194 protein-coding genes, 10 tRNA genes, 1 rRNA gene, 2 pseudogenes, 3 riboswitches and 1 other annotated feature (2 of these 211 only partly in view) are annotated in these 200,000 nt (G+C 39.5%); of the genes and pseudogenes, 157 read left to right on the top strand and 50 right to left on the bottom strand.

Going from position 1 to position 200,000, the window contains the following annotated elements; all coding sequences use genetic code 11:
- The 3 genes from J1899_RS01045 to rocF form a co-directional block, all read left to right on the top strand.
- On the top strand, positions 1-286 hold the 3' portion of the coding sequence (locus tag J1899_RS01045; RefSeq protein WP_214476927.1) for a VOC family protein. It extends 110 nt beyond the left edge of the window; the window shows 286 of its 396 coding nt (coding positions 111-396); its start codon lies beyond the left edge, outside the window; it ends in the stop codon at positions 284-286.
- 42 nt (positions 287-328) lie between these two features.
- The gene (locus tag J1899_RS01050) at positions 329-850 is read left to right on the top strand and encodes a GrpB family protein (RefSeq protein ID WP_214476929.1); all 522 of its coding nucleotides are present in this window, start codon (positions 329-331) and stop codon (positions 848-850) included.
- Between the two features lie 132 nt (positions 851-982).
- On the top strand, positions 983-1,879 hold the full coding sequence (gene rocF, locus J1899_RS01055; RefSeq protein WP_066441428.1) for an arginase: 897 nt from the start codon (positions 983-985) through the stop codon (positions 1,877-1,879).
- Between the two features lie 148 nt (positions 1,880-2,027).
- Here the strand turns inward: rocF and J1899_RS01060 are convergent, their stop codons facing one another.
- The gene (locus tag J1899_RS01060; RefSeq protein ID WP_082851568.1) at positions 2,028-2,189 is read right to left on the bottom strand and encodes an aspartyl-phosphate phosphatase Spo0E family protein; all 162 of its coding nucleotides are present in this window, start codon (positions 2,187-2,189) and stop codon (positions 2,028-2,030) included.
- 171 nt (positions 2,190-2,360) lie between these two features.
- On the opposite strand from J1899_RS01060, the gene sigW reads away from it, so the two are divergent.
- From sigW to J1899_RS01130, 14 genes are all read left to right on the top strand, one after another.
- Positions 2,361-2,924 (top strand): RNA polymerase sigma factor SigW, encoded by a 564-nt coding sequence (sigW, locus tag J1899_RS01065; RefSeq protein WP_066441425.1) that lies wholly within the window; start codon positions 2,361-2,363, stop codon positions 2,922-2,924.
- A 16-nt stretch (positions 2,925-2,940) separates the two neighbouring features.
- Positions 2,941-3,576, top strand: a complete 636-nt coding sequence (locus J1899_RS01070; RefSeq protein ID WP_214476931.1) for an anti-sigma factor family protein — start codon at positions 2,941-2,943, stop codon at positions 3,574-3,576.
- Between the two features lie 391 nt (positions 3,577-3,967).
- Entirely contained in the window at positions 3,968-4,807 is an 840-nt protein-coding gene (gene cdaA / locus J1899_RS01075) for a diadenylate cyclase CdaA (protein WP_066441420.1), read from the top strand.
- Positions 4,800-6,116, top strand: coding sequence for a CdaR family protein (locus tag J1899_RS01080; protein WP_066441418.1), 1,317 nt, complete (start codon positions 4,800-4,802; stop codon positions 6,114-6,116). The genes cdaA and J1899_RS01080 overlap by 8 nt, the downstream gene beginning before the upstream one ends.
- Before the next feature lie 19 nt (positions 6,117-6,135).
- On the top strand, positions 6,136-7,488 hold the full coding sequence (glmM, locus tag J1899_RS01085; RefSeq protein ID WP_066441415.1) for a phosphoglucosamine mutase: 1,353 nt from the start codon (positions 6,136-6,138) through the stop codon (positions 7,486-7,488).
- 88 nt (positions 7,489-7,576) lie between these two features.
- A complete protein-coding gene (locus J1899_RS01090) occupies positions 7,577-7,753 on the top strand; it encodes a hypothetical protein (RefSeq protein WP_214476933.1) in 177 nt (58 codons plus the stop codon).
- Between the two features lie 317 nt (positions 7,754-8,070).
- Positions 8,071-9,873 (top strand): glutamine--fructose-6-phosphate transaminase (isomerizing), encoded by a 1,803-nt coding sequence (glmS, locus tag J1899_RS01095; protein ID WP_214476934.1) that lies wholly within the window; start codon positions 8,071-8,073, stop codon positions 9,871-9,873.
- Between the two features lie 454 nt (positions 9,874-10,327).
- Positions 10,328-11,650 (top strand): hemolysin family protein, encoded by a 1,323-nt coding sequence (locus J1899_RS01100; protein ID WP_214476936.1) that lies wholly within the window; start codon positions 10,328-10,330, stop codon positions 11,648-11,650.
- 549 nt (positions 11,651-12,199) lie between these two features.
- Positions 12,200-13,153, top strand: coding sequence for a phosphate/phosphite/phosphonate ABC transporter substrate-binding protein (gene phnD, locus J1899_RS01105; RefSeq protein WP_066451092.1), 954 nt, complete (start codon positions 12,200-12,202; stop codon positions 13,151-13,153).
- Positions 13,154-13,366: 213 nt separating this feature from the next.
- Positions 13,367-14,140: a phosphonate ABC transporter ATP-binding protein gene (phnC, locus tag J1899_RS01110; protein ID WP_214476939.1), complete on the top strand. Its 774-nt coding sequence runs from the start codon at positions 13,367-13,369 to the stop codon at positions 14,138-14,140.
- A complete protein-coding gene (gene phnE, locus J1899_RS01115) occupies positions 14,137-14,949 on the top strand; it encodes a phosphonate ABC transporter, permease protein PhnE (RefSeq protein WP_214476941.1) in 813 nt (270 codons plus the stop codon). Before phnC ends, phnE (J1899_RS01115) begins: the two co-directional genes overlap by 4 nt.
- Positions 14,949-15,746: a phosphonate ABC transporter, permease protein PhnE gene (phnE, locus tag J1899_RS01120; RefSeq protein ID WP_214476943.1), complete on the top strand. Its 798-nt coding sequence runs from the start codon at positions 14,949-14,951 to the stop codon at positions 15,744-15,746. The genes phnE (J1899_RS01115) and phnE (J1899_RS01120) overlap by 1 nt, the downstream gene beginning before the upstream one ends.
- Positions 15,747-16,041: 295 nt before the next feature.
- On the top strand, positions 16,042-17,400 hold the full coding sequence (locus J1899_RS01125) for an IS1182 family transposase (protein WP_214475360.1): 1,359 nt from the start codon (positions 16,042-16,044) through the stop codon (positions 17,398-17,400).
- Between the two features lie 335 nt (positions 17,401-17,735).
- Entirely contained in the window at positions 17,736-18,575 is an 840-nt protein-coding gene (locus tag J1899_RS01130; RefSeq protein ID WP_066451079.1) for a manganese catalase, read from the top strand.
- A 64-nt stretch (positions 18,576-18,639) separates the two neighbouring features.
- Here J1899_RS01130 and J1899_RS01135 read toward each other — a convergent pair whose 3' ends face one another.
- Positions 18,640-19,131, bottom strand: coding sequence for a hypothetical protein (locus J1899_RS01135; protein WP_214476945.1), 492 nt, complete (start codon positions 19,129-19,131; stop codon positions 18,640-18,642).
- 250 nt (positions 19,132-19,381) lie between these two features.
- Between J1899_RS01135 and J1899_RS01140 the strand changes: the two genes are divergently transcribed.
- The 3 genes and pseudogenes from J1899_RS01140 to J1899_RS01150 all read left to right on the top strand — a co-directional run bounded on the left by J1899_RS01140 (position 19,382) and on the right by J1899_RS01150 (position 21,162).
- Positions 19,382-19,549 (top strand): hypothetical protein, encoded by a 168-nt coding sequence (locus J1899_RS01140; RefSeq protein ID WP_214476946.1) that lies wholly within the window; start codon positions 19,382-19,384, stop codon positions 19,547-19,549.
- Between the two features lie 15 nt (positions 19,550-19,564).
- Positions 19,565-19,882: pseudogene (locus J1899_RS01145) on the top strand (redoxin domain-containing protein); the annotation flags it as partial.
- Positions 19,883-20,175: 293 nt separating this feature from the next.
- The gene (locus J1899_RS01150; RefSeq protein ID WP_214476951.1) at positions 20,176-21,162 is read left to right on the top strand and encodes a glycoside hydrolase family 43 protein; all 987 of its coding nucleotides are present in this window, start codon (positions 20,176-20,178) and stop codon (positions 21,160-21,162) included.
- Between the two features lie 83 nt (positions 21,163-21,245).
- Here the strand turns inward: J1899_RS01150 and J1899_RS01155 are convergent, their stop codons facing one another.
- Positions 21,246-22,397 (bottom strand): ROK family protein, encoded by a 1,152-nt coding sequence (locus tag J1899_RS01155; RefSeq protein WP_214478710.1) that lies wholly within the window; start codon positions 22,395-22,397, stop codon positions 21,246-21,248.
- Between the two features lie 395 nt (positions 22,398-22,792).
- On the opposite strand from J1899_RS01155, the gene xylA reads away from it, so the two are divergent.
- The 4 genes from xylA (at position 22,793) to J1899_RS01175 (ending at position 27,519) form a co-directional block, all read left to right on the top strand.
- Positions 22,793-24,124 (top strand): xylose isomerase, encoded by a 1,332-nt coding sequence (xylA, locus tag J1899_RS01160; protein ID WP_214476953.1) that lies wholly within the window; start codon positions 22,793-22,795, stop codon positions 24,122-24,124.
- Between the two features lie 71 nt (positions 24,125-24,195).
- A complete protein-coding gene (gene xylB / locus J1899_RS01165) occupies positions 24,196-25,695 on the top strand; it encodes a xylulokinase (protein ID WP_214476955.1) in 1,500 nt (499 codons plus the stop codon).
- An 86-nt stretch (positions 25,696-25,781) separates the two neighbouring features.
- Positions 25,782-26,819 carry an aldose epimerase family protein gene (locus J1899_RS01170; protein ID WP_214476957.1) on the top strand — a complete coding sequence of 346 codons (1,038 nt, stop codon included), beginning with the start codon at positions 25,782-25,784 and terminating at the stop codon, positions 26,817-26,819.
- A 76-nt stretch (positions 26,820-26,895) separates the two neighbouring features.
- Positions 26,896-27,519, top strand: a complete 624-nt coding sequence (locus tag J1899_RS01175; RefSeq protein WP_214476959.1) for a YesL family protein — start codon at positions 26,896-26,898, stop codon at positions 27,517-27,519.
- Between the two features lie 135 nt (positions 27,520-27,654).
- Here the strand turns inward: J1899_RS01175 and J1899_RS01180 are convergent, their stop codons facing one another.
- The 5 genes from J1899_RS01180 to J1899_RS01200 all read right to left on the bottom strand — a co-directional run bounded on the left by J1899_RS01180 (position 27,655) and on the right by J1899_RS01200 (position 33,602).
- Complete coding sequence (locus J1899_RS01180) at positions 27,655-28,512, bottom strand: carbohydrate ABC transporter permease (protein WP_214478711.1); 858 nt, start codon at positions 28,510-28,512, stop codon at positions 27,655-27,657.
- A gap of 55 nt (positions 28,513-28,567) precedes the next feature.
- Positions 28,568-29,446 carry a carbohydrate ABC transporter permease gene (locus J1899_RS01185; RefSeq protein ID WP_214476960.1) on the bottom strand — a complete coding sequence of 293 codons (879 nt, stop codon included), beginning with the start codon at positions 29,444-29,446 and terminating at the stop codon, positions 28,568-28,570.
- A gap of 223 nt (positions 29,447-29,669) precedes the next feature.
- Positions 29,670-30,971: an extracellular solute-binding protein gene (locus J1899_RS01190; RefSeq protein WP_214476962.1), complete on the bottom strand. Its 1,302-nt coding sequence runs from the start codon at positions 30,969-30,971 to the stop codon at positions 29,670-29,672.
- A gap of 104 nt (positions 30,972-31,075) precedes the next feature.
- Positions 31,076-31,861 (bottom strand): response regulator transcription factor, encoded by a 786-nt coding sequence (locus tag J1899_RS01195; protein WP_214476964.1) that lies wholly within the window; start codon positions 31,859-31,861, stop codon positions 31,076-31,078.
- Between the two features lies 1 nt (position 31,862).
- Positions 31,863-33,602 carry a sensor histidine kinase gene (locus tag J1899_RS01200; RefSeq protein ID WP_214476966.1) on the bottom strand — a complete coding sequence of 580 codons (1,740 nt, stop codon included), beginning with the start codon at positions 33,600-33,602 and terminating at the stop codon, positions 31,863-31,865.
- Between the two features lie 793 nt (positions 33,603-34,395).
- On the opposite strand from J1899_RS01200, the gene J1899_RS01205 reads away from it, so the two are divergent.
- From J1899_RS01205 to J1899_RS01225, 5 genes are all read left to right on the top strand, one after another.
- Entirely contained in the window at positions 34,396-35,976 is a 1,581-nt protein-coding gene (locus J1899_RS01205) for an L-lactate permease (protein ID WP_214476968.1), read from the top strand.
- Positions 35,977-36,054: 78 nt separating this feature from the next.
- Complete coding sequence (locus tag J1899_RS01210) at positions 36,055-36,762, top strand: FadR/GntR family transcriptional regulator (RefSeq protein WP_214476970.1); 708 nt, start codon at positions 36,055-36,057, stop codon at positions 36,760-36,762.
- A gap of 45 nt (positions 36,763-36,807) precedes the next feature.
- Complete coding sequence (locus tag J1899_RS01215; protein ID WP_066451053.1) at positions 36,808-37,524, top strand: (Fe-S)-binding protein; 717 nt, start codon at positions 36,808-36,810, stop codon at positions 37,522-37,524.
- A gap of 17 nt (positions 37,525-37,541) precedes the next feature.
- Positions 37,542-38,984, top strand: coding sequence for a LutB/LldF family L-lactate oxidation iron-sulfur protein (locus J1899_RS01220; RefSeq protein WP_214476972.1), 1,443 nt, complete (start codon positions 37,542-37,544; stop codon positions 38,982-38,984).
- Entirely contained in the window at positions 38,965-39,666 is a 702-nt protein-coding gene (locus tag J1899_RS01225; RefSeq protein WP_180320261.1) for a LutC/YkgG family protein, read from the top strand. The genes J1899_RS01220 and J1899_RS01225 overlap by 20 nt, the downstream gene beginning before the upstream one ends.
- Positions 39,667-39,823: 157 nt before the next feature.
- Here J1899_RS01225 and J1899_RS01230 read toward each other — a convergent pair whose 3' ends face one another.
- Positions 39,824-41,086, bottom strand: coding sequence for a cation:dicarboxylate symporter family transporter (locus tag J1899_RS01230; protein ID WP_214476973.1), 1,263 nt, complete (start codon positions 41,084-41,086; stop codon positions 39,824-39,826).
- 116 nt (positions 41,087-41,202) lie between these two features.
- A riboswitch (cyclic di-AMP (ydaO/yuaA leader) is annotated at positions 41,203-41,353 on the bottom strand.
- A gap of 180 nt (positions 41,354-41,533) precedes the next feature.
- Between J1899_RS01230 and J1899_RS22520 the strand changes: the two genes are divergently transcribed.
- The gene (locus J1899_RS22520; RefSeq protein WP_246586548.1) at positions 41,534-42,001 is read left to right on the top strand and encodes a glycine zipper domain-containing protein; all 468 of its coding nucleotides are present in this window, start codon (positions 41,534-41,536) and stop codon (positions 41,999-42,001) included.
- 355 nt (positions 42,002-42,356) lie between these two features.
- On the opposite strand, the gene J1899_RS01240 is transcribed toward J1899_RS22520, so the two are convergent.
- Complete coding sequence (locus J1899_RS01240; protein ID WP_214476975.1) at positions 42,357-42,911, bottom strand: hypothetical protein; 555 nt, start codon at positions 42,909-42,911, stop codon at positions 42,357-42,359.
- 107 nt (positions 42,912-43,018) lie between these two features.
- On the opposite strand from J1899_RS01240, the gene J1899_RS01245 reads away from it, so the two are divergent.
- The 4 genes from J1899_RS01245 (at position 43,019) to abc-f (ending at position 46,496) form a co-directional block, all read left to right on the top strand.
- Positions 43,019-43,612 carry a TetR/AcrR family transcriptional regulator gene (locus J1899_RS01245; protein ID WP_214476977.1) on the top strand — a complete coding sequence of 198 codons (594 nt, stop codon included), beginning with the start codon at positions 43,019-43,021 and terminating at the stop codon, positions 43,610-43,612.
- Positions 43,613-43,654: 42 nt separating this feature from the next.
- Entirely contained in the window at positions 43,655-44,215 is a 561-nt protein-coding gene (locus J1899_RS01250; RefSeq protein WP_214478712.1) for a GNAT family N-acetyltransferase, read from the top strand.
- A 132-nt stretch (positions 44,216-44,347) separates the two neighbouring features.
- Positions 44,348-44,476 carry an RAxF-45 family protein gene (locus J1899_RS22690; RefSeq protein ID WP_257298990.1) on the top strand — a complete coding sequence of 43 codons (129 nt, stop codon included), beginning with the start codon at positions 44,348-44,350 and terminating at the stop codon, positions 44,474-44,476.
- A 145-nt stretch (positions 44,477-44,621) separates the two neighbouring features.
- Positions 44,622-46,496: a ribosomal protection-like ABC-F family protein gene (abc-f, locus tag J1899_RS01255; RefSeq protein ID WP_214476979.1), complete on the top strand. Its 1,875-nt coding sequence runs from the start codon at positions 44,622-44,624 to the stop codon at positions 46,494-46,496.
- Positions 46,497-46,563: 67 nt separating this feature from the next.
- Here abc-f and J1899_RS01260 read toward each other — a convergent pair whose 3' ends face one another.
- Entirely contained in the window at positions 46,564-46,986 is a 423-nt protein-coding gene (locus J1899_RS01260) for an SRPBCC family protein (protein ID WP_214476981.1), read from the bottom strand.
- Positions 46,987-47,165: 179 nt separating this feature from the next.
- Between J1899_RS01260 and J1899_RS01265 the strand changes: the two genes are divergently transcribed.
- The 14 genes from J1899_RS01265 to J1899_RS01330 all read left to right on the top strand — a co-directional run bounded on the left by J1899_RS01265 (position 47,166) and on the right by J1899_RS01330 (position 57,167).
- Positions 47,166-47,738 carry a GNAT family N-acetyltransferase gene (locus J1899_RS01265; protein WP_246586549.1) on the top strand — a complete coding sequence of 191 codons (573 nt, stop codon included), beginning with the start codon at positions 47,166-47,168 and terminating at the stop codon, positions 47,736-47,738.
- A 12-nt stretch (positions 47,739-47,750) separates the two neighbouring features.
- Positions 47,751-48,179 carry a hypothetical protein gene (locus J1899_RS01270; RefSeq protein ID WP_214476985.1) on the top strand — a complete coding sequence of 143 codons (429 nt, stop codon included), beginning with the start codon at positions 47,751-47,753 and terminating at the stop codon, positions 48,177-48,179.
- A gap of 234 nt (positions 48,180-48,413) precedes the next feature.
- Positions 48,414-48,992 (top strand): TetR/AcrR family transcriptional regulator, encoded by a 579-nt coding sequence (locus J1899_RS01275; RefSeq protein ID WP_214476987.1) that lies wholly within the window; start codon positions 48,414-48,416, stop codon positions 48,990-48,992.
- A 24-nt stretch (positions 48,993-49,016) separates the two neighbouring features.
- A complete protein-coding gene (locus J1899_RS01280; protein ID WP_066451821.1) occupies positions 49,017-50,471 on the top strand; it encodes a DHA2 family efflux MFS transporter permease subunit in 1,455 nt (484 codons plus the stop codon).
- Positions 50,472-50,614: 143 nt separating this feature from the next.
- Positions 50,615-51,355, top strand: coding sequence for a DUF5071 domain-containing protein (locus J1899_RS22525; protein ID WP_246586550.1), 741 nt, complete (start codon positions 50,615-50,617; stop codon positions 51,353-51,355).
- 61 nt (positions 51,356-51,416) lie between these two features.
- Positions 51,417-51,881 carry an NUDIX domain-containing protein gene (locus J1899_RS01290; RefSeq protein ID WP_214476989.1) on the top strand — a complete coding sequence of 155 codons (465 nt, stop codon included), beginning with the start codon at positions 51,417-51,419 and terminating at the stop codon, positions 51,879-51,881.
- A 17-nt stretch (positions 51,882-51,898) separates the two neighbouring features.
- On the top strand, positions 51,899-52,456 hold the full coding sequence (locus tag J1899_RS01295; RefSeq protein WP_214476991.1) for a histidine phosphatase family protein: 558 nt from the start codon (positions 51,899-51,901) through the stop codon (positions 52,454-52,456).
- A 17-nt stretch (positions 52,457-52,473) separates the two neighbouring features.
- Positions 52,474-52,815 carry a hypothetical protein gene (locus J1899_RS01300; RefSeq protein ID WP_214476993.1) on the top strand — a complete coding sequence of 114 codons (342 nt, stop codon included), beginning with the start codon at positions 52,474-52,476 and terminating at the stop codon, positions 52,813-52,815.
- A complete protein-coding gene (locus tag J1899_RS01305; RefSeq protein ID WP_214476995.1) occupies positions 52,812-53,216 on the top strand; it encodes a hypothetical protein in 405 nt (134 codons plus the stop codon). Before J1899_RS01300 ends, J1899_RS01305 begins: the two co-directional genes overlap by 4 nt.
- Before the next feature lie 84 nt (positions 53,217-53,300).
- The gene (locus J1899_RS01310; RefSeq protein WP_214476997.1) at positions 53,301-53,741 is read left to right on the top strand and encodes an Rrf2 family transcriptional regulator; all 441 of its coding nucleotides are present in this window, start codon (positions 53,301-53,303) and stop codon (positions 53,739-53,741) included.
- 110 nt (positions 53,742-53,851) lie between these two features.
- Complete coding sequence (locus tag J1899_RS01315) at positions 53,852-54,751, top strand: NAD(P)/FAD-dependent oxidoreductase (RefSeq protein WP_214476999.1); 900 nt, start codon at positions 53,852-53,854, stop codon at positions 54,749-54,751.
- A 571-nt stretch (positions 54,752-55,322) separates the two neighbouring features.
- Positions 55,323-55,700, top strand: coding sequence for a GntR family transcriptional regulator (locus tag J1899_RS01320; RefSeq protein WP_214477001.1), 378 nt, complete (start codon positions 55,323-55,325; stop codon positions 55,698-55,700).
- Positions 55,700-56,569, top strand: a complete 870-nt coding sequence (locus J1899_RS01325; protein ID WP_066451000.1) for an ABC transporter ATP-binding protein — start codon at positions 55,700-55,702, stop codon at positions 56,567-56,569. Before J1899_RS01320 ends, J1899_RS01325 begins: the two co-directional genes overlap by 1 nt.
- Positions 56,562-57,167: an ABC-2 transporter permease gene (locus tag J1899_RS01330; protein ID WP_066450999.1), complete on the top strand. Its 606-nt coding sequence runs from the start codon at positions 56,562-56,564 to the stop codon at positions 57,165-57,167. The genes J1899_RS01325 and J1899_RS01330 overlap by 8 nt, the downstream gene beginning before the upstream one ends.
- A gap of 113 nt (positions 57,168-57,280) precedes the next feature.
- Here the strand turns inward: J1899_RS01330 and J1899_RS01335 are convergent, their stop codons facing one another.
- Positions 57,281-57,745, bottom strand: coding sequence for a FixH family protein (locus J1899_RS01335; RefSeq protein WP_214477004.1), 465 nt, complete (start codon positions 57,743-57,745; stop codon positions 57,281-57,283).
- A 15-nt stretch (positions 57,746-57,760) separates the two neighbouring features.
- Positions 57,761-59,128, bottom strand: coding sequence for a PepSY-associated TM helix domain-containing protein (locus tag J1899_RS01340; protein WP_214477006.1), 1,368 nt, complete (start codon positions 59,126-59,128; stop codon positions 57,761-57,763).
- Positions 59,129-59,397: 269 nt separating this feature from the next.
- Between J1899_RS01340 and nikA the strand changes: the two genes are divergently transcribed.
- The 21 genes from nikA to J1899_RS01445 all read left to right on the top strand — a co-directional run bounded on the left by nikA (position 59,398) and on the right by J1899_RS01445 (position 78,926).
- Complete coding sequence (nikA, locus tag J1899_RS01345) at positions 59,398-60,879, top strand: nickel ABC transporter substrate-binding protein (RefSeq protein ID WP_425515001.1); 1,482 nt, start codon at positions 59,398-59,400, stop codon at positions 60,877-60,879.
- Positions 60,879-61,823: a nickel ABC transporter permease gene (nikB, locus tag J1899_RS01350; RefSeq protein WP_066450977.1), complete on the top strand. Its 945-nt coding sequence runs from the start codon at positions 60,879-60,881 to the stop codon at positions 61,821-61,823. The genes nikA and nikB overlap by 1 nt, the downstream gene beginning before the upstream one ends.
- On the top strand, positions 61,823-62,671 hold the full coding sequence (gene nikC, locus J1899_RS01355) for a nickel transporter permease (protein WP_066450975.1): 849 nt from the start codon (positions 61,823-61,825) through the stop codon (positions 62,669-62,671). Before nikB ends, nikC begins: the two co-directional genes overlap by 1 nt.
- Positions 62,668-63,483, top strand: coding sequence for an ABC transporter ATP-binding protein (locus J1899_RS01360; RefSeq protein WP_214477008.1), 816 nt, complete (start codon positions 62,668-62,670; stop codon positions 63,481-63,483). The genes nikC and J1899_RS01360 overlap by 4 nt, the downstream gene beginning before the upstream one ends.
- Complete coding sequence (locus tag J1899_RS01365) at positions 63,464-64,222, top strand: ABC transporter ATP-binding protein (protein WP_151575600.1); 759 nt, start codon at positions 63,464-63,466, stop codon at positions 64,220-64,222. Before J1899_RS01360 ends, J1899_RS01365 begins: the two co-directional genes overlap by 20 nt.
- A 30-nt stretch (positions 64,223-64,252) precedes the next feature.
- Entirely contained in the window at positions 64,253-65,599 is a 1,347-nt protein-coding gene (locus tag J1899_RS01370; RefSeq protein WP_214477010.1) for an MATE family efflux transporter, read from the top strand.
- A 98-nt stretch (positions 65,600-65,697) separates the two neighbouring features.
- Entirely contained in the window at positions 65,698-66,360 is a 663-nt protein-coding gene (locus tag J1899_RS01375) for a cobalamin B12-binding domain-containing protein (protein WP_214477012.1), read from the top strand.
- Positions 66,347-67,453 carry an ATP-binding protein gene (locus J1899_RS01380; protein ID WP_214477014.1) on the top strand — a complete coding sequence of 369 codons (1,107 nt, stop codon included), beginning with the start codon at positions 66,347-66,349 and terminating at the stop codon, positions 67,451-67,453. Before J1899_RS01375 ends, J1899_RS01380 begins: the two co-directional genes overlap by 14 nt.
- A gap of 47 nt (positions 67,454-67,500) precedes the next feature.
- Positions 67,501-67,857: a hypothetical protein gene (locus J1899_RS01385; protein WP_066450951.1), complete on the top strand. Its 357-nt coding sequence runs from the start codon at positions 67,501-67,503 to the stop codon at positions 67,855-67,857.
- 81 nt (positions 67,858-67,938) lie between these two features.
- Positions 67,939-68,082, top strand: a complete 144-nt coding sequence (gene sda / locus J1899_RS01390) for a sporulation histidine kinase inhibitor Sda (RefSeq protein ID WP_246586650.1) — start codon at positions 67,939-67,941, stop codon at positions 68,080-68,082.
- Positions 68,083-68,273: 191 nt separating this feature from the next.
- Positions 68,274-68,383: riboswitch (TPP riboswitch) on the top strand.
- Between the two features lie 107 nt (positions 68,384-68,490).
- Complete coding sequence (locus J1899_RS01395; RefSeq protein ID WP_082851849.1) at positions 68,491-69,096, top strand: thiamine phosphate synthase; 606 nt, start codon at positions 68,491-68,493, stop codon at positions 69,094-69,096.
- Positions 69,074-70,201, top strand: coding sequence for a glycine oxidase ThiO (gene thiO, locus J1899_RS01400; RefSeq protein WP_214477016.1), 1,128 nt, complete (start codon positions 69,074-69,076; stop codon positions 70,199-70,201). Before J1899_RS01395 ends, thiO begins: the two co-directional genes overlap by 23 nt.
- A 4-nt stretch (positions 70,202-70,205) precedes the next feature.
- Positions 70,206-70,409 carry a sulfur carrier protein ThiS gene (thiS, locus tag J1899_RS01405; RefSeq protein WP_066450939.1) on the top strand — a complete coding sequence of 68 codons (204 nt, stop codon included), beginning with the start codon at positions 70,206-70,208 and terminating at the stop codon, positions 70,407-70,409.
- 3 nt (positions 70,410-70,412) lie between these two features.
- Positions 70,413-71,180, top strand: a complete 768-nt coding sequence (locus tag J1899_RS01410; protein ID WP_214477018.1) for a thiazole synthase — start codon at positions 70,413-70,415, stop codon at positions 71,178-71,180.
- Positions 71,177-72,184 (top strand): ThiF family adenylyltransferase, encoded by a 1,008-nt coding sequence (locus J1899_RS01415; RefSeq protein WP_214477020.1) that lies wholly within the window; start codon positions 71,177-71,179, stop codon positions 72,182-72,184. The genes J1899_RS01410 and J1899_RS01415 overlap by 4 nt, the downstream gene beginning before the upstream one ends.
- Positions 72,185-72,320: 136 nt before the next feature.
- The gene (locus J1899_RS01420; protein ID WP_214477022.1) at positions 72,321-72,695 is read left to right on the top strand and encodes a hypothetical protein; all 375 of its coding nucleotides are present in this window, start codon (positions 72,321-72,323) and stop codon (positions 72,693-72,695) included.
- Between the two features lie 105 nt (positions 72,696-72,800).
- Complete coding sequence (locus J1899_RS01425; protein ID WP_066450929.1) at positions 72,801-72,962, top strand: DUF1540 domain-containing protein; 162 nt, start codon at positions 72,801-72,803, stop codon at positions 72,960-72,962.
- Between the two features lie 265 nt (positions 72,963-73,227).
- On the top strand, positions 73,228-73,554 hold the full coding sequence (locus J1899_RS01430; RefSeq protein ID WP_066450928.1) for a cupin domain-containing protein: 327 nt from the start codon (positions 73,228-73,230) through the stop codon (positions 73,552-73,554).
- A 101-nt stretch (positions 73,555-73,655) separates the two neighbouring features.
- A complete protein-coding gene (locus J1899_RS01435) occupies positions 73,656-76,628 on the top strand; it encodes a hybrid sensor histidine kinase/response regulator (RefSeq protein WP_214477024.1) in 2,973 nt (990 codons plus the stop codon).
- A 266-nt stretch (positions 76,629-76,894) separates the two neighbouring features.
- Positions 76,895-77,542 carry an FMN-dependent NADH-azoreductase gene (locus tag J1899_RS01440; RefSeq protein WP_214477025.1) on the top strand — a complete coding sequence of 216 codons (648 nt, stop codon included), beginning with the start codon at positions 76,895-76,897 and terminating at the stop codon, positions 77,540-77,542.
- Positions 77,543-77,708: 166 nt separating this feature from the next.
- Positions 77,709-78,926 (top strand): MFS transporter, encoded by a 1,218-nt coding sequence (locus tag J1899_RS01445; RefSeq protein WP_246586551.1) that lies wholly within the window; start codon positions 77,709-77,711, stop codon positions 78,924-78,926.
- A gap of 83 nt (positions 78,927-79,009) precedes the next feature.
- Here J1899_RS01445 and J1899_RS01450 read toward each other — a convergent pair whose 3' ends face one another.
- Together J1899_RS01450 and J1899_RS01455 are read right to left on the bottom strand one after the other, a co-directional pair.
- A complete protein-coding gene (locus J1899_RS01450; protein ID WP_214477028.1) occupies positions 79,010-80,302 on the bottom strand; it encodes a DUF4179 domain-containing protein in 1,293 nt (430 codons plus the stop codon).
- On the bottom strand, positions 80,299-80,829 hold the full coding sequence (locus tag J1899_RS01455; RefSeq protein ID WP_214477031.1) for an RNA polymerase sigma factor: 531 nt from the start codon (positions 80,827-80,829) through the stop codon (positions 80,299-80,301). Before J1899_RS01455 ends, J1899_RS01450 begins: the two co-directional genes overlap by 4 nt.
- Before the next feature lie 294 nt (positions 80,830-81,123).
- Here J1899_RS01455 and J1899_RS01460 point away from each other — a divergent pair, with 294 nt between their 5' ends.
- Both J1899_RS01460 and J1899_RS01465 read left to right on the top strand, forming a co-directional pair.
- Positions 81,124-81,552, top strand: coding sequence for a MarR family winged helix-turn-helix transcriptional regulator (locus J1899_RS01460; protein ID WP_214477033.1), 429 nt, complete (start codon positions 81,124-81,126; stop codon positions 81,550-81,552).
- A gap of 3 nt (positions 81,553-81,555) precedes the next feature.
- Positions 81,556-82,776, top strand: coding sequence for an MFS transporter (locus J1899_RS01465; RefSeq protein ID WP_214477036.1), 1,221 nt, complete (start codon positions 81,556-81,558; stop codon positions 82,774-82,776).
- A 69-nt stretch (positions 82,777-82,845) separates the two neighbouring features.
- Here J1899_RS01465 and J1899_RS01470 read toward each other — a convergent pair whose 3' ends face one another.
- The 4 genes from J1899_RS01470 to J1899_RS01485 form a co-directional block, all read right to left on the bottom strand.
- Positions 82,846-83,958 carry a Ger(x)C family spore germination protein gene (locus tag J1899_RS01470; RefSeq protein ID WP_214477040.1) on the bottom strand — a complete coding sequence of 371 codons (1,113 nt, stop codon included), beginning with the start codon at positions 83,956-83,958 and terminating at the stop codon, positions 82,846-82,848.
- Positions 83,948-85,039: a GerAB/ArcD/ProY family transporter gene (locus J1899_RS01475; protein ID WP_214477041.1), complete on the bottom strand. Its 1,092-nt coding sequence runs from the start codon at positions 85,037-85,039 to the stop codon at positions 83,948-83,950. Before J1899_RS01475 ends, J1899_RS01470 begins: the two co-directional genes overlap by 11 nt.
- Positions 85,040-85,052: 13 nt before the next feature.
- Complete coding sequence (locus J1899_RS01480; RefSeq protein WP_246586552.1) at positions 85,053-86,531, bottom strand: spore germination protein; 1,479 nt, start codon at positions 86,529-86,531, stop codon at positions 85,053-85,055.
- Positions 86,532-86,763: 232 nt separating this feature from the next.
- Positions 86,764-87,219 (bottom strand): GNAT family N-acetyltransferase, encoded by a 456-nt coding sequence (locus J1899_RS01485; RefSeq protein WP_214477044.1) that lies wholly within the window; start codon positions 87,217-87,219, stop codon positions 86,764-86,766.
- Between the two features lie 152 nt (positions 87,220-87,371).
- On the opposite strand from J1899_RS01485, the gene J1899_RS01490 reads away from it, so the two are divergent.
- Positions 87,372-88,397 (top strand): DUF1835 domain-containing protein, encoded by a 1,026-nt coding sequence (locus J1899_RS01490; RefSeq protein ID WP_214477045.1) that lies wholly within the window; start codon positions 87,372-87,374, stop codon positions 88,395-88,397.
- Positions 88,398-88,465: 68 nt separating this feature from the next.
- Here the strand turns inward: J1899_RS01490 and J1899_RS01495 are convergent, their stop codons facing one another.
- From J1899_RS01495 to J1899_RS01505, 3 genes are all read right to left on the bottom strand, one after another.
- Positions 88,466-88,615 carry a hypothetical protein gene (locus tag J1899_RS01495; RefSeq protein WP_214477047.1) on the bottom strand — a complete coding sequence of 50 codons (150 nt, stop codon included), beginning with the start codon at positions 88,613-88,615 and terminating at the stop codon, positions 88,466-88,468.
- A 14-nt stretch (positions 88,616-88,629) separates the two neighbouring features.
- On the bottom strand, positions 88,630-88,836 hold the full coding sequence (locus tag J1899_RS01500; protein WP_214477049.1) for a YozQ family protein: 207 nt from the start codon (positions 88,834-88,836) through the stop codon (positions 88,630-88,632).
- A 207-nt stretch (positions 88,837-89,043) separates the two neighbouring features.
- The gene (locus tag J1899_RS01505) at positions 89,044-92,133 is read right to left on the bottom strand and encodes an efflux RND transporter permease subunit (protein ID WP_214477051.1); all 3,090 of its coding nucleotides are present in this window, start codon (positions 92,131-92,133) and stop codon (positions 89,044-89,046) included.
- 100 nt (positions 92,134-92,233) lie between these two features.
- Between J1899_RS01505 and J1899_RS01510 the strand changes: the two genes are divergently transcribed.
- A complete protein-coding gene (locus J1899_RS01510; RefSeq protein ID WP_214477052.1) occupies positions 92,234-93,073 on the top strand; it encodes a TetR/AcrR family transcriptional regulator in 840 nt (279 codons plus the stop codon).
- Positions 93,074-93,188: 115 nt separating this feature from the next.
- On the opposite strand, the gene J1899_RS01515 is transcribed toward J1899_RS01510, so the two are convergent.
- From J1899_RS01515 to J1899_RS01525, 3 genes are read right to left on the bottom strand one after another with little or no spacing between them, the layout of a single operon-like run.
- A complete protein-coding gene (locus J1899_RS01515; protein WP_214477055.1) occupies positions 93,189-94,310 on the bottom strand; it encodes a Ger(x)C family spore germination protein in 1,122 nt (373 codons plus the stop codon).
- Positions 94,307-95,395, bottom strand: coding sequence for a GerAB/ArcD/ProY family transporter (locus J1899_RS01520; protein ID WP_214477057.1), 1,089 nt, complete (start codon positions 95,393-95,395; stop codon positions 94,307-94,309). Before J1899_RS01520 ends, J1899_RS01515 begins: the two co-directional genes overlap by 4 nt.
- An 11-nt stretch (positions 95,396-95,406) precedes the next feature.
- A complete protein-coding gene (locus J1899_RS01525) occupies positions 95,407-96,864 on the bottom strand; it encodes a spore germination protein (protein WP_281420599.1) in 1,458 nt (485 codons plus the stop codon).
- Between the two features lie 81 nt (positions 96,865-96,945).
- Between J1899_RS01525 and J1899_RS01530 the strand changes: the two genes are divergently transcribed.
- The 4 genes from J1899_RS01530 to J1899_RS01545 all read left to right on the top strand — a co-directional run bounded on the left by J1899_RS01530 (position 96,946) and on the right by J1899_RS01545 (position 98,898).
- Positions 96,946-97,422 (top strand): DinB family protein, encoded by a 477-nt coding sequence (locus tag J1899_RS01530; protein WP_214477059.1) that lies wholly within the window; start codon positions 96,946-96,948, stop codon positions 97,420-97,422.
- A gap of 178 nt (positions 97,423-97,600) precedes the next feature.
- Positions 97,601-97,753, top strand: a complete 153-nt coding sequence (locus tag J1899_RS01535) for a YpzG family protein (RefSeq protein WP_080848865.1) — start codon at positions 97,601-97,603, stop codon at positions 97,751-97,753.
- Between the two features lie 166 nt (positions 97,754-97,919).
- Positions 97,920-98,405, top strand: a complete 486-nt coding sequence (locus J1899_RS01540; protein ID WP_066450881.1) for a hypothetical protein — start codon at positions 97,920-97,922, stop codon at positions 98,403-98,405.
- Entirely contained in the window at positions 98,386-98,898 is a 513-nt protein-coding gene (locus tag J1899_RS01545) for a hypothetical protein (protein WP_246586553.1), read from the top strand. The genes J1899_RS01540 and J1899_RS01545 overlap by 20 nt, the downstream gene beginning before the upstream one ends.
- Before the next feature lie 65 nt (positions 98,899-98,963).
- Here J1899_RS01545 and J1899_RS01550 read toward each other — a convergent pair whose 3' ends face one another.
- Positions 98,964-99,641, bottom strand: a complete 678-nt coding sequence (locus tag J1899_RS01550; protein ID WP_214477061.1) for a DUF1129 family protein — start codon at positions 99,639-99,641, stop codon at positions 98,964-98,966.
- The gene (locus J1899_RS01555; protein WP_214477063.1) at positions 99,631-99,969 is read right to left on the bottom strand and encodes a PadR family transcriptional regulator; all 339 of its coding nucleotides are present in this window, start codon (positions 99,967-99,969) and stop codon (positions 99,631-99,633) included. The genes J1899_RS01550 and J1899_RS01555 overlap by 11 nt, the downstream gene beginning before the upstream one ends.
- Positions 99,970-100,386: 417 nt before the next feature.
- Between J1899_RS01555 and J1899_RS01560 the strand changes: the two genes are divergently transcribed.
- The 3 genes from J1899_RS01560 to J1899_RS01570 all read left to right on the top strand — a co-directional run bounded on the left by J1899_RS01560 (position 100,387) and on the right by J1899_RS01570 (position 102,194).
- A complete protein-coding gene (locus J1899_RS01560; protein WP_214477065.1) occupies positions 100,387-100,596 on the top strand; it encodes a helix-turn-helix transcriptional regulator in 210 nt (69 codons plus the stop codon).
- Entirely contained in the window at positions 100,593-100,988 is a 396-nt protein-coding gene (locus J1899_RS01565) for a hypothetical protein (RefSeq protein WP_214477067.1), read from the top strand. Before J1899_RS01560 ends, J1899_RS01565 begins: the two co-directional genes overlap by 4 nt.
- A gap of 119 nt (positions 100,989-101,107) precedes the next feature.
- A riboswitch (SAM riboswitch) is annotated at positions 101,108-101,216 on the top strand.
- A 180-nt stretch (positions 101,217-101,396) separates the two neighbouring features.
- Positions 101,397-102,194, top strand: a complete 798-nt coding sequence (locus J1899_RS01570) for an alpha/beta hydrolase family protein (protein WP_214477069.1) — start codon at positions 101,397-101,399, stop codon at positions 102,192-102,194.
- A gap of 55 nt (positions 102,195-102,249) precedes the next feature.
- Here J1899_RS01570 and J1899_RS01575 read toward each other — a convergent pair whose 3' ends face one another.
- A complete protein-coding gene (locus tag J1899_RS01575) occupies positions 102,250-102,747 on the bottom strand; it encodes a hypothetical protein (RefSeq protein WP_214477071.1) in 498 nt (165 codons plus the stop codon).
- Positions 102,744-103,223 carry a DinB family protein gene (locus J1899_RS01580; protein ID WP_343216734.1) on the bottom strand — a complete coding sequence of 160 codons (480 nt, stop codon included), beginning with the start codon at positions 103,221-103,223 and terminating at the stop codon, positions 102,744-102,746. The genes J1899_RS01575 and J1899_RS01580 overlap by 4 nt, the downstream gene beginning before the upstream one ends.
- A gap of 168 nt (positions 103,224-103,391) precedes the next feature.
- Here J1899_RS01580 and J1899_RS22530 point away from each other — a divergent pair, with 168 nt between their 5' ends.
- Positions 103,392-103,691: a Parvovirus coat protein VP1-like protein gene (locus J1899_RS22530; protein ID WP_246586554.1), complete on the top strand. Its 300-nt coding sequence runs from the start codon at positions 103,392-103,394 to the stop codon at positions 103,689-103,691.
- A 273-nt stretch (positions 103,692-103,964) separates the two neighbouring features.
- Here the strand turns inward: J1899_RS22530 and J1899_RS01585 are convergent, their stop codons facing one another.
- A complete protein-coding gene (locus J1899_RS01585; protein WP_214477073.1) occupies positions 103,965-104,933 on the bottom strand; it encodes a sugar phosphate isomerase/epimerase family protein in 969 nt (322 codons plus the stop codon).
- Positions 104,934-105,136: 203 nt separating this feature from the next.
- On the opposite strand from J1899_RS01585, the gene J1899_RS01590 reads away from it, so the two are divergent.
- The 6 genes from J1899_RS01590 (at position 105,137) to J1899_RS01615 (ending at position 111,953) form a co-directional block, all read left to right on the top strand.
- Positions 105,137-106,126: a LacI family DNA-binding transcriptional regulator gene (locus J1899_RS01590; protein ID WP_214477075.1), complete on the top strand. Its 990-nt coding sequence runs from the start codon at positions 105,137-105,139 to the stop codon at positions 106,124-106,126.
- Positions 106,127-106,240: 114 nt separating this feature from the next.
- Positions 106,241-107,224 (top strand): substrate-binding domain-containing protein, encoded by a 984-nt coding sequence (locus tag J1899_RS01595; protein ID WP_246586555.1) that lies wholly within the window; start codon positions 106,241-106,243, stop codon positions 107,222-107,224.
- Between the two features lie 73 nt (positions 107,225-107,297).
- Positions 107,298-108,812: a sugar ABC transporter ATP-binding protein gene (locus J1899_RS01600; protein WP_214477079.1), complete on the top strand. Its 1,515-nt coding sequence runs from the start codon at positions 107,298-107,300 to the stop codon at positions 108,810-108,812.
- Positions 108,805-109,788 carry an ABC transporter permease gene (locus tag J1899_RS01605; protein WP_240056682.1) on the top strand — a complete coding sequence of 328 codons (984 nt, stop codon included), beginning with the start codon at positions 108,805-108,807 and terminating at the stop codon, positions 109,786-109,788. Before J1899_RS01600 ends, J1899_RS01605 begins: the two co-directional genes overlap by 8 nt.
- A gap of 12 nt (positions 109,789-109,800) precedes the next feature.
- Positions 109,801-110,838 carry a Gfo/Idh/MocA family protein gene (locus J1899_RS01610; RefSeq protein ID WP_214477081.1) on the top strand — a complete coding sequence of 346 codons (1,038 nt, stop codon included), beginning with the start codon at positions 109,801-109,803 and terminating at the stop codon, positions 110,836-110,838.
- A gap of 185 nt (positions 110,839-111,023) precedes the next feature.
- Entirely contained in the window at positions 111,024-111,953 is a 930-nt protein-coding gene (locus J1899_RS01615) for an AEC family transporter (RefSeq protein WP_246586556.1), read from the top strand.
- A gap of 72 nt (positions 111,954-112,025) precedes the next feature.
- Here J1899_RS01615 and J1899_RS01620 read toward each other — a convergent pair whose 3' ends face one another.
- Positions 112,026-112,445 carry a DUF1801 domain-containing protein gene (locus J1899_RS01620; protein ID WP_214477083.1) on the bottom strand — a complete coding sequence of 140 codons (420 nt, stop codon included), beginning with the start codon at positions 112,443-112,445 and terminating at the stop codon, positions 112,026-112,028.
- A gap of 123 nt (positions 112,446-112,568) precedes the next feature.
- Between J1899_RS01620 and J1899_RS01625 the strand changes: the two genes are divergently transcribed.
- Both J1899_RS01625 and J1899_RS01630 read left to right on the top strand, forming a co-directional pair.
- Positions 112,569-113,351 (top strand): nucleotidyltransferase domain-containing protein, encoded by a 783-nt coding sequence (locus J1899_RS01625; protein WP_214477084.1) that lies wholly within the window; start codon positions 112,569-112,571, stop codon positions 113,349-113,351.
- Between the two features lie 216 nt (positions 113,352-113,567).
- The gene (locus tag J1899_RS01630) at positions 113,568-114,443 is read left to right on the top strand and encodes a cation diffusion facilitator family transporter (RefSeq protein ID WP_214477086.1); all 876 of its coding nucleotides are present in this window, start codon (positions 113,568-113,570) and stop codon (positions 114,441-114,443) included.
- Positions 114,444-114,545: 102 nt separating this feature from the next.
- Here J1899_RS01630 and ade read toward each other — a convergent pair whose 3' ends face one another.
- On the bottom strand, positions 114,546-116,288 hold the full coding sequence (ade, locus tag J1899_RS01635) for an adenine deaminase (protein WP_214477088.1): 1,743 nt from the start codon (positions 116,286-116,288) through the stop codon (positions 114,546-114,548).
- 416 nt (positions 116,289-116,704) lie between these two features.
- Between ade and J1899_RS01640 the strand changes: the two genes are divergently transcribed.
- Together J1899_RS01640 and J1899_RS01645 are read left to right on the top strand one after the other, a co-directional pair.
- The gene (locus tag J1899_RS01640) at positions 116,705-117,583 is read left to right on the top strand and encodes a helix-turn-helix transcriptional regulator (protein WP_214477090.1); all 879 of its coding nucleotides are present in this window, start codon (positions 116,705-116,707) and stop codon (positions 117,581-117,583) included.
- Between the two features lie 73 nt (positions 117,584-117,656).
- Positions 117,657-118,331, top strand: a complete 675-nt coding sequence (locus J1899_RS01645) for a YqeB family protein (RefSeq protein ID WP_214477092.1) — start codon at positions 117,657-117,659, stop codon at positions 118,329-118,331.
- 49 nt (positions 118,332-118,380) lie between these two features.
- Here the strand turns inward: J1899_RS01645 and J1899_RS01650 are convergent, their stop codons facing one another.
- The 3 genes from J1899_RS01650 to J1899_RS01660 form a co-directional block, all read right to left on the bottom strand.
- On the bottom strand, positions 118,381-119,958 hold the full coding sequence (locus J1899_RS01650) for a Vga family ABC-F type ribosomal protection protein (RefSeq protein ID WP_214477095.1): 1,578 nt from the start codon (positions 119,956-119,958) through the stop codon (positions 118,381-118,383).
- 333 nt (positions 119,959-120,291) lie between these two features.
- On the bottom strand, positions 120,292-120,648 hold the full coding sequence (locus J1899_RS01655) for a hypothetical protein (protein ID WP_214477096.1): 357 nt from the start codon (positions 120,646-120,648) through the stop codon (positions 120,292-120,294).
- 112 nt (positions 120,649-120,760) lie between these two features.
- On the bottom strand, positions 120,761-121,810 hold the full coding sequence (locus tag J1899_RS01660) for a lactonase family protein (RefSeq protein ID WP_214477098.1): 1,050 nt from the start codon (positions 121,808-121,810) through the stop codon (positions 120,761-120,763).
- Between the two features lie 312 nt (positions 121,811-122,122).
- On the opposite strand from J1899_RS01660, the gene J1899_RS01665 reads away from it, so the two are divergent.
- Positions 122,123-123,850, top strand: a complete 1,728-nt coding sequence (locus J1899_RS01665; protein ID WP_214477100.1) for an ATP-binding protein — start codon at positions 122,123-122,125, stop codon at positions 123,848-123,850.
- A gap of 70 nt (positions 123,851-123,920) precedes the next feature.
- Here J1899_RS01665 and modB read toward each other — a convergent pair whose 3' ends face one another.
- The 3 genes from modB to J1899_RS01680 all read right to left on the bottom strand — a co-directional run bounded on the left by modB (position 123,921) and on the right by J1899_RS01680 (position 126,416).
- Complete coding sequence (gene modB, locus J1899_RS01670) at positions 123,921-124,586, bottom strand: molybdate ABC transporter permease subunit (RefSeq protein WP_214477102.1); 666 nt, start codon at positions 124,584-124,586, stop codon at positions 123,921-123,923.
- 1 nt (position 124,587) lies between these two features.
- Positions 124,588-125,370, bottom strand: a complete 783-nt coding sequence (gene modA, locus J1899_RS01675; protein WP_214478720.1) for a molybdate ABC transporter substrate-binding protein — start codon at positions 125,368-125,370, stop codon at positions 124,588-124,590.
- A 224-nt stretch (positions 125,371-125,594) separates the two neighbouring features.
- Entirely contained in the window at positions 125,595-126,416 is an 822-nt protein-coding gene (locus tag J1899_RS01680; protein ID WP_214477104.1) for a formate/nitrite transporter family protein, read from the bottom strand.
- Between the two features lie 317 nt (positions 126,417-126,733).
- Between J1899_RS01680 and J1899_RS01685 the strand changes: the two genes are divergently transcribed.
- Positions 126,734-127,579, top strand: a complete 846-nt coding sequence (locus J1899_RS01685) for a VOC family protein (protein ID WP_214477106.1) — start codon at positions 126,734-126,736, stop codon at positions 127,577-127,579.
- Positions 127,580-127,643: 64 nt separating this feature from the next.
- Positions 127,644-128,981 carry a D-serine ammonia-lyase gene (dsdA, locus tag J1899_RS01690; RefSeq protein ID WP_214477108.1) on the top strand — a complete coding sequence of 446 codons (1,338 nt, stop codon included), beginning with the start codon at positions 127,644-127,646 and terminating at the stop codon, positions 128,979-128,981.
- 47 nt (positions 128,982-129,028) lie between these two features.
- Here the strand turns inward: dsdA and J1899_RS01695 are convergent, their stop codons facing one another.
- Positions 129,029-129,763, bottom strand: coding sequence for a YflT domain-containing protein (locus J1899_RS01695; RefSeq protein ID WP_214477110.1), 735 nt, complete (start codon positions 129,761-129,763; stop codon positions 129,029-129,031).
- A gap of 100 nt (positions 129,764-129,863) precedes the next feature.
- On the opposite strand from J1899_RS01695, the gene J1899_RS01700 reads away from it, so the two are divergent.
- From J1899_RS01700 to J1899_RS01755, 12 genes are all read left to right on the top strand, one after another.
- Positions 129,864-131,051, top strand: a complete 1,188-nt coding sequence (locus J1899_RS01700) for an alanyl-tRNA editing protein (protein ID WP_214477112.1) — start codon at positions 129,864-129,866, stop codon at positions 131,049-131,051.
- A gap of 143 nt (positions 131,052-131,194) precedes the next feature.
- A complete protein-coding gene (locus J1899_RS01705) occupies positions 131,195-131,512 on the top strand; it encodes a DUF3870 domain-containing protein (protein WP_214478721.1) in 318 nt (105 codons plus the stop codon).
- 326 nt (positions 131,513-131,838) lie between these two features.
- Positions 131,839-132,663 carry a M55 family metallopeptidase gene (locus J1899_RS01710; RefSeq protein WP_214477114.1) on the top strand — a complete coding sequence of 275 codons (825 nt, stop codon included), beginning with the start codon at positions 131,839-131,841 and terminating at the stop codon, positions 132,661-132,663.
- Between the two features lie 13 nt (positions 132,664-132,676).
- A complete protein-coding gene (locus J1899_RS01715; RefSeq protein WP_214477116.1) occupies positions 132,677-133,609 on the top strand; it encodes an ABC transporter permease in 933 nt (310 codons plus the stop codon).
- Entirely contained in the window at positions 133,609-134,562 is a 954-nt protein-coding gene (locus J1899_RS01720) for an ABC transporter permease (RefSeq protein ID WP_214477118.1), read from the top strand. Before J1899_RS01715 ends, J1899_RS01720 begins: the two co-directional genes overlap by 1 nt.
- A 4-nt stretch (positions 134,563-134,566) precedes the next feature.
- Entirely contained in the window at positions 134,567-135,559 is a 993-nt protein-coding gene (locus tag J1899_RS01725; RefSeq protein ID WP_214477120.1) for an ABC transporter ATP-binding protein, read from the top strand.
- Positions 135,560-135,638: 79 nt separating this feature from the next.
- Positions 135,639-137,267 (top strand): peptide ABC transporter substrate-binding protein, encoded by a 1,629-nt coding sequence (locus tag J1899_RS01730; RefSeq protein ID WP_214477123.1) that lies wholly within the window; start codon positions 135,639-135,641, stop codon positions 137,265-137,267.
- Between the two features lie 87 nt (positions 137,268-137,354).
- Positions 137,355-138,296: a S66 peptidase family protein gene (locus J1899_RS01735; RefSeq protein ID WP_214477125.1), complete on the top strand. Its 942-nt coding sequence runs from the start codon at positions 137,355-137,357 to the stop codon at positions 138,294-138,296.
- A 12-nt stretch (positions 138,297-138,308) separates the two neighbouring features.
- Positions 138,309-139,430, top strand: a complete 1,122-nt coding sequence (locus J1899_RS01740; protein ID WP_214477128.1) for a dipeptide epimerase — start codon at positions 138,309-138,311, stop codon at positions 139,428-139,430.
- Positions 139,402-140,331 (top strand): C40 family peptidase, encoded by a 930-nt coding sequence (locus J1899_RS01745; protein WP_214477130.1) that lies wholly within the window; start codon positions 139,402-139,404, stop codon positions 140,329-140,331. The genes J1899_RS01740 and J1899_RS01745 overlap by 29 nt, the downstream gene beginning before the upstream one ends.
- On the top strand, positions 140,331-141,341 hold the full coding sequence (locus J1899_RS01750; RefSeq protein ID WP_066450781.1) for an ABC transporter ATP-binding protein: 1,011 nt from the start codon (positions 140,331-140,333) through the stop codon (positions 141,339-141,341). Before J1899_RS01745 ends, J1899_RS01750 begins: the two co-directional genes overlap by 1 nt.
- Positions 141,338-142,120, top strand: a complete 783-nt coding sequence (locus tag J1899_RS01755; protein WP_214477132.1) for a serine hydrolase — start codon at positions 141,338-141,340, stop codon at positions 142,118-142,120. Before J1899_RS01750 ends, J1899_RS01755 begins: the two co-directional genes overlap by 4 nt.
- A gap of 130 nt (positions 142,121-142,250) precedes the next feature.
- Here the strand turns inward: J1899_RS01755 and J1899_RS01760 are convergent, their stop codons facing one another.
- A complete protein-coding gene (locus J1899_RS01760; RefSeq protein ID WP_214477134.1) occupies positions 142,251-142,985 on the bottom strand; it encodes a YqcI/YcgG family protein in 735 nt (244 codons plus the stop codon).
- Positions 142,986-143,203: 218 nt separating this feature from the next.
- On the opposite strand from J1899_RS01760, the gene J1899_RS01765 reads away from it, so the two are divergent.
- Positions 143,204-144,694, top strand: coding sequence for a sensor domain-containing diguanylate cyclase (locus J1899_RS01765; protein ID WP_214477137.1), 1,491 nt, complete (start codon positions 143,204-143,206; stop codon positions 144,692-144,694).
- Positions 144,695-145,589: 895 nt separating this feature from the next.
- Here J1899_RS01765 and J1899_RS01770 read toward each other — a convergent pair.
- From J1899_RS01770 to J1899_RS01785, 4 genes are all read right to left on the bottom strand, one after another.
- Positions 145,590-146,909 (bottom strand): TrkH family potassium uptake protein, encoded by a 1,320-nt coding sequence (locus tag J1899_RS01770; protein WP_214477139.1) that lies wholly within the window; start codon positions 146,907-146,909, stop codon positions 145,590-145,592.
- A gap of 164 nt (positions 146,910-147,073) precedes the next feature.
- Positions 147,074-147,700 carry a pyridoxamine 5'-phosphate oxidase family protein gene (locus tag J1899_RS01775; protein WP_214478722.1) on the bottom strand — a complete coding sequence of 209 codons (627 nt, stop codon included), beginning with the start codon at positions 147,698-147,700 and terminating at the stop codon, positions 147,074-147,076.
- A gap of 109 nt (positions 147,701-147,809) precedes the next feature.
- Positions 147,810-148,247 carry a Dps family protein gene (locus tag J1899_RS01780; RefSeq protein ID WP_066450760.1) on the bottom strand — a complete coding sequence of 146 codons (438 nt, stop codon included), beginning with the start codon at positions 148,245-148,247 and terminating at the stop codon, positions 147,810-147,812.
- 128 nt (positions 148,248-148,375) lie between these two features.
- A complete protein-coding gene (locus J1899_RS01785) occupies positions 148,376-148,972 on the bottom strand; it encodes a YqaA family protein (protein WP_214477142.1) in 597 nt (198 codons plus the stop codon).
- 112 nt (positions 148,973-149,084) lie between these two features.
- On the opposite strand from J1899_RS01785, the gene J1899_RS01790 reads away from it, so the two are divergent.
- Positions 149,085-149,948 (top strand): sulfite exporter TauE/SafE family protein, encoded by an 864-nt coding sequence (locus J1899_RS01790; RefSeq protein WP_214477144.1) that lies wholly within the window; start codon positions 149,085-149,087, stop codon positions 149,946-149,948.
- A 1-nt stretch (position 149,949) separates the two neighbouring features.
- Here J1899_RS01790 and argS read toward each other — a convergent pair.
- The 3 genes and pseudogenes from argS to mgtE form a co-directional block, all read right to left on the bottom strand.
- A pseudogene (gene argS, locus J1899_RS01795) lies at positions 149,950-151,632 on the bottom strand (arginine--tRNA ligase).
- Positions 151,633-151,693: 61 nt separating this feature from the next.
- Positions 151,694-151,909, bottom strand: a binding site (T-box leader).
- 32 nt (positions 151,910-151,941) lie between these two features.
- Complete coding sequence (locus J1899_RS01800; protein ID WP_214477146.1) at positions 151,942-153,117, bottom strand: FtsW/RodA/SpoVE family cell cycle protein; 1,176 nt, start codon at positions 153,115-153,117, stop codon at positions 151,942-151,944.
- 982 nt (positions 153,118-154,099) lie between these two features.
- Positions 154,100-155,458, bottom strand: coding sequence for a magnesium transporter (gene mgtE, locus J1899_RS01805; protein WP_139785681.1), 1,359 nt, complete (start codon positions 155,456-155,458; stop codon positions 154,100-154,102).
- Between the two features lie 400 nt (positions 155,459-155,858).
- On the opposite strand from mgtE, the gene J1899_RS01810 reads away from it, so the two are divergent.
- The 6 genes from J1899_RS01810 to J1899_RS01835 all read left to right on the top strand — a co-directional run bounded on the left by J1899_RS01810 (position 155,859) and on the right by J1899_RS01835 (position 162,443).
- A complete protein-coding gene (locus tag J1899_RS01810; RefSeq protein ID WP_066450748.1) occupies positions 155,859-156,638 on the top strand; it encodes a hypothetical protein in 780 nt (259 codons plus the stop codon).
- 245 nt (positions 156,639-156,883) lie between these two features.
- Positions 156,884-157,933, top strand: a complete 1,050-nt coding sequence (locus J1899_RS01815; protein WP_214477148.1) for a FecCD family ABC transporter permease — start codon at positions 156,884-156,886, stop codon at positions 157,931-157,933.
- A 2-nt stretch (positions 157,934-157,935) separates the two neighbouring features.
- The gene (locus J1899_RS01820; protein WP_214477150.1) at positions 157,936-159,336 is read left to right on the top strand and encodes an ABC transporter ATP-binding protein; all 1,401 of its coding nucleotides are present in this window, start codon (positions 157,936-157,938) and stop codon (positions 159,334-159,336) included.
- 84 nt (positions 159,337-159,420) lie between these two features.
- Positions 159,421-159,999, top strand: coding sequence for a cob(I)yrinic acid a,c-diamide adenosyltransferase (locus J1899_RS01825; RefSeq protein WP_066450742.1), 579 nt, complete (start codon positions 159,421-159,423; stop codon positions 159,997-159,999).
- A 61-nt stretch (positions 160,000-160,060) separates the two neighbouring features.
- On the top strand, positions 160,061-160,444 hold the full coding sequence (locus tag J1899_RS01830) for a VOC family protein (protein ID WP_214477151.1): 384 nt from the start codon (positions 160,061-160,063) through the stop codon (positions 160,442-160,444).
- A gap of 532 nt (positions 160,445-160,976) precedes the next feature.
- Complete coding sequence (locus J1899_RS01835) at positions 160,977-162,443, top strand: SulP family inorganic anion transporter (protein ID WP_214477153.1); 1,467 nt, start codon at positions 160,977-160,979, stop codon at positions 162,441-162,443.
- 162 nt (positions 162,444-162,605) lie between these two features.
- Here J1899_RS01835 and J1899_RS01840 read toward each other — a convergent pair whose 3' ends face one another.
- Positions 162,606-163,796 carry a dicarboxylate/amino acid:cation symporter gene (locus J1899_RS01840; RefSeq protein ID WP_214477155.1) on the bottom strand — a complete coding sequence of 397 codons (1,191 nt, stop codon included), beginning with the start codon at positions 163,794-163,796 and terminating at the stop codon, positions 162,606-162,608.
- Positions 163,797-164,202: 406 nt separating this feature from the next.
- Between J1899_RS01840 and J1899_RS01845 the strand changes: the two genes are divergently transcribed.
- The 17 genes from J1899_RS01845 to J1899_RS01925 all read left to right on the top strand — a co-directional run bounded on the left by J1899_RS01845 (position 164,203) and on the right by J1899_RS01925 (position 183,932).
- Entirely contained in the window at positions 164,203-165,282 is a 1,080-nt protein-coding gene (locus J1899_RS01845; RefSeq protein WP_214477157.1) for a D-alanine--D-alanine ligase, read from the top strand.
- A 168-nt stretch (positions 165,283-165,450) separates the two neighbouring features.
- On the top strand, positions 165,451-166,827 hold the full coding sequence (locus tag J1899_RS01850; protein ID WP_214477159.1) for a UDP-N-acetylmuramoyl-tripeptide--D-alanyl-D-alanine ligase: 1,377 nt from the start codon (positions 165,451-165,453) through the stop codon (positions 166,825-166,827).
- A 694-nt stretch (positions 166,828-167,521) separates the two neighbouring features.
- Positions 167,522-168,781 carry a group II intron reverse transcriptase/maturase gene (ltrA, locus tag J1899_RS01855; protein WP_214474158.1) on the top strand — a complete coding sequence of 420 codons (1,260 nt, stop codon included), beginning with the start codon at positions 167,522-167,524 and terminating at the stop codon, positions 168,779-168,781.
- A 375-nt stretch (positions 168,782-169,156) separates the two neighbouring features.
- Positions 169,157-170,692, top strand: a complete 1,536-nt coding sequence (locus J1899_RS01860) for a phytoene desaturase family protein (RefSeq protein WP_214477161.1) — start codon at positions 169,157-169,159, stop codon at positions 170,690-170,692.
- A gap of 1 nt (position 170,693) precedes the next feature.
- Positions 170,694-171,596 (top strand): phytoene/squalene synthase family protein, encoded by a 903-nt coding sequence (locus tag J1899_RS01865; protein ID WP_214477162.1) that lies wholly within the window; start codon positions 170,694-170,696, stop codon positions 171,594-171,596.
- Positions 171,593-173,086, top strand: coding sequence for a phytoene desaturase family protein (locus J1899_RS01870; protein ID WP_214477164.1), 1,494 nt, complete (start codon positions 171,593-171,595; stop codon positions 173,084-173,086). The genes J1899_RS01865 and J1899_RS01870 overlap by 4 nt, the downstream gene beginning before the upstream one ends.
- A 12-nt stretch (positions 173,087-173,098) precedes the next feature.
- On the top strand, positions 173,099-174,220 hold the full coding sequence (locus tag J1899_RS01875; protein WP_246586557.1) for a glycosyltransferase family 2 protein: 1,122 nt from the start codon (positions 173,099-173,101) through the stop codon (positions 174,218-174,220).
- 10 nt (positions 174,221-174,230) lie between these two features.
- Positions 174,231-174,707, top strand: coding sequence for a glycosyl-4,4'-diaponeurosporenoate acyltransferase CrtO family protein (locus J1899_RS01880; protein WP_214477166.1), 477 nt, complete (start codon positions 174,231-174,233; stop codon positions 174,705-174,707).
- Positions 174,708-174,873: 166 nt separating this feature from the next.
- Entirely contained in the window at positions 174,874-175,596 is a 723-nt protein-coding gene (locus J1899_RS01885; protein ID WP_214477167.1) for a hypothetical protein, read from the top strand.
- 27 nt (positions 175,597-175,623) lie between these two features.
- Positions 175,624-176,022 (top strand): GntR family transcriptional regulator, encoded by a 399-nt coding sequence (locus J1899_RS01890; RefSeq protein WP_066450688.1) that lies wholly within the window; start codon positions 175,624-175,626, stop codon positions 176,020-176,022.
- 2 nt (positions 176,023-176,024) lie between these two features.
- On the top strand, positions 176,025-176,882 hold the full coding sequence (locus J1899_RS01895) for an ABC transporter ATP-binding protein (RefSeq protein ID WP_214477170.1): 858 nt from the start codon (positions 176,025-176,027) through the stop codon (positions 176,880-176,882).
- Between the two features lies 1 nt (position 176,883).
- Positions 176,884-177,816 (top strand): ABC transporter ATP-binding protein, encoded by a 933-nt coding sequence (locus J1899_RS01900; protein WP_066450677.1) that lies wholly within the window; start codon positions 176,884-176,886, stop codon positions 177,814-177,816.
- Entirely contained in the window at positions 177,809-179,020 is a 1,212-nt protein-coding gene (locus tag J1899_RS01905) for an ABC transporter permease (RefSeq protein ID WP_214477173.1), read from the top strand. The genes J1899_RS01900 and J1899_RS01905 overlap by 8 nt, the downstream gene beginning before the upstream one ends.
- A gap of 184 nt (positions 179,021-179,204) precedes the next feature.
- Positions 179,205-179,915: an alpha/beta hydrolase gene (locus J1899_RS01910; RefSeq protein ID WP_214477175.1), complete on the top strand. Its 711-nt coding sequence runs from the start codon at positions 179,205-179,207 to the stop codon at positions 179,913-179,915.
- A gap of 376 nt (positions 179,916-180,291) precedes the next feature.
- On the top strand, positions 180,292-181,782 hold the full coding sequence (gene cshA, locus J1899_RS01915; protein ID WP_066450664.1) for a degradosome RNA helicase CshA: 1,491 nt from the start codon (positions 180,292-180,294) through the stop codon (positions 181,780-181,782).
- A gap of 226 nt (positions 181,783-182,008) precedes the next feature.
- Positions 182,009-182,488, top strand: a complete 480-nt coding sequence (locus J1899_RS01920) for a PH domain-containing protein (protein ID WP_066450662.1) — start codon at positions 182,009-182,011, stop codon at positions 182,486-182,488.
- The gene (locus J1899_RS01925; protein ID WP_343216735.1) at positions 182,478-183,932 is read left to right on the top strand and encodes a PH domain-containing protein; all 1,455 of its coding nucleotides are present in this window, start codon (positions 182,478-182,480) and stop codon (positions 183,930-183,932) included. Before J1899_RS01920 ends, J1899_RS01925 begins: the two co-directional genes overlap by 11 nt.
- A gap of 150 nt (positions 183,933-184,082) precedes the next feature.
- Here the strand turns inward: J1899_RS01925 and J1899_RS01930 are convergent, their stop codons facing one another.
- Positions 184,083-184,667, bottom strand: coding sequence for a rhomboid family intramembrane serine protease (locus J1899_RS01930; protein ID WP_066450658.1), 585 nt, complete (start codon positions 184,665-184,667; stop codon positions 184,083-184,085).
- A gap of 109 nt (positions 184,668-184,776) precedes the next feature.
- Between J1899_RS01930 and acpS the strand changes: the two genes are divergently transcribed.
- From acpS to J1899_RS02000, 14 genes are all read left to right on the top strand, one after another.
- Positions 184,777-185,127: a holo-ACP synthase gene (acpS, locus tag J1899_RS01935; RefSeq protein WP_066450655.1), complete on the top strand. Its 351-nt coding sequence runs from the start codon at positions 184,777-184,779 to the stop codon at positions 185,125-185,127.
- A 200-nt stretch (positions 185,128-185,327) separates the two neighbouring features.
- Complete coding sequence (locus J1899_RS01940; RefSeq protein ID WP_214477177.1) at positions 185,328-186,341, top strand: LolA family protein; 1,014 nt, start codon at positions 185,328-185,330, stop codon at positions 186,339-186,341.
- A 597-nt stretch (positions 186,342-186,938) separates the two neighbouring features.
- A complete protein-coding gene (alr, locus tag J1899_RS01945; protein ID WP_214477179.1) occupies positions 186,939-188,102 on the top strand; it encodes an alanine racemase in 1,164 nt (387 codons plus the stop codon).
- A 157-nt stretch (positions 188,103-188,259) separates the two neighbouring features.
- Entirely contained in the window at positions 188,260-188,541 is a 282-nt protein-coding gene (locus J1899_RS01950; protein ID WP_066451796.1) for a CopG family ribbon-helix-helix protein, read from the top strand.
- A gap of 4 nt (positions 188,542-188,545) precedes the next feature.
- A complete protein-coding gene (ndoA, locus tag J1899_RS01955; protein WP_019156408.1) occupies positions 188,546-188,896 on the top strand; it encodes a type II toxin-antitoxin system endoribonuclease NdoA in 351 nt (116 codons plus the stop codon).
- A 381-nt stretch (positions 188,897-189,277) separates the two neighbouring features.
- Positions 189,278-190,111, top strand: coding sequence for an RsbT co-antagonist protein RsbRA (locus J1899_RS01960; protein ID WP_214477181.1), 834 nt, complete (start codon positions 189,278-189,280; stop codon positions 190,109-190,111).
- Positions 190,108-190,473 (top strand): STAS domain-containing protein, encoded by a 366-nt coding sequence (locus tag J1899_RS01965; protein ID WP_066450646.1) that lies wholly within the window; start codon positions 190,108-190,110, stop codon positions 190,471-190,473. The genes J1899_RS01960 and J1899_RS01965 overlap by 4 nt, the downstream gene beginning before the upstream one ends.
- Before the next feature lie 2 nt (positions 190,474-190,475).
- A complete protein-coding gene (locus J1899_RS01970) occupies positions 190,476-190,877 on the top strand; it encodes an anti-sigma regulatory factor (protein ID WP_214477183.1) in 402 nt (133 codons plus the stop codon).
- 11 nt (positions 190,878-190,888) lie between these two features.
- Positions 190,889-191,899, top strand: coding sequence for a PP2C family protein-serine/threonine phosphatase (locus J1899_RS01975; protein ID WP_214477187.1), 1,011 nt, complete (start codon positions 190,889-190,891; stop codon positions 191,897-191,899).
- A 60-nt stretch (positions 191,900-191,959) separates the two neighbouring features.
- The gene (locus J1899_RS01980) at positions 191,960-192,292 is read left to right on the top strand and encodes an anti-sigma factor antagonist (RefSeq protein ID WP_066450632.1); all 333 of its coding nucleotides are present in this window, start codon (positions 191,960-191,962) and stop codon (positions 192,290-192,292) included.
- Positions 192,289-192,762 carry an anti-sigma B factor RsbW gene (rsbW, locus tag J1899_RS01985; protein WP_066450627.1) on the top strand — a complete coding sequence of 158 codons (474 nt, stop codon included), beginning with the start codon at positions 192,289-192,291 and terminating at the stop codon, positions 192,760-192,762. Before J1899_RS01980 ends, rsbW begins: the two co-directional genes overlap by 4 nt.
- Entirely contained in the window at positions 192,740-193,534 is a 795-nt protein-coding gene (sigB, locus tag J1899_RS01990; RefSeq protein WP_066450624.1) for an RNA polymerase sigma factor SigB, read from the top strand. Before rsbW ends, sigB begins: the two co-directional genes overlap by 23 nt.
- Positions 193,531-194,127, top strand: a complete 597-nt coding sequence (locus J1899_RS01995) for a PP2C family serine/threonine-protein phosphatase (RefSeq protein ID WP_214477189.1) — start codon at positions 193,531-193,533, stop codon at positions 194,125-194,127. Before sigB ends, J1899_RS01995 begins: the two co-directional genes overlap by 4 nt.
- A gap of 212 nt (positions 194,128-194,339) precedes the next feature.
- The gene (locus J1899_RS02000) at positions 194,340-196,499 is read left to right on the top strand and encodes a Tex family protein (protein ID WP_425514992.1); all 2,160 of its coding nucleotides are present in this window, start codon (positions 194,340-194,342) and stop codon (positions 196,497-196,499) included.
- 211 nt (positions 196,500-196,710) lie between these two features.
- Here the strand turns inward: J1899_RS02000 and cmpA are convergent, their stop codons facing one another.
- Positions 196,711-196,821 carry a cortex morphogenetic protein CmpA gene (gene cmpA, locus J1899_RS02005; RefSeq protein ID WP_151575486.1) on the bottom strand — a complete coding sequence of 37 codons (111 nt, stop codon included), beginning with the start codon at positions 196,819-196,821 and terminating at the stop codon, positions 196,711-196,713.
- A gap of 99 nt (positions 196,822-196,920) precedes the next feature.
- On the opposite strand from cmpA, the gene J1899_RS02010 reads away from it, so the two are divergent.
- From J1899_RS02010 to J1899_RS02065, 12 genes are all read left to right on the top strand, one after another.
- On the top strand, positions 196,921-197,394 hold the full coding sequence (locus J1899_RS02010) for a SprT family protein (protein ID WP_214477191.1): 474 nt from the start codon (positions 196,921-196,923) through the stop codon (positions 197,392-197,394).
- A 99-nt stretch (positions 197,395-197,493) separates the two neighbouring features.
- Positions 197,494-197,568 (top strand) — tRNA-Asn (locus J1899_RS02015).
- 4 nt (positions 197,569-197,572) lie between these two features.
- Positions 197,573-197,663: transfer RNA gene (locus tag J1899_RS02020), tRNA-Ser, on the top strand.
- An 11-nt stretch (positions 197,664-197,674) separates the two neighbouring features.
- A tRNA-Glu gene (locus J1899_RS02025) sits at positions 197,675-197,746 on the top strand.
- Positions 197,747-197,855: 109 nt separating this feature from the next.
- Positions 197,856-197,930, top strand: a tRNA-Gln gene (locus J1899_RS02030).
- A gap of 8 nt (positions 197,931-197,938) precedes the next feature.
- Positions 197,939-198,014, top strand: a tRNA-Lys gene (locus J1899_RS02035).
- A gap of 15 nt (positions 198,015-198,029) precedes the next feature.
- Positions 198,030-198,111, top strand: a tRNA-Leu gene (locus J1899_RS02040).
- A gap of 76 nt (positions 198,112-198,187) precedes the next feature.
- Positions 198,188-198,274, top strand: a tRNA-Leu gene (locus J1899_RS02045).
- Between the two features lie 63 nt (positions 198,275-198,337).
- A tRNA-Arg gene (locus tag J1899_RS02050) sits at positions 198,338-198,414 on the top strand.
- Positions 198,415-198,420: 6 nt separating this feature from the next.
- Positions 198,421-198,497, top strand: a tRNA-Pro gene (locus tag J1899_RS02055).
- A 32-nt stretch (positions 198,498-198,529) separates the two neighbouring features.
- Positions 198,530-198,603 (top strand) — tRNA-Gly (locus J1899_RS02060).
- A gap of 105 nt (positions 198,604-198,708) precedes the next feature.
- A 16S ribosomal RNA gene (locus J1899_RS02065) occupies positions 198,709-200,000 on the top strand (it continues 258 nt past the right edge of the window).

The following is a 200,000-nucleotide window of genomic DNA, read 5'->3' on the forward strand; positions in this document are numbered from 1 at the left end:
ATGGGAAAAAGGGCAAAGCTGGAAATTAGAGAACACCTATATTGTTTTTGTTCAAACAGAAGAAAGGTTTCTTGATATTCCTTATCATAGGTGTAGGGTAGGACTAAACCATTTAGCCTTTCATGCCAGCTCACATGAACATGTAGATGAATTAACAAGGAGACTAAAGAATAAGGGGATTAAAATCCTCTATAATAATCAACACCCATATGCGGGAGGGAAAGACCATTATGCTGTGTATTTCGAAGATCCTGACAGAATTAAGGTTGAACTTGTCGCTCCATAGAGCTATTGGCAAAGCACATCACCAATCGGAGGAGAGATATAAATGAGAAAGGTGGAGGTTTCTCCCTACAATTCAGATTGGATTAAATTATTTGAGTCAGAGGCGGAAAAAATCAAGCTGATCTTTGGACGAGATCTACTGGCCATTCATCATATTGGCAGCACAGCAGTAGAAGGATTAAGTGCTAAGCCAGTCATAGACATTATGCCAATTGTACATAACGTATACAGAGTGGATGCTCATAATGAAGCAATGATCTCGCTTGGATATGAACCAAAAGGAGAGAATGGAATTAGAGGTAGACGTTATTTCCAAAAGGGAGGAAATGACCGCACACATCACATTCATATTTACCAGGAAGGCAGTATAGATATAGCACGGCATATCGCCTTTCGGGACTACTTGCGTAATCATCCAAAGATAAAAGAACTATATGGAGAATTAAAAATGCAATTGGCATCTATATATCCATATGATATCGACGCTTACATAAAGGGTAAGGAACCCCTTGTAAAACAAATTGAACAAAAAGCATTACAGTGGACAAACCTAACCACTGGATAATGTTTCAAATGAGCTAAATGCTGCTCTTTCCTCTTATGACCGCATATATATACATAATTTTGTTGAGTTGAGTCATTTCTTTGAAAGCGGTTAAAATAAAGGAGTTACATATATTATAAGGGGGATCTGCTGATGAGAAAGCTCAAGATAATTGGAATGCCTATGGACTTAGGACAAATGAGACGTGGTGTGGATATGGGTCCGAGTGCCATTCGCTATGCAGGGGTATATGAACGCTTACAGAACCTATTTGATGAAATTATAGATGAAGGTGATATTCCTGTCGGCCGGCCGCAAGTTGAAGTAGATCCAGAATCAAATCTTAGAAACCTGCCTTTAATAGCGGAAAAAACAGAATTACTTGCAGAGAAAGTAGATCAAGCCATTTCAACCGGTTCCTTTCCACTCGTGCTTGGCGGAGATCATAGCATTGCCATCGGCACATTGGCAGGTATATCGAAGCATTATAAAAATCTGGGTGTTATTTGGTACGATGCACATGGAGATCTGAATACATCTGAAACATCACCAAGCGGAAATATTCATGGCATGCCTCTAGCTGTGAGCATGGGCATCGGCCACGAGCTATTAGTGAATGTAGGGAACTATGCACCGAAAGTGAAGCCGGAGCATATTGTCCTCATCGGTGCACGAGCTTTAGATGATGGTGAAAAAGAACTTATTAAAGAAAAAGGCATTAAAGTTTTCACAATGCATGAAATTGATCTGATGGGGATGGCAAAAGTAATGGAGGAAACCATCGAATATTTAAAAGATAAAACAGATGGTGTGCATCTTTCATTAGATTTAGATGGCCTCGATCCAAATGATGCACCAGGTGTAGGCACACCAGTCATTGGCGGGATTAGCTACCGGGAAAGTCATTTGGCCATGGAACTCTTAGCAGAATCAAAACTCGTAACTTCAGCTGAATTTGTGGAAGTTAACCCTATATTAGATGAAAAGAATAAAACAGCGACTCTAGCAGTTGCATTAATGGGCTCTCTACTTGGAGAAAAATTACTATAACAGCATAATAAGCAGATAATAGAACAAAAGTGATTTCTTTGTTGAAGTCACTTTTTTTATTTAGAAAGGACTTCATATATTCTCAAACAGTCTTAAAAACAAAAAAAGCTATTGGAAGTAACCAAATAGCTGAATTCAAGTAATAGGTTTATTTGTTTTTTGATTGAATCATATTGTATTCATTCAGAAGCTGATCCAATTTTACGCTTGTCCGAATCACTTCCTCGCTTGATAGTGAAGTGGTTGCTGCAAGGTGAACCATTTCACGACGATGGAATTCAATGTCATTTAATAAGGCATCTACACACATAAAACCATTCCTTTTAGTGTAATTTACTACTTTTATACCCTCAGAGGAAATTTTTTAAACCACTTGAGTAAAAATTTGTTAATATAGAGATTGAAGAATTTAAAAAAAGTGAAACCTTTTCCGCTATCGATTCGTAATATCGTATAGCCGCACTAGAGCGGAGGTAAATAAATGGAGACAATCGTAAAGAAAAGGATCAAGCAGGTCATAAAGGGAGACCAGGACGCTTATGCAGAAGTGGTGGAAATGTATAAGGATAAGGTCTTTCATGTATGCTTTCGGATGTTAGGCAATAGACATGAGGCGGAAGATATTGCACAGGAAGCATTCCTAAGAGCATATGTTAATATTACGAGCTTTAATATCGAGCTAAAGTTTTCAACGTGGTTATATAGAATCGCGACAAACCTTTGTATAGACCGGATCCGCAAGAAAAAGCCAGATTATTATTTAGATGCAGAAGTAGCAGGTACGGATGGCCTAAACATGTACTCACAAATTGCCTCGGATTCGAGACTTCCTGAGGAAGAGGTTCAAAGTCTTGAACTGCAGGAAACCATTCAAAGAGAAATTTCTAAGTTGCCAGAGAAATACCGCTCTGTTATCGTATTAAAGTACATTGAGGAATTATCCCTAAATGAAATCAGTGAAATATTAAATCTGCCGCTTGGAACAGTTAAAACAAGAATCCACCGAGGCAGGGAAGCTTTAAGAAATCAATTACGATACCTTTAAAAAGAGGGTGAGAACTTTGAAATGCCAAGAAGAAATCGTCGTATATATGCATGAGTATTTAGATGATGAGATCTCAGCCGAACAGGAAAAAGAATTAAGAGAACATCTGCAGCAATGCCCAGATTGCCAGACGCACTTTCATGAATTAAAAAGAACCATTGCCCTTGTGCAAAGTTCTTCACATATACAAGCACCATCAGATTTCACCGCAAGTGTGATGGCGAGACTGCCAAAAGAAAAAAAGAAGGTGGGCATGCAGCGCTGGTTAAGGCATCATCCGCTTTTAACTGCAGCAAGTCTCTTTATTGTCTTAATGACAGGCAGTTTACTTTCATCCTGGAATGATGATCCGCATCTTTCTGTATCAAAACAGCCCAATCTTGTAATCGAAAATGACACAGTTATTGTTCCAGCAGGTGAAGTTGTAAAGGGTGATGTTGTTGTTAAAAATGGCAATCTCAAAATTGATGGACAGGTTGAGGGCAGTGTAACAGTAATTAATGGTGAAAATTATCAGGCTTCAGCTGGCCATGTAACAGGTGAAATTGAAGAAGTGAATGAACTGTTCGACTGGATGTGGTATCACATTAAAAATACGGCTGAGGAAGTTATGAATATTTTCGGTGAGACAGAAACCGTTAAAACTCAATAAAGCAAGTGGAGACCGCCTCCTCTTGCTTTTTTATTTTCTGTTTTATTAAATGAGCATCATGGAAGGAAATTTCATATATATGCTAGAAGTAAGTGGAGTCCATCCCTGTGGCTAAAAGAAGTTTCGATGCAAATAGGATAAAAAGTGAATAACAGCCGATGGAGATTGCATGGAACTTTGCCGCATAATTGCTGGAAAGGGTAAGATAAAGGAAAATCAACTGAAAATTGGATTTACACTGAAATATGATATAATATGAAAGTTACATATAACCAATGGCCTTAGAGTAAATATTGGCTTTTGAAATGTTTTTAACTATAAAGTCCATAAAAATTCAGTTTTAAAACGGGATTACTTTGGAACTTTCTACTATAGATCTGGAGGAAGAGCAATGTCGTTTTTGGATTTCTCGTTTGCAGATTTCTCTTTATTTAGATTATTATCGAACACAATTGATATTCTCCTTGTATGGTTTGTTATATATAAACTGATTATGATTGTAAAAGGTACAAAGGCTGTACAGCTTGTAAAGGGGATTTTTGTGATCTTGCTTGTTAAGATCATTAGTGATCAATTCCATTTACAGACGCTTGGATGGATGATGGAGCAAGTGCTGCTTTGGGGGTTCCTGGCTATCGCAATCATTTTCCAGCCAGAGCTGAGAAGAGCACTAGAACAGCTTGGACGCGGGCGATTCTTCTCTAGAAGCGGGCATCAGGAAGAGGAAGAGCAGGAAAAATTAATTGAAGCAATTGCCAAAGCAGTTGATTACATGGCCAAACGGAGAATTGGTGCTCTGATCTCACTTGAACGGGAGACAGGCATGGGGGATTATATTGAGACAGGTATACAGCTTCATTCAAAGATTTCCTCTGAGCTGCTGATTAATATCTTTATTCCAAACACTCCGCTGCATGATGGAGCAGTAATATTACAAAAGAATCAAGTTGCCGCTGCAGCCTGCTACTTGCCGCTCTCAGAGAGCCCCTTTATTTCAAAGGAGCTGGGTACAAGACATAGAGCAGCCCTTGGCATCAGTGAGGTGACCGACAGTATAACCATTGTCGTATCAGAGGAAACGGGCAGTGTGTCCGTCACTAAAAATGGCGAGCTGCACCGAGAACTCAAATCAGATCAATTTAAAGAAATGCTCACTAAAGAGCTTCTTTCTCAATCTGCTAAGCAAACTTCTTCCGCTCGATGGAATTGGAGGGGAAAGAAAAATGGATAAGTTTATTGATAAGCTCATCGATACTAGCTGGTTTATGAAAGTATTTGCGTTGATTCTTGCTTTGCTTCTGTTCGACTCACAATATGATCCTGATAAGGATGTCAGCGAAATGAATGTCCCGAGTGAGCATGATTCAGAGGTACTCGAAGATATTCCAGTGAAAAGCTACTACGATACTGAAAATTTAGTTGTAACCGGAGTGCCGGACACCGTCACTGTTACAGTCTCTGGCCCTCGCGCAAATTTGCAGCAGGTAATCGTGCAGCAGGATTTTGAAGTTTATGTTGATCTCACGGAAGCTGAGATTGGCACACAAAATGTTCCGCTGCAGATCAGTGACATATCCGAGAGACTTGAAGTTACCATTGAACCTGGAAGTGCAGAAGTAACTGTACAAGAGAAAGTATCAGAGGATTATCAGGTTGAAGCTGAGTTTAACCAAAACTTGCTTGGAGAAGGGTTCACAGCTGAGCAGCCTGTTGTAGAACCTAATACCGTTACCATTACGGGGGGCAAAGATGTTGTTGATCGTATTGCTTATGTAAAAGCAACGATGAATAATTTAGAAGGTCCTATTACAGAAACTGTAACAGAGGCAGCAAGTGTAAGTGTGTTCGACCGGGATATGAATAAGTTAAATGTCGTGGTTGAACCTGCTGAAATTGAGGTCACGATTCCTGTTGAGCAGCTTGCGAAAACGGTGCCTATTCAAGTGGTACAAGAAGGAAGCCCTGCCAGCGGTTATGTGATTGATTCCATAACACTTGATGTGGACGAGGCTACTATTTCAGGAAGCGAGACTGTACTTAGTGAAACAGAGAATGTCCGAGTTGAAGTAGATGTGAGCGGCCTGGAAGAGGATACAGAACAAACCTTGCCAGTGATCATATCAGATGGCATCACTGAAGTGGACCCAGAACAGGTAACTGTTCGAATCGGAGTTTCCGCTGTTAACACAGGCGAAGATGAAGGCAATGATAGTGGCGAAGAAACGCAGGATCAAGATCAGGCACAAAATACAGAGGAAACAAGAACCTTGGTTAATCTGCCCATACAGCTTTCAGGTTTGGGTGAAAACTATAATGCAAGATTCCAAACACCTGCAAATGGGAATACAAGCCTTACGGTTCGAGGACCAAGAAATGAAATACAGGGACTTGCTTCAAATGACTTTGATTTAATGTTAAATTTGGAGGATTTAGAGGAAGGGGATCATGAAGTCGAGATTAATGTAAACGGTCCCCCTAATCTGAACTGGAGTTTAGCTGTTGAAACGGCTACCATAACAATTTCACAAAAAGAAGCTTAAAATAAGGAGCGATTTTTTCATGGGTAAATATTTCGGTACTGACGGAGTGCGAGGAGTTGCAAATAGTGAGTTAACACCGGAGCTGGCGTTTAAATTAGGACGCTTTGGCGGCTATGTTCTAACGAGAAATCAAGACAGGCCAAAAGTTCTGATTGGGCGTGATACACGCATTTCCGGACATATGCTGGAAGGAGCCTTGGTAGCTGGCCTTTTATCAATTGGAGCTGAAGTGATGCGTTTAGGTGTTATTTCAACACCAGGAGTTGCTTATTTAACAAAAGCTCTTGGAGCAGAAGCAGGAGTGATGATCTCAGCTTCTCATAATCCAGTTGCAGATAACGGCATTAAATTTTTCGGGCCAGACGGCTTTAAGCTTTCTGATGAACAGGAAAATGAAATTGAGTCACTCATGGATCAGCCTGAGGACAGCTTGCCCCGTCCTGTAGGAGGAGACCTTGGTCAGGTAAATGACTATTTCGAAGGCGGCCAAAAGTACCTGCAATATTTAAAGCAAACAGTAGACGAAGATTTCTCAGGCATACATATTGCTCTAGACTGTGCGCACGGTGCAACCTCACCGCTTGCAACACATTTATTTGCGGATTTGGATGCAGATCTCTCCATGATGGGAGCATCGCCAAATGGGCTTAATATTAATGAAGGTGTCGGCTCTACACATCCAGAAGCACTTGCTGCATTCGTAAAAGAGAAAAACGCCGATGTTGGTCTTGCTTTTGATGGAGATGGAGATCGTCTAATTGCCATTGATGAAAATGGTGATATCGTGGATGGCGACCAAATCATGTATATTTGCGCTAAATACATGAAGGAGCAGGGCAGACTGAAACAGGGAACGGTTGTATCAACAGTTATGAGTAATCTGGGCTTCTATAAGGGCTTAGAGGAGCATGGCATTCAAAGCGTGCAAACAGCTGTTGGTGATCGTTATGTAGTTGAAGAGATGAAAAAGAACGGCTATAACCTGGGCGGCGAGCAATCTGGTCATATTATTTTCCTTGATTATATTACGACTGGTGATGGTCTGCTTTCCGGACTTCAGCTTGTAAATATCATGAAGATGACGGAGAAGCCGCTATCCGAACTTGCGAATGAAATGAAGAAGTTTCCGCAAAAGCTTGTCAACATTCGAGTAACAGACAAGCATCATGTTACAGATAATGAAAAAGTAAGTGCAGTGATCTCTGAAGTTGAGAAAGAAATGAATGGAGATGGCCGCATCCTAGTTCGCCCTTCTGGCACAGAGCCGCTTGTGCGCGTTATGGCAGAGGCTCCAACAAAAGAACAATGTGATTCTTATGTAGAAAGAATAGCGGAAGTTGTTCGGGCAGAAATGGGTTTAAAAGAAGAATAGATATTCAAATAGGATATGCATGGGGGAACATTTTACTTCCTCCATGCATATTTTTATATGGTCAGTCATTTTAAAAGAAGTGAACAGAATGCTCTTGCAGAAAAATCCAATTGTGAAAAATTGTTCATTCTTTAGGTTATTGATTGACGAACTTTACTATTTACGGTATGATAATCCTGTTTTTGTAAGCGGTTTGGCTGCAAAAACGAATTTAAAGAAGGAGGAAAGGGATGGAATATTTACAAATAAAAAGCGCCTGGACTAATCCGCGGACGGTCATGGATTAGTTGACGAGGAGGAGGTTTATCGAATTTTCGGCGGATACCTCCCGGTTGATAGCAAAACCGAAATTTCTTCTTTAAAACATTAAGGCAACTTGATGCACAAAGAGAAGAGAATGCTAAATAAAAATGAGCAGAACGCCATAAACTAACAGAAAGAATGCTGAGAATGGCTATGCTTTTATACGGACTCTTTTAAAGGTCCGACATCATACAACCAAAAATAAAAAATTACAGAGATAAGGGGCAAGTATGCCCTATTTATAAGGCTTCTTGCCCCTTCACTAGGAGGAAAAGAAGTATGTGTGGTATCGTTGGATTTATCGGTAATAATGACTCAAAGGAAATTTTACTAAAAGGCTTAGAAAAGCTTGAATATAGAGGCTACGATTCAGCAGGAATCGCGGTTATGAACGAAGATGGTGTTCAAGTTTTCAAAGAAAAAGGCCGTATTGCAGATTTGCGCTCAATTGTTGAAGAAGATGTTCTTGCAAATACAGGAATCGGGCATACTCGCTGGGCAACACATGGTGTACCAAGCACAGTTAACGCTCACCCGCACCAAAGCACAACAAGCCGCTATACACTTGTTCATAATGGCGTTATTGAAAACTATGACCTTTTAAAGCGTGAATATCTTCAAGGTGTAGCGTTAGAGAGTGACACAGATACTGAAATTATCGTTCAGCTGATTGATCTATTTGCCAAAGAAGGCCTAAGCACGGAAGAGGCTTTCCGCAAAACACTTGGTCTTTTAAAAGGCTCTTACGCAATCGCTCTATTGGATGAAGAAAACAAAGAAACGATCTTTGTTGCTAAAAATAAAAGCCCGCTGTTAGTTGGACTTGGTGAAGATTTCAATGTTGTTGCTTCAGATGCTATGGCAATGCTGCAGGTGACAAACCAGTATGTAGAGCTTATGGATAAAGAGATTGTTATTGTTCAAAAGGATCAAGTAACAATCCAAAACATGAACGGCGAAACAATCAGCCGCGACCCATATACAGCTGAATTGGATGCAAGTGATATTGAAAAAGGCACTTATCCGCACTATATGCTAAAAGAAATCGATGAGCAGCCGCTTGTGACACGTAAAATTATTCAAGCGTATCAAAACGATTCAGGCAACCTGACGATTGATGAAGAAATCATTTCTGCTGTAAATGATGCTGATCGTATTTATATCGTTGCAGCTGGTACTTCTTATCATGCAGGCCTTGTTGGAAAGCAATTTATTGAAAAGTTAGCGAAAATTCCTGTAGAAGTGCATATTGCGAGTGAGTTTGGCTACAACATGCCAATTCTATCTGAAAAGCCATTGTTCATCTTTATTTCTCAAAGCGGAGAAACAGCAGACAGCCGCGCAGTACTTGTAAACGTAACGAAGCTTGGCTACAAAACGCTAACAGTTACAAACGTACCAGGATCAACCTTATCTCGTGAAGCAGATTACACATTGCTTCTGCACGCAGGTCCAGAAATCGCAGTTGCTTCCACAAAGGCTTATACGGCTCAGCTAGCGGTATTAGCGATTTTAGCGGAGGTAGCCGGCGCAAGCAAAGGCTTCAAGCATGAATTTGATTTAGTGCAAGAGCTGGGTATTGTCGCAAACGGCATGGAAGTGCTTTGCGATGCGAAGGAAGAGTTCGAAGATATTGCGCGCAGCTTCCTTTCTACAACGCGTAATGCTTTCTTCATCGGCCGCGGCATCGATTACTATGTTGGTCTTGAAGGCTCACTGAAGCTTAAAGAAATCTCTTATATCCAAGCAGAAGGCTTTGCTGGCGGAGAACTTAAGCACGGAACCATTGCCCTAATCGAAAACGGTACGCCAATCATCGCTCTTGCTACACAAGAAAGTGTAAACCTAAGCATTCGCGGCAATGTAAAAGAAGTTGTAGCCCGCGGTGCAAACCCATGCATCATCTCGATGAAGGGTCTTGAAATGGATGGAGATACATTCATCATCCCAGAAGTGCACGAACTATTAACACCACTTATCTCTGTTATCCCGCTGCAGCTAATTGCTTACTACGCAGCTCTTCACCGCGACTGTGACGTCGATAAGCCAAGAAACCTGGCGAAGTCGGTTACGGTTGAGTAAGAGGTTGGGATAGAATAAACAAAAAATCCTCTAGGGTCTCCTTAGAGGATTTTGTTTTTATGTACAGATTCGTTATGTACGCTAGACTGAACGCTCTCTGATTTCCCTCATTTTAAGAAAAACTCTTCTTCAAGATTATAGCCAAAGTAATTGGATAACTTACATAGCACTTCGGTAAGGGGAATATTGTAACTTGAAAAACACACTTCCAAGGAGCTGCTAGCAGGTTTTCATAATTGCTCTAATAATAAGAAGCACTGATTCTTCTTGAGAATTGGTGCTTTTTTGCGTTTAGATGGTGTGAATAGCCGAATTTAATTTAGAGAGCTAAGCCTTCTTCACTGCCGATAGAAACAGATGTTTAGAAATATATTTAAAAAGGAAATTTTGATAATTAAACAGCACTCAAGAGATATTAAGTATATAAAATCATATGAAAGAACGGTGAAATCTCTTGGACAATATAGGCATATCTATCTTAATCATATTGATTCTTATAGTGGCGAATGGTCTTTTTGCGATGACAGAGATTGCCATTGTAACATCTAAGAAAGCCCGGCTTGAGAGAATGCGTGATGAAGGAAATAATAAAGCAGCATATGCATTGAAATTAGCTGAGGATCCTAATCAATTACTATCAACCATTCAAATAGGCATTACCTTAATTGGTGTCATTACAGGTGCTTTTGGAGGAGCAACGATTGCCCGCCAGTTATCTGTTTATGTAGAACAGATTGACTTTCTTGCTCCTTACAGCTACCAGTTAAGCTTTATTATTGTCGTTGGGATCTCTACTTATTTATCGTTAATTATTGGTGAATTAGTTCCTAAGAGAATTGGTTTAGGAAATCCTGAGAAAGTTGCGAGTGCTGTTGCGAAGCCGATGTATTATTTTTCAAAAATTGGACGGCCTCTCATTTGGATATTAAGTAAATCAACTGAACTTCTTCTGAAAATTTTAGGGATTAAACCAAACAATGAACCAAATGTAACGGAAGAAGAAATCACACAGCTAATTGAAGAAGGTGTTTATAGCGGTGTGGTTGAAGAAATAGAGCAGGATATCGTCGAGCAGGTTTTTTATTTAGGAGATAAACGCCTAAGTGATATCCTGACAACTCGCACCAAGCTTATTTGGCTGGATATTGAAGATTCGTTTCAGGAAAATATGAAAATGATAAATGAAAGCCCACACTCTAAGTTCCCAGTTGGAAAAGGAAGTTTAGATCGTTTTCTTGGGATTATTCATACAAAAGACCTCTTATCGAAAGTGGCTGGAGGAGAGAAATTTGATCTGGCTGATTGTATTGAAGATACTCACATTCTTCCCGAATATATGAAAGTATTTCACGTGTTGGAAATCTTAAAAAAGTCCGGCAAACATGAAGCGGTAGTAACAGATGAATATGGAGGCATAGAAGGCTTTGTAACTCTTCATGATATTATTGAAAATATTGTTGGGGACATGCCGGAGGATGACGAAGAGGTTCCGCAAATTATTAAAAGAAATGAGGATACATGGCTGGCAGATGGGCTTGTTTCCATAGATGCCTTTATCCGATACTTCGACTTAGAGGACTCATCACTTTTAAAGGATCGAAGTCATTATCATACAATCGGCGGACTGTTCGCATACATAATTGGAAACTTACCAAAAATAAAAGATACCATTCAGGTAGAAGATTTAGAGATTGAAGTAATTGATATGGATGGAGCAAGGTTAGATAAATTGTTAATCACGAAGTTAAATACAGAAAAAGATATTGAAGAAGAATAGGCGGTTCTTATAAAGTTGCCTGTTTATATTAAAAACGAATCTATTCTTCCAGATGCTTAATAAATAAGATTGAGACAGTATTTTAATCTTGATAAGCCCGAACCATTAGCGGAACTTTATGCTCCCTAATTGTTTCGGGTTTTTTTGAGTTGAACACAACATATAAAACGGGTGGAATAGAGGGTAGGGTGAGCACCCTCAGAAGGCCAGATTCCGCAGTACAATGTAACGGTTCTGTTTGAATAGCTGATCCCTTATTTTAATAAGAAAAATAGGTCGTACAGAAAAAAATTAGCGATAAATATATACCCGTTATTCATAGACTTATGCATTTACCCATGTAAATATTTCGTAAATCTAATCATGATCAAAAATAGTAAATACTACCTAACCCTTTGAGCTTCAATAGATAGGCAAATAGAGGTGATTTCACCGAATGTAAAGCCATGTAAAAGCAGTGTAAAAAAACCCCAGAATGGTAGAAAAGTAGATTTTCCGCAGTCATAATAGGTTTTAGGCAAAATTCATAAACTTCGGGAGGAATTAATTATGAAAAAATTTCTTGGTTTCTTGCTAATAACTCTATTAGCAGTAACTCTAGCAGCTTGCGGCGGAGAATCTTCAAGTAATGAAGATACATCAGGAGATTCAACAGATGATAGCAATGGAAGTGAAACTACTGAAACACCTGAAAGTCTTGTAATGGGATTTGTACCATCACAGGATTCAGATACAATTGCGGATACTGTTGAACCTTTAGCTGATCGCTTAAGCGAGGAGCTTGGCATGGAAGTAGAAGGTAAAGTTATGACAGATTACTCAGCACTTATCGAAGCAATGGGTGCAAATGAAGTACAAATTGGTTTCATTCCTGCATTTGCTTATGTACTAGCTAATGAGCAATACGGTGTTGATGTTCAATTAAAATCTGTTCGTTACGGAAGCGGAACTTATAAAGCACAATATGTTGTTCGCGCTGATTCTGGCATTGAGTCTTTAGAAGATTTAGAAGGAAAAATCTGGGCTTATCCTGATGCTGCTTCAACTTCTGGATTCCTTTTCCCAGCAGCACAATTAATGGGTGAGTTTGATATTGCTTCTGCTGAAGCGCTTCAAACTGAATTTTTCTCTGAAGCTATTGCAGCTGGCGGTCATGACACAGCAGCGATTGCTGTTTATGAAGGCGATGCAGATGTAGCAACTACATTTGATGATGTTCGTGGTGACCTTGTTGAGGAGTATCCAGATATTGAAGAAGAATTAAAGATTCTTGGCTATACTTCAGATATTCCAAACGATACAATCTCTACTGTTAAAGAATTAGATGAAGAGCTAGTTACAAAAATTAATGAAATATTCCTTTCTTTCAACGAAGATGAAGAAATGATCAAAATCATGAACGAAGTATACAGCTGGGATGCCATTGAGGCAGCTGAAGATGCTGAATACCAAGTTGTTCGTGACACATACTCAAAACTTAAAGATTCAATTACTTTAGACTAATATTGAATAACTTGGAGAGAGGAGGCAAGTTCTCCTCTCTTTTTACACTTTTAATAAGGTCAATTTGTATCATAGTTCATTCACTTAACGCAATTTGATCTGAAGTGTAAGGCAGTTTCCACCTTATCGGCTTGCCAATTCAGCAAACTCGCTTAAAGCAAGCTAAGAATTGAGGCTGTTAGAATACACCGAGAATAAAAGGGGTTATATCCAATGATTGAATTTAAAAATGTTTCCTTAACATATCCAAATGGAACAAAAGGTTTAAAGAATGTGAACTTAACAATTAATGAGGGTGAATTCGTTGTGATTGTCGGCCTTTCAGGTGCCGGTAAATCGACGTTAATCCGAAGTATAAATAAACTTGTTACAGCGACTGAAGGCGAACTATTAGTTGATAATGAAAATATTTTAAACCATAAAGGGAAAAGACTTCGCAGCCTCCGCACAAAAGTCGGAATGATCTTCCAAAATTACAATCTTGTAAAACGTTCCAATGTCTTTAAAAATGTATTAGCTGGCCGGCTTGGTCACACTGGCACATTGCGTTCACTCTTCAATTTATTCTCCAAAGAGGACCGCAGTCTTGCGTATGAAAGCCTTAAGCGTGTAAATATTGAAGAAAAAATATACAATCGTGCCGACGAACTAAGCGGCGGACAGCAGCAGCGTGTAAGTATAGCGCGTGTGCTTACTCAAAAGCCGAAGTATATCCTGGCAGATGAACCTGTTGCATCACTTGATCCGCCTACTTCTCACCAAGTTATGACATATTTAAGGAAAATCAATCAAGAAGATAATATTACAACGGTCGTGAATCTTCACTTTATTGATATGGCGATGGAATACGCGGATCGTATTATTGGTATGCGAGCTGGTGAGGTCGTATTTGATGGCCCTGCTTCAGAAGTATCTGAAAAAACATTTGAAGAAATATATGGCCGAACAATACGTGAAGGTGATCTTCGCGGAGGGACTGAGGCATGACAGAAAAAGAAATAAAAAAAACCAGTACCCAGTCACCTTCGGTTATTCCCTTAAAAGCCAAGTTTCGAGTTACAGTTATTTTCTTTATTGTACTAGCATTCTACCTTTTTAGTTCCTTTAAAACAGAATCTTCAATAACTGAGTTTATTGATGGAATTGGAAATATGGGAGAGCTATTTCAAAAATTTTTCCCGCCTAATTTAAGCCTATTTCAAGCCATTTGGCCAGCTTTAGCTGAAACAATTCAGATGGCTATTATTGCAACGACAGCTGCAGGAATTCTCTGTATTCCATTAAGCTTACTGGCAGCCAATAATGTTACAACCAATAAAATTCTTTATAATCTTGTCCGCTTTTTATTGAATATTTTAAGAACGATTCCAGATCTGGTACTTGCTGTTATTTTCGTTGCGTTATTCGGGATTGGAGCATTACCTGGTATTATCGCACTGGTTATCTTTTCCCTAGGATTACTAGCCAAATTAATAAGTGAAACGATTGAAGCAATTGATATGAATCCTTTAGAGGCGATGCAAGCATCTGGAGCGAATACAATTCAAACTATTTACTATGCTGTTGTGCCGCAAGTACTGCCTCAATTTACGTCATTTGTTTTATATGTTTTTGAAATTAATATCCGTGCCTCTGTTGTATTAGGGTTAGTAGGTGCCGGTGGAATTGGACAAATCCTTGATCAGCAGATCAAGTTCTATGAATATCCGAATGCAATGGGTATTATTATTATCATTTTTGCATTGGTGGTAATCATTGAATATATTAGTACAAAAGTAAGGGAGGCGATTGTCTGATGATGCATAATTTACCTCCTAAACCGAAGCGTTCAACTTTTAAGACAGTGCGAAATATCCTTATTGGGGTTATTTTAGCCGGGATCTATATTTGGACATTTATGGGGATTGATATTGACTTTGCCAAAGCTGTAGAACGGATGACTAACAATTATGCCCGTATTATTCCCAAACTTTTAGATCCTGACTGGTCAGCTCTATCAGATGTTTGGGCAGCCATGGTGGAAACGATTTATATCGCCTTTGCCGGCTCTTTAATGGCAGCTATTCTTGCCATTCCTCTTGGTTTCTTAGCTGCGCAAAACATGACAAATAACAGAGTATTAACGACAATTGGAAAATGGATCCTAAGTGCAATCCGTGCTTTCCCGGATATCATTTTAGCCATTTTATTTATAGTTGTTGTCGGACCAAAGCCTTTTGCGGGAGTCCTTGCCATTGCAATTGGTTCTACAGGAATGCTAGGGAAATTGTATTCTGAAGTTCTGGAATCTATCGATACAAATGTGGTGGAAGCCATGGAAGCGAATGGAGCTAACAAGCTGCAGATACTAGTTCATGGAATCCTTCCGCAGATTACACCTGAATTTCTTTCCTATGCCATCTATCGTTTTGAAATCGATGTGCGTGCTTCAACCATCCTCGGGATCGTCGGAGCAGGAGGTATAGGAACATTAATTGTATTTGCGAAAATGAATCGAAACTGGGAGGAAATGGGGCTTATCCTGTTGATGATCATTGTTGTTGTAACAGTCATTGACCTCATCTCTACTCAGATTCGGAAAAGACTTGTTTAGCAATTGGATCATCATATTGATTGGCTGACTTAATGGTGTTTCATTAAGTCAGCTTTTTTAATTAAAACGAGAACCATATTACGTAAGGGTGATCACATTTCCCTGTTTCATAAGATATAGATCGATGGGATTAGCATTCAGGATGGCATTTGAAAGGTTAATCTTAAAAAAGAGCTAATGGAAAGAGTCTTCTTTTGAAGGCTCTCAGACTGTAGACAAACTCGATGAAAATCGAGTTTGCCTACAGTCTTTTTTGTTTTAGAATAAAAGGAGAATAAGGTTAGAGGTGATGAAGATGCTTTCCAAACATAATTCAATTCAACGTGATCAGCTTGAAATGGTTGCGTTAGATCAACTGGTACCTGAAAACCATTTAGTACGAAAAATGGAGGCTGCAATTGACTTCTCCTTCATTTATGATTTAGTAAAAGATACATATTCAGAAGTAGGTCGTCCAAGCATTGACCCGGTAATTTTAATAAAGCTTACTTTTATTCAATATACCTTCGGTATTCGGTCCATGCGCCAAACCATTGAGGAACTAAAAACAAACATGGCTTATCGCTGGTTTTTAGGATATGGATTTTATGATAAAGTTCCTCACTTCTCTACCTTCGGTAAAAACTATGAGCGTCGTTTTAAAGATACTGATCTATTTGAACAGATCTTCTATCGAATCTTAAAAACGGCCACGGAAAAGAAATTAATTAGCGCTGAACATGTTTTTATTGACTCGACACACGTAAAAGCAAGCGCGAATAAACATAAATTTGCGAAGAAAGTTGTGCGGAAGGAAACACGCGCATATCAAGAACAGCTTCAGACAGAAATCAACGATGACCGTGAAGATCATGGGAAGAAGCCATTTCCACCTGATAAATTTGAAAAAGAGGAAACAAAAGAGATCAAAGAAAGTACCACAGACCCAGAAAGTGGCTACTACGTCAAAGACGAACGCACTAAACAGTTTGCTTATTCGTTTCATGCCGCCTCTGATCGCAACGGATTTATCTTAGGAAATATAGTTACACCAGGAAACATTCATGATAGTGGAATCCTTGAGCCTTTAGTTGAACGAGTGATTGATAGAGTTGGAAAACCTGAAGCCGTTGCCGCAGACGCAGCTTATAAAACACCTGCCATCACGAAGTACTTAATTGAACATGAAATAACACCTGCACTCCCTTATACACGACCACGTACAAAGGATGGATTCTTCCGAAAGCACGAATATGTTTATGATGAACATTTTGATTGTTATATTTGCCCAGCGGGCAAAATTTTGAACTATTCAACTACCACCAAGGAAGGCTACCGTGAATACAAATCATTGAAACAGACTTGTGCCACTTGTTCATTATTGCACCAATGTACACAGAGTAAGAATCACCAAAAAGTGGTGACCCGGCATATTTGGCAGGAATATGTGGAGGAAGCGGAACATCTTCGCCATCACAAAGATGTAAAACCAATATACGCAAAGCGAAAGGAAACGATTGAGCGTGTTTTCGCTGATGCAAAAGAAAAGCATGGAATGCGTTGGACAACGTTAAGGGGACTTAAAAAATTGTCGATGCAAGCGATGCTTACTTTCGCGTCCATGAATTTAAAGAAAATAGCCAACTGGACGTGGCAGGACCCAAAAACAGTATAAATCTGAGGATAGGATAGCTGCATTCTGTCCTCTAAAGGAATAAAAATAGAAAAAAACTTCAAAAGGGGTTCGGAATGAGACCATTCCGAACCCCTTTTGTCTACAATCTGAGAGTCTTCTTTTGAAGGCTCTCCTTTTTTATTGGAAATCTATTTATTAAAGTTTTACACCTTGAATGATGGGTAAAAAAAGAATCGTAGACAGGAGATCCACAAAATCGAAAAGCTGCTTTTTGGTAGTAAGACTAATGGGTCACTTGCCTGCACAATGTTATACCTATTTGTGCTAAGTGCCCAAATCTTACTCGAAAAGCCTCTTAAATTAGGAGGAATATCATGTTTCGACATCAAAAAGAATTGCAATTTGAAGTAAAAGTAGATCGTCCCGACCCGCAGCTCGCCAAGCATATTCAAGAAGTATTAGGTGGTCAATTTGGTGAGATGTCAGTAATGATGCAGTATTTATTTCAAGGCTTTAACTGCCGCGGCAATGAAAAATATAAAGACATGCTAATGGATATCGGTACAGAAGAAATTGGCCATGTTGAAATGCTTTGCTCTTTGATTAGCCAATTGCTGGATGGCACTTCACCTGATCAGCAGGCAGAAGCAGCTAAAGATCCGACTTTGGCAGCCATTATGGGAGGAGTGAATCCTCAGCATTTAATCGTTAGCGGACTAGGGGCTACTCCTAAAGACTCTCAGGGTGTTCCATGGAATTCAGGTTATATAATAGCCAGCGGAAACCTGCTTGCTGATATGAGAGCAAATCTTAACGCAGAAAGTCAGGGAAGACTTCAAGTGGCCCGTATTTATCATATGACAGATGACGAGGGTGTTCGTACTACACTCCGTAAAATGCTTGCGCGTGACCGCTATCATCAATATCAGTGGATGGCTGCGATTGCCGAACTCGAAGAGAAAAACGGGGTAGTCGTACCTGCTAGCTTCCCGCCAGAAGCAGAGCAAGAGGCTCAGCCTCATGGATTAGAATTTTGGAACCTATCACAAGGCGAGGAATCATCTACAGGGCTGTGGGCTACTGGAAGTGCACCAGATGGAACGGGAGATTTCGTCTATGTAACTGAACCAGCAGCACAAGGCAACATCCCAGACCCCAAAGTCCCTGCAACAGAAGTGCATCATGATCTTGATGGAAAAACTTCCGATAAATAATATATGTAATACATTTATAAAAACCCTTCTCAAAACGAGAGGGGCTTTTTATTTACTCCATTTATTAAAAGGATTCTTCAGTCTTTCCTCTGCTTGAACCATGCTTTGTAAACTTTTCATATATAACCTGGAAACCATATAACACAAAGGACTTTATTAGAAAAACAAGTGATAATTGAAACTTTGTTAGCCTTACTAAATATGCGTAACCAATTTTTTTAAACCATTCCATGCCAAAGTATGTAAAGAGAGAATCTACTAGGATATTTACTAATAGATACAAATTAAACTTCCCGTAGGTGAATTTTAATATCCACATAGACCCAATTAGGAACGGGCCGAGTATAATGGGTAAGCCTCCCAGAAAATTTGATTTAAGGGAAATGGGAAACCACCACCACTTTCTCTTTTCTGCAAATCTAAATTCAAAAATGATATACAGACTCATGAAAAGGGAGGAAAGAATAAACCTTTTCACTGATTTTTCACCAAGCAAAGGAAGGGATAACCAGGATAGCAGCACCATTCCTATATTTAAATAACTTGCCTTTTTCATTCGAACACCCCTGCAATTATACTTATATAAGTACTATTGCCTTTAAACGAGGCGTTTATGATTTAAATGGTAAAAAAGTGTAACAAATCTGAACTGCTATAAATTGGTTTATTCTTTTTCTGCATTGTACCTAAGAGGGAAATCATGTATCCTTTTTATTATTAGTTCTTAGTGTTATTCATCAAGAGAATGGAATAGAGGTAGGCAGGTTAATTGCAGAGAGTTTAGAAAAAATCAAAAGGAGATAAAAATGAAAACAAGATCATTTCTTTTCATCATTTTGTCCATGCTCATTTTATCAGCTTGCGGACAAAAATCATTGAGTGAGCCTATGACTCTTCTAAATCAGAATGCAGAAGAGGTTACATTTCCATCAGACAAACCGGCAGTATTTTTCTTTATTACAACATACACCTGAGGACTTTGCGCACAGCAACTGGTTCAGTTGCACGAAAATATGGATATGTTAGCAGATTTAGACGTTGATATGTACGTAATTAGCAAGGATTCTCCTGAGGAGCAGCTTCAATTATACAATGCTTTAAACGATGAATTTGGTCAAAGTATTCCTTTCATTTCTGATCCCGAACTAGAGCTAATTGATTCTATGGGAATGAAAAACGGAGATGTAGCATACAGAGGCTATGGGGTCATCGATTCTGACGGCAATATCGTACTTACTGAGAAGAACGATCATTGGGGAGAGCAGATTGAGGATACTGTAGAGGATATTAAAGAGAGTGTAAAATGAGACACGAGGGGAACCTCTGTCTCTTTTTTTTAATTAAGAAATAGTACCTAATGAGAATAAAGTATACTGCCATTAAGTCTTTAGCTTCTCCTTTCAGGCTTGCCAATCGGCATGTTTATTTAATATTAAAAGGTTGAAAATGGTTTTAGTTAGAAAGTTGAATGCCTTGTACATTAGAAACAAAGGTAAATAAAAAACTATTTTATATAATAATTAGTTTGTTGGGTATACAAAGTTACCAAACTAGCTTTATAATAAAATTGTAATTGTCAATAAATTTAAGGAGGAACACGATGGCGAACAATCCTAAATTTAACGAGCCTATAGTAACTCATATCTTTACTGCAGATCCTTCTGCACATGTATTTGATGGAAAGCTGTATATTTATCCTTCACATGATCTTGAGCATGATGAACCATCCAATGACAATGGTGATCAGTATAAGATGGAAGACTATCATGTATTATCATTAGATGATATTGGCGGAGAATGTGTAGATCATGGAGAGGTGCTTCATTTAAGAGATATTCCCTGGGCGAGTAAACAGCTTTGGGCTCCGGATGCTGCACATAAAAATGACACCTATTACTTATTTTTCCCAGCAAGGGATCATGAAGGTATCTTTCGTATTGGTGTCGCTACAAGCAAGAAACCAGAAGGCCCATTTAAACCAGAAGAAAATTATATTCCAGGAAGCTTTAGTATTGATCCGGCTGTTTTTGTGGATGAAGATGAAAGCGCTTATATGTACTTTGGGGGACTTTGGGGTGGACAGTTGGAAAAATGGCAGACTGGAGATTTTAGGCCAGATGGGGAAGGTCCAGACCCTTCAGAACCTGCCTTAGGACCAATAGTAGCTGAATTAAACGATGATATGCTAAGTTTTAAAGGTGAGCCGAAGGAAATTTCTATTGTAGATGAGAACGGAAATCCTCTTTTGGCAGGGGATGAAGATCGCAGATATTTTGAGGGCCCTTGGCTTCATAAGTACAATGATCTTTATTATTTATCCTATTCAACAGGAACAACCCATAAAATTGTTTATGCTACAAGTGAAAATCCATACGGTCCATTTGAATATAAAGGTACGATTCTAACTCCTGTATCCGGCTGGACTACCCATCATTCGATTGTTCAATATAAGGACAAATGGTATCTGTTCTATCATGATTGCTCATTATCCGGCGGTGTGGACCATAAGCGATCAGTGAAATATACAGAACTAAACTATGATCAGGACGGAAGGATTCAAACGATTAATCCGTATGGAGACAAATAAGTTTAGGATTTGGCTGACGTTCCTTTTATGGAGTCAGCCATTTTAAATTAATATGAGAAGAGGCAAAAACCCCATATGAAAAATCATGAGGTTTTTGCTTCTCCTTTAAGGAAATTCTCTACAACAAATGCAGATACACCTAAGACAGTGGAGTATTTACTTAATTTAGAGAAATTAAATTGCATTTCTCTTTTATGGTATGGGAGTGTGTGGTTTACAATTGTTGTTTGTATGGCCTCTTCTATCCAGTCCTTGGCTAGTGCCATACGGTTGCCGAGGATAATTAGGTCTGGATTAAAGGTATTAATGATATTATTAATGCCATATCCTAAGTAATTACCTGCTTCCTTAAAAAGATCTCGCGCTGTCTGGTCCCCATTATCCGCTAGCTGTACCAATTGCTCTAAAGTCTCAGCGTTTTGCTCGGCCATTTCCAATAAGGCCTGCTCAGATGCATATGCCTCCCAGCACCCTCGGCTGCCGCAGTTACAGCGTTTGCCGTTCATTTGAATAATCATATGGCCCATTTCACCTGAAAATCCATTTTTTCCTTGGTATAGCTGCTTGTTAAAAATAATGCCGACACCAATCCCAATACCAGCACTTATATAAATAATATTATGGAAGTCTTGACCAGCCCCAAATTGTTGTTCACCCACAGCTCCAGCCTTTGCTTCATTTTCAATAATGACAGGTATCTGAAACATTTTCTCAAGATCGGCCTTTAACTGAATATTTGTCCAGCCTAAATTAGGGGCTAGAAGAATCGTCCCTTCGTTATTAACAATGCCAGGAACGCCAGCTCCAATTCCAACAACTCCGTACTTGCTGGCAGGCATTTCTTCCAATAGAGATTGGATCATCGTTTGCACAATACTAATGATTCCTGAATAGGGAGTACGCTGTACAATCTGATTTTTTTCAATTATGATTTTTCCCTGTAAATCGGTAAGTACGCATAATACATAGTTGACTCCTATATCCACTCCAATGGTATATCCAGCTTCTTTATTAAAATGGAGAATAACAGGACGGCGGCCGCCGCTAGATATTCCTGGTCCAGATTCAAAGATAAGCTCCTCTTCCAATAGTTCATTCACTAATAAAGACACAGTTGTCTTATTTAATCCTGAAACTTGAGCAATGTCTGCCCTTGAAATCTGTTCTTTTTCAATAATAATTTGTAATACGAGTGCTTTATTGTTCTTCTTAACAACCTGCTGATTCCATGTCATGGTTTCCACTTGTAAAAAACTCCTTATTCGCTATTAATAGTATCTTATCACAAAAGTTTGTTTGTCAGATATACCAACTTTGGAGAAAGTGAGCAGTTTATATTTATTTTGGTGTATAGAGAAGAAAAGGCTCAACAATATTCTTGCTATTGCTATGTCAAATCAATAAAGGTCTTATTAAAAGTAAGCAATTGTGTACTTACCTCTACAGTAACTCATTACCAATTAGGATAATAGTTTGAAAGGAACGTTTGTTGAATTATAAAAATAGAAACTTAGTTTATTATATATACAAACTAAGATGGCGATGCTATAATATATTTAACAAATGGCATATATTTCATACGTCATTTATTAGATTACATGTTTGATAAAACATTAGGAGGAATATTCCCATGGTTTATTTTGAAAACGTTAACAAAATTAAATATGAAGGTTCTGCTTCCAAAAACCCTTTTGCTTTCAAGTATTATAATCCAGAAGAAATGATTAATGGGAAAACAATGGAGGAAATTCTGCGTTATTCAGTGGCGTATTGGCATACATTTACTGCTGATGGATCAGACCCATTTGGGGCCGGTACGGCAATTCGTTCTTGGGACCGATTTCAAGGGTTAGATCTAGCAAAAGCACGTGTGGAGGCTGCATTTGAATTATTTGAGAAGTTGAACGTTCCTTTTTTTGCTTTCCATGATGTGGATATTGCTCCAGAAGGCAGTACATTAAAAGAAACAAATGAAAATCTCGATCGTATTATTGGAATGATTCAGGATTACATGAAAACGAGCAAAACCAAATTACTATGGAATACAGCGAATATGTTTACAAATCCAAGATATACACATGGAGCAGCTACTTCTCCTAACGCGGATGTCTTTGCATACTCAGCAGCTAAAGTAAAAAAAGGTCTTGAGGTTGCAAAAGAGCTTGGTGCTGAAAACTATGTATTTTGGGGTGGGCGTGAAGGGTATGAAACACTTCTGAATACTGATATGAAGCTTGAACAGGACAATCTAGCACGCTTCTTCCATATGGCAGTAGACTATGCAGAGGAGATCGGCTTAGATGTTCCATTCTTAATTGAACCAAAACCAAAAGAGCCAACGAAGCATCAGTATGATTTTGATGTGGCAACTGGATTGGCATTCCTGCAGAAATATGATTTAACAGACAAATTTAAGTTTAATATAGAAGCAAACCACGCTACTCTTGCTGGACATACATTTGAACATGAATTAAGAACAGCCCGTATTAATGGGATGCTGGGTTCAGTTGATGCCAATCAGGGCGATACTCTTTTAGGATGGGATACAGATGAATTCCCAACAGATTTATATACAAATACATTAGCAATGTATGAAATTTTGAAAAATGGCGGTTTAGGCAGCGGCGGACTAAACTTTGATGCTAAAGTAAGAAGAGGATCGTTCGAGCCGGAAGATCTTTTTCATGCACATATTGCCGGAATGGATGCTTTTGCAGTCGGTCTAAAAGTGGCAAATAAATTGATTGAAGATAAAGTGTTGGATCAATTCATTGAGGAGCGGTACAGCAGTTATTCAAGCGGGATCGGTTTAGATATTGTGGAAGGCAGAACAAACTTCCGCGAACTAGAGGCTTATGCGCTTCAATTAAACGAAATTAAAACTCAATCAGGCAGAACAGAACGCTTAAAGGCAATCATTAATCAATATTTACTAGAAACACTTGTTAGTGTAAAAGCTTAATGATATTAAGAAGAAAGAAATGTGCTGGAAGTGTATGAATCCAGCACATTTCTATAAAAAGGATGATACGGATGAAATATGTTATCGGCGTTGACCTTGGTACTAGCGCGGTAAAGATATTACTCGTTAATCAGCAAGGAGAAGTATGTAAAGAAATATCCAAATCATATCCTCTTATCATTGAAAAATCGGGTTATAGTGAGCAAAATCCAGAGGAATGGATTGAAAAAACCACTGCTGGTTTAGCTGAATTAATGGAGCAGTTTGATGGAAAGCCGGATGATATCGAGGGTATCAGCTTTTCTGGACAGATGCATGGACTTGTTCTCCTGGATCAAGAAAACAAAGTACTAAGAAATGCGATCCTTTGGAATGACACAAGGACAACGAAACAATGTGAACAAATCTATGAAACTGCAGGGAAACAGAAGCTATTAGAGATAACAAAGAACCCTGCATTAGAAGGATTCACCTTGCCGAAACTCCTATGGGTAAAAGAGCATGAGCCAGAAATTTTTATGAAATCTCATACCTTCATGCTTCCTAAGGATTATTTGCGGTATCGGATGACTGGGAACATACATATGGAATATTCAGATGCGGCTGGAACGCTATTGTTAAATGTGGCTAAAAGGGAGTGGAGTCATGAACTTCTTAATCTATTTGACCTTACCCCTAACTTATGTCCTCCATTAGTAGAATCACATTCGTATGTAGGTACAATTAAAGAGGATTTTTCCAGCAGAACGGGACTATCGAAAGCGACGAAAGTATTTGCAGGTGGAGCAGACAATGCTTGTGGAGCAATAGGAGCTGGAATTTTATCAGATGGAAAAACGTTATGCAGTATTGGGACTTCTGGAGTAGTCCTCTCTTATGAAAAACAAAATGATTTGGATTTTGAAGGAAGAGTTCATTACTTTAACCATGGCGAAGAGAATACGTACTATACAATGGGTGTGACATTAGCTGCAGGCCATAGTTTAAGCTGGTTTAAAGATACTTTTTCAAAAAGTCAGGACTTTGATGACCTTTTAAAAGACGTAGATCAAGTTGCACCTGGCAGTAATGGATTATTATTTACACCATACATTGCAGGAGAGCGTACTCCATACGCAGATTCAACGATCCGCGGCAGTTTTATTGGCATAGATGCTGCCCATGAGAAAAAGCATTTTGCTCGTGCGGTTCTTGAAGGAATTACATTTTCCTTAAATGACTCAATTGAAATATTTAGAAACAGCGGGAAAACGATTGATTCCATTATCTCCATCGGCGGCGGTGCTAAAAATGAAACATGGCTGCAGATGCAGGCAGATATTTTTAACTGCAAAATAGAAAAGCTAAATAGTGAACAAGGTCCAGGTATGGGAGCAGCTATGCTTGCTGCATATGGCTGTGGCTGGTTTTCTTCTTTAAAAGAATGTGCTGATCATTTTCTTCAAAGTGCAAAAGTATATTATCCAATCCCAGAAAATGTGGAGACGTATAATAAGATCTTTGCTATTTATAAACAGGTATATTCTCAGACAAAGTCGCTGAATGAAGAATTAAGAGCATTTAGAAAATAGGATCATAGAATTGATATACCCCACATTTGTGGGGATTTCTTTTCTTTTGAGAATTGAAATTCTAGCTGAAAAGGGAGTGAATCTACATGCAGATTATGAAGGAAAGCTTCGGTGAATTGGATCATAAGCCTGTCTTTTCGTTTACAATCATCAATGATCAAGGAGTAGAAGTAACGGCTATTAATTATGGCTGTATCATTACACGCATAATGGTACCTGATAAAAATGGAGTTTTGGAGAATGTCGTTCTTGGATATGAAGTACTGGAGGATTACTTAAGTGACTCTAATTATCTTGGAGCGATTATTGGACGTGTGGCGGGACGAATAAGAGGCGGCTCTTTTGAGTTAGATGGAAAAAAGTATACTGTAGCTCAAAATGATCGTACCAACCATCTTCATGGCGGCATCCAAGGGTTTGATAAAGTGGTATGGAATGCAAAAATAATCGAGGATGGTGTGTGCTTTTCTTATGAAAGTAAGGAGGGTGAAGAGGGCTACCCGGGAAACCTTTCGATTGAGGTAATGTATACTCTTAATAATGATAATGAATTTTTGATTCGATATGAGGCAAAAACGGATCAGAAAACACTGTTAACGGTAACTAACCATTCTTATTTTAATCTAAGCGGAAATAGTAAGAAAAATATACTAAACCATTCATTAACTTTAAAAAGTGACGAATTCTTAGAATTGGATGAAGGATTGATTCCAACTGGTCATATAGCAGAAGTAACAAATACTCCATTTGATTTCAGACTGGGAGAAGTGATTGAAACAGGAGTGACATCTACACACCCGCAAAATGTCTTAGTAGGGAATGGCTATGACCATCCATTTTTATTGAATTCAAATCACGATAACGAAATTATGCTGAAGGATAGTGAGAGCGGGAGAACGCTAACGGTTGAAACCGATGAACCCGCTGTAGTCGTCTATACAGGCAATGCGCTGCAATATAATAAAGACGTTCAAGATGTGCGTACAAGTAAATACTTAGGAATCTGTCTGGAAACTCAAGGGCTGCCTGATGCTATACATCATTCTCAATTTCCATCTATTATTCTAGATAAAGGACAGCGTTATTCTTCTATCACCAAATATAAGTTTGGAATAAAAAGATAGTAATGGAAAAGATACCGCCAGATTAATTTTTGGGTGATTCAGTTGCTCCGAGATTTGTATATAGTGGAGGGATAAGATGAATAAAACGGCAACCCGGGCATATGCGGCTACAGAATGGATTACGAGATTTGCCTATGTTAACCTGCTGTGGATCGGTTTCTCAATTCTAGGTCTAGTTGTGTTTGGATTCTTTCCAGCGACCATATCGATGTTTGCGATCACTCGCAAATGGGCTATGGGTGAAACGGATATTCCGATCTTTCAGACCTTCATGAACACTTATAAATCAGAGTTTATAAAAAGCAATTGTTTAGGTGCTATTATTGCAATAATTCTTGGTCTGATTGTTTTTAATTTAGTTCTTATACAAAATATGGGGAATGGATTCTTTGAAGTTATTCAAATACCTATATATATGTTTATGTTTGCAGCGGGTTTGACCATATTATTTATGTTTTCTGTTTATGTTCATTATGAGTTAACATTGCTGCAAATCATAAAGAATTCATTTTTAATGATGATCATTCATCCAATAGAGAATTTAGTGATCATTTCGGGCTTGGCTGCTGTGTTTTTTGTAGTGAAATTTGTACCTGGATTAGGCTTTTTCTTTGCAGGCAGTATATCAGCAGCTATTGTTATGGCTACATGCTATTTAGTTTTTAAAAAGGTTGATAAAAGAAAGCAGCTGATTACGTAAACGAATATACTTCTTTTAAGTAATTAGCCGAATGAACAAGTAAAGAAGACAGGTAACAAAGTTCTTTTCTACAAGAAGAAAACTTTGTTACCTGTCTTTCATTTTGGAATAGTATAGAAGCTCTTATTGTTGAAATTAACCTTTTACAGAACCAGCTGCCATTCCCTCAACAATTTTATCACTTAAGAATAAGAAGGCTAATAGAATAGGGATAATGCTGATCACTAGTGTGGCGCCAATCGCACCCCAATCTGTTAAGTATTGTCCCACAAAATTGTTAATTCCCACTGTCAATGTTTTGAAGTTATCAGAACTGATAAAAGTGTTAACAAAGACGAATTCATTCCAGTTGTAAATCATATTAATGATCGCTGTAGTTGAAAGAACTGGTACAGTCATTGGAAGGGTAATTTGGAAAAAAATCCGGTGCACTGAGCATCCGTCCATAACCGCAGCTTCTTCAATTTCACGAGGAAAGGTTTTATAAAACCCTAATAAAATCATAATGGTTAAAGGTAAATTAAATGCTGTATAGGATAAAACGATTGATACTGGGTTATCGATTAAATTTGTGCTGTTGTACATATTAAAGAGAGGGATCAATGTTGAATGCAGCGGAATCATATAAGCGACTAAGAATAAGCCAAGAACAGGGCCGCTTAGCTTCCAATGCATTCTAGTGACTGCAAAAGTTACTAAACTGGCTAAAATGATTGTAAGTGCTACAGAAACAATTGTGATCCAGACACTATTAAAAAAGTAGAGTCCAATGTTTCCTGAAGTCCATGCTTTAATATAGTTGCCCCACTGAGGGTCTTGCGGCAATGCAAATGGGGACATTCCAAACACTTCTTGATTGGATTTAAGTGAAAAGAAGACCAGCCAAATTAATGGGTAAATCTGAATAACCGCAAATAATCCCAATATAAGATATAGAAGTCCATAGCCGATTTTACTGAGATAAGATTTCTTCGTATTTAGTGGCGGGAACATGCTTGTCGCTGTTTTATGTTGTGTGCGAACCTCACTCATCTTGCTTCATTCCTCCTTAATATTGAACATCGTCCTTAGATTTCGTCAGTTTGGAAGTTAGCCAAGTCATCAATAGACAGATAATCAATAAACCGAATCCGATTGCACTGCCATATCCAAAGTTGTTTAATTTAAATGCTTCTTTATACATATAAGACGCCATTACTTCGCTGGCTCCATTTGGCCCGCCGCCAGTCATAACGAAAATCAAATCAAAGTATTTTAATGAGCCAACGACTGCAAGCATAATGGTTACTTTGAAAATATTTGAAATCAAGGGCAGTTTAATTTTAAAGGCGATTTGCAGGGGCGATGCACCATCAATCTTAGCTGCTTCAATTACCTCATCTGGTACATTTTTTAGTGCAGCATAATAAATCAAAATATAAAAACCAGCATATTGCCAGATAACCGGGATGAAAATAGCGTAAAGCGCAATCGCCGGATCTGCTAACCAAATTGGTGTATTTTCTACACCGAACAATTCAAGTAATTTGTTGGCCATCCCGTTTGTCGGATCGAAAATCTTCATCCATAACTGGGCAATAGCAACAGAAGACAATAGCATTGGGATTAAATAAATTTTACGTAATAAATCAGATCCCTTGATTTTACTTGCCAGTACAAGTGAAATGGCTAGGTACAAAAGTAAGCTGGCCGTTGAAAAGATAGCCAGTAAAAAAGAGTGCCAAGTACTTGTCCAGAACATTTTATCCTGGAGCAAGGTGATATAGTTATCTAAGCCTATAAACTTCATATCACCAATTCCATCCCATTCCATGAGACCGTAATACCCGGATAAGGTGATTGGGATATAGATAAGGGTAAGGATGAGAAGTAAAGCAGGGAGTGTATAAAGGGCAATAACCATTTTATTCGACATAACATTTTTCATGATGATAGCCTCTTCCTTTCTATAAGGTGAAAACCTATTCCGTGGTTCTTTTTCTATTTCTACATATTTGAACCAGTCGGACTGTGAAAATCAGTTTCTCAGCCTATGAGCTTACAAGATAAGATTCTAGTATTCTTAATGCTTTTAATAAGGTGAAATCACTTATGGCAGATAAAGAAAAGGACATATTACTAAAAGCATATGTCCTTTTCTAAAGTCATTATTATTTCTCAGCAGCAAGTGCCTCTTCTTGCGTTTTTGTAAATTCTTCAGCGCTAGATTGACCTCCGAATAAAGCTTGAATTTGATTTAAGTGGACATCCGCTACACCCGCAGACATTTGAACATCCGCATAAAGAGTAAGATTAGTAGCATTTCCTAAATCATTTAAAATATCAATGTACATTTGGTCAAGATCCCCATTTGAAGTATCCACAACTGTAGCAGGAATAACACCGGCATCTGTTACTGATCGCTTGCCCCATTCTTCAACTAAGTAAGAAACGAATTTTTTTGCTTCATCTTTGACCTTTGATTCTTCAGAAACAAATAAACCTACGCCAGGACCGCCTACATAACTGTCAATGTCACCTTTCCCGCCTTCATAAGTAGGGAATTTGAAGTAGCCAACTTTGTCTTTAAATTCTTCGGCAACATCAGGGCTAGTTGTATAGTTTGGCAGTTCCCAAGTTGCCATTAAATACATTGCAGCTTGTTCATTCATAAAGTAACCTTTTGCTTCATCATTTGATAGACCATTGAATCCTTTTACAAATGCATTCATGTCAACAAGCTTTGTTATTTCTTCAGCAGCTTGAACAAGTGAAGGATCTTCAAAGCTTCCGGTACGATTAATGGCATTGTTTAAGGATTCAGGACCACCGATACGATCAGCAAGATACATATACCACATAGAGCCAGTCCAGCGGTCTTTGTTTCCTAAAGTGATAGGAGTAACGCCATTATCAACAAGAGTTTCAACAACGCTTAAGAATTCGTCATATGTTTCAGGTGCTTCCAGGTTATATTTATCAAAAATTTCCTTATTGTAATAGACAGGGGTGATGTTTAATTCCAGTGGTAAAGCATATGGTGAATCATCTACAGAGAAAGCATCAAGAGTACCAGCCACAAATTGATCTTCTTTTACAATATCATCTAAAGAGGTGAATTTATTTCCATCCACGAATGGCTTCATATATCCGGCTGCCCAAGTGATACCAACATCAGGAAGTTCATTTGAAGCAGATAGAACTTTGATTTTTTCTTTGTACTGTTCATTTCCTAAAATCTCAGTTTGAATGTCTACATTCGTATTTTCTTCCTCATAAGCTTTAATAATGTCATCGACGATTGTATACTGTGCATTTGAACTTCCCTCAGGCCATAAATGCATCATCTTAACGACGGTTTTGTCACTGTTTGACTCGCTGCTGGTATCTTCCGATGATGAACATGCCCCCAAAATTAATCCGCTTACTAATGCCAAGGATATACCTAGAGAAAACGCTTTCTTTTTCTTCAAAACTAATCCCCCCTAATTTGAGTTCTCTTATCTTTCATATCTAACTTTACCATTTAGGGGAATACCAAAAAAGGCGACTATGATTGGGAAATATGCTACTATTTTTAGAAAGCCCTTTCATTATTGAGTTTTCGATAAGCACTCGGGGTTACGCCTTCAATTTCCTTAAATAGTTTAATAAAATATCTGGCTGTTTTGTACCCTACTTCTTCTGCGATTTCATTGATCGGCAGATTGGTGGATATCATTAGTTCCTTTGCCCGCTGGATTCTGCGCCTAGTTAAATATTCACTAAAAGTTAGATTGACTTGTTCCTTAAACAATACGCTAAAGTAACTCGGATTCAAATGAACATGATTAGCTAATTCCTTTAGAGTGAGTTCATTTCTAAGGTGCTGATCAATATAGGTAACGGCCGAACGGATCGTGTCTTTAGTCGAATTGATTTTCGTGCTGGCATTAATGATTTTTTCGTCCACAACTTTTTCGATTATTCCAGCTCGCAGCTGTTTTTCTAACACCTGGACAGCTTCTTCGACGGCTTCAATTAACTTCTTCTTCCCAACAGGCTTTAGCAGATAATTTACTACTCCAAGTCTAAGAGCTTCTTGAGCATATTCAAATTCAGAGTAGGCCGAAATGACAATGACGACGGGATTCATTTGTATGGCTTTTATACTCTTTAATAGCTGCAGCCCGGTCATCTCTGGCAGGCGGATATCGGATAGCAAAATATGAATCTTTTTAATCTCTGCAATTTTGAGGACCTCTTCAGCGCTTTCCGCAATGTAGATTGTATATTCTCCATTATTCCAGTTTTCCAAGGTTCGCTGAATACCTTTCCGAGTAATTGGTTCATCGTCTACGATTACAATATTTTTAGTAAACATTTCATTCCCCCGCATTAATCGGTATTTTAAATGATATCGTTGTTCCTTTGTTTACTTGGCTTTCTATCACAAACTCTTGATGAGAAAAACCATTGAAATACAAATGCAGGCGCTTATAGACGTTTGATATTGCCATTCCTTTTCCGCTCTCTGAAGACGTCCCGCCCGTTTTCATAGATTGAATAACCCAGCGAAGCCGCTCTTCATCCATTCCAGAGCCATTGTCTTCAACAATAATCTCGATTTCTTTGTCTGAATGACTGGCAGGTTGAACCCTGACAGAAATAAGGCATTCTCCTGGCTTTCTTCCTGCACCATGCAAAATCGCATTTTCAACTAAAGGCTGAATAATTAGTTTAGGGATTTTCACATTTTCATATATTTTTGGAACAGTGGCATGCCATTTTAACCTGTCACCAAAACGCATCATCATAATATCCATATAGTTTCCGATATGATGGATTTCATCTTTTAAAAATACCCAATCATCATCGGTTTCCTTTGTAATGGTATAACGAAATAAACTTGACATTGATACAACAAGTTCTGACAACTCGTCTTCTCCTTTTTCTTCAAGTGACCAATGAAGAGCATCTAAGGTATTGAATAGAAAATGGGGGTTAATTTGAGCCTGAAGAGCCTTCAATTCACTCTGGTTCCGTAAGATTTCTTTTTGATAAACCATCTGAATCAAATGATTGGTACCTTTCACAAGCTGATTGTACGTATAATTTAATTCATTGATTTCATTGACAGAATGAACACTGGGATTCAGTGTTAATGAACCTTCCCCAGCGCGCTGCATGGTTTTCGTCAGTCTTAAAATCGGTCTTGTAATAATAGTAGAAAGGAAAATGGAACAGACAGTAAAGATGAATCCCCCAACTACACCGGAAATGATAATTCCTGTTCGAATCCCTGAAATGCCCTTTGTTAATTCACTGACTGGGGTTAAGATCAATACGGTCCACCCGGTTAAATCGGATGTCTGCTTTGTGACTAAGTAATCCCGCTTATCCAGCTGGATAGTATTATCAATGCTGTTAATAATACTTGTTGTGTCCCCGGTATAATTTTGAATAATTGGATTCTGGTATTGATCCAAAAGAATAGAGAATTGATCGTTCTCATATACCTCATTTGCAAAATAAAAATAATCGCGGTTAATGGAAATTAACAGATAACCGCCATTGCTATACTGCCGTTCCATGAGATTTACTCTGCGTATGGCTAGGAAGTTGTTTTTATCATTTGGGTCATCACCGATCCACACCATATTTCCTTTAGCTTGATCTGCTGCGTTAATCCACTTTCTTTCCGTTTGATTGATTAAGGAGTCTTCATCAAGAGGAAGGACACGCTTTTGATTATTTGAAAAAAGCTGAACAGAAACGACTCCCTCTGTATTACCCATAATTCTATTGACATGGCCCATTAATTTTTGACGATCTCTAAAGACTAATTCTTTTCCGTCATATACATCTGTCAATACTCTCTGAACCTCTCTATCGGTGATCATAAGCTTGGATGACATATTAATTTGGTTATAAAGCGTTTCCATTCTTCCGTTTGCTTCAATAGCTACTTGCTGAAATTGCTTTTCCGCATTGTTTTTCAATAAGGTTGAGACTTGTCGCAGCGTAAGAAGACTGACAATCAATAGTACAATCATCATGACAATTAAAAAAATAAACAAAATTTGATTTCGCAGCGTATTCCATTTCTTGAGCTGATTCAACATGAGCCGTTAGCCTCTCTTAATAGGGGTAAATGTCTTCAATTTTTAATATTTTACCATATTTACGGAAGATTAAAAATATTAGTTTGTTTATTAGATAAACTAATTATACCTTATAAAGGATACTGCGAAATAACTTAATTATGATAAATGATTAGGGATAGAAATTAAATGAGGGGTGTTTTTGGTGTAAGCCATTTTGGTTGTAAAATTAAAATAGCTGAATTGAAAAGAATTAAAAAAAGAGGCTGGGACATTAGTATTTAACACTCTCATATAACCGAATGGTTAGGAAGTCATCTTTCTAATCATTCGGTTTTTTTATGATTATAAAATATATTTTATTAACATGAGTGAAATGGAGCGGAGGACACTCGACTCCTGTGGGCAATAGAGGAAAAGGTGAGACCCCGCAGGAACTTGCTCCCCACGGAAAGCGAGGGTCCGCAGCGCAGGTGGAACGGGCTTATGTAGACTCGCAAACCATGATTATGAATATTCGTGTTTTAGAAATAGCATTTTCGTTTTGTCCCAGTCTCTTTTTTGTGACCGGGTAAGGTTATTACTAAATTAAAAGAGGTATAACATACTGACTTTGTTTTTAATAGATGCTCGGCATCTAAATGGCTGATATTTTAACAGACTATTTAAAAAGTCACATTTGTTCACAAAATATTAACTTTTTCATTGTAAAATTATGAAATATATGTAACTATATTTATAAGGTCATCAGATGACCTGTTAATATGTAAACGCTTGTATTTTTTTCTGGAAAAACAAGGGAGGAAGGGTTTATATGTTATTGCTTATTGCATTAAGTGCAATTATTGCTCCATTTTTGTTTTTAGTTGTGCTGAGAATGTCCGCAGCAAAGGGCATGGCAATTAGTTCAGTTATCGTAATTTTGTTAGCGCTTACGGCTTGGGGGATGGAAGGGCAGGTTGTTTTATCATCTGTTTTTCAAGGAACCCATAAAACATTGACTATTTTATGGATTTTATTTGGAGCCCTGGTTTTATTGAATACGCTTCAAAACACAGGGGCTGTTGATCGTATTAATCAAGGATTTCAAAGCATTTCAGGGGATATGCGTGTACAGGTAATTGTTGTCGCTTTCTTATTTGGTGCTCTTATTGAAGGAGCAGCCGGGTTCGGAACACCAGCCATGGTAACAGGGCCATTATTATTAGCTCTTGGTTTTCGTCCTTTAGTAGCTGCGACAATCGCATTAATTGCCGATAGTACATCCGTTATGTTTGGTGCAGTAGGTACACCAGTGGCTGTCGGGTTAAGTAATATTCCAAATGCCGATACCAGTTTTTTTCATGAGATTGCAGTGACAGTTACAAGTCTTGATTTGCTGGCAGGTACTTTTATTCCATTTATACTAATGGTCGTTTTATCTGCAGTTAGCGGGGATGGTTTGAAGGGGGCACTGCCAATGCTTCCGTGGACTTTGTTCATTGGCGTAATCTACACAGCCAGTGCTTTTGGTGTGGCAAGTTTGTTCGGTCATGAGTTTGTATCGATCCTCGCTGCCCTTATTACTTTAGTTGTAGCTACACTTACAGCCTCTAAAGGGATCCTGCTTCCAAAAACAGAATGGAAAAAGGCAATGCGTGAGGACTTTACAGTTAGTAATCAAAGATCGTCGATGAGTATTATTACAGCTTGGTCACCGTATATTATAGTTGTTGCGTTGTTATTGCTGACAAGAATTGTACCTTGGCTCAAGAAATTTACACAGACTGCAATTGATTTCACATGGACAAATATCTTAGGTGTTGAAGGGGTTACATCAGCTTGGGAGTTCTTGTATTCTCCAGGAACTGTCTTAACATTGGCAGCTATTTTTGCATTTATCATTCAGCGCAAATCACATAGCGCATTCACACAAGCATCAAAGAAAGCATTAAGTACCATGAAAATCACTAGTATATCTTTAATTGCCACGTTAGCCATGGTGCAAGTATTTGTTAATTCAGGTATAAATGCGAATGATTTGAACAGCATGCCGCAATATATTGCAGAGTCGCTTGCTAATTCATTAGGTTCTGTTTGGATTTTCGTTGCTCCATTCCTGGGAGAACTGGGAGCTTTTATTACTGGAAGTGCAACCGTTTCGACCTTAACTTTCTCACCAATTCAGTACAATGTGGCAGAGGCAATCGGATTAGACATCAATATTGTATTAGCTGTACAGCTGCTCGGTGCAGCAGCGGGGAATATGATCTGTGTGCATAATGTGGTAGCTGCGAGTGCCGTTGTTGGTTTATCCGGCAAAGAAGGTGAGATTATTCGTAAAACACTTGGACCTGCGATTGTGTATGGAGTCTTAGCAGGTATTTCAGGATTTCTCTTTTTAAATTTCTTCTAAACTTGTAAACATGATTTCCCATTGGTTTCTCCTGTAAGTAAACTTATATAATAGAGAGATAGATGGGGGTTGAAGATAGTGAATTATAAACGTGTCCGCGGGAAAAAGATTTATGAAGAAGTAGCAGAAACTATAATTGATTTTATAAAAAAAGGTGAATTGAAACCTGGTGATAAATTAGATTCTGTTGAAAAGTTAGCTAAAAGCTTTGAAGTGGGTCAGTCAACTATACGGGAAGCGCTTAGCGGTCTGAGAACGATGGGGTTAGTAGAGGTAAGGCACGGAGAAGGAACATTTGTAAACAGTTTTGATCCGTCCAAGTTCCAGCTGCCTGTTAATATCGCCTTTTTAATGAAAATTGAAGATATAAAAGAACTGTATCAGGTTCGTGAAATTTTAGAAGTGGGTACAGCTGCTCAGGCGGCTCTTGTTCATACGGAAGATGACCTGCTGGCCCTTGAGAAGGCAATCATTGTTATGGAAAATGCCAATGGCAATGAAGAATTGGCATCAAGTGGAGACATCGATTTCCATTTAGCCATTGCAAACGCAACACACAACAAATTATTATTTAATTTAATGAGCAGTGTTTCCTCAGTTATATCTGAAACGATTCAGGAAGCGAGAAAAGTTTTCTTATATTCGGGTAATACAATAGAAGACTTGAAAACAGAACATCGGAAAATCTATGAAGCTATAAAAAATAGACAGCCAAACGAAGCAAGACAGGCGATGCTTGAGCATTTGCAGACCGTTCAAAAGCGTCTTTTTCAATATATCGAATAATAGAGCGGTGCGGTTTTTTACCAAATTTTTTAGAGGTGAGTTAGTATGAAGGTTTCCTTATTTAGTACATGTCTAAGTGATATCCTCTTTGCTGATGTGGCAAAAAACACACTGGAAATTCTAGAGCGCTTAGGATGTACAGTGGATTATCCAATGGGGCAGACTTGCTGCGGCCAGCCTGCGTATAATAGCGGCTATTTAAAGGAAGCGAAGCAGTCAATGAAACAGATGATGAAGGCCTTCCAGGACTCGGAATATATTGTCGGTCCATCCGGTTCATGTATTAGCATGCTTAAAGAATATCCTCATGTTTTTGCCGGAGATCCAGAATGGGAGCAGGAAGCTAAAACATTTGCTTCTAAATGCTATGAAATCACTGAGTTTTTAGTAGATGTGTTAAAAGTGACGGATGTCGGATCAACGTTTAAAGGAAAGGTGACATTCCACTCTTCTTGTCATATGAAACGGCTGCTGGGTGTAAAGGAACAGCCGAAAATATTGCTAAACAATGTAGAGGGAGTAGAATTAGTCACGCTGCCAAACGAGGAAGACTGCTGTGGGTTTGGGGGAACGTTTGCAGTGAAAAATGCAGCCATTTCACAGGAGATGGTTAGCGAGAAGTCGCGTCATGTTTCAGAAACGGAAGCAGAATATCTGGTCGGTGCAGACATGGGCTGCTTAATGAATATTGGCGGCCGAATGAGCCGTGAAGGAAAAAATGTCAAAATCGTTCATATCACAGAAATTTTAAACACCCATTAAGAAACGGAGGGATATACATGAGCGTCAAAATTGGCGAGATTCCATACAAAGAACGAATTCAAAACGGAATTAAGGATGACTTCATGAGGCAAGCCGTATCCTCCGCTCAAGGAAGATTTCGGAACGGAAGATTAACACAGGCAGAAGCATTAGGGAATTGGGAGGACTGGCGCCAGCTTGGTTCTGAAATTCGCGCACATACAATGGAGAATCTTGATTTCTATTTGCATCAATTAAGTGAGCAAGTGGCAAGACGCGGCGGCAATGTCTTTTTTGCTCAGACAGCTGAAGAAGCAAATGAGTATGTAAAAAATATCATTAAAAACAAAGAGGCCAAAAAAGTAGTTAAAGCAAAATCAATGGTCACAGAAGAAATTGGTTTAAATAAGGCGCTTGAAGAAGCAGGAGCTGAGGTCGTTGAATCCGATTTAGGAGAGTGGATTTTACAATTAGACGAAGATCCTCCTTCACACATTGTAACTCCTGCCCTGCATAAAAATAAGCAGCAAATTCGTGAAACATTTTCCAAGAAAAAAGGCTATCAGGGATCAGATACTCCAGAAGAGCTGGCCGCTTTTGCAAGAGAGCAGCTGCGTCAGGATTTCCTTGCAGCGGATGTGGGCATTACAGGCTGTAACTTTGCGATAGCCGAGTCTGGTTCAATCACATTAGTTACAAATGAAGGAAATGCAGAAATGGTAACGAGTCTGCCGGATACCGTGATTACAGTGATGGGTATGGAAAGGATTGTTCCAACCTGGGAAGAGATGGAGGTTCTTGTTAGTTTATTAACTCGAGCTGCTGTTGGTCAAAAGCTTACGAGTTATATTACTGCTATTACAGGTGCCAAAGGGCCTGAAGAAGTAGATGGACCAGAAGAGTTTCACCTGGTTGTTGTTGACAACGGCCGTTCAAAAATACTTGGGACGGAATTTCAATCTGCACTTCATTGTATTCGCTGTGCAGCCTGCATTAATGCATGCCCTGTTTATCGGCATATTGGCGGCCATGCTTATAATTCCATTTATCCTGGACCAATCGGTGCAGTCATCACTCCGCTTTTAGAAGGGTATGACGATCATAAGGAACTGCCATACGCATCTACACTATGTGCAGCATGTACAGAGGCTTGCCCGGTGAAAATACCGCTTCATGAGCATTTGGTTCGCCACCGTCAAATCATTGTTGAAAGAGAAAAGAAAGCACCAATGGCCGAAAAGCTTATGATGAAAGGATTTGAACAATGGTCCAGCCATCCATCACTTTATAATCTAAGTGCAAAGTTCGCCAAGCCTGCTCTTGGACCATGGGTGAAGGATGAAGAAATTGAAAATGGACCTGGACCTTTAAAAGAATGGACTGACGTGCGCAATTTTAGTGTTCCGCAGGGTCAATCGTTCCGTGACTGGTTTAAGCAAAGGCAGAAAGATGGTGAGTCAAATGGCAATAAAGAATCGTGAGGCATTTTTAGATAAGCTGGCTGCCACACTTGGAAGGGAACGCCGCATTGAAGGGGTTGAGCGTCCAGAGTGGAGTGTAACACCTCAATATGAGGTTTTTAAAGATAAAACGCAAGATCAGTTAGTGGAGATTTTAGCTGAACATTGCAGAGTCATTCATACTGATTTTAAACGAACAGACCGCAAAGGATTAGTTAGCGTTCTCCAAGAAACCATAGATGAGTTCGCTGGGAAGTCTATTATTATGTCAAATGATACTCGGCATGAAGAATATGGGATCAATGAATTTTTTAAAGCGGCAGAGGACAGACTTGATGTTCATGTTTGGAATCCAGCTTTGGGCAAGAAAAATCAGGAGATAGCTGAATCTGCAGATGTTGGGCTTGTATTTAGTGACGTTACTTTAGCAGAGTCTGGTACCGTGACTTTGTTCAACCATAAGGATAATGGTCGCTCGATCAGCCTGCTGCCTAAAACTTTTATTGCGATTATTCCGAAAAGCACACTTGTAGCTCGAATGACGCAAGCTGCTGCACATATCCACAATATGCAGGAACAGGGTGAAGATGTACCATCCTATGTAAGCTTTATTACGGGTCCGAGCAATAGTGCTGATATTGAAATGAATCTGATTGTTGGGGTTCATGGACCTGTGAAAGCGACTTATATTGTGGTGGATTGAGGGAGGTTTGTGCGCGCAGGCTCGTCACAGTGACGCCCCGGAATTTGTCGAATCACGGCGAACAAAGAAAGAAACGCAACACAAAAAGGACAAGAAAAAGATCTTGTCCTTTTTGCTGTTTAATTTTTATAATAGTTGATCCCTGTTCCCCGCAGCATTAAGAAGCTTTTACAACTTCTTCTGCCTCTGCTGGAGGGTTGAATTGACCTTCCCATTTGGCGATCACAATGGCTGCCAAAGAGTTTCCCACAACATTTACCGCTGTACGCCCCATATCAAGTATACGATCAATACCGGCAATAAATGCTAAGCCTTCAGGCGGCAATCCAATTGTACTAAATGTAGCTAATAGAACAACAAAGGATACACCTGGTACACCAGCCATTCCTTTAGAAGTAACCATTAAAACAAGCATCAGCGTGATTTGCTGTACAATGCTTAACTCGATGCCAAACATTTGTGCAATAAATAAAGAAGCTATTGCCTGATATAAAACGGAACCATCCAGGTTAAAAGAATAGCCTGTAGGAATAACAAAAGAGGCAATATGTTTTGGACTTCCTGCCTGCTCCATCTTCTCCATAATCCTTGGAAGTACCGTTTCTGAACTTGCGGTTGAAAAGGCAAGTAATAATTCACCTTTTATTATCTTCAATAATTTAAAAATACTAAATCCAACAAATTTGGCCATTAATCCTAAGATGACAATGACAAAAAAGATCATCGTTCCATAAACGGTAATGGCTAATTTCCCTAATGGAATTAAGGATGAAAAACCGTACTTAGAAATGGTTACACCAATTAGAGCAAACACGCCAATTGGAGCGTATTTCATAAAGAGGTTCGTCACATAAAACATTGCTTTTGCTGTACCCTCGAAAAATCTTAGTACTGGTTTCCCGATATCCCCTACTGCGGCAATACCAAGGCCAAATACTACAGCAAAAAAGATGATGGCCAGCATATCTCCTTCAACCATTGCTTGTACCGGATTTGTGGGCACTATATGCAGAAGTGTATCTGCAATGGATTTGTCCTCTTGCGCTTCATTCGTTTCAACATAGTTTGAAATGTCACTTTGCTGCAGAGTTTCCATGTTTAAGCCGGCACCTGGCTGGAATATATTAGCGGAGACTAGGCCTACTGCTATAGCAACCAGTGTCATACCGATAAAATATGCTAAAGATTTGCCGCCAAGCTTACCAACAGACTTGATATCCCCAACACCAGCTATCGCAACAATGATCGTTGAGAGAACAATTGGGACAACAATCATTTTAATTAAACGGATAAATAGATCGCCCATTGGCTGCAGGATACTTTGAGCGGTTTCACTGCCATAAAAAATCCCGCCAACAATAATACCCAAAACGAGACCAATAAAAATTTGACTTGCTAAACTTAATTTAAACTTTTTCATTCATTACCCTACCTTCTTTTGTTTGTTATAAACTTGTGTTAGGCAAGGAAAACAATGATATTTTGAAATAAAAATAGAATTGACGAAGATGCCAATTCACGTTCTTTCATATTCTCATATGTTTCCTTAAATGCTTACGAGGTTAGCTTTCGGGTTAGGACTAAGGGAAACGGCAAGCCCTTCCTTAATGGATTCACCCCAAGCGGAAACTCCGCTGTAAAAATTGGGTCCCCCGCTCTTAAAAATAAGATTAAGCAACTGACATGAGATCTATTATATTATTTTAATATAATTTTTGTAAATAGAAAGAAATGGGACATGTAAGGAAGAGGGCAGTTTTTAAGAAAAAGTGAGACCAATTGTTCATGCAGTTCGTAGAAGAGATAAGTGATTTTTAATGGCATCAGTGGATTGTACAATATTAAAAGTAATGAAGGAGGTTATCTTATGGAGGAGAGAGTGATCAAGCTCCAGGCTGATCTTGAAGAACTTAAAAATAAAGTTGGCGAAAAAACAGCCGCAAAGCTGGAATTAGATAAATACAGCCGGATCATTCATCGATTGGCAGAATTCTCAGCAGACTGTGAAGAATGCCGTCAGTATTTTGATGAATTAGAAAGTCATCTCTTACAGATGGTGAATCAGGCAAAAACGAAGGAGCTTACACCACAAGAAATAAAGGTTCATAGACAAATGACAGCAAATATCACTTCACATTTAATGAAAAAACATCAACTCGTTCCTAGTGGATACTATATTGGTATATATTTGGCCCTCGGTATAAGCATAGGCTTGGTTTTAGGATTTCTTTTATTTGATAATATGCCGCTCGGAATGCCAATCGGTATGGCAATGGGTGTTGCGATTGGGTCAGGATTAGATGCTGATGCTAAGAAAAAAGGAAAAGTACTGTAAAAGGAATATTGGACGGTAGAAAGCTTAAAGTAATTAAATACCCAATCTAAAAAATAAACGGAGAAATTCCGATTATAAAGTAAATATCACTGAAAAGGGCTTAAATAGACGGAGAAATTCCGCCTATTGCCCTAAATAATATGAAAATGTAAGGTTTTCTTTTAAATAACCGGAAAACCTCCCCTTAAATCCTCGAAAAAGACCAATTTCCAGTAAATAGTCGGAAAAATTCCGTTTAATTTAAAGTGTTAGTTAACTCAATTGTGGACAGAACATTCATTGCCGCTTTAGGAGTGTTGGATGAAACATAACCTCATAATGCTGGGGGGTAACTGATCAAATTGCCCGGATGATGTTAGGTTGATGAAGAAATCCCCTTTGGTTTTGGCGGCCAAATAAAAAAGGTAACTGAAATGACCAGATCAATTGCCAAAGCGATTGACCAAATTCTGGTTACACCCAGTAAGGCTTCTGTTCTTGCTGGGTCACCAATCCAAAAGATTAAACCCATTAATATACCCACACCAATTAGATAGGCTAACAGATGTCTAACCCAGCTTTTCAAGTAATGCTTTGCATAATCCATTCCATAGCGTTTTCTTGGCTTTTCTCCTTGTTTTGTAACGTAATATTGAAAGCGCTGGTCTGCCCATGCAATCATGCTTTTTCCAAATGAAAGGGAAACACCTATATATACGGCAGCGATGGCATGTGCTAATGTAGCAGATTCACCCTGATACAAATCAAAGCCAGCTGTAAGTAACAAGATAACATCAATGACGGGAGTTAAAGCTAATAAAAACAACCCAAGACTTTTTCTCTTGAAAATATACCGGGTCACTAACCCTAATAAGATGACGACCCAAAACATCACTTCACAAAAGATAATCATCCAGCCAACTATACTCAAACGATCCAGCTCCTTTTTAATACAGTTGTATTATTTAAAAAGATTATAACATCTGATTTTAAATAATACAATCGTATTATAAAAACAATTTATGATAAAATAAAACTATGCCAAAAATAGTTGATCATAATCTAAGAAAAAAACAAATTGCTGAAGCGTCATGGAGGGTTATTCTTGAACAGGGAATGGAAGGAGCAACAGTCCGGAATATAGCAAAAGAAGCAGGGCTCTCATTAGGAGCATTACGTCACTATTTCTCCACTCAAGATGAACTGCTTGAATTTGCGATGAAGCTTGTTATGGAACGAGCAACAGAGCGAATAGAAAAAATAGCTGTAAAAGAATTACCTCCAAAAGATATGATATTGCAAATCCTGATGCAGCTTGTCCCAACAAATCCCGAAACACTGGCTGAAATGGAAGTGTGGTTTACGTTTATAAGCTACGCAAGACATAAGCAAGTGAATATGGATCTTCCACATGATAGGATCTATCAGGGAATGACCAAGCTTATTCGATCAATGGACCAGTTAAAACTGTTGCGTAAAGACTTAAATATCGATCTGGAAATTGAACGGTTGTATGCATTAGTTGATGGGGTCGCCATACATGCCTTAATGGAAAAAGAACGAATGAACCAAGAAAGAATCTATGAGTTATTTGTGTATCATTTAAATTCAATTTGGGTGGTGGAACAATAATTTATTTCAACATGATGTGATTATACAGGAGGAATTCGTGTGATGGATTTGAGTATAAAACCAACTATTATAGGTGAGGCAGTCATCTTGAGACCGTTTAATCTGGATGACTTTCCATCTATTGAAGAGTGTTTAAAGGACCCTGAAGTTTTAAAGCTGACGGGGAGCAGTGCTGATTACGACAGAGAAGCAGTCATAGAGTGGTATAGCACTAGAAATGAGCAGAAGGACCGGCTTGATCTTGCCATTGTGGACAAGTCTCTAAATATAGCAGTAGGGGAAGCAGTTATCAATTTATATAATGAGAAGGATCATAGTATGAATTTTAGAATTCTGATCGGTCCAAGAGGGAGAAACCGTGGACTGGGATCCGAAGCCACTCAATTATTGATTGATTATGTATTCCAGAATACAAATTTAAATCAAATTACCTTGAGTGTATTTGATTTTAATCCGAGAGCAAAGAAAGTGTACGAAAAGGCTGGATTTGTACTCGAAAGTATCGATCAAAACGACCTGGAATTTGAAGGAGAATGGATTGATTCCTTAAATATGGTGTTGAGCAGGGAACGATGGTCTGACCGGTCTGACCGGTCACTGTGACGCCCCGAAATGCCTCGAAACGCCCCGAAATTCCCCGCATTTTGTCGATTGTTAATTTAGAGAAAAGTTTGAAAAAATGTATAGGATTTATTATAATAGTAATAATTCTATTTTGAACGGAGGTGGGGAAGGATGTTGAATCAAGCTGTTTTAGTGTGCGGTTTTTGGAATGAGTTTTTGTATTTTAACCGTGCTAAATTTGCTGTTGAAGTTGTTAACGGGACACGTCTGTCCAATTTTAACAACTTAATAGCAAGCTAAAACAGTGAAAACATCTCTAACCCACTATTTATAACTGGCAAAAGAGGGGCGTTTCATGCTCCTCTTTTTTTTGTTTTAAAATTTGTATGAGATCCATGGGTGTTTTCTGTCCCCATGGTTTTTTGTTATTTAAGGAGGAAATAAGATGATTGCATGCAGTGTAAATGGAGTTAGCAAAATGTATGGCGGAAGCGTCATTTTTGAACATATATCATTTGAAATTCAAGAGCAGGAACGGGTCGGATTAGTTGGCAGAAATGGTAGCGGAAAGACGACATTATTAAAATTATTATCTGGTGAAGAAACCCCAGATCATGGGCAGATACATTGGAGAAAGGGATCTCAAATTGGATACTTGGCACAAATCCCAGATTTTCCAAAGGAATTAACAACGAAGGAAGTATTAAAGACGGCCTTTTCAACTCTTTTACAAACAGAAGAAAAAATGAAAGAGCTGGAGAATCATATGAGTAATCCTGCAAACAGTGATAGGCTGGAAAAACTTATCCTCGATTACGGCCAGCTGCAGGATGAGTTCATGTTAGCAGGCGGATACGAAATAGAAGCGAGCATTGATAAAATCATCCATGGCCTTCAGATTTTACATCTGCAGGAGAAGCCATTCGCTTCCTTGAGCGGAGGAGAAAAAACAAAGGTTGGTTTAGCTCTGATGCTGCTTCAAAAGCCGGACTTTTTAATTTTAGATGAACCGACTAATCATTTGGATTTAATGGCAGTTGAATGGCTGGGGCATTTTCTGAAGGACTACAATGGAACGATTGTGGTGGTCTCTCATGACCGATATTTTCTAGATGAAGTCGTTAATAAAATTTTAGATTTAGAAGATGGAGAGATTCAGTCTTATCCAACAAACTTTACTGATTATATGGTGAAGAAGGAAGATCGGCTGCTGCAGGAGTTTCGTGCTTATGAAGAACAGCAAAAGAAAATAAAGAAGATGAAAGAAGCGATTAAACGGCTCAGAGAGTGGGCAAACCGGGCAAATCCCCCAAATGAAGGTCTCCACAAGCGGGCGAGGAATATGGAAAGAGCATTGGAAAGAATGGAAAAATTGAACCGGCCAGTGTTAAATCGCAAGAAAATGAACCTTGATATGGACTCTTCTGATCGCAGCGGGAAGGATGTAATCAGTCTGAGAGAGGTATCAAAAACATTTGGAGGGCAATTGCTTTTTAATCATGTCAATTTACAGATCTCATATCAGGATCGAACGGCTATTATTGGCGAAAATGGAACAGGGAAATCTACTTTGATTAAGATGATTCTTGGCCAAATGGAAGCAGATGCAGGAGAAGTGGTAATTGGCAGCAGTGTGAAATTTGGTTATCTGTCACAGCATATTTTTTCTGACATTGCAGATGAAACCGTTATGGATATATTCCGCAACGAGGTAAGAGTGACAGAAGGTGAAGCGAGACAGATATTAGCAGGATTTTTATTTTATGGTCATATGGTTTTCCGCAAGGTTTCCCAGTTGAGCGGGGGAGAGCGAATGAGACTTCGGTTAGCTCAGCTGATGTACCAGGATACGAATGTCCTTGTTTTGGATGAACCAACAAACCATCTTGATATTGAATCACGAGAAGTGCTGGAAGACTCTTTGGAGAAATATAAAGGAACAATTCTAGCCGTTTCACATGACCGTTACTTCTTAAATAAACTGTTTGATAAGGTATATTGGATTGAATCACAGGAAGTTCATGGATTTGACGGGAATTACCAATGGGCTAAGCAAAAAATGATTGAGAAAAGAAGCCGCATTCAGCAGGTAGCGATAGAGAGAGAGAAAACTGTTCCACCCAGGCAAAAATCAACTAAACAGAAGAATATAAAGGTCAATAATCTGGAAGAGGTGTTAGAAGAAGTAGAGAAGAAGATTTCTGGGGTAGAAGAAAGGCTGGCAGAAGTTCAGGATTTAGAAATTTTGCAGCAATTGTTTGCAGAGAAGGAGAAGCTTGAGCAGCAGTGGGAAGAACTCTACGAACAAGTGATTGGCTAGTATGCTTTAATATTGGATTAAAAATAAAAGGCTCAATCTGGTGATTGAGTCTTTTCCTATAGAAGAATTAGTTGCTGTTTTCAGCATAGTTTTTAAAGTTATCTAAAATGGCCTGCCATCCTTGCTGCTGAAATTCAACTGGATGAGTGCTCTCGGCATCAAAGGTTTCAACGATCTTGGTTTCGTTTCCGTTTTCTTTAAAGTGTATTTGAACCGTTCTGCCATCACCCATTGTATAGGCGATTCGTTCGTGTAATACAACTTCATCATACACTCCGCCCATGTCGAAGCCAGCGCTTCCATCCTTTGCTTCCATTCTGGAAACAAAGCTTCCTCCAGCTCGAAGGTCGTTTTCAGCGAATGGAGTGTGCCAATCAACAGAGGCACTATTCCAGTTTTTAATATGGTCTGGTTCTGTCCAACACTTCCAAACTTTTTCAATTGGTGCATGAACATTTGTTTCCACAGTAACTTTGTTAGAGATCTGCATGTTTTAGCTCCTTCAAAATGTTTTATTTTGCAGCAAAAACTTGGTGAAAATCTATTTATTATTATAAGTGAATATTTATATTTTCACTATTAAAAATTGTCTTAAATTAATAAACTAATGCTAAGTTTATGGTGTTAAACTATAAAGGTAAATCATACATTGAAAAAGGAGATTCTACAGTGAAAATCAGTGCAGAGTATTTCCCAATAATAGAAACACCAAGATTAAGATTAAGGAAAATAACAGCAGAGGACGCGAACAGTATTTTAGTTTATCTTTCTGATGAGGATGTTATGAAATATTACGGATTATTACCTTTTACATCTGTAGACGATGCGTTAGGTGAGATCGCTTGGTATCAATCCATACAAGATCATCAGACCGGTATGAGGTGGGGCATTACCCTAAAGGAAGAAGATGTTATTATAGGAAGCTGCGGTTTTCATAACGGAGTTGCAAAGCATTTTCGAACAGAAATTGGTTTCGAACTAAGTAAAGCCTATTGGGGCAAGGGAATAGCAGCAGAAGCAATCAAAGCAGTCGTCAGTTACGGCTTTGACCATATGAACATCAATCGAATTGAAGCACTAATTGAACCAGCAAATCAGCCTTCGCAAAAAGTGGTAGAAAAAATAGGCTTTATAAAAGAGGGGCTGTTGAGAAACTATGAATATACAAACGGGAAATTTGATGACTTATACATATACTCTCTATTAAAGCGGGATATAAGGACAGATTCACAATCATTCTAATAAAGGTGATCTATGAAAAAATTAATCATAATATGCTTGGTCATGCTCTTAATCTCTTGTCAGGCGCAAAAGACCAATGATAGCTCGCTTTTGACTGAAGAAGAAATCGTTTCGGCCTTCATTGAAAATGGAATTAATTTAGAAGAAGCAGACAGTACAAAAGGGGATGTTTTTGGCTATAAGTTAAATCATGTGAAACCAGCTGTCTATAAGCTAAATGCTAAAAAACTCTATATTTTTGAGTTTAAATCAGAAGAAGCATTGAAAAAAGGACTGAACGATTTTGATGATCAGACCGCTGCCATGAATTTAGTTTCATTCCGCACCTATGAAAAGCAAAATATATTGATCTTTTACTTACATGAACAAAATTTAAGCTCAAAGGACATTCCTTATGAAAAAGAAATACAAGAAACACTAGATCGTATGATAGAGGGTTAGAGCCAAAATGTTTTTAGATGGTTCTGCCCTTTCCTTTTTTACCAGCTGTAATCCTCTGTATGTCCACAAACGAATGAACATTTCAACTTACTGCTTACATTCATTTAATATTGTGTTTAAAGAAAATGACCATTGTAAAGATTTTATAAATAAGCGAGCATTCAAATTGACTCTATAAAAATAATTAGTTAACATACTCTAGACCGGTTGCTATATTTTTGGGGTGAATGAAGGATGAAGGGCAAACAGAATACAAAGGATATCATCTTGCAAACTGCTACTCGTTTATTTCAGCGTCAAGGCTATAACGGAACAGGGCTTAATCAGATTATAGAGGAAAGTGGTGCGCCAAAAGGCTCCATTTATTATCATTTTCCAAATGGCAAAGAAGAAATTGCCATTGAAGCCATTTCTATGATGAGAAAGCTTGTGTTGGAGGGAGCTGAGAAGGACTTATCTGGAAAAAGTTCAGCAGCAGAGGCATTCGAATATTATCTCGATAATGTAGCCGCTATTTTTGATGCAAGAGAGTGTATCGATGGATTATCAATCGGATTAATTGCATCGGAAACAGCGTTTACACATGAGAGGCTTCGTTATTCATGTGAAATGGTTTTCAAAGATTTTCAGACTCTATATGCCGGGATCCTAATGCAGTATGGATTTAAAAGAGAAAGTGCAGAAGAGATAGGAATCACCATAGCCGCAATGATAGAAGGGGCATGCATTTTGTCGATCACGTATCAAAATGGGAATCCTATCCGGAGGATCGCAAAGCAGCTGTCGTTGCTGTTAAAAATGAATCAAGAATGACATATAGGGGGAAACAGAATGGATATGGGTAATACACAGCAAGTGAAAACGGGAGAAATCAATATTGGTGATTTGCGTGTTGTGCCGATCATCATCTCATTTGTTGTAGCAGGTTTTATTGGCTTGTTTAGTGAAACTGCGTTAAATATGGCCTTAACAAATTTAATTGGGGATTTTGGTATTCATGAAACGACTGCACAGTGGCTAACAACTGGCTACTTATTGACTTTAGGTGTACTTGTACCAGTTTCAGGGTTAATTATGCAGTGGTTTACAACAAGACAGCTATTTATCACGTCACTAATTGCTTCAATTATTGGGACGTTTATCGCAGCAATCGCACCGACTTTTGCTATTTTAATGGTTGCCCGTGTCGTGCAGGCAATCGGGACAGCTTTATTGCTGCCGCTGATGTTTAATACAATGCTTTTAATTATACCGCCGCATAGACGTGGCCGTATTATGGGTGTTATTGGTCTGGTCATTATGTTTGCTCCAGCCGTTGGCCCAACGATTTCAGGTATTATTATCAATAACTTAACTTGGCATTGGATTTTCTGGTTCTCACTTCCGTTATTGATTGGTGCTCTTATTTTTGGCTTATTCTTTATGCAGAATGTTGCAGTTCCTACAAAACCGAGAATTGATATTCTTTCTATTTTACTATCAACACTTGGGTTTGGAGGAATCGTGTATGGATTCAGCAGTGCTGGTGAAGGCGGCGGCTGGGGAAGTCCAACGGTGATCATTGCCATTTTTGTTGGAGTAATTTCTTTAGTTCTATTTTCGATCAGACAAACGAAGATGGAAAAGCCAATGCTTGATCTGCGAGCTTTTAAATATCCAATGTTTACAATTGGATTGCTGTTAATTCTTGTTTGTATGATGGTCATGTTATCAACAATGATCCTTTTACCGCTATACTTACAGACATCACTTGCTTTAACGACGTTTGCAGCAGGGTTGCTTCTTCTTCCAGGAGGAATCATCAATGGAATCCTGTCTCCAGTCATGGGTGGTTTATTTGATAAGTTCGGTCCAAAATGGCTAGTGAAAATTGGGATTGTGATTTTAGCAGGAGCCATGTTTGGATTCTCAACGATTACAATGGAAACAAGTTCTGGATTTATTATTGGTCTTCACATTGTTACAATGGTGGGAATCTCTATGATAATGATGCCAGCTCAAACAAACGGCTTAAATCAGCTGCCGCGTGAGCTTTATCCTGATGGAACAGCCATTATGAATACATTGCAGCAAGTTGCTGGTGCGATAGGAACGGCCATCGCCATCTCTATTATGTCTTCAGGTCAAGAGTCATTTATGACATCTGTAGAAGATCCAGCTAACCCTGTCAATCAGCTTCTTGCATTTACTGCAGGAGTTCAGGATGCGTTCATCTTTGCCATCATTATGGCGATCATCGGATTCGTCATCTCACTATTTGTTAAACGTGTAAAAGTTGAACATCAAATGTAATAGAATGCTAAGACAGCCTCACTATTAAATTAGTTAGGCTGTTTTTTTGCCTAATTAGAAATTAGAGGAAGAATTATGTGTTAATATCGTAATATTCAGATACAAAAGAAGCAAAGAACTTAAGATGGGAATGGAGGTTTTCAATGAACTGCTTATGCAAAACGGGAAGTACTAAGGAAATTAAGGTTGAAGGCGATAGTGGAGCAGATCCGATTTGGTGCAGCAGATGCGGCTGTAATTTAGATCTTGAGGAATTGCCTATTTCGGATGCTTTAAAAGATGAATTATCTTCATGGAGCTTGAAATATGGAGAGTGGATTGATTGGGAAACTGAACAATTCCTTCCTAATGGTGTGCAATTGGAGGAAGTGTTTAACGAAAGTGGCGTCTTATTAACAATGCAGTTGATTGAAGAACTTGGAGATAGATATATCGTTCAATATGTAGCATCTAATTATCGGGTCTTATCAGAAAGAGACACTGAAAATGAAATGGTTCAGCGGCTGGATGATTACTTGCCAAGACACAAGCACGACTTTGAAAGAGTAACTAAATTAAATAATCTGGATAGAAATGAGTTGCTCCCCTTGCTGCCTTCTCTCATGGAATGGATGCAAGACATCAATTGGCCGATTGCGCGTGAGGTTGCGCAGCTGCTGTTAACATACCCAAAGGATATTATCCATCTTATTAAAATTGTTTTAACAATCAATGATGAACCTTGGAAATACTGGTGTTTGGAGTACTTGGTTAAAGAAATGCCAGATGATCTGAGAGCAGATTTTAAAGATGATTTATTATGTATAGCAAAAAGACCTACGGAAAGTGAAAAAGATGAGGATCTGGATGAATTGGCAATCGAAATATTAAGTACTTTAGCATGATGTCACTCTCTTTTTGTTTTAAATAGACAGAATATAATATTTGATAATAGGAGATGATCAAATGGGCATTAGAAACTCAGCAAAAGCGATAATCATCCAAGATAACCGCTTACTGGCAATTAAAAAACGCGATGAGGCAGGAGGGTATTATATACTTCCAGGCGGCGGCCAGGAATTTGGAGAAAACCTTCATCAGGCGTTAAAAAGAGAATGTATTGAAGAAATCAATGCAAGTGTAGAAATTGGAGAGTTGCTTTTTATCCGTGAATATATTGGGAAAAATCATGAACATGCCCATTTTGATCACGAGATTCAGCAGACAGAATATATGTTTTTATGCAGGATTTCAGAGGACAGTAAAGAAATAGGAAATGGAATCAATCCTGACGATGGCCAGATTGGTGTAGAATGGCTGAATATATCAGAGTTATTGGAGCATCAATTATACCCGCAGACCATGCGGCAGTTCATCATGAACTATTCTGCAGGCAAACAACAGCCTGTTTACTTAGGAGATATAAACTAGTTTAAGAGAGGAAGCAGATGGAAACGACGACTCAATTATATTTAGTCAGACATGCTCATTCTGACTATACACCTGATGAGCTAAGAAGGCCGCTATCTGTGCGTGGTTATGCAGATGCGGTTCGAGTAACAGAAGTTTTAAAAGGGGAAAGAATTGATTATGTTTACTCAAGTCCCTATAGACGGGCTTTGCAGACAGTGGAAGGAATTGCAGAATACATAGGCAAAGAAATACTTATAGAAGAAAACTTTAAGGAAAGAACCTTATCTGCCCACCCTTTAGAAGACTTTCAGGCAGCTATTGCGAAGGTTTGGAGTGATGAGGATTTTTCCTGGGAAGGCGGGGAATCCAATCGGCTTGCTCAGCATAGAGGCATTACCGTTACAAAGGAGCTGCTTAAACGGCATCCAGGCCAGAAAGTGGCTGTTGGCACACATGGAAATCTGATGGCGCTGATCATGAATTATTATCATAAGGATTATAGTTTTGATTTTTGGAAGAGGCTCGACATGCCTGACATATATAAACTCACCTTTTCCGGTGAGGATCTTATAAACATAAGAAAAACGCAATGACTGTGAGGAGTAAAGAGATGTTTGTGAAGGTGTATGAATATTATATTCAAGACGATAAACAGGAGGAGTTTTTAGATATCCAAGAAAAGGCCAGCAGAATATATGGCAGATATCTATTATTCCATACACAGTACTTACAGAGTAATGATGATCCCACAAAGTGGGTAGAAATAACGAGATATAATGATGAGAAAGAATACGTACAAAGTCTTGAGTTAATTAATCAGCATTCAGAGATCCAAGCTTTATTTAAATCCTTCCAATCTGTCCTTCTTACACCTAAAAGGGAGATACGAGAAGAAAATTATACAATTAGAAAAGAGATTAGCAATACTAAAGAAAAAGGACGGATGACATGAGCAAGCATCTTGGACAGAATGAGGAAATTCGTTTTACTTTGCCTACAGACTGCGGGAACTCACCGAAAAAGAAACTGATCCAAGAGATCATAGTGGCAGCTGCTCGTAAGGATTCATCCTTTATTTTAGAGTATTGTGATGAAGCTCTTTGCTGGAAGATTGTAAATAAAGTAAACCTTCAAGGCAAAGAAAAGGCCGGAGCATATTTACAAAGCAATATGATGATATCACAGCTGGAATTATTATCAGTAATTACACATGGTAAACACGCGGCAGCACATGGTCAACTTACATTAGCAAATGGAGATTCCTATTCTTTTTGCCATGTCATTGATTTTATCAGTGCGGGGAAAAATGTGCTTAAGAATGTTACGTCCTATGTAATTAAGCTGGATGAATAGTGAGGATTGAATTCGTATGATTGACGGTCAATTTTAAATAGGATATTATAGATACCGTAAGTCTATAATTAGAAGGTGAGTTTGTTGAAATTTTCAAAAGCAACTAATTACGCATTACACTCAATGGTTTTTTTAGCTGTTATACCATCTGGGAAAACAATTGGAGTAAAGTCGCTGGCTGAAGTCCAGAAAGTATCGCCTACGTATCTATCAAAGGTGCTGACAAACCTGGTCAAGGCCGGTTTTGTAGAATCTGTAACAGGTGTAAACGGCGGATATAAGCTAATTAAGGATCCGAAAGAAATTACTTTTTTAGATGTGATTCAAGCAATTGAAGGCAAAGCATCCTTTTTTCAATGCGGCTTAGAAAATAACATCCATGATCGCCGAAATTGCATGATTGAAAACGTCATGAATGAAGCGGAGCAAAAAATGGAAGAGCATTTAACGCTGAATACCATTGCAGGGGTAGCTGAGAAAGTAAATGCCGATATGATCACGCATATTCACACAGCAGCAAACTAAATTTTTTTCTTCTAATTATAGACTATAAGTATCTTTAATATCTTTTAAAGAGTGGTCAAAAACAGCATTTGATATCAGCTTAAAAAATTAACGAATGAGGTGGCGTAAGTATGTTAGAGTGTATCATTATTGGCGGTGGTCCCGCGGGATTAAATGCAGCATTGGTTTTAGGAAGAGCAAGAAGACAAACTGTACTGTTTGACAATAACGATGCCAGAAACAAGGTGACACACGAGTCGCATGGCTTTATAACAAGAGATGGTGTAACACCTAAGGAATTCAGAGAAGCAGCGCATAATGATATTCGTAAATATCCTTCAGTAAAAATTAAGAAGGAAACAATCATTGAAGTATATAAGGAAGAGAATGGACTAATCAATGTGAAGACTGCAGATGGACAGATCATCACAAGTAAAAAACTTATTTTTGCAACAGGATTAAAAGAGAGACTCCCCAATATTGAAGGTGTTAGGGCGTTCTATGGAAAAAGTTTATTCAGCTGTCCATATTGCGATGGCTGGGAACAAAGGGATCAGCCACTTGTGCTAATTTCAGAAAATGCACATGCTGTCCATATGGCAAAAATGATTTATCAGTGGAGCAAAGATTTAATTATTTGTACGAATGGGAACAAAACGATCTCAGATGAAGATAAATTAGTATTTGAGCGTAAAGGAATTCTCGTGAGGGAAGAAAAAATAGCCCGCTTACACGGTACGGATGGCAAGCTTGAAAAGATCATCTTTGAAGACGGCCATGAAATTTCAAGGACAGGCGGGTTTGTGACAACTGAACTTTATCAAGGGAATCAGTTTGGAGCTTCGTTGGGCTGTGCGTTAAATGAAAATGACGGAATCATTGTGGACACTTTAGGAAAAACAAACATAAATGGCGTATTTGCTGCAGGGGATACATCGTTCTCAGGACCTTCACAGCTGATTATTGCAGCAAGTGAAGGAGTACGCGCAGCGGCTGGTGTGAATAGTGAGCTGACGATGGAGGAGTTTTAATTCGTTTGGGCCAGAGCAATAATAGAAGGACGGCACAGGATGAGGTATATCATCTTGTGCTTTTTTTGTACGTGGAGTCTTCTTGTTATTACTTAAATATACAAAACTCCCACAGTCATGTACTCGCTTTCCGGCTGGGCGGGTGCTGAGCATAAGCAGAGTCTCGCACTCTATCGTTTCGACCAATAGTTATAGTATAGATACTTTCCGAAAACGGAAGAATCACAAATGATGCGCATAATAAACGGAAGAATTCCGCTTATATCGTAAAACCACTTAAAATGAGCTTAAATAGACGGAGAAATTCCGTCTAACTGACCGAAAACCATGCAAATGGGCGTTTTTTTTCAACATAACCGGAAAATCTCCGCTTATTTCGCCTCGAAATAGCCCGATTCCGTAAATAAGGGTAAAATCTCCGCTTATTTCACTGTCTTATTCAAGAAACACATCTACCAAAAAAACTATCGCTCAGAAAAGAACAGCCAACTTTTTAAAAAGAAGGGTTGATTAATTGTATATATTGTATATAATGTATATATAAACAATATATACAATAAAAGAGGTCGTTATGCAAATTATCATTTCAAATAGCTCAAAGCAGCCCATATATGAGCAAATTTATGAACAGCTGAAAACGAGTATCCTTTCGAATGAATTAGAAGCAGGACAGTCGCTTCCTTCTATGCGGCAGTTAGCAAAGGACTTAAATGTAAGTCTTATTACAACAAAGCGCGCATATGAGGAGCTGGAGAAGACCGGGTTCATTTATTCAATAGTCGGAAAAGGCTCTTTTGTGTCAGAGCAGAATAGTGAGATGGTGAAAGAAGCAAAGATGAAGGGGATTGAGGAGCAGCTGCTTACTGCCATTCGAAATAGCAAAGACATTGGCATCAGCCTTACAGAATTAAAAGAACTACTGACGATTCTTTACAGGGAGGAAGAATAATGGAAAACATTATAGAACTTAAAAATGTTCATAAATCATTTAAAGGGTTTGACATTAAGAATTTTTCGATAGCTGTAAAAAAGGGGTTTGTCACAGGATTTATTGGAGGAAATGGAGTTGGGAAATCAACAACCATTAAAATGATTATGAATTTGCTGCAGCCAGACAGCGGGACGGTTTCTGTTTTTGGCTTGAATTATAAAGAGCATGAAAAAGAGATTAAGCAGCGAATTGGATTTGTTTATGACGAAAACATTTTATATGATCATTTGTCACTAAATCAAATGAAAGATATTGTGAAACATGCATATGAGAACTGGGATGATCATCTTTTCAACCATTATGTAGAACTATTTGATTTGCCGCTGAAGAAAAAAATTAAAACCTTTTCGAAAGGAATGATGATGAAAGCATCCCTCACGATGGCTTTATCACATCATGCCGAGCTAATCATTATGGATGAGCCAACATCCGGATTAGATCCAATTTTTAGACGAGAACTCCTGGAGATCCTTCATCAGCTGATGCAAGACGGTGATAAAACGATCTTCTTTTCTACACATATCACAACAGATTTAGACATGATTGCTGATTATATTACCTTTATTCATAACGGCGAGCATATCTTCACAAAAGATCTGATTGAAATTGAAGAAGAGTATGCAATTGTTAAAGGCGGATTGGAGCTTTTAGATAGAGAAATAGAGCAGGAATTTTTGGCAGTTCGCAAATCGAATTACGGTTTTGAAGCTTTAACAGCCAATAAGGGAAGAGCAGAAGAGGTCTTTGGGGATATGGTGATTATGGAGAAGCCTACATTAGAAGACATTATGTATTACACAAAGAAAGGAGCGGAGCAGCATGTTTAGTTTAGTTCGGAAGGATCTTATCTTGCAGAAAAGTTCTATCCTGCTGTTGCCGGTTTTGTGTGCATACTTAGCATTTAATACATCAATTTTATGGATTGGAATTGTTTTTAGTATCGTTATATCATTAAACTCTTTTTCAACAGATGAGAAGTCGCCAATTCATATTCTATTTAACTCACTTCCATATACAAGAAAAGAGATCGTTACTTCAAAATATATCAGTGCGTTCATTTTTACAGCAGTGGTTGCGATCGCTATCTTTATAGGAAATTACTTTATCAATGGTATGATTGTTGATTGGAAAGTGTTTGTACTAATGTTTGGTATTGTCCTAAGTGTCATTTCAGTTATTTTTCCGCTCTCTTATAAATTTACAAGCAACCAGCTATTGATGGTATCACTTGTGTTGTCGGGCATCTTTTTAGTGGCGGTTAATTTTTTCGTTAAAAATTGGATTGATCAGATTCGAGCGTTTATTGGATGGCTCCTTGCTTTGGAGGGAAATCAGATCTATTTTATGATGGCGGGTGCTGTTTTCATTTTATATGCAGGTTCGTGGCTTTTATCGATGTATATATATAAGAAGAAAGTATTTTAAGAGCGTGGTGTTGTCCGCGCTCTTTTTTGATAGTGTTGCAGTGAACTGGTCCCCTGGCAATTATGCGTTTGGCGCAAAAAAGCCAGGAGAACCGTCCTCCTGACTTTCCTGACTTAGTGGTGGTGACCGCCTGTGTCGCCTTCTTGTTTAATGCAGTTTTGAAGGGCATCCAGGTCGCTTTGTGATAGTTCTCCGACAATGAATTGCTTTGTGGGAACGATCATGGAACCGGCGCTGCTGGCATGGACTTTTACATAGTAGAGACCATCCTGGTCAAATGGTTTGCTGAGGCCGAATGTACCATCTCCCAAGTTTTCAGCTTCTTCCATACCGTAATTCAAAGATCCGTCCTGCTTCCAGATTTCTAAGTGAACGAAATCCGGGTTTTCTATAGTTTCTCCACCTTGAGTGAGTTGAACCTGGATTTGCTCAGATTCCTCTTCTGCAAAATACTCAGGTATCATAATGTCTGCTTCAAGAGGAGATTTTTGCTCGTATAGTTCAGCAACATTTTCATCAAGTGAGCAGGCGCTTAGAAAAAGAGCTGAAAGGATAAAAACACCAAATATTCTTTTCATAGATATAATCTCCCTTTACGCATTCAAAAATCTTTTTATAGCAGGAATCCTTTGGATCACAAGCAGGTCGAGCAGCCATACAATGACCAGTGACAGGCCGACTAGCGGGAAGATAATCCCTAAACCTATGAGTGTAAATAGGAAAAGCTTCTTATTGAAGATTTTAGGAGCTTTAGGTGCACCCATTTCTTTTTTAGGCTTGCGTTTTAACCATAAATATAAACCGCTTAGGACGATTAATATAATCCCCAGACAGATAAATAAGCTAATTAACTGGTTGATGAGACCAAATTCTGTTCCTTTATGAAGTGTAATACCAATGGCAATGACTTTTCCCATAAATCCATAGTTGTCATAACGATAGTCTGTTAATACAGCACCGGAATACTGATCAATATGCATTGTTAATTCGTCTTTTGCTTTTGGAGGGAAAGCTGATAAGGTATACACACCTTCTTTTGTATTCGGAATACTAATGGTGTAGCTTGGATGAAGACCCTCTCTATTGGCGATGGATACGACTTCATCTATTGAGACGGGAACATAGTCCTGAATATCGGACTGCGGGACTTCTAAATTTTCCGCTGCCCATGGAACATCTGCAATATCTTTTGTTTTTACGATCGATTCAGGTCCGCTTCCTACCCAAACAGAAGGAGGATATCCTGTACCAGTATTTGTAACAATGGTTTGAAAGTTAGTGCCCCAGAAGCCGGACCAAGGCAACCCTGTCATAATGAGAAATAACATTCCAGCTGAGATCCAAACAGCCGGAACAGCGTGAAGATCTCGTCTAAAGATTTTTTTCCCTTTATTAAATCGAATGAACAGCGTGCCAAGAAGGCCGGTCTTTTTCCGTGGTGCCCATAAGAAAAAGCCGGTAACGATTAATACAACTGCCCAGCATGCCACTAGCTCCACAACACGATCCCCGATTGTGCCGGCCATTAGTTCTCCGTGGAACTCTTCAATTTTATCCATTATACGATCTTCATTATTAAGTGATCCAACCAATTCACCTGTATAAGGATTAATAAAAGCCGTGTATGTTTCATCATTCATTGACACGGTTGCTTCACTTGAACGTGTTTCGCCTTCTCCAGGACGGTAAGCTGTAATCAGCCCATTTGGATATGCTGCTGATACAGATGCAAGCTGCTCTGTCGCAGGAAGCTTGTCCCCTTGTTCTTCAACCACATAGTAATCTTTGTACATCGCTTGTTCAATTTGAGGAGCAAATAAGTAAATAGATCCTGTAACCGCCAGGATAACAAGAAATGGTGCAATAATAATGCCGGCATAAAAATGCCAGCGCCAGACCGATCTATATAATGAAGCATCTGTTTGTTTTTTAGAAGAACTTGTCTTCGTTATTTCGCTCATTGGACTTTTCTCCTTCAATCATAGTAAGTGCTGAAAAAAGCGTAAAACAAAAATGTGATAAAAATATGAAGTTATTAATTATGGCAATGTGAAATATTATACATGAATAAAAATAGAATAGAAAAGAGATTAAAATTTTCCTTGATAAATCGTAACGATTACGATACTATTAGAATCGTAATTATTTCGTTTTGGAGGTTATCGTGTTGAATACATTTTACATAAAGAAAAAATGGATGAGTTTAGTGATCTTAATTATATGTGCAGTTATGCTCACGGCATGCGTGGGCACCTCTTCAGAAGAAGGAGAAGAAGATGGAGAGAAGAATATTCACTTCTTATATAACTTCTCAACCAATTCACTTGATCCGCATGTAGATTCTAGTTATGTTCCTATCAGAGCAGGGATTACTGAAACACTAATCCGCTTAGATGAAGAGAACTTAAGCATCGAACCGTGGCTGGCTGAAAGCTGGGAAGGTGAAGATGGTGAAAACTGGACAATCAAGCTTCATGAAGGCATTAAATTCCAGAACGGAAATACAATGGATGCAGAAGCGGTTAAAAAGTCCTTAGATCGAGCATTAGCAGAAAATGTAGCGATTCAGAATGCATTAAAAATAAAAAGTATCGAAGCAGATGGTCTTACACTGCAGATTACAACGGAGCCTTTTCCAGAGTTTATTTCAGAACTAGTGAACCCAAATGTTTCTATTATTGATGTGACGGAAGAAGATATTGTTAACCATCCGATTGGCACAGGACCTTTTAAGCTTACATCATTTTCACCGGGCAGCAAGCTGGAACTAGAGCGTTTTGATGATTACTGGGACGGAGCATCAAAATTAGATACTGTGACATTCTCTTTTAATGAAGATGCAAATGCACGCTCGTTAGCACTGGAATCAGGTCAGGTTGATATTGTTTACCGTCCTGAAGTAGAAACTTTAGAAAACCTGCAATCTAATGAATCAATTGAAGTAGAGTCAACAGCAACATTCCGTGTTCACCAAATGACAATGAATGTTCAAAGAGAAGGTTTAAAAAATGTTAATGTCCGCCGTGCTGTCGACGCGTTAATTGACAGACAGGGAATCGTTGATGAAATTCTTCTTGGGCATGCTGAGGCTGCTACTGGGCCGTTCTTGCCTTCACTTCCGTTTGCACCGGATTATGAAGAAAAGCAGCAAGGTGCTGATGTAGCCGTTGAATATCTAAAGGAAGCTGGTTATACAATGCAGGATGGTGTAATGCAAAAGGATGGAGAGCCACTTAAGCTAACTCTTCTCACATATCCTGCGAGAGCAGATTTGCCGCTGATTGCACAGGTGTTCCAATCAGATGCAAAACAAATTGGCATTGAAGTGGAAATTAGACAAATTGAAATTCCGGAAGAATATATGGCTTCAAACCGTGATTGGGATTTAGCTACTTACAGTAATTTGACAGCACCACGCGGAGATGCTGGATATTACTTGAATGCTACTTACCATCCAACAGGAGCATTAAACTTTAGCGGAGCTGATGAGCCAGAACTGACAGCTATTATTGATGAGCTGAATCAAGCGGTAGACCAAGATGAGCGTTCTGCACTAGCCGAGCAAGCTGCTGACTATGTGAATGAACAAATGATTAACTCGTTTGTGCTGCATCCTTCTACCATTGTTGCTTATAATAAGGACAAAGTGGCAAATTGGGTAACAACCAAAAGTGAGTACTATATGATTAACAATAAGTTGGATGTGAAATAATGTTTAAAATCATCACCAGGAAATTCCTTGAAGTATTAATATTCGTTTTATTTATTACGTTTGTTAGCTTTCTGTTCATTAGGCTAGCCCCTGGTGATCCAGTCTTAACTATTCTAAATGTAGATGAACTTTCAGTAAGCCAGGAGCAGGTAGAAGCTCTTAGAACTGAAATGGGATTCGATCAGCCAGTTCTCGTCCAGTACGGGCTCTGGCTTTTGAATTTTATCCAATTAGATTTTGGCGAATCCTTTGTAACAGGACAAAAAGTGATGGACATGATTGCTGCTGCTTTACCTGCTACTATAGAGTTATCGTTAGGTGCGATTGTTGTCATGCTGCTGGTCGCTATTCCTCTGGGCTCCCTTTCGGCTCTATATCGTGATCATTGGATCGATCATGTCAGCAGAATTCTATCAATTATTGGAGCGGCAATCCCTAGCTTTTGGCTTGGGCTTATTTTCATTCAGCTCTTTGGAGTTAAGTTAAATTGGTTCCCAACGATGGGAAGAGACGGAATCATGTCTTTATTTCTGCCATCTATCACATTAGGTTTGGCAATTTCGAGTGTATATGTGCGTCTCCTTCGTTCTAGTTTGCTTGATTCGTTTAGCCAGGAATTTATTCGAGCAGCACGTGCACGCGGATTGTCGGAAGTCCGGATCTTTTTCATGCATGCATTCAGACATAGTATTCCGCCTGTCATTACTGTTTTTGGTGTGAGCTTAGGGAGTTTAATCGGCGGTGTTGTTGTTATTGAAGTCATCTTTTCCTATCCTGGTTTAGGAAGTCTTGTTGTCGAAGCGATTCGGCAGAGAGATTACCCCTTAATTCAGGGATATATATTGGTGATGGCTATGATTGTATTTGTCGTAAATACATGTGTTGATCTCTCGCTTCGCTACTTAAACCCTGAGATCAGAATGAAAGAAATGGAGAACAAATAATGAAGTTGTTGTATGCTCTTGCGCAAAAAAAACAAAAAGGAAAATGGCAGCTAAATTTGCTCAAGCTTCTGCTTGTCGTTATTGTGCTTGTTTGTCTTTATACCTTCTTATATTTACAGCACGATGCAACATTAACCAATCTTGGCGAAAGGCTGCAGGACTCGAGCTGGGAGCATCCGCTGGGTACCGATCATCTTGGCAGAGATGTTTTGACAAGGCTTCTGTTAGGCGGACAGCAGACGATTGGTTATAGTTTATTTGCGCTTCTGGCTGCCCTGCTCGTTGGAATTCCCATCGGCCTTATATCAGGGTATAAGGGTGGTGTCGTTGATCGTATTTTTATGAGAATTGCGGATGGGTTTTTGGCATTTCCAGATACGATTGTAGCGATTGTGCTTAGCGGTTTGCTTGGTCCTGGGATTGGGAACTTAATGCTTGCCATTGTATTGGTCAAATGGGTGAATTACGCGCGGCTTGTCCGCAGTACTGTCATGATTGAGTCTAAGAAGGACTATATTTTAGCAGCTCGCACAAATGGATTATCTTCATTTAGCATTATCAAAAAGCATATGATTCCTCATATTGTAGGGAATGTCCTTGTCATGGCAAGTTTGGACCTAGGGAAAATCATTTTATTAATTTCTTCCCTCTCCTATATTGGTCTTGGTGCACAGCCGCCAGTTCCAGAGTGGGGCACAATGCTGAACGACTCAAAATCACATTTCCAATCACATCCTGAATTAATGATTTATCCAGGTTTAGCGATCGTACTTGTCGTATTAATTACAAATATGCTTGGAGATTATTGGAGAGATCGCTTTGATGTTAAAAAGGAGATGCAAGGATGATTCTATCAATTGAACAATTAAATGTCAGCACGAAGGAAAAACAGCTTGTTCATAATGTCTCTTTGTCCGTTCGGAAAGGGGAATGGTTCGCCTTAGTGGGTCAAAGCGGGAGCGGAAAAAGCGTGTTGTCACAGGCTATAGGACAGATGCTGCCCGCAAACTTAAAGGCGAATGGAACTATTCAGTTCATGGATCAAAACATGCTGACTTTAGACAGGAAGCAAATGAAAGATATTCGCGGCAAGCGAATTTCATATATTTTTCAGGATTATCATGGCTCTTTTACTCCTTTTCGAACGATTGCTCAGCATTTTCAGGAGTATCAAAAAGCACATGGCATCTCAAGTAAAGAGAAACGAAAAGAGAATGCCATTGAAGCGCTAGAATCAGTCGGATTGGATGCATCTTTTTATAAAAGGTATGCATTTCAGCTTAGCGGAGGGCAGCTTCAGCGTGTTTCAATCGCCTTAGCGCTTATGCTCTCACCAGAACTTGTGATTGCAGATGAAATCACGACTGCTTTGGATAGTGTTTCAAGTCATAAAATTCTGCAGTTATTAGCTCAAAAGCAGAAGGATACGGGCTGTGCCATTCTTTTTATTACGCACGATTGGCGTCATGTTAGGCGCTATGCCGATCGTCTGGCTGTCATGAAGGATGGCCAGATTATTGAAACGGGCGGAAAACACCGTATACTCGATCATCCGAGACACGAATATACCCGTCAATTGATTAAAGCAGCTCCTATCTTAAGCAGCGGGCTGCGTTCAGGTTTAGAAGAGGAGAAAAAACATGAACCTACTTTCAGTTAAAGATCTAGTTAAATCCTATAATGGAATAAACGCCGTGGATCATATATCATTTGATCTGAAAAAGGGAGAATGTCTTGGCCTTGTCGGCGAAAGCGGCTGTGGAAAAAGTACACTTTCACGCTGCCTGCTTCGGCTGGAGAGTGTAGATGCTGGTTCAATCACTTTTAAAGACAAGGAAATTCAAAATTTAAGCCAAAGTCAGCTTCGGCCAATTCGTAAGGATATACAGATTATTTTTCAAAATCCTACAGCAGCCTTAAATCCCCGCTTGAAAATAAAGGATTCCATACTAGACCCATATCTTCAATACCAAAAGGAGTTATCATTAACTCATTTTTCTTTTACGTCAAAGGATCAGTACGTCAATCAGCTTTTAGAAGCGGTTGGATTGCCTAAAGGGATGGGAGACAGATATCCGCATGAAATCAGCGGCGGACAGCGGCAGCGTGTGACCATTGCAAGGGCCATCAGTATTGAGCCTGAAATGTTGATTCTTGATGAGCCAACTGCTAGTCTTGATGTGATCACGCAAGCGGAAGTATTAGCTTTACTGGCAGAGCTTCGTCAGCAATTACAGCTATCTTACTTATTTATTTCACATGACTTAACAGCTGTTAATCAATTAAGCCAGCAGATTATGGTGATGAAAAAAGGAAAAATAGTCGATCAATTTCCTGTTTCTCAACTATTTTCAGAGGATCGTCATTCGTATACAAAGGAATTAATTGAAATATTTTAAGGGCATATGTCCATCGGAGGATTAAATAGAATGGAAATGCGGAAATCAGCCGTTTCAAAGGGTTTACAGACGACTGTCACTCATCAGGAATATATTAAACTGGCCATTCCGCTGATTATTGCAGGGATTTCAACACCGCTGATCGGAGCTGTTGATACTGCTGTAGTAGGGAGGATGCCTGATCCGGTGGGGATAGGTGCTGTATCTATCGGTGCAGTTATTTTTAATACAATTTACTGGATGCTGGGCTTTTTAAGAGTAAGTACAACAGGCTTAACAGCACAGGCAATCGGTGCAAATGATAAGGAGGAATCTGCCTTATCATTTTTGCGTCCTATGGCCATAGCACTTGGTATTGGTCTTATTTTTATTATTCTGCAAGGTCCAATTCTGTATGTTTCTCAAAAGTTATTAGGCATCCAATCTGAAATAGAGTCATTGACCTCTGCGTATTTCTCCATAAGAATCTGGGGAGCGCCTTTTGCACTTTTAAATTATGTGTTAATTGGGTGGCTGATGGGATTAGGGAAGGTCAAATTATCATTAGCTACACAAGTATATATGAACATATGCAATATTTTATTGGATCTCTTATTTGTACTCGGTTTTGGAATGGGTGTAGCGGGAGTGGCGATTGCTACGTTAATCGCTGAAGTCAGCACCGTTTTCATAGGACTATATTTTGTACTAAAGATGAAACAAATCGACATTAGTTCCGTTCGCTGGAAGCTGATCTTAAAGAAAGATGCATTTATGAAAATGCTTATATTAAATAGAGATTTATTTTTAAGATCTATTTGTCTATTAACCATGACAGGTGTTTTTACAGCGATGAGTGCCAGAATGGATGAAGTGGCGCTGGCAGCAAACAGTATTTTACTGCAGATCCACTATATAATAGCCTATCTGATTGGAGGATTTGGAAATGCCTCTAGTATCCTGATTGGCAAATCCATTGGCAGTCAGCAAAAAACCTTGTTCAAACGAACACTTTCGCTTTCCTTTACATGGGGAGCTATATCTGCAGGCGTGTTAGCGCTCGCCGTTTTACTTTTTGGCGAACAGCTTTTATCCTTTTTTACAAACATTCAGGAAGTAAGAATTCAGGCTGCCTCACTTTTAATCTGGATGGTGGTATACCCAATTGTGGGCTTCTGGAATCTTCAGCTGGAAGGTGTGTTTTCAGGAGCGGCTGAAGCAAAATATGTGCGCAATAGTATTTTTATGGCGCTCATCATGTTTCTGGTGTATACCTTTGCTGTCCAATCAGCCATGACACCGCATCAGCTGTGGCTTTCGTTTATTATTTTTACGTTAGGCAGATCTCTATTTCTAGCGATGTCAGTTGGGAAGTTAGAAAGATTAAAATTCAAATAGAGGATTTTTATGAAAATTCCATAATCTATCAAATTCTACTAGTAGATGGTACTTTCTTCTGTTAAACTGATGATAAAAACGGTAAAAGAGTGTTTGCAATGCAAGAAAAAATAGTAAAGGATTTAGCAGGTTTAATGCTAAAAGGAGACGAACACGGCACATGGGTTGAAATATCAAAATTGATTGATGAAGGATACGATCGTCTATATATTTATGAAATGCTATTAACGAAAGTAATGAGATACATAGGCGAGCTTTGGGAGGAAAACGAAATTTCTGTGGCAGAGGAGCATATTGCATCCAATGTATGCAGTTTTGTGCTTTCTAAAGTAGGAGAAAGTGCTGCGGTCGAAAAAAAGAAGTCTCCAGGCAAGGTAATGATGTTTTGCATAGAAGGGGAAGAACATAGTCTAGGTCTAAAAATGGTCCACAATGTCTTTAAAGAACATAGCTGGGATATACGCTTTTTTGGATCAAATCTTCCTGTACATGATGCAGTTGTATTTGCAAATAAGTGGAGACCAGATGTCCTATGTATCTCAATATCTATCGTGTATAATCTTCCGAATCTGATCCGATTGGTGGAGCAAATTGACCAATTAGACTATCAGCCGAAGATTATAGTTGGAGGGAGAGTATCAACCATGTATCCATTAAATGATTATCTTAAAAGTAAAACTGTGGTGCTGAAGGATTTGGTTGAGGTTAATGATTGGCTTGTGAATAATAGGATTAGCAGCAGAGATTATGTCGGTAGCTAAGAACTATATTGAATCTGTCCCTTTCCCATATTTTATAATGGATGAGCAATTAAAGATCCTGGGAGTATCTGACGAAGTATTTCAGCATTTCCCGCAAGCGTCCAATTTTATGGATTTGGTTGACTATGGAAGTATAAAAAAGGTCGAAAAGTTTATGAAATCTAACGTCGGCCAAACGAAGATTGAAATTAATATGCTGACGAAGCACCAGCCTATTACCCTTTTTGATGTATATATTCAATGGGATTCAGAAAAGAAGTTAAATGTTTTTTGTATTGAAAAACAAGAATTTGTTCATCAGGTCCAATCATTTGTAACAAAGCTGGAAAAACAGCTGAATAACGAAAACCTTACAATTGCTGAGAAACAGGATGAACTCGAACACTCTTTAAAAAGAGTGCAGCAGCTTCTTATGCAGCATGACAATCTATCGAATGTTAGTAAGTTAGTCAGTCACATTGCAGATGAATTGAAGAAGCCCTTAACAAGTATCAGGGGTTTTTTACAATTGCTTAAGCCGCATTTAAGCTCGATTGGCAAAGAGCATTATGCAAATATAGCATTAGACGAAATCAATCAGGCAAACAATCTTATCTACCAATATTTGAATACGACGAAACCAGCTACTCCTAACAAAACCCAATCCAACCTGCAGAAAATGATTACTGAAGTGGTCCAGCTGACAAATGCAGAATCAAAAAAGATCCATTGTGAAGTAAAGTATGTAAAAGAACATATTCTGCCTGCTGTTAATGTTGATGTGAAGCAGATGAAGCAAGTCTTCTTAAACATCCTGAGAAACGGGATGGAAGCGATCCAAAATAGCAAAAACAGAAACAATGGACAAATTCTCATAAGAACGGATTTAACAGATGATGCCATTAGTATCTCATTTGAGGACAATGGAATCGGGATGACACAAGTAACCATTGCAAACCTTTTCACCCCATTTTTCACGATGAAAGAGAAGGGAACTGGAATTGGATTGGCTGTTTCACTGCATATTATCAATATGCATGGAGGCACAATTGAGGTGAAAAGTGAAGCAGAAAGCGGCTCGCAATTTACCATTATTCTGCCTATAGATATGTAAGGATCGTAAATGCAGCTCCGGAAATGCTATTGATAGAGGTGATAAGGATGAATGATGATATAATTATTGCAAACATCATAGAAGATGTCATGAAGGATACATATCTTGCCTACCCCGAACTGATGGAGCGATTTGGAGAACGGGGCAAAGAAAAGTGCAAGGAAGATAACGGGCATCACTTTAAAAATCTCGAAACAGCTTTTTCTGTCAATGAACCAAAGATTTTCCTCGATTATTCACACTGGCTTAACAATGTGTTAACGAGCAGAGGAATGAAAACAGAGCATATAATTGATAATTTTGAGAGAATTTATTCTAAAATTGAAGGCCAACTATCAGCAGAGCGAGAGGAATTTTATCGGAAAGCCCTTGTCCTCGCACTTTCATCTTTGAAGGAAATATAAAAATTTACTTTGTACTGTTACAGAACAAAATGTAAAATATAAGGGTAAAACTGTGTCAAAGGGGTAAGGTTTGTTTTGAAAATGTCAAATGAGGAATTAATCGAAGCCTATCAAGATGCAATAAGACTAGAACTTGATGAAGATTTTATTGCAATGCTAGCAGAAGAGATGATAAGAAGAAACTTAAAAACTACGAAAAAAAAACCAGTTGAAATGAAATCATAGCATCTAGCAAAGCAGTGTTCCAATGCACTGCTTCTTTTTTTTGCGTATATATATGTTCTAATATCAACTTAGGCATTGCTGGAAATACATATCGAGCCAATTGAAGGTTGAATGAAGCACCTATAAATCTTGAAAAAAAGGTGGAAACCTTTTTAATTTATGCTAAAATATGTATAACAGTTTTATAATAAGATTCACACTAGGGGATCCCTTGATAAGGGCTGAGAATAAAGTAGTTACTTTTAAACCCTCATAACCTGAACAGGTTCGTACCTGCGTAGGAAAGTGGCGCTATCATTCATACATTTGCGCTTATTTAAGCGTGCGCAAATTTTAACCACTTTCCTATATTTAGGGGAGTGGTTTTTTGTTTGGCTGAAAAAGAAAGGGGCTAAGAATGTGAAGCTGATGGCTGTGACGAATGGGTGTCAAGAGATCAATGAATTAATGAAATCAATTATTCAAATTCATCCTTATGTTGATTTTATCCAAATTAGAGAGAAACAGCGCAGTGCGGGGGAACTGTGTCAATTAGGTAAGCGCTTAATTAACGAGGGAGTGCCGAAGGAAAAACTGCTAATGAATGATCGTATGGATGTTGCTCTCCTTTTACAGCTGCAGCAGCTGCATTTGCCTGGAAATGGACTGCCGCTTGAGCAGGTGAATGAAAGCTACCCCCATTTAAATGCAGGCATATCTATTCATAATCTTGAAGAAGCTTTAAGAGCGGAGAAACAAGGTGCAGCATATATGCTGTATGGCCATTGTTTTCCGACAGACAGTAAAAAGGGAAAGGAGCCGATTTCATTAAGCTCCATCCGAGATATAAAGAGATCCGTTTCAATCCCTCTGTTTGTCATTGGCGGTATTGATGAGGACCGTATTGAACAAGTTGCCTCATACGGAGCTGATGGAGCAGCTGTTATGTCAGCAATCTTTGCATCCAGTAACCCAGCTGACGCTGCTAAAAGATTAAAGGAGAGGTGTGCACATGTTAAAAACCAATCACACTGAAGTAGCTGTCATAGGAGGCGGAATTATTGGCAGTGCAATCGCTTATTATTTGGCGAAGGATAAACGCAAAGTTGCTCTATTCGAAGAGCGAGAAATTGGAAGCCGGTCAACTAGTGCCGCAGCCGGTATGCTTGGTGCTCATTCGGAATATAAGGAATTTCAGCATGTATACTCCTTTGCACGCAGCAGCCAGCTTTTATATAAGGAACTTTATCATGAATTAAAAGAACAAACGGGAATTGATTTTGAAATGAAAAAAGGCGGACTGCTTCAGCTTGCCTTCACATCCGAAGAGAGAGAAGAAAGGAATTCTCTTATGCAGCTGCCAGACATAGAATGGCTGACAAGAGAGGAAGCAAAAAGAAAAGTACCGCTTTTAACGGATCAAATCATTGGTGCGTCATTTTTAAAGGAGGATGTCCATGTAACTCCTGCCATTGCTTCTAATAGTTTCAGTAAAGGGGCATTCCTTTTTGGGGCAGAGATTTATGAATTTACGAAGGTTTTGTCGGTGGTTAATGAACACAGCCACTACAAGGTTAATACCACACAGGGATCGTATACGGCAGATCAGGTGGTAATTGCCAGCGGTGTGTGGAGCAATTATTTCTTTCAGCAAACAGGGTTAATGAATGCGATTATTCCAGTAAAAGGTGAGTGTATTGCAGTTTTAAATGATCAGCTGCCGCTTGCACACTCCATCTTCCATGACCAGCATTATATTGTCCCAAGAAACAATAATGAACTCATTGTGGGTGCTACGAAAAGATGGAATGACTGGAATGAAGAACCCACCCTTGAGGGGATTGAAATGGTGATTAAAAAGGCAAAAGAAATGCTGCCTCCCATTCAAGGAATGAGATGGCTGAGAAGCTGGGCGGGCTTAAGACCGCAAACTTTTGATGGTTTTCCTTTTATCGGAGAACATCCGGAACAGAAAGGTCTCTACTTTGCAGCTGGTCATCAAAGAAACGGTATATTGTTAGCTCCTGGAACAGGGAGAATGATCGCCGATTTAATAACCGGCAATCCAGTTAATCCAGAATGGGTGGAGGCATTTAAAATTGATCGCCTTCCATCGGCGGTTTCAACTGGGAGGGGGTGAATAGGTGAAGATCGAGCTAAACGGAAAGGTACATGAATTGCCAGAGCACGTAAAAACGACTGCTCAGCTTCTAGCCTTTTTAGAACTGCAAAATCGTATTGTTATTGTGGAAATCAATCAAGACATTGTACTGAAAGACAAATATGAAAGCCATCAATTAAATACTGGTGATAAAGTAGAGCTTATTCATTTTGTAGGAGGGGGTTAATACATGTTAAAAATTGCAGATCGTACGTATCAGTCCAGATTGCTGCTGGGAACCGGAAAATATCCAACTTTTGAGGTGCAAAAGAAGGCAGTAGACGTCTCTGAAAGTGAAATTCTTACATTTGCAGTAAGAAGAATGAATATTTTTGAGGAAACACAGCCTAATTTTCTAGAGCAGCTTGATTTAAAGAGATATACATTATTGCCTAATACAGCAGGTGCAAAAACAGCGGAAGAGGCGGTTAGAATTGCAAAATTGGCAAAAGCTTCAGGATTATGCGACATGATAAAAGTAGAAGTGATTGGCTGTGAGCGTTCGCTGCTGCCAGACCCTGTTGAAACGCTGAAAGCTTCTGAGTTATTACTGGAGGAAGGCTTCATCGTTCTTCCTTATACATCAGATGATGTCGTTCTGGCAAAACGGCTTGAACAGCTTGGTGTTCATGGCATTATGCCCGGTGCATCTCCAATTGGATCAGGGAGAGGAATTATCAATCCATTAAATCTCCAGTTTATCATTGACCAAAGTGATGTACCTGTTATTGTTGATGCTGGAATTGGTTCACCGAAGGATGCTGCATATGCCATGGAGCTCGGAGCGGATGCTGTCTTATTAAACACAGCTGTTTCAGGGGCGGAGGATCCTGTAAAAATGGCATTGGCAATGAAGATGGCGGTAGAAGCAGGAAGATTAGGGTATGAAGCAGGCAGAATTCAAGAAAAGAACTATGGAGTTGCAAGCAGTCCGATGACAGGAATGATCACATCTTGAAAAGCCGTTATTTGAAACAGGAATTATTCATCGGCAAAACAGGACAGAAGAAAATAGAAGAGAGCACAATAGTCGTATTTGGAATGGGTGCTTTAGGTTCTGCGATCTCGGAAATGCTTGTTCGTGCTGGTGTTGGGAAATTGGTAATAGCAGATCGCGATTATGTAGAATGGAGCAATCTGCAAAGACAGCAGCTGTACACAGAGGATGATGCAAAGAAGAAACTGCCTAAAGCAGTAGCTGCAAAACAGCGGCTTCAATCCATAAACAGTCAAACAATCATAAAAGAGCATGTAATGGATATTTATTTTCAAAATGTAGAGGAATTGGCGGAAGGAGCATCCATTTTAATGGATGCAACAGATAATTTTGAAACGAGATTAGTGATTAATGATGCTGCCATGAAACATAACATTCCATTTGTCTTTGGCGCTTGTGTCGGCAGCTATGGAATGACTTATCCGGTCTTGCCTGGAAAGGGACCATGCTTTCATTGTCTGGTTGACTATATTCCATCACAAAATGTAACGTGCGATACAGAAGGAGTAATTAGTCCAATTGTCCAGTGGGTTGCTTCTATGCAAGTTGCACAAGCCATGCAAATCCTAAGCGGTGAAGATGTAACATCGACTTTGCGGTCTTTTGATATTTGGAAAATGGAGCATGCAGAGATGAATGTCGAAAAACTGAAGAATCTTGATTGTCCATGCTGTGGAATAGAGAGACTTCATCCTTTTTTAACAATGGAGAAACAAACGAAAGCTGATATTTTATGCGGGAGGGATGCTGTTCATATCCGTCCTCCGGTACCGAGAACACTGGATCTCAAATATTTGTCAAAGCAATGGGAACAGCAGACCACAAATATGCTGGCTAATGCACATTTACTTTCATTTCAGTATGAGCCTTATCGCGTGATATTATTCAAGGATGGGCGCGCTATCATTCACGGAACCGCTGATATCACCATGGCCAAAAACGTATATACAAGATTGACCGGTTAACCTTTGATCTTCCGTAACCTCATGGGATAAAATTCTTTATGAGGTTATTTTTATACATTTAGAAAATATATTGCAACTAAGCCTAGTATTTTGACTTATTAAAAAGTATTTTTTAAAACTGGAGGGGTAGAAAAAAATGGGATTATTTGATAAGCTGTTTGGCGGAAAAAAAGAATCATTGCCGGAACAGACGGTTGCAAAAAAAGGAACAGAAGGAACCATTAAACTGTATGTTGTTTATAAAGATGAAATGGGTGGTTCGGTTGAAGAAGTAAACGCCTTTATTGATTCATTTGATGAGTTGTGGAATTTTGCAAGTATAGGGGAATCTGGTCCTGTAGATGAAAAATGGGTAAAGCAGCATAACGCGCCGTTACCATCAGATACTGAATATCCATATTTTCTTTTATACCCAGACAGCGGAATGATTAATTATAGCAGACCTTACTTCCATTCAGGCAGTGAAGAAGAGGTTATTCAGTTTTTAGAGAAGTATGAGAGTGAAGAATAAGCGATATGCTCTAAAGCATTAGTAATTGAATTCATTAAGAACTTTCACATATGAGTAGAACCTCGCTATTTGGGTACAATAGAGATAAAGGGAGGTGTCTATCTCATGGCAAAAGATGTTTTGTGTGAAGTCAACAGCTGTGCTTATAATATCAATTCTGAGAACAAATGTGGTGCAACGCAAATTTATATTGTCAATAACAAAAAAGATGATGCTTCGACTAGCAGTGAAACCGACTGCAAAACGTTTGAACCCGCAGATTTATAAGAATGATGGAGGCAACCGGCCATGGTTGTCTCTTTTTTTATACCTTAAACATCAGAAAATCCATGCTCATTCTTTTTGCTGCTAAGATAAGAATGATTGCAGAAAAATCTTTTGCCTTACATTTCTACCTATAGTGTTGATAATAATTATCATTATTATTCGCAAAAAGAGCATTAATTGAAAATTTTTATAGGTATTTTTTAAATAAAGTCGAACTAGTTCAATATATGAATACAATGTTTATCGGAAAGGAAGGGAAGAGAGAATGATTATATATGGTGAAGGGGTACCGTCTTATGAGGTGGGAGAAGGAGTGAGCCGAAAAATTTTAACCCGCGGCGGAGGATTAATGATGGTTGAAGTTACCTTTAAAGAAGGTGCAGTAGGGGCGCTCCATCAACATTTTCATGAGCAAATTAGCTATATTATAAAGGGGAGTTTTCAATTTGAACTAGATGGAAATGTTCAGAAAGTGACAGCTGGAGATAGTATTTATGTGCCATCAAATGCAGCTCATGGTGTTAGATCGCTGGAAGAAGGTTCTGTCATTTTGGATGTCTTTTCACCACAGCGAGAAGACTTTTTAGAATAGGCTCTTCATTTTATCTTTCAAGAGAATCTATCTGCTTTTCTTATATTTCCGTATAATGTAGGAAGAATGGAAAATTAGTACAGATATTTTAGGGGTAAAAGATGAAGAAAAAAAACCTGTTTCTTTTAGTTGGATTTTTTGTTATTTTCCTTATTTTAGCTAGAGCACTATGGATCATGTTCAATACTTCAGTTCCTCAGGTTCATGGTGTCAATGGAATCGTCCAACTCGATCATTTAACTCAGTCAGAAATCGCACTTGGAGGGCAATGGGAATTTTATTCGGATGCATACATAATAGATACTGGTTCATTTTCTGAGAGGCGCAAAGAAATCGGCATGGTAGAAGACATGTGGTATTCATCTGGCGGCTATGGAACATATCGGATAATGATCAATCACCGCCAAGAGGAAAATGCTAGCGAACTCTACAGTATTCGTTTTCCATCTGTACGTGCAAAAACGGCCATCTATATAAATGGTCAATATGCAGGCGGTTCAGGGAACGCTATACCTGAATCCACTCCGTATGATGTTCAATTTCTGCTAAATGGAGATCACACCGAAGTAGTCATACATGTTGAAGATCTTGGGGTAGACATGAAGAAGAACTCTGCAGGAGGTATACTTTTCGGTAAAAGTGAATTCGTTGAGAGAAGTATTCAACTTAGCTCCTTAAGTCAAATAGCTGTAGTTGTTGTGCTTTTACTGCATGGGTTGTACGTTTTTCTTTTGTATTTAATCGGATTCAGAAACAGAGCCCTTTTATTTTTTGTGATGCTCATGATTAGTGCTTCTTTAATGGTTTTAATTTCAGATAATCGATTGCTTCTATCTGTTCTTCCAATGACTTATGCAGCGCTTATAAAAAGTATATTTATTATATATACATGTACAGCATTATTCCTATTTTTGTTTATAAAGTATTTCCTATTTGATTATAAACTTCCTAAATTATTTAATTATTATCCATATATTTGCGTTATTTATATAGTTTTTATATTCTCTGTACCTGTACATGTCATTATAAATTACAGCTTTTTTCTTAGCGTGATCCTCTTTATATCGGGATTGGCATCACTCATACAGTTTGCAAAACTAGTGATCAGCGGGCGGGAAGATGTTGTATTTCTATTTTTTGCAGCGGCAGCAGTTTTAAATAATGTTTTTTGGTCAATTTTAAAGTATCGGATCACAGTAGATTATCACTTTTATCCGTTTGATATCATGGCAGCTGTTATTTTATTTTCTGTTTTTTGGCTGAAAAGTTATGTTCGCAAAGTAAGAGAAACAGAGATATTATCTTCGGAATTGTTAAAATCGAATAAACAAAAAGATGATTTTTTAGCCAATACATCTCATGAGCTTCGCAACCCACTTCATGGTATTTTAGGGATTACCGAGTCGCTTCTTAAAAAAGATAAAAATACCGATTTACAGCTAATTTTAAATATCGGCAGGAAAATGTCATTGCTGCTTGATGATTTGCTTGATTTTACAAGATTAAAAGAAAAAGGAATACTTTTACATATTGAGAGAGTAAGACTGGATTCTGCTGCAACAGGGGTAATTGATATGCTGAAGCATATGAACACTGGGAAAGAGCTAGAAATCAAAATGAGTATAGACGGTAATTTTCCTAGTGTAGCAGCTGATGAAAGAAGATTGGTTCAAATTCTCTATAATCTGGTGCATAACGCACTCAAATTTACAGAGACAGGTTCAGTTGAAATTCGCGCCGAGCATGATGAAACGAAAGCAACCATTTATATAACAGATACAGGCATCGGAATGGATGAGGAACTGCAGAAGCGAATTTTTAAACCCTATGAACAAGGGGATCCAAGCATAACCTCCATTGGCGGCGGGATTGGGCTTGGTTTGTCTATTTGCAAAGAGCTGATCCACCTCCATGAGGGTGAATTGTCTGTTCGTTCGTCCCTTGGTGAAGGGACAACCTTTTCTTTTACATTGCCAGTGGCCAGCAAGGAAATGAGTTCTGTAGAAAGACCAACAGCTCTAAAGCAAAGTGAAATTAAAGTAAGCACGCCAAAGCTGCCAGCAGGAGCGCGAGTAGAAAAAGAAAGATCAGCAAGCATTCTAGTTGTAGATGATGATCCGGTTAATGGAAAAGTTCTGGCTGATCTGCTCAGCAGCAATGAGTATAAGCTTACAACTGCAGTCAGCGGAGAAGACGCTATAAAGCTTCTTAATCAAAAATGGGATCTCATTATCAGCGATGTAATGATGCCAAAAATGTCTGGATATGAGCTGACAAGAAGGATACGTGAGAGATATTCAATCTCAGATTTGCCTATTTTATTATTAACAGCACGTAATCGCCCTGAGGATATGTATGCGGGTTTTCAGGCTGGAGCAAATGATTATGTTGCCAAACCGGTTGAAATGATAGAATTGCAAGCGCGAGTAGATGCACTCGTACATCTGAAGCTGTCTGTTCAGGAACATTTAAGGTTAGAAGCAGCTTGGCTGCAAGCTCAAATCCGGCCCCATTTTTTATTTAATACTTTAAATACGATCCTGTATTTGCAGGAAGAAGACCCAGATAAAATGCGGAGGATGCTTGAAGCATTTATCATTTATCTGCAATCCAGCTTTGATTTCCAGAACTCAATGAGACTTGTGCCTATCCAGTATGAACTTGAGTTAGTTAAAGCTTATTTGTTCATTCAGCAGGAAAGGTTTCAGGAGAAATTAGAGGTGAACTGGGAAGTTGAGGAGGATCTCCATGTGATGATTCCGCCATTATCGATCCAGCCAATCGTTGAAAATGCCCTTCAGCATGGCATCTTGCCGGGGAAAAGTAGAGGAAAGCTTCTTATCTCGATAGCTAGGGAGAGTGAGGGAGTGAACATCACCATTTCTGATAATGGCATCGGAATGACAAAACAGAAAATGAATGAAATTCTGTCGGATGATCGGCTGAAAAACCGCGGAGTTGGAGTTTATAATACGAACTTGCGTTTAAAAAAGTTATATGGAACGGGTCTGAAAATGACAAGCAGTCTTGGTCAAGGTACCACAATCTCTTTCATAGTAAAGAATGAAAGATAACGTTTGGAAACAATTATTAGTGATAAAAACTAAAATTATAGTGATTATCTCTATAAGATGGAAGATGCTGATATTGCACAACATCAGTATCTTTCTTATATAAAAATATCTTTAATTCAAGAATCTTGAATTAGTGAGCAAAATTCATGCTTTTTATATATTCTTCTACTATAATGATTAAAGGATTGCCTTAAACATAAACATTATGTTTTGTTTTCTTTATATAAAAGGTCCTTAAAATCATTTTACACAGGAGGAATTATGACATGAACGTATTAGTAGTGAAAGCAAATAACCGTCCGGCAGCTGAAGGAGTTTCCAGCAAAATGTATGAAACATTTATGGAAGCATTACAAGGTGCTGACCAATTAAATGTGACAACTTATGATGTATTCGCAGAAGATACTCCGTATTTCGGACAAGATCTTTTCAACGCGTTTGGAAAGCTGCAAAGCGGAGAAGAATTAACAGATCTTGAGCAAAGACTATTAGCAGCAAAGCAAAAAGCAATGGACGCTGTATCAGCAGCTGATGTTGTAGTGTTTGCATATCCATTATGGAACCTAACAATCCCTGCGAAGCTTCAAACATTCATTGACTATGTTTATGCTGCAGGATTCTCATTCAAATACGATGAGCAAGGCAACATGGTTCAGTTAATGACTGACAAAAAAGCGATCTTCCTAAGTGCTCGCGGCGGAGTTTACTCTACTCCTGAAATGGCTCCAATGGAAATGTCCACTAACTACTTGCGCAATGTAGTTGGCGGTATCTTCGGAATGGACATCATTGAAGAAGTAGTAATTGAAGGCCACAACGCAACACCTGACAAAGCAGCTGAAATTATTGAAGCTGGATTAGAAAAAGTGAAAGAAGCTGCAGTAAAACTTGCTAAGCTTCCACAAAATGCTTAATTAAGATAAAACGTAAACCGGGAGACAGGTTCTCCCGGTTTTTTGTTATTTAGTAGGACAAAAATATTTGTTAAATTAGTATTATTTTCAATAAGATAGTTGAAATAGGCTTAATAATTAGATTATTATCTAATTAGATAATAATCTAATTAAGGTTGTGCTAAAAATGCTAAGCTTATTTAAGGAAGAAAAAGAATACAGAAAACTTTTCAGCGCCGGTGTGCTAAATGGTATTGGCGACCGCTTTAGTCAGGTGGCTGTCCTAGCTCTATTATTGGAAGTGACAGGATCAGGTTTTGCTGTTGGATTAACTTTAGCGATAAGGGTTATTCCGTTCCTTCTGTTTGCTCCGTTTGGCGGGTGGCTTGCAGATAAATTCTCAAAAAGGAACATCCTGGTGTCAACGGATCTTATACGAATATTCTTTGCTCTGTCTTTTTTATTTGTTAAAAGTCCAGACCAGGTTTGGATTATTTACGTAGGAACTTTTATCCTTGGAGCAGGAGAGGCTATTTACGCACCTGCCAGAAAATCCATTATTCCTACAATTGTAAGTCAGCATAACCTTGTAAAAGTAAACAGTTTAGAGCAGGTGATGATAGGAATTATTTTGATAGGCGGCTCCTTAAGCGGCGGTGTGGCTTCATACTATTTAGGACCAAACATTACTTTTGGAGCCAATGCTGTATCATTTTTACTTGCTGCGTTGATTCTTTCGCGTTTGAAGGTGAGAAAAGAGAGTGTAAACGAGATAAATTCCGATAGCACTCAACAAGGAAATACAATTGCCTTCTTGTTTTCTTCTAGTCTGCTGATGCTCTTGCTTGCGAGTGAGTTCCTTATTCCGCTGCTGAATGGAATTGATAATGTTCTCATTAGTGTATATGCTGTTGAAGAATTTCAATTTGGAGACTTGGGAGTTGGCCTTTTTTACGGTTCTCTCGGAATGGGGCTCATGCTCAGCTTTATAGTAGGGGAGCGGCTGCGCAATCATTTGCTGATCATTGGTTTTTCAGTCCTTATTTTTGAAGGATTATTTCTCATCATATTGAGCCAGCTGCACTCTATATCGATTGCTGTTTTAGTCTATATCATCATTGGATTTTGTGCTGGTGTGGGAGGTACTTGTTTTGATTCTACCCTTATGAGAATTGTTCCGAAAAACAAACAGGGATCAGTATTTGGTCTATTTGCAACCATCTCTAATTCCATGATTGGCATCTCCATGTTTGGTGCTGGCATCGCTCTTGAATATGCAGATAATCGGTGGCTTGGGATGCTCGGCGGCGTGGGTTTTATGATCTCAGGGGCGTTGCTGCTGTCTGTGTACCTCTCTTTAAAAAACAATAAAGGTAAGATGACCTTAATGGAGGATCAGAGGTAAGTACACTAAACCAATTCTGTAAGTTTATAATCCATAATAGAGAGTTCCTGCACATTGCTATGTTTCAGGAACTCTCTATATTATTACTCTATTGGAATACGAATTCTCTCCTCATACGCTTTCATATAGTGGATGCCGTTAATGTAAAGAGTTTCTGGATTTGTTACTTTCTTAAAAACCATTGTTCTTTCTTTTAAGATGCGACCGTTTTCTGTCTTAATAATTTTCTCATCTATCGTGGAGTCTAAAGGATAGTGTTTCCCATTTGAAATTATAGAAACGCCATTAAGCCTTACATTCTCTTCGGTTGAAAAAGTTATTTCAGTACTCACTGCTGTTTCGGATATTTTTTTAACAAGCACTTCATTTCCCTCAAGTAAAATTGGTTCTTCACTGATAGAAGAGAGCTCTATGCTCTTTTTTGTAATTTCCTTGTAGACAGGAAGCTTTTCAATGACAAGCTCCAGGGATTCTAAGTTTTGCGGGAGAGCATCAAAGCGTAATTCCATTTTCCTTCCTTTTATGGAGGAAGAAAGGCTGCTTCCCAGGCGCTCGATCGGCTGTCCATTGGCATGAAGTTCAATCGTTTCAATGAAATTGCTGTCATCTTCATACCTGTAGTCTAAATGAACTTTGCCCTCAATAAGAGTCATAGTGGGAGTTGCTCTTATAGATTCAAATTTAATGGTTCCATGATCACTCTGAAAGCTGTGGTTTACATTTTGTTTAATCTCTGTTTGCAGTGCTTGATTTGGATTAAAAGGAAAGCTGATTTGAAGAGTGTCCGTTCCTTCAATTCCCCCAACTCGGAAAGAAACGGTTAGTTTTTTTGCCAGCGGATTGACTGGATCAAATGACATTGTCCCTTTTAATTCAGTCCCATCGTCATTTAATGCGCTTGTACCTCCAACAGGGTTTGATTTTGTCAGGAATCCGTTAATAAGATTGGGCCATACATCCTTTTCTTCCATATCAATTCCATTTGGATTTTCTAATGTATAATAAAGAAGAAATTGATTTTCATCTGCCATTACCCCATCAATGGTTAAAACACTTCCATCAGAAAGATGTGTTTCCTTTCCGATCATTTGTCCCATTCCAGCTTCATTAAGGTCTTTTAAGGATTGTGTAAATAGCTGGTCAAAGCCGAATAAGGTTTTACCATAATAAGCGACAGCGTTGTAATGGTAACCAAAGAAACAAAGAAATATAAGTGCAGCTGCTGCAAAAGGCCAAAACCGATGATTGAAACGCTGCTCTTTTGGAGGTGTCTTCTCTAAAGCTTGGCGCAAACGATCCTCCAATTCTTTTGGTGCCTTGATTTCCTGTAGTTTTTGATGTTCATTCATAAACATTTTATTCCATTCATCCTTCATTCATTTACACCCCCATGTTTCTCTCTAAGCTTTTTTAGACCCTGAAAGATTCTTGACTTCACCGTGCCAAGTGAAACATCCGTTATAGAAGCAATCGTTTCGTAATCGAGATCATGAAAGTATCTTAATTGGATCGTTTCCCTTTGCGGGTGACTTAGCTCGCTTAGCATTGCCTCTAAATCAGCCTGCTGTTCACTGGCTAAGAAAGAGTTTCTGCTTGAAGTGGGTTCGATTGCTGCGTGCCAATCATTTGTTAATATCTGTTTGCTGCGCCGCCGAAGTGCTGCTTTGCACTCATTGACCAAAATCGTTTTGCTCCAGCTGTAAAAAGAGCGATCCTTTTTAAGCTGATTTATTTTGTCATAAAGAACAACAATCATATCCTCTAATGCATCCATTGCGTCATGTGAATTTCCCATATAAGCATAAGCAAGACGATAATACGCATCCTTTTCATTCATAATCAACGTAAGTAATGCATCTTTATCCCCCTTTTTAGCTTTCTTAATTAGCCGATCTTCTTCCATATTCTCACCTCGCTCACTTCTAAGAGTAATAACCAGCAGAAAAAGTTCAATTTTTTTAGATTCAGTAATAAAATTTATTTCGTTTTTAACTTCTAATGTTTGTATCCTTCTATTTCTATTAAAGTATCAGTCTTTATGCAGCTTTGAAAAGGGAAAAAATGAAGGGAGTTTGTGATTATCGCAGGAATCGTTTATAATAGGATAATGGTTACTTAGGGTAACTAAATATTAAAGGCAGTTATTTTTTTAACCTAATAGTTACTCATGGTAACTATCTAAGAGGAGTGATTTGGAATGGAATCTTACAGAAAGTTCTTTCACCAATATTTTTTGCTGTATCGACCGTTTATAAGTGACTTGAATCGTCTTTTAAACGAATATGATCTGCATTACTCACAATGGTCGATTATGTATTATTTAGAGATGTATGAATCTGTTACACTTGTGGAGCTTTCAAAGCATTTATATGTAGAAAAGCCAACGATTACGAGAACGGTGAACTCTCTAATTAAATTACAGTATGTGGAGCAAATAAAAGGCAGGGATAATAGAGAAAAGAGAATTCAACTATCACCGAGAGGAAAGGAAATAACAGCAATCCTTCGAAAGAACATCGATGAATATGAACAGGATATTATGACTGGCATTTCCCCAGAGAAGCAAGCTGAGGTCATTGAAGTAATGGATCAAATTCGCAGCATGATTATTAAAAGGGGAGTGTAAGGTGTGGAAGGCACGAAAGAAAAGTTATGGACAAAGAATTTCTTAATTGTTTTTGGCGTTAATTTTTTGCTGTTCTTATGTTTTTATTTATTAATGGTCATCATCCCAGTGTATGCAAAAGAGGAATACGGCGCTTCTACAGGAATGGCAGGATTTGCTTCCAGTATTTTTGTATTAGGCGCTTTGATTGGACGATTATTTGGAGGAAGTGTAATTGAAAGGATCGGCCGGAAAAAACTGCTGTTCATAGGCTTAGTTGCGTTTTTAGTTATGACAGCTCTGTACTTCTTCATAACAGGCTTAACCAGTCTGCTCCTTGTTAGGCTGCTTCATGGCATTGCCTTTGCTTTTGCCTCAACTGCAACAGGAACGATTTCAGCAAGCTTGATCCCTAAATCACGACATGGCGAGGGAATTGGCTATTATGGAGTCAGTATTATTATTGCAACAGCCATTGGTCCGTTTATTGGCATGATGATTACTGAACATGCTACTGCATTTATTAATTTTATCATTTGTGGAGTGTTTGCCTTTATCACACTGCTATCAGCTCTATTTGTAAAAGTGCCGGAACTTTCATTGTCATCAGATCAGAAAAAAGAACTGTCACAATTCAAGTTATCTAATTTTCTTGAAGTTAAAGCTATTCCTATTTCGGCCATTAGTTTCGTAATGGCTTTTGGCTATTCAAGCATTCTTTCTTATCTTACTTTTTATGCGGAGGAGATTGATTTAGTTAGTGCGGCCAGCTTCTTTTTCATTCTGTATGCTGTAACCGTTATTTGTACCCGTCCTTTTACAGGCAAGTGGTTTGATCAAAAAGGGCATAATTTCGTCATCTATCCCGCAATCCTGTTTTATATTTTAGGCATGCTGCTTCTCAGTCAAGTGCATAGCGGAACTATGTTGCTGCTATCAGCCGTATTGATCGGTCTTGGATATGGAACCATTCAAGCAAGTGCCCAGGCTTTGGCGATAAAGGTAACGCCATCACACCGTATTGCTCTGGCAACATCTACTTTTTATATATTTGTCGATGTAGGAATTGGCATTGGTCCATTTATTTTAGGATTCATAACACCGTATATTGGCTTCCGCGGAATGTATATTTTAATGACGATCCTCTTAATGGCAGGCATTCTTTTATACCATTTCTGGATTGGACGGAAAAGCACAAGAAAAGAGCCGGCAAACCAGTTGGACGGTTCAGCTGGTTCGCTATAGTGCAATGAGTCGGCAAGATGAAAAAAAGGGGCCAATCGCGGCCCTTTTATCCTTTCAGATGGGAGTCTATTACCTCATATTTAATCCTTCATCTTTAATCCGTACACTAACATCAATGGTTATATTGGATTTCCCAAAAGCATCTCCCCAATTGTCACTTACCTTTTTCCAATGCTTATATTGAAAGGCCCGCGCATATTCTCCAAATCCTACTGGATCTATTCCGTTATCTTGAAAGCTCTTTACGAGTTTGTTGAAATCAGCTGTTAATTTTTCTTTTAGCTCTTTTTCCATTTTTTCGCGATCTTTATAAGGATTTTCGTTCAATGCTTCTTTAATATAAATGGCTAGTGAATAGTCTGTCTTAAAGACAAATTGCCCGTTTTCATATGTGACTTTCACCTCTCGCTTTAAATCTCCAACATTATAGCTTAAAAGCTTGGTTTGAAAGGGATCTGTGTCATCAGTGGTTAATTTCGTTGTTAGAAATAGCTGATCAAGTTTGGTGCTGCTCAAAAGCTGCAGCAGTTCTCCTTCGTATTGATTAATATCTGAAACATACATATCCTTATGGTTTAATAAAGTAAATCCGCTTAAATTAATGCTTTTATTTTTATAGATAATACGGGGAATAAAGCCGGTTTTTGTTTTAGAATAGTGATCTGATTGCACATCATGTAAAGTGGTTTCTTGTGTAATATGGCGTTTATCGCCAGTCTCAATCAGCTTTACCATGTGCAATGGCAATCTGATTTTATCACTTGGACTGCTATAGATTACTTCAGCAACACTATCTTCCACTACCATGACCTTGCAATTGATGGATGAAAAAGAGTCCCGGTATAAGGTGTCTAAAAGTGCAAACCAGTTTTCAGACTGAAGGACTTTTTTGCCAATCAATAAAACCTGCATCTTTCCTTTACTAATTGTGCCTGCTAAAAAACTATCCAGTTCACCTCTTGCCTCTCTTAAGGATGAAGCTTTTACGCTATACTCTTCGTTTTTATCCATTACTTCTTTATCGAAGACCGGATTTGAGCTATAAACAATTAGCTCATTATTCTCTCCTAAATCAATGCCAAGCATTAATGTCATGGTTATATCTTCAATATTCGTTTTATCATTGCAGGCGGATAAAATAAGTGAACATAGTAGAAGCAGGAAATATATTTTAACCTTCAAGCTTTTCACCTTTTCTGAAATGAGAATGAAATAAAGATAATAAATAAAGCAGGAATACGAATACGTATATTAGGCTGCCCATATATGTAACAAGAGTCCTCATTTTGTTAAGCATTGACCAGTCTTGGTCAAGTATTAGAGTAGCGATAATAAAAGAAAGCAAGACTGGGAGTATAATCTTCTCGCACCGTCTTATTTTTATAATTTGGCTCAAACAGGTGGCAGTGAAATAAACGTACGGAATCCATGTTGTTGATACAACAAACATATACATAGGCAAGAGAATGATATCTAAGCGCTCTACATAACGGAACCGAATGTTGCTCATTTGGTTTAGAACGGGCTCAAAGTAATTTCCAATCGTATCTGGCCCATAAAAAAGATAACAGGCAATCGTTGTACTTACATAAATAAGGAGAGTAATGGTGTTGGCAGTAACAGCGCCACTGATGGCTTTCTTTTTATTACTAAGATAAGGATATATAAAAAAGATAATTTCAAATCCTAAGAAGGAAAAAACGGTTAATTTTGTGCCCTCTAGAATAGGCATGATACCATCTTTTAAGAATGGAAAAAAATAGAGCCAACTATTTTTTTCTAATGGTATATACAATAAGAATAATATCCAGAAGGTTAGGATAAAGGTGCTTTCTCCATAACGGCCAAGCACTTTTACTCCGCCTCTTGAGATAATAAACGTCGGGATCACAAGGAGAGACAGGAGAAGAGAGACGCTTGTTCCTGGTAAAATCCAGCTCTTTAGGAGCATGACCATAGAAAGCATTAATGTGTAGGAGAAGAAAACTAAATAGCATGCAAAATATAAGATAATGATCTTGCCGAGTGTATTTCCAAAATATAGTATGAATGTTTCTTCCGCTGTTTTACCAGGAAAGCGCTCCATTGCTTTTATAATTAGAATGCTTGTAATTGAAGCCACTGCCCAGCCTAAAATAATGGATATAAAGCCACTCGGTCCTGCAAGTTCTCCCAGCTCCCGTGGCAGAGACAAAATGCCGACTCCCATTTGAGCACCGTGAATTAAAAATATAAATTGCGTTATAGTAATTTTTCCTTTCAAATGAATACACCCTTTATAATAAGCGTTCATGGTCCTTTGCTGACGCTTGCTTTGATTTCCCGATTTTCCAAATAGGAAACCGAATGAGACTATCTTTAAAGTCAGAGCTTTGGAGCGGATTTAGTAAAGTGCCATAAGGAGTGCCGATAGACTCTAGCTTAACAATATGGCCAAGAAGAGTCATAAATCCTACTGCTATCCCAACAACTCCAAAAAGTGAAGCGATAATCATCATCGGAAAACGCATTAGCCTCACCCCAAGGGACATATCATAGTTTGGGATGATAAAAGACGAGATCGCTGTTAAAGAAACAATGATCACCATGAAGTTACTCACAATTCCTGCTTCTACGGCTGCTTGCCCGATTACAATACCTCCAACAATCCCAACGGTTTGTCCAACTGGCGCGGGCAGTCTGATTCCTGCCTCTCTTAACATCTCCAGTGTAATTTCCATTAGCAGTGCTTCTACTAATGGGTCGAAAGGAATTTCTGCTCGTGACTCTCCAATGGTAATTAATAAGCGAATAGGGATAATTTCGTAATTAAAAGAGACGATCGATATATAAATGGCCGGCAGAAAAATAGAGATCAGTACGGCAACGAACCTTAAGATACGTACAAACGATGCCAGCATCCACCTTGTCGTATAATCATCAACACTTTGAAAAAATGACATGATTGAGCCTGGTGCAATCAATACACTTGGAGATCGATCTAAAAGGACGCATATTTTTCCTTTAAACAAGTCAATAGTTGCTTGGTCAGGACGCTCTGAAATTCTGAATTGAGGAAACGGAGAGAAATGATTATCCTCAATATACTCTGCTAATTGCCCAAGATTGATGAGATGGTCACCCTGGATGCCGGTTATTCTTCTCGTTAGTTCAGCTATTTCTTCTTCCTTTGCAACTCCATCGATATAAACGAGACTTACAGACTTATTTAGTTCTCCTTTCAGCTTAATCTCAGCTATCTTTAATTTAGGGGATGGAACGAATTGCTGTAATAAGGCAATATTTTGGCCAATTTGTTCACTAAATCCAAGATGGGAGCCTTTTAGTGTTGTTTCAAAAATAGCATCTTCAATCGATCTGCTTGGTCCGCCAGCTGTTTTATATATGTATGCTTCATTGTGTTCACTAAGGAGAAGGACTGTATCGCCATTTAAAAGCCCGTTGACTACTTCCTGAAGATAAGACGTCTTTTGATAATCGGCAATTGTGGTATGTGAAGGCTGCTGCCCTTCTTTTGAATAAAGTGGAGAGATGATTTGCTCCTCAATTTGCTTTAGATCAGCTAAATCACGCAAATAAACAAGTGTACCATCTATTTTGCCCTCATGAATCTTTAGTTCTCTGAATGTTAAATTCGGAGTTAATGTAAAGGTTTGTTTTAAGTTAAAAAGGTTTACCTGAAGATTAGGACTTATGTTTCCATCTGTTGTATTTCTCTTATCTGACATGCTCTTTTTATCTTTAAAAAAACGCATCACAGACCTCCTTTGACAAAAACTGAAATATGTCATTGTGTTTTTCTTAAGATTTCCAAAGGAGTGAGACAATATGTAGAAGACAGAAGGCTGCTTTGTGAAGATATTGTAAAAAAATAGAGGAACCCATAATGGCTCCTCTAAAGCAGATTGGAATCTAGTATAAAGATAAATAAATGTACGATACTTGCAGCATTGTCAGTTTTCAAATTGTGATGACTAAAAATTTTAATTATAACTTTAAGGTCATAAACAGACTGTTAGGATCAGGAACATAATCCGCAAAAGGTTCACAATAGTGAAATCCAGCTTTTTCATACATGTGGCGGGCAGGCAGAAAGGCTTCCATAGAACCTGTTTCTAAACTCAATCGTTTATAACCGCGGTTTCTAGCCTCAGCAATAATATAATTCAGCATCAGCCGGCCCACACCTTTCCTTATATGGTCAGAAGAAGTTTTCATTGATTTCACTTCACCATGATCAGGTGCTAACTCTTTTATAGCACCACACCCAAGCAGCTCCTCATCCTCCCATACACTCCAAAAAGTAACTTCAGGCTGTCGCAGCCCATCTAGGTCAAGAGCATGAATACTCTCAGGAGGAGAGTGAAGTGTCATGCTTTGTAAATGATCCTCTAGCAGCTGTTTAATCTCAATACTAGTTAAATCGTCTTTTTTGATTTCCATAATAAGACCTGTCCTTTCATTACATATTCTTATTGAACATCATATTTCAAGAAGAGTATTAAATGCCAGAATAAAATGAAAAGAAATTGGAAAAGTTCTACAGCTCCTTTACAATAAAATAAAGATCTCTGTGAGGAATGAGGTAGAGACACATGGAATTGGAAGCTATGAAGAAAACCATTAGCAGTTTAAGTGAAAGTGATGCAAAGTCTATGTTACTTCTGTTGTTTGCGAAAACAAATCAATTGAAGCAAATGGGGAATACGGATTCAGAACTGGCGATGGAAATTGAAAAGATGTACAACGGACTTGAGAGGGCTATTGAGGAGAAGCAGAAGGAAAAACGGATTGAGGAATATGAACGGATTCATATTATGTTTGGAGCTTCCCCAGCAGGCAGTCTTCGAGAGGCTCTTAAGACGATGAAGCTTGAGCATAAGGAGAAAATTATCGTGTTTGGAGATATGCTCTCCGTAGGACCGATCTATCACTTACATACAGAAGACGGGCAGGAAAAACGCGCGAATTGGATGTTAACCGCTTTTCCTTATGATGAAGAAGACTGGAGAATAAGCGAGTTTGAAAAGAGTCTCCATGAAATCACTTCAATCAGCGAGAATCAGCACATTACCATTTGGTGTTCTAACAGTGCACATGAGCAAACGGCACTTCGTTTTGTTCTTTTTCTATTAAAGGAGCGAGAACATCAAATTCAAGTGGTCAATACAGCTGCCTTACATGAAACGCTATTCAAAAGGAAGGATGTTGAATATCAGGTGCTGCATACTGGAGAAATTCCACCAGAGAAACTCCAAATTATGTACGAGAAGAGTGATAGTGAGAAACTGAGCCAACAGGAGAGGGAAATGTTCGAAAATGAGTGGCTCTCCTTAGCGGAAACAAAGAATGCTCTAAGAATAGAACAGAATGGAATAGTTGAGTCAAAGAATGAATCTTATTTTGATCAAACCATCATTGAGACTGCTAAAGAGTTAAACATGGATAGAGAATTTAGAAAATCAGCTCGTCTCATTGGCCAGGTTCTAGGAGAATGTGAGCAGCATATAGGGGACTCCTTTATAGAATATCGCCTCCGCAAGCTAATTGAAAAAGATGTCTTTGAGGTAAAAGGGAGTTTGAAGGCGATGAGATATTATAGTGTTAAATTAAAGGTCTAAAAAGAAATTGAAAGGCCGTCCAATTAGGTAATACTAATGGACGGCCTTATGTTCTTCTTGCCTTTAGCTCAATCCTCTAACATAACCGGCGGGATATCATAATCCTGCTGTTTTTTATAATCTGAGCCTTCAGTATGCTTCAAATGCTTATGACTTGGATATGTTGACTTGTGCTCATGTGAGAGCTTTGCCACTTTGCCGCGATCCCTATTAACCAAGGTAAAACCTCCCTTTACTTATCGTACCCATCTCTGCTTAATGGAATATCTTTGCCGTTTACATTTTCGATTTTTCCATCAATCGTGCCTTCTGTATACGTGTCCGAAGCTTGTTCATGTGTATGAGCAAGACCTGAGGAGAGCTGATCCTCTTTTTTGTAATCATCTGGACGATATGTTCTGCCTGCAAGTTCTAAAGACTGCTGATTTTTCTTAGTCATTTAAAATTCACCCTTCCATAACTTTTCGGTTTAGAAAAAAGGCACACGAAACATGCTTTGTTATTTAATGATAGTGGCCATACTTTAGTATGCTTCTGTAAATCAATCAGATGAATGTTAAAAAACTCCTGTTGAAGATTCAGGAAGAAAAAAAGCCAGAGAATCAGGTTCTCTGGCTTTTGCATTTGGACAGGTTCAAGCGTATCCTTAGTTATCTTTTACTTCTTTACGATTTTTCTTAAGCATTTTCGATAAGATTTCATAAACGATTGGCACGATGATTAACGTTAAGATTGTTGAGCTAGTTAATCCGCCGATAACGGTAATACCAAGTCCTTTTGAAATCAGACCGCCGCCGCCATTACCAAAGAGCAATGGAATTAAAGCACCAATAGTCGCAATAGCAGTCATCAAGATTGGACGAAGACGAGTAGCTCCTGCTTCAAGGATCGCTTCACGCATATTCAAGCCTTCGCGTTCCATATGAATGATTCTGTCGACCAATACGATTGCATTGGTAACAACAATTCCTATGAGCATTAGGAGACCCATCATTACAGATACGGAGATTGTTTCTCCAGCTATTAGAAGTCCAACGAATGATCCAATCACTGCAAATGGAAGTGAGAATAGGATTGCAAATGGTGCTGCACCTTCGCCGAACGTTACGACTAGGATGAAGTATACAATCGCAATCGCAGCGAGCATTGCAATTCCAAGCTGTGTAAAGGTTTCATTCATATCTGCAGCTACACCGGCAACTCCAGTTGTAACACCGTCAGGGAAGTCTAAGTCATCGATTGCTGCATCTGCGTCAGCTGTTGCTGTCGATATATCATCACCAATAATGGTTGCTGATACAGAAGCATAGTACTGACCTTCGCTTCGTGCCAGTGTATTAAGTGTTGTGCCCTCTTCAACAGTCACAAGCTCTGAAAGTGGCATTGACATGCCCATTGGTGTTGCGATTTCTGTTTCAAGAAGTTCATCAATTGACTTAGGTTCAGCTTGCTGATCCTGCTGAATGATGACATCGAGTGTTTCTCCGTCCTTCTCAACCGTTGTTAAAACTTCTTTTGTTTCTGTATTGCTTAATGCCATTACAATCTGACCAGTTGTTAATCCATATTGCAGAACGTCTTCCTGGTCTACATTAAAGGTATACTCTACATACGCGTCTTCCGCACTTGATGATACATCTTCAAGTCCTTCCGTATCGTTAAGCACGTCTTCAACCATTTTAACGGATTCGTTCAGGTTATCTAAATCTTCGCTATAGAATGTGTAGCTAACCTCATTTGTTGACATTCCCATAGATGAGAAGTCTTGGCTTTTCCACTCACCGGATTGGCCTATATTAAAGACATATTCTTCAATGTCTTCGCGTACTTCTGGGAAGTTATCCATTTCTGGATCAAAGATCAGGTACATTAAAGCACCGCCGGCACCGCCGCCCATCATGGCTGCAGAAGGGTCAGAGGAAGCCTCGTCTTGAATGGATAACTGGACAATGTCGATATCTTCTCGCTGCAGCATTTCTTCCTCAACAACGGTTACGTTGTCCAATGTATCTTCTGTTGTTTCACCCGTTTCAGGTGTATAGGTTAAATACATTACTTTTTCTTCTTCGCTGCCTAAAAAGCTAAATCCAATAAGCGGCGTAAGGGCCAAGCTTCCAGCAAGAAGGATAACAGCGATCACAGATGTAATGATTTTGTGATTCAATGTTTTTTCAAGAACGCCTCTATACCACATTGCAAGCTTGCCAACTTCTTTATGGCTGCTTTCTGTTTTCGGACTGTACAGCTTCTTTTTAAATAAGAAGTGAGAAAGAGCTGGAACGATTGTAATTGCTACAATTAAGGATGCACCTAAAGCAAACGTCATTGTTAATGCGAAAGGCATGAACAATTCTCCAACCATGCCGCCAACAAAAATCAACGGAGCAAAAACAGCTACGGTAACTAGAGTGGACGATAAAATTGGTTTAAACATTTCAATTGTTGCTTCTCTAATAAGCGCACGCCCAGTAAGCTTTTCTTCTTTTAAATGCATACGGCGATAAATATTTTCCACAACAACGATGGAGTCATCAATAACCCGCCCGATTGCTACGGTAATGGCACCAAGTGTCATAATATTTAATGTAATATCCAGCCAGTGCAGCAATAGGAATGCCATAAAGATTGAAACTGGAATAGATACAATTGAGATAATCGTTGACTTAATGTCACGCAAGAATAGAAGGATGATCAATACAGCGATTAAACCGCCAAATAAGGCTTTTTCAATCATTGTATGAACAGAGTCCTCAATCGGAGCTCCTTGGTCTAATGAAATATCAATCATCAGTCCATCAATGGCTTCTTCTTGATCGGTTGCAAACTCTTTAATAGCATTTACAACATCAACCGTGTTATCCTGCTGTCCTTTTACAATCTGAATGGCAATGGCATTTTCCCCATTTGTCCGGGAGACAGATTGTTCGCGTCCAACTGTTTCAATTGAGGCAATATCGCCCAATGCGACAAATGGAACCTGATTTTCTTCTGAAGGAGTTATTGGAATAAGAAGCTCTCTTAACTCTTCAACTGATGTAACTTTGCCGTCAACAGCGACTGCCTGTTCACCATCTTCAAACTCATAAAGCCCAAGAGACATAGCCATATCACTGGCTTGAATCATTTGTTTGACATCATCTTCTGTTAAGCCGAGCTCAGCCATTCTTTCTTCATTGAAGGTGAAAATAGCTTCCTCAATATGCTGACCGGAGATTGTTGCAGAAGCAACACCGTCAATTTTTTCAATCTCTGGTAAGATCGTGTCTTCTACAGTCGATGTTAATTCTACAATATCTTCTGAGCTGCTGCTGATAGATAAAGCAACTACAGGCATCATATTCATCCCGATAGATGTTACAGTAGGTTCCTGAACATCTTCAGGCAGTGTGACAGTATCTAAAGCTGACTCAAGTTCTCTTTTCTTTTCATCCATATCAATGCCATATTCGTATTCAACCTGAATACTTGCTACATTGGAACTGGAATTAGAGAAAACAGCTTTTACATCTTCAAGTCCTTCAATGGCACTTTCAATAGGTATTGAAACGTCTTCCATTACCTTCTCCGGAGTTGCTCCCGGATAGATTCCCATGACCATTAAATATGGAATGTTAATGTTCGGAATCGTTTCTGTTTTCATTTGTGTACCTGAATAAATACCCGATGCAGTAATAATGATCGTTAATAACCATACAGCGAGTTTGTTTTTCAGGACAAAATTTACTAAACCTTTCACAATTACACCTGCCCCTTTATTGACTTTGTTCAATTAATTACATATACTAATGACTAATCGGTCATTTGTCAATTGATTTCATTTAGGAGAGTATTAAGATATGGTAAAGAAACAGTTAATAATGGAAAAGGCACTAGAATTGTTTGCGGAACAGGGATTCGATGCTACTTCTGTACAACAGATTACTGAAAAGAGCGGTATATCAAAAGGTGCGTTTTATTTATCCTTCAAATCAAAGGATGAGCTAATCTTTGCTTTAATTGATCATTTTATGAGTGAAATCGTTTCCAATATTGACTATCTGGTCAGTGGTGGGGGATATCAAAAGGATGAGCTGTTATATCAGTTTTACCTTACGATATTAAAAAACTTTGAAGAACACTCTAATCTTGCCACTGTTTTTATGAAGGAACAAACACATACGTTAAATATGGAACTGATTATGAAGCTTCATTTCTATGATAAACAAATCAATCGTGCCATCCTGAAAATGATTGATCAAATTTATGGTGATTCAATTGCGGCTACAAAGTTTGATTTGCTTTATTGTGTAAAAGGATTTATGAAAATGTACTCGGAGCTTTTTATCTTTTCAAAGCTTCCGCTTGATTTGAAGTTACTGGCCAGCTCACTTGTTGAAAAGACAAATTTGCTTGCAAAGCATTCCACAGTCCCTTTTGTTACAAAAGAGCTCGTTAACTTGCTCGATCTGCCGGCAGAAGGTCCTCCAACATCAGAAACCTTAGTCAAACATATAAATGATCTAATTGCTGAGGTACAAGAAGGATTTGTAAAAGATGCACTGCATGAGTTAAAAGAACAAATAAATAAACAAACATTAGATATCCTGCTGATTAACGGACTAGTAGAAATCGTGCGCCAAGATGCTCAGTGCATGTGGGTTGCTTTTCTCCTCCGCCGCTATTTTAAAATAAGCTGAGGATTCACGGTTATAAAATTTAGTACAGCTTCAGTGATAAGGTTCGTTCTCAGGATTTGAGACATGATTTTAAACGAATATTAACTGAACCCTCAGCTTCACCTGAGGGTTCCCTTTATTTTGTAGCTCCTTTTGCCCCAAAATCAATAATTTTTAGATCTACTTTAAATTGAACATTTGCTTTGCTGAAAATTTCATCCATATTATTTTTGTTTTGTTTATAAAATTTAGGATGCTGAGATCGAATATAGTAAAAGAAACCTGGCGCATCTGACTTTAAGTCATTTTGCAATTTGTCGAGAATAATCCCGACCTGCCGTTCTACTTCCTTTTCAGCGGCTTTTTCTATTTCTTTCAAATAAGAGGAGCTAAAAGAATCTTCATTTGAATACCAGTCTTCAGAGAGACGGGTATTATACTCGGTTGAAATGTCGATTGTTACTTGTGAATCATTAACAGTAGTTTTAATTTCTTTATTTGTTTGATCAATGACCTCAACACTAAAACGTTTCCCTTTGTGTTCTCCAACGATAATTCCACCTTCAATATTTCCCTCAAGCCAGTTCATATAGGAAACTTCATCTGCAGTTAACATTCCTGCTAATTCAGAATGATTATTTATGACACCTGCTCCATCTAACTTAAGCATCTTTTCTTTAATAGAAACGGATTGAATGGCAAAGCTACCAGCTGCCTGTAGGCTTGCAGAGGTCTGACCCAATGTTATCGATGGCAGAATCTTACTTGTCGCTGAAATATTCTCGCTTAAAGAATATAGATCATTAGAAGGAACGCTTCCATCTTCTCCTGTACTTAAAATTTGTTCTGCAGGATCTTTTGAAACCATAATGATACAGCTTCTTCTTGTATCATTATCTTTTATAAATTGATTGATTACAGCGTCTAATGGGAGACTTTTTAATACATTCTCATTAATAATGATCAATCGCTGCTGATTTGCAAATAGAACATTTTTAGACATCGCTACTTCTCTTATGGCATCATGAACGGTTCGAGCGAGCACGGTGGCGTTTTCATAGGAAGGGGCTGGAGTTTCTGCAGACTGTCCGGAAGCTGGCAAGAGAATCTGATGTGTCAGAGATAGCTGATCATCCTCTCCAAGATCAATGCCCACTCCTACTAATAACGACAGATCTTCTATTTCTTCACTGTCCCAGCACCCGCTTAAAAGGGAGATAGCGACAAATAGCCCGATAAGATGCACGACCAGTTTCATGTTCTCATCCTCCTTTTTAAACCGTAAACGAAAAATGTTGCAAAAGGAAGAATGATAAGGACTACCGGAAATGCAAAGCCGAGCAGGTCACTGAATATAAAAACATCACCAAGATCTTTGGCGTAATTAGCTAAAAGAAATATCAATGGAACGAGTATGATTAAGTTAGTAGAGAACCTGTTATGAAACACATGTGTCATGCTTTTGGCTGCAAAATAGAAATAAAGCATATGAGTGGTGAAGAACTGCAGAATCCAGGTAACTAATAGAAAGAGCTCTAATCTTTCGACGAAGATACCTTGAACTTCAAATGATTGGATAAATGAAATGGTTGGCCATGTGACCGACGTTACCTCATCAATTGTAAGTGTGCTTACAACTAAAATATATGTCAGCACATACATGCCAACTGGGATGAAACAGCCTAATAAGACGCCTTTATTGATATTTAGCTTTTTATCTGTCATTCCGTATAAAAATAAAACTAATTCAATTCCAAAAAAAGATAGCTGTCCGGCACTAAACCCTTTTAGAATAGGCTGCAAACCATATCCCAATATAGGTTTGATATTCATAAGATCGACAACTTTAAAGCTCATGCTATAAATAAAAAGGACAACCACAATGGTAATAGGAAGAAACAGAATACAAACTTTAGCAATTGGTTTAATGCCTCCGATAATTAAGTGAACAGCCGCTAAAATTAGTGCTAAGATAGTTACTTCCATAGGAGTATTTTCAAGCATATAAAAGCGGACCATTTCACTCATTGCCCGGACTTCAAAACTTGCAATAGAAAGAAAATAACCGGCTAAGGCGAGGCAAATAGCTTTTCCTGCCCACTTTCCATAAGCCTCTTCAATATAAGAAAAATAATCTGTAACCCTATGTTTTTTTAGCATATAAACAAGGAGAATTAATAGAAGAGCTGCACAAATACCATTGAGGATTAGTATAATCCATCCATCTGTAGTTGTTGCCTGCTCTGTTAAGCCACGAGGAAGGGTGAGCATTCCTACGCCTAGCATTGCACAAGAGAGGATTGAAGTAATTTCTAAATTTATTAGGGTTGGTTTAGCTTCCATATTTTTATCTCCTAGTTATTGCCTGCTTTTTTAGGAAGTCTTATTAGAAAATCCCGCTGTTTTTTCTTATTAAATAATTGTCTTAAATCTAGATAAGGCTCATTAAAGCTTGTTAATTTCGCTAAATGAGTGATGAAAATGATAAAAAATAAGGTTGTGCCATATAAACCCAATATCGCAGCAATTCCCATTGCACCAAATCGCAATGCCCTAAAGCCAAGACCAAAGCTATATTGAGGGACCGTGAAAGAGGTGATCGTGGTGATGGATACAATAATAACCATGATCGAACTGACCAGATTTGCCTGAACGGCAGCCTGACCGATAATAACGCCGCCAACAAGGCCAATGGTTTGCCCAACAGGAGTTGGAAGTCTTACTCCTGCTTCTCGTAATAACTCTATCGTTAATTCCATAATGATTGCCTCAATAAAAGGAGGGAAGGGCACATTTTGTCTCGTTCCGGCGATTGTCATGGCGAGCTCAGTTGGAATCATTCCAGAATTAAAGGATACAAGCGATATATATATTGCTGAAAGAAAGACGGTAATAAACACTGAGATATAACGTAATAACCTTAAAAATGATCCGGCAATCCACCGTTCATAATAATCATCTGGAGATTGAAGAAGCATATCTACCTTTGTCGGAGCAATTAAAGCGAAAGGAGAGCCGTCGACTATTATTCCCACACGGCCTTCCTTTAGAGATGCAAGCACTTTATCAAGCCGCTCGGTATTTTGTATTTGTGGAAAGGGTGTATAATGCGTATCCTCAATTAGTTCTTCTAGAACACCTGAGTCTAATATGTCCTCTTTTTTTACTTTTTCAATACGAGAAAGGACTTCATCAACAAGGTGCTGCTTCGCTAAATTTTTGTTATAGATCACAGCAATTTCCTTTTTTTCTTCCGATCCTGTTTTTATTTTCCTGACAACAGTGCTTTGATCTTTTGTACTCTGTCTAATGAGAGCGATATTATCGCTCAAGCTTTCAATCAGTGAAATTTTAGGGCCTCTAACTACACGTTCTGTCGTAGGTTCAGCAAAACTTCTTGTTTTAGAACTCGGAAGATTAAGAAGAAGTGCTTCCTGTTTTCCTTCCAAAACAAGTGCAATTTTCCCATCAAATAACTCTGTCATCAGCTCTTTTTCTGTATGTGCTACATTGAATAAAAATGGCTGGAAAAAATGCATTAAGTCATCATAAGAATGGATTTTATCTGAAGATGAACTGGTAAGATCTTGAGCCAGCTTCCAATATTCTGTGTAATCAATAACCCCATTTACAAAAATAAAAAATGCTTTCCTGGAAAGGACTGTTATCTCCGTAAATTGGATATCATCCTGATTCTTGGTTAAAGCTTTTAATGAATCTTCAGTGAAGGTTCGTTTTCCTTTGTTGAACATATTCTCACCCTTGTTTTCATATGTATTTGTATTTTTTGCATGTGCTTGATAAATATTCATGAAGTAAATTCATTCTTTTTAAGTGACTTCTATCCTGTGTTAGAATGAAAAGCAGGAAAAATGAAAAGGGAGATGAATGAAATGTACCGTCAAGTAAATGATTTCTTAAATGAGTGGAATGCTGAAGCTGTTAGTACTATAGCCGTAATGGATGCATTAACAGATGAAAAATTGGAACAAGCAATTACTGAGGGACACAGTACCCTTAGATGGTTAGGCTGGCACCTGGCAACAAGCCCAGTATTCTTCGCAAGCTTAGTTGGTGTGAACCTTGCACCTCCAACAGAAAAAAAAGAAGAAGAAATGACTGCCGCTGATATTCAGATTGCCTATAGAAAAATAGCAGAGGAATTAAAGTCTGCAGCAGAATCGACACTGGCGGACGAGCAGCTTACTGAAACAATTGATTTTGGAGGTCCGACAGCGAAGGGATCTATTCTTAGTAAACTGATCCTGCATCAAACACATCACCGCGGACAAATGACAGTCCTTCTTCGCCAAGCAGGGCTGCCTGTACCTGGGGTTATGGGACCAACGAAAGAACAGCAGCAGGGATAACATATTTAGAAAAGCCGGTTCTCTAAATTAGAATTCCGGCTTTTCTGATGTTTTCTGTTCTTTGACTTTGAGAGGCAGTTCGTAAAAGGGAACATAAAATTTATTATTTTGCACATGCTAAAATAGATATTCCACTTGAATATCCGGAACTACATCCTAACTACGAGGTGATTTTACCATGAGTTACCGCAATCGATTAGACGAGCACTCTGCACAGTTTCATCATAACTGGACAAGACCGAAACGTTCTAAATCGCAGGTGAATGGGCATACGGAAATGTCGCAAACGAACATTATTTTGCGCAGTAATGCCAAAGCCCATCGCTGGTAAGTAGTAGGAATAGGGGAAGGTTTAATTGGAATAAGGCAATTTAAAAATTGCCGTCGCAAAAAGACCTGGGGAGTATCCCTTAGGTCTTTTTGTACATGATTTTTTAAGTTTCATTCTCATAATAAAGGGTTGAACGTTCATACTAACAGGAAAGGAGGAGATCGTATTGGAGCTTCTGATTATGTGTGTAATTGCCTGGTTAACAGTGGCCATTTTCACATTTTTGCCTTATAAAATGTCTGTTGCAGCCAATATACTTAACTATTTAATGATCGCTGTTGTAGATATTAATAAAATATCTTTTCTCGCCTTTCATTATCAGTGTATTGAAATTAGCTCTGATACCATACGCTTTATCTCATTTATTGTGTACCGGGATATCATTTTTTCCTTTTTACTGCTTATCTTAGTGAACATTTGGTTTGCTTTCCATCATAAATGGATCCGATTCCTTGCTGCAGTGGGTACTTTGGGGATTATAGCTATCTTGAGAGTGCTCCTCAGTTCACTGTCCATATTCACGTATAAACATTGGTCATTTATACATGAGCTTCTTATGGATGTTGTCATGTTGCTTCTTACAGTTTTGATCGCATATATGTCTCGCAAAATTACAAAAGGAATGAAGACAAGTGAAAAACATCCTATATGAGCAAGGTTTTAATGCCAATGAAATGGTTATCCTGGGGATGATTATAATAGGAGGAATTATTGTTATTGTTCTTCCTAAGATATTATCGAAGGCATCAGCTGTTTTCAGTTTATTATTTGGTGTCACAACTGGGCTGATGTTTGATCACACATTAGCCGTACCTCCATTAGATCTATATGATGTAAACGATCAGTCAATCTATCAGACATTTGATATGTTCAGTTATTTAATGTATGCCCCATTTGGTTATATCTTTATTTATATATATCGGCGTTTTAATATAAAAGGCTGGAAGGTTATTCCTTATATTCTAGGCTGGACCGCTTTAGCTATTCTTGTTGAAGTATGGGCAATTAAAGTAGGCATTTTTCATTTTAAGAACGGCTACAGGTCCCTGTATTCCATTCCAATTTATCTTTTTGTACAATCTGTGCAGTTATTTTTATATGAAAAGGTTTTTATGAATCATGATTATGATAAGGGGGTGAGTTAAGAGACCCCCTTAAAGCTCTAAGGGAGTGTGCTATATAGATTTTGCTGTATACCAGAGGTGTTTTTTTATTTTGTAATGTGATATTTCCGATCTGCCACTTTTAGACAAATAAGCAGTACAATGCCCACAATTAGGTATACGAATCCACCTGATTCAATTGGATGTCCAAAAGAAGGAATCCATTTTGGCAAGAAAAAGATGCCCAGTAATGAAATCGTAGAAAGAGAAAAGAGAAGAAAGAAGTCTTTAATCTTAGTAGATGCTTTGTAAATAGAATTTTGAAGCCATTTAAAGATCAAAATAACATCGAGGGAAATAATAGCTGCTATGATAAAGAAACTGACGATAGCCGTCCCTATATAAAGGGTCTGATCCCTGTCTTTTACATAATGGATAATAATGTCCCCAATCCCGTTAATGACAGCAAAAATGCCTGCTAACTGAAGCAATAAGAAACCTATAAAAAAGGCTGATCTTTTGCTTGGTTCTTTAGGAAGCTGCTTGATCATTTCCTTACAATATGCTGCTGGATCTTCTCCAAACACATCTTTCGCACTTTTCCCTGCGTTCTGCGCATCTACCAAATGATCTAAAAGCTCCAACAGTAATTCCTCAGATTGCTGTTCCGAAACGGATAAACTTGTTCGTATATAAACTAACATATTCTCATAATACTCTTCATTTTCTTTTGTAAGATGTTGGCGTTTTTGATTATTTAGTCGAATTAACTCTTTAGCATTCATGATCATTACTCCTATTCAATAATTTACCAACCGGTTTTTGAATACTGCTCCATTCTGTTTGGATTTCAAACAGTGCCTGTTCCCCGGATGTGGTTAGCTGATAGTATTTGCGTTTAGGACCAGAAGGAGATTCACGCATTTCTCCTTTTATAAGTCCTTCTTTTTGAAGCCGCAGCAGGATCGGATAAATCGATCCCTCACTTACATCATTTAAGCCAAAATGCTGAAGCTTTTGTGATAGTTCATAACCATATACCGTTTCTCTTTCAATAATTGATAAAATACATCCTTCTAAAATTCCCTTTAATAATTGACTTCTAAAAGACATCCTTATTCTTCCTTTTTATTGTATATTGTATTGCAAGATACCGGGGCTTAAAAATGTCTTTCTGGTCAGAAAGATATAGTATGCCGATCGTTATTATGTGCTCATGGTAAGGTCTCTAATACGTTTTGCCTCCTTTCTGGATTTTAAAAATTACTAGGCAGCTGAGCAAATGGTTTTTAATTGTGTAGAAAAATACTCTTAGTGAGTAATCTAATATGTATTACAAGGTAGTGAGATAATCATCTACCTTGTAAAACAATATAGTGTTAGATTAAACGGGAATTTTAAATAAGTCAAGGAATTATTTTCAAAAAAATCCATGAATTCTTTCGGTTATGTAAAGATATCTTTACTTTTTCTTTTGGAACATGTTATACTCCGTGTAAAGATATCTTTACATGGATGGCGGGGAATCATTTGAAGGTTACCAATCGAATTAAGGAAATCAGAATCGCAAAAGGAATTAGCCAAGTTGAGATGGCAGAGGCATTGCAAATTACGAGGCAGACGATCAATGCAGTTGAAAAGCATAAATATAATCCTAGCCTTGAGCTTGCTCTTAAAATGATTAAATATTTCAATGTGCCAATCGAAGAATTATTTACATTGGAGGAGGATACAAAATGAAGAATCTGCAGTATTTAGCATGGGGTTTTATTGTTGTCTGTATGGGTGTGGGTATTCTGATTGCCAAATGGATGATTCCAGACTTGTCATGGAGCGCCGTTGCTGCCAGTATAGGCGGAACGGTGGCAGGTGTTGGACTTGTGGCTGCGGTCGCTAAAATTCGTGAAATGAAAAAAAGAGATCATGTACCTGATGTGGATGAAAGAACATGGAATAACATGAAGAATTTTTATGCCGCTGCGCTATATTTTGTCTTGATTGGCAGCATGGCTGTTGTGATTGTGCTAGTGGGGTTAGGACATGAAACAATAGAACTAGGAGCAATCAGCCTCTATTTGCTGTTTTTATTTATGATTCTTGCCATTGGATCATTTTTAGTCAAAAGAGCATAATACTGGAGTTCCTCCTGCTGGGGGCACCCACCATGTGTTCAATTTAAATTGTGCTATAAGGGCTGCAATTCCCTATTGATATTTGACAATAATTGTATTAGAATAAATGTAATTTCATAATCTTATCCAGAGAGGTGGAGGGATTTGGCCCTTTGAAGCCTCGGCAGCAGACTCAAGCTTTGAGCACTGTGCCAATTCCAACAAGCGTATTTGCTTGGCAGATAAGGAGAACGGTAAATTAAATCTCATCTTATGCTGTCAAAAGCATAAGGTGGGATTTTTTTGTGTCTGCTAAGTATTGAATTTTGCCCGGAAAGCCTAGGACGCTATGTGTTACGTATCAGTATTAATTGTCAGTATAAATCTGACTAATGCGATGAGATTAATTTCATTAGATGAGGTGAAGAAATGATAAGACATATTTCAATTCGATGGGAAGATCGAGAACTGGCAGCGGCAATTCATTATCCAGATTCATATGGGAAAGAAAATAAAAAATATCCCGTCATCGTAATTTGTCACGGTTTTGTGGGAACGAAGGTTGGAATTAATCGTCTCTTTGTCAAAGCTTCTAAAGAATTATCACTGGAGGAATGTGTAATTGTTCGCTTTGACTATGCAGGATGCGGCGAGAGTGAGGGCGATTACGGGCAAAGCTGTATTGATGATTGGATTAGCCAGACACAATCTGTCATCAGCCATTCACTGGGGGTTGAACATATAGACCGTGAACAGTTAGTGCTTATAGGCCATAGTCTTGGAGGTGCTGTTGCCCTCTTGACCGCTACACGGGATCAGAGAGTTAAAAGACTTGTGTTATGGAGTGCTGTTGGTCATCCCTTTAAGGATATAACTGCTATTGTTGGAGAGGAAAGGCTGGAGGTATTGAAGGAGAGCGGCGAATTTGATTACCAAGGATATTCCTTAAGGGAAAACTTTATAGAATCTCTTAAAAAATATCATCCACTAAAACTAGTATCTAAATTTAATGGAGATGTTCTTCTTATACATGGAACAGCGGATGAGGAGATTAGCGTTAATCATTGCTACAATTATTACTATGCATTTCGGACGCGTAAACAGGGAATCTGTGATAAGCGGATTATCAATGGAGCCAACCATACATTTTCTTCTGGGGCAGCATACAGCCAGCTGATACATGAAACAAAGCAGTGGATTGGTCAGAGACATACGCTGGCCATTTAGTATGAACAGAACAGCAGAAACCGAGCGGAAAAAGCGGTAAGTGAGAAAGAGGCTTTTAATCATTTCCGCTCCTTTTTCTTTTCTTAAAATAATGATTCAAGAAATAGAAAAAAACTGTCATGACAGCCAAATATAAAGGCAGCGGTCCTGCAGAATGCTTCAGTGGTAATGGTTCCCCATATACTTGCCATTTTTTATTTGTTTCATCAACATTCTGCTGAAGAGGTGCACAAAGAGGCACTTTCCAGAAACCGAATTCCTTATTGGCGAAAACCAGTATTTTATCTCCTGCTTTATATGTGTTTCCCCAATCGTTATCCTCATATATTTTAACCTTCGTCTTGTCTACACCTTTCCATGACTGCACAACTTCAAGTTTAGTATTTTTGGTCAGGTCACTGCTGCTGATCACTTTGCCGATAAATACAGCTTCATAGTCATGTATGGCCTGCGAGGGATCAGGTATTGCACAGTCAAGAGCGTAGATCTTAGTGGGAAATACGAAAAAGGCTAATACCAGGATAATCAGAATGATATTTTTGTAAGGTCTCATATTTTACTTAAAGATGAAAACTGCCTTCCAATGTAGCCGGGAGAAATAGGTGTAAGTCCCAGTTCTCTTGCCCAAATAGAGAGCTGCCCAATATGGTGAATTTCATGCGCCACTAAATGATGCAGAATATCAGATACGGTATGAAACTCATCTTCCCATGGGATATAAACTTTTTGATTATATGTATGTGGCTCTATTGCCGTCATAAAAACTCTATTCTCAGATAATGTTTGCTGAGAAAGAATTTTCAGCTGATCTAAACTTTTATAAGAGTCAAAGTCGAAAATCACATCGTCCTTGCTTTGGATCGCACGCAGCCAGCTATACTCTACATCGATAATATGAAACAGTGTATATTGAATACTGCCGACACCGCCGACTCGCTTTTGCAGCAATGCTTCTGGAGAAAGCTGCTCACACCAATGCAGCCATTCATCTCGAACTTGCCAGTTATACTCAAAAAAAGACAGCATCATAACTCCCCCTTTTATTTAATACATACTATTCTATTCTTTATTCGAAAATCCTCTAGGTATTTGGTTTTTCTAGTGCGATGATCATGAAATTCCGCAAGTTTCATAGGTTTTCCTCCAATCCTTTTTGGTGGAGGTGCGTATGGATAATAGAAAGGAGTGAAATAGAGTATGAGAATACAGAATAGGCGGCGGACGAGAGGTCCTGGTTTCTGCTTGTCGGGTGGCTACCGCTATTGCGGTCCAGGCTGCAGCGGTCCGGGAGAGCCGATCAATTATGTGGATTCCTGCTGCAAGAAGCACGATGAGTGTCTTAGAGAATATGGAAATAGCTGCAAATGCGATCAAGTATTGATTCAATGTGTGGAGTCGAAATTAAACAATTGTACAGACGAGGGGAAGAAAGCTCGATTAATATCGAGATTTATGAAATTTAGAATGTCGATGAGATGCGGACGATGGGCTGAATAGTCTTTTTGAATGTGTCCAGCTTCAGCGCCAAAAAAAGGGAGAGGAGCTCCCTTTTTGCGTTTGGCGGATATTTTTGGCGGATATCGGCTTTCCAGAGCGGTTTTCCACCGCTTTTTTACTCAAATGCTCTGCTAATCTCTCTAAAGTTGTGAAAAAGGTTTAATTTTAATTCAAATGATCGCTTTTTCCAATAACGAACTCAGTAATTTAGACGAATCAGACCAAGAGAGCCCCAAATATAGTGTTCCGTGCGTTTTCAGTCCGCTCCTCCGATCAAGCCCACCACATCTCTGCTGCTGGCTCACTGAATAAAAGCGGTTTCAAATTTGCTGCTGCTTTAGAAAAGCCTTCTTCTACGGACATTAACCCATCTTCATGCTCAATGCTGACGACATAATCATATCCATATAAACGAAGCGCGCTGATCATGTCTGCCCACGTTTTGGTGTCATGTCCATACCCGACAGTACGGAAATTCCATGAGCGGTTTTGCATCTTACTGTAGTCAGTCATATCCGTTATTCCATTTCTATTCACATTCTGCTGATCAAAGATGGTATCTTTTGCATGGAAGTGGAAAATAGCATTTTCTCTGCCAAGAATTTTAATCGCCTCGACAGGATCAATGCCTTGCCACCACATGTGGCTGGGATCAAGGTTAGCACCAATTGCGGTGCCGCAATGTTCCCGCAGCTTCAGCATGGTCGCAGGTGTGTGAACAGAAAAACCGCCGTGAAGCTCGAGGCCGATTTTCACGCCGAGCTCTTTAGCTCGTTCATTTTTCTTGCTCCAATACGGAATGATTTTCTCCTCCCATTGCCACTTTAGCACTTCTTGAAAATCATGAGGCCACGGAGCTACTGGCCAGTTCGGATAGAGAGCATTCTCATGATCTCCCGGACAGCCGGAGAAAGTGTTCACTACTGGAATTTCAAGCTCCGCTGCAAGCTCCATCGTTTTGTTCAGCAGTATATCTGCTGGTTCGGATATAGCCTTTTGCGGATGAAGGTGGTTCGAATGGCAGCTTAATGCACTGACTATTAAACCATGACTATTAATATCCTTTTTAAATTGATTAAGAGCACTGCGATCACTGAGCAATGTATCAATTGAACAATGGGAATCTCCCGGATAGCCGCCAGTACCGAGTTCAATTGCTTCAATTCCTTTAGAAGAAACAAATTGAAGCATGTCATAAAATGATTTATTTGAGAATAAAACTGTAAAGACACCTAATTTCAAAATAGACCCCTCCAATTATTATTTTCAGAAAATAAAGAAATGTAATCCGTTACATAAACTAAGTTATTAAAAAAAACATGATAAATCAACTGTTTTATGAAATTAATTTTCAGTATTGACAGATAATTCCGTGTGTAATATCATCGAATTGAAATCGATTACATCTTTAGCAGTTCAGCAATACAGAAAGTAGGCAAGAAAATATGGCGAATATCCAGCAGGTTGCAAAGCTAGCAGGTGTATCTGTTGCAACCGTCTCGAGAGTATTAAACGGACAAAGAACAGTAAGTGCTAAAACTAGATTTAAAGTTGAGCAGGCAATTGAAAAATTAAATTATGAACCGAGCATGCTCGGCCGAAACTTAAGAAACTCTGAAAGCAGAATGCTGCTGATCTTAATTCCAGCGATCACAAACCCATTTTATTCGGAGGTTATTAAAGGAATTGAGCATATCGCGATCAGTTCGAATTATAATATTTTGCTCTGTGAAACCGATTCAAGTCCTGAGCGTGAAAATATTTATTTTGACCTGGTAAGAACAAAAATGGCTGACGGCATTATATCAATGGACCCTGCTGTTAATACCGAAACACTTAAAGTTCTGGCAAAAAAGCATGCCATTATTCAATGCAGCGAGTACACGCCAGACAGCGGGATTCCTTATGTGACAATCGATAATGAAAAGGCCTCTTACCAAGCAGTCAAGCATTTAATACAACTAGGGCATAAAGCAGTTGCGATCATTAATTCAGATGAGAAGTACTTGTATGCCAGACAAAGAATGATGGGTTACAAACGGGCAATCATGGAGCATGGATTAGAACTCAATGAATCGTATATCATTCATACACAGCAGCTTGGATTTGAGCAAGGACAGCAGGCAATGAGGAAGCTTTTAAGTCTTGGCGAAAGACCGACTGCAGTATTTACGGTATCAGATTTGCTTGCAATAGGAGCTTTAAAGGAAATTAATAATCAAGGATTGCATGTACCCAATGACATTGCAGTAGCAGGCTTTGATAAAATTGATTTTTCTAATATGACCAATCCAACTTTAACAACGGTTGCACAGCCGATGTATAAAATGGGGACCATTGCTGCTGAAATGCTCATTGCAAAAATAAAAGGTCAAGAAGTCGAGGATGTCATTTTAGACCATGAATTAGTCATACGCCAATCAACTTTAGGATAGACATCAGCTAAGATCAGCGCTCTGTTATTAATGATTTGATAATAGAGCGCTGACCTTACATGTAAATGTAATCGATTACATTAAAGGTGGCATGATGTAAAACTAAAAAAAGGGGTGGATCGCTTGAAACGCTTATTAATGATTGGTCTTACTGTTTTTTTACTAACGATTCTTGCGGCGTGCAGCGAAGAAGGCAGTGGAGACGGCAACGGAGAAACTGACGGTGAAAAAAGTTTGAAAATTGGGATTTCTCTTCCTTCCGCTACACATGGATGGATGGGAGCGCTAATTGAGGAAGCTGAAAACCAGGCAAAAGAGCTAAAAGAAAGTGAAAACATTGATTATGTGATTACTAATGCTGCAGATCCGAATAAACAGGCCAATGATGTGGATGATCTTATTTCACAGGAAGTAGATGTTATTGTCATGCTGCCGATTGAATCAGCTGCCTTAACACCTGTTGGGCAAAAGATCAAAGATGCTGGTATTCCGCTTGTCATTGTGGATAGAGAATTAGAAAATGATGCGGCAACAGTTGTTGTGAAAGGCGACAATGAAGGAATCGGTGTAAATGCAGGAAAGTACTTTATTGAACAGTTAGGCGGAGAAGGAAAAGTGGTTGAAATCACAGGACCGCCTAGTTCTGTAACGGAACAGCGCGGATCAGGCTTTAAAGAAGCAATGGAAAGTGAAGAAGGAATGGAAGTGATCGCTTCACAGAGCGGTGATTTCTCTACAGAAAAATCTCTAACTGTTATGCAAAACATTCTTCAGGCACATCCCGAGATTGATGCTGTGTTTACACAGGATGATGGAATGGCTTTAGGTGTTATTCAGGCAATTAAAGAGGCAGGAAGAACAGATATTCAATTTGTTACTGGTGCAGGCGGTGCTAAGGAAGTATTTGAGAATATGAAAGAGGATGGCTTAATTAAAGCAACTTTCCTTTATTCGCCAACAATGGTGAAGGACGCGGTTGTGATCGCAGGGGATATTGCAAAGGGTGAAGAGCCTTCAGAATCAATGGTTGTTAAAGAGGCTACACAGGTTACAAAAGAAAATGCTGATGAGTTCTACAATCCTGATTCAAAGTTTTAATAAAATGAGGAAGGAAATGTAAAAACGTTTCCTTCCGCTGCTTTGCCTATTGTCAAAGTGAAGGGGTGAGAAAATGGAGAATAAAGTCTACTTAGAAATGAGAAATATTAAAAAATCTTTTAATGGAGTCAAGGTGCTTAAAGGTGTTTCACTTCAGGTTCAAAAAGGCGAGGTTCATGCACTGCTTGGAGAAAATGGGGCCGGCAAATCAACGCTTATGAATATATTAGGAGGAGTTCATCAGCCTAATTCTGGAAGCATTACAATAGAAGGACGCGATGTGAAAATGTCCGATCCGCGTGAATCAAAAGCAAACGGAGTCAGCTTTATCCATCAAGAGTTAAATGTTGTCCCTGATTTAATGGTTTATGAAAATTTATTTTTAGGAACAGAGATTAAAAATAAATTTGGCTTTCTAAATGTTGAGGAAATGTGCAGGCAGACTGCCGATATTTTAGGGCGGCTTGGAGTGGAAATTCATCCGAAAAACTATGTCTGGGAACTCGATAATTCTTATAAGCAATTTATTGAAATAGCGAAATCATTACTTCATAAATCAGAACTGATTATCATGGACGAACCAACCTCCTCACTTGCTGATCATGAGGTAGAGCGGCTATTCACTTTTATTCGAAATCTAAAGGAGACTGGCGTTTCCATCATTTACATTTCCCATAAGCTTAAAGAGATTGAAGAGATCTGTGATCGTTTTACGGTGCTGCGTGATGGAGAGCTTGCAGGAGCAGGAATTGTAAAGGAGTTTAAACTGGATCAAATTACAAAGCTAATGGTAGGGAAGGCGATCTCGAATGAACGGTTTGAACACAAGGAAAGTCAGGAAGCTGTTCTGTTAGAGGTAAATAACTTAAGCAGTGAAGGGTTATACAAAAATATAAATTTTTCCGTAAAAGCCGGAGAAGTAGTAGGATTTACGGGTCTTGCTGGAGATGGAAGAACAGAGCTGTTTGAAAGTATTTTTGGCTATCGAAAAAAATACACGGGTCAAATTAAGGTTCGCGGCCATGTGTTAAAAATAGATCATCCGCAAAAAGCTGTCAAAGCGAAAATTGGTTTTGTTCCAAAAAACCGAAAAGAGAATGCCATAATCAAAGATTTAAGTGTTATTCATAATATGAGTCTTTCATCATTATCCAAGTTTAATAGAAATGGACTGCTGGATCAAAGCCTTGAGAGAAAGCGATTCAGACATTATAAGGATTTACTGAATATTAAAGTTCATGATCCGAATATCACGATCGATAAACTTAGCGGAGGAAATCAGCAAAAGGTAATGCTGGCAAAGTGGCTGGAGGCAGACCCTGATATCCTCATTTTCGATAATCCTACACAGGGTATTGATGTTGGAGCAAAGCAGGAGATCTATGAGCAAATTCTAGCGTTAGCAGCGATGGGGAAAGCGATCATCATTTTATCCTCAGAAGCACCTGAGATTCTTAGGCTCTGCCAGCGCATATATGTTATGTATCAAGGAGAAATCGTATCCTCATTTAATGGTAATAGAGCCACAGAGGATATGATCATGAGCTATGCTACAGGAGCAAAAAGGGAGGATGAACAGATTGGCTAATCCAGAATTAAAAGAACCCGCAAATCAAGGATCTGCCATGGGAAGTGCAAAATCACGTCTTACATGGATTTGGTCAGAATATAGCGTTATTATTGCTTTTGTCATTATTTTTATTTTAGCTGCCATTGTGAATCCAAGATTCTTAGATATTAATAATCAGCTGAATATACTAATGCAGGTTTCTATTATTGGAATTGTTGCTCTCGGTATGACAGTGGTTATGCTGTCCGGCGGAATTGATTTATCGGTAGGATCGGTTCTTGCTTTAGTTGGCGTTCTTACAGTCCTTGCGCTGAATGCCAGTGGCAGTATACTAGTTGGAATATTGACTGCTTTAGCCTCGGGCGTCATTATTGGTCTATTGAATGGATTATTAGTTGCGAAAGGGAAGATTGCCTCCTTTATTGCAACGCTCGGGATGATGGCTGGAGCCAGGTCGATTGCTTTATACATTGCTGAAGGCGGGAGTATCTCAGGTGAAGTATCAGGCTTCACGGCAATTGCCAATACTGAACTATGGGTTATTGATGTACCAATTATTATCTTTATTTTAATGGCCGTATTGGTATATATGCTTATGCATAAAACAAGCTTTGGTCGTCATGTTTACGCGCTTGGAAGCAATGAAAAAGCGGCACTGCTTTCAGCTATAAGAGTAGATCGGGTGAAAATCGCTGTATATAGTCTTGCTGGATTGCTTGTGAGTGTTGCAGCAATCATTGAAACATCACGTTTGAATTCTATTTCATCCTCAAGCTCTGGCATGCAATATGAGCTTGACGCTATTGCGGCAGTTATTATTGGGGGAACAAGAATGACGGGTGGCCGCGGGAAAGTCATCGGTACTTTCTTTGGGGTTTTAATATTAGGTATCTTAAATAATATGATGAACCTAATGAATGTCTCTCCTCACCTGCAAGGGTTTGTAAAAGGAGCGATTATTATTGTGGCGGTTGTATTTCAAAAGAGAGAATAGGAGGAATGCTGAATGGGAATCAACGTTGGGATTATTGGCTGCGGATCCATTGCAAAAAATCGGCATGCACCTGAATATGGTGCTAATCCATATGTGAATGAAATTGTTTTTTATGATCGAAATCCAGAAAGAGCGGAAGCGTTAGCAAAACAGTTTAACGGCAGAGCAGCCTATTCATTAGAGGATCTGCTGGAAGACCCAAGGGTTGAAGCAATTAGTGTATGCTCCTCAAATGAAAATCATGAGAAAGACACGGTAAGCGCCCTTTTAAGCGGAAAGCATGTATTGTGCGAAAAGCCCCTGTCTCTAGAAGTGAATGAAGCAAGAAAAATGATACGTACAAGAGACGAGACAGGGAAAAAACTGATGATTGCTCATAATCAGCGATTTACAAAAGCACATCAAGAGGCAAAGGAGATTATCAGCAGCGGGAAACTTGGAAAAGTATTAACATTCCGAACTACCTTTGGGCATGGCGGTCCTGAAAGCTGGGGAATCAATAAAACCAATTCCACTTGGTTCTTTAAAAAGGATCGATCCGGATTAGGAGTGGCGGGTGATCTTGGCGTCCATAAGATCGATCTTATTCATTATTTGCTGGACGATCAAATTACAGATGTGAGTTCATTCATGGGTGCTCTTCATAAAAAAGACGAATCTGACAAACCGATTGAAGTTTGTGATAATATTGTCTGCTCACTGAAAACGAGGAAGGGTGTTATCGGTACAGGATCTTTTTCTTGGACTTATTACGGAGAAGAGGATAACAGCACTATTTTATACTGTGAAAAGGGAATCCTGAAAATCTACCATGATCCAGACTATCAACTGGAAATGATTTCTCATGCAGGAGAAAAGATAAGGTACGAGATCGAAGGGATACAGACAAATGAGAATCAGAGTGCCAGCGGTGTCATTGATGCTTTTCTGGAAAGTCTGCAGCATGATGAACATGTACCCGTCACAGGAGAAGATGGCTTATTATCTCTGCAGGTTATACTGGCGATAATAAAAGCGGCCGAGACGAATACAGTGGTTGAGGTAAATTAAGTATTAATCCATACTGGGAAACTGGTATGGATTTTTTTAGCTTGTTGAATAAAAGTGTAGATGATGGACAAGCAGGAAACCACTTCATAAGCAATTCTAATATTACATCATAATAAATTCATATTTTACAAGTATTTACTGGAGGAATATACTGCAGAGGTAAATAACTGAATGGTGGTGCTCCGGTGATGGTTATGGCAGAAATTTTTTTGAATATTATTGCTCCCATTTTATTGCTTTTGCTATTAGGTTTATTTTTACAGAGGAAATTCAATTTTGATTTAAAATCATTAAGTCATTTAATGACGTATGGATTGATGCCTGCAGCTATTTTTATGAATATTTATCAAACCGACTTTAACATGCAGCTTCTAGTAGAGGTCGCTCTGTATCTTTTCCTGTTTACACTGACAATGATGCTGATTGGCATAGGGTGGAGCCGTGCTTTGAAGCTTGAAAGAAATGATGCTGCCATCTTGAAGAATGGCATTAGTTTAATGAATTCAGGCAACTATGGACTGCCTGTCAGTCAAATGCTTTTCTCCGCCAACCCAGTCGGTACCTCCATTCAAATCATTGTTCTTCTTTTTCAAAACCTTATGACCTATACATACGGACTTTATAACCTCATTGCAGCGACAAAATCCGGCTGGAATATTATCAAAACATTTTTGAAGCTTCCGTTAATATATGCTGCCCTATTGGGAGCTCTCCTTAATGGGTTTGAGGTAAACCCGCCTTCTTTCCTCCTTACACCTATTCAATATCTGGCGGATGGCTTTATGGCAATCGCTTTAATTATACTTGGTGCACAACTTGCCAATATAAAAGTTAAGTCTGTAAATATAGCGGTCATCATCACTTGTTTTACACGTTTAATCATATCTCCTGCAGTGGCTATGGGCATTATTTTTCTGCTTGGGATCGATGGGGTCATTGCCCAGTCATTGCTCGTTGCCAGCGCCTTGCCGACCTCAAGAAATAGTGCTACCTTAGCACTGGAATATGATGTGAACCCGGATGTGGCTGCTCAAACCGTATTAATCACCACCCTATTGAGCGGATTTTCAGTGTCTATCGTTGTGTATTTATCGACCATTATTTTTCCTTATTAAAGCTTTGGCCAGCTGTCTTTCAAATGAAAAAAGCAGAAATGAGCTCTGATCACTCATTTCTGCTTTTATATATTAATTTGGATAACGTTCTCTAAGACATTTTATAGATGCCACAATCAATTCTTTCAAAACTTCACGGTCAACATCGTTCAGCTTATTAATATAAACACATGCTTTGCCTGTTGTATGTTTGCCAAACTTCTTCAATAACTCATCTCTCTCTGTCTCGCCAGGAGCAAAGTATAAGCTGATTTTTGCTTTGCGCGGTGAAAAGCCGACAAGTGCTGCATCTCCTTCATGTCCGGTAGCATATTTATAATGATAAGAACCAAATCCGATTATGCTTGTTCCCCACATTTTTGCTTCATACCCAGTCGTTTCTGTAAAGATATCGAGCAGTTCATAAGCATCTTGTTTCTTCTTCTCACTTTCAACACTTTCAATAAACTCAATTACGCTGTGATCCGTCTCTTTCGTTTTCAGCTCGTACATATACATCGCCCTTCCCATTTATGTTTATATTATAAATATAAACGAAAATAGGGAGATTTAATTGATAAAAAGAAAAATCTTGTAGTAAGTAGAAGATATAATTTACGAAAATGGAGAACCGAAATGCGAAGTGAAATAATAAGATATTTAAATAAGATTGAAGAAGATAATTTTGTGAAGATTATCTATGCATGCGAATCCGGCAGCCGAGTATGGGGGTATTCAGGTTCAAACAGTGATTATGATGTCCGGTTTGTTTATATACATCATCCAGATTACTACTTGAGCATAGATCCGATAGGGATTGGTGAGAAGCGGGATGTTATGGAGGAGACACCCCATCATCTGCTGGATTTTGTTGGCTGGGATCTGACAAAAGCGCTAAAGATGCTGCGGAAATCAAACCCATCCTTCTTGGAATGGCTGCATTCACCGACTGTTTACGTTGAAAAATTTGGGACTGCAGATGAGATGAGAGAGTGTACAAATACCATTTTGTCTCCTCAGACATGTCTCTTTCATTATATAAAAATGGCAGAAGGAAATTTGAAGAACGCTGTAAACAGAACAGACTTTCATCTGAAAAATTGGATCAATATACTTAGACCGCTGCTCGCTGCGAAGTGGATTGAAGAAAAGCAAACCTTTCCGCCTCTGAATGTCCAGCTCCAATTACAGGAGCTTAATCTAGGGGATGATCTGAATCAAATAGGGAGAAAATTACTTGCCAGAGATCAGGAAGGGTTTGAGAACAAGCTTTCATTATTTAGTGATTATGCGAAACAAGAGCTTTCGCGTTTGCTGACTGAAGCAAAAAAGAGAACAGCAAACCCTGGCAATTATACGGAGGATTTTAATGCCATTTTTAGAAAAACACTGAAAAAAGCTTGGAAAGAAGAGGTGTAAAAATAACATCTATGGAAATAATATTTTCTTATGGAAAGCAAAAAGATGGTCAAGCAATTTTAACTTTTCTTTCATAACATAATAAAGGAACAAGCCAAAAATACTGAACTACTTTTCCTTTCCTTACATTCGTAAAAGAAGGTAAAAGGGGGCCTTAGACGCCACTAACTACCTTCTGCTATGCCAATAATTGCATTTCGATTGGAGGAATAAATCATGAATGAAAGGAAGTACCAAAATTTAAAAAGGGGAGAAAGAGGGGCAATGATCAGTATAGCCGCTTATATTTGCCTATCTTCTCTCAAACTAATTGTCGGGATTATTTCTGGTTCTGAAGCATTAAAAGCAGATGGACTCAATAACGCAACTGATATCATTGCTTCCGTAGCCGTTCTTATTGGATTGAGAATTTCAAGGAAGCCTGCTGATAAAAATCATGCCTATGGTCATTGGAAGGCTGAAAATGTTGCCTCCTTAACAGCTTCCTTTATTATGATAACGGTCGGATTACAGGTGCTGATTGGCGCGGGAAATTCCTTATTAGAGGGAAAAAACGAAACGCCAGATATGATTGCTGCATGGACAGGAATTTTCAGTGCTGCTGTTATGTACTTTGTTTATCGATACAATAAAAAGCTGGCTGGAGAAATTGATAGCCAAGCTGTCCTGGCGGCATCAAAAGATAATATTTCAGATGCATGGGTCAGCATTGGAACAGCTGTCGGCATTATTGGCGCACAATTTGGTCTGGCATGGCTGGACCCGGTCACTGCTTTTATAGTCGGTTTCCTTATTTGCAGAACAGCATGGGAGATTTTCAGAGATGCTTCACATCAGCTTACAGATGGGTTCGATGAAAACGAGGTAAAAGAATATAAAGAATTAATCATGCAAGTTAATGGTGTTGAGGCTGTTAAGAATATTCGAGCCAGAAACTATGGAAATAATACGGTCGTTGATATTGTCATATTTGTTAAATCCCATCTCGACATTGGGCATGCCCATGATATATCTACTACTGTTGAAAACAAACTGATCGATGAATTTGAAGTATATGATGTGCATGTACATGTCGAACCGCTTCCGACATAACAAAGGGGATGATTCTCCTGGTTCAGTGCCTACAAAACAAAAGGGATATCCAATTCTCCATCAAGGAGAGACTGGATATCCCTTTATTCTTCAGCAGAAAATTTATTCTGCACTCCGGGCTGAAACGGAAAGATGCTGAAACGAGCGAACATCGAACAAGCCTTTGTCGGTCAGCTTAATCTCAGGTATGACAGGCAGAGCAAGAAAGCTTAACGTCAGGAACGGGTTGAAATGCTGCTGTCCGCTAATCTCTTTAAGGGCGCTGTTGATCTTCAGAAGTTTTTCATTTACCTCTTCATACGTTCCCTGGGACAGCAATCCTGAAATCGGCAGTTCAAGTTTTGCTAATACTTCTCCATCACATACGACAGTTAAGCCGCCCTGCATTTCGCTAATGACTTTAGATGCTAAAAGCATGTCTTCGTCAGAGGTGCCTGCAACCATTACATTATGGGAGTCATGGCTGACCGTTGTTGCAATGGCTCCTTTTTCTAAACAGAGTCCCTTGATAATTCCAAGACCAATATTACCAGTTTGATGATGTCTTTCAATAACAGCTAGCTTTAAAAGGTCTTCTTTTACAGATGGAACAAACAATGAAGAATTTGTGTCAACCTCAGTGATCAAGTGCTTCGTAATAATGCTGTTAGGAATAATTTCAATAACATTTGCCAAAGGGCCATCAAGTTTGATTTGAAGATCGTCTAGTGTTAAAGCCGGCAGTTTCACAGAATCTAATAATGCTTGTGGTGCAGGAAGTTTGTTTCCGTCTGGGAAATTGACAAGCTCTCCTTGAGCAGCAACACAAATACCGTCTTTGTAGACAGCTGAAATCGGCAGTTCTGTCAGGTTATCTGTCAGAATAAAATCAGCTTTATAGCCGGCTGCAATGGCTCCGTAGCCTTCAAGGCCAAAGCATTCAGCACTATTTAAAGATGCCATTTGAATGGCTGTAACTGGATCAATGCCTTCTTCGATCGCCATCCGAACAAGATGGTCAATTCCGCCTTCTGTGATTACATCGTCCAAATGTCTATCATCCGTTACGAATAGAAAGCGCCTTGAATTGCGGGTATTAACAGCCTTAATAACCTCTTTCAGTTCTTTCGCTGCAGTTCCCTCACGAATCATGATATACATTCCTTTGCGAAGCCTCTCGAGAGCTTCATCTGCTGTTGTACATTCATGATCGGTTGTAATTCCAGCTGCCATATATACATCAAGCTGGTTTCCCGTTAACCCAGCTGCATGTCCGTCTATTTTGCGATGAAGGTGATGGGCATCGGTGATTTTTTTCATTAACCCTTCATCTGTATTGAATACACCTGGGTAATTCATGACTTCTGCCAGTCCCAGCACTTTTGGATGATCATAAAAAGGAAGCAAATCCTCTGCGGAGAGCTCTGCACCTGAATGTTCAAATGGAGTTGCTGGCACGCAGGAAGGCAGCATAAAGTGGCAGTCAAAAGGGATATTCATGGCAGCGTCGAGCATAAATTGAATTCCTGCTTTTCCGGAAACATTCGCGATTTCATGAGGATCGCAAATGACACTTGTTACTCCGTGCAAAAGCTGGATTTTGGCGAATTCAATCGGTGTGACCATGGACGACTCTATATGTACGTGACCATCAATAAAGGAAGGGCTGAGGTACTTATTTTGTGCATCTAAGATGTTCTTTGCCTGATATTCTCCGCCAACCCCTGCGAAAATGCCATCAGCAATGGCTACATCTCCTGAGATAATCTCTCCGCTAAATACATTTACAATCCGCGCATTTTTGATGACTAGATCAGCAGGCTCTCTTCCACCGGCAACGGCAATTCTCCTTTGAATACGGTCCATATAAGTAAATCCTCCTTCTAAATGAATGATTATCGAAAATGTGTTTTACAAAAAAATTAAGCCTGAGTTAAGGCGGAACTTACTTTTGCTTAAGGTTAGAAATGTATGATGAAATGGATATAAACAGTCAGAGCAGACATTCCGCAAATGAGCCTGGAAAAAGTTTGCAATAGGTAACAAGCTGCAGACTTATACCTCCTGAGCTTGTCTTAAGAATATGTTATGTTCCATCACATGATATTTTTACTACTATATCATGAAATTAGAAGAAGTAAATTTTAAAGCAGCCATTCTCAAAATTTAAATTCAGTAGATAATAGCTGAAAAAGTAAGCAATCTGATAAACTTCGCAATAAAAATCAAAATTCAGAAAGCAGAATGAGATAAGCTAGTTTATGAGGGAGGCGGGAGAGATTGTGGATTATGAATGGGTTGTAAAAAAAGTCATTGCCTATATTGAAGAGCATCTGCATGAACCGATTACGATGGATGATATAGCAGAGGAAGCAGGTTTTTCAAAGTTTCACTTTCATCGAATTTTTCAAAGCAGCGTTAAAATGTCGATGACCGAATACATCAGGCAGCGCAGATTAGCGAATGCATCAGCAGCATTATTGTATTCAGATGAAAGAATTATAGACATTGCCTTTTATTATCAATTTGAATCACAGGAAGCATTTACGAGAGCATTCAAAAAGATGTATCAATTGCCGCCTGGACAATATAGAAAATTGATGAGAGATATGGTGAAAAACAAGGAGGAGTCTTCTATGGAAGAAAATCAATTAAAAGGCTGGTTTATCAGTGGTTCCGATCCATTCAGCTATGAAATGGGTGTTGATCATAAAGTTTTCCATCAAGGCAAGGCATCTGGCTACTTAAAATCAAAAACGGTACTGGATGATGCCCAGTTTGCGACCATGATGCAGCAATTTAAAGCAGATCGTTATATCGGAAAGCGGATTCGCTTATCTTGTTTTATTAAAACGGAAAATGTAAAAAGCTTCGCCAGTATGTGGATGCGTGTGGATGATCATACTTCAGACATGCTTCAATTCGATAATATGAGCAATCGCCCTATTACAGGTTCAACCAATTGGAGCCGATACTCCATCGTCTTAGATGTTCCAGAAAACAGTGCAGTTATCGCTTTTGGCATTATATTATCAGGGCAGGGGCAAGTATGGGCCGATCAATTTTCATTTCAGGAAGTTGACGAGAGTGTTGCGAGCACGAATCTTGAAATACAGGGACAAATGCAGGATGAACCAGTGAATCTATCATTTGAAGAATAAAATAGCTCATAATAAGCAGCTGCTGAATCGGCTGCTTGTTTATATCTCACATTATAGTAAAGGAGAGAATTTTGTGAAATACGAAACAGAATTGGGATTATCTGCTGTAGATAAAACGTTTCTGATCATTATCCCGCCAGTTATTGGTGCGCTCGTTGGCTGGTTTATTCCTGTTATTGCTGACTGGACAGCAAGAATTCCCATCATGCCTTTTGGAGCGGTGCTGGACTGGGTGGCCTCTTTGGAAGGCAGGTGGGTTTCAGCGGCAGCAGCGCTTCTAGGTATACTTGCGGGGATCATTTTTATAGTATATGTGTTTAATGAAACGTTAAAAATCAATGTTACAGATGCCAAAGTGAAGCTATGTATCCATAAGGTTGTGAAACAGATTGACAGGGATATGATTTCAGCCATTTATATGGATGGAAAGGATCTTGTCATTTTAAGTCATAAAGGAAAGGAAATCTTTCGGGAACAGTCAGAGTCAAAAAAAGAATGGGTTTCAAAAGTGTTTAGACAACATCTGTATCCATGGAAAGACCACGATCCATTCGCGAGCAGGTATCAGCGCTGGGTAGCTAACCATCCGCAGTTTCCGCAGGATGTCAATGCGCTGCTGTCCGCTAGGGAGAGAGCAATGCAGGAGGAGGAAGCAGAAGAGGCAAAAGTGCTTCGAAAGGATTTAGCTGAACTGGGAGTAGTTATTCATGATGAGAATAAACGGCAATATGTGAGAATGATTGGCTAATCGGAAAGATAAATGAAAAAGCAGCCGAAAGATTGGCTGCTTCTTTTTATCATTTCTTTTTATTTTCCAATTCTCTTTTTTCTCTTAAAAGCTTTTGAAATTCTGCATCAAGCTCAGGTGATGGTTCTATGCTGAGGCGAGATAATATTTCAGATATTTTTGTTCCTAGGACGAGCAGCTGATCTTCGGATGTGTCACGTGAATTCTTTGGTGTGTCATTTTTATAGCTGTCATAATGACCGTCATAGATTAAAAGGCTGCCATCCTTTAGTTCAAATATTCTTTGTGCCACTTTAGAAATAAATCTGCGGTCATGCGAGACAAAAATAACAGTGCCTTCAAACTCAGCTAAAAGTGTCTCAAGCGCTTCAACGGCATCAATATCTAGATAGTTGGTCGGTTCATCTAAAATAAATGTATTCATGTTACTGACAAACGATTTGGCCAATGCAACCTTTACACGTTCTCCGCCGCTCAGCACGCCGGCTAATTTATAAACATCTTCACTGTAAAAGTGAAGGCGAGCTAAAACCGTGCGCACAAATGATTCATCTTGAACAGAGGTCGACTTGACGTTTTCCAGAATGGATTGGTTTAAATCAAGCACATCCAGGTTTTGACTAAAATATCCGAGTTTAGCTGAAGGAGACACGGTAATTCCATCACTGCCATGAACCAATTTCTTCAAGAGTGTCGTTTTTCCTGCACCGTTCGCTCCAATTATAGCGACTTTATCTCCGCCCTTAATATGAAAGGATTTTTTCGACCAGAGCTTACGTGATTCGAATGCTCCTTCAATGTTTTCGGCACGGATAATGATTTTATTTTTAAAAGAACGCTCATTAGGAAGAACCATTTTAATCGGTGTCTGCTCCTTTAATTTTTCTACTGTTTCGAGCTTATCCAGTCGTGTTTCAATGGACTTTGCCGTTTTCTGCATCTTTTTCTGCTTCTTGGCGAAATAGGGCTTGGCTCCTGTAATGCTCGCTTCAGAGAGACTCACATTTTTGGGTTTTTTCGTTGCTCTGTCCGCACGCTTCATTTTTTCCTCTAAAGCATTTTCAAGCTGGCGCTTTTTTTGTATATATTTCTCATAATCACGTTCGTGCTCAAGTCTTTCCAGCTCTTTCTGCTGTACATAGTCAGAGTAGTTCCCTTTATATTCTTTTACCCTTCCATCGCTTACTTCCCAAATTGTTGTGCAAAGGGCGTCTAGGAAGGCGCGGTCATGTGAGACGATGATAAAAGCTCCCTGCCAATGACGCAGTAATTTTTCCAGCCATTCGACGTGTGATGTATCCAAATTTGTTGTCGGTTCATCAGCTAATAAAAGTTCAGGATTCTGCAGCATGGCTTCTTTAATATATTCCTGTGTTACTTCGCCGCCGCTTTTGGTTGTATCTGTTTTTTTGATTTGCGGCAGAAGAACAGGAGAGGAAAACAAATGGATATCCCCGCTGTCTGGTTTGCGTTTTTCTGCTAATACCTCTAGTAAAGTAGTTTTCCCGCTTCCGTTTTTGCCAACAATGCCGATCCTGTCTTTGCTGTGAAGCTGCAAGTGTTCAACATCAATAATTAACCGATCTTTTATAAAAACCTTTAAATGATTTGCTTCAAGCAATTTCATTCAATCATCCCCATTCCTTCATACTGGAGGAGACAAAAAAGCCTCCTATCCGGATTCAGAATAGGAGGCACAGGTGTACGCCAAAAAAGAGACTGCTCCCTTTTTTCTAACGTTTGCCGAATCAAGCCAATCCTATTCTGAAAACGTTGTTTTAAAGGCAGGACAGAAGAGAGCATAAATATGCCCAGTGTATCCAATAGCCTTATAAACGTGTTTTCGAAAAATAGGATTATAACTTCATGTCAGCAGGTTCACCCTTCCGTTTTTAATTAATTTAACAATACGGGAATGGATATTATTTGTCAATAGACTCATACATGAGAAAATGTCCTGTTATTCAATTCTATATCTTATATATTCATAATGAGAGGTGGGAACACTTTGAATGATTTGGTTGTTATGATCTCGATACACTTCGTATTGCCGATGAGTTTCAACTAAATACCCATCTTCAATTGTTTCACTTTCATATTTTAATTCGATCTCAGGAGTTAATCCGGCCAATGGATGGCTGTCTTCATTAGCAGAGACAGTGACATCGTCTTCTTCAGAGCTCTCATTAACAACAGGTATTTGCGGATAATCATATTGCTCATTAAATGCTCCATCCTCTATGGAATAAGCAGTTTCATAGTAAGCGATGATCAATATGATTGCGGCAGCCCCGAGCAGCGGCATTAAACGTTTCAATGTAGATGTCCCCCTTTTTTCTTATCTATATAAAATATATGCATGTCCGTTTATGAAAGAACCGAAGTTCCATCAAAAAAAGACACCGAATAAAGGTGTCTTGTGGGGATCATTATTTTACATGCAAAAACTTCACACAAACAGGATCAGGTACTGCAACATCTTTTTGAAGAAGAGTAAGCTTTCCAGTTTCAGCATCCCGGCTGTAAAGGGAAAGGCTGCTGGAATTTTGATTGCTGGCAACAACGAATTTTTCGCTTGGGTCGAGAACAAAGTCACGCGGCCATTCTCCGTTTGTAGAAGTATGTTCAACAAACGTTAATGTATTTGTATTTTCATCAATCGCAAAGACAGCAATACTGTCATGGCCTCGATTGGCCGCGTATACGAAGCGGGTGTCAGAGGACAAATGGATCGCACTGCCTTGATTGTTCTCCGTAAAACCTTGAGGAATCGTTTTAATGGCTTGCAGCTGTGTAAAAGAACCATCTTCAGCATTATAGCTTAGCACAACAACCTCAGAACTAAATTCGGTCATCACATAAGCAATTTTGCCATTCGCATGGAAGACAAGATGTCGCGGACCGCTTCCAGGTGTGAATGTGAAGACGGACTTCTTTGATAATTTCCCTTCTTGTACCTCATAGGTGATAAGTTCATCTGTACCAAGGTCTACTGCTGCTGCATATTTTCCGTCAGGTGTCATCCCTGCGTAATGGGTATGTGCCTTCTCTTGTCTGCTGTCAGGGCCAGAACCTTTATGCTCCATAATAGAGCTTACAGGCTGAAGGGATCCGTCGTTATTTGTTAAGTAAGATTCAACTGTTCCTTTATGGTAGTTTGCTGTCAGAACAAGGTTTAAAGCTTCATCAATGCTCACATGACAAGGAGGTGAACCTGCAGAAGTTTGGCTGTTTATAAGTTGTAAGCTGAGGTCATTCTCATCTATTGAATAAGCAGCTACCCCGCCATCTTCGTTATCCTTAATCACAGAATACAAGTGCCTGTTATCTTCTGAGATCGATAAGTAAGTTGGATTGCCTAATTCAGCTGCTGCTTCAATATTGTCTAGCTTCTTTAATTCAGTATCCAGGGTGAATTTATATATTCCTTTGCTCTCCCCTTTTGTATATGTACCAATATATCCAGCGTATTTTGCCATCTTATTAAACCCTCCTATATATAATATGGTTTCTTCATTCTATGTTAGCATGTTCAAATTAATTGTGAAAATAATTGTGTTTCCCATACTAAAGACGGCAGATTGCACTCTTAATAGTTCAGTGATATAGTTTTTAACAGATTATTGGTATATATGGCATCAACTAGCCTATGCCCTTATGTAAAAAAATGATTAAAATAGGGGGTGATTCCCCGATTTATGTCACTAACATAGTAGAATAGAATGATCTTAACCTGAAGCCAAATTTAGAAAGCGTACCAAGGCGCACATATTACTGAAAGGAGGAGTATAGTGGAGTTTATCTTACTTTTACTTGTTTCAGCCATTCCATTAATCATTTCCATTGCCGTACTTTTTACACCCAAAACACATATAACGATTGCGATGGCTGTGTTTCTCTTTCTGCTTTCTTCCTGGCAAATGGATGTTTCGATACTGTATGCGAACGGTGTATTATCGTTAGAAACCATTGATCTACTTTTTCGTATTCTTAGAGGCGGATCGATCTTCCTCATGCCAATGATGTATTATTTCTGTTATCATCTTGTCCAAGAAACACCCTCCTTAAGTCATATGAAGGGTTTATGTAATAAATTCATCTTATATATAATGATTGGATTTAGTACAATTGTTTATCTCTTTAATTTTACAGAAGCCGGCATTGAAACATATAACTTGGTTCATGCTGAAGGGATCTCCCCTTCGCATTGGATGCCCGTGTATGGACCTTTAAATAGTTTGTTTATTATCAATACTTTCTTTATATTTATTAATACTTCACTGCTTTCAATCCTATCGCTGCAAATAAAGATTAAAGTCTATAGAAGTTTTTATTTAAAATTGATGATAGCGGCTATGTTTATTTTGTTTAATGGAATTATGAGTGGTTTTTCATTTTTTCCTTTGTTTTTCTCCAGTTTTAATTCGATTATTGCGGCGATCATTTTATTTTTCGGTTTCTTTCAAATGCAATCTTCTAAAATTCATTCAATGAACAAAGAACTGATCCGCCAAAGTGATTTGCTGGAAGCGATTATGAATATTAATCCTAATTATTTGCTTGTTACGAGCGGGAAAAATAACATTGTTAAAGTGAATGACTCTTTCTGCGAACTTTTCAGCTTTAAAGTGAACGATTTAATAGGGTTTAAGTTTTCAGATTTTCCAGAGGTTAAAGAAATACTGGATTCAAATCCTGAACAGCCTAGTAAACATATGGATGCAAAAGGGAGAATCAGGTATATAAGCTGGGGCACAAGAGAGCTTCAGCAAAGTAAAACAGAAATCTATCAGATCTACTTTGGAATTGATATTACCGAACAGAAACGTCATGAACAAGTATTATTATCATCAGAAAAATTAAAAGTTATAGGAGAAATGGCCGCTAGCGTAGCCCATGAAATTCGCAATCCATTAACGACGATAAGAGGTTTTATTCAATTAATAAAGGAAAATAATTCTGACTCGAATTATGAAAATATTCTTCTGGATGAGATTGATCGTATTAATGAAGTGTTAAAGGAATTGCTAATTTTAAGCAAGCCTGAGGCTCGGGAACAGGGACAAGCTGGGGAGATTGAAGTATATGTCAGAGATGAAATCCGCAGCATCCATATGCTTTTCCACGCTCTTGCTTTGGAGCAAAATAAAAACATCTATATTGATGACCGGCTCAAACAAGATTGTTATATTAAAATAGATAAATCTCATTTTAAACAAGTCATCATCAATATTTTAAAGAATAGCCTGGAGGCAATCTCTAAAGGCGGCAAAATTAAAATGATCATGGATGAACGGGATGGAAAAGTGCGGATTCGGATTATTGATAATGGGGAAGGAATCAATAAACAAAGGCTGTCCAGAATTGGTGAGCCTTACTATACGAGCAAGGAAAAGGGTACGGGCATTGGCCTTACAATCTGTTTTAAGCTTATGAAAGAGAACAGCGGGGAAATGACGGTGAAAAGCAAAGAAGGCTGTGGAACTTCTGTTACAATCCTGCTTCCTTCCCATAAATAAATTTTTGTAAAATAAAATCTGCTGCAGATGATAGCATTAAAAAGAACATGTCTGATCACTATTAGAGGGGTCAGACATGTTCTTTTTTTAACAGGTGAATAAACAAAAGCATGATAAATGACAGTCCAACCATGCAGGCGACCCAAAGATAAGCCGTTTTCATATTGCCCGCATCAATCGCTAAGTAGATGGCTGTCGATGTCGTCTGTGTTTTTCCGGGGATATTTCCTGCAAACATAAGTGTTGCCCCAAATTCACCCAGAGCTCTGGCAAAACTTAATATCGCACCTGTCATAAGCGCTTTACTGGCAAGGGGAACGGAAACATTAAAGAAAAGACGGAATTCACCAGCTCCATCTACTCTTGCAGCTCCCTCAATATCAGAATCAATCCCTTCAAATCCAGCTTTAGCTGATTGATACATAAGAGGAAACGAAACCACAACCGCGGAGATCACCGCAGCCCACCATGTGAAAATAAGAGGCTGATCAAACAAAAACTCAATAAATTGCCCTGCCGGACTATTTCGCCCGAAAAACAAGATCAGTAAAAAGCCGATGACAGTTGGAGGAAGAACAAGCGGCAATAGAAAAAGAGTTTCGATGACAATCTGACCTTTAAATCTTTTTCGGGCTAAAACCTTTGCAAATATCGTCCCTAAGATGATAACAATCACACTGGAAACGGCAGCAATTTCAATGGATAGCCTGACTGGTGACCAAAAATCGATAGACATATTAATTCAAACCTTTAAATCCATATTTTTTAAAAATCGCCATGGCTTTCTCGCTTTGGAGATAGTCATAGAATAATTTAGCTTCCTCTTGATGATCCGATTCTTTTAAAATGCCAACAGGATATATGATATCTTCGTGTGTGCCTTTAGGAGCAGAAGCAATTACTGCAACATCTTCAGAAATAGACGCGTCAGTACGATACACAATCCCAGCATCTACATTCCCTGATTCCACATAGGTTAGGACTTGCCGAACATCCTTTGCGTAGATAATATTTCCTTCTATTTTGTCCCATATGCCCATATTTGTTAAAGCCTCCTGCGCATAGTTGCCGGCGGGCACCGATTCAGGAGTACCAATTGATATCGTATCTAATGACATGATATCCTCGAACCTGTTGACATTAGAGGCAGCATCTTTAGAAACGATCAGTGCTAAATCATTGCCAATCAGGTTTTTTCCCTTTTCAATCAGTCCCTCATCAGCAAGTATCTGGTACTTGTCCATTGCTGCAGAAAAAAACAGGTCTGCTGGTGCACCTTGAGAAATTTGCTGCTGTAGTGAACCTGAGCCGCCAAAATTAAAAGTGACCGTAATAGCAGAATGGTCCTTCTCAAATTCTGTTTTCACGTCATTTAAAGCATTTTGTAGGCTGGCGGCTGCCGAAATCGTCAACTCTGCTTCTGCCTGCTCTTGATCACTGCCTTGTTGATTCCCGGAACAAGCTGCTGCAAAGAAACAGGATAACAAAACAACCGCAAACAATCCGATCCTTTTTCTCATCGCTGTCTTTCCCTTCACTAACATTCATTATTACCACCCATTATAACGTATTTACCGAACGAGGGGGACGGTTCTTGATGCTCCTTGTGAATCAATTCTTCTTCGTTTGTGTCAATTTAAAGAAGGTATAGGCAATTTAAAAGCCGATTCCACTTTTATTCGGGAACCGGCTCTTAATAAAAGGAAGATGTTATTCTTCTGCTGACTCTAACTAAGCAAATGATTCATGAAGCATCATGCTGTTTGATTCTCTCTGTATGACGAACCTGCAAAGGCTCTCTTTTTGATTTATAGGCCATCCAATACGCAAAGCCGATAAAGATTGAACCGCCAACTGCATTGCCTAAATAAACAGGGATGAAATTTTCGATATAGATTGCCCATGAAAGGTGTCCGGCAAAAATGGCAGCTGGAATGACAAACATGTTAGCAACGACATGCTGGAATCCAATCGCAACAAAGGCCATGGTCGGAAACCAGATTCCAAGTATTTTACCTGTTGTGTCTTTGGCGCCATAAGATAGCCAAACGGCAGCCGCCACTAGCCAGTTGCAGCCGATTCCGGAGATAAAAGCAGGCAGGAACTCAGCCTCTACTTTATGTTCAGCAATGCTAACCGTTTTTTCAAGAAATACGCCGCTCTCGGTCAGCCCGGCAATATGACCGAAAAAGTAAGCCACGAACAATGCGCCAGCGAAATTGCTGACAGTTACTAGTCCCCAGTTCTTTGCAACAGAAGCGAGCGATACTTTCTTTGCCATATTAGCGAGAGGAAGAACCATCATATTTCCGGTGAGCAGCTCACCGCCGGCAATTAATGTTAGGATCAGACCAATTGGAAAGAGAGCGGCACCCAAAAATGAGCTGATTCCAGCTAGTTCGCCGGCTAATGGTGCAGTCACACGAATATAAAGCAGATAGCCCAGCGCGATGAATGCGCCAGCTTGAAATCCCAAAATCAGTGTTTTTATAATGGGGTAATCTGCTTTTTTCACACCCATATCAACTGAATAACTTGCAATTTCATCTGGTTTATAAAAAGACATATCGGAAAACCTCCGGTAATAAGTGAAATGCTGTGAAGTACATCACATATACCTATATTTTAATGCAATGATTTCCAAAATGATGTGAACGTTTTAGCACTGTTTGTAAAACGCTTACATTAAAAACTATAACGGCAGAGAAAACATAAATTGCGTATTAAAGGCAATAGAACATGAAAAATATGTGATTGTACTTAAAGCAGTCAAAGTTATTTTTATCACATAGGAAACGTTTTAAGAGCCTGCATATTGACATTGGTTAATTTCAAAAATATAATTACTTACATAAAGTAAGTGAATGTAAAGGAGAAAATAATATGAAATTTCACGAGGCTCCACATGTCTATGTTAGCCAAGTTCAATTAAAGGTTCAGGATTTGCAAAGATCACTGGCATTCTATCAGGACATTCTAGGTTTAAAAGTTATAGAGAAATCGGAGCAAACCGTTAGTTTGTCTGCTGATGGCAAGACAGGGCTTATTACATTAACTCAGCCAACCACCATTTTCCCAAAGCAAAACAGAACAACAGGTTTGTATCACTTTGCACTCCTTCTTCCAGAGCGCAGAGACCTGGCAGCCGTTATTCGTCATTTAATCAGTACGGGTTATCCGCTGCAAGGGGCATCTGATCATCTAGTCAGTGAAGCCCTTTACTTAGCTGATCCAGATGGAAATGGAATTGAAATTTATCGTGATCGTTCATCAGAAGGCTGGGAGTGGAAAGATGGAGAGGTTGTCATGGCAACAAATGCCATGGATGTAGAAGGTGTTTTATCAGAATGGGATGGAGCATCTTGGAGCGGTCTGCCTGCTGGAACGATCATGGGGCATATTCATCTGCACGTCTCTGAATTCCATAAGACCAAAGAGTTTTATTTGGAAGGTCTTGGATTTGAAACGGTTTGTACTTATGGAGGGCAGGCACTTTTCATTTCGACAGGTGAATATCATCATCATATCGGGTTAAATACTTGGAATGGGATTGGAGCTCCAGCTCCGCGTGAAGATCATGCCGGAATGGAATCTTTTACACTCGTATTCCCGAATGAAGAGGAACGGAAAGCTGCTGTTAAGAGGCTAAAAATGCTTGGAGCAGCAGTAGCTGAAGTGAATGGACAATATACTGTAAAAGACCCTTCTGGCACAAAGCTTAATTTTTAACCTTGCCCGCACAGGTTTTCTCATTGTATGTTAGTAGCAAAATGAGCGCCTTGGAGGGGAAAATATGGATGATATCACTATTGCTGCTCTTGAAAGTAAGTATCCACTGATAAAGGATCTACGTGCATATAAAGAAACAGCTTGGGAGAACCTCAATTATCGAAACGAGCTGCCGGAAGATCTTTGGCTGGAGGATATTGAAGATGCAGAAAAAAGGTTACGAAGATTTGCCCCATTTATAGAAAAGGTTTTTCCAGACAGCAGAGAGAGCGGAGGCATAATAGAGTCTCCTCTTATTAAGGTGGAAAACATGGCAAATGAATTGGCTGATTCTTTTGGCATAAGGATACCAGGTGAGCTGCTATTAAAATGTGACAGTCATTTGCCAATCTCTGGTTCGATAAAAGCTCGGGGCGGCATTTACGAGGTGCTGAAGCATGCGGAAGATCTTGCACTGAAGTATCAATTGCTAAACCAACATGACAATTATGAGGTATTTGCAAGTGCAGCTTTTAGACAATTTTTTTCACAGTATAGCATTGCCGTTGGATCTACCGGAAATTTAGGACTGAGTATTGGAATTATGGGGGCAGAGCTGGGCTTTAATGTATATGTTCATATGTCAGCTGATGCGAAGCAATGGAAAAAGGATTTGCTGCGGACAAAAGGTGCCAGCGTTATTGAGCATAGTGGTGATTTCAGTGAAGCGGTCGCTACAGGACGGGCACAGGCGGAGCGAGATGATCATATGTACTTTGTTGATGACGAAGATTCCAAGCATCTATTTCTTGGATATGCGACTGCTGCACTTCGGCTGAAAAAACAGCTGGATCACCAAGGAATTGCTGTTGATCATGAGCACCCTCTTTTTGTTTATCTTCCATGTGGAGTAGGGGGAGGACCTGGTGGTGTTACTTTTGGACTGAAAAAAGTTTTCGGCGAGCATGCACACTGCTTTTTTGTAGAACCAGTTCATTCTCCCTGCATGCTTCTCGGTTTATTGACAGGACTTGACGATCACATTTCTGTACAGGATATTGGTCTTGATAATAAAACGGCAGCAGACGGACTTGCTGTCGGGCGGCCATCCGGCTTAGTGGCACGAGCAATCAAATATGCTGTCAGCGGCATCTTTACGGTATCAGATGACAGGCTATTTGCTCTCCTATACCAGTTGGCGAAGCATGAGAATTTTTATCTGGAACCATCAGCATTGGCTGGATTTAGTGGTTACCTCCAATTGCAGGAAAACGACTCGTACTTCAGAAAGCAGGGCATGCAGCATGTTATGCAGAACGCAACGCATATTGTATGGGCAACAGGCGGTTCTATGGTGCCGGAGAGTGAAAAAAAGGGATATTATTTAACAGGGAAGCAGGTTTATGATATGGGGTATAAGTAACAAAAAGGCTTGGAATGAGTTAATCATTCCAAGCCTTTTTACCATACTTAATCTTTAAATGGATTATCTTCTCGTGCATTAAACTTTGGCAGTCTTCCATCCCTAGTTCCAATTTCATCGGCATATCCGCTAGGGTAGTTTTCTGGATCAGCGTTCATTTTTTCATTTAAAGGACGGTTAGGATCAATATTTACATCTGGGACTGGAGCTGTTGGGTCATCTGGTGCATAGCTTCTATTATCCAATTCTCCTGGATTTAATGGATCCTCATCAGCTCTGCGTGCAGATAGATCCGAGTTTGAATCATTGCGCAAATTATAGCCAGTATTGAGATCATCTGTTTCTGAATGTGGTTCAACAATAACAAGGATATTTCCTTCTTTCACATCACTTTCATAACGATTTGCCTCATCTTCTGGAATACCCATGCCAATTAAGGCTCCAGCAATAGAACCAGCTCCTGCACCGACAGCAGCTCCAGCTAAAGCGGTTGCTATTGGTCCTGCTGCAACAATCGGTCCAATTCCAGGAATCGCCAGGGCACCGACCCCAGCCAGAATACCGGTTAGTCCTCCTAATACGCCTCCTGTAGCTGCGCCAGTTGCTAAACCTTGTTCAGCCTTTGTACCTGTTTCTTTCGTTACTTCATCCAAGTTAGCTCTGTTGCGGCTGATTACAGAAATATCTTCCGAGCGATAGCCATCTGCTCTTAAGCGTTCTACTGCATCAATCGCCTCTCGTTCAGTTTTATATGATCCAACTACTTTTTTATTCGTTGACATATTTTATAACCTCCTTGGGCTTGTATATAATGTACATACCCCCTGTGTATAAGAAATAGGCAGGTAAAATTTACCGAAATGTTTGGGAAAGGAAGATTTGATGGAGAAGCTTTATTATCAGGATCCGTATATAAAAGAATTCAAAGCACAGTTATTACACCAAAATACTGATGAACAAGGTAATTTATATGCTGTTCTTAATCAAACAGCATTTTATCCGACGGGCGGCGGCCAGCCGCATGATACGGGAACACTAAGTGGTGTAGAGGTTGTGGCGGTAGAAGATGTGGATGATGAGATACGTCATTATATAAAAATGCCATTGCCACAAGGAGAAATAGAGGGAAGGATTGATTGGTCCCGCCGGCTGGATCATATGCAGCAGCATACAGGACAGCATGTTTTATCAGCCGCATTTGCAGAGCTTTTTAACTACCAGACTGTAAGTTTTCATCTCGGCAAGGAAATCTGCACCATTGATATTCATACAAATGCTCTAGGGGAGGATGAGGCTACAGCTGCAGAGGCTCTTGCAAATGAAATTGTTTTTGAAAATCGGCCAATAGAGACGAAGTGGATCAGTGCTGCAGAGATTACTCAATATCCGCTCCGCAAGCAGCCTTCTGTAACGGAAAATATTCGCCTTGTCATTATTCCCGATTTTGATTATAACGGCTGTGGCGGTACCCACCCTTCATCAACTGGACAAGTATCTTCTATTAAAATATTGGATTGGGAAAAACAAAAACAAAATATCCGAGTTCAATTTGTATGCGGAAATCGTGTACTAAAACAGCTTCATGAAAAGCATAAGGTGATGAAGCAGCTGACAGCCGCATTAAATGCGCCGCAGGAAGATGTTGCAGATGCTGCAATGCGTATAATCCAAGATGCTAAAATACTGGAGAAGAATGTGGAGAATAAAAATGAGCAATTATTATTCTTTGAAGCGAAGGAATTGCTGAACCAGCATAAAACCGAGGATAACGTACAAGCTGTTTTTAACGATCGCTCCATTAAAGAATTACAAACATTAGCACGTAAAATAACAGAGCTAGCAGATGACTCGGTGGTTATATTAGTTAATGAGCTAGAGGATAAGCTTCAGTTTGTTTGTGCAAGCGGAAACGGCTCGGGTGCCAATATGAAGAAGCTTGCGAAGGAATTGCTAAGCAGCATTAATGGCAAAGGTGGCGGAAATGAATCTTTTGCTCAAGGCGGAGGTCCAAAGGGTATGTCAGGTGAAGAATTACTTCAAATAGCGAGGCAGATATTATCGGATAATTGATAAAATATTTAGAAAAATCTATCAAAAGCATTGTCAAAGCGAAATATGTGTATTACAATTCTGTTATAGGTCATGCATTATAATGAATGTTTATGCTCTCGCATAAATACCTCATATAATATCCGTGATCAGGAGGAGTAATGATGTTTCCAGATAATTCAATTTACATAGTTGGAGAAAGCAAGACATCCACTAATAATGCAATTACACAGCAATATAACGGTTTTTTTATTGCTCTTGTTGTCAATCGGGACAGTGGTGAAATTTTGGATGCTGAGTGTACTTCTACAATCGACATCACATCCAACTTTGTGAAAGCGATGTTTACATCCAAATACATTACAGATCTCGACTTTTTATTAGAGCAAATTGAATCTAGGTATTTTGGCTCGTCCCAAAAAGCGCTCATGGTTGCATTTAAAAATGCAAATATTAAATACTTGCAAATAACGAATAAATAGCTGCTTCTTCTGCTTACACAGATGAAATCCAGCTGTCAGAGGAAATAGATATCCACTCTGGCAGCTGGATTTTTTTGGTCTCTGTCTGCGTCTAACGACTTGCCAATCGGCGAGTTTTCTTTGCACTTCCTGGTGGGATCACTGGGGAACGAAGAAGAAAATTCGAGGTAGTGCCCCAGTGAGAAGGAAGTATAAGAGCAACTACGCCTCTGTCTGCGTCTAACGACTTGCCAATCGGCGAGTTTTCTTTATATTCATTGGGTTTTTGTCATATAATCTAACAATTTATGAAATGGGTTTGGTAGAGAGAGAAGGGGGTTTTGGATTTGAAGTTTTATATTTCAGTAGATATGGAAGGCATTACGGGTTTGGCGGATTATACGCATGTGGATTCATCCCGGCATAATTACGAGCGCGCGCGGATTTTAATGACAGATGAAGCAAATTATGTGGTAACTGAAGCGTTTCAGCAAGGCTGTAAAGAGGTGCTGGTGAATGACAGTCATTCGAAGATGAATAACCTCCTGATTGAAAGACTGCACCCGGAAGCAACTGTGAATGTGGGTGATGTAAAACCTTTTTCAATGGTACAAGGTTTGGATTCCTCATTTAGCGGAGCTGCATTTTTAGGCTATCATGCACGGGCATCGATGAAAGGTGCGATGTCTCATTCAATGATTTTTGGTGTGAGGCATATGTACATAAACGATATGGCCATTGGAGAAATGGGCTTTAATGCTCTAGTGGCAGGTTATCATGGGGTTCCGGTCCTCTTAGTAGCAGGAGATGACCAGGCGGCATTAGAAGCAGAGAAGCTCATTCCAAATGTCACTACCGCCATCGTCAAAAAAACAATCTCCAGGTCAGCGGTTCAATCGCTCACACCGGCAAAAGCAGGTGAACTGTTAAGGAAAAAAACAAAAGAAGCATTAGCAAATAGGGAAAATGTAAAGCCGCTTGTGCCCCCTTCCAATCCAGTTCTTCGCATTGAATTTGCCAATTACGGGCAAGCCGAATGGGCAGCATTAATGCCTGGTACGGAAATTGAAGAAGGAACAACCATTGTTAAATTTCAAGCAAAGGACATTCTTGAAGCCTATCGTGCCATGCTCGTTATGACAGAGCTAGCGATGCAAACATCATTCTGTTAGGGGGGATCGGGATTTGGCCAAGTATATACTAAAACGTCTCATCGCTATGGTAATTACACTTTGGTTCATTATTACTTTGACGTTCTTTTTAATGCACTCCATTCCTGGTTCGCCTTTCAATGAGGAACGTGCAACAAGTGAAGCTGTTCAGGAAAATCTTGAGAAATTCTATCAGCTGGACCAGCCATTAATTGTTCAATATGGAAACTACCTCAAATCGGTGGTGACGTTTGACTTTGGTCCTTCAATAAAAAAATCATCACAAACCGTTAATGAGATGTTAGGCAGAGGGTTTCCGATTTCCTTTGAGCTTGGCATTGTCACACTGATAGTTGCTGTAATATCAGGAATTACCCTTGGTGTCATTGCCGCTCTCCGCCACAATGGCTTTCTCGATTATTTGGCGATGACGATAGCCGTTTTGGGTATATCCATCCCGAACTTTGTATTGGCTACGATGCTCATTCAGCAGCTTGCTGTTAATTTTCCGATCTTTCCAGTGGCAACCTGGTCAAGCACGATGCATATGGTACTGCCTACATTCGCCTTAGCAACAGGACCGATGGCGATCATCGCCCGCTTAACCAGATCGAGTATGCTGGAAGTTTTAACACAGGATTATATTCGAACAGCTAAAGCAAAGGGATTATCCCCAGTGAAAATTATTTTTAAGCATGCATTAAGGAATGCCTTGCTTCCGGTGGTAACCATTCTTGGATCACTTGCAGCAAGTATTTTAACTGGAACCTTTGTCATTGAAAAAATCTTTGCCATCCCTGGAATGGGCAAGTATTTTGTCGAAAGCATTAACCAGCGTGACTATCCTGTGATTATGGGGACCACTGTCTTTTATAGTTCTATCCTGATCATCATGCTTTTCTTAGTCGATATTGCTTACGGCATTCTTGATCCGCGCATTAAGCTGCATAAAAAGGAGGGGATTTGATGGAATTGCGGAAGCAGCAAGATCCAAACATAGCACATGAAATTCCCGATGAATGGTTTACCCCAAAAAATAAGGATGAAAGAGCAGCGGAAGCAGTCGTCCGTCCTAGTCTCTCTTATTGGAAAGATGCGTGGCGCAGATTGCTGAAAAACAAGCTGGCCATGGCAGGGAGCTTATTTTTAGTGATGTTAGCGATTATGGCCATTATTGGGCCGATGATTTCTCCGCATGGTGTCTCACAGGGGAATTTAGTAAATCAGAATCTGCCGCCTTCATCTGAATACTGGTTTGGAACAGATGAGCTTGGCCGCGATATTTTTGCTAGAACATGGTATGGAGCAAGGATCTCCCTTTTCGTTGGAATCGTTGCTGCTTTAATTGATTTTATAATAGGCGTTATTTATGGAGGTGTTTCCGGTTATAAAGGCGGAAGAACCGATCATCTTATGATGCGCTTTATAGAAGTCTTATATGGATTGCCATATTTGCTTGTTGTCATTCTCATTAGTGTCGTGATGGGACCAGGCTTGTTCACCATTATTTTCGCTTTGTCTGTTACAGGCTGGGTTGGGATGGCTCGAATTGTCAGGGGACAGGTATTGCAGCTGAAAAATCATGAATTTGTGCTCGCTTCAAAAACATTTGGCACAAAAACGCCGAGAATCATCCGAAAAAACCTGCTTCCAAATACAATGGGCCCCATCATTGTTCAAATGACTTTGACGGTTCCATCCGCCATTTTTGCTGAAGCATTTCTTAGCTTTCTAGGTCTGGGCATACAGCCGCCATTAGCAAGCTGGGGTTCTATGGCAAATGATGGATTGTCATCCATTTTATCTGGACACTGGTGGCGGTTATTTTTCCCGGCATTATTTATTTCTTTAACCATGTTTTCATTCAATGTGCTTGGTGATGGGCTCCGGGATGCTCTCGATCCAAGGCTGAGGGGGTAGACAGATGGAAAAAACATTAGAGGTAAAGGATCTTCATGTCGCATTCTCAACCTATGGGGGAGAAATAAAAGCAGTCAGGGGTGTTTCTTTTGATCTGTATAAAGGAGAAACACTGGCGATTGTTGGAGAATCAGGATGCGGGAAAAGTGTTACTTCTCAAAGTATTATGCGCTTAATTCCAAGTCCTCCAGGAAAAATCACAAATGGGTCCGTTTTGTTTAAAGGAAGAGATTTAACAAAGGTGAAGGAATCTGAAATGAGGGAACTTCGCGGCGCTGATATCTCCATGATCTTTCAGGACCCAATGACGGCATTAAACCCAACCATCACCGTTGGGGAGCAAATTATTGAAGCGATTATACAGCATGAAGGAATTTCGCGGAAAAATGCAAAAGAACAAGCATTAGATATGTTAAAGCTTGTGGGCATTCCGAATCCGAAGGAAAGACTGAGGCACTATCCTCACCAATTCAGCGGAGGAATGCGACAGAGAATAATGATTGCCATGGCACTCGTCTGTGAGCCAGAGGTGCTGATAGCGGATGAGCCGACGACTGCTTTGGATGTGACCATACAGGCACAGATTCTAGACTTATTTAAGGAAATTCAAGTGAAAACAGGTGTCTCCATTATTTTGATTACGCATGATTTAGGTGTAGTTGCTCAAGTTGCGGATCGAGTTGCCGTCATGTATGCGGGCAAAATCGTTGAAGCAGGCACACGCAGAGAGATTTTTTACAGCCCGCAGCATCCTTACACAAAAGGGCTGCTCAATTCTGTTCCTCGCCTTGATCTGGAAGATGATGAACTGATTCCAATCATGGGTTCTCCGCCGGATTTATTCGCACCTCCGGCAGGCTGTCCTTTTACAGCCCGCTGTGAACATGCAATGGAGGTGTGCAGCAGAGCTTATCCTTTCCAAACGAGATTGACGGAGGAGCATCATGTGGAATGCTGGCTTCAGGATGAGAGGGCAAAAGCGCTGCTTGCCAGATAGCTGAGATAGCTTCTTTCACGCAAAGTGAGAGTTCTATATAAGGAAAATAAAAAATAATAGCAAATAAGGGGGAAAAAGAATGAAAAAGCTGTTGTCTTTATTTTTGATGGGTTTGTTGGTATATGTGCTCGCTGCTTGTACGGCCAATGAAAATGCAGGTAATGAAACAGAACAACCTGACGGAGAGGATACCGAAACTGCTGAAAAAGTATTGTACTTAAATAACGGGCAGGAGCCTACATCGTTTGATCCGCCAATTGGTTTTGATTCTGTTTCATGGCAGGCGCTAAATAACTTAATGGAAGGTCTGACACGTCTTGGGAAGAATCATGAGCCAGAAGCAGCAATTGCTGAAGATTGGGATCTTTCTGATGATGGAAAAACCTATACATTTCATATTCGTGAAAATGCAAAATGGTCGAATGGCGATGATGTAACAGCCGGTGATTTTGTTTTTGCATGGAAAAGACTTTTAAACCCTGAAACGGGTTCACCAGCTGCATTTCTTGGCTACTTTATTGAAGGCGGGGAGGCATTTAATAACGGAGAAGGCTCTGCAGATGATGTAGCAGTGAAAGCTGTTGATGAGAAAACCTTCGAAGTGACGCTAATCAGTCCGCAAGAGTATTTCTTAAGCGTTATTACAAACCCGGCATTTTTCCCGGTAAATGAAAAGGTAGCTGCTGAAAATCCAGAATGGTTCTCAGAAGCAGAAACGTTTGTAGGAAACGGGCCTTTCAATTTAGCAGAGTGGGAGCATGACAGCCACTTCTTAATGGAGAAAAATGACCAATACTGGGATGCGGAAAATGTAAAGCTTGATAAAGTACATTGGGCAATGGTTGATGATACGAACACAGAATATCAGATGTTCCAGGCTGGTGACCTTGATACATCAGATGTGCCGGCAGATTTAAGTGAGCAGCTTTTTGGTGAAGGAAAGGTTGAAGTTGTCGATCAGGCGGGAGATTATTTCTATCGCTTTAATGTAACGAAGGAACCTTTCCAAAATGAAAATATTCGTAAAGCATTTGCGATGGCAGTTGACCAACAGCAAATCGTTGATTTCGTGACAAAAGGACAGGAAAAGCCAGCTTATGGATTTGTTTCTTATGGATTTACGGATCCTTCCGGCAACGACTTCCGTGAAACGGCTGGAGACCTTGTGAAGACAGATGCAGAAGAAGCGAAAAAGCTTCTTGCACAAGGAATGGAAGAGGAAGGCTATGATACGCTTCCAGAAGTAACACTGACATATAGCACAAGTGATGCGCATAAAAAGATAGCAGAGACACTTCAGCAGATGTTTAAAGATAATCTTGGCGTAGAAGTTCAGCTGGCGAATATGGAATGGAATGTTTTTGCAGAGGAGCAATCTGCATTGAAATTCCAGCTTTCACGCAGTTCATTCCTTGCTGATTATGCAGATCCGATCAATTTCCTTGAAAACTTCCAAACAGGACATTCAATGAACCGCACAGGGTGGTCGAATGCCGAATATGATCAGCTTATCCAAAATGCAAAAAATGAAGCTGATGAAGCAGCTCGCTACGACATGATGTATGAAGCAGAAAAGATTTTAATGGATGAAATGCCAATCATCCCAATACATTTCTATAACCAAGTGTTTATGCAAAATGAAAGTGTTTCTGGTATTGTCCGCCATCCAGTTGGCTATATGGAATTAAAGTGGGCAGATAAGAACTAATTGTGAAAGCATTGGTGGGATGTTCTGCTGAACATCCCTCCGTCTGCTTCACTATAGTCACCTTTACGAATAGAACCATCACAGCAAATGAAGGATGTGACAGCAATGAAAGAAATCAAACCGAAAAGGCTGCAAAAAGGAGATACGATTGGGATTATTTCACCTGCCAGTCCTCCTAATGCAGAGAATTTAGAGCGATCTTTTTCTTTTCTGGAGCAGCTCGGACTAAAATATAAAGTCGGAAACCATGTGTATGCTCAGAACGGTTATTTGGCTGGAGAAGATGAAGAAAGGCTGAAAGATTTGCATGAGATGTTCCTGGATCAAGAAGTGAAAGCTATTTTCTGTGCTGGCGGCGGTTATGGCACTGCCAGGATTGCTGCACAAATAGATTATGAGCTTATTAGAAATCATCCTAAGATTTTTTGGGGCTATAGTGATATTACGTTCCTGCATACGGCGATTAGACAAAAGACAGGATTGGTCACTTTTCATGGACCGATGCTTGCATCGGACTTGGGAAAGGAGCATGCAGACGAATTGTCAAAACAATATGTCAGTCAGCTGTTTGAACCGCAGGAGCTTCGTTACCCAGAGCATCTCTCCAAACTGGAAACCATTGTCTCAGGCACCGCGGAGGGTGAATTAATTGGCGGCAATCTTTGTTTAATAACAAGCACACTAGGGACTGCTTTTGAGCTAGATACAAAAGGTAAGCTGCTGCTGTTAGAAGATATTCATGAAGAACCGCGCAATGTCGACCGCATGCTAAACCAGCTGCAGATGGCAGGGAAGCTGGAAGATGCAGCTGGATTTATAATAGGCGATTTTAACGATTGTGAACCAAAAAGGGATGCATCACTTTCACTCGACGAAGTGATTGACTACTATATACAAAAAACGAAAAAACCGGCAGTGAAGGGTTTTAAAATTGGCCACTGTTCCCCTCACTTCTCTGTTCCACTTGGAGTGAAGGCAGTTTTACATGCTGATCAAAAGGAATTCATCATTGAAAACGGTGTGATATAAGGGTGGGAGAGAATGAAAATAGCAAATATAGAAACATACCGGCTAGCCGTACCGCTTATTAAGCCGTTTAAGACTGCTCTGAGAACTGTAGAAACAGCATATGCCGTTGTGGTGAAAATATCCTGTGATAACGGAGTCGTTGGATGGGGAGAGGCACCTCCAACCGTGGTCATCACTGGAGAAGGAATGGACAGTATTGAGGCTGCAATCCACCAAGTCTTAAAACCATTTTTAATTCAGCAAGATTTAAATCAGTACGAAACGATTTTTCAAGGAATTCATACACTGCTTGTTGGAAATACGAGCGCTAAGGCTGCTATTGATATGGCTTTATACGATTGTATCGCTCAGCAATGTAAACTACCTCTCTATCAATATCTCGGCGGACATAAAAACGAGATTGAAACCAACTATACGGTCAGTGTAAACGATCCAAAAGAGATGGGCGAGGACGCTGTTTCATATGTACGGCAAGGCTTTCATGTGTTAAAGGTAAAAGTAGGAAAAGACTTAATCGAAACCGATATTGAAAGAATTCAGGAAATTCGCAGGAGAATCGGCAATCATATTAAAATTCGGCTTGACGCCAACCAAGGCTGGAAGGCGAAAGAAGCAGTAAGAGCTATTCAAAAGATGGAAGACTTGGATTTAAATATTGAACTGGTTGAACAGCCCGTAAAAGCATGGGATATTGAAGGGTTAAAGCAGGTCACTGATCATGTTGAAACACCGATCATGGCAGATGAAAGTGTATTCACACCCAAGCAGGCGTTTGAAGTAATCAAAACAAGAAGTGCGGATCTAATCAATATAAAATTAATGAAGTCAGGCGGCATTTATCAGGCACAAATGATTAACCAGCTCGCCGAAATTAATGGGATGGAATGTATGGTCGGCAGCATGATTGAAACACGCATTGGCATTTCAGCCGCAGCTCATTTTGCAGCTAGTAAGAAAAATATCACCCGTTTTGATTTTGACGCGCCGCTTATGCTGGCACAAGATGTTGTAGAGGGCGGCATTATTTATAATGGAAGAAAAATTACGCTTCCAGATTCATTTGGTCTTGGAATAAGCAATGTACAGAAGGAGGGAGATGCTGCAAATGTCAAACAAAGCAAAATGGCGAATTAATGTCCCAGTAGCAACCGTTTGGACAACTCCGCAATCAGCGCGGGATCTAGATCAACAAGCAATTAGCTCTCCAGCAGACATAACAGGATGGTTAAGTGGACTGTCTTATGAAAACAGTTTGGAGCTTTGCAGCAGTAACCTTGTACAATCACAGGTTTTGTATGGAGGGGAAGTACTGATCGACAGGATTGAAGGAGATTGGGCATTTGTGTTCGTTCCCGATCAGCCTTCTTCAAAAGATGAAAGAGGATATCCAGGGTGGATACCCCTGGCACAAATAACGAAGGAGATCAATGATGCTGAATCTGACTCTGTTGCTGTGATTACGAATAAGCAGGCAGGTCTTTTTTCAGAGGGAAATGACTTGCTGCAGGAGCTCAGCTATATGACGATACTTCCTCTTATAAGTGAAGAGCAGGATCGAATTAAAGTTGGCATTCCTGGCAGCAGTGCTTACCTGCAAAAGCAGGATGTCAGCATTTATGAATCCGTTCAGCGGCGGCATTTTGGCAATGGAGCATCTATCGTTAAAGCGGGAGAGCAATTCATCGGACTGCCTTATTTATGGGGTGGAATGAGCAGTTACGGCTATGACTGTTCAGGGTTTGCTTATGCAGCATGCCGGGCAAACGGCTATGACATCCCTCGTGATGCTTCTGATCAGGCACAGGCAGGAATAAATGTGGAACTGGATCAAATCCAGCCGGGAGATCTCCTGTTTTTTGCTTATGAAGAAGGGAAAGGAACGATCCATCATGTCGGGATATACTATGGAGATGGCCGTTTGCTTCACTCCCCTAAAACAGGAAAAACAATTGAAGTAATAGAACTGCAGAACACAATATATGAAAAAGAGCTTTGTGCAGCACGGCGCTACTGGCGAGAGACGGAGGAATCATAATGGCACATGACACTCTCTTGGAAGTAAAAAACTTAAAAAAGTATTTTCAGATGGAGAAAGGTGTAATGCTAAAGGCGGTTGATGACGTTTCTTTTGCGATAAAAAAAGGAGAAACATTTGGCATTGTCGGTGAATCTGGCTGTGGAAAATCCACGGCAGGACGCACAATCATTGGATTATACGATCAAACAGATGGAGAAGTGCTGTATGATGGAAAAAATGTACATGAAATGAATGACAAGGAACGATTTTCTTTTCATCGCAAAATGCAGATGATCTTTCAGGATCCTTATGCCTCCTTAAATCCGCGGTCTACCGTTCAAGAAATTATTTCTGAGCCAATGGAAGTGCAAGGCTTATATAAAGATAAAAAGGAAAGACAAGAGCGTATATACCAATTGTTAGAAGATGTTGGACTGAACCGGGATCACGCCAACCGCTATCCGCATGAGTTTAGCGGCGGACAGCGGCAGAGAATTGGAATTGCAAGGGCGTTATCCTTGGACCCTGAATTTATCATAGCTGATGAACCGATTTCGGCCTTGGATGTTTCCGTGCAGGCGCAGGTTGTGAATCTGCTAAAAGGGCTGCAGAAGAAGAAAGGCCTGACATACCTGTTTATTGCCCACGACTTATCAATGGTGAAACATATTAGCGATCGAATCGGTGTTATGTATTTGGGGCATCTAATTGAATTAACACAAAGTAAAAAATTGTATCATAAACCGCTCCATCCTTATACACAAGCTTTATTATCAGCCATCCCGATTCCTGATCCCGATGTGGAGGATACGCGAGAAAGAATCATCCTTGAAGGTGAACTGCCCAGCCCTATGAATCCGCCTTCGGGCTGTGTGTTTCGAACACGCTGTCCGCATGCGATGGAGGTGTGTGCGGCAGAAAAGCCGGAATGGCAGGAAATCGAAGATCAGCATTATGTGGCCTGTCATTTATATGATCCTACTAAAACAGGTGATCATGATTGGTCCCAGGTAGCGGCATCAAGATGAATTGGGATCAATTTAATAGAGACGTTCAAAGGCTTACTTCTGCCGCACATGGCAGAGTGAGCCTTTTTATAGAGTCAGATAAAGGTGTAATAGAAAAAGATCGTCATGCCGTTTATCCAGCAGCAAGCACGATAAAAATCCCTATTCTACTAGAGGCTCTTCGGCAGGCTGAGTCAGGGGAAATTGATCTGAAACAGTCTATATCGATTTCTCCTGCCCATATAACAGGCGGGGCAGGGATTCTGCAATCGCTATATCATCCAACTGAGATGAAGCTGGTTGATTTACTGTCTTTGATGATCGTTGTTTCCGACAATTCAGCCACAAACATTCTCATTGATCTTCTAGGGCAGAATCAAATTAAACAGTGTATTAACATCATGAATTTACAAGAAACGAAATTGCAGAGAAAAATGATGGATTTTGAAGCAGGCAGGAGAGGCTTTGAGAATACCACATCCGCTTATGACCTGGGAATCTGTTTGAAGTTTCTTACAGAAGATGGATTGTTAAATGAAGAAAGCCGAGCATTGGGACTGGAAATTATGGGGAGGCAGCAATTCCGTAAGCTGGCTTATTCAGTAACGAGCAGCGAAATATCTGTGTATGGAAAAACAGGAGAATTGCCTGGTGTTAGCCATGATTGTGTAATATTGAAAAAAGAACATCATTTGCTTTACGGAGTGGCATTAATGGATGGAATCACACAAGCAGAAGAAGCACTGATTTATTTCAGCCGCTTAGGACGGCTGATTGAACAATATATGTCTAACATTTGAAATTCTTTACGGAGAATGATGAAAAAGGAGATCAGGACACTTGCCGAAGCGGCATGAGCGTGAGAAAGACCAAATCATATTGATTTGGTCTTTTATTCTAAGCATTATCGCAGTCATCAAGATTGCGCTGCTATTGATCATTTTTATGATGAAAAGGACATTTTCCTGTAATCGGTTCGATGTCATCTCCTATAAAATACTGCTTCCATTCTCTATGATTTGGATCCCCATAGTGGCTGATGTCAGGATGCTTCGGAAGTCCATCCCATTTTTCTACACGTTCTCTTACCTTTTCGCGTGACATAATACCGCCCTTTGATGTTCCCTCAAGACCTTCAAAGATTCTGCGAGGCTGGAAACCGAGGACAAGACTATTGCCAAGATCACGTGTCTTTCTTTGCTTATAGGCTGGTGCATTGCCAAATGCGAAGAAAGGCTCGCCAGCAAACGAAAATGCCCATAAGTGGTGGTCAGGATCTGTCGGGTAATCCGCTGGCCAAGGCTTTTGGTCTTGATCATGTAAGTATTGAAGAATATTCCAAAAGTATTGACGATAGTGTTCGATGCTCTTTTCTTCCATTTCAGGCTCCACAAATACGAATAAGCCATGGCGTGTTAGTTTAGGTGCATCAAATAGTTTAATAAATTCCTCAATTGCTTTAGGCAATGATGACCAGTCATCCTGAGAAATATAAGCATAGCGAAGTTCGCCTTTTTTTTCAGCGCTCATCCCGAAATAACAAGGGAATGTGCGATCCGTTACCGTATCTCGGAAAGTTTCATATTCCCGAATAACCCATTCAGGTACCATTTGTTTATCTGTCATATCTTCTTTTGTCAGTAAAAACTTTTGCGCTGTTTTCATTGTGCACCTCCAGAATGAATACATATATATTTTATAAGCAAGTCCAATTCACACTCTTTTTTATACCCTCCGCTGCTATAAAACTAACGTGAAAAGCTCGATAATATATACTGCAGGAATCGGGTTTTTAAGTCTGACAGAATAAAAGTTTATATGTATGCAAATTGAAACATATGGTAAAATAATTTGAATGAAAATTAAAAGGGATATGATGTCAGTTGAATTTGCCATCTTTTAAAAGTGCTTATGATTCTTTGTCAATGCTTTCAGTATCTCAAGGTTTATTAACAAACTTAAATAATATTGCCTATAAAAGAATTAAGGCAATTTCATGGCTTGTTGTCATTACATATGCTGCACTCCTATATTTTGGATTTGTGATGATGGGAGATGTAGCCGATCAAACTTATCTATTTGTTTTGCGATCCTTTCATTTCTTAGTATTTGTCCTATCCGCTTTGTTTCTCCTATTTCATTATTACCGAAAAAAAAGAACCATTATTTTATCACCAAAAACGTTAAATAACATTGTACATTTCTATGCTGCCTTCTATGCTGCAGTCGGATCCGTTTCTTCTATTAATAGTCAGAGGCTGACTGGAAATATAGATTCATATGTCATTATCATCCTTACAATAGGTGCTTTTCTTCCGCTGAAATTTAGAAATATTTCCATGATATTAATGGTCAATCATCTCTTGTTTTTAGCAGGGTTATTTCTTTATGCAGAGAATCAATATGAGTTTCTCACAAAAGCTTTGAACTCTACTGCGGCTTTAGTTTATGCTTTATTACTTGCCGGAGGAATATTTTTATATATTAAAAGAGATTATACGCATGTAAGGAAGCTGAAAGAAAATGAGCAAAACTTCAGGAAAATGTTTGAGGTTAATCCCTATCCGCTCATATTGACGACTTTTGAGGGGAAACCGATCTTAACCAATAAAAAGGCTTCACTTTATTTTCAAAACTTAGTTGAAGATATTCATCTTCTTGGTACCCTCAGCATCTACAATAATCCTTCGGAAAGAGAGCATCTTGTAAGAGAAGTAAAGGAGCGGGGAAGTGTTCATCGCACGCTTGAACTGAAGGGATCAGATGGAAGAACGGTGTGGGCACTTATTTTTTGTGAGAAAGTGATTTATGGAGATCAAGAGTGTATATTAACGGGAATTACTGATATTACTCATATGAAACAGCTGGAGAATGAATTGGTGCAAAATGCTTCTATTGATTCCTTAACTGGGCTGATGAACCGCAAATACGGACTAAATCACCTGCAGCTGGAAATAGATCGGGCTGATCATTCAAATAGCATTATGGTAATAGGCTTCATTGATATCAATAAGCTTAAAATGGTAAATGACCGCTATGGTCATTTAGAAGGAGACCGTTTAATCAAGTCTATTTGCCAAAGCATTCAGGAAGTCATTCATGAAGAAGATCTATTTTTCAGATATGGCGGAGATGAATTTGTACTAGTGTTTTTAAACAAAGATTTATTTGGAGCAGAACGCATATGGAAGCAGGCTGAACAGAAATTTGCCGAATTAAATCATCGTGATCATCGGCCTTACAAGGTATCAGCCAGTATTGGCTATTATCAGTATGAGCCAAATTCTAAACTGACCATTGAAGAGATGCTGAAGTATGCAGATGATGCTATGTATAAAAATAAAACAGCTAGTTATGAAAGCTTAAATAAGTAAAAGGCAGTGTGGTGAATGGTGGTTCCCATGCTGCCTTTTTTGTATTGTGTCCAGCTTTAACGAAGTCAAAAGCCGAGCTGTTTTGTGCTTGTTGGGTGGAGCAATTTTATTTAATACTATGAGGAAGGCTGTAATCGTGTCATATTATAAAAGAAATTGGATAAGAGAATAATATCTAAGCCGTAATCACGCCGTCAAACACCAATAACTGTAAAACAAAGTCGCATTTATGCTATAATCACGCCACGAAACCCCAATAACTGGAAAACAGAGTCGTATTTAAGCTGTAATCATGCCACAAAACACCAGTAACTGGAAAAAGGAGTCGCGTTTAAGCTGTAATCACGCCACAAAACACCAGTAACTGGAAAAAGGAGTCGCATTTAAGCTGTAATCACGCCGTTAAACACCAATAACTGTAAAATAGAGTCGCATTTATGCTATAATCACGCCACAAAACCCCAATAACTGGAAGGTGGTGTCGTGTTTAAGCCGTAATCACGCCCCTAAACCCCAATAACTGTAAAACAGAGTCGCATTTAAGCTGTAATCAGGCCACGAAACCCCATTAACTGGAAAAAGGAGTCGCAATTAAGCTGTAATCAGGCCACGAAACCCCATTAACTGGAAAAAGGAGTCGCGATTAAGCTGTAATCACGCCACAAAACCCCAGTAACTGGAAAAAGGAGTCGCATTTAAGCTGTAATCACGCCGTTAAACACCAATAACTGTAAAATAGAGTCGCATTTATGCTGTAATCACGCCACAAAACCCCAATAACTGGAAAGCGGTGTCGTGTTTAAGCCGTCATCACGCCACAAAACACCAGTAACTGGAAAAAATAGTCGTATTTAAGCCATAATCACGCCAAACGCAGGCTCCTTTTCTCTAGCAATCAGCCTGTCAGTACATCTTCCTGCGGATAGCGGATCTTTTGCTGGTCCGGTTTTGCCAGGGTGTATGCCAGTGTTAGCGGACCGATATTTCCTAAAAACATAATAAACATAATAATAAGTTTTCCGATTACCGATAATTCAGGTGTAACCCCCATTGAAAGTCCGACTGTGCCAAATGCTGAAATCACTTCAAAGGCAAGCGGCAGAAAATCTCTCTCTTCAAAAATGGTCAGTAAAAATATTGCCATACAAATAAAGAGGAGACTGGTAACAGCGATTGCCAGTGCTTTCATGATGGTCGTCTCCTGTAATCTTCTTCTAAAAATGACTGTATCCTTTTTGCCGCGAATAAATGTAATGGCAGCTAATAAAAGAATCAGGAAGGTGGTTAATTTAATACCTCCACCTGTAGAGGTGCTGCCTGCTCCAATAAACATCAGCATCATCATAAAGAAGGCGGTCGGATCTTCTATCGCGGAAATATCCACTGTATTAAATCCTGCTGTTCTTGGACTCACACCTTGAAAATAAGAAGCAGCAGCTTTTTCCCATAATGAAAGAGGAGCGAGTGTGCCTTCATTATTAAATTCAAGGAAAAAGATGACGAACATCGCCACAATATTTATCACAAAGGTGCCTGTAATCATCATTTTAGAATGAAGTGATAGTTGTCTAAATCGTTTAGCGTAAATGAGGTCTGCAATGACGGTGAAGCCGAGACCACCGAAAATAAATAGCATCGTAATAACAATATTCATGACCGGATCCCCAACAAAGCCCATTAAACCATCAGACCATAAAGCTAATCCTGCATTATTAAAGGCGGAAATCGAATGAAAAAGGCTGTAATAAAGCCCTTGGCCAAACCCATATTCCGGAACAAGGCGAATGCTGAGTAAGAGCGCAGCTGCAGCCTCGATAACGAAGGAATAAATCAGAACACTTCGGGCAAGCCTGATTACGCCTCCGAGTGAATTTTGATTTAACGCTTGCTGTATTAACAGTCTTTCTTTAAATTTGATTCTTTTGCCAATAAGGACATAAATTAAAACCGCATAGCACATAACCCCAATGCCGCCAATCTGCATGAGAAACATTAGAACAATTTCACCGAATAGAGTAAAGGTAGAGCCTGGGTCAACTGAAGCAAGCCCGGTAACAGTAATGGCAGACGTTGATAAAAAAGCGGCATCAATCCATGATACGCCATCCTCCGTTGCAATCGGCAGCTTCAATAGGACAGTGCCCGCCATTGCGCATAGAGCAAAAACAGAAACAATCAGCTGGGCAGGATTTAATGTCCAGTATTTAGTGTTCATTGGATAACCCTTCTATCTCCCAATGGTTGTGGTTTATTGGGGTATTATTTGATTCTAAAAATACGCCCGTCACTAAATATTGTCAATATATATTTTAGGGGAACATCTCAACAAAAAAAGACACAAACCGAATCTAGTAAATATCGGTTTGTGTCTTAAGCTGTTTAATATAAGTTGTGCTTGTAGCTTAGGTCCAAGGAGGTTTGGATTTTTTCACTATCAAGGTCTTCCATGTTGATGTGAGCTGCAAGCATTTTAGCAGGCTGCGGCAGCTGCTCCTTTGTACTCCAGGATTCCGGCTCCCATAGTTGAGAGCGCTTAAAAGCTTTAGCGCAATGAATATAGCATTCTTCTACTTTGACAACAATTCCGAGCTGAGGAACTTTCTCATTAACAGCCATTTTTTCTAGAATTTCAGCATCTTGAATAATGGTAGCGGAACCATTAATTCGCAGTGTTTCTCCTAATCCAGGAATGACAAAAATAAGTCCGATATTTGGGTTTGAGAGGATATTGATGAGCGAGTCCATTTTTCGGTTACCAGGTCTTTCTGGAATAACCAAATGCTTCTCATCAAGCACATGCACAAAGCCTGGAGCATCTCCGCGAGGTGAACAGTCACAGCGTCCAGTTGAATCAGAAGTTGAGATAAACACAAATGGTGATTGATCCATAAAGTTTCTGCAATGTTCATCTAAAAAAGATATCGTTTTATTTAACACCGTGATTCCTGGTGTTCCTGCAATACTATGAAGCTCTTCTATTGACTTTACAACCTGATTAAACTTAATGGTATTCTCCCCCTAACATGTTCTTATTTAAATAGTAACATGCTCAAGGTGGAAATTGGGCAAAAAAGAAGTCAGTGATAATCATCACTGACTTCTTTAGCAATCTCTATTATTCTCCTAAGTAAGCGTTAAACATCCAGATATGTGTATCTAGTGTAGCCATTAAGCCTACTGCGAAGTCGTTTGTTAAATCATCGTTTTGATCTGCTGCAAGTGCAGCTAAGTCTTCCAGTTCTTTCTTTAACTGAGTATAATCTGCTGCTAAGTTTGCAACCATCTCGCTTGCTGTAGCTGGAGCTGTGTCCTCCGTTAATGTGGAAGTGTTTAGATATTCCTGCATAGTCGAAACTGGTTTACCTCCGATTGCAAGTAAACGCTCAGCAGCTTCATCCACAACGTTAGCTGCTTCATTATATAATTCTTCAAATTTAGCATGCAGTGCAAAGAAGTTAGGGCCTTTTACATACCAGTGATAGCGATGCAATTTTGTGTATAGAACACTCCAGTTAGAGATTTGTACGTTAAGTGCTGAATATAATTTTTCCATTATAAAAGCCTCCTCATTGATCTTATAAATTGATTATAACAAATATAACAATAAAATCAATATTAAATTATAATTATTTTAAATTAATATTTATAATAAATAAACAAAGCGCTGACATTTTGAAAACGTCAGCGCTTTGTTATATTAATAGGTTTTGTTCTACTTTTTATCACCAGGTAAAGTAAATAAGCAGTAACAATAGCGCCTCCGCCAATCAATGTAATTTGTGTAAAGTGTTCCTGGATATAGGGTCCAGCTTTGGCACCAAGGTAGAGAATGATCGCTGCCTCTAAAAGGAACCGTGCACCTCTGCCAATAATAGACCAAATAATCAATACGTTTAATTTAACATTTGAAATCCCGGCAAAAATGGTGAAAATTTTAAAAGGGAATGGTGTAAATGCAGAGATTAATATAGCCATTGCTCCGTATTTAGCAAAGTATTCTTCTACTTTGTTAATCTTGCTTTCCGAGATAATGAATTTCAAAACAGGCCTTCCAAGTCTTTTCCCTATTACCCAGCCAAATGCAGCGCCAAGCACGGAGGCTGCAGTGGTTAACAATGCATAAGCAAAGACTTTGTCCGGATTGGCAATTCCAAGAGGAATTAAAAGAACGTCAGGTGGAATCGGAAAAAAAGAAGAATCTGCAAAGGAGATAAACAATAAACTAAAGACACCATATTCCATTAGCCAAACTTCAATACTATGTATAAACGCAGACATATTCCAATGCTCCTTTCATGATCATCATATGCTTGTTCAAACGGAGTTAGACATGTCATTTTGGCAGGTGTACAATGTTGGGAGTATATGTTTCTAAGCAGAGGGTGATATCGTGGAATACTTTTTCTTTTTTTTATTAGGTGTTTTAGTAAGTGTCATGTCGGGCTTTTTTGGGATCGGCGGGGGGTTTATTTTAACACCATTTTTAATGCTGATTGGGTATGAACCAGTTGAAGCGATAACGACGAGCTTGTTATTTACGATAGGAAGCTCTCTTTCGGGGATCGTTGCCCATTTAAGGATGAAAAATATCTATTGGAAGGAAGGTTTGCTGCTGGGAATTAGCGGCATGGCGGCAACACAGATTGCTAAGCCATTCGTTCTGTTCCTTGAGGAACGCGGCTATGATGAATGGGTCATCCCAATGCTGTATATTGTCATGCTTTCCTACTTCTCCGTACAAATGCTGAAAAAAGAGAAAGCAGTTCAAAAGGGGATGCAGAAACGTTCACCTGGAATTGGAAAAGTATTAATCATTGGTTTTGGAGCAGGTTTAGTTTCTACAACCCTCGGTGTAGGGGGAGGCTTTATTATTGTTCCATTAAGCGTTGCTTTCCTAGGATTTCCGTCTAAAAAAGCGGTGGGCACCAGTTTATTTGCTGTCTTATTCATTGTTTCATCCGGTTTTGTCTCGTATTCCTTTGATGTTCAGATTGACTTGCTCGTAGGTTTAATCTTAGTAGCAGGCGGTCTAATCGGCTCACAATTTGGAGCCCGTTTAACCAATTTCTTTGCAAACGGGGAAATTACCCGCCTATTAGGAGTATTGTATGTATCTACTGTTATTAGTGTCATCATGAAGCTAGTAAACTTCAATACAGCAGGTTTGGCGATTACCGCACTTTTCTTGCTGAGCTTTTTTGTGATTGCCTTTGTGAGAGTGCGCAGCAAGAAAAAAACAGCAGGAGAGCAGTAAGTTACATTTTTTCTGGAGCTTCCATCCCGAGGATTTTCATACCGTTGGAAAGAGTTATGGTAACGGCTTTAACAAGGGCAAGTCTGGATGGAAGCAAATCATCATTTTCCAGAATGTGAACTTTACTGTAGTATTTGTTAAAGTTTTTGCTGATTTCTAAAAGATGTTTTGCCAGAATAGCAGGGGAGTGCAATTCATAGGCCTGCAGAATTTTGGCAGGATACATGTTGATGCTTTTTAGTACTTCCCAGCTGGCAGAATCAGAAAGTCCAATCACAGAAGCTGGTTCTGCGGATGATTTGCGCAGAATGGAGAATGCCCGAGCGTTCGTGTAATGTAAGTAAGGACCTGTTTCGCCTTCAAAGGTCAGCATATCTTTTAGAGAAAACTCGATAGAATTCATCCGGTCATTTTTAAGATCATGAAAAAGAATGGCGCCAACTCCGACCGCTTTAGCAATTTCTTTTTTGTTCTCCAGGTCAGGATTTTTGTTATCTATGTTTATTTCAGCCAGTTTAATTGCCTCAAGAACGACCTCTTCAAGAAGAATGACTTTTCCTTTTCTCGTCGACATTTTTTGTCCGTCTTTTAAATATAAACCAAATGGGATATGAAAAAGATCATTTGCCCAGTGGCAGCCCAGCTTTTTTATGACTTGTTTAACTTGCTTAAAATGAACCGACTGTTCCTGGCCAACAATATATAAAGCATGATCAAATTGATATTGAGTTTTGCGATACAAGGCTGCTGCAATATCTCTTGTTGCATACAATGTGGCACCGTCCGATTTTTTTATTAAGCAGGGAGGGAGCCCATTGTCTAAATAAACAACCTCGGCACCTTCAGAGTCCGATAGTAATCCCTTGTCCCTTAGCGCTGAAACCGCGTCCTCCATTTTATCGTTATAAAAGGCTTCCCCCTGATATAAATCAAAGGAGATATTTAATAGTTTGTAAATGCGCTGAAACTCTGTCAGTGATTCATCTCTAAACCATTTCCACAGTTTTTCTGCTTCTTGATCTCCATCTTCTAATTTCTTAAAAGAACGTCTTGCTTCTGCTGTAAGTTCTGTATCGTTTTTTTCTTCTTCATGAAAGCGGACATATAATTTAAAAAGCTCTTGAATGGGCTGCTTTTCGATTTCTGAAGGGACTCCTCATTTTTTGTAAGCAGTAATGAGTTTTCCAAACTGTGTTCCCCAATCCCCGATATAGTTGATTCGTACCGTTTGATATCCGCATGCTTCTGCAAGGTTGGCCAGGGCATTGCCGATGACCGTAGAACGTAAATGTCCCATTGAAAATGGCTTGGCAATATTGGGAGAAGAGTAATCCAGTAAGGCGGTTTTGTTTTGCCCGGATTGATTGGTGCCGTATAAGCTGTTCTGTTTGAGAACATCTTCTAAAATATGTGAAGATGCTGCTTCTTTGGAAAAAAAGACATTCAGATATGGCCCAACTGCATTAGCCTGATGGATTAGAGAACCTTGAAGCTCCAAAGCAGCTTTTTGTGCAATTTCAGCGGGGTTTTTTCGCAATGCTTTAGCTAGTTGAAAACATGGAAAGGCTAAGTCTCCATGCAGCGGGTTTTTTGGAGTTTCAATAAGTGCTTCAATTTGGTCCAGTGACATATGATCATGAAAATGAACGTTTAATGCAGAACTAAATATTTTTTTGAAATCAATCATACGAGCTGCCTCCTTAAGATTAAATTTTTTTTTAAAAATAAAAAAGCCCGTCTCTAAAAATAGAGACGAGTTTGAAAGACCCGCGGTACCACTCTGATTGTCCAATAGGACCCCTTGAATATACATGTCTTAACGGTCATCACCGCCAGAGCCTACTGATTTTTCAGCGCTGGACTCAGAAGTGCGTTTCGAATAAAGGCTGCCAACAGGCTCACACCATCCCTGTCTCGCTTTGGTAAACACAGTATCCTACTCTCTTCGTCATTGATTTTAATATTAATACCGTATTATACGTGATTGTAAAATTTAGTCAACATAATTTTTCCCAGAGGAGAACATGTAATTTTTCTGGTGAAATCTCATTCCAAAGACAAGTCCCATTGCCATCATATTCCCCATAATCGAACTTCCTCCGTAACTGATAAAAGGAAGTGGAATCCCCGTAATTGGAAGTACTTGGATGGTCATCCCTATATTCTGGAAGACATGAAAGGTGATCATGCCAATAATGCCGACACAAATATACGTATTAAAAGGATCGGCAGCTTCTAATGCTGTCTTCGTTAAATGATAGATCAGCAAAAAGAACAATCCAATGACGATACTGGCGCCGATAAAACCATATTCTTCCCCAATGACACTAAAAATAAAATCGGTATGGACATCGGGAATATACACTTGCCGATCATAAAAGCCTTTTCCGGATAGAAGACCAGAGCCGATTGCATGCAGGGAATTATATAACTGCAAGCCATCTCCCTGACGGTGGCCAACGGGATCTAACCAGGCATAAATGCGATACATCTGATACGTATCAACGTATTTCTCAAGGTATTGTGGCGCCTGAATCACAAGATATAAAATACCGGCAACAGCTGCGCTTCCAAGAGTGATAATCGGAAGAATCAGCTTCCACGTAATTCCGGAAACGAGAATAATCCCAGTCATGATCGCCAAAATAACAAGCGCTGTCCCTAAATCCTCGACCACAATTAATGCAAATGGAATAAAGGTCAAACCGCCGATTTTTAAAAGGAGCAATAAATCCGTTTGAAACGTTTTGGCCACAAACTTTTTATGATGGCCCACGGTTACTTTAGCTAATGCAATAATTAAAAAGATCTTAAAGAATTCAGAAGGCTGGACAGAACCCAAGAATTTTATTTGGTACCATAGTGTTGCTCCTTTTCTCTCCTCAGCAAGCCATTCTGGAGCAACGAACAAACCAGCCTGCAGAATGAACCCAAACCCAAACAAATACCAGGCAAGCTTCTTTACCTGTTCTGTATCAAAGTACATCACAATAGCTAAGATGATGGTCCCGGCAACATAATTTTTAACTTGGGCGAGAGCGAAATTGACATTATATTGAGAAGTTGATTGCCCGCTGTATATAGCAACACAACTAATGATAAAAAATAAAAACAGCAGCAAGCTTAAATTCCAATCAAAACGTTCTGCAATCCTGTTTTGCCGATTCATTAATAACACCCAGTTCCCTTTTATCATCTCTATATCTCTATGATTATCTCGGTGCCAGCAGTCCAAATTAAACATTATTTTCCTTTAGACTAACAAAGCAGAGATCGTCATTCAATACAATCTTGGTAACATTAAAAATAATAATCTATCAGTATAGACGAAAATGGGGTTAGGATAGTTTCCTTTTTAAATAGAAATGACAAAATGGTTTAAAACAGGTATAGGGAGAAGGGGGAATTCCCGAAAGAGAGGGCGGGTGAGGATTTGGGGAAATAGAACGGCAAAGCAATTCCCGAAAGAGAAGGCGAGTGTCAGTTTGAGGAAATAGAACGGCAGAGTAACTCCCGAAAGAGAAGGCGAGTGTCGGTTTGGGGAAATAGAACGGCAAAGTAATTCCCGAAAGAGAGGGCGAGTGTCAATTTGAGGAAATGGAACGGCAAAGTAATTCCCGAAAGAGAAGGCGAGAGTCAGTTCGGGGAAATAGAACGGCAAAGTAATTCCCGAAAGAGAGGGCGGGTGAGGATTTGGGGAAATAGAACGGCAAAGTAATTCCCGAAAGAGAAGGCGAGAGTCAGTTCGGGGAAATAGAACGGCAAAGTAATTCCCGAAAGAGAGGGCGGGTGAGGATTTGGGGAAATAGAACGGCAAAGTAATTCCCGAAAGAGAGGGCGAGTGCCGGTTTGGGGAAATAGAACGGCAGAGTAACTCCCGAAAGAGAGGGCGAGTGCCGGTTTGGGGAAATAGAACGGCAGAGTAATTCCCGAAAGAGAGGGCGAGTGCCGGTTTGGGGAAATAGAACCACTGAGTCATTCCGATCGCGATAGTGCTCCCTATTCAGGGAAGTTGAGTCACCGAATAACCCCAAAAACAGTTAAAGTGTCAAAGCAAACCATGCTATTCGAGGTTTAGGCCGGCAGAGATAGGGGATTGTTCAAATATAGTAAAAAACCCCTTGATATCAAGGATATCAAAGGGATATGTTTTACGTTAAATAGCTAATAAACATGGTGGCAATGCCAAAATACGTTATTAGTGAAAAGATGTCATTTAATGTGGTGATCAGCGGGCCAGATGCGATCGCTGGGTCGATGTTAAGACGGTAAAGGATCAGCGGAATAACGGCGCCGGCTAATGTTCCAATAATGAGAGTTAAGAATAAAGAAACACCGACAACAAGGCCTAATACCGCATTTCCTTGCCAAAAATAAGCAATAAGAGAAATTAAAATACCGCAGGTTAATCCAATCAAAAGTCCTACAAAAAATTCACGAAGGATAAGCTTTGTGACAACTTTTTTATTAATATCATTTGAAATAAGTCCGCGAACAACAACTGCAAGTGATTGTGTGCCAGTGTTCCCTGTCATGCCTGAAATCATCGGCATAAAGAAGGTTAATGCGACTACCTGCTCAAGTGTTTGTTCATAACCGCTAATAATTCCTCCTGAGAGAATGCCGATGAACAGAAGCAGGATCAGCCATGGTAACCGCCGATAGGCAGCAACAAATGCTTTTGTATCAAAGTCAATGGATTTACCAGAAGCGGAAAGCTTTTCAATGTCTTCATTTGCTTCCTGGATGACAACGTCGATTAAGTCATCGACTGTTGCTATTCCCATTAATACATTTTCTTCATTTACAACTGGAATAGCAAGGAAGTCGTATCTCTCAACCATTCGTGCAACCTCTTCCTGGTCGGTTGTGACGGTAGCGGCAATCACACGTTCATACATGACATCGCTGATTTTTTCATGCGGTTCAGCAATCAGTAAATCACGGTAAGACACAACACCAACAAGCTTGCGGTGCTGATCTATTACATAGAGGTAGTTAATCGTTTCAGCATATTCAGCAAAGATTTTCAGCTTTTCGACTGCCTCTTTAACACTATAGTAATCGCGGATCCAAACAAAACGGTTTGTCATGATTCGGCCGGCAGTTTCTGGAGGATAATTCATAATATCTTGTACAATTTGAGACTCGCTTTTTTTCATGCCGGAAAGAAGCGAAGCGATTTTTTCAGGTGATAACTCGTCTAGCAGCAATGCGAGATCATCGTTATCCATCTCATCAAGTACTTTACCTGTCCGTTCTTTCCCTATCTTATTCAGTACCTCCAGCTGCTTTTCCTTGTTCAGTTCTTCCAGCAAATCAGCTAGCCTATCCACGGATAAGAACAATAGGAAACGAGGCTGATGCTTTTCGGGAAGGTTTTCGTAGAGCTGCGCTATATCATACGGCTGCAGTTCATCTAGAATTACGTCGAAATCCTTCTTTTTGTTTTCTTTTAACGTTTTAATAATATAAAGTGTGATTTGATTTTCGGTCATGTTTTGGATCAAAATCGTCACGCCCCTTTCTGCAAGAAATTATTAGAGTATAACATATCTTCGCCTGCTTTTATTCTGTTTACATTATAAGAAATAAAAGAGTTGTATGGAATGCCGGCAACCGCTTACCTAAAAAAGAATTTTAAATCAGAATTGTAATATTTTTTTAATAAGCAATTTTAGTACCTTTTTGCTAAAATGAAGGTAATTGTAATTAGGTATTTCCAAATTTAAACAAGTTTCTTATGTGTATTGTATGCTAATAAATAGAAGTAGTGCGATCATATGTATGTGACCTGTTTTAAATATACCCATTAAGAAGGCTGCTGAAGCTTGGTGTTTGAAATCTATCATTTTGCCACTATGAATACAAAGCGGTATTCGTATTTTTATTTACCCGGGGGTTACATGTATGAAGAAGAAAAATCAGGATATTCGGGATCTCGTTTATATTTTGTTAAATGAACAAGAGCAATATGTGATGACATATGGGATTGAATTTGCCGAATTCGCGCAGTCATTATCCGATTCCTTTAATCATCTCCTGCTTTTAAAACATAACTTTGATCATGGTGAATTCCACGTGCATACCATGCTGGATTTTGTCACGAAAGAAAAGCTTTCAAAATTAGTAAATGATGATGTGTATTCATATGGTGATTTTTGCTGGATTGATTTTGAAGAGGTAGAAGCCTTAAATGAACTGCCGGGACAAGTGTTAGCAGAGCTATTGTACCTTGGACATACAAAGGATCACCTGCGGCAGCCGTTTTATAATATTTTAAGCAATCGTTTCGTTTATTTGGCGCATGATGATGGCTGGCTAAACAAAACATATTACCGTGATATGCAAAATTTTTATAATATGCTTGGCGACTGTCTGCCAGGAAAACTAGAACAAATAAAAGTTGAGAAAACCTTGCTTGGATTTAAGCGGAAGAAAAATTATCCGCTCATCCCGCGCGAGATCTTAAAAGATTTAAGACCATTCATGAAAGAAGGCATTGTCTTATCTTTTAAAGATATGGCTCAAAATCGAACTCGAATTGAAGTGCCGATTTGGGTAATCGGTGATTTTGTTAATATGGACAATATGATGGATGAATATGAAGAAGCTTCAAAAAAGAGAAAATGTGAAGCGAAACTCGTTATTGACAAGAAGACGCGAGAATGGCGAATCTATAGCAGTTAAGCGGGTGCACAAGTCTAAAGGCTCACTTGACTTGTCATATTGAGGAAATAATGAGATGCTATGGATATTATTCATTTATGAAATGTGACGGCATTAGAGCGTTGCTTTATTCTCTACAATGCTTAAGCGTCATTGCGGCAAGCAGTTTATGGAGAACCATATCTGTACACTGACATCTCCGGAATAGCTGCGGAGGTGTTTTTTTAATTCCTAACAAGCTTTCAAAAAGGCAGAGAGAGGTCAACATGCTATCCATTCGAAAGTTTTTAAGACATAAGGGGCTGGCCTATTTACTGGCTGCATCGTTTTTGATTGTTTCCATTCTGCTCGGTGTTTCCATTGGCAGTGTTTCAGTGCCAATCCTGCAAATTGTGAAGATCATCGGAGCAGAGATCTTTCATTATAAGCCAGATGGTACAGATCCCTTATTTGAAAATATCGTCATGAATATCCGCCTGCCTCGCGTGGTGCTGGCTGGGCTGGTAGGTGCCTCACTTGCCATAGCAGGAGCGGCATTTCAAGGTTTATTAAGAAACCCATTGGCAGACCCTTATACATTAGGGGTATCCTCTGGTGCTTCTGTTGGTGCTGTGATGACTTTATTCTTTGGTATAACAATTCCTGCAGCAGGGCTTTTTACATTGCCGTTATTAAGCATTGTGTTTGCTTTTATCACTATCTTATTTGTGCTTATGTTTGCCCGGCAAATCGACCGTGCAATGAGGGTAGAGACCATTATCTTAACCGGCATTATTTTCAGTTCATTTTTAGGGGCTGTGATTTCGCTGATGATTGCGTTAACAGGTGACGAGCTTCGCCAAATCATCGGCTGGCTGCTTGGCAGCGTTTCTATGAGGGGCTGGGATTATGTATTGATTCTGCTGCCTTTTTTGATCATTGGCGCAGCTATCTTATTAAGTAGGAGCCATGAGCTCAATGCGATGTCATTTGGAGAAGAGCGTGCTTTTCATATCGGAGTAAATGTCCAGAGAAAGAAGATGCTTATTTTAATCGGCGGGTCAATTTTAACGGGTGGTGCTGTAGCGGTTTCAGGAACTATCGGTTTTGTAGGTCTGGTAATTCCGCATTTGACTAGGCTCATTTGGGGACCTGACCATCGTCATTTGCTCCTTTTATCCATGCTGACAGGCAGCGGCTTTTTAATTCTTGCAGATTTGCTTGCTCGAACGATTATTTCTCCAGCAGAACTGCCGATTGGTGTCATTACAGCATTGATTGGTGCCCCTGTTTTTGCGGTTATTTTAATGAAAAGACGATCTGAAAGAAGAGGATAGATGTGATCAGAGTTCAAAACGTTACAGGCGGGTATGATAATCAGTTCTTAATACAGAATATTTGCTTTGAAGTTAACAAGGGTGAACTGCTTGGCGTCATTGGACCGAATGGAAGCGGAAAAACGACTCTTTTGAAAATGTTAAGCGGAGTACATAAAGTCGCAGCTGGAGATATTTTTATAAAAGGGAAAAGCCTTGAATCTTTTAGACCTAAAGAGCTGGCCAAAGTAATTGCTGTGTTATCTCAGCACTCTGAAGATCACTTTTCCTATTCAGTTAAAGAGACAGTTTCCCTCGGTCGCTACGCTCATCAAAAGGGCTGGTTTCAAGCTTTAACCGATAAGGATGAACAGATTGTGGCTGAGGCGATGGAGCTGACAGGCATAAGCCGTTATGCGGATGAGCAATTGCAGCATCTTTCGGGAGGAGAGCGTCAGCGTGTGTTTCTGGCACAGGCATTAGCGCAGGAGCCTGAAATCTTACTGCTCGATGAACCAACGAATCACCTGGATCTGTCCTTCCAAAAAGATTTATTGGATCTGCTTCAAGCTTTAACGAAAAAACAAGGCTTAACAGTCATTTCGATATTCCACGATCTTAATTTAGCTGGCCTATATTGCAATCGATTATTGCTGATGGATGGTGGCAAGCTGCTGAAGGATGATGTGCCATATGGAGTGTTGAGAGAAGAGGTCATTTCCTCCGTTTATGAGGCAGAAATTAAAAAACAGCCACATCCGTATGTCCCTGCACCGCAGCTGGTTCTGTTGTCGGAAGGAATGCAAGGTGAAAGCAGTTCAGGAAAGATAGGGGCAGAGCAATTAACGATTGAAAAAAGCCAGTTTTCATTACAATCGTCTTTCTATCTAAAAACCATATCTTCTGGTGTATCGGGCTCTGGAATGGGCTGGCATCGCTCCTTTGTTAATTGGCAAACAAATGAATCCCCTATAAAATGTTCCGCTGAAATGGATGATTATTTAAAAGCCAAGGGCTTTAAAGCGGGAGAAACGGTCGGTATGATTTCAGCTGGTAAACCGGAGGATGTTAGCTATGCATTATTCGAAGGGGAAGGTTTTTCGGTCTTTACAGTGGTGATAGCAGATGTGTCTATTGAGCATGGTATAAATACATGGATTTTTATAAACGGAATGTTTTCAGACGAAGTTTATATTCAAAGTATTATAACGGCAACAGAAGCGAAGGTAAAAGCGCTTGAGCAATTCCAAGAACTAAATATGAAGAACGAGTGTATTTTAATTGCAGGCACTCAGCAGGGAGAGACACTAACTTCAGCAGCGAGGATCTCTCCTTTAGGCAAGCTAATCAGCCAAGGAATTTATGAGTGTACCACAAATGCTATGATGAAAAGTTTAAAGAGGATAAATGGCGGTTTCTGTTGAAGAACAGTCTAGTAAGATGAATATACTAGATGAATGAAGAAGAATGGTTAAAATGAAAATAACGAATATAAAGGGGTTTTAGGTATGCTTTTATATACGAAAACGGGTGACAAAGGAAAAACTAGTGTTATTGGCGGCAGAGTGGAAAAAGATGATATACGTGTTGAGGCATATGGTACAGTTGATGAAGTAAACTGTTTTGTTGGACAAGCAATGACACAGCTGGACGATTCTCTTTTTCGCGATGTTCTAGATGATCTTGAGAAAATTCAGCATGAGTTGTTTGATTGTGGCGGAGATTTGGCTAATGTAACAGAAAATAAAGAGTCTAAGCTTGATGCTGCAGCAGTTGAATATCTTGAGGGCCGGATTGATCAGTTTATCGAAGAAGCGCCAACACTTGAAAAATTTATATTGCCTGGCGGCTCGCCTGCTTCCGCAACCATACATATCGCCCGCACAGTTACAAGAAGAGCCGAGCGTCTTGTCGTCACGCTGGCAAAAGCAGATCCGGAAATTTCTCCGGCAGCATTACCTTATTTAAATCGATTATCTGATTATTTCTTTGCTCTTGCTCGTGTAGTAAACTTTCGGCTGAACGTTAAAGATGTAGAGTATGCCCGCAGTGCAAATGTATTTAAGGGTAAAAAAAGAAATAATTGATCAATAAAGCGATTCCAAAAAAAGTTTTCTTCATTAAAAAGTGATTAAAGGAGCGGTCAAAATGAATTTAAAACTTGGATATGTTATTTTATATAGCTTAGATCTAAGTAAAACAAAACATTTTTATCAAGAACTGCTTGGTTTAACATTAAGAAATGAAATTGGTACTTATATAGAGTTTGAAACAGGAAATACGATTTTAGCCTTTAACACCCGTGAAGATGGCCGTGCCATCACAAAACTCCCGATTCCTGATGAGCTGAGAAAAGAGCAAACGTTTGAACTTGGATTTGTGACAGAAGATGTAGAAATGATGGTTAAAAAATTAAGAGCAGCAGGTGTGCCGATCCTCTTAGAACCAGTTGAAAAGCCGTGGGGGCAAAAAGTTGCTTACGCGGAAGACCCAGATGGTCACTATATTGAAATATGTACGCCAGTAGGCTAGGGAATCCTTTAAAAGGATTCTTTTTTTCTTTATATTTATATTGTCAAAAATAAGTTGTTTATATTGTTTGGTAGAATATCAGAGAAAAACTTCAATAAATGAAGGAAACAATATATTTAATCGCTTACACGAAACTTGTAAATTATCAATTGTATGATATGATACATATGTTTTTAACGGCCCCGACGTCGATGAGAGTTCGACGTCAACTAAATAAAAAGTAAGTGTATGTGAGAAGCACCATTTTAAGGAACTTAACTATCTTTATACTGACAGAAAGTATAATTGCAAAGCTAAACCTAATCGTTGCCTTGCAGGCTAGTCTTTATGTTCAATTTTAAAAAGCAAAAAGAGTGCTTTTAAATGGACTTAAATGCCGTGATCCTTATTATGATAGCTAATCTAACACTGAGTTTGCGAATAAAGGGTGCAGCACTTTTTTTCTTCTATGAAAGGTGTTGTTATTTTGTCTGTTCGCTTTTTTTTGTGCTCTTCTTTTATACACTTACAATTAAAAAAATGAGGTGGAATATTGAGAGTATTATCAATGAAAGATCAATGGTTTGGGAATGTGCGAGGAGACATTTTGTCTGGAATTGTTGTTGCGCTTGCCTTAATTCCGGAAGCAATCGCCTTTTCAATCATTGCAGGTGTTGATCCGATGGTTGGCTTGTATGCTTCTTTCTGTATCGCTGTCACCATATCGATCGTAGGAGGCAGACCTGGGATGATCTCAGCTGCTACAGGAGCAATGGCTTTATTAATGGTAACACTTGTTGCTGATCATGGTTTGCAATATTTATTTGCGGCAACGATTTTAACAGGTGTCCTGCAAATTCTCTTTGGGGTATTTAAGCTTGCGCGGTTTATGAAGTTCATTCCCCGTTCTGTAATGATCGGTTTTGTAAATGCCCTGGCGATTTTAATTTTTATGGCTCAGCTCGAACAATTCGTAGATGCAACCTGGGTCATGTATGCTATGGTAGCAGGCGCTTTGGCTATTATTTATCTTTTCCCTAGAATGACAACGGCGATCCCTTCGTCGCTAGTGGCCATTGTGGTGATTACCATTATTGCGCTTATGACAAATAGTGATGTACGTACAGTTGGTGATATGGGCGCTATTACTTCTTCACTTCCTGGTTTTCTGATTCCAGATGTGCCATTTACTTTTGAAACACTGCAAATTATTTTTCCTTACTCGATTGCATTGGCAATTGTTGGCTTGCTGGAATCTCTTCTGACGGCATCAATTGTTGATGATATGACAGATACAGCAAGTGATAAAAACCGTGAAAGCCGCGGACAGGGAATTGCCAACATTGTAACAGGCTTTTTCGGAGGCATGGCTGGCTGTGCGATGATTGGCCAATCTGTAATTAATGTAAAATCAGGGGGAAGAGGAAGACTTTCTGCCCTCGTCGCCGGGTTGTTCTTAATCTTTTTAATCCTTGTACTTGGTGATATTGTTGTACAAATTCCAATGGCGGCACTAGTAGGTGTTATGTTTATGGTTTCAATTGGAACCTTTGATTGGGCTTCACTTAAAGGGCTTGCGAAGGTACCGGTAACTGACTCGATTGTAATGGTAACAACAACTGTCACGACAGTTGTTACACATGACCTTTCAAAAGGGGTATTAGCTGGTATTATTCTAAGTGCGATTTTCTTTGTAGCAAAAATATCAAAGGTGCAAGTAAACTCCACAGCTCAAGGTGTGAAGAAGCTGTACACTGTTACTGGTCAGGTGTTTTTTGCTTCAGTTGATGAACTAGTCGCATCCTTTGATCTATACGATGAGATGAAAGAAGTCGAGATCAATTTCAGCGGTGCTCATATATGGGATGATTCTGCGGTTGCTGCGATTGATAAAATTGTCATTAAACTGCGGGAGAATGGAAAGCAAGTACAATTAACTGGCTTGAATTCACCAAGCATGAAGTTAATGGAGCGACTTTCTATTCAGCATAATCCAGGTGCTAAACTGTCTGGACATTAAAACACGCGTCTTAGCGTGTTTTTTTGCTGTTAAAGGATAAAACGATTCATATACTGCCTGCAGGTTGAGTTCAGGTCACCGATGTTGTTCTAGTTGTAACGAAATTAACAAAAAAAACGCAAGTAGCCTTGGTGGCTTCTTGCGTTTTCTCTAAAAAGAGTATTAAGCACTCTGGGAATCGAGGCTGTTTTTCTTAGCTGATTTTCCGCTAAACTTATCTGCAAGCACCGTTAGTGCACCGTCCCCTGTCACATTACAAGCTGTACCGAAGCTGTCTTGTGTCAAATAAAGAGCGATCATTAATGCAATCATTGTTGCGTCAAAACCTAGCATGGATTCAAGCAATCCAAGCGCCGCCATAACCGCACCGCCAGGAACTCCCGGTGCAGCAATCATCGTAACACCTAGCATCAGGATAAAAGGCAAAATCTCGATAAAGGAAATGCTTTGTCCCTGAAGCATGATTACAGCAATGGCACAGCTGACAATTGTAATAGTGCTCCCTGAAAGGTGAATGGTTGCCAATAAAGGAACAGAGAAATCAGCTGTTTGTTCACGTGCCCCAATCTTTTTCACTTGCTTTAAAGTGACTGGGATTGTTGAAGCAGATGATTGGGTGCCGAGTGCTGTGAAATAGGCTGGAAGCATTTGTTTAATCATAATGAATGGATTTCTTTTTGCTGCAGTTCCGGCAGCTGTGTATTGAATGAATAAAATGATAAGATGAAGAGCGATAATCATGATAAATACTTTTGCGAACACACTCATGATTGTTCCGATTTGTCCGCCTTGTGTCATGTTTGAAAAGATTCCAAAGATATGGATCGGCAATAATGGAATGATGATTTTTTCGATTAGTTTCTCAACAATTGCTTGAAAATCGTTTAATGCATTCTGTAATGTGCTTCCCTTAATAGAGGCAAGACCTAAACCTAATGTAAAAGCAATTAGCAGGGCAGTCATTACACCCATAATTGGTGCCATTTCAACTGTGAAAATTGGCTCAAGCAAAGCTTCCTCAGGATTATCGAATTGTGTAAAGCTTTGGTTCTTTAACATCATAGGATAAAGAGAGCTTGCAGCAATATAAGCTAGAATACCTGCTGCAATGGTTGAGATATAGGCAAGGCCAGTTGTAATCCCAAGCATTTTCCCTGCCCCTTTGCCCATAGAACCAATTCCTGGGGCAATAAAACCAATAATAATAAGCGGTATGGCAAATCCAAGAAAGTTGCCAAACAAACTGTTAAAAGTGGCAAACACCCTAATTGCGATTTCTGGCAAAAAGGTGCCGGCAATAATCCCTAAAATAATAGCAATAATAATTCGCGGCAATAAGCCAAATTTCCTCATCCTTCTGTCCTCCTCTAAAATACAATTGTTTTTAATAGAAGGATTATAACGCATGATTTACAAAAAGTTAATAGAAATAAATTATTTTAGAATAATAAAATTATTCCATATATTCAGATTAATAAAATGTAACCGAAAAATAGGCTCAATGTAACTTTTCTTTAATGTTGTCATGATTTAATAGGGTAAAATGAAATAAAATCATTTAGAAAAGCTACATTTAATACTCTGGTTCATACATATACGTATAGGCGAATATTCACTTTTCAGTAATGAGCAAATAAAGTGCCATACTTGCTCTAAAACAATTGTAAGCTGACCTTCTGTAACAGCAGGTATCAGATGGAACTTTTACGCTCAAAAGTGTAAAATGATTTTGTGCGATTTAAAAATGGAGGTTCAACAAATGAAAACTAAAATTGGCTTGTTATATGGCGGCAAATCTGCGGAGCATCAAGTGTCTATGCAAACAGCGCTGGCTGTCATTAAAGCTTTAAATCCAGATAAATTTACAATTCATCCTATTTATATAACTGAAGAAGGCCGCTGGGTCAAAGGGAACGAGTTAAATGGACCTGTTGAGGAATTGAAGGAGCTTGCGTTTGAGCAAGGAGAAGCCTTGACTCCCACAGCATTGGCACCAACCCTGTTTAAAGCATCTGATGAAGATGCAGGGCCATTTGATGTGATTTTTCCGTTATTACATGGACCAAATGGAGAAGATGGTACTGTTCAAGGAATGCTTGAATTGCTGAATCTTCCTTATGTAGGAAACGGTGTACTTGCTTCATCTGCCGGTATGGATAAAGTGATTATGAAAAACATTTTTGCCCAAGCAGGATTGCCGCAAGTAAAATATGTTTGGTTCATTCGCAGCGAGTGGAAAAAAGCCGAGGAAGCTGCATTTGAGAAGGTGGAAACAGAAATAGGATATCCTTGCTTTGTGAAACCTGCAAATCTTGGATCAAGCGTGGGAATCAGCAAGTGCGAAAACCGGGAAGAACTTTCGGCCGCATTTGAAGAAGCGTTTCAATTTGACCGGAAAATCATTATTGAAGAAGGAGTAACGGCTCGCGAGATTGAAGCGGGAGTTATGGGCAATGATGATCCCGATTGCTCTGTTGCAGGTGAAATTATTCCGAAAGCATCTTTTTATGATTATAAAGCGAAGTATCAGGATGGGGATACAGCAATGATGATCCCAGCTGAAATTACTGACTCGGAATATGCCGCGCTGAAGGAAATGGCCATAACAGCGTTTAAAGCCCTTGATTGTTCAGGATTGGTAAGAGCAGACTTCTTCTTAACAAAAGAAGGTCAATTTTATATTAACGAAGTAAACACAATGCCTGGATTTACTCCGTTTAGCATGTTCCCGCTGTTATGGAAGCATTCTGGAGTAGAGTATCCCGAGCTTATTGAACGCCTTGTTCAGCTTGCGCTGGAGCGGCATGAGGAAAAACAGCAGATTAAGCACACGATGTAATCTGGGTGTTTGTGTTTACTGAAAAAACTAATAAATAGTGAAGCATTGCGCCTCCCTAAACTGTCTACTGCACTATAGACCGATGAACAAGGCGTGTATGCTTTCTACATATGTTTATATTGATAGGCATACACAAAGTAGATGATCCATGAAAATAGGAGGCAGGCCATGATAAAGAGAACCTTACAAGAGATAGCCGGTATGATTGGGTTGGACGATTTCGAATCCCAGCATTCGAACGTGCATATTACCGGGGTAACCATAGATACAAGAAAAATTACAGCTGGAAATTTATTTGTTCCTTTTAAAGGTGAGCGTGCTGATGGGCATGCATTTGTTGAGGAAGCTATAAATCAAGGAGCAGCCGCTGCATTGTGGCAAAGTGATGTTCCTAATCCGCCAATGCATTTGCCGATTATTCTCGTAGAAGATACATTGCTCGCATTGCAGGAACTTGCCCGCAGCTATCGAAAACAGTTAAATGTAAAAACAATTGGGATCACTGGCAGCAATGGAAAAACAACAACCAAGGATATGACTGCTAGTCTATTATCGCTGAAATACAAAGTGCAAAAGACAGAAGGAAATTATAATAATCATATAGGCCTTCCATTAACCATCCTCAGCCTTGAAGAAGATACTCAGCTGGCCGTTTTAGAAATGGGGATGAGCGGAAAAGGGGAGATTGATTTTCTCAGCCGTCTTGCCCAGCCAGAGGTTGTTATGATTACAAATATCGGTGAAGCCCATCTTCAGGATTTAGGATCCAAAGAAGGGATTGCACAAGCGAAACTTGAGATCATTAATGGTCTAAAAAACGATGGATGTATTATCTATATTGGAGATGAGCCGCTCCTGCAGCAATACTTTGAACAGTATAATGGCGGAGCAGTGCTGAAGACCTTTGGTTCAAACACTTCCAACGATTTATATCCGACACATATCAGTCAAAGCGATGATGGAAGCTGCTTTAAGGTGAATATCTCAGATAGAGAATTCCAGCTCCCGGTGCTGGGTACTCATAATGTTCTTAATGCTCTTGCAGCCATGACAGCAGCCTCTTTTTATGATATTTCCTTTGAGGATATGAATGAAGGACTATCCAAAATTAAGCTGACCAATATGAGAATGGAACTTTTACAAGGAAAGAAAGGCGAGCGAATCATCAATGATGCTTACAATGCAAGCCCAACATCCACGAATGCAGCGATTGAATTGATTGCGAACCTTCCCGGATATCAAAATAAGATTCTGGTCCTAGGCGATATGCTGGAATTAGGCGATGAGGAAAAGGAATATCATATCAAGGTTGGCGAGTCTATTGATCCTGATAAAATTAGTGCTGTCTTCACATTTGGAGAACTTGGACAATACATTGCAGAAGGTGCCCGCCGTGTTTTCCCGGAAGATAGAGTATATTCATTTAAGGAAAAACAGCCGCTTATTTTGCAATTGCAAAAGCTGGTGAATCAAGAAACAATCGTACTGGTAAAAGCATCAAGAGGTATGAAGCTAGAAGATGTTGTAGCAGGTCTTCAGGAATAAACTGTACTGCTGATGTTTAAGGATTCATAGCAACAGATATTGAGGCAATGTACGTAAGCTTTGGTGAGCAAGAATAATTAAATAATCTGTTCTACTGGAAAAACTACCCTGTTTCATGTGAAACAGGGTAGTTTTTTTATGTGCGCCCGGCATGCGCATGAACTATAGGGTGTAAGTCCCGAACCTCGAAGACAGAAGTAGAGGTTAGCTAAAAGCAAGGGTGTCCGTGGTGACGCGGAATCTGAAGGAAGCTGGAGGCAAAACACCGGTCCGAGGAACACGAATCTCATATAAGGCTAGGTATGATTGAATGAGTTTGCATAACAAAACAAAGTTCTTTCTGTCGAAGGTCATATTCAGTAAATGAGGCGGACAGATGGTGTGAAAGTGCATGCGCTTACCCGGGGAGGTCTGACAGAAACGTGAAGTTCCCTTCATAACCTACTTGGTGACAAGTAGCTGAACTGTCAGAAGTCAGCAGAGGTCATAGTACGAGTAAGTCTAGAATTACTCGGAAGGACTGAACAATTAAGAGAGATTAGCCCTTGGCTTTCCACCTAGAACGAATAAACACAGAAAACAGCAGAACCTCACGCTTAGAAAGTAGTGGTGAATTCCACGAGGGTATTTGCGGAGGGTGGAGTTCAGGTGGGCATAAGAAGATAAGCTAATCACGGAAAGGAACGAAATGGCGATGTTGGATCAAATTCTGGAACGGCCAAATATGATACAAGCGCTAAAGCGAGTAGAAGCGAATAAAGGAAGCCATGGAGTAGACATGATGCCCGTACAAACCCTACGACAGCACATCCTCGAAAATTGGGAAACCATTAAATCGCAGATTTTGAAGGGAACTTATGAACCGCAACCAGTACGTCGAGTCGAAATCCCGAAACCAGATGGTGGTGTGCGTTTACTAGGGATCCCAACCGTGACAGACCGTTTGATTCAACAAGCTATCTCGCAGATTTTATCGAAGGAATATGACAAAACATTTTCGGACCACAGTTATGGATTCCGTCCAAATCGGAGCGCCCATGACGCGGTTCGGAAAGCAAAGGGTTATTTGAAGGAAGGTTATCGATGGGTGATTGATATGGATTTAGAGAAATTCTTCGATAAGGTCAATCATGACCGACTAATGGCGACATTAGCGGAACGAATTTCAAATAAACCATTATTAAAACTTATTCGTAAATACCTCCAAGCTGGTGTCATGATCAATGGAGTGGTTTCAAGTACAGAAGAAGGAACACCACAAGGTGGACCTTTAAGTCCTTTACTTTCAAACATAGTTCTTGATGAACTTGATAGAGAGTTGGAGAAACGTGGACATAAGTTCGTTCGATACGCAGATGACTGCAATATTTATGTGAAAACAGAACGTGCGGGGCTAAGAGTAATGGCGAGTGTACAAAGATTTATCGAAGGAAAACTTCGTTTAAAAGTAAACGAAAAGAAATCAGCAGTAGACCGCCCTTGGAATCGAAAGTTCTTAGGTTTTAGTTTCACGAATCACAAAGAACCAAAGGTTCGTCTTGCGAAAACAAGTCTAGTTCGAATGAAGAAGAAAATACGAGAAATTACTTCAAGGAAGATGCCATATTCCATGGAATACAGAATCATGAAGTTAAACCAATATCTAATGGGATGGTGCGGTTATTTTGCCTTAGCAGATACAAATTCCACATTTAAATCATTAGATAGCTGGATTAAAAGAAGATTAAGGATGTGTCTATGGAAGGATTGGAAGAAACCTCAAACAAGGGTCAGAAATCTTACTCGGCTGAAAGTGCCATATGGAAAAGCATACGAGTGGGGAAACACCCGAAAAGGGTACTGGCGTATTTCGAAAAGCCCCATATTACACAGAACCCTCGGCAATTCCTATTGGGAAAGCCAAGGGCTGAAAAGTCTGCAAGTTCGTTATGAAATTTTGCGTTACTCATCTTAATTGAACCGCCGTATACGGAACCGTACGTACGGTGGTGTGAGAGGTCGGGAGTTAATCACTCCCTCCTACTCGATTATTCATAGGTTTTATTGTGAAAGTGTTTAAGTGGTAAGGAGAAAAGGGTTAAAACTGTATCCCAATCATAGAGTTAACATGAACAAAAGTTAGAGAAGTGCATGATGAAATAAGCCTTCAAAGTATTGATTTTTAGCGCTAATACATTAGAAGTCCTTGTCGAATTTTTAAAAATCATCTTAATTGACACTAGTGTCACTTTGAATAATAATAAACTTACATTTTATATTTTAATACGATTTTCCTACCCAACTCATCCTTACCACAAAGTAGAAAACATTAAACCTAAAGGAGTTAACTATGAGAAAAAAAGTAATTGTGATTGGTGCAGGGATTGCTGGATTGGCCAGTGCCATTAGACTTCAGCATGCAGGTTATAACGTGGAAGTTATTGAAAAAGGGAAACTGCCAGGTGGGAAAATGAACAGAATTGAAAAGGACGGCTATTCATTTGATTTAGGTCCAACACTAGTCATGATGCCTGAATTGTACAGAGAAGTGTTCGAACTCGCTGGAAAAGATCCTGATGATTATATTCCGATGCAAAGGCTTGACCCTATGTATACGGTATTCTTCGGCAATGACAAAGAGGATCGTTATGAAATCTCATCTGACCTGACGCATTTAATGGAAACATTAGAGACCATTAGTGATCGTGACGCGCAGGGCTTCTTAACATATATTCAAAAGATTTATGAGCGTTTTATTGTGGCAAAGGAACACTTCCTTCAGCGTCCATTTCGTAATGCGAGCGATTTTTATAACCCATTTATGCTTCGGCAGGCGATGAAGTTAAGAACGTTAAGCAGTGCTGACAAATTTATTGGCAAGTATGTCAAAAATGAAAGATTAAAGCATATGCTGAGTTTTCAAACTTTATATATAGGTGTTTCACCCTATAATGGGCCATCATTGTATTCCATCATACCGATGATTGAACTTCTTTATGGTGTTTGGTTTTTAAAAGGCGGAATGCATACAATGGCAAAGGCTCTTGAAAAACTGTTTGTCGAATTAGGCGGAAAGATCACCTATCAAACGGAAGTCGAAGAAATACTGATTGAAAATGGAGCGGCAAGGGGAGTCAAACTTAGCGATCAAATCATCCACAGTGATTATGTAATGTGTAATGCTGACTTTCCTCATGCAATGAAGAACCTGGTGAAGGATCAGAAGGCAAAAGGCAAGAAATACACAGATGAAAAGATTGATAGAATGAAATATTCCTGCTCTTGCTTCCTCATGTATGTGGGAATGGATAAGAAGTATGATCAGGTTGATACGATACACAATTTCTTTTTCAGTGAACATTTAAAGGAAAATATTGATCAAATCTTCTCTGGAGAACGCATCGAACACCCTTCTTTTTATGTGTATATGGGTTCAAAGATCGAGCCTTCGATGGCCCCTGAAGGCAAGGATGGTTTGTATGTTCTTGTGCCTGTATCTGATTTATCAACAGGCGATGAAAAATGGGATGAGGAAACGATCAGCTATTATCGCACAAAGGTGCTGGATACGCTAAAGACCATCGAGGGATTCGAAAATATTGAGAATGAAATAGTTTCCGAAAGTTATATGACGCCAGTGGACTTTAAAGAAAAACTGAATGCCTATAATGGAGCCTGTTTTGGGTTAAGGCCGAACTTAATGCAGAGCAATCATTTACGCCCTCAAAGCAAGGCGAAAAATTGTGAGAACCTCTACTTTACCGGAAGCAGCACCCATCCAGGAGCCGGAGTGCCAATTGTATTGCTGTCTGCCAAAATTGCAGCAGATGAGCTGATGCTTGATGATGGAACACTCGGCAGTGCTTTAACTGAAGGAGGTGCCTGAAGTGATTAGCCAAATGAAGGTACAGCTCGATCAAGATTACAACTATTGCGAGAACATTATCAGGCAATACTCGAATAGCTTTTACTATACCTTTAAACAGCTGCCGGAAGAAAAGGCGAGAGCGGTCTTTGCTATATATGCGTTTTGCAGGAGTGCAGATGATATTTTAGATCAAGCGTTTTTGACTAAGGAAGAAAAAGTACAGCAGCTGCAGCAGCTTGAGAATGATCTTCGCTCCTTTGAACACTTCGAGGAAAAAAGCACGCCATTATGGCGGGCGCTTCGTGATGTGTTTAATCGTTATCCTATGAAAATAGAACCTTTTTATCATCAGATTCAAGGTCAGAAGATGGATATCCATTTTAACGCAATGAACACCATAGATGATGTCGAGATATATAGTTATCTTGTTGCAGGATCTGTAGGATTAATGCTTCTTCCTATTCTGACAGACAAGGTAAAGCCTGAAGCGGAGAAAGCGGCAGTTCAATTAGGCATTGCCATGCAGATGACAAACATTTTAAGAGATATCGGCGAAGATTTCGATATGCTTGAGCGTGTCTATCTGCCAATAAGTGAAATGAATCGCTTCAACTATTCGATGAAAGAATTAGAGAAGCATATTATTAATGATTCATTTATTCAGCTATGGGAAAGATTAGCGGGGAGAGCTGAGGATCAATATGATTTTTTTGAAGATCATATCTCCCTTTTCGCAGCAGATAGCCGCTTTCAGGTTTTAATGGCAGCGCGTGTTTACCGGCAATATTTATCCATTATTCGTCATAAAAACTATAATTGCTTCACTGAAAAAAGTTCAATTAAACGGTCAGATGTTGAACGAATTGCGAGTTTGACTATGATCGAGTTTGAAAGCAAGCGTGAACGGAGCGGGTCAAGATGATGAAAAAAAAGGTGATTGTCATAGGAGGCGGATTAGGGGGCTTATCCGCAGCAATTTCTCTTGCACAAAGTCATTACGATGTAACACTTCTTGAACAAAACATGCATATTGGCGGAAAGCTGAACCGTTTGGAGATGGAAGGATTCGGTTTTGACTTGGGGCCAAGTATTTTAACCATGCCGCATATTTTTGAAAGGCTTTTTAGCAGCAGCGGCAAGGATATGAAGGATTATATTACTATTCAAAAAGTTGAACATGAATGGAGAAGTTTTTTTCCGGATGGTGAAATCCTCGATTTATATGGTGATTTAAATACGATGGCAGCCGAGAATCAATTTCTAACGGAGAAAGACATCCAAGAATATAAAAGATTCTTAGCTTATGCCAAGGGCTTATACGAAATAACTGAAGAAGGGTATTTTAAAGATGGACTGGATACGACACTCGAGGTAATAAAAAAGCATGGACTATTTAAGTCTATGAAAGGGTTTGATTTGTTTGCAACCATGTCAGAGGCAATTGACCGTTATATCACCAATAACAATTTAAAAACCATGCTTTCTTATTTTATTAAATATGTCGGTTCTTCACCGTATGATGCACCTGCCATTCTAAATATGATGATTTATATGCAGCATGCTCAGGGAGTCTGGTATGTGCCAGGCGGCATGCACCGTATCGCAGATGGCATGGTGAAGCTGGCAAAGGAAATAGGAGTCGATATTCAGCTCGGCAAGAAGGTCGCACAGCTCATGAAGAAATCCAACTCTATTGAAGGTCTGCTCCTAGAAGATGGAACCAAGTATGAGGCAGATTATTATATCTCCAATATGGAAGTAATTCCGGCATATGAAAAGCTATTAGGCGAGTCAAAAAGCTATATAAATAAATTAGAAGAAAAGTTTGAGCCGTCCAGTTCAGGGCTTGTTCTCCATTTAGGAGTAAGAGGGCATTATCCGCAGCTGGCACATCATAATTTTTTCTTTTCCAGTCATTTAAAAGAACAAATGGATAAGATTTTTCATCAAAAGAAACTGCCAGATGATCCAACGATCTATTTGGTCAACGTGAATAAAACAGATCCAGCCCAGACATTGCCAGATCATGAAAACCTGAAAGTGCTTCCCCATATTCCTTACATTCAGGATCAGCCTTTTACTGAGAGTGATTATAGGAATCTCCGCGAGAAGGTATTAGTGAAGCTGGAGCATATGGGGTTAACGGATTTACGGAAGAATATTGTCGTTGAAGATATGTGGACACCGCATGATATTCACAGGATGTATGGATCTCATAGAGGTTCGATTTATGGTACGGTCTCTGATAAAAAGAAGAATAAAGGCTTCAAGCATCCTAAGAAAAGCCAGTTATACGATAACCTTTATTTTGTAGGTGGAACCGTCAATCCAGGCGGTGGGATGCCGATGGTTACGTTAAGCGGCCAGCAAGTCAGAGATAAAATCATACAGGCTGATACCAGCTCGTTCTAAAGGGGTGTATGGATGCTGACAGTTCTTATGTATATTAGCCTCACTCTTACGGTCATTGGCCTTTTAGCAGGGGCACTTATGTTATGGCGTATTCCTGCGATTCCACCTGGTCATATAGAAAAGCAAATGCCAGCGGTTTCCCTTATTATTCCTGCCAGAAATGAAGCGGTACGGATACCGCCGCTGCTGGAAAGCATCACTAAGCAAGAAGGAGTACGCTTTGAGCTGATTGTAATTGATGATGAATCGACCGATGATACAGCAAGGATTGCGAGAGAATATGGTGCTTTCGTTTTTAACAGTTCAGAAATAGAGGGAAGCTGGAAAGGGAAATCAGCTGCCTGCTGGCAGGGTGCACAGAAAGCTGGGTTTCCTCTTCTATTATTTTTGGACGCTGATACGCAATTCGTTCATGCCAATAGTTTAAGAGATTTAGTGCAAGAATATGTGATCAAAGGGAGCAGGGGTATTTTATCCCTGCAGCCTTATCATGTTATGAAAAAAGGCTATGAACAATTATCTGCTGTCTTTAATATGATTGTTTTTGCTGGGATGAATACGTTCACTCCCTTTCAATCGAAGCTGAAAAGTGCTGGTTCGTTTGGACCGTGCATTTTAACGAATCGGGAAGATTATTTTTCTGCCGGCGGACACAAAGAAGTTGGAGATGCAGTAATGGATGATCTTGTATTAGGAGAGTTATACATGTCATCTGGTTATCCTGTAAGATGTGTAAGCGGAAAAGGAACAATCCTATTTAGAATGTATCCAGAAGGAATGCGAACGTTGGTTGACGGGTGGTCAAAAAGCTTTGCAACAGCATCTAAATCAACACATCCATTGGTAATCACGCTCATCAGTATTTGGATTGCAGGGGCGTTTGTGTCAGCAGCATTATGGGCTTCATCACTGTTTCTTATATCATCGGCATGGATTATCATCTCAACCGTGCTGTATGTTTTGTATACTATGCTTTTATACTGGCATGCCAGAAGGATTGGATCCTTTCATTGGCTTGCGATCCTTTGCTATCCGCTCCTGTTTATCTTTTTTACATGTATTTATATTCGTTCCTTTTATTTAACGAATATAAAGCATGCTGTGGAATGGCGGGGAAGAAAAATTCGAGTGTAGGTGAGGGGACATGCCGATTGTAGAGTTACCTTTATTGTGGCTTTTGGTGATCAATATTCTTGCATGGGCGTTTATCCATATTATTCTTTCGTTATGGACCGTCACCATTCCGATTGAAAAATTTATGAAGAATAATGATTTATATAAGATTCAAAACTGGGAACGTTCTGGCGCATTTTGGGATCGCCATTTTCATGTGAAAAGGTGGAAGGATCGCATACCAGATGGTACAAAGATTATTGGACAGGGGTTTGAGAAATCAGCCATAATAGGCAAGTCAAAAAATCACCTGCGTTTATATGTTTATGAATCGCGGCGGGCAGAGTTTAATCACTGGCTTTCCATGCTTCCTGCTCTTTTGTTCTTTCTATGGAATCCTTTTTGGGCAGGAATGCTAATGATTGTATATGCATTGGTTTTTAATTTACCGATCATCATCGTACAGCGATTTAATCGTGCGAGATTAGAAAAAGTCTTAAAATTATAAGCAGAGCCGATGGCATAACCATCGGCTTTTTCTTATGTTTTTCGGCCCTTAATAAACTTCAATTTTCTAAAAATATCAAAAAGGGGGTTGATAACTGTTATTATTTTTCATATACTGTGTATATAGATATAAACAGTATAACAGTTAAAGCAAGGAGGTTTTTCGATTGGCAGAAATCAAGCAAGCTTGGTGGCTCGCAAAATTCGAGGTGAAAGAAACAGCAAAGAGGCTCTGGCTCATGCTACCCTTTGCACTTATATTTGGATTTTTTTTCACGGTAGCAATTGAGGAAGAGATGAGCTTTTTGTATGACCTATTCTTTATTATTAATTTCTGGTGTATGACCTATTGGATGAGACCGAAAGAGATTCAGTTTCAGAAAGTAGATGAAGGTGTCTATGCTGCGCCTTACTTCTTAATGCTTAATCAGCTCGCGGTTAAAAGAGAAGCATTGATTATCAGCCGTTATCTGGTTTACTTCATCTTTGCGATCCCGTTTAATATCGTTGTTCTGACCATTATGCTTGTTTTCTCGGACTTTTATCAAGCTGAATTGCAAGGAGCTTCAGCTGCAGCATTTTTCATCATGTGGATTAGTTTTGGGATTATAGGAGGAGCCCTTTTTCCTGCAAGTGATGTTGGAGATACAACAACAAAAAACAAATGGTTTTATGCAGCATATACGATCCTATTCTTTGGCAGTTTGCTTGGCGCTATATTCGGAGTCCATTTTTGGGCGGGGAAGGGCATTGTGTTTTTAAGTATAGAAGCTGCGCAAAAGTGGCCAGCAGTTTCTATTATAAGCAGTGTGATCCTTTCAATCGTTTCAATCAAATATTTTAAAAACTATGCTGAAAAGCAAATTAGAAAAATGAATTACTTAAAATAATGAATGCAGATGGAAGGGGGCGAAGGAGTGCAATTACCAATTCGTCTTTCAAAAGATTCCAAAACACCGATTTATCATCAAATTGAAGAGCAGGTGAAAGCGTTAATCGCCGGCGGGCAGCTGCCTGCAGGAACACCGCTTCCCTCTATTCGAGCTTTGTCAAAAGATCTTGAAATCAGTGTGATTACAACAAGAAGAGCCTATTTAAATCTGGAGCATGGAGGCTTTATTCAAACATCACAAGGAAAAGGGACATTTGTAGCAGATGTTTCTGCTTCCATTAAAGAGGAGGTTAAGGTTTCTGCCGTGTATAAAGCAATTGAGAATAGTGTTGAAACAGCGCTTCGTCATGATTATACATTAGAACAGATTGAAGAAGTATTTAAGGAAGTCATAGCAGTTTTGAAAGAGAAAGGAGTGAGTTAGGCATGAATGATGTAAAGGTGAAGGCGGCAGTTAAAAGAATAGATGATTTTCAGCTTGGACCCATTGATCTGCAATTTGAGACAGGAACCATTACCGTTATTGCAGGTGACAATGGAGCAGGCAAAAGTACGCTATTAAAAATGCTGATGAACTTAGCACCCGCTGACAGCGGTTCGATTGAACTTGGCGGGCAGGCTGTCAGCTTTGAAAATGAAGAGTGGAAGCAGCTTGTCGCTTATCAGCCGCAGACAGTAATAGGCTGGGATTTTTTTCGGGGAAGAGAGCTTGTTTCTTTAATGGCAGGCCTTTATCCAAGCTGGGATCAGAGCTTTTTTGACAAAATCGCAAAATCTCTAAAACTTCCGCTGGATAAAAAGTTTGCAAAGCTTTCGCAGGGAGTGCAGCAAAAGCTTTGTCTTGCTCTGGCTCTTGCACGTGATACAAAATTTATTATTTTGGATGAACCAACCGCACATATTGATATTCCAGCGAAAAGAACTTTACTGAACTTCTTTATTGAATGGATGGATCGCGGAGACAAAGTCATGATTATTTCCAGTCATCAGACAGAGGATATCCGCAAGCTGGCGGATTATATAGCAGTTATGAAAAACGGTCAGCTTATCGGTCATTATGTAAAGGACGAATTAGACGGTTCATATAAACGCTACTGGCTTGAAGAGCCACTATCAAGCTATCTGCCGGGTGAAGTGAATCGTGAGAATGATAGAGTCATATGTGTCAGCGAACCGGAAAAAGCTGAGCAATATATGACGGCAAAGGGAATCAATTGGCTGCAATCAGAACCACTGGATATAGAGGAAATCATTTCGTATATACTTTCAGAGGAGGCGGAATAAAGTGACTGCAGAAACATTAAGAGTCGAAGGTGTAGGAAAATCGTTTAAAGATAAACGAATCATTAAGGACATTTCATTTGAAGTTAGAAAAGGAGAAATTCTTGCTATTCTCGGACCGAACGGTGCAGGTAAATCTACAACCATTCGAAGTATTGTAGGCATTATGTATCCTGATGAAGGCTCTGTTACGTACCAGGGAATGAAAACTGGAGAGATCCCTAAAAATAAAATTGGCTATCTGCCGGAAGAGCGCGGTTTATATAAGAAAGTGTCAATTATGGATATCATTCTTTATTTTGCAGAATTAAAGGATTATCCCAAAAAGAAGGCTAGAGAGAGAGCTTTATATTATTTAAAAAAGCTAGGTTTGGAAGGGAAAGAGAAAAGCACGATTGAGGAATTTTCTAAAGGGATGGGTCAAAAAGTTCAATTTATCGCTTCGATTATCCATGAACCTGAGCTGCTGATCCTCGATGAACCGTTCTCTGGTCTAGATCCGGTCAGCCAAGATGTGATGAAGAACGAAATTAAAGAACTGGCTAAAGCCGGTACGGCCATATTGCTGTCTGCACACCAGATGAATGTGGTTGAAGAGCTATGCGATCGCCTTTTCATGATTCACCGCGGTGAAAAAGTAGTGTATGGCAAACTTGATGAAGTTAAGGCGCAATTCGGCAGCTATAAGTGCACATTGAGAGGTCAGAATACGATCGCTAGTCTGGAAAAGCTGCCGCAGGTAAACAGAGTAGAACAAAACGGGGAAACATCTGCTCTTTATCTGCAGCAGGATATCAATCCGGCTAAGTGGCTGCGTCAATTGCCTGAAACGATAAACATTCAGGAGCTTTCCATCAGCCGTACTTCCCTTCATGAAATCTTTATTGATATTGCAACGGATAAAAACTTACTGGAAAGGAATGATCAGCATGCGTAACAGTATGAAAGTGGCTAAGTGGGAATTTAAAAAGAATGTTAAAAATAAATCCTTCATCATTTCTTTGCTGATTACTCCACTTATGTTTATCATATTCTACTCCCTTCCCAATCTATTAGATTCATTTGAATCTGAACCAGAGGCTCCAACTGTTTATATCCAGGATGATTTGCAGATTTGGGAGAGTATGGGTGCACTTGTTGAGGCACAAGGCATTGAATGGGACACTGAGATTACCTCAGAGAACCAGGAAAGCATTTTAGATGAAGTTCAAAATAATGAAAATACAGCCTATATTGTGTTCGATGAACAAGCTTTAGAAGAAGGTTTACTGACCGTTTACACGAACGAAAGCATGGAAGGCGAATTCAGCCAGGAAGTAAATATTCTGCTTCAGCCGCTCCAGCAGTTCAGGATTAGTCAGTTAGAATTATCTGATGAAGTAGCAGCTTATATTGCAAGAGATATATCGATCAATCAAACTGAAATGAGCCAAAATACAGATGAGGGAACAGATCCTCTGACGCGTTTAGTGCCAGGAATATTTGGCGGTGTCATCCTGTTTTCGATCGTCATGACAGGAATGATGGTTTTCCAGAGTGCTTCACAGGAAAAAAAGGAAAAAGTAGCAGAGATTATCCTTTCTTCCCTAAAGCCGACAGAACTTATGCAAGGGAAAATCATTGGTTATTTCGCAGTTGGCATGTCACAGGTGCTTGTATGGGTGATTATTCTTCTTCCGTTCTTACTGTGGAAATCAGATTTTCCGATTGCTGAATATTTATTTGTTCCTGAGACATTGTTCTTCGTCTTTATCTCTATTCTGGGCTATCTGCTGTTTGCAGCGATTTTCGCAGGAATTGGCGCTACATTTGAAGATGTTGATACGACAAGTAATTTTCAAGGATTTGTTTTTATGCTGCCATTTGTGCCACTGCTCTTTATCGGTCCTGTATTATCAGATCCAAGCGGAATCATTGCCCAAATCGGCACGTACTTCCCGCTTTCTTCACCAGGTGTATTGCTTATGAGACTGTCCATGCTTGACAGCTGGCCTTGGGTCGAGATCGGTATTTCACTTGCCATCCTGATCGCAAGTATCTGGATTTGCATGAAGTTAGCTGGCAAGATCTTCTCCATCGGAATTCTGATCTATGGCAAAAATGCTTCATTAAAAGAAATGGTGAAATGGTTAAAATACTAGCTCGACCAAAAATCCCCTTAGGCAGGGGATTTTTTTGTGCGACTAGGAGGCTCAGCACTCGCCATACGGGAATGTGAGTACCATGGGGTGGAAATCACTTGCAAACTTAAATGGGTTTCAGTAGTAAGAAATAGAGGAAAGAGATACAATAATAACAATTATGGAGATAGGCGGGTGGCTTAAGGTGATTGGATGTATGTGTATTCATGGATTTACAGGTGCTCCATTCGAGGTAGAACCGATTGCTGCTTACTTAAGAGAGCATACGGATTGGGAGATCGCTGTTCCTACCTTGCCTGGGCATGGAGAAAGCTTGGCGCTAAAAGGTATTGAATATAGTAAATGGATCCAGCATGCTGAAGACGAATTTGAAAGATTAAGTGCAAAATGCGACAAAGTGTATGTAATCGGTTTTTCTATGGGCGGTTTAATCGCCAGCTATCTGGCTGCAAATCATAAAGTGGACCGTCTGATTCTGCTTAGTGCAGCTGCTTATTATGTAAATCCCCGGCAGCTTTTGAAGGACGTTAGAGAAATGTTATCCGATGCTTTTCAAGGGAAATTGCTTAAAAATGAAATGTTCGTCCGCTACTCCAGGAAAATAAAGGCTACACCCATAACAGCTACACTTCAGTTTCGTCGTCTTGTTGGAGCTGTAAGACCCATCTTAAATCAAGTCCATGTTCCTACCCTAATTGCTCAAGGAGAAAGTGATGGCGTTGTTCCTCCTAAAAGCGCTGAATTTCTTTATCGCCATATCGGAACTGAAACGAAGAAATTAATTTACATTAAAGACTCAAAACACCTTATATGCCATTGCAGTGAGAATGAGAAATTATTTGAAGAGGTATTAGAGTTCTTAGAAAACAAGGGAGAAGACGTGAAAACGTCTTAAGTACCGCGACCATACCATTGCAATGAACCATTATCGGTGATAAGATTAAAGTTATAGTTTTCACAGGACTTCTCAGAAACCCGGACATACTCCAGTATTAGGAGAATGTCTTTTTTCATGAATAACGGTCTAGGATGACAAACGTCTTCGTGTTATAAGTTAGGTAAAATTGACCGGTTAAAACCGGTTTCTAAACAATAACAAAACTGATAAAAGTGCTTTCTGCATAAATTTGAAAGGACCTTCGTTTCCTCATCCTTCCTCAAGCGGGTTTCAGTGATCGGCAGCATCCACATGGGAGCGGCTGTCTTATGAGTGTTAATCCTGCATGCATCACAGAAAATATTTTTCAATTGATAGAAGGAGAATGAATATAGTGACAAAGTTTCAAGATTTGGGCATAAGCCCAGCTACAATGAAGTCTTTAAATAGAATGGGATTTGAAGAGGCGACGCCAATTCAAGCGCAAACCATTCCACTTAGCCTGGAAAATAAAGATTTAATCGGTCAAGCCCAAACGGGAACCGGGAAAACAGCTGCATTTGGAATTCCAATGATTGATAAAATTGATTATGAAAAAAATGTAATCCAAGGAATTGTCATTGCTCCAACTCGTGAACTGGCGATTCAAGTATCTGAAGAACTGTATAAGATTGGCTTTGGAAAACGCACAAGAGTTCTTTCTATATACGGCGGCCAGGATATCAACAGACAGATCCGCGCTTTAAAAAATAAACCTCATATCATTGTAGGAACACCTGGACGTATTCTGGATCATATTAAGCGTAAAACACTTCGTTTAGACAACGTGCATACTGCGATCCTTGATGAAGCGGATGAAATGCTGAATATGGGCTTTATTGACGATATTGAAGCGATCCTATCCAGCATTCCTGAAGAACGTCAAACACTTCTATTCTCAGCTACAATGCCAGAGCCGATCCGCAAAATGGCAGCTCGCTTCATGAAAGAACCGCAAATTGTTCGTGTAAAAGCAAAAGAAATGACAGTATCACTTATCGATCAATATTACATTGAAGTGCAAGAGAAGAATAAATTTGATGTGCTGACACGACTGCTTGATATCCAGTCACCAGAGCTTGCGATTGTTTTTGGACGGACAAAGCGCCGGGTTGATGAGCTTGCAGAGGCTTTGACGCTAAGAGGCTATATGGCTGAAGGAATTCACGGTGACTTAAGCCAGGCAAAACGTATTTCCGTTTTACGCAAGTTTAAGGAAGGTTCTATTGACGTTTTAGTTGCTACAGACGTAGCTGCACGCGGCTTGGACATTTCAGGGGTTACGCATGTATATAACTTTGATATTCCTCAAGATCCAGAAAGCTATGTCCACCGTATTGGCCGTACAGGGCGTGCTGGTAAAGAAGGTGTAGCAATGACGTTCATCAACCCGCGTGAAAAATCCTATTTGCATGTGGTTGAGCGTACAACAAAGCGTAAAATGGAACGCATGGATGCTCCAACACTTGATGAAGCGTTGGAAGGCCAGCAAAAGGCTGTCGTTGAAAAAGTGGCGCAAACAATTGAAGAAAACAACCTTTCTTATTACAAGCAAACAGCAGAAGAATTACTGGCAAATCAGGATGCTGTTGCAGTTGTTCAAGCAATGCTTAAGATGCTGACGAAGGAACCGGACACAACACCTGTTAAATTAACAGAAGAAAAGCCGCTGCCAATGAAGCGCGACAGAAAGCCTTATGACCGCAGCAAAAGTTATAATGGCGGGCAAAGAAACCGTTCAAATGGACAATACAAACCTCGCCAAGGTCATGCAGGCAAAAGATCTAATTACAATAACAGTAATAATAAATCAAATTCAAATTCAAATTCAAATACGTATCGTTAAAGCGGAGGGCCTTTTGGCTCTCTCTTTTTTTAGGATTTTAAAAAGTAAAACCATGTTCGCATGCTTAGGATAAGAGATAGCTGCATTAAGTGATCATTCTGCCTTTTATGCGTATAATAAAATTCAATAAGGGAAATTCCACTTAAAGGAATACAACGAACTTATATGTCATGTATACTAAATGTATCAATGATCAGACTTTCATCAGACTTTCAGGAGGTACCGGATGATTACAAAACCGCAAAAACGCATTTCAAAGAGAGGCTTAAAGGTATGGCGAATTGCGGGCGCCATTCATTCCATCCTTGCTTTTTTAGCTGCCGGAGGAGCAATTGCCCTAACCATTATATTTGATTGGCCTTTTTGGATTATTGGAGCAGCGCTTATTTTTTTCGCTGCCTATGCTTATGTGTTTATTATGTTAATTCCAAGTTTAAGGTGGAAACGCTGGCGCTATGAAGTAAGGGAAAATGAAATCGAGATTCAGCATGGTGTATTCGTTATTAAAAGCACATTGATCCCAATGATCCGTGTGCAGCATGTAGATACACAGCAAGGTCCTATTCTGCGTAAATACCGATTAGCTACAGTAGCTATTTCAACTGCGGCGACTGTTCACGAAATACCTGCCCTTGATGTGGATGAAGCAGAGCAGCTGCGATTTTTCATTTCAAATCTAGCGAGGGTGGCAGCAGATGATGTCTGAACCAAAAAGACTTCATCCGGTTGCCGCAGTGGCTAATTTTTTACAGAGTCTTAAGGAATTGCTGCTGCCCGTCTTTGTTCTTATTATATTTGGGGGTGAGGGAGGATTCTTCCAATTCATTACCTCTGGAATTGTGATTCTCCTGCTATTGCTTTCAGGTATTATTACATGGCTGCGGTTCACTTATCGAATTGAGGAAGGTGAACTGCGCATAGAATCAGGGGTTTTTGTCCGCAAGAAAAGGTATATTCCGTTTGAAAGGATCCAAAGCCTGGATACATCAGAAGGCATTCTTCAGCGTCCATTTAACTTGGTCAAAATGAAGGTGGAAACAGCAGGCTCAAGTGGAAAAGGTGATGCAGAGGCGGTTTTAACAGCCATTAACAAGCAGGAAGCTTCGCTCATACAGCAGGCTCTTCTGCATTCTAAAGGTCAAGCATCGGATGCGGATGATGACAGGGATCTGTCCGCAGAGCCTAAAGAAGATATTGTTTACAAAATTTCACCAGGTGAGCTGCTGCTGCTTTCATCTACTTCTGGCGGTGCAGGGGTAGTAATTTCGGCTGTAGTAGCATTTATCCTGCAGCTGGATGAAGTGCTTCCGTATGAACGGATTTTTGCTCAATTTGAACATTTTATTAAAAACGGAATTCTTTTTATAAGTATTGTCATTTTTATTGTTTTCTTTATCGCATGGCTAATTGCACTTATCGGTTCTTTATTTAAGTATGCTGATTTTACAGTGAAGAAAGTGGATAATGATTTAATTATTACAAGAGGTTTGCTGGAAAAACGGCAATTTACAATTCCGTTTAACCGGATTCAAGCAGTTAAGATAACGGAAAACTTACTGCGGCAGCCTTTTGGATTTGCCAGTGTATATGTGGAAAGTGCAGGGGGTTCACTGCAGAATGCAAGCAGTTCAAGTGTTTTGCTTCTGCCTATTACAAAAAAAAGCCGCATTGCAGACATCTTAAAACCATACCTGACAGATTATGCTTTTGAACCTATATTAACGCCGGCGCCTCGCAGATCGTGTGTACGGTACCTTTTTCGCGGGTTCCTGACATCTATTTTGCCAATGGTTTTGCCGCTTCTTTTTTTCAGACCTTGGGGATATTTTGCTCTTCTTTTATTGCCGTTTTCCCTTTTTCTTTCTTATTTAAAATATAAGGATGCGGGATGGGGAATACATGGGCAGCAATTAACATTGCGGTACCGCGGTCTCCTTAAAAATACGGTATTTATGAAGAAAAATCGTATTCAGAAGCTATCAATGGAACAGAGTTATTTTCAAGAAAGAGCCGATTTGGCAACAGCTGATGCAGCGGTCATGTCAGGTTTTGGGGGAAGCGGCGGGACTGTCGCTGACTTGGAAAAACGAGATGTACAGCAGGTATACGAATGGTATTCGTATACAGAAAAAGTGGAGGACCGATTGTAATTTATACTAAAAATGATACAGAAACACAAAAATACCCGAGCGAATAGAAGATATTTTTAAGTCATCTCCTATGTTGCGTTCGGGTATTTTTGTGATTAAAGTGGAGCAAGTGCGCCCATTAATTATTAATTTGAGCTTTGCTGAACACGGCTATTTTTTTAGAGTAGCAGCGCCAATTAAAAAGCCTGCAAGCAGCCCGAATAAATGCCCGGTAATATTGATGTTTGACTGCATGAACGTCATAATGACAGCAATAACAGTGATGGTAATAATCAGCTGTTTATTTTCATTTGATAGAAGATCTTTACGGAAAGCGATGATCGATGCGAAAAAGCCAAATAAGCCAAAAATGGCTCCGCTTGCCCCAACATGTATATACGTTAAAGGCTCAATCAGCAGAGTGGCGAGGTTGGCTGCAATTCCAGCAGTCAAATATAAGAAAACAAACTTCCCTTTCCCAAGCATTCTTTCTAATACAGGTCCGAATAGAATAAGAGAAAAACTATTGAATAGGACATGAGCAAAGCCGCTATGCATAAAAATGGGTGTAAGCAGTCGCCAATATTCGCCGTTTACAATATAAAGATTTACTCCAGCAAAGCGTTCCATCAGCCAGCCGGGTGGAAAAATCGGCAATGCTGTCAGAAGATAGAGTACAATGTGAATGGCAATAATAGTTGAAATGACAGGATAGTAGCGGATAAATTCTTTAAAGCTTTCCGTTCTTACAAACATGAATAGCCCCCTTAAAATTCGTTATGAGTCCTTAAGTGATTTAGTATCATAATAGCCCGAATTGGCTGTTTCAGCACCTTTTTTGCATGAAGAACAAGGAGGAAAAAAGATGATAACAGGAATCGGCATAGATATTGTTGAATTGCATAGAATTCAAAAGCTGGTGGACAAGCAGCAAAAATTTGCACTGAGAATCCTGACCTATTCAGAATATCAGCAATTTGAGCAGCTGCACGGTAAGCGTCAGGTTGAATTTCTGGCAGGCAGATTTGCTGCTAAAGAAGCATATTCTAAGGCAATCGGAACAGGGATCGGCAGTGACCTCTCCTTTCAGGATATAGAAATAGCCAAAGATGAAAGAGGTAAACCATCCATCATGAAACCGATTCAGCATGGTGTCCACCTTTCTATTTCTCATAGTAAAGACTATGCAGTCGCACAGGTTATTATTGAAGATTAATGATGAAAATAAGGATGATCTAAAAAAGTCTCCCATTTTAAATGCTAAGTTTGAAACAAACTCCATGAAAAAATAAAAGCTTGTCATTCCTCCTAGCATATTTCCTAAGGTTGTCTCATATATTCGTAGTGCGTAGAAGAGACAAGGCCAAGGAAACGCATAAGGCGAAAAGCCGAATCGAGACAAAAGGGGTTGAAGGAATGAAGAAGAGGTTGTTGCTGCTGCTTGCCGGTCTAGGTATTGTTTTGACTTTAGCAGCCTGTGGCACGAAATCACAGGAGGATGTTACAAAAGATCTTAGCAAAAAAGTGGAAGAGGCTGAGAGCTATAAGGCAAAAGCGAAGATGACACTGCAGATGGGCACAGATCCGCAAACATATGACATTGAAGTTTGGCACAAAGATCCGTCCTATTATCGTGTGAATTTAGTCAATGCCCAAAAGGAACAAAGTCAAATGATCCTTCGCAATGATGAAGGGGTGTTTGTATTAACGCCTGCCTTAAATAAAAGTTTCAAGTTCCAAAGTGAATGGCCTGAAAACAGCAGCCAAGCGTATTTATATGAGTCACTGGTCAAGGATATTTTAGAGGATCAGGAAGCTAAATTTACGGCTAAGGAAGATCAGTATGTTTTTGAAACAAAAACAAGATATCAAAACAGCCAAATGCTTCCGACTCAGGAAATTACTCTGAAGAAGTCAGATTTATCACCAGTGAGTGTTAAAGTAATGGATACAGAAGGAAATGCCCTTGTAACAGTTGATTTCACAGAAGTGAAATTCAATGAAAAACTAGATCAAAACGACTTTGATATGCAGAAGAATATGACTCGTGCTCAGCTTAATACGGTTCCAGTTTTAGCAGAAAATGAGTCTGATGAGTTTTCTGTTATGTATCCTGAATATGAACTTTCAGGTGTCGAGCTTCAGGAGACAGAAGTTGAAACTGAGGATGGAAAACGGGTTATCTTAACCTATAAAGGCGAGAAATCCTATACGTTAATCCAAGAAAAGGCAGTTGCTATGGAGACATCCAGCATGGCGACTTCCGTAAGTGGAGAGCCTGTTGATCTTGGCTTTACAATCGGCGCGATGACTGATAATACAATCTCCTGGACCTATCAGGGAGTTGAATATATGCTTGCTTCCAATGATTTAACGGAAGAAGAAATGCTTTCAGTTGCTCAATCCGTTCAAGGGGACGTAGTAAAATAAGAAGCAGGCTGATTTCAGTCTGCTAAAGCAGACAGGCTGTTTAAAAGCAGCCTGTTCTTTTTTTGCTGAAATTAAGAGCGAGCATAATGGCATCAGGTTTCCGTGGCACTTTTGCAGTGGGGTGATAAATGTCTTTATGCGTCTGTTTTCTTGGAAGAAGCAGGCGTGCTTTGATGTTTGATTTCTCGAAGGAATAGGCGGAGAAATTCCGGTTATTTTGAAAATTAGAGTTCAAAAAGCAAAAATAAGGGGATATTTTCCGGTTAACTCCTCTACATCCAACTAAATATAGTAATTATGATCAAATAAGCGAAAAAACTCCGCTTATTTTACTCCAAATGCTTACATTTAATAAAATAGACGGAATTCATCCGTTTATTTTTCACAGATGTTTTAAAGCATATATAAAACTTTTTGCAGAAACATGTGCCGAGAAGAGTGGGCAGCCTAACCTGACTGAACGGTTGTGAGACGAAAAAAAGAACTGCCTGCTTTGTGTACATAAATAAGAAGATTCCTTTCATTTCTTGACATTCCCCCTGCAAGAGACTGATAATTTAACATAATATTTCACGGGAAGAATGAGGAAGTGAAGGTATGGAGATGGATAAGAATCAATTTTTCAGAGATACTTGGGCAGAAATAAATCTTGATAAGATAACATATAATGTAGAGGCAATGAAGAAGCATGTTCAAAAAGGGACGAAAATAATGGCGGTTGTTAAAGCGAATGCCTATGGGCATGGAGATTTAGCGATCGCTAAAACAGCCTTAAAGGCAGGTGCCGAATATTTGGCTGTTGCAACACTGGATGAGGCATTTGCTCTTAGAAAATCAGGCATTACAGCACCGATCCTTGTATTAGGCGCAAGCAGGCCGGAACATGCATGTTTTGCGGCAAAGGAAAATATTGCTCTTACCATTTTCCAAAGCGACTGGCTTCAAAAAGCAAAAGCCTATTTAGATGATTGTCCTTCTCTTCGAATTCATGTCAAGTTTGATACGGGGATGGGGAGAATAGGCATCACTTCACAGGAAGAATGGGCAAAGATCGAGAGTGTGCTGATGGATGACGGTCTGTTTACATTTGAAGGTATTTTCACGCACTTTGCCACGGCGGATGAACTGGAGACAGAATATTTCTCAAAGCAGCTGCAGCAATTTGATGAGATGCTTTCATGGATAAAAGATCTTCCTCCGCTGATCCACGCAAGTAATAGTGCAGCGGGATTAAGATTCGCCCGAGCTCATTTTAATGTAGCTCGATTAGGGATTGCTATGTATGGACTGACACCTTCGACAGAGATGGAAAAGGTATTGCCTTTTCCTTTAAATGAAGCATTTTCACTCCATAGCAAGCTAATTCATGTCAAAAGACTGAATAAAGGTGATAAAGTAAGCTACGGAGCGACTTACACGGCAGAGCAGGATGAGTGGATTGGCACGCTGCCAATTGGCTATGCAGACGGCTGGATCCGGAAATTACAGGGGCAGGAAGTACTTGTAAATGGGCAAAGGGTTCCAATTGTTGGAAGGATCTGCATGGATCAATGTATGGTGAGACTGCCATATCAAATGGAAGTTGGCACCACGGTCACCTTGATTGGCAAGCAGGGAGATGAAATCATTCCGGTGAATGAAATCGCTGCAAAGCTTGATACCATCAACTATGAAGTTACTTGCTTAATTTCAAGAAGAATCCCAAGAGTGTATAAGCAAGAGGGAAGCATCATAGAAATTAGAAATGATGTTTTATTGTAAGGAATGACTTTATTTTTCTATTTCCCTGCATAAAATCTTATTTTCTTAGCAGATAATACAGTAGAATTGATGAATAGTCTTTGCAACTGCCCGGAATAATGGTACTATTAGAAATGGTAGATATAAAATGGTGTAGCGATGGTGGAGGTGTATGTTTGTGTCTGAGTCCAGCACAACAACAGAGATTATGGTGGAGCTGCCGCAGCAGCTTTTGACCGAGTTAGACGGCTTTGTAAAGCAGGAAAACGTTAATCGGAGTGAACTCATTTATCAAGCGACCAAAATGTATTTGCGTGAACGGAAAAAAAGACAGATTCGCGAATCCATGAGACGCGGCTATATGGAAATGGCAAAAATAAATTTGACGATTGCATCTGAAGCATTTCAAGCGGAATATGAGGCAGAACACACAGTTGAACGTCTTGTAAGCGGAGGCTAATAAATTGATTGTCAAACGTGGTGACGTTTATTTTGCAGACCTATCCCCAGTTGTTGGTTCCGAACAAGGCGGCGTACGTCCAGTATTGGTCATCCAAAACGACATCGGGAATCGGTTTAGTCCCACAGTAATTATTGCAGCAATAACGGCCCAGATCCAAAAAGCAAAGCTGCCTACTCACGTTGAAATTGATGCGAAACGTTATGGGTTTGAAAGGGATTCAGTCATCCTCTTAGAACAGATTCGTACAATTGATAAACAGCGCTTAACCGATAAGATTACCCATCTCGATGACGAAATGATGGAGAAAGTGGATGAAGCCCTGCAAATTAGTTTAGGACTCATCGAATTTTAATTATAAAATGTGATCGCTCCATAGCAGGGGGCGATTTTTTTTTCAATGATTTAAAAATGAAGGTTTTATAATAGGAAGAAAAGAATATATGGTTAGAGATTTCTGAGCCATTTCAGTAGAATGTAAGTAGAAGAATGAGAAAAAATAGTTTGATTAAAAGCTGTTTGAGAAAATAAAACAAAATAGGTTTAACTTATAAGTAATGCGGGTATATAAAAAAGTCATATATATCATTTTTTATTTCTACTTACGAAATATAAGTAATAACTTTGCTATAAAAACTACATATATGTTTGTTCTTTTACAAATTTTGAGTTTGTTTTACAATGCCAAGTATTGGGAATGTGCATATTCTTTATATGATAAAATGGGGAGGACATAATGAATAGCGTAATCTTAAATTATATTCAAGAAAACAAAGACCAGATTTTTAATGAATGGATAGAGTCCTTGAAGGAAAATGGCGATGAACGTGTTGTAAAAGTTGTCTCTGATCAAGTATTCAATTCAACCAGCTATGAATTTATAGATGTTATTATCGCGAGTGTAAAAAATTCGACGGAAGAATTCACTTCCAGATTATCGGATTTTTCAGAAAAAGTAGTACGTCTTGGCTGGCCGCTCAGCTTTGTAACAAAGGCCTTAAATATTTTTGGGAAAATTGTTTTCCAAAAGATGCAGGATGAAGGTGTAGTCAATAACGAGAATCAAATGGATACCGTTTTTGAATTTGATCGCTGGATGAATCCAATGGTTAACGAAATGGTCAATATGTACTCTTCGACATGGGAAAGAACGGTTTCTATGCAAAAGATAGCTCTCCAAGAGTTATCTGCTCCGCTTATTCCGGTATTTGACAATATAACGGTAATGCCTTTAGTTGGAACGATAGATACTGAGAGAGCGAAACAAATTATGGAGAATCTTCTCCAAGGAACAGTCAAGCACCGTTCAGAAGTGGTGTTAATCGATATTACGGGTGTTCCTGTTGTAGATACAATGGTGGCGCATCATATTATACAGGCTGCAGATGCAGTAAGACTTGTAGGTGCAAAGTGTATGATCGTCGGCATCCGTCCTGAGATCGCCCAAACGATTGTGAATCTTGGAATTGACTTAAATCAAATTACGACTAAAAATACACTCAAAAAAGGTGTAGAAGCCGCACTTGAGATAACAAAAAGAAAAATTGTTAAGGTGGAGGAAGCAGAGTGAGAAGTCCGAGAATTCCTATTTTAAAACTGCATAACTGCCTGCTTGTATCCATTCAATGGGAGCTGGATGATAAGACAGCACTGCAATTTCAGGAAGATTTACTGAATAAAATTCATGTCACAAGCGCAAATGGGGTTGTTATTGATTTAACATCCATTGATTTTATAGACTCTTTTATTGCTAAGGTACTTGGCGATGTAATAGATATGTCCAAACTGATGGGAGCTAAAGTTGTTATTACTGGCATTCAGCCTGCTGTTGCTATTACGCTCATTGAACTGGGCATTGGATTGAATGATGTCCTTACTGCCATTGATCTAGAAAAAGGTTTGGAGAAACTACAACAGGAATTGGGGGAGTAACCATGGAAAACCAATCCTGCGTAAAGATCATAAACGAATGGGACATCGTTGCAGCAAGGCAGCTGGGACGTAATGTTGCAAAAGACCTTGGCTTTGGTACGGTCGATCAGGCGAGGATAACAACAGCAATCAGTGAGCTTGCACGGAATATTTATTTATATGCCGGCCAAGGTCAAGTGTGCATCGAAAAGATATACGACGGGGGAAAAGCAGGGTTGCAGATATTGGCAGCGGACAGCGGTCCCGGGATTAGTGATTTGCGTCAAGTTATGGAAGATGGTTATTCCACTTCAGGTGGACTTGGAGCTGGACTGCCTGGAGTAAAGCGGTTGATGGATGAATTTGTCATTGACTCACAACCTGGAAAAGGTACAGATATAAAAGCAACCAAATGGCTCCGTTAGGGGGAGTATAAATGGATTTTCGAGAAATAATTGCGGATAAATACCGAGATATTCTCCTCAATTATCTTAAAGACCAATCGGAGCAATCATTATATAGCAGTCAAAAATTCAGCCGGAAATCAATTGAACATATGATTTCGCCTGAGGAAATAATAAGCATTCATAAGCAGCTAATCGTTGATCTATTCCCAGATATGCAGCCTGAAATTGCTCATTCATTTGATATTCTTTTAGAGGTAATGGTTGGGTATGGATTTGCGCTACGGGAGCATCAAAATCTAAAGCATATCCAGCAGGAGCTTAGAAGTGAAATGGAAATTGCTGCAAATGTGCAGAAAACACTATTGGGAACATCAATTCCAAATATTGATTGTCTTGATATCGGGGCGATTAGTGTGCCTGCCAAACATATGAATGGAGACTACCATCATTTTGTGCAGGATGAAAACAATAGTGTGAGTATTGCTATTGCAGATGTTATTGGGAAAGGTCTCCCGGCTGCATTGTGTATGTCTATGATAAAGTATGCGATGGATAGTTTACCTGAAAATAGAATGAATCCAAAGGATGTCCTCGAAAATTTAAATCGCGTTGTAGAACAGAACGTTGACCTAACGATGTTTATTACCATGTTTTATGGAATATATGATACGGAAAAACATGTGTTTTCATATGCTTCTGCGGGTCATGAACCTTGTTTATTTTACAATGCTGAAAGTGCTGAGTTTACTGAGCTTCCTGCAAAGGGATTGCTGCTGGGGATTGAAAAGAAGACGAAGTACAGACAATATGAGCGAACAGTCGATGTTGGAGATATGATCATTCTTATGTCTGATGGTGTGACGGAATGCCGAACCGAGGATGGTTTTATAGAAAGAGAATCGCTGCTTGAACTCATTAAGAAATTCATCCATTTAGATGCACAGGACATTGTGACTAGTGTTTATAAAGAGCTAGAGAAAATGCAGGATTTGCAGCTGCGTGATGACTTTACTTTAATTATTTTTAAAAGAAAGGTTTAACGCAGCCCAGATCGGGGTAATTAAGAGCATGGAGAAGACATGTATAAAGGTGGGTCTAGTATGAATATTTCTATAGACGTTAAGGAAAATGAGAAGCTGGTTGAAGTAAAAGTAAGCGGAGAAATTGATGCATATACAGCACCTAAACTTCGTGAAAACCTCTTTCCGCTAGCTGAAAAGGAAGGCGTCCAAATGGTTGTGAACTTATCGGATGTTTCCTACATGGATAGTACAGGTTTAGGCGTTTTTGTTGGTGTTTTTAAAAACGTCCGTGCAAATAATGGAGAATTTAAGATCATTGGTTTATCAGATAGGCTAAAAAGACTTTTTGAGATTACTGGCTTAGCCGACATAATTGATATTAACACCCAGATTGAAGGTGGAGTACAATGAACGAACCATTCGATTATATTGAAATGAGAATCCCTGCAAAACCAGAGTTTGTTGGGATTATACGTTTGACGTTATCAGGGATTGCCAGCAGATTGGGCTTTTCCTATGATGAAATAGAAGATCTAAAGATTGCAACGAGTGAAGCCTGCACTAATGCAGTGCAGCACGCATATAAGCAATCTGACGAAGGGGAAGTCCTAATTGGATTCGGCCTATATAATGACAGGCTTGAAGTCATGGTGGCTGATAATGGAAAAAGTTTTGACTTTCAGCAGGCGAGAGAAGGGATCGGCCCTTATCATGAGACAGATTCTGTGGAATTTTTACGTGAAGGGGGACTGGGCCTATATCTGATTGAAACATTGATGGATGAAGTTCGAATTCATCATAAAGAGGGTGTTACGGTCTTTATGACTAAGTACCTAGAGGGAGAGCAGGTGGAGAGGGATGCAGAAACAATCTCAACCTAATCACAGAACCAAAGAAGAAATTAATCAGCTAATTAAATCCTATCAAGAACATCAGGATGAAGTTGCCCAGAATACACTCGTATTACAATACAAAAATTTAGTAGAGTCGATTGCCCGAAAGTATTCTAAGGGAAGATCTTATCATGAAGATATCGTACAAGTCGGTATTATTGGTCTGCTTGGTGCGATCCGCCGCTATGATGAATCTTTCGGAAAATCCTTTGAAGCTTTTGCGGTTCCAACAATTATCGGTGAAATTAAACGATTTCTCAGGGATAAAACCTGGAGTGTCCACGTACCGCGTCGTATTAAAGAATTAGGTCCAAAAATTAAAACGACAGCTGAAGAATTGACCATACAGCTTCAGCGTTCGCCAAGAGTAGATGAAATTGCTGATTATATCGGGGTTTCAGAAGAAGAAGTATTAGAAGCAATGGAGATGGGAAAAAGCTATCAGGCGTTATCAGTTGATCATTCAATTGAAGCAGATTCAGATGGCGGAACCGTTACGCTTCTTGACATTGTCGGAAACGAAGATGATGGATATGAAAAAGTGAATCAAATGCTTGTTTTAGAAAAAGTCCTTCATGTTTTATCTGAACGGGAAAAGCAAATTATTCAATTTACTTACTTGGAGAACTTAAGTCAAAAAGAAGCCGGGGACAAGCTTGGTATTTCGCAAATGCATGTATCAAGATTGCAAAGGAGAGCAATAAAGAAACTCCAAGAGGCAATTCATGCAGAAGCGGATAATTCGGAGTGCCTTTCATGACAGAAATGTTAAACGATAAGGTTGAAGTCGTTGCGTTTCAAACGGCAAAAAAAGGCAAGGATTATTGTGGTGACAGCTATTACTATGTAGCTACTGATGAATACTATATATGTGTACTTGCAGATGGCCTTGGGAGCGGACAGTATGCAAATGAAGCTTCTGCGGCTGTAACAGATATAGTAGAAAAACATCACAACATGGATGTTGATTCATTAATGAACCTCTGTAATCAGGCACTGCTTCAAAAAAGAGGAGCAGCTGTTTCAATATTTAAGTTCTCTTTTGCAGAGAAAGAACTTACATACAGCTGTGTAGGCAACATTCGCTTCTTTTTGTATTCTCAATCCGAGAAACTCACGTATCCATTGCCAGTGACGGGGTACTTGTCAGGCAGGAAACAAACCTTTAATACGCAGCGTTTTAAATACGAAAACAAATCCAAATTTCTTGTATACTCAGATGGAATTAATATAACTGGAGTCAAAGATTTGCTCAAACCATTTGTGCCGATCTGCCATATTGCTGAAACAATAAAAAAAGAAAGTGCCACAAATGATGATGATGCAACATTTATTATTGGAAGCCTGCTCTAATGGGAGCAGGTTTTCTTGTGTAATCAGAAGGTAATGTGAAGAGTGAAATGTATGTCCAACTATGCCCAGCCATCCACTTTGCAGGTTTGTCAGCTGGCAGTAATCTGTACATTTAACTTAAAGCTATAAAGCACACGTATACAGGGAATATATGAAATCCACTTCATCTTTTGTTAAAATAAATATTAAAAGCAAAATGTGGAGGAATAGAATTGGAAAATCGACAAGAAATCTTGCAGCAAATTGCAAAAGAAGAAGGACTAACCAATAAACAGGTCAACAGTACAATTGCCCTTCTGGAAGAGGGTAATACAGTTCCTTTCATTGCGCGTTACCGTAAAGAAATGACCGGAGCCCTTGATGAGGTGCAAATCCGCAACATTATGGAACGCTGGCAATACATACAAAACCTGCAGCAGCGTAAGTCAGAGGTCATTAGATTAATTGATGAGCAAGGTAAGCTTACAGAAGAACTTTCAAAATCAATCCAAAAAGCTGCAAAGCTTCAAGAGGTAGAAGACCTTTATCGCCCCTATAAACAAAAAAGAAGAACGAAGGCAACCATCGCAAAAGAAAAAGGATTAGAGCCATTTGCGGAGTGGCTTGCTGGTTTGCCGCAAAATGTGCAAATAGAAGAGAAGGCAAATGAATTCCTGTCAGAGGAACATGAACTGCTGACAGTTGAAGATGTGCTGGCTGGTGCAAAAGAAATTATTGCAGAATGGGTTTCAGACGATGCTGAGAGCAGAAAATGGATACGGCAGGAAACGGCTAAGAACGGAAAAGTTGAATCTAAGCTTAAGAATCAGGAAAACGATGAGAAAAATGTGTTTGAAATGTACTATGAGTACGAGGAGCCGATCAGCAAGATTGTTCCCCATCGTACATTAGCGCTAAACCGCGGTGAAAAAGAAGATGTGCTGCGAATTAACGTTAAGCCGAATGATGAAGTGGTTGTCGGATATCTGTTGAAGAAGTGGATAACTGATGACCGGTCTCCTGCTGCAATCTATCTAAAAGAAGCGGTTGAGGACAGCTATAAACGATTTATTCAGCCATCCATCGAGAGAGAAATACGTGCAGAGCTGACAGAAAAAGCAGAAGAGCAGGCAATTCGGATTTTCTCAGAGAATCTTCGCAAATTATTGCTGCAGCCGCCGCTAAAAGGAAAGGTTGTCCTGGCGGTTGATCCGGCTTATCGGACAGGATGTAAACTTGCAGTGGTCGACGAAACCGGCAAGGTATTAAAAATAGATGTCATTTATCCGCATCCGCCTGTTTCTAAAAGAAAAGAAGCAAGTTCTAAAGTCGTTGATATCTTAAAGACATTCCATGTAGAAATGGTTGCGATTGGTAATGGAACAGCTTCAAGGGAAACAGAGCAATTTATTGCCGATATTTTAAAGGAAATAGATGAAGAAATCTATTATTTAATAGTAAATGAAGCAGGGGCAAGCGTTTATTCCGCATCAGATCTTGCGAGAGAAGAGTTTCCTAATCTGCAGGTGGAAGAAAGAAGTGCAGTATCCATTGGGCGCCGCCTTCAAGACCCCCTGGCAGAGCTGGTGAAAATAGATCCGAAATCGGTTGGTGTAGGCCAGTATCAGCATGATGTTTCACAGAAGAAGTTGAGTGAATCTTTAACATTTGTAGTTGAGACAGCCGTTAACCAAGTGGGTGTTAACGTCAATACAGCCTCTTCTTCATTGCTTCAGTATGTTGCAGGTCTTTCCAAAACAGTAGCAAACAATATCATTAAAAAGCGAGAAGAAGAAGGGAAGTTCCTGCAGCGAAGCCAGCTGAAAAAAATCCCGCGCCTGGGAGCGAAAACGTATGAGCAGGCGATTGGGTTTTTGAGGATCTTAGATGGTTCTGAACCTCTTGATCGCACAAGTATTCACCCGGAATCCTATCCGGAAGTAATGAAATTGCTGCAGAGTTTAGGTTTCTCTACTGCAGATCTCGGGACAACCGCACTTGTTGATGAATTAAAGGGATTAGACATTGAAAAAACGGCTGATGAATTAGGGGTCGGTGTGCCGACACTTAAAGATATTATTGAGGCACTTGTACGTCCTGCCAGAGACCCAAGGGACGATTTGGCGAAACCATTATTGAAAAAGGATGTCCTCCAGCTTGAGGATTTGGAAACAGGAATGGAACTCCAAGGAACAGTCCGCAATGTGGTCGATTTTGGAGCATTCGTGGATATCGGAGTAAAACAGGATGGGCTTGTTCATATCTCAAAGCTCAGCAAACAGTTCGTCAAGCATCCGCTCAATGTTGTTTCTGTTGGAGATGTTGTGACGGTTTGGGTTGATTCAGTGGATAAAAATAAAGGCAGAGTGGCTTTAACAATGCTTAAGCCTTAATGAAAAGGAGGGTGATTCTGGGCGGTTTGCTTAGGATCACCCTCTTTTCTGATAGTATAAATTAACAGTGTCGTTTTTGCTGACATAAGGGTAAAAGATATAAACGCAGCTAGTTGCTTGAATGTCTCTGCGAATGCCTATCTTATATGATGAACTTTAAGATCTATTAGTACTGTGTAAAATCGAGATAGCAAAAGAATGCAAGGTACTATTAACTGTACTTTTTCCGATAAAAGTACCAGCACTGATTTAATAACTTTATCTGGTACCGATCTTTTTCATAAAAAGCTCGCTGAATTTGATTTTGAAACCATACAGGCATGATGATTCCTCCAATATGTTTCATTCGCAGTTCTCTGGGGTCTTATAATGTATGCTATAATAGGTTGTCATGTTTACAAGTTTAAAAGGGGATTTTCAAATGGAACAAGCAGAATTGCAAAAGCTGGTTGAAACGATATCACTTGAAAGTTTTCAAAAGCCATTTCGGCATAAAGCTTTTTTTAATAACCGCCTTCGGACAACAGGCGGGAGGTATATGCTGAGGGATCATCGAATTGAATTAAATAAAAAGTATCTAGAACAATTCGGTGTCGAAGAATTAATTGGCATTATCAAACATGAACTTTGCCATTATCATTTGCATTTAGAAGGCAAAGGGTATAAACATCGAGATCAGGATTTCCGGGCATTGATGAAAAAAGTAGGAGCTCCGCGGTTTTGTTCTACTTTACCTGTGCATACTAGCAAAAGCAGAAAACAAGTTTTATACCGCTGTCAGAATTGCGGTCACTTATATGAAAGAAGACGAAAGATTGACACACGGAAATATGTTTGCGGCAAATGTAAAGGGAAGTTAGGCTTCGTTAAGGAAACTACTTTAATTGAGCAATAGTATTAAGAAAACAGTCAGGTGAAAATATCTTCAAAACATGCTTGACTTTTAAAATACCGGTCATTATAATGTAAAGAGTCGATAAGATGATATTGTTATTCCGCAGTAGCTCAGTGGTAGAGCATTCGGCTGTTAACCGAACGGTCGCAGGTTCGAGTCCTGCCTGCGGAGCCATTATGGGGAAGTACTCAAGTGGCTGAAGAGGCGCCCCTGCTAAGGGTGTAGGTCGCGTAAGCGGCGCGAGGGTTCAAATCCCTCCTTCTCCGCCAGTTTATTTTTTGGCCCGTTGGTCAAGCGGTTAAGACACCGCCCTTTCACGGCGGTAACACGGGTTCGAATCCCGTACGGGTCACTTTAATATACCTGATATATCACAGGTTCCATGGTGTAGCGGTTAACTTACCTGCTTGTCATGCAGGAGATCACGGGTTCAATTCCGGTCGGGACCGCCATTCTAATATTGGGCTATAGCCAAGCGGTAAGGCAACGGACTTTGACTCCGTCATGCGTAGGTTCGAATCCTGCTAGCCCAGCCATTATTTTTGAGCCATTAGCTCAGTCGGTAGAGCATCTGACTTTTAATCAGAGGGTCGAAGGTTCGAGTCCTTCATGGCTCACCATTTTCATTTTAATATGCGGGTGTGGCGGAATTGGCAGACGCACCAGACTTAGGATCTGGCGCCGCAAGGCGTGGGGGTTCGACTCCCTTCACCCGCACTTCTACTTTAATCTTAAAAAAGTGCTTGCGCTGGATAAAACATTGTGTTATGATTGATCTTGTCGCTCTTAATGAGCGGTCGTGGCGGAATGGCAGACGCGCTAGGTTGAGGGCCTAGTGGGAGTTAATCCCGTGGAGGTTCAAGTCCTCTCGGCCGCACCAAAAAAAGTTGTTGACAAGAACAAAACGATGTGATAAGATATAAAAGTTGCTTTAGAAACATATGCGCCCGTAGCTCAATTGGATAGAGCGTCTGACTACGGATCAGAAGGTTATGGGTTCGACTCCTTTCGGGCGCGCCATATATACGGGGAGTAGCTCAGCTTGGTAGAGCACTTGGTTTGGGACCAAGGGGTCGCAGGTTCGAATCCTGTCTTCCCGACCATCGAGTCTTCCTAATAATATCATTATTATAATGCGGGTGTAGTTTAGTGGTAAAACCTCAGCCTTCCAAGCTGATGATGAGGGTTCGATTCCCTTCACCCGCTCCAAAAAATTGCTCTTTGAAAACTGAACGAACAATAAAACGTCAACGTTTAAAAAAGATTCTTCGGAATCAACAATGTACATTATGTACACAAGAGCTAATCAACTCTTTCTTGGAGAGTTTGATCCTGGCTCAGGACGAACGCTGGCGGCGTGCCTAATACATGCAAGTCGAGCGGACAGATGGGAGCTTGCTCCCTGAAGTCAGCGGCGGACGGGTGAGTAACACGTGGGCAACCTGCCTGTAAGACTGGGATAACTTCGGGAAACCGGAGCTAATACCGGATAATGCTTTTGGACTCATGTCCTTAAGCTGAAAGATGGTTTACGCTATCACTTACAGATGGGCCCGCGGCGCATTAGCTAGTTGGTGAGGTAACGGCTCACCAAGGCAACGATGCGTAGCCGACCTGAGAGGGTGATCGGCCACACTGGGACTGAGACACGGCCCAGACTCCTACGGGAGGCAGCAGTAGGGAATCTTCCGCAATGGACGAAAGTCTGACGGAGCAACGCCGCGTGAGTGATGAAGGTTTTCGGATCGTAAAACTCTGTTGTTAGGGAAGAACAAGTACCGGAGTAACTGCCGGTACCTTGACGGTACCTAACCAGAAAGCCACGGCTAACTACGTGCCAGCAGCCGCGGTAATACGTAGGTGGCAAGCGTTGTCCGGAATTATTGGGCGTAAAGCGCGCGCAGGCGGTCCTTTAAGTCTGATGTGAAAGCCCACGGCTCAACCGTGGAGGGTCATTGGAAACTGGGGGACTTGAGTGCAGAAGAGGAGAGTGGAATTCCACGTGTAGCGGTGAAATGCGTAGAGATGTGGAGGAACACCAGTGGCGAAGGCGACTCTCTGGTCTGTAACTGACGCTGAGGCGCGAAAGCGTGGGGAGCGAACAGGATTAGATACCCTGGTAGTCCACGCCGTAAACGATGAGTGCTAAGTGTTAGAGGGTTTCCGCCCTTTAGTGCTGCAGCAAACGCATTAAGCACTCCGCCTGGGGAGTACGGCCGCAAGGCTGAAACTCAAAGGAATTGACGGGGGCCCGCACAAGCGGTGGAGCATGTGGTTTAATTCGAAGCAACGCGAAGAACCTTACCAGGTCTTGACATCCTCTGACACTCCTAGAGATAGGACGTTCCCCTTCGGGGGACAGAGTGACAGGTGGTGCATGGTTGTCGTCAGCTCGTGTCGTGAGATGTTGGGTTAAGTCCCGCAACGAGCGCAACCCTTGATCTTAGTTGCCAGCATTCAGTTGGGCACTCTAAGGTGACTGCCGGTGACAAACCGGAGGAAGGTGGGGATGACGTCAAATCATCATGCCCCTTATGACCTGGGCTACACACGTGCTACAATGGATGGTACAAAGGGCTGCAAGACCGCGAGGTTTAGCCAATCCC

This window comes from Cytobacillus gottheilii (genome assembly GCF_018582665.1).
GTDB lineage: Bacteria > Bacillota > Bacilli > Bacillales > Cytobacillaceae > Cytobacillus > Cytobacillus gottheilii.

What these genes read in the sequence shown, in the direction of transcription:
- J1899_RS01450 (WP_214477028.1), bottom strand. Translation starts at nt 80,302, where the DNA reads ATGAAGGATGAATGGAATAAAATGTTTATGAATGAACATCAAAAACTA.
- J1899_RS01150 (WP_214476951.1), top strand. Translation starts at nt 20,176, where the DNA reads ATGGCGAACAATCCTAAATTTAACGAGCCTATAGTAACTCATATCTTT.
- J1899_RS22530 (WP_246586554.1), top strand. Translation starts at nt 103,392, where the DNA reads ATGAGAATACAGAATAGGCGGCGGACGAGAGGTCCTGGTTTCTGCTTG.
- J1899_RS01315 (WP_214476999.1), top strand. Translation starts at nt 53,852, where the DNA reads ATGTTAGAGTGTATCATTATTGGCGGTGGTCCCGCGGGATTAAATGCA.
- cmpA (WP_151575486.1), bottom strand. Translation starts at nt 196,821, where the DNA reads ATGCCTGTATGGTTTCAAAATCAAATTCAGCGAGCTTTTTATGAAAAA.
- sigW (WP_066441425.1), top strand. Translation starts at nt 2,361, where the DNA reads ATGGAGACAATCGTAAAGAAAAGGATCAAGCAGGTCATAAAGGGAGAC.
- J1899_RS01770 (WP_214477139.1), bottom strand. Translation starts at nt 146,909, where the DNA reads ATGAACACTAAATACTGGACATTAAATCCTGCCCAGCTGATTGTTTCT.
- J1899_RS01140 (WP_214476946.1), top strand. Translation starts at nt 19,382, where the DNA reads ATGAAAACAAGATCATTTCTTTTCATCATTTTGTCCATGCTCATTTTA.
- J1899_RS01740 (WP_214477128.1), top strand. Translation starts at nt 138,309, where the DNA reads ATGAAAATAGCAAATATAGAAACATACCGGCTAGCCGTACCGCTTATT.
- J1899_RS01780 (WP_066450760.1), bottom strand. Translation starts at nt 148,247, where the DNA reads ATGGAAAAATTATATTCAGCACTTAACGTACAAATCTCTAACTGGAGT.
- J1899_RS01455 (WP_214477031.1), bottom strand. Translation starts at nt 80,829, where the DNA reads ATGGAAGAAGATCGGCTAATTAAGAAAGCTAAAAAGGGGGATAAAGAT.
- J1899_RS01620 (WP_214477083.1), bottom strand. Translation starts at nt 112,445, where the DNA reads ATGTACGAGCTGAAAACGAAAGAGACGGATCACAGCGTAATTGAGTTT.
- J1899_RS01535 (WP_080848865.1), top strand. Translation starts at nt 97,601, where the DNA reads ATGAGTTACCGCAATCGATTAGACGAGCACTCTGCACAGTTTCATCAT.
- phnD (WP_066451092.1), top strand. Translation starts at nt 12,200, where the DNA reads ATGAAAAAATTTCTTGGTTTCTTGCTAATAACTCTATTAGCAGTAACT.
- J1899_RS01610 (WP_214477081.1), top strand. Translation starts at nt 109,801, where the DNA reads ATGGGAATCAACGTTGGGATTATTGGCTGCGGATCCATTGCAAAAAAT.
- J1899_RS01485 (WP_214477044.1), bottom strand. Translation starts at nt 87,219, where the DNA reads ATGGAAATCAAAAAAGACGATTTAACTAGTATTGAGATTAAACAGCTG.
- J1899_RS01270 (WP_214476985.1), top strand. Translation starts at nt 47,751, where the DNA reads ATGAAAAAATTAATCATAATATGCTTGGTCATGCTCTTAATCTCTTGT.
- J1899_RS01370 (WP_214477010.1), top strand. Translation starts at nt 64,253, where the DNA reads ATGGAAATGCGGAAATCAGCCGTTTCAAAGGGTTTACAGACGACTGTC.
- J1899_RS01480 (WP_246586552.1), bottom strand. Translation starts at nt 86,531, where the DNA reads ATGCGTTTTTTTAAAGATAAAAAGAGCATGTCAGATAAGAGAAATACA.
- J1899_RS01730 (WP_214477123.1), top strand. Translation starts at nt 135,639, where the DNA reads ATGAAAAAGCTGTTGTCTTTATTTTTGATGGGTTTGTTGGTATATGTG.
- J1899_RS01700 (WP_214477112.1), top strand. Translation starts at nt 129,864, where the DNA reads ATGGAGAAGCTTTATTATCAGGATCCGTATATAAAAGAATTCAAAGCA.
- J1899_RS01155 (WP_214478710.1), bottom strand. Translation starts at nt 22,397, where the DNA reads ATGACATGGAATCAGCAGGTTGTTAAGAAGAACAATAAAGCACTCGTA.
- J1899_RS22690 (WP_257298990.1), top strand. Translation starts at nt 44,348, where the DNA reads ATGTTGAATCAAGCTGTTTTAGTGTGCGGTTTTTGGAATGAGTTTTTG.
- J1899_RS01570 (WP_214477069.1), top strand. Translation starts at nt 101,397, where the DNA reads ATGATAAGACATATTTCAATTCGATGGGAAGATCGAGAACTGGCAGCG.
- J1899_RS01375 (WP_214477012.1), top strand. Translation starts at nt 65,698, where the DNA reads ATGCAAGAAAAAATAGTAAAGGATTTAGCAGGTTTAATGCTAAAAGGA.
- J1899_RS01420 (WP_214477022.1), top strand. Translation starts at nt 72,321, where the DNA reads ATGGGATTATTTGATAAGCTGTTTGGCGGAAAAAAAGAATCATTGCCG.
- J1899_RS01555 (WP_214477063.1), bottom strand. Translation starts at nt 99,969, where the DNA reads ATGTCTTTTAGAAGTCAATTATTAAAGGGAATTTTAGAAGGATGTATT.
- J1899_RS01195 (WP_214476964.1), bottom strand. Translation starts at nt 31,861, where the DNA reads ATGTTTACTAAAAATATTGTAATCGTAGACGATGAACCAATTACTCGG.
- J1899_RS01720 (WP_214477118.1), top strand. Translation starts at nt 133,609, where the DNA reads ATGGAATTGCGGAAGCAGCAAGATCCAAACATAGCACATGAAATTCCC.
- J1899_RS01380 (WP_214477014.1), top strand. Translation starts at nt 66,347, where the DNA reads ATGTCGGTAGCTAAGAACTATATTGAATCTGTCCCTTTCCCATATTTT.
- J1899_RS01580 (WP_343216734.1), bottom strand. Translation starts at nt 103,223, where the DNA reads ATGATGCTGTCTTTTTTTGAGTATAACTGGCAAGTTCGAGATGAATGG.
- J1899_RS01995 (WP_214477189.1), top strand. Translation starts at nt 193,531, where the DNA reads ATGACAGAAATGTTAAACGATAAGGTTGAAGTCGTTGCGTTTCAAACG.
- J1899_RS01125 (WP_214475360.1), top strand. Translation starts at nt 16,042, where the DNA reads ATGCTTTCCAAACATAATTCAATTCAACGTGATCAGCTTGAAATGGTT.
- J1899_RS01280 (WP_066451821.1), top strand. Translation starts at nt 49,017, where the DNA reads ATGGGTAATACACAGCAAGTGAAAACGGGAGAAATCAATATTGGTGAT.
- J1899_RS01680 (WP_214477104.1), bottom strand. Translation starts at nt 126,416, where the DNA reads ATGTCTTTTTATAAACCAGATGAAATTGCAAGTTATTCAGTTGATATG.
- J1899_RS01870 (WP_214477164.1), top strand. Translation starts at nt 171,593, where the DNA reads ATGATGAAAAAAAAGGTGATTGTCATAGGAGGCGGATTAGGGGGCTTA.
- J1899_RS01755 (WP_214477132.1), top strand. Translation starts at nt 141,338, where the DNA reads ATGAATTGGGATCAATTTAATAGAGACGTTCAAAGGCTTACTTCTGCC.
- J1899_RS01170 (WP_214476957.1), top strand. Translation starts at nt 25,782, where the DNA reads ATGCAGATTATGAAGGAAAGCTTCGGTGAATTGGATCATAAGCCTGTC.
- J1899_RS01575 (WP_214477071.1), bottom strand. Translation starts at nt 102,747, where the DNA reads ATGAGACCTTACAAAAATATCATTCTGATTATCCTGGTATTAGCCTTT.
- J1899_RS01695 (WP_214477110.1), bottom strand. Translation starts at nt 129,763, where the DNA reads ATGTCAACGAATAAAAAAGTAGTTGGATCATATAAAACTGAACGAGAG.
- J1899_RS01090 (WP_214476933.1), top strand. Translation starts at nt 7,577, where the DNA reads ATGCTCTTGCAGAAAAATCCAATTGTGAAAAATTGTTCATTCTTTAGG.
- J1899_RS01625 (WP_214477084.1), top strand. Translation starts at nt 112,569, where the DNA reads ATGCGAAGTGAAATAATAAGATATTTAAATAAGATTGAAGAAGATAAT.
- J1899_RS01425 (WP_066450929.1), top strand. Translation starts at nt 72,801, where the DNA reads ATGGCAAAAGATGTTTTGTGTGAAGTCAACAGCTGTGCTTATAATATC.
- J1899_RS01460 (WP_214477033.1), top strand. Translation starts at nt 81,124, where the DNA reads ATGGAATCTTACAGAAAGTTCTTTCACCAATATTTTTTGCTGTATCGA.
- J1899_RS01260 (WP_214476981.1), bottom strand. Translation starts at nt 46,986, where the DNA reads ATGCAGATCTCTAACAAAGTTACTGTGGAAACAAATGTTCATGCACCA.
- xylB (WP_214476955.1), top strand. Translation starts at nt 24,196, where the DNA reads ATGAAATATGTTATCGGCGTTGACCTTGGTACTAGCGCGGTAAAGATA.
- modB (WP_214477102.1), bottom strand. Translation starts at nt 124,586, where the DNA reads ATGTCTATCGATTTTTGGTCACCAGTCAGGCTATCCATTGAAATTGCT.
- J1899_RS01815 (WP_214477148.1), top strand. Translation starts at nt 156,884, where the DNA reads ATGCTATCCATTCGAAAGTTTTTAAGACATAAGGGGCTGGCCTATTTA.
- J1899_RS01660 (WP_214477098.1), bottom strand. Translation starts at nt 121,810, where the DNA reads ATGGCAAAATACGCTGGATATATTGGTACATATACAAAAGGGGAGAGC.
- J1899_RS01290 (WP_214476989.1), top strand. Translation starts at nt 51,417, where the DNA reads ATGGGCATTAGAAACTCAGCAAAAGCGATAATCATCCAAGATAACCGC.
- J1899_RS01565 (WP_214477067.1), top strand. Translation starts at nt 100,593, where the DNA reads ATGAAGAATCTGCAGTATTTAGCATGGGGTTTTATTGTTGTCTGTATG.
- J1899_RS01360 (WP_214477008.1), top strand. Translation starts at nt 62,668, where the DNA reads ATGATTCTATCAATTGAACAATTAAATGTCAGCACGAAGGAAAAACAG.
- J1899_RS01340 (WP_214477006.1), bottom strand. Translation starts at nt 59,128, where the DNA reads ATGAGCGAAATAACGAAGACAAGTTCTTCTAAAAAACAAACAGATGCT.
- J1899_RS01300 (WP_214476993.1), top strand. Translation starts at nt 52,474, where the DNA reads ATGTTTGTGAAGGTGTATGAATATTATATTCAAGACGATAAACAGGAG.
- ade (WP_214477088.1), bottom strand. Translation starts at nt 116,288, where the DNA reads ATGGACCGTATTCAAAGGAGAATTGCCGTTGCCGGTGGAAGAGAGCCT.
- J1899_RS01330 (WP_066450999.1), top strand. Translation starts at nt 56,562, where the DNA reads ATGTTTAGTTTAGTTCGGAAGGATCTTATCTTGCAGAAAAGTTCTATC.
- J1899_RS01845 (WP_214477157.1), top strand. Translation starts at nt 164,203, where the DNA reads ATGAAAACTAAAATTGGCTTGTTATATGGCGGCAAATCTGCGGAGCAT.
- nikB (WP_066450977.1), top strand. Translation starts at nt 60,879, where the DNA reads ATGTTTAAAATCATCACCAGGAAATTCCTTGAAGTATTAATATTCGTT.
- J1899_RS01650 (WP_214477095.1), bottom strand. Translation starts at nt 119,958, where the DNA reads ATGAAATTGCTTGAAGCAAATCATTTAAAGGTTTTTATAAAAGATCGG.
- J1899_RS01225 (WP_180320261.1), top strand. Translation starts at nt 38,965, where the DNA reads ATGGCAATAAAGAATCGTGAGGCATTTTTAGATAAGCTGGCTGCCACA.
- J1899_RS01490 (WP_214477045.1), top strand. Translation starts at nt 87,372, where the DNA reads ATGGAATTGGAAGCTATGAAGAAAACCATTAGCAGTTTAAGTGAAAGT.
- J1899_RS01630 (WP_214477086.1), top strand. Translation starts at nt 113,568, where the DNA reads ATGAATGAAAGGAAGTACCAAAATTTAAAAAGGGGAGAAAGAGGGGCA.
- J1899_RS01180 (WP_214478711.1), bottom strand. Translation starts at nt 28,512, where the DNA reads ATGTTCCCGCCACTAAATACGAAGAAATCTTATCTCAGTAAAATCGGC.
- J1899_RS01920 (WP_066450662.1), top strand. Translation starts at nt 182,009, where the DNA reads ATGATTACAAAACCGCAAAAACGCATTTCAAAGAGAGGCTTAAAGGTA.
- J1899_RS01440 (WP_214477025.1), top strand. Translation starts at nt 76,895, where the DNA reads ATGAACGTATTAGTAGTGAAAGCAAATAACCGTCCGGCAGCTGAAGGA.
- J1899_RS01785 (WP_214477142.1), bottom strand. Translation starts at nt 148,972, where the DNA reads ATGTCTGCGTTTATACATAGTATTGAAGTTTGGCTAATGGAATATGGT.
- cdaA (WP_066441420.1), top strand. Translation starts at nt 3,968, where the DNA reads ATGTCGTTTTTGGATTTCTCGTTTGCAGATTTCTCTTTATTTAGATTA.
- J1899_RS01975 (WP_214477187.1), top strand. Translation starts at nt 190,889, where the DNA reads ATGGATTTTCGAGAAATAATTGCGGATAAATACCGAGATATTCTCCTC.
- glmM (WP_066441415.1), top strand. Translation starts at nt 6,136, where the DNA reads ATGGGTAAATATTTCGGTACTGACGGAGTGCGAGGAGTTGCAAATAGT.
- J1899_RS01750 (WP_066450781.1), top strand. Translation starts at nt 140,331, where the DNA reads ATGGCACATGACACTCTCTTGGAAGTAAAAAACTTAAAAAAGTATTTT.
- modA (WP_214478720.1), bottom strand. Translation starts at nt 125,370, where the DNA reads ATGAGAAAAAGGATCGGATTGTTTGCGGTTGTTTTGTTATCCTGTTTC.
- J1899_RS01830 (WP_214477151.1), top strand. Translation starts at nt 160,061, where the DNA reads ATGAATTTAAAACTTGGATATGTTATTTTATATAGCTTAGATCTAAGT.
- J1899_RS01410 (WP_214477018.1), top strand. Translation starts at nt 70,413, where the DNA reads ATGTTAAAAATTGCAGATCGTACGTATCAGTCCAGATTGCTGCTGGGA.
- J1899_RS01435 (WP_214477024.1), top strand. Translation starts at nt 73,656, where the DNA reads ATGAAGAAAAAAAACCTGTTTCTTTTAGTTGGATTTTTTGTTATTTTC.
- J1899_RS01320 (WP_214477001.1), top strand. Translation starts at nt 55,323, where the DNA reads ATGCAAATTATCATTTCAAATAGCTCAAAGCAGCCCATATATGAGCAA.
- J1899_RS01510 (WP_214477052.1), top strand. Translation starts at nt 92,234, where the DNA reads ATGGTAAAGAAACAGTTAATAATGGAAAAGGCACTAGAATTGTTTGCG.
- J1899_RS01905 (WP_214477173.1), top strand. Translation starts at nt 177,809, where the DNA reads ATGCGTAACAGTATGAAAGTGGCTAAGTGGGAATTTAAAAAGAATGTT.
- J1899_RS01980 (WP_066450632.1), top strand. Translation starts at nt 191,960, where the DNA reads ATGAATATTTCTATAGACGTTAAGGAAAATGAGAAGCTGGTTGAAGTA.
- J1899_RS01825 (WP_066450742.1), top strand. Translation starts at nt 159,421, where the DNA reads ATGCTTTTATATACGAAAACGGGTGACAAAGGAAAAACTAGTGTTATT.
- J1899_RS01970 (WP_214477183.1), top strand. Translation starts at nt 190,476, where the DNA reads ATGGAAAACCAATCCTGCGTAAAGATCATAAACGAATGGGACATCGTT.
- J1899_RS01185 (WP_214476960.1), bottom strand. Translation starts at nt 29,446, where the DNA reads ATGAAAAATGTTATGTCGAATAAAATGGTTATTGCCCTTTATACACTC.
- xylA (WP_214476953.1), top strand. Translation starts at nt 22,793, where the DNA reads ATGGTTTATTTTGAAAACGTTAACAAAATTAAATATGAAGGTTCTGCT.
- ltrA (WP_214474158.1), top strand. Translation starts at nt 167,522, where the DNA reads ATGTTGGATCAAATTCTGGAACGGCCAAATATGATACAAGCGCTAAAG.
- phnC (WP_214476939.1), top strand. Translation starts at nt 13,367, where the DNA reads ATGATTGAATTTAAAAATGTTTCCTTAACATATCCAAATGGAACAAAA.
- J1899_RS01230 (WP_214476973.1), bottom strand. Translation starts at nt 41,086, where the DNA reads ATGAAAAAGTTTAAATTAAGTTTAGCAAGTCAAATTTTTATTGGTCTC.
- J1899_RS02010 (WP_214477191.1), top strand. Translation starts at nt 196,921, where the DNA reads ATGGAACAAGCAGAATTGCAAAAGCTGGTTGAAACGATATCACTTGAA.
- J1899_RS01810 (WP_066450748.1), top strand. Translation starts at nt 155,859, where the DNA reads ATGAAGAAGAAAAATCAGGATATTCGGGATCTCGTTTATATTTTGTTA.
- phnE (WP_214476943.1), top strand. Translation starts at nt 14,949, where the DNA reads ATGATGCATAATTTACCTCCTAAACCGAAGCGTTCAACTTTTAAGACA.
- J1899_RS01130 (WP_066451079.1), top strand. Translation starts at nt 17,736, where the DNA reads ATGTTTCGACATCAAAAAGAATTGCAATTTGAAGTAAAAGTAGATCGT.
- J1899_RS01880 (WP_214477166.1), top strand. Translation starts at nt 174,231, where the DNA reads ATGCCGATTGTAGAGTTACCTTTATTGTGGCTTTTGGTGATCAATATT.
- J1899_RS01550 (WP_214477061.1), bottom strand. Translation starts at nt 99,641, where the DNA reads ATGAATGCTAAAGAGTTAATTCGACTAAATAATCAAAAACGCCAACAT.
- J1899_RS01735 (WP_214477125.1), top strand. Translation starts at nt 137,355, where the DNA reads ATGAAGGATGTGACAGCAATGAAAGAAATCAAACCGAAAAGGCTGCAA.
- J1899_RS01500 (WP_214477049.1), bottom strand. Translation starts at nt 88,836, where the DNA reads ATGACTAAGAAAAATCAGCAGTCTTTAGAACTTGCAGGCAGAACATAT.
- J1899_RS01760 (WP_214477134.1), bottom strand. Translation starts at nt 142,985, where the DNA reads ATGAAAACAGCGCAAAAGTTTTTACTGACAAAAGAAGATATGACAGAT.
- J1899_RS01215 (WP_066451053.1), top strand. Translation starts at nt 36,808, where the DNA reads ATGAAGGTTTCCTTATTTAGTACATGTCTAAGTGATATCCTCTTTGCT.
- J1899_RS01365 (WP_151575600.1), top strand. Translation starts at nt 63,464, where the DNA reads ATGAACCTACTTTCAGTTAAAGATCTAGTTAAATCCTATAATGGAATA.
- phnE (WP_214476941.1), top strand. Translation starts at nt 14,137, where the DNA reads ATGACAGAAAAAGAAATAAAAAAAACCAGTACCCAGTCACCTTCGGTT.
- J1899_RS01305 (WP_214476995.1), top strand. Translation starts at nt 52,812, where the DNA reads ATGAGCAAGCATCTTGGACAGAATGAGGAAATTCGTTTTACTTTGCCT.
- abc-f (WP_214476979.1), top strand. Translation starts at nt 44,622, where the DNA reads ATGATTGCATGCAGTGTAAATGGAGTTAGCAAAATGTATGGCGGAAGC.
- J1899_RS01175 (WP_214476959.1), top strand. Translation starts at nt 26,896, where the DNA reads ATGAATAAAACGGCAACCCGGGCATATGCGGCTACAGAATGGATTACG.
- rocF (WP_066441428.1), top strand. Translation starts at nt 983, where the DNA reads ATGAGAAAGCTCAAGATAATTGGAATGCCTATGGACTTAGGACAAATG.
- J1899_RS01530 (WP_214477059.1), top strand. Translation starts at nt 96,946, where the DNA reads ATGTACCGTCAAGTAAATGATTTCTTAAATGAGTGGAATGCTGAAGCT.
- J1899_RS01325 (WP_066451000.1), top strand. Translation starts at nt 55,700, where the DNA reads ATGGAAAACATTATAGAACTTAAAAATGTTCATAAATCATTTAAAGGG.
- J1899_RS01685 (WP_214477106.1), top strand. Translation starts at nt 126,734, where the DNA reads ATGAAATTTCACGAGGCTCCACATGTCTATGTTAGCCAAGTTCAATTA.
- J1899_RS01205 (WP_214476968.1), top strand. Translation starts at nt 34,396, where the DNA reads ATGTTATTGCTTATTGCATTAAGTGCAATTATTGCTCCATTTTTGTTT.
- J1899_RS01725 (WP_214477120.1), top strand. Translation starts at nt 134,567, where the DNA reads ATGGAAAAAACATTAGAGGTAAAGGATCTTCATGTCGCATTCTCAACC.
- sda (WP_246586650.1), top strand. Translation starts at nt 67,939, where the DNA reads ATGTCAAATGAGGAATTAATCGAAGCCTATCAAGATGCAATAAGACTA.
- J1899_RS01200 (WP_214476966.1), bottom strand. Translation starts at nt 33,602, where the DNA reads ATGTTGAATCAGCTCAAGAAATGGAATACGCTGCGAAATCAAATTTTG.
- J1899_RS01060 (WP_082851568.1), bottom strand. Translation starts at nt 2,189, where the DNA reads ATGTGTGTAGATGCCTTATTAAATGACATTGAATTCCATCGTCGTGAA.
- J1899_RS01800 (WP_214477146.1), bottom strand. Translation starts at nt 153,117, where the DNA reads ATGAATCGGCAAAACAGGATTGCAGAACGTTTTGATTGGAATTTAAGC.
- rsbW (WP_066450627.1), top strand. Translation starts at nt 192,289, where the DNA reads ATGAACGAACCATTCGATTATATTGAAATGAGAATCCCTGCAAAACCA.
- J1899_RS01445 (WP_246586551.1), top strand. Translation starts at nt 77,709, where the DNA reads ATGCTAAGCTTATTTAAGGAAGAAAAAGAATACAGAAAACTTTTCAGC.
- J1899_RS01080 (WP_066441418.1), top strand. Translation starts at nt 4,800, where the DNA reads ATGGATAAGTTTATTGATAAGCTCATCGATACTAGCTGGTTTATGAAA.
- J1899_RS01895 (WP_214477170.1), top strand. Translation starts at nt 176,025, where the DNA reads ATGAATGATGTAAAGGTGAAGGCGGCAGTTAAAAGAATAGATGATTTT.
- J1899_RS01745 (WP_214477130.1), top strand. Translation starts at nt 139,402, where the DNA reads ATGTCAAACAAAGCAAAATGGCGAATTAATGTCCCAGTAGCAACCGTT.
- J1899_RS01520 (WP_214477057.1), bottom strand. Translation starts at nt 95,395, where the DNA reads ATGGAAGCTAAACCAACCCTAATAAATTTAGAAATTACTTCAATCCTC.
- J1899_RS01275 (WP_214476987.1), top strand. Translation starts at nt 48,414, where the DNA reads ATGAAGGGCAAACAGAATACAAAGGATATCATCTTGCAAACTGCTACT.
- nikC (WP_066450975.1), top strand. Translation starts at nt 61,823, where the DNA reads ATGAAGTTGTTGTATGCTCTTGCGCAAAAAAAACAAAAAGGAAAATGG.
- J1899_RS01385 (WP_066450951.1), top strand. Translation starts at nt 67,501, where the DNA reads ATGAATGATGATATAATTATTGCAAACATCATAGAAGATGTCATGAAG.
- J1899_RS01220 (WP_214476972.1), top strand. Translation starts at nt 37,542, where the DNA reads ATGAGCGTCAAAATTGGCGAGATTCCATACAAAGAACGAATTCAAAAC.
- J1899_RS01960 (WP_214477181.1), top strand. Translation starts at nt 189,278, where the DNA reads ATGAATAGCGTAATCTTAAATTATATTCAAGAAAACAAAGACCAGATT.
- J1899_RS01600 (WP_214477079.1), top strand. Translation starts at nt 107,298, where the DNA reads ATGGAGAATAAAGTCTACTTAGAAATGAGAAATATTAAAAAATCTTTT.
- J1899_RS01930 (WP_066450658.1), bottom strand. Translation starts at nt 184,667, where the DNA reads ATGTTTGTAAGAACGGAAAGCTTTAAAGAATTTATCCGCTACTATCCT.
- J1899_RS01850 (WP_214477159.1), top strand. Translation starts at nt 165,451, where the DNA reads ATGATAAAGAGAACCTTACAAGAGATAGCCGGTATGATTGGGTTGGAC.
- J1899_RS01590 (WP_214477075.1), top strand. Translation starts at nt 105,137, where the DNA reads ATGGCGAATATCCAGCAGGTTGCAAAGCTAGCAGGTGTATCTGTTGCA.
- J1899_RS01860 (WP_214477161.1), top strand. Translation starts at nt 169,157, where the DNA reads ATGAGAAAAAAAGTAATTGTGATTGGTGCAGGGATTGCTGGATTGGCC.
- J1899_RS01430 (WP_066450928.1), top strand. Translation starts at nt 73,228, where the DNA reads ATGATTATATATGGTGAAGGGGTACCGTCTTATGAGGTGGGAGAAGGA.
- acpS (WP_066450655.1), top strand. Translation starts at nt 184,777, where the DNA reads ATGATAACAGGAATCGGCATAGATATTGTTGAATTGCATAGAATTCAA.
- sigB (WP_066450624.1), top strand. Translation starts at nt 192,740, where the DNA reads ATGCAGAAACAATCTCAACCTAATCACAGAACCAAAGAAGAAATTAAT.
- J1899_RS01335 (WP_214477004.1), bottom strand. Translation starts at nt 57,745, where the DNA reads ATGAAAAGAATATTTGGTGTTTTTATCCTTTCAGCTCTTTTTCTAAGC.
- J1899_RS01525 (WP_281420599.1), bottom strand. Translation starts at nt 96,864, where the DNA reads ATGAATATTTATCAAGCACATGCAAAAAATACAAATACATATGAAAAC.
- glmS (WP_214476934.1), top strand. Translation starts at nt 8,071, where the DNA reads ATGTGTGGTATCGTTGGATTTATCGGTAATAATGACTCAAAGGAAATT.
- J1899_RS01250 (WP_214478712.1), top strand. Translation starts at nt 43,655, where the DNA reads ATGGATTTGAGTATAAAACCAACTATTATAGGTGAGGCAGTCATCTTG.
- J1899_RS01875 (WP_246586557.1), top strand. Translation starts at nt 173,099, where the DNA reads ATGCTGACAGTTCTTATGTATATTAGCCTCACTCTTACGGTCATTGGC.
- J1899_RS22525 (WP_246586550.1), top strand. Translation starts at nt 50,615, where the DNA reads ATGAACTGCTTATGCAAAACGGGAAGTACTAAGGAAATTAAGGTTGAA.
- nikA (WP_425515001.1), top strand. Translation starts at nt 59,398, where the DNA reads ATGCTCACGGCATGCGTGGGCACCTCTTCAGAAGAAGGAGAAGAAGAT.
- J1899_RS01135 (WP_214476945.1), bottom strand. Translation starts at nt 19,131, where the DNA reads ATGAAAAAGGCAAGTTATTTAAATATAGGAATGGTGCTGCTATCCTGG.
- alr (WP_214477179.1), top strand. Translation starts at nt 186,939, where the DNA reads ATGGAGATGGATAAGAATCAATTTTTCAGAGATACTTGGGCAGAAATA.
- dsdA (WP_214477108.1), top strand. Translation starts at nt 127,644, where the DNA reads ATGGATGATATCACTATTGCTGCTCTTGAAAGTAAGTATCCACTGATA.
- J1899_RS01050 (WP_214476929.1), top strand. Translation starts at nt 329, where the DNA reads ATGAGAAAGGTGGAGGTTTCTCCCTACAATTCAGATTGGATTAAATTA.
- J1899_RS01395 (WP_082851849.1), top strand. Translation starts at nt 68,491, where the DNA reads ATGGCTGTGACGAATGGGTGTCAAGAGATCAATGAATTAATGAAATCA.
- J1899_RS22520 (WP_246586548.1), top strand. Translation starts at nt 41,534, where the DNA reads ATGGAGGAGAGAGTGATCAAGCTCCAGGCTGATCTTGAAGAACTTAAA.
- J1899_RS01295 (WP_214476991.1), top strand. Translation starts at nt 51,899, where the DNA reads ATGGAAACGACGACTCAATTATATTTAGTCAGACATGCTCATTCTGAC.
- J1899_RS01705 (WP_214478721.1), top strand. Translation starts at nt 131,195, where the DNA reads ATGTTTCCAGATAATTCAATTTACATAGTTGGAGAAAGCAAGACATCC.
- J1899_RS01245 (WP_214476977.1), top strand. Translation starts at nt 43,019, where the DNA reads ATGCCAAAAATAGTTGATCATAATCTAAGAAAAAAACAAATTGCTGAA.
- thiO (WP_214477016.1), top strand. Translation starts at nt 69,074, where the DNA reads ATGTTAAAAACCAATCACACTGAAGTAGCTGTCATAGGAGGCGGAATT.
- J1899_RS01925 (WP_343216735.1), top strand. Translation starts at nt 182,478, where the DNA reads ATGATGTCTGAACCAAAAAGACTTCATCCGGTTGCCGCAGTGGCTAAT.
- J1899_RS01940 (WP_214477177.1), top strand. Translation starts at nt 185,328, where the DNA reads ATGAAGAAGAGGTTGTTGCTGCTGCTTGCCGGTCTAGGTATTGTTTTG.
- J1899_RS01515 (WP_214477055.1), bottom strand. Translation starts at nt 94,310, where the DNA reads ATGAAACTGGTCGTGCATCTTATCGGGCTATTTGTCGCTATCTCCCTT.
- J1899_RS01840 (WP_214477155.1), bottom strand. Translation starts at nt 163,796, where the DNA reads ATGAGGAAATTTGGCTTATTGCCGCGAATTATTATTGCTATTATTTTA.